Raw genomic sequence first — 230,686 nt, 5'->3', positions numbered from 1 at the left:
AACTGCTCTCCGCCGTGCCACCGAATACGCCATGTGACGCGATATGCACGATCTGGTAATCACCGGTTTTCATTTTTCCGGCGAAGGCAGAAACAGTAAAACTGGCGTTCAACAAGGTCTGACCGGGCGTGAATTTTTCCAGCAGGCGTATTTCTTCATCGACTCCATTGAGTGAGAGCATTTGCTGCAATTGCTGGTGCCGCTGCTGTTTCTCAGTAGCAGACATGGTGCCGCTGCTGTCAGCACCGGGTTTGGCTGCTGGCAGGTTACGCATGTTGCGGGTGAAACTGCCACGACTGATTTGTCTGCCTGCCGCCGATGATTGCGGGCTGGCAGCCAGCAGCTGTTCTACCATGACAGCCGGTAATTTATCAACGACGGCCCCCGGTTCACTCATTCCTGCCAGCAGGGTTTTCATGCTGGCTCCTTGCTGTTCTCGTGCAATTGTATTTGTCAATGTCAGTGCAGGGACGATGGCTATCGCATATTTTTCTATGGCAAAATGCTGTCCATCATGCAAGGCTGCAAATGGCAGCAGGCGCAAGACGCCGTCGGGAATAATTACCAGGGTTTCTATTTTTTCTTGTTGCAGCAGGCTATCTACCGGTGCCAGCAACATGTCATACAAGCGCTTGGCCTGAGGTTTGAAAGACAGGTTATCACGTATGCTGCTGTCAAAATCAATCACATCGGCACGCAAACTGTCTGCGGAAACCGCGATACTCCGGTGCTGCATACCATTTGCAGTTTCTACCAGTAATTCCATACGGTTCGGCAAAATCACCGGATAAATGATGGCCGTGCCGTGCGCAAGTGTGGATGAGCGGCGATTGGCGCGTGCACTGTCAACCGCACAACGATCCCCCAGATAATCCTGCAGCTCGGTCTGCTTGATGAGTTCAAGCACATTGCGGGCGCGTCGTAATTGCTGGTCTTTTTTCCCTGCATTCAGTTGATCTGCATCCTGCAACAGCAGATCTGCCAGGCCCAGGTAAACCGGCTCCAGTGTTTCACGGAATGAAGATTTACCATCCTGGTATTCCACCGGGATATCAGTACGAATCGCTTCAATATGATCCAGCGCACGCTGGTAGGCAGCGATTGCCATATCAGTCTGTCCACGCTGACGCAAAATGCGGCCACGACGCCGTTCGACGGCGATCAGTAAATCATGCGCGTCCATGGTCTGCGCCGTCAACACGGCCTGATCGCTGAGTGCCAGTGCTTCGTCATAGCGCAGTGCATCTTCATACATCTGCGCCAGTTGGTCCAGCGCTTCCAGCAAGAGCCGGGTTTCCCGCTCTACCTGCGCCAACTGACGAGCATAGTCGAAAGCTTGATATGCCAGAGCCAGGCCAGACCGCCCTGCAGCTTTTGCCTGTGCACCCAGATTGATGGCAAAGCGTATTCTTGCCTGCGGCTTGCTGACTTCTGGCAATCTCTGCCAGTACGTATTCAGATTGTTGATGCGGACAGCAGGCGTGAGCTTGCCCCCATCCAGTTTCAAGCGATTCAGGCCACTGCTGACAGCAATACCGGCATCTGCCCCCGCTAAGGTCATGGCAACATCATACGATGCGCGCGCAGCATCTGCACTGCCACGGCTTTGCTGCCAGTTGCCAAGCGCAATGGCATGAGCAGCTTTATCGACTGCGACATCCGCATGCTCATAAGCAAAGCGCAGATAGGATTCAGCCAGCGCGGGCTGTTGCATCTGTATGTAACTGGCAGCAATAACTGCTGCCAGCCTGACTTTTTCTGTCTGTACGTTGGTGGCTGCGTACTGGGTCAGCAAAGGATTCAATACCTGACTGTAATTACCACGCTCACATAATTGCAAGTTGTTATTTAGCGCTTCCGTTTGGGCATACGCCACGGGGAAGAAAAAATTGAACGATGTCAGGCATACGATCAATACCTTGCGGACACATTGTTTATGGTTGAAGGTGTGCATTATCTATCCGCTTAAAACACGTGGTAAGCTATTTGAAAATGCACGCCGTGATCCTGTAAATTGCCACTGCCAGCATTTGGCAAGCTCTTGAGCTTATGGGCGAAAAACAGGTCGGCACTCCATTTATTCCATTGCCAATTCACGCCCACCCCCAGCGATGCAAGCTTTTGTGTCACCTCATCCTGGTTGTTTGCAATAGCCATATCGGCAAAGGTGATCAGGTTCAATTTTTGCCCCTCAAGCGCCGTGAAGCTGAGCGGATAATGAAATTCTGCATTCAACAAAGCAGCACGGTCGCGTACCAAAGCATTTTCACGATAGCCACGCACGGTGGCGGCTCCACCGACAGAGAAACGTTCCAGCGGCAACAAGCGGTCCGGGGTTTGCTGCACTGATGCACGCACGACGATCTGTCTGCCATCATTCGCCAGATTATGTACATATTGCAGTTGCCCGGTCCAGATACGATAACTCGCAGCTGGTACGCCAGCGTCGCTTACGCTGCGATCGACATTATTGTGACCAAAGGCAAATACGCTGCGCAATGCCAGTGCCTGGGTTTCACCACGTTCGGTCCATTCCTGAGAAAAGTGCCAGACCTTGATACGTGAATGTCCATCCGGCTCACCTGGCGTAAATGAAAAAGCTTCACCGAGCAAGGTAGTGTGACTTTCACGTTGCGCATAGCTGAGACCCAGCTCCACTTTCCTTTGCGGGGAAGATTGCAGGGTCTGTGTCAATCCGGCCTCACCACCTGAGCTGCGGCTTTTGATATCGACGGCAGCCAATGATTCACCTATGACAGAAGAACTGCCCTGATCGGCACTTAGCTTCAAGCTGGTGCCACGGCTATTCAACGGCATAATCCAGCCAAGATGCACAGGGTCAGCCCCTTCGCTGTGGCTGATGCTGGCGTCCAGCACGTCACCACGTCCAGTCAAATTACGAACCCAGCCCGCACTGCCCAGCACTTCAGAACCGATAGACGGCGCACGGTAATTATTAAAAAAAACTGTCATGCCATAGGCTGATGCACGCTGCACATCGATATCCAATATGGCTGTGCCTGTTACATCACCGGGAATCAGGCGACTATTGATTTTTTCAAACAAGGGGTCAGTAAGCAATAACTGGAATCTTTGCTGCAAGACTGGCATATTGAATACTTCCGATGGGTGTACCAATCTTTGCTTCAGGTATTGTGGCTGCAACCGGCCCTGTCCCCTGATGTTGACCTGACTGATACGCCCTTCTATCAGGCGTATGCGGACCAGACCGTTGGGAAACGCTTCTTGTCCATCAGCCACCACCAGTACAGCACCAGAGTTCAGATAACCCGTGGCAATATATCTGCGGGTAATGCTGATGCGCAGTTCTTCCAGTTCGGCGGGTGTAACGCGACGCCCGATATACAGTTGCACCATTTGCTGCAATTCTTCTGTCGTGAACACGGTATTGCCGCTGAACTGGAATGCTTTCACCAGCACGTCTGCAGTGCTGGCCTGTACAGGTGGTAATACAAAAACCTGATCCGGCGCTGCTACTGCTGCCCCTTGCATACTGTATGCAAGACCGATCCAGCCTGCCAGTGCGGTAAAACAACGGGAGACACGCCTGTGACTCAGTACAAAATTCAGCATGAATGGTGACCGCCATTATTCCTGTAAATTAGTGATGCGGTCTGACGCTGGATAATGAATGACATAGAAATAAACCAATGAATGAACAACACAGGAACAAAGTGGCCAATGCAAAATGCCAATCGGGCATGATAAAAGGCTTGCAAAATGATTACAATAAATTAAGGGGGCCGATTACATTTGGACACATATTAAACTGTCCAGTAACGCCAGGTATGGTCAGGAAGCCACAGAAAAATGCATATTAGAAATTGTCATGGCAGAACGACCATGGCAGTCTACTACTTTAAAGAAAATTGTACCGGTACGACGCAGGCCCGTACCGGTACTATGACACTGCCAGTCTCAGATAACCTAGGAAGCACAGGATGCAAGATCAATCACCGGGCCACCGCCCCATGCAAAGCTGTCAGGGTAGTTGCCACTGTGGTGCAGTGCGTTTTGAAATAGAGACAGATTTTCCTGAACTGACCATGTGCGATTGTTCAATTTGCCGCCGTAAAAATACCTTGATGGTCAAGGTACATGAAAGCCGTTTCAAATTACTGGCAGGTGCAGAATCACTGAGTGAATACCAGTTTCATAGCAACACGGCGCATCATTATTTTTGCAAGATTTGCGGCATTTATCCTTTTCATCGCAAACGCGTCACGCCAGACAATTTTGGCATCAATGTATATTGTCTGGAGAATTTTGACCCTGCCGGTATTCCGATACGGCAGGCCACGGGTGCCAAGATGGCATAAGCCGATAAAAAAATTTTTCCAAACCAATTCAGGATTTAACAATGCAAACCCAGACCATGCTTGCCTTTACTGCCATAGCCAGCCTTGCCATATTAAGCCCCGGCCCCTCCACCTTGCTGTCGTTAAAAAACGGTGCAAGTTATGGCGCGCGCGCCGTCATGTGGTCAGCCTTTGGCAATATATGTGGCATCTTTTGCCTGTCTACTACAGCCTTTCTGGGTCTGGGGGCATTGCTGAATTCATCAGTCATGCTGTTTGCAGCAGTCAAGATCGCCGGGGCGCTCTACCTGTTTTATATCGGTGCCAAACAGTTATTTGGAAAAAGTAGCGCACTGACGCATGATGTACAAAACGGGCTGGCAGATAACAAACCACACCCACGCAAATTATTTTCTGAAGCTTTTTTGACAGCTGCCACCAATCCCAAGGGCCTGATGTTTTTTACAGCCTTGTTCCCGCATTTCATCACACCAGGGGAAGCTTTGGCACCGCAGTTTTTTTCATTGATGACTATCTTCATGAGTCTGTCCTACCTGACTCATCTGATGTATGCCCAGTTGGCTGCGCGGGCCATGCATATCCTGGTCAAACCGCATTTCGTCAAATGGATTAACCGTGTTGTTGGCGCCGCCTTTATTTCATTTGGGGCGATGTTGCTGAGTTTGCGCAGGCAGGCGGCCTGATGGCCGGCTGCAGGCAACGTGCTTGCTATTCATGCCTTCAGACCAGCAGATTCTTTTCCATGAAAACGCTCAAAGGATCTTCCTCGTAATCACCAAAAGCTGCACGTTCTGTATAACCAAGGCGAAAATACAAACCCAGGGCCTCTGGCTGCGTGATGCCGGTTTCCAGTCTGGCGACACGTATATCATGCGTCAGCAAATGATCTTCCAGCGCACGCATGATAAGTTTCGATAAGCCCTTGCCGCGAAACTCGTCCAGCACAAACACGCGTTTGATTTCACCATATCTTAGCTGAGCCTGGTCATCAAACAGGATTTTGACTGCACCACAGGCTGCCAGTTGCCCATCAACGTGGCAGCCTAAAACATCACATTGTCTTGCGCCAGTGCTGCCACGCTTTCGAGATGATTGCTCTCAGCCGGATAGAGCGCATAGGCATCAGACAAATCAATCAGCCTGCCTGCTGCGCCTGAAGCCGGGTCCAGTCTTTCAATGCCCATTTTCTGTTTATGTTTGTCAAACGCCCTATGCAGCTTTTTGCTGTACGCTGATGCTGATTATTTTCTTCAGCTCAGGTACACAAGATCCACAGTTGGTACCACATTTCAATTTACCCTGCAATGCGGTCAATACATCGGCTGGCAAGCCATCCATACCAGTCAGGGCTGCATTGATTTCTGTGTCAGTCACATTCAGGCAACTGCAGATCACTTTGCCACGTGCCGCAAAGCCCTGCGGTGGCGTGGTGCTTGGCATCAGTAACAAACGCCCCAACCTCGCCACAGGTTCCTGTGCCTGCAGGAAATCCTTGAGCCAGCCTTCGGCTGCCACGTCACCAGCCAGTGCGACAGCAGCCAGACTGCCTTCTTTGACCAGAATATGGCGCGAAACACAGCGACGCTTGTCGTCATAACGCAATACATCGGTGCCGTGTATGCCAAACAGTTGTTCAATTTTTTCGAGCACATCACCAGCAACAGCTTCTTCATTTGCAGCCCGGAAAATGACACCGACTTTGTCACGTCCAAATGGCGTACATGAGGCATAGGCAAATTCGCGCATATAAGGACGTAATGCAGCCTGTACCTGATACGCGGCATCACTGTCAAGCCAGGCAAAAACAACAAAACGCCATGGTAATTCAGCCTTCAGAATCTTGACAGCTGCAGCTTTCAGTTCTGGCTGCTTGGAACTGGGGTCTATCGCTGGCGAAGTCAGGGCATTTACGCCGTAGCTGGCATTCTGTGCATGACCACGTCCAGACACGTATTCTTCCCCCCAATGCATGGCAATGAAGACCTGGCCAGCACGCTGCTCATCGCTTTCAACAACAGGCAAAATGACGGTACCACGGCGACTGCTGACATGTACCAGATCACCTGGTTTGAGAAAACGCCTTTGCATGTCCGTGGTTTCCATGCTGATGCCAGGCTCGGCCACATGGGCAAACAATTGCGCCACGGTACCCGTGCGGCTCATACCATGCCATTGATCACGCAGGCGACCGGTATTCAATGAGAATGGGTAACGTGCATCAACAGCATCCTTGACCGGCTGATACGCGGTATTGACGAAACGTGCACGACCACTGGGTGTAGGGAAGATGCCGTCTTCATACAAACGTTGTTTGCCTGCGCTAGCACCTGCTGGATAAGGCCATTGTTGCGGCCCCTGCTGTTCAAGTATGGCGTACGACAAACCAGTGATATCGAGATCACGGCCACGGGTGCTGTCGCGGTGTTCATTCCAGACCTGTTCATCACTACTGTAAGCAAAACCCGCTGGTGATTTCCCCAGTAAAGGGGCTAGCATCTGGGCAAACTGGCTGGCAATTTGCCAGTCATGTCTGGCTTCACCGGGCGCTGGTATGACAGGACGTACACGTGAAATACGGCGTTCTGAATTGGTGACAGTGCCGGTCTTCTCGGCCCATGTGCTGGCTGGCAAAAGAACGTCTGCATACGGCACTGTCGCAGTGCTGGCATAAGCCTCTTGCACAATGACCAGCTCAGCTTTTTGCAAGGCTTCGCGTATCAGGTTTTGCTCAGGCATGGATTGCGCTGGATTGGTGCAAACTATCCATATGATCTTGATATCACCCTGTCTGACAGCTTCAAACATTTCCACTGCCGTTTTACCTGGTGTGGCGGGTACGTCATCAACACCCCAGTAAGCCGCCATTTCTGCGCGATGCTCAGCATTGCCAAGATCGCGGTGGCCGGACATCAGGTTGGCCATACCACCGACCTCACGCCCGCCCATGGCGTTTGGCTGCCCGGTCAGAGAAAACGGTCCGGCACCCGGCTTGCCGATTTGATGGGTAGCCAGATGCAGATTGATCAGTGCCGCATTTTTTGCAGTACCCGACGAAGACTGATTCAGTCCCTGGCAATACAGGGACAGGCTGGCTTTGGACTGTCCAAACCAGCGTGCTGCCTGCACCAGATCAGCTTCCTTGATGCCACAGGTCTTGGCCACAGCTGCAGGCGTGTAATCACGCACGGTTTGCTTGAGTTCGGCAAAGCCTTCTGTATGCGCCTGGATATAATCGACATCAATCAGGTCTTCCCACAGACAAAGATGCAGCATACCGTTGAACAAGGCAACGTCGGTGCCTGGCAAGATAGGCAGGAACAAATCTGCTTCCCGGGCAGTATCGGTTCGACGTGGGTCCGCGACGATTACTTTCAGTGCCGGATTTTTTTCCCTGGCCTGTTCCAGTCGACGATACAAGATAGGATGGGCATAAGCGGCGTTGGAACCAACGATGAAAATCACTTCGGCCAAATCAATATCTTCATAGCAGGCGGGTGGTGCGTCAGCACCTAGTGTCTGCTTGTAACCAGCCACGGCGCTGGACATGCACAGGCGTGAGTTACTATCGATATTATTGGTACCTATCAAACCCTTGGCGAGTTTATTGAAGACGTAATAGTCTTCGGTCAGCAATTGACCGGAAATATAAAATGCCACGCTGTCGGGGCCGTGTGCCTTGATGGTGTCGGCAAACTTGCCGGCCATACTGGCGATGACGGTATCCCAGTCACTACGTTGGCGTGTCTGGTCCCGCCCCGCAGACGGCGCACGCATTTCGGGATAAAGTGCCCTGACCTGTTGCTGTATCCTGGAGTCCGCAGACAGATGCAGGGTGCTGCCCTTGCTGCACAGGCGGCCAAAATTGGCTGGGTGATCCGGGTCGCCACGTACACCCACAACCTGCCCGCCATCGCTTTCAATTACTACACCGCAACCAACGCCGCAATAACAACAGGTAGATTTGGTTTCAGTCATACATGCCTTTAAATACACGCCGCGTAAAATTTTCCACGGCGTGGTGTTTTAGGACTTACACAAAATTGCCCCAGCAAGGTGCAGCGACAACGGCAGTACCTTTTCGTACAACCAGGAGCTACAACACCGCTGGGGCAGTTTTGCGCATGTCCAGCGCCCTAAGCCTCTATTGCAAGTGTACGCAACTCATTTGCATCCAGATACACCTGATCTGCATCCACTTTCAGACTGAATTTTTGCGTGCAGCCTTCATCGGGTGCAATTGCACAACCTGTAGGCAATTCAATATTCCAGTTATGCAACGGACAAGCCACTTTTTCACCAAAGACGATACCTTGCGACAAGGGACCACCCTTGTGCGGACATTTATCCAACAAAGCAAAAACCTTGTTTTCACTATTCCGGAAGATAGCCACATCCGGCTTGGCTGCACGCGCCACTACGCGTGCCCCCAGCACGGGGATATCTTCAACACGACAAATTACTTGCCAATCCTGACTCATGTTCTTTCCTCTCAACTAAATTGGCCTTATTGGCCTTATGCTGGCAAGCGTTCAAATTGACGCGTATCGACCTGGGCTTTTTCTGGTTCATGCCATGGATCAGACTCACCTTCCAGGGCAAACAGCAGGCGCTGGTAAAGGTCTTTGCGGCGCTCGTCATCTTCAAGGATGATTTTCTTCACATAGTCAAGACCGACACGGGCAAGGTAGTGTACCGTACGTTCCAGATACCAGCCTTCTTCGCGATACAACTGCAGGAAGGCCCCTGTATATTCCATGACTTCTTCATGGGTTTTCAACTTAACCAGGAATTGCGCAACTTCAGTTTTGATACCGCCGTTACCGCCTACGTAAATTTCCCAACCGGAATCAACACCAATCACACCAACGTCCTTGATACCTGCTTCAGCACAATTACGTGGGCAGCCGGATACTGCCAGTTTGACCTTGTGCGGCGAATACATGCGTGCCAGTTCACGTTCCAACTGTTGGCCCATCAGAGTCGAATTTTGCGTACCAAAACGGCACCATTCGCTACCCACACAGGTTTTTACGGTACGCAAACCCTTGGCATAAGCCAGACCAGACGGCATCCCCAGGTCTTGCCATACTGCGCGCAAGTCTTCTTTCTTCACACCCAGCAAATCGATACGCTGACCACCGGTGACCTTGACAGTCGGTATATTAAATTTATCAACCACGTCAGCTATCCTGCGCAATTCGCTGGCATTAGTTTCACCACCCCACATACGCGGGATGACAGAGTAAGTACCATCTTTCTGGATATTCGCATGTGAGCGTTCATTGATGAAGCGCGATTGCGGGTCATCCTTGGCTTCACGCGGCCATGTGGAAATCAGGTAGTAATTGATGGCAGGGCGGCAACTGGAACAACCATTAGGTGTACGCCATTCCATGAACTCCTGCACGCCTGCAACCGTCAGTAACTTGTTGGCCTTGATGGCATCACGCACTTGTTGATGGCTATGATCAGTACAAGAGCACATAGGTTTGACTTTCGACGCAGTCGAATAATCACCACCCGCCGTAAACATGATGATCTGTTCTACCAGGCCAGTACAGGAACCGCAGGATGCCGACGCCTTCGTGTGCTTGCGTACGTCATCGAGCGTGAACAGACCTTTTTCCTTGATAGCCTTGACGATGGTGCCTTTGCAGACACCATTACATCCGCAGACCTCGGCATCATCCGGCATGGCAGCGGCCTTGGTATGACCTTCATGGCCAACGTCACCGGTATTCGATTCGCCAAACATCAGGGAATCGCGGATTTCTGAAATGTTCTTACCTTCACGCAGCAGTTTGAAATACCAGCTGCCATCCACAGTGTCGCCATACAGGCAGGCACCAATGAGCTTGTCGTCTTTCACCACCAGCTTTTTGTAGACGCCGCCTATGGGGTCAGACAAAACGATTTCTTCCGTGTCCTTACCACCCATGAATTCACCGGCAGAGAACAGATCAATGCCTGTCACTTTCAACTTGGTGGATGTGACTGACCCTTGGTAACGACCAATACCGAAATTCGCCAAATGATTGGCGCAGACTTTGGCCATTTCAAACAAAGGCGCAACCAGACCATAGACCGTGCCACGATGGTTTACGCATTCACCGACGGAATAAATACGTGGATCATAAGTCTGCATCGTGTCGTTGACGATGATGCCACGATTACAGTACAGACCGGCAGATTCTGCCAGCGCCGTATTTGGACGTATGCCGACAGCCATAACAATCAGTTGCGCAGGAATTTCCAGGCCATCCGTAAAGCGGATCGATTTTACATGGCCATTGTCGTCACCGATGATGGCTTCCGTATTTTTTTCAAGCAGGAAGTTCAGGCCGCGGTCCTCCAGGGATTTTTGCAACATCTTGCCGGCAACCGGGTCCAGTTGACGCTCCATCAACCAACCTGGCAAGTGCACCACAGACACGCTCATGCCACGCATTTTGAGACCGTTTGCAGCTTCCAGCCCCAACAGACCACCGCCGATGACGACAGCATGTGTATGTTCTTGCGCAGCGGCGATCATGGCGTTGGTATCATGAATATCGCGGTAGGCGATCACGCCCTTGAGGTCTTTGCCAGGCACTGGCAACATGAAAGGAGTGGAACCAGTCGCCAACAGCAAACGGTCGTATTCGGTCTGGGTACCATCTTCGGCAATCACGATACGTTTATGGCGATCGATTTTGGTGATTTTTTTACCGAGGTGCAGAGTGATATTATTTTCTTCATACCAATCCACATCATTGAGCATGATGTCCTTGATAGTTTGCTCACCTGCCAGCACCGGTGATAACAAGATGCGGTTGTAATTGGCATAGGGTTCTGCACCAAAAACGGTAATGTCGTACAAATCCGGGGCAATCTTGATCAACTCTTCAAGGGTACGCACACCTGCCATACCATTCCCGACCATCACTAGCTTTAATTTCTTCATGGCTGCTCCTTTGCATGTCTCCGCGATCTATAAGCAAGAGCAATGCCAGTTCGAAATTTCTGGGAAATCAACTTTCCCGCTTTATTCTGCGCGCACCAATATAACCGTATATAAAATAGCTTTGCACAGGGAAAACCAACAATTAATCAATCAGCATAATAAGTAGTGCCACTTACTGAAGCGCAGCATAAAAAATTCAAGTTTTACAAAAAAATCCCATGCCAAACTAGTGCGCTGCACCATTTAATTTACGCAATGCACATTTTTCGCGCATTTTCCATCATATTTAACAATTGAGCCCTACATATCCCGCACAATTTGATGGCACGGCACTTGCAAGTGGCATCATCGTTCACCATTGGAGCGATCATGCAAAAAACATCATTCTGGAAAGCAGGCCATCCGCCAACACTGTTAGCGGCATTCTTTTACTTTGACCTGAGTTTCATGGTCTGGGTCCTATTGGGTCCATTGGCGATACAGATATCCAAAGACCTGGGGCTGACCGCTGCGCAAAAAGGTTTAATTGTTGCCACGCCTTTGCTGGCTGGTGCCCTGCTGCGTATCGTGATGGGCATACTGGTCGATCACCTGAAACCCAAAAAAGCTGGCCTGATAGGTCAGGTTGTGGTGCTGGCAGGTCTGTGCTGGGCCTGGCTGGGAAACATACATAGTTATGAACAATTATTATTCCTGGGTGTAATCCTGGGGGTGGCTGGTTCTGCCTTTGCAGTCGCGTTGCCGCTGGCTTCCCGCTGGTATCCGCCAGAACATCAGGGTACGGCACTGGGTATTGCCGGTGCAGGCAATTCAGGTACTGCGTTTGCTGCCTTGTTTGCACCAGCGCTGGCCATTGCCTATGGCTGGTCGAATGTATTCGGACTAGCGCTGATCCCGTTATTGGTAGCACTGGTTGTGTATCTGGTCTTTGCCAAGGATGCCCCTGGCGAAACACCGAGCAAATCACTGAGCGAATACCTGGCCGTGCTGAAAGACAAGGATGCCTGGTGGTTCATGTTCTTCTATAGCGTAACCTTTGGTGGTTTTTCTGGCCTGGCATCTTCATTGACTATTTATTTCAATACTCAATATGGCTTGTCGCCGATACATGCCGGTTATTTTACGGCTGCCTGCGTATTTGCCGGTTCACTGGTGCGCCCATTTGGTGGACGTATTGCTGACCGCATAGGTGGGATCAAAACCTTGTCAGTGATGTATAGCATTGCTGCTGCTTTCTTGTTTATCGCAGCCACAGGCTTGCAGTCGTCAGTAGCTGCGGTGGTTGTTTTTGTAGTCGCCATGCTGGCTCTGGGTACCGGCAATGGAGCAGTATTCCAGTTGGTACCTCAGCGCTTCCGTAAAGAGATGGGTGTGATGACTGGTCTGGTCGGTATGGCTGGTGGTATCGGCGGCTTTTATCTGGCGGCCAGTATGGGTTATTCACGTCAGATCACCGGTAGCTATCAACTGGGTTTGTCGATTTTTGCTGGCTTGGCCATTGTCGCCCTGATCGGTTTATCATTGGTGAAGAAACGTTGGCGCACCACTTGGGGGTCTGCTGCCATGACCACCGCAAAAATCTGATTACCTGAGAATTAACCCACACCATGCCTCTTATTGTCACCACCGGCTATCAGTCTGTTGCAGGGGTACGTAGCCGGAATGAAGATTTTGTCGGTATGGTGACGCCGGGCGACCCGGAATTATCAAGCAAGGGGATGATACTGGCCATTGCTGACGGCGTCTCTGGCAGCGAAGGTGGGAGGGAAGCGGCTGAATATGTGGTGCGCGGTTTGCTGACCGATTACTACGCCACCCCGGACACCTGGGAAGTCACCACTGCACTGGAAAAAGTGGTGGTTGCCATGAATAGCTGGGTGCAGCAGCAAGGCTCAGTCCGGCGCGAACTGGCTGGCATGGCGACTACTCTGACCACGCTGGTATTACGTGGCCGTATGTATTACAGCGCGCACGTCGGCGATACCCGCTGCTACCTGTTACGTAATGGTTCACTACAGAAATTGACCCAGGATCATGTCTGGGACAGGCCAGAAATGCAGCATGTGCTGACGCGTGCAATAGGTCTGGATTCACACCTTGTGATTGATCATGGCATGGGTGAATTGCGTGTCGGCGATGTCTTTTTGCTTGCTTGCGATGGCATCTGGGCCACCATCAGCGAATATGACCTGTGTGATTACCTGCAGCAGGTCGGCGCTCAAACCTTAAGCCCGGAACAAGCCAGTGCCGCATTATGTGAAGCAGCAATAAAAGCTGGCTCTCAAGATAATTGCAGCGCAGTGGTAGTCCGCGTACAAGAATTGCCAGAAGGTGATTTGCGTGATGCCATCACTGAATTGCATGTATTGCCCGTGCCACCACGCATGAAACCCGGCCAGACGCTGGATGGTTATGTGATTGATGAGATCATGCATACCTCACAGACCACCCTGCTATACCGCGTAACTGATCCGTTACATCATCGCAAGCTGGTGTTGAAAACCCTGCACCCCGATCGCGCCACAGATGCTCAGGAACGTTCGGCCTTTGCCCACGAAGCCTGGCTGGCGAAACGGGTAGTCGCCCGTTTTTTCCCGCAGGTGATCACGCCTGAGCAAAGAAATTACTTATATTATCTGTCCACCTGGCATGCTGGTGATTCCCTGCAAAGGCGTTTGGATGCCGGGCAACACTTTACTATCCCAGAAGCTGTGGGATATGGTGGCAAACTGGTGCGTGCTGTCGGTGCCCTGCACAGGCGCAGCATACTGCACCGCGACCTCAAGCCTGCCAATGTGCATTTGGGTGACGACGATGAAATCCGCATTCTGGATCTGGGTGTAGCACAATCTGGCTTTGACAGCAAGGATAGCTCGCAGGTCAGCAATTTCAATCTGGCAGGAACGCCCTCTTTTCTGGCACCGGAACAATTCCAGGGAGAACCACCATCCAGGGCAACGGATATCTATGCCACCGGTGTAACCCTGTATTACCTGCTGACCCGGCACTATCCTTATGGTGAAGTTGAGCCATTCCAGCGCCCAAAATTCGGTGAACCGGTGCCGCCGGGTCGCTATCGACCGGACCTGCCGCACTGGCTGGAAAATGTCCTATTGAAAGCAGTTGCCCGTGACCCGCAAGACCGCTTTGAAACAACGGAAGAATTTCTGCTGGCACTCGAACGTGGTGCCGCCCATCCCCTACCCGCACCGGCTATCAAACCACTGGCCCAGCGCGACCCACTGTCGCTCTGGCGCACCCTGGCCATCGTCTCCATCGTTGCCAATCTGTTGCTGGTCTATCTATTGATAGCACGATAAGCAAGAATTCATTTCACGGTTACACTAGGGCGTGCTGCATGTCAAATCCAGATTGATGTTGTTCTGGCTCGGTTGATGCAGACATTGATGTTGCCCTTGGAATTAATAGTGTATTAACATTGGGCAGACATTCACTTGTGGACTGATATTGCCATGCGTTACAGCTTTGACCGCCTTGTACATTTCCTGCGTCTGCGCCGTATTGGCGTGCGGCTGGCACTCAGTTATGGTTTGCTATTGGTACTCTTCACCATCGTCCTGTTGTTACCAATTTCACAAATTCGTAAAATGACGACACTGAGCGAGCAATTTGCCCGCAAGGATATGCAAAGCCTGCTATATGTGCAGGAATTGAGCGTATCCACAGAAAATGTTGGTCGCGCCATGCTTAAACTGTTAACGGTGTCACGTGAACTGCGCGTACCTGAATACACCGCTGTTGACGAAAAAAATCGCCGCATGGATCAATTGATTGCCGCGCTGGAAACCACACTCAGTGACGAAGAACAATTACGAAATCTAAAGATACTGAAAGAAAAACGCAAAATTTATCAAAAATATTATTTTGAAACTGTTAATCAGTTAGAAGAAGAAAGTCAGGAAGCAGCCAAAGAAACGTTCTTACAGCAAGTACAGCCTGCACTGGATGCCATGCTGAAAGACTCAAAGAATTTTCTGAAGCGCGAGCAGGAATTGATCCAGACACATCAGGCAGAAGCACAAAAGGATTTTGAACGAATAGGCTTGATGGTAGCCATACTATCCTTACTGGCAGTGTTTGTCGCCGCCCTGCTTGCCTGGCTCACTACCAGAAGTGTCGTGAAACCGCTGGAAAGGCTGGAAGCCAGCGCCCTGCAAATCGCCAAGGGCGACTATCAAACCCGCTTCATACCCAGTAAGACTGAAGAAGTGGCACGTGTAGGCGAAGCCTTGAATGCCATGGCCGCCGCCATCGGCATACGCGAACAAACCGTCGAGCACCTGGCTTACTATGATTCTCTGACCGACCTGCCCAACCGCACCTTCATGCTGAAAACGCATGATGGCAAAGGGGAGCCGCATCAGGGACTGATATTGATGGATCTGGCCCGCCTGAAAATCATCAATGAAACCCTGGGCTTTGATACCGGCGATTCTGTCATTTATGACGTAGCCACACGTCTCAAATCAGTCATCAGTCAGGAGGATGGCGGGTTAAAACCCTGGCTGGCAAGAATGGCCGGTGGTGCCTTTGCCATCCTGTGCTTTAACGCCAGCAAAACCGCTATGGAATCCTTGCATCAGCGCATTGATGCCATCATGGCTGAGCCGGTCAAGTGCGCGCAATATTCTGTCGATGTAAGCCTGGTGTTTGGTCTTGCCATCACGATGGACAATGCGCTACCGTTAATGACATTAATACGCAATGCCGAAGTCGCTCTGTATGCAGCCAAGCGCAGCGCCAGCGCGGCGGCCTGGTACACCGATGCGCAAGAGGCTTCGCGCCTCAGTCATTTAAGCCTGCTATCCGATCTTCGCTCTGCCGTCAGAGATTCAGAATTGCAAATGTGGCTGCAACCCAAACTGCACCTGAACGATGGCAAGGCCTATGGCTTTGAGGCACTGGTTCGTTGGCAACATCCAACACGCGGCTTCATTTCCCCGGCAGAATTTGTCCCCTTTGCTGAACGCACCGGCTATATCAGCATGCTGACCATGTGGATGCTGGAAAAAGCCATTACCACCCTGCTTAGCTGGCAACAAGATTATCCGCAACAAACCATTGCCGTCAATGTCAGCACCCATGATTTGCGGGACGCCAGTTTCCCGGATCAGATCGCTGCCCTGCTACAGCGTTATGCCGTCAACCCAGCCTTGCTGAAGCTGGAAATCACTGAGAGCGGTATCATGGAAGACCCCGACAGCACCATCAGTCTGCTCAAGCGTTTGCGTAATATCGGGCTTGACCTGTCCATTGATGATTTTGGTACAGGCTATTCCTCCCTATCCTATTTACAACGTCTGCCTGTCAGTGAATTAAAGATAGACCGCAGCTTTGTTACCCACATTGATACCCAGCCAAGCACTCAGGGGCTGGTCAAGGCCATCATCGCCATGGGGCATGGTCTGGGGCTGAGTGTCATTGCAGAAGGTATAGAAACTGCAGCAGAACGCGAAACCTTACGCACGCTGGGCTGCGATTCCATGCAAGGCTATTTTGCCAGCAAGCCCCTGCATGGCGAAGCTCTGCAAAAGTGGCTGACAAATTTACCTCTGAACTAAGCTATGCAAGCACCTGCTTTACCAAAAGATGAAGCAATACGCCTGCAAACACTGCAGGCCTGTTCCATTCTTGATACCCCGGCAGAAGAACGCTTTGACAGATTGACGCGGCTGGCCATGCATATGTTTCAAACCCCCATCGCGCTGGTGTCACTGATAGACACCGAGCGTCAATGGTTCAAATCACGGCAGGGACTGGATGTAACGCAGACGCCAAGAGATATTTCGTTTTGCGGTCACGCTATCTTATCGCACGATGTACTTTACGTACCAGATACAAAACTGGACATACGTTTTACTGATAATCCACTGGTAACTGCTGCGCCATATATACGTTTCTACGCTGGCGCACCACTGCGCGCCAGGAATGGTCAACGCCTGGGTACCTTATGCATCATAGATAGCATCCCCAGGACATTAAGTCAGGACGACATCAGCGCCCTGCGCGACCTTGCCGATTGCGTGGAACATGAATTTTCGAGAGAGGAACAGCAACGGCAACACCATGCCTTGCTGGCGTTGACCGAGATCACCTCGCTGTCTTACCAGGACCCAGAACACCTGTTGCGCCAATCCCTGGAAATGGCCTGTGACTATCTTGGTATCAGTACCGGACACATTGTCAAGATAGAAGATGAAATGTGTGAAATCGTTCTGCGGCAATCCGGTGATGAACGTTTTCATGAAGGTGAAAAAATCCCGCTGTCCCAGTCGTTTGCCGCACTCACCGTGGCCAGCAATACCGTCTTTCATATCGCCGATGTATTTGACAGCCTTTACCTGCGTCACCCAGGTTATACGCAACTGGGTGTAGTCAGCTACATTTCTGTCACGCTGTACATGAATGAGCGTCAATACGGGACCCTGAATTTCTCTGATACACATCCACGCCTTTTCCCATTTTCCGAGGTGGAAGTTGAATTTGTACGTTTGCTGGGTGACTGGGTTAGCGGCGTCCTGAAGCGTCAGGAGCTTGACAGACAATTGCAGCAACAGCGCATGTTAAGTGATGCCATCGCCAAAACCCAGGCGCTGTTCATCAGCGAAAGCGATCAGGAAAAAGGTTTTGAATCCTTGCTGGCAGCCACTCTGAACCTGACTGGAAGTCAATGCGGTTTTATCAGCGAAGTCTTTCACGGCAAACAAAATGAAATCGTCTTGAAATCAACGGTACTCGCCTGGAGTACCAATGATGAACTGATAGTGGGTACGCCCTTGGTGCTGGAAGTACAGGACCAGCTATCACAACATCTGACACAGCTATTTGGCCAGATAAATGCCACGCAGCCCTCATTGCTGCTCAAACCGGACCTGGCAGAACTGGATATCATTTTCCCGGAGCATTTCAGGCCACTAAAAAACTTCCTGGGGATCCCCGTTCATTACGATGGGGAGCTGATTGCTATCGTCGGCATAGCCAATCGCCTGCACAATTCGGATGCAGACTCCGATGGTGAAGTTCATGCAGATGACGCTTTGATTGCATTTCTAAAACCTCTGTTCAGCACACTGGGACAATTGATCAGCGCTGCCCGCGTACAAAAGCACAGGCATGAAACAGAGCGTCAACTGGCAAACGTCATCAAAGGTACCAATATCGGCACCTGGGAATGCAATGTCGTTACCGGCGAAACCATCTACAACGAACGCTGGGCGGAAATGCTGGGTTATACACTGGCAGAACTCAGCCCAACCACGGTAGATACCTGGCTCAAGCTATGTCATCCAGAAGACCTGAAGCTTACCAGTGCCCTGATCGATCAGCATTTCCGTGGCGAAATTGAATATTTTGATCTAAAAAGCCGCATGCGGCACAAGGATGGGCACTGGATCTGGATACATGATCGAGGTTGCGTGGTCAGTTGGAGCCCGGATGGGCAGCCGCTGATCATGTCAGGCAGTCATGCTGATATCACCATACAGAAAGAAGCAGAAGCAGAACTGGAACATGCCTATGAATTGTTGGAAAAATCGAATACCGCAGCCCGTATAGGTACTTGGGAACTGGACGCGCAAACCAGGCAATTGAACTGGAGCAAAGTCACCCGGGAAATTCATGAAGTGGATGACGATTTTAGCTGCACGGTAGAACATGCCATCAGTTTTTATAAGAACGAGAGCTACCAGCAAAAAATAATACAGCTTGTCGGTGCAGCCCTGCGTGAAGGCAAGGGTTTTGATGCAGAGATGTGCATCATCACAGCACGCGGAAATGAACGCTGTGTGCATGTTATCGGTTTCCCGCAAGTTGAAAACAATGTCTGTTTGCGCGTATATGGTACTTTCCAGGACATCAGCGAAAGAAAAGCTTCTGAAGAATCACTGCGTGATCATGCCGCCCATACCAGCACCATTGTTGACAATGTTCTGGATGGCATCATCACCCTGAATGAAGATGAATATATACTCAGCGTCAATAATGCTGCTGCCCATATTTTTGGTTATGGCATTGACGACCTGCCCGGTCAGCACATACGCCAGTTGATGCCGCAGGCGTATGCTGATCAGTCAGATGCTGGCAACGGGACAGATCAGACCAAACCCATGCAGGATGAAAATGCACATCCTGGCAAAGTCAGCGTGGTAAAAGATATTATAGGCATAGGACGTGAAGTCACCGGGCGCAGGAAAGATGGTAGTCTGTTCCCTCTTGACGTATCCATGTCTGCTGTCAAGCGTCAGGGTAAACCCCTGTATATCGGTCTGATGCGCGATATCACAGAACGAAAACGTATCGAACAAATCAAGAATGAATTTATCTCCACTGTTAGCCACGAATTGCGCACACCCCTGACATCCATCACGGGTGCATTGGGTTTGATTTCTGGCGGTGCGCTGGGTAGTTTTCCTGACCGTATCCAACAGATGCTGGATATTGCCACCAAAAATTGTCTGCGCCTGACCTTTTTGATCAATGATTTGCTGGATATGGAAAAATTGTCTGCTGGCAAAATGGTTTTCCAGTTTCAGACAGTGCCCTTGTCTGATGTATTGATACAGGCAATAGAATCCAATCAGACTTTCGGTGCTCAACGCAATGTATCATTGCGACTTGCGCAACCTGTTCCCGCAGTCAGCGTTTCGGTCGACACGCAAAGATTCATGCAGGTCCTGTCCAACTTGCTGTCGAATGCCATCAAATACTCTCCCGAAAAAGGCACGGTAGACATCACAACCAACGCCAACGAACGGCGGGTACGCATCAATGTGATCGACCACGGTGCCGGTGTGCCACACGAATTCAGGGACAGGATATTTCAAAAATTTGCTCAGGCAGATTCATCAGACACGCGCCAGAATGGCGGCACAGGTTTAGGTCTGGCGATTACCCGTGAACTGGTCGAAAGAATGGATGGCAATATCGGTTTTGAATCCCGCCCTGGGCGCGGTGCCAAATTCTACATCGACCTGCCCATCGTAACGTCAGCTAAGGTCAAATCTTAACTCACCATCATTTCATCAGTAGTCACGCGCACTACTGATCTGCAACGTGCGTCCGCCCAGCGACGCCAGGCAGCAATGCAAAATTCTGGATACTGCGTCATCGCGTATAGCTACGAAACCCCTTTTTACGCTTTAGTTTAAAAATGCGTCCAGCGCCTCAGTCGGCTTTCCTGTGTCATCAAAAGCACCGAAGGAATAGCCTTTCCATTTTCTGTAGGACTGGGCTTCCCAATACATCACGCCCAGGCCCTGTTTCTGATTGACTGAGCGGACCTTGGCAATGACATCACTTAAAATGGTTTTCGCATGTGGATGGTCCCAAGGTACACCAACCTCTGTCACCATGACCGGTACTTGATAACGATCGACCATATCATTCAAATTCGCAACGCATGCCTTGTTTGCTGATTGCCATGTGTGGCCAACAGCCTCCAGCGGGTATGATGATACGCCAATGACATCAAACTTCCCACCATTGTTTTTCAAGCCATCAAAGATCCAGCGAAACCCTTCGTTGTTATGACAATTGGCGAGATGCACAATGACAAGAGCGGCAGGGAAAATCTGCTTGACTGCATCGTATGCAGCAGTCGTCAATTCCGCATAATTTTTCATATTACTGGCAGACTTGGAAGGCCGTGCACTGTCCCAAAGCATACCGTCATTGGTTTCGTTACCAACCTGTACCCATTCAGGGGAAATGCCAGCTTCCCTCAGCGCAAGCAAGCTTGCAGAGGTATGTTGCACAATGTCTGCATGCAATTCAGCAATACTGTGTTGACGCCAGGCAGCAGGCTTGGTCTGATGTGCGGGGTCAGCCCAGGTGTCGCTGTAATGAAAATCAATCATGATGCGCATGCCCGCCTGTTTAGCACGCTTTGCTTTGCTTAAGACATCGGACAAACCATTCCAGCCGTCTGCAGGACTCACCCATACGCGCAAACGCACCGCGTTCATGCCTTGCTCTTTTAGAGTAAGGAAAATATCTTGCCTGATGCCTGTCTTGCTAAAAAATTGATACCCGGATGCTTCCATCTCTGACAGCCAGCTAATATCCGATCCTTTGGCAAAGCTTCTTTGTGTTTTGACTTGTGCCGAATCCGCAAATGGGACATCTGTCACCTCCGCACCTGGCAAAGTTCGTGCATTGGTACTGGCGTAACTCATCAACGCAAAAAACAGAGTACAAACGAAGTGAGATGCTTTCATGACTTGATGATTTTTACGTACATGCAAATTTACCAGACAAAAAAAGGGGGACGATTTACATCGCCCCCCTTTTTTCTTAAAATATTACATCTTGTAAGTAAGTCCCAAATTAAAACGACGACCAAATTCTGTCACTTCTTGTTGATACGGATTATTTGCACTCGTATAAACAACTTTTTGGTTAGTCATGTTGTCAATACCAAATCGCACTTGCAACTGAGGTGTAAGTTGTTTGGACAAATTCAAGGTCAGATAAGTTTCTGCACCATTCACTATCAACTGACCTGCAGCCCAGGTCGGGTTACGTACGAAGGCACTATGGTAGTTGGCAGAAAGTCGTGCTTCATAACCAGCTTTCTCGTACCAGACAGTGATGCCACCATTGTGTTTCATCAAACCTTCAATAGGGAAAGGATTAACAGAAGGCATATTTTCTTTGATGTCACTTTCTGTATAGGCATAATTACTGTACACACCCAAACCATCAAATGGTGCAGGCAAGCCTGTGAATGCCTGCTGATACACAAGTTCCAGACCTTTGACATTGCCACCACCACCATTGACAGAGCGCGTGATCAGCGCAGTACGGCCATTGATGCTGGTCGTATCCTGTGTGATACCTATATAGCGTGAGACTTGTTTATAGAACACACCAGCCGATGCCAGGGCACCTTTGGCGAAATACCATTGATAAGCCAGATCCATCTGATTTGACATCATTGGCTTCAATTCTGGATTACCGGCACTACCTGTCAAAGGTTGCACAGGATTGGGATCAACATACAAATTGCGTGAAGCACGCATTTCATCCAGCGGTGCGCGTGACATGGCGCGTGCCAAACTGAAACGCACTTGCTTTTCTTGCTTGTCGTCCATGGCAAATATCAAATTCAGGCTAGGCAATACCTCTGTATAAGAAGTTCCACCCTGCACTGGTGTTGGCGTCGCGCCGCTCAATGACTGCATGCCTTCGCCAGTCTGGCTGGTATGCACAACGCGCACACCGGCATTGCCGCGATATGCTGTTCCCGCCACTGTGCCATCCAGATCAGCCTGAGCGTAAAGCGACGAACTACGCTCTTTCACTTTCCAGCCTGAGAGTAAATCATTCTGTGTCTGCGGGCGGCCGGTAGAATCAAATACATTCGCACCAAAGGCTGCGAAAGAAGACGCATCAAAATTTTTCAGTGCAATAAACGGAGCAAAGCCGTCGACGCGTATGGTTTCATATGCTGAATCAGGTATCGTTCCTGTTGGGGAGACATTCCATGTCGTTTGGCTATACGATTTTTCGCGGTCAGTAAAACGTGCACCAAACTTGACACGACTGACGGCACCCCAATCAACACCACGTGATGCATTCACATGGAAGCCATTCAATTCATCCTTCAAGTGACCATCAGTATCAACATACATGGTTGGCGCGCCGAACGCTGCCGGATTTCCAGAATCCTGTCCCAAAGTGTAAACCTGGCGATCATCACCGGTAAACGACCAGGTGAGCGTACCATTGTTTTTTGCGAACAGACGCAAGTCACGCCATTGGCTGTCGCGTTTCGCACGCGAAGTGGATAAGTCTGTCTCCACTTTCCAATCACCAATATTAAATTTTCCGTTGATACCACCTGCCACATTGGTATTATCCTGCACCCACTTGTAATCATTGGTTGTCAGACCTACATCTTTTACTGTAGCACCAACCACATAGCCATTGCGAATATCGAGGTTGCTGTAGTTGGCTTTTTGCCAGCCATCCCAATTGCCGACATCACCAGTCCAGTGCTGCAAACCTGGTTCGTTGATGGCTGCTTTTGCATAATAAACGTCGCCGGTAATCAAGGCATCAGGGCTGGCTTTCCATTCAACTTTTCCAAGCAAACTGGTACGTTTATCAGTACCACGTTTAACATCGTCACCGAAGCCCCATGGCGTTTTATCAACCTTGCCATCGCCATTCAAATCTGCTGAATGATCCTCGTTAAAACCCCAATGTTTGATATTCTTTTGGAGTGAAGGCTGGTCCTGATAACTGAAGGCTAATGCTACGCCCAAAGTGTTATTGTTGAATTGGTCGATATACACACCGCCAACACGTGGTGTTTTACTTTTTGCACCAGGAATTTGATCGCCCATCGGATAATACAAGGCGTCAGCCCGCAGAGAAATTTGGCGGTCCTTGTATTTCAGAGGCTGCACTGTCTGCAAATCAATCGTCGTCGCAATTCCACCTTCTACAAGCTCAGCAGATTGAGTTTTGTAGACAGTTGCACCGCTTAAAGATTCCGAGGGAAATTGTTCAAAGCGCACTGCACGGGCTGGTTCAGTCGATGCCAATTCACGGCCATTGAGTGTGGCGCCAATAAAGCGTGGGCCCATACCACGCGCCACGATTTGACTTGCATTGCCGCGATCCAATCCTGATGACAGGCCAGGCAGACGCGCCAGGGATTCTGCGATTGTTGTATCAGGCAACTTGCCGATATCTTCTGAAGCAATCGCTTCGATCATGCTGTTCGACGCTTCTTTGCTTGCCAGGGCATTGCGTACCGAAGCACGAATACCACTCACTGTAACCTGTTGTACTTCATCAGTAGCTGGCGCTGTCGCCTTTTCTTGTGCAAATGCACTCGCACTAATTGCTGGCATCACGAACAAGGCATGAACAAGCCAGCTGATTTTCTTTTGCTTCATTATGTCTCCAGTATTTTCTTTTAAAGCACCGCCGGGATAGCGACAGGATGTAGCTCTTTCTAAACTCCAGAGCTTGTAATCATCTTATTGATTGAAGCAAATGTATTCCAATGACTTATTTCGCAAAAACTATGCGAATTTCATATAGCTAATTAGGCAGCACTATATTTTTCAGAAACAGTCTTCCCATCACAGTTAAAAAAATGGTTAAAATAAAATCTCATTTTGTTTTCCCGACATCAGAAAAACTGTCGGAGTAGGTGAGAAAAAAAGTAAGAAATAAAACGATTCAAACATCGAATGATTTACTTCTTCTTGAATACGTAGCTATGGGAGAGGGGCTGCTTCAGACAGTCATTCTTGTACAGTGATGAAATGCTGTCTCTGTATTTTCACAACGATTATACTGTCCGAACCGGATGGACCTGAACGCAAAGAATAAAGCTACCAGCAATTATTCTGCGCTACGTTTCAACGCAACTTCGCGTAAGGTATCAAGCATGGCCTGAGTACCTGGCGATAGTCTATGTTGTTTTCTGGTGACAATTCCATACGCATCCATGCGCAAACCCAGATCGTATGGCAGCACAGTCAGCAAACCGGAATCCAGATACGGCTGTACCAGGTCTTCAGGTAAAGCGACCACCATATCGCTACCGAGCAATAAGCTGGTGATAACAGGAAGCGCCAATGTCTCAACAGTTTCACTTGGCTGATCCAGTCCGTGGGACAAGAATAGCGCTGTTAAACGATCTCTTAAAATACTACCGCCAGGCGGGAGTATCCACGCTTCGCGGGCTATATCTTGCAGTTGCAAATCCTGCCTATGGCCAAATCAAGTTCGCCAGCACGCAAGTGTTGTACCAGTATTTTACTGACAAGATGCGCAACAAAATACTGCACTTTTTGCTAATGATGATGTGATTTTGTTATTGACTGACCAGTTTGTCAGCGACATACATGCGGTATTGCTTGATACGCCCGGTAACGGTGTCGGGCCCCTGTCGCGGCATGTAGCGCACGCCCGCCACCTCCACCTGCTGACCCAGATCGATGATCAACTGGTGTGGGTGGCCTGCTCCACCGGAAAACGCGGTGTGCCAGTAATCCGACGCTTGTCCGTTGATCGCATTGAGGGCTGAGCCATCCTCTTTCTTCAACTCCTCGCTGCTGACGTAGGCGATGGTCCACGATTGCTGGTTGATAGTCTTGCCATCCTTGCCCAATAGCGAAATCTCGGCGACTGCCGCGTACTGTTTGCCATCGAAGGCACTCAACGACTCCAGGCAGAACTGGCGGCCTTTGACGGGTGCGACGAACAGCACATCCTGGGTCGCTCCCCCAGCGGTAAATTCGCCCGCCTGCGCCAACATGACGCCTTCCAGCGCAGGCTTGACCGTGCTGGGTGGACGCGCCAGGTCCAGCTCCGGGTTGAGCTGATCGAGTATAGGTTCGGTGAGTCCCGCAATGCGGGCACTGCGCGGGCCGGTAAGGTCGAGCACCACGATTTCGTTGCGCCCCTTCCTGATCCATGGACCAGGCAGGTACATGGTCTGCGTCGGTCCAATGCTCCAATAGCGGCCGAGGCAACGACCATTGATCCACACGATGCCCTGTCCCCAACTGGTCATATCAAGGAAGGTATCCGCCTGCCTGCTGACCTCGAAGCCGCCACGCCAGAAGGCGGGGCCTTTGGTGCGTCCACGCTTGAATGACAGAGGCGGCAGCACGCCGTCGGCATCAAAATCGATGGCGCGGATTTCCCAGTTCTCTAACGCCTGCACCGTACTGCCCTTGACCGCGAACGTGACCGGACCATGCAGGCCTTTGCGGTCGTGAACTTCCAGCCCGAAGTTAACCCGCGCAATGGTATACAGCAGAATATCCACCGTCACGGCCTTGCTGCGCGCCGGCACCACAACCGAAAAACGGCGATGGCGTGTATCCAGCGTTCCCACTTGCTTGCCATCGACATACACCCAGGCCAGGTCGCGCACTTTGGCAGCGGCCAGGAGCCCCGCCGGCCCGGCCGGCAACTGCACACGATAGGAAACCAGACCGCGACTGATGTCGTACTGTTCGATCGGCGCTGGCGATATAGCCTTGATCGTTCTCGCCGGCAGATTGGCCAGTACAGGTGCCGACTCGGTCAGCATAAACGCGTCGATGCTCATGACCGGAAGGCGCGCTGGTGGTTCGGGCAGCACTTCGTTCGATGCCAGGAAAGGACGCATGCCTTCACGGTAGGCGTTGAACTTGGCACCAGTCCATCCGGCTTCGCTGATCGGCGCGTCGTAGTCGTAGCTGGTGGTGTCCGGCCGGAAGGGACGGTCGCAGCCGCCCCACAGGCCAAAGGTGGTACCACCGTGCGCCATGTAAAGACTGAACGAGCCATTCGCCTTGAGCATGGCCTGGATGTCGACAACGGCGGACATATTGTCCCCCCGGCGGTGAGGATTGCCCCACGTGTCAAACCAGCCCGAGTAATATTCGCCGCACATCAGCGGCGCTTCCTGAACTGCGGCGAGTGCCTTGAATCCACCCGCCGGGTCACTACCGAAATTGGCCACCGAGAGCATACCGGTCAGATGGGTCTTGGCAACCGCGTTGGTGGGATTGCACTGGAATAGTGGCACGTCAAAACCGGCATCGAGCAGCGTTTGGCGCAGCACACGCATATAGTCCAGATCTTCACCGAAGAAGCCGTACTCGTTCTCCACCTGAACCATCAGGATAGGTCCCCCCTTAGTCACCTGCATCGACCCAAGCACACGACCGACTTCACGCAGGTAGCGCCGCGCCGGATCAACAAACGCTGGATCGCGCGTACGCAGGAAATTGTCGCCAGGATGCTTCTTGAGTAACCACCACGGCAGGCCGCCCATCTCCCATTCAGCACAGGCGTAAGGACCGGGACGCAGGATCACCCACAACCCTTCCTGTTGCGCCAAACGGCAGAACTCCACTGCGTCGCGCTGCTCGCTCCAGTCAAATTTTCCTTCCCTCCATTCGTGATAATTCCAGAACAGGTAGGCGCACACCGTGTTCAGGCCCATCGCCTTGATGGCTTTCAGGCGATGGCGCCAATACTCGCGCGGCACGCGCGCGAAGTGCATTTCGCCGCAACGGATTTGAAACGGTTTGCCGTCGATGAGAAAATCGCGGGCACCGATAGCAAAGCGTGGCACGGCCTGAGCACCGGCATGGATCGGCAGCAAGATGTCGCTGGCAACGGCAGCGGCACCTTGCAGCAAGCGACGGCGAGGCAGATTCGCGCGCATCATTTAGAACGCCATCCGCAGGCCAATGTTGACACGGCGTCCGACATCTTCCAAGGTAAGGAACTGCGACTCGTTGTTAGCATATTCCTGCATCTTAGAGTTAGTCAGGTTAATGAAGTCTGCGTAGATGGCCATCTTCGGCGTCAGGTTGTAACGTAAGCTGGCGTCAGTCTGACCATAAGCCGCACGGTTACGCGGCAAGGTGCTACCGCCACCACAATCAACAGAGAAACGGTTGCGCCAGTTATAACTCATCCGCGCCTGGAGTTTGTCATTTTCGTAGAAAACCGAGCCGTTATAGGATTGCCGCGACAAACCAGGATAGCCGCAAGTCGGCACACTGCTATCACTACTGGTATCGCGGGTCGCGCTCGCATCCACATAGGTATAGTTGGCGGTCACGCCGAATCCCTTCAGCCAGGAGATGCCATTGTCGAAGGCATACTGGCCAGCCAGTTCCGCACCCTTGATCTTGCCCTTTTGCCCGTTACGAACGCGCGTGTCGTGAACCACTTCATCATACTGAGGAATTTTTATATCCACCATCCTGGTCTCCAGGAAGTTGGAAACATCCTTGAGGAACACGGCTACACTGACGTAATTGGTCTTCGACATATACCATTCGTACGACAGATCGAAGTTCTTCGACTGCATAGGTTTCAGATAGGGATTGCCGCCACCGGTTTGCACATCACCAAAACGCCCTCCGTAAGAATTGTTCACACCCATCTGGTTCAAGGTCGGACGGGTCTCAGTCTTGGACACACCCAAGCGCAGCAGCATGTCGGCAGTCAGGTCAAATTTCAGATTGGCAGATGGCAAGAAGCTGTTGTAGCTGTTGCTGACGGTGTTCGTGCTGGCTGGCCCCCAGTTCAGTATATAGGTCGTGTCGTTGGGGCTTTTCACCGCCGACAATAAGATGCGGCTAATGCCAGTCGAAGCCGAGTTCACGTGCACCACACGCATGCCAGCATCCGCCGACCACCCCGCTCCCTCCCATTTGGAGTCCAGGAAGAAGCTAGATACTTTCTCCTTGACACCCCACATATCCGGTTTGGTATAGTCGATTGCCATCGGACCATTCGGATATTTGGTTTTATCCAGATACAGCGCCGGATCATTAGATTGTGCCAGCAGCGAAGGCTGGTTCAAGTAATTCATGTAGGCATACGGATCGAAGCGGAGATAGGCGCCCGGAATCTGTGCTCCATTGCCCATGAAGTTGTCCATCGGCGTTACAGTAAACAAGGACGATGGCAAAGCAACGTGATATCCACTGAAGGCGTTCCAGGCATCGTTGTTCCACTGCGTCCGTTCCACATCGCGCTGCGAGTAGCCCATACCAGAATCGATTCCCTTGAAGTAGCCAATCTCATGATTCCAGGATAAATTGAACCGTCCTTCCTGCAAGTCGTCGAGATTGCGGATATCGCCATACGATACGGCATGAGCACGCACCATGGTTGGATCAGCGATGCCATCGCCGAACACCAGACCAGGGGTGCTACCGAAAGTCAGTACATCGCCATTCCTGGGTACCATCCCGGCCACAATCCACATATTCGGAGATTTGGAGGTAGTGCGGGAGCTGGAAATGTCGCCTTCCAGTTTCAACTCGGGCGCCAGCGCCCATTTCGAGTTCAGGCCAAACGCCTGCGTGGTGGACAGGCGATCCCCACCTTTGACGATCATGTCGTTGGAATTGGCCTCGCCCAGTAGCTGGCCGCTACCGGCCAGCGCCGGGTTATTTGCGTAGAAGATCGAGCCAGGCCTGAGGAAGCTGGTGACTTGGTTGTTGGTGTCGTACTTGACGCCGAGCTGCACGGGATTATTCCAATCGCTGAACGCGATCACGTCATTCTTTTGGTCGAGACGCGAATACAGGGCGTCGGCAGTCAGCTTCCAGGTTGGGGATGGATTGTATTGCACCGTCAGATTGGCAACCAGTCGCTTGCGGCTTTCATTCTCCTGCTGAAAGCCATAACTTTGCGGCATGTAGAGCTTTTTGGTGGTCACATCAGCCATCGTCAACCCTTTGGAGTTGAGATCGCCGTTGATCATGGAAACATCACGGTAGTTCCAGGCGTCCGTGATGGCCTTGTTTTGCTTGGACGCGCGGTCGGTGTAGGAAAGCGAGCCGGTCACGCCAAAGGTCCGGTCGTCATTGGCAAACGAATACATGCCGCTGATATTGGGTGTATTCTTTTTAGAGTTCGAATCGTAGGAGTCCGAGACATTGACCACCGAGCTGTAACCCAGTTTGCCCGACAACGGCCGCGCTGTCTGGATATCCACTGTCGAACCGATACCCCCCTCTGGCAGAAAGGGCTGCGACGTCTTGTAGACCAGCGCTTTCGAAATCAAGTCGGAGGACAGCAGGTCGAAGGAGAATTCACGGCCACCGGTGTCACTGGTCATGGTACGGCCATTGACCAGCACATTGTTGAACTCAGGCCCCAGGCCGCGCACAGAGATGTAACGGCCTTCGCCGTTGTTGCGTTGAATTTGCACACCGGTGACGCGCTGCAGGGACTCAGCAATATTCGTATCCGGGAATTTGCCGGCATCCTCAGCTGATACTGCGTCAACCACCCCATCTTGCAAACGTTTGGTCGTCAAGGAAGAGCTGAGGGACGCGCGAATACCACTCACCGTAACTTGCTGTACTTCGTTTGTAGCCGGCGCTGTCGCCTTTTCTTGGGCAAATGCGTTCGCGCTTATTGCTGGCATCACAAACAAAGCATGAATAAGCCAGCTGATTTTCTTTTGTTTCATTTTGTCTCCAGTATTTTCTTGTAAAACACTGCCAGAACAGCGACAGGACGTAGCTCTATCTACCTTTAGAGCTGCTTATCATCTTAGTAATTGAAATAAATGCATTCCAATAACTTATTTCGCGAACACTATGCGAATTTCATATAGCTAATTTGACGGCAGCATATTCTTCAGAAACAGTATTCCTGCCACTGTTGAAAAAATGATTGAAATTAAATGTCACTTTGGTGTTCCGAGATCGGAAAAACTGTCGGAGTAGATGAAGAAAAAAGTAAGAAATAAAACGATTCAAACATCGAATGATTTACTTCTTCTTGAATACGTAGCTATGGGAGGGGGGGTGCTTCAGACAGTCATTCTTGTACAGTGACGAAATGCTGTCTCTGTATTTTCACAACGATTATAAGTGCCCGAACCGGATGGATCTGAACGCAAAGAATAAAGCTACCAGCAATTATTCTGCGCTACGTTTCAACGCAACTTCGCGTAAAGTATCAAGCATGGCCTGAGCACCTGGCGATAGTCTATGTTGTTTTCTGGTGACAATTCCGTACGCATCCATGCGCAAACCCAGATCGTATGGCAGCACAGTCAGCAAACCGGAATCCAGATACGGCTGTACCAGGTCTTCAGGTAAAGCGACCACCATATCACTACCGAGCAATAAGCTGGTGATAACAGGAAGCGCCAATGTCTCAACAGTTTCACTTGGCTGATCCAGTCCGTGGGACAAGAATAGCGCCGTTAAACGATCTCTTAAAATACTGCCGCCAGGCGGGAGTATCCACGCTTCGCGGGCTATATCTTCCAGTTGTAAATCCTGTCGCTTCGCCAGCGGATGACCACTGCGCGCTATCAGGCTGTGCGGTTCATCAGTCAGGGGTTCAAAATTCAGTTCCGCTGCAGATTCTGTATCAAGAATTCTGCCTATGACCAAATCAAGTTCGCCAGCACGCAAGCGCTGTACCAATATTTTGCTGGTATCCACCTGGATTGCCACGTGCAGACGCGCATGACGTGATTTGAGTAAAGTAACGGTCTCAGGAATCAAATTGGTTGATGGTGTCATCACCGCACCGATCGAGACGCGACCACTCAATCCCGATAACAATTCCATGACCTCTTGGTGCGCCGCATCCATTTCTGCCAATGCCGCACCTGCACGCCTGATCATGATCTCGCCATACCATGTTGGCGCAATGCCACGCGGAAGGCGTTCAAATAATTGCACCCCAAGTGCGTATTCCAACTCCGTCAGTAATTTGGACGCTGCGGGTTGTGTCAGGTGGGCAGATTCAGCCGCGTGAAAAATAGAGCCATGACGCCCCAACTCAACCAACAAAACCAGATGACGTGTTTTTAGGTGAGTTCGAACAAAACGATCAGGGCTGGAAGCGCTCATGGCATCAACAGGAAACTGGTAGAGTTACTCATGATAAAGCTGCGAGCGACCACCATCTATCAAGATGTCAGTCGCATTAATGAAACGCGCCTCATCACTGGCGAGAAATACGGCAGTATACGCGACTTCTTCCGGCTGACCTATCCTCTTGCAAGGCAAAAGATTGGCCTGATGTCGTTGTTCCGCCTCAGGATCAGGGCAACTGGCAAACCAGTTCTGTATAGCTTCTGTCATGATCAGCCCGGGTGAAATCGAATTCACCCTTATTCCACGTGCTGCATACTCTATCCCCAGCGAACGGGTCAGTCCTATCAGGGCATGCTTGGCAACCGGATAAGGAAAACATCCTGGAATAATCTTGTGTCCGTGTACAGATGCAATATTAACAATGCTGCCTGCGCCCTGCTCCAGCATGGATGGCAAAACAGCACGTGTTGCATTCCACGCACCTTCCAGGTCTACGGCGAAGCAGCGTTGCCATTGCTCCGCTGTCATTTGCAAAGGATCTGCAAACACATTCATGCCAGCATTATTGACCAGCACGTCCACTTTTCCGAAACGCGTAATTGCTTGCGCCACCAGCCCACTCATGGCAACAGCATCAGAAACATCAGCCTGAATGAAAAGGACATGTTCTTTTCCCAGTTCGGCCTTAATGCGCGTCGCAGCTTCGTCGTGATGGTGGCTGTTGAGCACCACTTTTGCACCCTGTAGAACAAAAAGACGGGCAATTGCAGCGCCAATGCCGAGTGTAGAACCGGTCACAATCGCAACTTTACCTTGCAGCCTGTTTGTCATAACGTTCTTTCATATAAACCAACACATAGCTTTTATCCGTATTGAATTTCAACTCCGGAAAAAGTATTTGATGCGGACGTCTTGTCCTGAATAAAACTTTGCCATTTCTGACAAATAATTGAATGCGTGCGCCAAAAATTTTTCAGCTTTCTGCGCACGCCTTATCGTTTGATCGAGGAACGACTTATTTAACTGCGCGTACCACGGTTTTTTAATTGATCGAGCAAAACAGCGGCCAGCAAAATGAACCCGCGCATCAGATACTGGTAAAAGGCATCGACATCCATCAGGTTCATGACGTTTTCAACCGTACCCATGATCAGCACACCAATCAGGACACCAAAAATACGTGCTTTGCCACCTTGCAAAGAAACCCCACCCAAAACGCAGGCTGAAATAACGTCAAGTTCAAAACCTTGAGCAGAATTAGGCTGGCCACTGGTGATACGCGACGCCAGGATCAAACCTGCGATGGCAGTTACCAGTCCCTGCAACAAGAAAATCCAGACACGCAAACGTTCTACCTTGATACCTGCCAGTCGCGCTGCATCCGGGTTTCCACCAATTGCCAATGTATTGCGGCCAAAGACAGTATGATTTAGTAAAATCCCAAACACGATAAAACAGATAGCAACCACTAAAACTGGATATGGCAAACCAAACAGGCGGCCATCACCAAAGCTGATGAAGTTTTCATTTGCAATACCAACTGCCTGTCCTTTTGAAACAATAAACGCCAGACCACGTACCATCAGCATGGTTGCCAGTGTTGCGATCAAAGCATTCACCCGCATGTAAGCGATCAAAATACCGTTGCCAGCACCAATCAATGCACCAGCCAACAGACCGCCGCCAATGGCCAGCGTGACGCTTTGGGTATGCTCTAAAATAATCGCCCCCAGCACGCCGGAAAACGCAATGGTCGACCCAACCGAAAGATCAAAATCACGTGATGCCAGGCACATCATCATGGTGCATGCCACCATACCGATTTGTGCAACGGACAGCATCAGGCCAACAATGTTGGCTGTCGAGAAAAAATTCTCTACAGTGAAGGCCAACAACACAAACAATATGGCATACCCGATAGACATGCTTTGATCTACCAGCCAACGTTTTCTGCGCGCGCTGGCACTATCGCTGGCATGATTGTTTTGCACTGCTGCTGTTGCGCTGTCTTCAGCAGGTGTAGAACTGAGGGAAGTCATGGAATATTCCTGTAAAATTTAATTTGATTACCTGATTTGATCACTTGTCTGGCAGTGCCAGATTGAGTACCGCTGCCTCGTTTGCCTGCGCGCGTTCAAGCTGCCCGCTGATACGCCCTTCGCGCATGACGATGACACGGTCAGACACACCTAACACTTCGGGTAACTCACTCGATACAACGATGACGCAACATCCGCGTTCTGCAACTTCATGGATGATGCGATAGATTTCATTTTTTGCCCCAACGTCGATTCCCCGTGTCGGTTCATCCAGTATGAGTACCTTCAAATGCGGCTCGGCCAGCCAGCGTGCCAGAATCACTTTTTGCTGATTACCACCAGACAGCAAGCGAATTTCCTGATCGCGGTTCGGCGTCTTTATTTTCAGGCGTTTTATAAACTGATCTGCCAGTTCTGCTTCACGCTTGTGGCGCAAAAATAATCCGCCAAGCAAATCATGACGGCGGCAACTGATATTGATATTCTCCGATACCGATGCCTGTGCCAGAATGCCCTGTTCTTTACGGTCTTCCGGGCACAACACAATGCCAGCATCAATCGCTGCTGATGGTCCCTTGTCAGAAACAGCAACACCATCCAGGGTTACTGACGCACCATCGGTACGCTTGTCAACGCCATACAGCAAGCGCATTAATTCACTACGCCCTGCACCAACCAGACCAAAGAAACCAAGTACTTCGCCACCACGAACACTGAAATCCTGTGGTTCCGTCAGCGATGCGCCTTTCAATCCTTTTACCACCAGGCGATCATCACTCAGGGGACGGGTACGATAATCATAAATATCACTTAACTCACGCCCCACCATATCCTTGATCAATACATCACGCGGCACTTCGCTCATCACCGAATGTGTCACAATTTTGCGACCATCGCGGAAAATTGTGCAGGCGTCACACAAGGCATACAACTCTTCAAGCCGGTGTGAAATATAAATAATCGTGCGGCCCGCTACCCTGAGATCATGAATCAGGCGGAAAAGAATTTCACTTTCGCGGTGAGACAGGCTGCTGGTTGGTTCGTCGAATGCAATCACCTGTGCATCCTGCAGCAATGCCTTGCAAATCTCTACCATCTGGCGCTGGGCTATCGACAGATCGCACAATTTGGCTTCCGGGTCCAGGTCGACTCCCATCTGGCCCAGGCGCTGTTTTACCAGACGGCTGGCTTCGGCTTTATTCACAAAACCGAGGCGCTGCGGTAAACGACCAAGCAGCAGATTTTCTGCAACAGTCAGTTCTGGCACGTACTGCAATTCCTGATGAATCACGGCAATACCGGCAGCGATGGCGTCGCCTGCCGAAGTGAAATGGCGTTCCCGTCCATCAACAACCAGATGACCACCATCAGGACGATATTGCCCGCCCAGTATTTTTAACAACGTGGATTTGCCAGCACCGTTCTCGCCCAATAAACCATGCACAGTACCAGCATGCGCGTCAAAACTGACGCCATTGAGCGCTTTTACACCCGGGAAAAACTTGGATACATTGTCAAATTGCAGATACGCTGACTTTGGGGATGACATAGCAGATACCATCTCACAGTCCGAAATCAGCACGCACGGCAGCCTGATTCTGGCGCGTCATCAACACGCCGCTCGTGTATGTCACTGCTGCTGGCACTTTGTTTTCTGTAATCCACTTATACAAATTCATGGTTGTTTCATAACCGTGGCGCTTAGGGCTGATCAGGACACTGCCATAAAAAGCGGTTGGGTTAGGCTTGGCAAATTCATTGAGTGCTGCCTTGCTGCCGCCAATGCCGATACCAATCACAGCGTCACTGCGCAATCCACGGCCTTCGGCTGCACGTACTGTTCCCAGCACTGCTTCATCATTCAAGCCAAAGACCACCCAATGCTTGAACTTGGTTTGTTTTGTGAAGGCAATATTAGCGGCGTTAAAGGCACTTTCAGTATCCGTTTTTGCCTGTGCCGCATCGATGACATTGGCAGCCGGCAGACCCGCCGCCTTGAGTGCATCTGCTGCACCCTGTGTACGTTGTTGCGCAGTCGGTAATTGATCAAATGCCAGACGCATTGCGCCGACCTCTGACAGCACCCAGCCACGCGCCTTGATTTCATTCAACAGGCCTTGCCCAACCTGCTTGCCAATGTCATATCCAGAGATACCCATGTGTGGAATTGAACTGATCGCTTTGCCACTACCATCAATAAGCTGATCATCAACTGAGATCACTTTCAGGTTATTCCGTTTGGCGGCACGTTCTACAGCAGCGCCAAGTTTGACATCTGGTGCGCAAATCACAAAGCCCTGTGCTTTTTGTGCAGCAAGATTATCAATCGCTGCCATCATTTTTTCGCCATTGGGTACACCAATCTTGACCAGGGTAAAACCCTTGTCGTGAGCAGCCTGTTCTGCATAGTGCCATTCGTCCTGAAACCACGGTTCTTCTGCCTGCTTGACCAGAAATCCAATTTTTATCGGATCAGCAGCAAATACCGCTGAACTCGCAGCAAGGGTGCAAAAAGCGGCGGTCAATGTGCCGCCAATCAAGCGGGACCAGATAGTTCTTACCATGTTTGTTTTCATCATTGTCTCTTATTTGTTTTTGGGGAAAATTTTTCAATCGCTTCGACATCACTATCGTCAAAAAGCGTGTCAGGCACACCAATTGATTCATCCATTTGCAGGGAAAATAAACTACCCGCTTCCGGCATGCGTGTCAGTTCTTCCATACTCATTTCCTGACGGGAGCTGCTTACCATCAGTTGATCACCATTGGCACCGCCAAATGCGGGGCAAGTAGGGTTTTTGACAGGAATGGCAATACGCTTGAGCACTTTCCCATCCGGGGAATATTGCACCACGCTGGCGGCACCCCATTGTGCATTCCATAAACATCCGTTCTTGTCGATCACAGAACCATCAGGATAGGCGCTGGCATCATCCAGTTCTGCAAACAGACGCACATTGCCGACCTTTGCCGTCTCTGCATCGTAATCACATTGCTGTATTTTACGGGTCAGTGTATCTGTAAAATACATGGTTTTGCCATCAATGCTAAAGCAAATACTGTTGGCAATTGCCACCGCTGGCAGTGCCAGCCTGCGCAATCCATATTGTGTAGAAAATTGATAAAAGCTACCGATAGGACGTTTTTCTGGCGCTTCGTTCAAGGTCCCAAATACGAAAAATCCACGCCGGTCAGTACGCCCATCATTGATGCGGGTACGTGCTTCAACTGGATCAACCGCAACCAGGGGTTGCACAGCCAATTGCTGTGCGGGCATGCCATTTCCAACCGGCATTTCAGGCACATTCGCAAAACAGAGGCGTTTTGCCAGCCCCAATAACAAGCGCCCGGAACGACAATGTGCAAAAGAACCCACGCGATCAGGCAGGCGATAGGTGATTATTTTTTTATTCGAAGCGCTCCAGGCATGCAAAGTCGCTGCTTCAATATCAGTCCACCACCAGGCAGCATGTACCGCATTCCAGCCAAGACATTCACCCAGCGTGGCGTTTTGCGCTACGGCCTGCTGCATCATTATTGCAGTTGGCTCTGGTTTAACAAGTGTGTTGACGAGCATAGATGATCCAATAACAATTCAACAACATTTCAATAGCAATCCTGAAAACTCGTGTCTGGCTTAATCAAGCTACACCGATACAGAAGTAAACGCTAAGTTATCAATCATGGCTATTCCGGACAAATACAATTTTTATGCCGATCTATATCAATTTTATATAGATCGGCATTCCATCCGTTTACTTCGTGCTCAAGCGCAACTGATAGACGGGAATAACACGCAAATTCCGCAAGCTGGCGACTTGCACTTGTCCATCAAACTGAGGGCGATGCTCTTTCGGCAAATAAATGGGTGCGTCAGAACGTAATGGAAGCACGTTCAGCGTCAAGCCCTGATCGAGAGATGCACCAACTGACTTCAAGTTGATTTGCCATTTTTGACCGTTGTAATACCAGTCATCCAGCATGCGGGTACCAGCAAACAATCGCCCAATGTCGCCCACAAAGTCGATTTCCAGCAAGGCATCATCCATGCCTTTCAACTGTGCTTTGGGGGCTGAAATCTGCCATGTCGCAGCATGACTGAAGTTTTCAGGAATTGGCTGCATGGCTGCTTTGGCCAAGCCACCTATCATTACAGCAGGTATTTTTCGTGCTGCCCTGATCTGCTTGGCGCTGATATCGACATTCAATTTTGGAAAATGCGCCTCAAATACCTGAAACACTCCGTCATTCGCTGCAGCTGTCAGCGTCTGATTGGCGGCAGGTTTGCTGGCAAGTGCCGGGTAAATCGCCACCCTGAAATTTTCTTGCCCAGCTGATCGCAATTGCAAATTGCCTGAATCGAAATAGGCGTCTTGTTCACTCATGACCAGGCGGCGCTGACCACCCATATCGCCAATACTCAATTGCTGTATCTGCTCTGGTGTCAGTACCAAAATCGTCACTGGCTTGGCCCCTGGACGATTGATCGTCAGTGTTGACGATGTTCCTGGAGCGATCTTATCGAAAACAGCGCGACTACCTTGCTTGCTCAACGTGGCAGATGGGGCGTTGACATACTGTGCCACATCAGCATTAAACGCCAGTTCTACAGGTATCCCTTTGGCTGCAGAAAACACATAGAGCACGCCATCTTTGCCGTTATCCAGACGGGCTACTGGCTGCGCTGTTGCATAGTGCAGCAACGTGCCGTCAAGATCAAAATTAATTGGCCAGATGAAATAACTGCCATCAGCAACATCAACCGCCTGCTGCGGAAAGACCAGTGTTTCATGCGGCAATTTGACAGAAAACTGCAAGCCGGACTGCAAGGGCATTGCATATTGGCGCACATGGTTGTTCACGAACAAGAACGCGCTGTCACCCTTGCTTCTTACCGAGAGACGCGGGGTAGTTAATTCCTGCGCTGATGCAGGTACCAGTTCTGGCTTACGCACGGTCATCGGTGCCAGACGGCTACCAAAATCATGCAAGAAATAATGGAATGGCCGCAAGCGTGTCAATACAGGACGTTGCTGGCCATCAGGCCCCAGCGGCGCATTAAAGTCATAAGTAATCTTTGGTGTATCGTTGTAGCCGCCACTCAGCGTACTTTCTTCCATTGATGGCTGGCTGACAGGGTTACGGCCACCGTGATACATGTAATATCCCATCAGGTTCACGCCAGAACCTAACTGCACCGGCAGCATGGATGCAATATCGTCTGGTGACACCAGGGTACGGCGACGATACATGGCTGGCAAGCCTGCACCATATTCGGCACCCAAGAAGGGGGTTAAGGCGATATCAGTTTCTGCGGTGCCCGGTGCTGTGGCCGCTGTCTGGGCCCCCAGATCACCACTGACACGGCTATCAAAACGGAACGCGTAAGTTTCCTTGGGCGGCAATTCTTTGGTGCTGACACCCCAGGGTTCATCCGGGTAACCGCCAAATACCGGCGTTACTTCACCTGACGGATAAACAGTGCCATCCCAGCCAGTGACGGTATATAAAGGAACATCCATTCCTGCTTTCAGCGCCAGGCGTTTAAGCGCCAGGATATGCCCTTCCCCCTCACCCGGCCCACGCAAATTGTATTCATTTTCTAACTGGATGCCGATGACAGGGCCACCGTTTTTCCACAACTGCCCTTGCAATTGCTGCCCGACCTGGGCATACAGACGTTCAACAAAATGCATGTATTGCGGATCATCGCCACGCGTTGGCATGGCATCGACTACCCAGTCTGGTATGCCGCCAAAGCGTGCCTCTGCATGCGCCCAGGGGCCAACACGGACCACAACATTCAAACCAACTTTGCCGCACAACTGAATGAAGTGCCGCAAGTCGCGGTTACCCTTCCAGTTGAACTGGCCTTCATGCTCTTCATGGTGATTCCAGATCACATAGCTGGAGACGATATCAATCCCGGACGACTTCATCTTGCGCAGCTCTGCTTCCCAACTGGCCGCGGGGCTGCGTGAATAATGAAACTCGCCCATCACCGGCAACCATGGCTGTCCGTTACGTGTCAGGTACTGGCTATTTGCGCCCAATTTTTCGCCTTTCGGCGACAGTGCCGTACCCATTTTCAAATGACCGGATACTGGGTCAGGTGTTAAGGCGCTCGCATCTATTGCTAATAAATTAGCCGCCTGCCCCTGTGAACATGCCACCCACAGCGACAATAAGGCAATCGCTATTTTTGTACGCTTGCCAGTTTCAGAAGATGCCTTGTTGATACCGTTTTGTCTCGTATTATTGTGCATTGCCACTTCCTTGTTATTGCCGTCGGTACTTAAGATATTGCTGCGAGTGCACTGACAAATTTGCCAGCCCGCAGACCTACGGCTGCAGCATCCAGGCCCGGCGTGTACAAGGCTGAGCCCAAACCAAAACCGGCAACACCCGCCTTTAAATAATCATGCATATTGTCTGGAGTAATGCCGCCTACAGGTAACAATCGCAACGAAGGTGGTAACACGGCACGCATGGCACGAACAATCTGCGGCGTGATCAATTCGGCAGGGAATAGTTTTACCGCATCAGCACCGGCATGTACTGCTGCAAACGCCTCTGTCAGCGTGCATACGCCTGGTACACAAACAAGACCTTCTTGTTTGGCGGCACTGATGACAGCAGTATCTGCATGCGGCATCACAATCAGTTGACCACCCGCATCACGCACCCGGCGTACTGCATCAGTGCTGAGTACCGTGCCGGCACCTATCAGCGCATCAGTTGGCAAACAGCGACTGAGAATCGCTATTGATTCCAGTGCTGACGGTGAATTCAGCGGCACTTCGATGATGCGAAATCCCTCTGCATACAGTGCCGTCGCGATGCCTTCGATTTCGGTTGGACGAATGCCGCGTAAAATAGCGATCAAGGGTAATTTTGCAAATGCCTGATCAAAAACTGCGGACGTATTTATCATTGATTACTTCCAATTATTAAGAATGAAGAATGGGTCTGACACACTTTCTGGCACACTGTCCAGCAATTATGCCGACACCAGGCCCGAAGCAAGTGCCAGGCTCCACAAGCCTGCCGGTGCTGTATTTGGCAACACGGCAGTAACGTCGATATCAAAGCGTTGCAAGGCAAGGGCATAACGCTGACAAAGTAATTGTTCACCCACCAGTATCAACGGTGCTTTTGCGAGGCCAGCATTTGTGCGCCACGCCAAACCGGCAACCAGCTCATGTCCAATCAATAGACCTGACAAATAATCAGCCAGACCGGTATCAGGAATATCGCCCATCAATCCTAATGTGCGCACACTGAAAAGTTGATGTCCCAATCCGGCATGAGGCGAATTGCGTGCTGCATCTACGCCCGCAAAAAAACTGGCCTGGTCCGGTGTCGGGTGTTGTGTATCAGCTTTTGCACCATCGGCTTTCGTGCCATCGGCTTTCGTGCCATCGGCTTGCGGCATCAGGCGTCCCAGCACGGAATGCTGTCGCAAAACGGCAAACAACTCACCTGTCATATGCGTAGCAAAGGCGCATACCTGATCATCCAGGATATGTGCCCACTTCGAATGTGTTCCTGGCATGACGATGCAGCATTGGCGTGACCATTCTGGCTGCGACAACAAGGCACCGATAATCTGTGTTTCTTCCCCACGCATAACGTCTGGCGCGACATTTTCTGTGCGATACAGCAAACCCGGCACGATCGCCAGACGTGTCACCGAAGAATCTGCTTGCTTGACAGCATCATTCACAGCAATGGACTTGCCAGCTATTTGACTCGCATTGGCCGGGCATGGCACGTACGGGACTTCTTGCCAGCCATGCTTGCTGCCCACCATGCCACAGGCAAGCACCGGAACGGCTGGCCAGCTTGAAAACCAGTCCGCCGCCAGGTCGTTCAAAATTCCGGCATAAGTCTTTTGCGAATTTTGCATGACCGTGATGCCGTGTGGGGCATCACGACTGGTCAATACAACGCCGTTGGCACCGATCAGAAATATCCGCAGTCCACTGCTGCCCCAGTCAATACCTATCAGGCGCACATCAGTTGACGAAGCAACAGATCCCTTGTCACTGGAAGCCGGATTGCTGCCTGGACTGTTGGCCGGGATGTTGACGCTTACCATTCCGCAACGCTTCCATCAGGATGACGCCACAAAGGATTACGCCAATCCGGCGCATTACGACTTGCTTCAATCACACGTTCCTCATCAATTTCCACGCCCAGGCCAGGTTTCGGCAAGGCGTTGATATAACCGTCAGTAATACGCAAGTCTTCGCGGTTGATCACGTAATCCAGCAGTTCTGCATCCTTGTTGTAATGAATCCCCATGCTTTGCTCTTGCAAAACGGCGTTATGAGAAACAAAGTCGATATGCAGGCAAGCTGCCAGGGCAATCGGCCCCAATGGGCAATGTGGTGCCAAGGCGATGTCGTAGGCTTCTGCCATTGCCGCAATTTTGTAGCATTCAGAAATACCGCCAGCATGCGACAGGTCTGGCTGCACAATCGCAATCCCACCTTGTTCAAACACGCGCTTGAATTCAAAGCGTGAATACATACGCTCACCCGCAGCCAGTGGAATAGAAGTGCTTTCTGCCAGGCGTGGATAGTATTCTGCCTGCTCGGCCAATACCGGCTCCTCCACAAACAATGGACGATATGGCTCAAGCGCACGCAATAAAACCTTGGCCATTGGTGCCGCCACCCGACCATGAAAATCAATACCAAATTCGATCTGGCTACCGAATGCTTCACGTATTTCTGCAATCCGGCCCACGGCGGCATCAACTGCCGCTGCGCTGTCAATCATGCCAAACTCTTCCGTACCATTCATTTTAAAGGTATCAAATCCGGCTTCACGCAGACGGCGTATGTCAGCAATCACATCGGCCGGACGGTCACCGCCCACCCAGCTATAGGTTTTCATGCGGTCACGCACCAGACCGCCAAGCAGTTGATAAACTGGCACGCCCAGCACTTTACCTTTGATGTCCCACAAGGCCTGGTCGATACCGGCCATGGCACTCATCAAAATCGCACCACCACGATAAAAACTGCCACGGTACATGACTTGCCACAAATCATTGATGCGGGCCGGGTCCTGGCCGATCAGGAATGGGGCAAATTCCTGGACTGCCGTTTCAACAGTACGGGCACGCCCTTCAATAACAGGCTCGCCCCAGCCAACTACCCCTTCATCGGTCTCAATCTTCAGCAACATCCACCGTGGAGGCAGTCGATACGTAGTCAATTTTGTGATTTTCATGACGAAATGGCTTAGTAAGTAAAGTCATGAGTGTATGGCGGCAGTTCTGATAAGAAATATGAATTAACTACGACGAAGTATATGAATTTGGAATATCAATGCCGCGTATACGCATTTTTTAAGTTTTGACATCATTAGGACTTACGCAAATTATTACTTGTCATAAAAAGATGATGCGTTTTACACAAGTAATTTTAATGAATGAAAACATTCAATAGAAACTTCTCCGGGAAAAATGCCAAGGCACTCCATGCAAATACAATATATGCATGGCATTATCAGGCAGCTAATTATTAAACATACGTAACACTTTACTTAAAAAAAACCACCAAATGCGTACCAATCAGTCCTAGAATCAAACCATATACAAATGCAGATAGTCGCAGCGATCGAGGTCTTGTCACAATCAATTTTTACAATACTTGTTCCTCAACAATCAGATCTGAAGGAATTGGTGTGAAAGCAATGTTTATCATGTGGACAGGTTTGTTCACACTTGCATTGTGCCTGACTGCAAACGCCCAAACCCCGCTGCGAATAGCCCGTATTGAAAAAATTCCGGATCAGTTCGTCGGCGGCGAAATTCTCAAAGCCGTTTACAAACACTTGAATATTCCCATTGAGCTAGTGGATCGCCCTGCAAAAAGAGCACTCATGGAATCAAGCACCGGCTTACTGGATGGCGAAGTGCAAAGAAACATCCACGTCGAAAGCCAATACCCCACACTGAAGGTGGTGCGCCCTGCCATCAATTATATTGAGCCCTCGGTATTCTCAGTAAAATACAGGTTTGAAGTCAAAGCCTGGGACAACATCAAAGACTATAGTATTGGTATCGTACGGGGTGTCGGCACATCAGAAGACGGCACCAAAGACATGAAAACCGTGTACATGGCGAACAACCTGGAACAGCTCATGATCATGCTGGCAGAAAACCGCATGGACGTTGCCGTGTCAGATTCATTTAGCGGTCTGGTCGCCATCAAGAAATTGGGTCTGGAAAACAAAATCCGCTTGCTGACACCGCCTTTGCAAAGAACCGAGATTTACCATTTTCTGAATGAAAAACATAAAGACCTGATCCCCAAAGTCGAGCAAGTCATCAGAACCATGCAAGCCAGCGGTGAACTGGAACAAGTACGCAAACAAATCATAGACAAATACCTCAGCCAGCCAGATGCGCAACAATAATCACTAGAACTCATTTCATCATCTTCAGAACAACAATGAAAAAAAGCATAAAAATCAGCCTCGCCGTGGTAGTCATCCTGGCCATCACCATCTACACACAAATCACCATCTTTGTCGTTCCCCCGATTGGCTTGCTGCCCACAGGGAAAACCGTCATCATCACCCGCTTCGACAAGACAGCTTTCATTGACAGCCCCGACGCCATGTGCGAAAGACTGCAAGATGGCGTCAGCCTGTTTTGTCGCGGCATGATGATGGGGACAGTCATCAAAAACTCCAAAATCCTCTTGCGCCTGCCCTACAGCCCCTGGCTGTACAGCATATCTACCGGCGGCAAAACCTATAACCGCTAACAGCAACGACATGCCACAAGTAAGTGGAACCGAAGGCTATGCAGAAGCCGCTGATTTCCTGATCGACAAATGGCAGGCAATTTCTTTTACCGACCAGCATTCACCAGTCATGCATCTGATACCTGCGACGCCATGCAAGGTTCTTGATGTCGGCGCAGGCATAGGAATGGATGCAGCAGCATTTGCAGCCATGGGTCACAAGGTGACAGCTGTGGAACCAATAAAAGAGTTCCGCACCGCTGGCATCGCCTTGCATGACTCACATCGCATCGAATGGCTGGATGACAGCCTGCCCGATTTATCCTTGGTAAGCAGCAGAAATGAACGCTTCGATCTGATCATGCTCAGCGCAGTTTGGATGCATCTTGATGAGCTGCAACGGCAACAAGCCATGCCCAGACTGGCATCGCTGTTGAGTGAATCTGGCTCGTTGATCATGTCGCTGAGACATGGGCCCGTTCCGCAGGGTCGGCGTATGTTTGAGGTGTCTGCGGCAGAGACTATATGCCTAGCAGCCGCCGCAGGACTGCAGACGATACTGAATGTGCATACGGAATCTGTTCAGAAAGGGAATCAGAATAGTGGGGTGATGTGGACACGGTTGGGGTTTCGTAAAATTTTTGGGTGAAGCTGTTTATTGATATGCACAAAGGGCCTTGCAATTGCAAGACCCTTTTTATTTATTGAAGCAGATAATGCTGGCGAATACTGATTACCCCACCACCCCAGCCCTCCCCAACATCGCATGCAACAACACATTACACCCCGCCTCCAGATGTTCTGACTTCGCATCTTCAATTTCATTGTGGCTGATGCCATCCTTGCAGGGCACGAAGATCATGCCTGATGGGGCCAGTCTGGCGGTGTAGATGGCATCGTGGCCTGCGCCAGATACTACGTCCATGGTGCTGTAGCCCAGGGTGGCTGTGGCTTCGCGTACGGCGTTGACACAGTCTGGGTGGAAAGGACATGGAGGGTAGTAGGAGACGCGTTCTACGCTGATGCTCAGGCCGCTGTCTTTGCTGGTTTTATCGACGAAAGCGAGGATTTCATTGTGCATGGTGTCGAGCAATTCTGAGGACACGTTGCGCAGGTCTATGCTGAATTTGACTTCGCCGGGGATGACGTTACGGCTGTTGGGGAAAACTTGGACCATGCCGACCGTGCCGCGACCATAGGGTGGGTAGCGGTTGCCGATATTGACGACTTCTTGCATGATTTTGGTGGAGATTTGCAGGGCGTCTTTACGCAGGGCCATGGGGGTGGGGCCAGCGTGGGCTTCCATACCCGTGACAACGCAGTCGTACCATGACAGGCCGAGCACGCCGGGGACGACGCCGATGACTTTGTCGGCGTCTTCGAGTACCGGGCCTTGTTCTATATGGGTTTCGAAATAGGCACCGATGGGGTGCTGGCCTGGTATTTCTGTGCCTTTGTAGCCTATACGTTCCAGTTCATCGCCCACGGTTTTGCCTTCGGTATCTTTGGCCGCGTAGGCTGTTTCAAGCGAGAATGCGCCACAGAATACGCCTGAACCCATCATGACGGGGACGAAGCGTGAGCCTTCTTCATTGGTCCAGAAGGCGACTTCTATCGGGGCTTCGGTTTCTATATTGTGGTCGTTGAGGGTACGCACGACTTCCAGTGCGGCCAGCACGCCGTAGTTGCCATCGAACTTGCCGCCGGTGGGCTGGGTGTCGATATGGCTGCCGGACATAATGGGTGGCAGTGCCGGATTCTTGCCTGCCCGGCGCATGAAGACATTGCCTATCTGGTCTATGGTGACGGTCAGGCCTGCCTGTTTGGCCCAGGACACGACGAGGTCGCGGCCTTGTTTGTCGAGATCAGTCAGGGCCAAGCGTTTAACGCCGCCTTTTGGGGTGGCACCGATTTGTGCCAGTTCCATCAATGAGGCCCAGAGGCGTTCGCCATTAATGCGTAAATCCTTGCGTAAATTTTCGGTAGTCATTTGTATTACTCCTATGCGCGCATTTTATTCAGCGCTTGAAACATGGGCGAGAAGGATGGACGTTTGATGTAACGCCCTGCCCCCATCTCTGCCATTAATTCACCTTGTTTGAAAACCAGTTTGCCACCGCTGATGGTGTGCGTTGGTATGCCCTTGACCTGGCGACCTTCAAAGACATTGAAGTCGCCTTTTGAAAATTGTGTTTTGGCTGACAGTGTTTTTGTACCCGCGGCATCCCACAGGACGATGTCGGCATCTGCACCTTCAGCAATCACACCTTTGCGTGGATAGATATTGAAAATCTGTGCGCAGTTGGCGGAGGTGACCTTGACGAATTCTGAAGGCGTTAAACGTCCTGTATTTACACCGGCATCCCACAGGACCATCATGCGTTCTTCTATGCCGCCGCAGCCGTTAGGTATTTTGGTAAAGTCGTCTTTGCCAGCGGCTTTTTGGGTGGCGCAGAAGGTGCAGTGGTCGGTGGCTGTCGTATGCAGGTTGCCGCCTTGTAGACCTTGCCACAAAGCCTGCTGGTGCTGGCTACTGCGGAAAGGTGGACTCATCACATGGCCTGCAGCCTGGACGAAATCTTTGTTTTTGTAGACGCTGTCATCTATAACGAGGTGGCCTGCCAATACTTCGCCAAACACGCGCTGGCCGTTGGCACGGGCGCGGGTAATGGCATCCAGTGATTCCTGGCAAGATACATGGACAATGTAGAGCGGCGTGTTAAGCACGTTGGCAATGGCAATGGCGCGCTGTGCGGCTTCGCCTTCTACCATGGGTGGGCGTGACAGCGGATGGGACTGTGGCCCGGTCATGCCTTTTTTCATGAGCTCTTGCTGCAGGACATAAACGAGTTCACCATTTTCTGCATGTACGGTTGGTATGGCACCGAGTTCCAGCGCGCGGGAAAAGCTTTTTACCAGAATCTCGTCATCGGCCATGATGGCATTTTTATAGGCCATAAAATGCTTGAAGCTGTTGACGCCATGTTCGTTGACGAGCTTGCCCATGTCGGCATGGACGGTGTCATCCCACCAGGTGACGGCGACGTGGAAGGAATAATCACCGGCAGATTTTTCTGCCCAGCCGCGCCAGGTGTTGAAGGCTTCCATCAGGCTTTGTTGCGGATTGGGGATGACGAAATCGATGATGCTCGTCGTACCGCCAGCCAGACCAGCGGCAGTGCCGGTAAAGAAATCATCTTGCGTGACTGTGCCCATGAAGGGCAATTGCATGTGGGTGTGCGGGTCTATGCCGCCGGGCATGACGTACAGGCCACCAGCGGCTATGATTTCAGCGCCCGCCGGGGCTTGCAAGTTGTCGCCTACGGCGATGATCTTGCTATTGTCGCAGAGGACATCGGCTTTAAATTCACGGTCTGCGTTGACGACAGTGCCGCCGCGTATCAGGATAGTCATAGCAGTTCCTTCGTTAATTCATTGGGTGTGCGAGATCATAGAGGTCGCTTCTCGTAGGTTGGGCGAAGTATCGTAGGTTGGGCTACGCTTCACCAGCCCAACACTCGGCTTTCAAAAACGTATACGTTAGTTTAAGCCCAGTGTTGGGCAGATAAAGCGATGCCCAACCTACGTTAATATCCCGTGATTTTGCACATTCAAAATTCAATTTTTCTTACCACTCATCAAACCCATATACACCACACCGGACAAGGCAAGGCCGACGAACCAGGCGTAGGTGTAGATGATTTTTAATACTTCGGGAATAGCCGGGAAACTGGCCGGGAAAGCCGCGTTCAAAAAACCCGGGATATTCGGCAAGACGCCGATCACGAAGGCAATCACGGCAGCCATGTTCCAGCCATTTTTATAGCTGTACTTGCCTTCATCCTGGTACAGGGCATTGACATCAATGTCTGTCTTGCGGATGAAGTAATAATCGATGATCAAAATACCGGCGATGGGGCCAAGCAAGGCAGAATAGCCGATCAGCCAGGTGAAGATATAACCCTGAGTGGATTCCAGAATCTTCCACGGCATCATGATCAGGGCGATGGAGGCCGTGATGTAACCACCGGTTTTATAAGAGATCAGCTTGGGGTTCAAGGCCGAGAAATCATAAGCCGGGCCGACGAGGTTGGCGGCCAGGTTGACGGATACCGTGTCTATCAGCAAGATCAGCAAGGCGATCAGCACGGCGACACCAGTCATACGGCTGGCCAGGTCTACCGGATCCCATAATGCTTTGCCGTACAAGACTACGGTAGCAGAGGTGACGATCACAGCCAGCAAGGCCAGCAACCCCATGGGTGCAGGCAAGCCTATGGTCTGGCCAAAGACTTGGTCTTTTTGCGATTTGGCGAAGCGGGTAAAGTCAGGGATATTCAGCGCCAGTGTGGCCCAAAAGCCGACCATGGCTGTCAGTGAAGGCCAGAACGTGGTCCAGAATTGTCCGGCTTTTTTACCGCCTTCAACAAATTGCGAAGGTTGATCAAGGATAGGGCCAAAGCCGCCCGCCTTGTTATAGACCCAGCCCAGCAAGACGAAACAGATAAGGATTTTAAGCGGTGCAGTATAAGTTTCCAGCTTGCGGATGGAGTCCATACCGTGGAAGATATACCAGAACTGTATACCCCAGAAAATCAGGAAGCAGATCAGTTGTGCTGCGTTAATGCCAAGTCCAGCAATGTTGTCGCCGCCCATCGGATGGCCGAGCAAAACGCCACCCAGGGTATAAATCATTTGCCCGCCAAACCAGGTTTGTATGCCATACCAGCCGCAGGCAACGATGGCACGCATCAGGGCAGGCAAACGGGCACCACGTACACCGAAGGAGGTACGCGCCAGCACCGCATAAGGGATGCCGTATTTGGCACCAGCATGGCCTATCAGCAACATGGGCACGAGCACGATGGCATTGGCCAAAAACACCGTCCAGACCGCCTGATAACCGGACATGCCACCTTCAATCAGGCTGGCCGCCAGCGTATAAGCCGGAATACACATGACCATACCCACCCACAAAGCGGCAAAGTGATACCAGCGCCAGGTACGCTGCGCTTCTGAAGTAGGTGCTAAATCCTCATTCCAAAGTTGCCCGCTTTGTGTCTGCATATACTCTTCTCCAGGTGGAATATTCGAAAAAATTTCAGGTGCAAAAGCCTTAGCAAACTTTATTCCAGATACAGATGATGTGCAAAATATCCCTTCCCCTTGAAGGGGAAGGAGTCTAAACACCCCGATTACTCAATCTGACAGAATTTATACCCCCACTATCCAGCAAGTACAAGCAATTATTTCAACACCGCACGCGGGTTACGCGGGTCTTGCGTCCAGTTCATATACGGCTTGCCGGTTGCCTGGGGCACCATGGTGATGCACTGTTCTACCGGGCAGGTGATCTGGCACAGGTTGCAGCCTACACACTCTTCCTTGATGACTTCGTATTTGCGGGTGCCATTGTCGGCGATCAGTTGCGAAATGGACTGGTGGGACGTGTCTTCGCAGGCGATGTAGCAGCGGCCACATTGTATGCATTTGTCCTGGTCAATCTCGGCAATGACGGCATAGTTCATGTCCAGGTATTTCCAGTCAGTCGTATTCGCTACGGCTTTACCGGCAAAGTCACTGATGCGTTCATAGCCTTTTTCATCCATCCAGCGGGACAAACCATCTGTCATTTCCTTGACGATGCGGAAACCATGCAGCATAGCTGCCGTACACACTTGTACCGAACCAGCGCCCAGTGCCAAAAATTCAGCCGCGTCACGCCAGTTGCCGATGCCGCCTATACCTGAGATAGGCAGGCCCTTGGTGGCTGGATCACGCGCAATTTCTGCCACCATGTTAAGGGCAATCGGCTTGACGGCGCTACCGCAATAACCACCATGCGTGCTTTGCGTGCCGACGATGGGGCGGGCGATCATCTGGTCAAGATCAATTGATGTGATGGAATTGATGGTATTGATCAAAGATACCGCATCGGCACCGCCATTGAAGGCGGCACGGGCTGGCACGCGTACATCGGTGATGTTGGGTGTCAGCTTGACAATGACGGGCAATGAGCAATATTTTTTGCACCAGCGGGTGATCATTTCCACGTATTCAGGCACCTGCCCTACGGCTGCACCCATGCCGCGTTCTGGCATGCCATGCGGGCAGCCGAAGTTGAGTTCTATGCCATCTGCCCCTGTGGCTTCTACCAATGGCAAGACTTTTTTCCAGGCTTCTTCTTCGCAGGGATACATCAGTGACACGATCATGGCGCGATCTGGCCAGTCTTTTTTGACCTGGGTAATCTCTTGCAGGTTCAGTTCCAGACTGCGGTCAGTAATCAGTTCGATGTTATTAAAGCCGATGACTTCACGGTTCTTGCCAAAGTGGGCAGAGTAACGTGAAGACACGTTGACCGGTGGTGGATCTTCACCCAGAGTCTTCCAGACGACGCCACCCCAACCTGCTTCGAAAGCACGTACGACGTTATAGGCCTTGTCAGTTGGTGGAGCAGAGGCCAGCCAGAAAGGATTGGGTGCCTTGATGCCGGCAAAATTAATCGAGAGGTCAGCCATATTACACCTTCGCTTTCAAATCATTATCAATCGCCAGCGCTGCCAGCTTGCCATGTTGGACTGCCTGTACCGTCAGGTCCTGCCCGTCAGCGATGCAATCACCACCAGCATAAATGCCAGGCACGCTGGTACGGTATTGCGCATCAACATGGATTTTGTCATTCTGCTTTTGCAGGTCTTTTGCCAGATCATCAGACAGACTGCTGCTGTCCATACTTTGTCCAATAGCCTTGAAAACCGCTTGTGCCGGGATGTCTATCGTTGCGCCGCTGGTTTGCAATTTTCCATCGACTTCTTTGGTACGGGCAAAACGCATACCACTGACCTTGCCCTCTTCATCACGCAAAATTTCTTGCGGCTGCGCCCAGGTGACGATGCGTACCTGATTGGCTTTGGCGATGTCTTGTTCGTGATGGGTAGCCGACATATGTTCTGCACCACGGCGATACACCAACGTGACTTGTTCCGCACCAAGGCGGGCGATTTGCACTGCCATATCAATCGCAGTATTACCGGCACCGATGACCACGCATTGTTTTGGCACTGGCAATTTAGTCAGGTCTGCTGCCTGGCGCAGTTCGGCAATGTAATCGACCGCTGCCATCAGGCCGGGTGCATCTTCACCTGTCAGACCGAGTTTACGGCTGGCACCCAGGCCCAGACCGAGGAAGACTGCATCATAATCACGACGCAAATCTGCCAGGTGCAAATTCTTGCCCAGTACCTGTTCATGCTTGACGGTGATGCCGCCGATTTGCAGCAAAAATTCAACTTCGCGCTGAGCGCTGTCTTCTGTCAGTTTGTATTTGGCGATACCATATTCATTCAGACCACCGGATTTTTGTTTTGCTTCAAAAATCACGACATCATGACCCAGGGTAGCAAGCCTGTGCGCGCAGGATAGTCCGGCAGGCCCACCACCAACGATGGCGATTTTTTTACCAGTGCTGGCAGCGCGCTGGAAAGGATGCTGTTCAAATTTTGCATTATCAAGTGCATAGCGTTGCAGCAGACCGATCTTGACTGGTGCACCTTCTGCATCATGATTGCGCACGCAGGCATGTTCACACAAAATCTCGGTCGGACAAACGCGTGAGCAACTTGCACCGAGTATATTTTGATCGAGAATGACTTTGGCTGCACCATTGATATTGCCAACAGCTATATTCTGGATAAAGCTGGGTACATCAATTTCTGATGGGCAGATGCGCGTGCATGGAGCATCGTAACAATAGAGGCAGCGTTCACTTTCTATCGCTGCCTGGCGCTTGTTCAGTGCCGGATTTAAATCAGTGAAATGCGAACGCAGCGTTTCCTGACTTTCTTCTGCCTGAGGTAAATGCTTAAGGGCTTCCAACATGGTGGCTCCAATCGATCTCTAATTACTAAATTCGTTTTTACTGCATTTATCTAAGCAAGTTTCGTGACAGCTAAACTTTTGAAAAAACTTACGCAATTGGTGCATATTTGCGTAAGTTAATCAACACATCAGTTCTTTACTTATTCTGCGGGAAGGAAAATTCTGCTCCCTTAGAAATACTGTCAGGCCAACGCTGCATGACTGCCTTGACACGTGTATAAAAGCGCACGCCTTCTGGCCCATAGATATGATGATCACCAAACAGGCTGCGCTTCCAGCCACCAAAGCTATGGAAGGCCATGGGTACTGGCAAAGGTACATTCACACCGACCATACCGACTTGTATCATGCGTACAAATTCACGTGCAGTACCACCATCGCGAGTAAAGACCGCCACGCCGTTGCCGTATTCATGTTTGTTAATGAGGTCTGCTGCCGCTGCCATGTCTGGCACACGCACTACGCACAAAACCGGGCCAAAAATCTCTTGTTTATATACCGTCATTTCTGGTGTTACATGATCGAACAAACTACCACCGCAAAAGAAACCGTCTTCATGGCCAGGCACCGTGAAGTTGCGGCCATCGACGACCAGTTTTGCACCTTCTGCCACACCTTCACCGATCAGGCTTTCTATACGTTGTTTGGCAGCGTGAGTAATGACCGGGCCCATTTCTGCATCCGGTGCCAGACCGTTATTGATCTTCAGTGATTTGACGCGGGCGGCCATGGCATCAACCAGTGCATCAGCCGCAGAACCAACCGCGACTGCAACTGAGATGGCCATGCAGCGTTCACCAGCAGAACCATAGGCTGCGCCCATCAGTGCATCGACTGCCATTTCCAGATCAGCATCTGGCATAACGACCATGTGATTTTTTGCACCGCCCAATGCCTGTACGCGCTTGCCATTGGCACAGCCACGTGCATAAATTGCCTGTGCAATCGGGGTAGAACCAACAAAACTGATGGCCTGCACTTCTGGATGATCAAGCAGCGCATCAACGACGGTTTTATCACCTTGCACGACGTTGAAAACGCCGTCAGGTAAACCGGCCTGTTTGAGCAATTTTGCATGCAACAAGGATGCTGACGGATCACGCTCAGACGGTTTCAAGACAAAGGTATTGCCACAGGCAATAGCGATAGGGAACATCCACATCGGCACCATGACAGGGAAGTTGAATGGCGTGATACCGGCGACTACACCCAGCGGTTGACGCATGCTGCAGGCGTCGATGCCACGGGCGATCTGCTCGGAATATTCGCCCTTCAAGAGCTGTGGAATGCCTATCGCAAATTCAACCACTTCTATACCACGTGCAACCTCACCCTTAGCGTCAGCCAGGGTCTTGCCGTGTTCTTGCGTCAGCAAATGGGCGAATTCATCTGTGTGCTGTTGCAACAGGTTCAAATAAGCCATGAGCACGCGGGCGCGTGACAAGGCGGGTGTATTTGACCAGGATGGAAATGCCTTGCTGGCGGCAGCCACGGCCATGTCCACGTCTTGCGTGGTACCCAGTGCTACTTGTCCCTGTACGGAACCCAGTGCCGGATTATAAATATCTGCATAGCGTGGCTGCACACTTTGATGCAGCTCGCCGTTGATGAAATGATTGACTTGATAGTGGGTCATGATGGTCGCCAGATTAATCGAGGTGTTTCAGAATGTCGTGCAGCTTGCCGAACAGTTGATCGATGTGTTTTTTCTCCAGTATCAATGGAGGTGACATGGCGATGATGTCACCTGTCGTGCGCACCAATACACCTTCAGCAAAAGCTTTCTTGTAAGCAGCCATGGCACGAGCACCGACTTTTCCTGGCATGGATTCCAGCTCTATCGCACCGATCAGACCGACATTGCGCAGGTCTATCACATGCGGCAAACCTTTCAGCGAATGCACGCCATCTTCCCAATAAGCAGTCATGCTTTGCGCATGTTCCAGCACTTTTTCTTCCTTGAATACTTTCAGGGATGCCAGGCTGGCAGCGACCGCCAGTGGGTGACCGGAATAGGTGTAGCCGTGGAACAGTTCTATGCCAGCCGGGCCAGCCATCAAGGCGTCGTAAATTTTTTGGTGGCTGAACACCGCACCCATGGGCACAACACCATTGGTCAGGCCCTTGGCTGTGGTCATCAAGTCGGGTGTAACATCAAAGTAGTCAGACGCAAACGGTGTACCCATGCGACCGAAACCGGTGATAACTTCATCAAATATCAGCAGGATGCCATGCTTGTCACACAGTTCGCGCAGACGTTTCAGGTAACCTTTTGATGGCAGGATGACGCCCGCAGAACCAGCCAGCGGTTCAACAATGACGGCAGCGATGGTGGAAATGTCATGCAGAGCGATCAGGCGTTCGAGTTCATCCGCCAGGTGCGTGCCATATTCTGGCAAGCCACGGGTAAAGGCATTTTTTTCCAGATTGTGGGTATGCGGCAGGTAATCAACACCGGCCAGCAAAGTACCAAATTGCTTGCGATTGGCAGGCAGGCCACCGAGTGACATGCCACCAAAACCGACGCCGTGATAAGCACGTTCACGGCTGATAAAGCGGGTACGCTGGGCTTCGCCACGGCTACGGTGGTAAGCCAGCACCATTTTCATTGCAGTATCGACTGCTTCTGAACCGGAATTGGTATAAAACACCTGGCCGAATTTGTTACCGCTATACTCAATCAATTCTGCTGCCAGCTCAAATGCCTGTGGGTGACCGATCTGGAAAGCTGGTGCGTAATCGAGTGTGGCCACGGCATCTTGTACCGCTTTCACCACAGTCGGGTGGGAATGTCCCAGCGGAACGCACCACAAACCTGCCGTACCGTCGAGTATCTCGCGGCCGTTCTGGTCGCGGTAATACATGCCAGAGGCAGAAGCCACCAAGCGCGGGGCCTCTTTAAAGTCACGATTGGCCGTGAAAGGCATCCAATAGGAATTCAGTTGTTGTTTGTTGAGCATGGGCTTCTCCTGAAAACAATTTACCAAGTGGTAAAAATATGCTGAAATGCTAAATAAGCATATGCAGTAATGACATATACAGCCAGTTTAATTTCATCCAACCGTATTGGTATTCAAAGCAACACAGTTGTGTGCAGCCGCACAATTTTTGCTTAGCGAGGAGCTAGCATGGACACCTTAAAAGAAGCACAAGCTGTAGAGCACAGCCCGGTCTGGCCGCAGCTGGTGCTGGAGCGTAGCCGCCAGGCCAGTCTGGTAGACCAGATTGTGCAGGAAGTAACACGACTGGTGCGCCAGAATGACTTGCCGCTGGGCAGCAAAATGCCTTCGGTACGTCAATTTGCCAAATGTAATGCTGTCAGCACCTTTACAGTTGTGGAATCTTACGAGCGCCTGATCACTCTGGGCTTGCTCAGTTCACGCCGTGGTTCTGGTTATTTTGTCACCAAACCGGCCAGCGCGCCACAGCCGCTGGCGCATGTGGCGGCACCAAGTGCTTTGGATGCGCTTAGCCCTGATCTGTATTCTGGCGTATCCAGCGCCCTGCCTGTGGGGTCAGGCTGGTTGCCGCCAGAATGGTATGGCGATGATATTTTGCTGGATGCCTTGAAACAATCCATGCGCATCCCCATCCAACGTCTGCGTGGTTATGGCAACCCTCTGGGCTTCCCCAGCCTGCGCCAGCACCTGGCCAGCAGCCTGTCGCAAGAACTGTTCAGTGTGGATTCAGAACAGATTTTGCTGACCCATGGTGCCACCCACGGTTTTGACCTGATCTTGCGCACCCTGTGCAAACCCGGTGACGCTGTACTGGTAGAAGACCCCGGTTATAGCAATCTCTTGTCGCTGATACGCCATCACGGTTGCATACCTATAGGCATCGCCCGCGATGAACAGGGATTGAACCTCGATAGCTTGATGGAAAAAGCCTTGCTGCACCAGCCCAAGCTGATGTTTGTCAACACCGTGCTGCAAAACCCGTTGGGCACCAGCCTCAGCCAGACGCAGGCACATCGCCTGCTGGCACTGGCAGAGCAATTTGATTTCTGGCTGGTGGAAGATGATATCTATCGTGAACTATGCCCACGCCCCGAACCTTCGCTGGCGGCGATGGATGGTTTGCGCCGCGTGATACGCGTTGGCAGTTTTTCCAAAACGCTGTCGCCTACCCTGCGGGTAGGTTCGATCTGTGCGTCGCATTCACTGATAGGAGAATTGCTACGGGTGAAAATGCTGGCTGGCCTGACTACCTCCGAAATCAATGAGCGCGCCGTATTGCATGCCATCAGTTCCCGCCTGTACCGGCGCATGCTGGAGAAACTCAAGCGTCAGTTGGAAACATCACGCAATGCCAGCATGGATATGTTATTGGCGGCAGGTTTGACGCCTTTGGCCGTGCCGCGCGGTGGCATGTTCATCAGCGCTGGCTGGAAAGATAGTACGGCAAATGCCAGCGATATCGCGCGCCAGGCTTTGCAGGAAGGTATTTTGCTGGCACCGGATGATTTCTTTAGCCTGCAAGCAAACGAACACCCATGGTTCCGCTTCAATATCGCGTATAGCGATGCCGATGTGTTGAAAAACTTTTTGATGAAGCAGCGTCATGGATAGAGCACCAGACAAACTGACGCGCTCGCGCGACGCGCTGGAAGCACGCATTGTGCAGGCGGCGGTGGAGGTGTTTGCCGAAGCCGGTTATGCGGGCAGTTCGTTGGCATCCATCGCGGAACGGGCTGGCATCTCAAAACAGAATTTGCTGTATTACTTTTCTACCAAGCAGATCCTGTATGAAAAGGTATTGGACCAGGTGCTGGACCAGTGGCTGGAGCGTATGAATATACTGGCCGACCCGGACCAGGACCCAACACAACTATTGCGGAATTATATCGGTGCCAAGCTGCGTTTTTCGCGTGAGCAACCACAGGCATCACGTGTGTATGCAATGGAAATCATCAGTGGTGCACCGGTGTACGCTGAAACCATGCGTAATAAAATTTTGCCGCTACTGCAAAAAGATATCGCCGTGTTTGAAGCCTGGATGGCTGCTGGCAAAATCGCTGCCGTCAATACCACCCACCTGTTGTTTGCCATCTGGGCCATGACACAATCCTACGCCGATTTTGCAGCACAGATGAGCCTGGTACTGGGCCACAGCCCATTGAATGAAAATGATTTTCTGGATGCAGAGAAAATGATCGTGGATATGGTACTCAATCACGTACGCTGAATCTGGTGCAAATTACAATTTTCACATCCGGATGTCTGCCTGCAAGGGCAGACATTTTTATTTTTGAAAGCGATATTGATAACACGGTCAATAATTGTGAACAAGACTTGCAAGCAATCAACAAGAGTGGCAGGATGGTAGTGCCGGGGAGGAATAAAAATGAAAATATCTACCTCTGCGGGCAAAGTCAACATACCGGGTAGACCCGGCCATCATTCCTGGGACTCATTCAACACGGATTCACATTACCAAACTCAGCAGAGAAGCAACAAACCATGATCGGGGGAGTGCATGAATCACGAACAGGGATCAGAAGAAGACTGGATCATCGAAGATGAGAACAACGACAAGTCTCAGGAACAGCTTGACGCTTCTTACGAAACCCATCCCTGGCGTCTGCTGATTGTTGATGATGAAGAAGACATCCATGCCGTCACCCGACTGGCGCTCAACAATATTGTCTTCAAGGGACGTCATCTTGACATCCTGTCTGCCCACAGCGCAGCACAAGCCTTTGATATCCTGAGCAAGGAAAACGACATCAACCTGATTCTACTGGATGTGGTGATGGAAACCGAAGACGCTGGCCTGCGTCTGGTAAAACGCATACGTGAAGAACTCAAAAATCAACTGGTCCGCATCGTACTGCGTACAGGTCAGCCTGGCCAGGCACCGGAGAAAAGCGTCATTGTCGATTACGACATCAACGACTATAAAACCAAGACTGAACTGACAACGCAGCGCTTGTTCACCACCGTGATTGCTTCATTACGTGCGTATGAGGGCCTGCTGTCTATAGAACGCAGCCGTGTTGGCCTGACCCGTATATTGCAGGCGTCATCCAATTTGTATGAACTGAAATCGTTGAAGGAATTTGCGTCTGGCGTACTGAATCAGATCAGTGCCATTCTTGACGTGGGAGCGGACGGGGTTTTATGCCTGTCACGCAATTCTGCCGGGCCCGTCCCCGGCAGCCTTCCGGTCAGTGGCAATGGCACGTCACTGAACGCCAGCATCATTGCCGCCACCGGTAGTTATAGTGACTGGGCCGGACTGGATCAGTTGCCATCCGATTGTGAATGGACAGTCATCGTTGAAAAAGCTTTTGCCGAAAAGAAAAGTCAGTTCCAGCATCCGGCAGATGTGTTATTTATCCACACCCGTCAGGGACATGAGTTCGCCATCCTGGTAACACCCCCATGGCCACTGGGGCAAATCCAGCGCGACTTACTGGAATTATTCTGCGACCGCATTGCTGCAGCCTTTGACAATCGATATCTGAACGAACAACTGCAAAAAGCACAGGAAGCCTCGGTCGTGGCCCTGACTGACCTGGCCGAATCGCGTGATACCGATACAGGCGGCCATGTGCAACGCGTCTGCAAGCTGACCAATGCCATTGCAGTTGAACTGAAACGACGTGACAGTTTTCCTTCTGACCTGACACCACAGTTCATGGAAATGGTAGGCATCGCCAGTATCTTGCATGATGTAGGCAAAGTGGCGACACCGGATGCCGTGTTGCTGAAGACTGGCAGCCATGACAGCAGTGAGCGAAAGATCATGGAATATCATGCACTGGCTGGTGAAACCGTACTGGCACGTGCTGCCACCATGGTGGATGGTGTCAGCTACCTGACCTATGGTTCAGAGATTGCAGGCAGTCATCATGAACACTTTGATGGTCACGGTTATCCACGCCACTTGAAAGGTTCAGACATCCCGCTATCAGCCCGGATTGTTGCCGTGGTTGATGTATTTGACGCCTTGCTGCACCGTCGCCCCTATAAGGAACCCTGGCCCCTGAAAGACACCATCGACTACATCAAAGCCCGTAGCGGCACGCAATTTGATCCGGCAGTGGTGGAAGCCTTGATACACTATATCAGCACGGAAGAGCCTGACTGGGTCGCTGACGGACAGTAAAACCTCCAGCGTTAGTTGTGGCAAGCTTTCACATCAACTGGACTGCTCGCCAGCGCCTGTATGATGGGGCACTGAGCCTGCTGTGTTGATGATGCACACTGTTGTATCAATTGAGTCAGCATGTCTTCCATCCTGTGCAGATCAAGCAGTTTGGCCTGTACCTGCAACAACCGCTCCTGCGCGACATCGCGTATGGCTTGCTTGTCATTACTATCTTCCAGCAGCAACAAATTAGCGATTTCGTCCAGGCTGAAACCCAGTTCCTGCGCTCTTTTGATAAATCGTATGCGCTCAACCAGCTTGGCCGGATAAGTCCGGAAGCCAGTAGCCACCTCGGGTACAGGCAGTAAATCACGGCGCTGGTAATAACGGATGGTTTCGACGCCAACACTGGCTGCTTTGGCCAGTTGCCCTATCGTATATTGATCTGGATCATGATCTGTATCTGACATTGTTAAAAAGTCCTTGACTCTGTTCTTGGGTACGGGGTCTATGATAAGGCAATCAAACGATTTACGTAGCGGAGGAATGAAAATGACTCAAGAACATCAAGACCACCAGCACGGCGGTAGTTGCTGTGGACACAAGCATGAAGCGCAGCCAGCACCAGCACAAGACAAAAAATACACTGACCCGGTCTGTGGCATGCAGGTTAATAAGAACCCGGAAAAAATGGCCCATTTCCAGGGCGTTGCCTACTATTTTTGTAGCAATTCTTGCGTCAGCAAGTTCAATGCCACGCCAGAAAATTATGTCAAGGCAAAAAAGGTCATAGGACTGGGTAGCGTAGGTACAGCCACTGCGGTTGCGTCGGTAAGCGCCAAAGAAGCCACATCCTGCTGCGGCAACAGCAGTAGCAGCAGCGATACCATGCAAAGCGATGTCAATGGCGAGCACAAGGACCCGGTGTGCGGTATGCGCGTCAACGCCGACAGCAAGCACCAGTTGATGCACGAAGGCCAAAGCTATTATTTTTGCTGCAATACCTGTCTGGAAAAGTTCCGTAAAGACCCTGCTGCCTGGCTGGACCCGGCCAAACGCCCAACACCCAAGGTGGCAGCCAAGGATGCGATATTCACCTGCCCAATGCATCCGGAGGTTGAACAAGTCGGTCCTGGCACTTGCCCCTTGTGTGGCATGGCGCTGGAACCCAAAGAAGCCAGCATGGAAGAAGATACCAGTGAGCTTGACGATATGCGGCGGCGCTTCAAAATTAGTCTGGTGCTAAGTTTGCCGTTGTTGGTCATGACCATGGGCGACATGTTGCCTGGCGTATCTTTTCATGGCCTGTTGGGTATGACGATCTACAACTGGCTGCAGTTCATACTGGCAACACCGGTCGTACTATGGGGCGGATTACCATTTTTTGAACGTGCGCTGGCATCCTTCAAGACCATGCACCTGAACATGTTCAGTCTGATTGGTATTGGTACTGCTGCAGCTTATCTGTTCAGTCTGGTGGCCCTGTTATTGCCGGATGTGTTACCCACTGCCTTCAAGATGGGGGGCATGGCACCACTGTATTTTGAGGCTGCTGCCGTCATCATTACCCTGGTCTTGCTGGGTCAGGTACTTGAGTTGCGTGCACGTTCGCAAACCAATATGGCAATCAAGGCCCTGCTGGGTTTGACACCAGCGACGGCGATACGTATTGCTGCCGATGGCAGCGAGATTGAAATTACTCTCGATCAGGTACTGGTTGGTGACCGTTTGCGTGTCAAACCGGGTGCACATATCCCGGTCGATGGGGTATTGCTGGACGGCCATAGTAATGTCGATGAAGCCATGCTGACAGGTGAACCGCTACCAGTCAGCAAACAGACAGGTGACAAGGTCAGTGCCGGCACAATTAATCAGCAAGGCAGTTTCAGCATGCAGGCGCAACGCATAGGCAAGGATACTTTGCTGGCCAGCATTATCGATCTGGTCAACCAGGCCGGACGTTCACGCGCACCAATACAAAAACTGGCCGACCAAGTATCGGGCTGGTTTGTACCTGGCGTGATTGCCGTTGCTGTGCTGGCTTTCATAGGCTGGGCAGTCTGGGGGCCGACACCAGCGCTGGCCAACGGCTTGATGGCCGCAGTATCGGTATTGATCATTGCCTGCCCTTGCGCACTGGGACTGGCGACACCCATATCAGTCACCGTAGGCATCGGTCGCGGTGCGCATGATGGTGTACTGATCAAGGATGCTGAAGCACTGGAAAGACTGGAAAAAATCGACACCCTGGTCATAGACAAAACCGGCACGCTGACGGAGGGCAAGCCTACCATGCAAAATTTCAGCGTTGCCGCTGGCGAGTCTGAGACCAGTTTGCTGGCGCTGGCAATGACACTGGAACAACGCAGTGAACATCCGGTTGCGCATGCGATAGTCAGCTATGCAGAAGCACACGGAAGCAAGCCTGTCGGTATCAGTGATTTCACTTCCATCACCGGCAAGGGTGTCAGTGCCAATATCGATGGAAAAGCAGTATTGCTGGGTAACCCGGCGCTGCTGAAAGAGCATGCAATAGCCATGCAAGAATTTGATCGGCAAGTCGCTGAATTACAGGCACTGGGCCATACCGTCATGCTGATGGCGGTCAATCAAAAAGCCGTTGCATTGTTAAGCGTAGCCGACAAGATCAAGGCCAACAGCAAGGAAGCGATAGCACAATTGCAGCAGCAAGGCATGCATGTCATCGTCCTGACAGGTGACAATGCTATCACCGCCAAGGCAGTCGCAAACCAACTGGGGCTGGATGACGTACGGGCTGATCTGCTGCCAGCAGACAAGTTCCGCATCGTGCAAGAATTGCAGGCGCAAGGGCGCGTGGTTGCCATGGCGGGTGATGGCATCAATGACGCCCCTGCACTGGCACAAGCCGATGTCGGCATTGCCATGGGCAGCGGTACTGATGTTGCCATGCATAGCGCCCATGTGGTGCTGGTGAAAGGTGATTTGCGCGGTATCGCCAAGGCTCGCTCGCTAAGCCAACAAGCCATGAAGAACATACGGCAAAACCTGTTCTTTGCCTTTGCTTACAATTTTGTAGGTGTGCCGGTTGCTGCCGGGCTCTTGTACCCATGGTTCGGGATTTTACTTAGCCCTATGATTGCCAGCGCGGCGATGAGCTTGAGTTCCGTATCGGTGATTTCAAATGCGCTGCGCTTGCGACACGCAAAGTTGTGATTGGGAGCCATCTTCTTCAAATCGCCAAACGGCTAGTAAGCAAAACGGTGGCAGACGATTTTCTCAACTGAAACCCATCTCCCACCATCCCCCGACAGCATCCCCTTGCAGAGAAGGGAGTAATATCGTTATTTCTTGCTGCCGAATTATCCCTGCCAGCCAGAACATGTAAAATACGCGCCTGTCCTTGATATTGTCTACCTAACAAAAAAATTCATGCGTCTTTTCATCCTGGTTTTTTGTATTTCCACCCTGTTTGCCTATTCTGCCCAAGCCACCGATAAAGCTAGACAAGCTGGCAAAAAGTCGCTGGCAAAACCTGTCAGCGTGACCGTCTATGTGGCGGGTGATATCGCCGATTGCAGAAAAAAGCCCGCCGTTGAAAGCATGGCAGCAAGAACAGCAGAATTGATTACTGCCGGGCTGGACAAAGACAGCACTGCCAGGGCCATTACGCTGGGCGACAATACCTATCCTGTCGGCAAGCCAGATGAATTTACAAAGTGTTATGAACCTACCTGGGGTCGTTTCAAGGACAAGACCCTGCCCTCGCCCGGCAATCATGATTACAGCATGCCCATGGCGTTGGGCTATTACAATTATTTCGGGGAGCTGGCCGGCCCCGACCGGCGCGGCTACTACGCAACGCAACTGGGCAAATGGCACATCCTGTCACTCAACAGCAATCTTGAACAACCACAAAAGCAGGCGCAATTGAACTGGTTGAAGGAAGAACTGGCCAGCAACAAGCAAAACTGCACACTGGCTTTTTGGCATCATCCGGTATTTAGCTCCGGGGGGCACGGTAATAATGAAAACATGCAGGATGCCTGGAAGATGCTGGCTGAAGCCAAAGTCGATATTGTACTGACTGCACATGACCATGATTACGAACGCTTTGCACCGCTGGATGCGAATGGCGACAGGGACGACAAGCAAGGCATACGCAGTTTTGTGGTTGGTACTGGTGGTGCCAAACTAACGCCCATGTTTTTGCCCAAGAGCACCACCGATATCCGCGATAATTCCACCCATGGGGTACTGAAGCTAAGCCTGCATGACAAGTCATACGAATGGGAGTTTTTACCAGTGCCAGGACAGAGTTTCACCGACAAGGGCAAGGGTGTTTGCCACTGATGTAGCATGAGCATTATTTGCAAATTTCAGTATACATCCTCAGTGATAAGCCTCATTTACGAATCGGATCAGGCTAAAGAAAATTTTTGAACTATACTCAAGTACGGCTCAACGACTTGGCAGCAAGTCGTCGTTTCCCGCGCCCGCCAGGCGCATACAGGAGTCGTCATGCATATAGAAGAAACACTCAGGCTGGATTTCAAGGATGTGTTGATACGTCCCAAACGTTCCACCCTCACCTCCCGCTCCCAGGTTAATCTGGAGCGTGAATTCATTTTCCATCATTCCGGCAAGACCTATCACGGCATCCCCATTATTGCAGCAAATATGGATTCCACCGGTACCATGGAAATGGCTGCTGCACTGGAACAGCATCAGTTATCGGTGGCCTTGCACAAGCACTATGATGAAGACGCACTGGTGGATTATTTTTCTGCGTTGCAAAAGAAATCGACGGCCTTTTATTCCATGGGTATCACCCAATCCGACTTTGAAAAATTTTCGGCAGTCATGGCGCGAGCCCGCAATGCCATCGAATATGTGTGCATTGACGTAGCAAATGGTTATACCGAAGGCTTTATCAATTTCGTCAAGAAAGTCCGCACCACTTATCCACATCTGACCATCATGGCGGGCAATGTAGTAACGGGCGACATTACTGAAGAACTGATTTTAGCTGGTGCCGATATCGTCAAGGTGGGCATAGGCCCGGGTTCAGTCTGCACCACGCGCAAGATGACGGGCGTGGGCTATCCACAATTATCTGCCGTCATCGAATGCGCTGATGCGGCACATGGACTGGGCGGACAAATTTGCGCCGATGGCGGTTGTGTCGTGCCAGGTGATCTGGCCAAGGCTTTTGGTGCCGGTGCCGACTTTATCATGCTGGGTGGCATGTTGGCGGGACATGATGAATGCTCTGGTGATCTGGTAGAACGCGATGGTCAGCAATTCAAGCGTTTTTATGGCATGAGCAGCCGCGCTGCCATGGATAAATATGCGGGAGGTGTCGCCAAATACCGTGCGTCGGAAGGCAAGGAAGTACTGATCCCTTATCGTGGAGCAGTCGAAGCTACCTTGCAAGATATTCTGGGTGGCGTGCGTTCGGCCTGTACCTATGTGGGCGCACACAAGTTAAAAGAATTGACCAAGCGTACTACCTTCATACGCGTGACTCAGCAATTGAATGAGGTATTCGGGAAATCCTGATGCCTTGGTTGTGATACTGCTGCCCCAAATATTTCACGTCATACCATGTTACAAAGCCAGCTATAAAAAAGTTGGCTTTTTTTACATTCGCCCAACTCTGCACAATCTTGATTCCATGCAGTTAACACCATTTATTCCGTTTTTGGCACAGTTCATGCATAGAAACGAACAAATTTGTGATTTTCTAGCCTGAATTTTCACAATTTCCAATCACTTCAGTGATTTGATTATTGCCTTGCGGTTACATCCATGGCAGCATAGTCGTTCACAGTAGTGAAAATTTTCCTAGCACCTCGCCATTTTAGCTTGCACTGAAACGTTGCAAAAATGCCTGTCATGCACTGTTTCATTACAAATAAATTAGATCAACAGGTGTCACAGTGGGCTCTTTTAACTTTAGCTTTAAATCGCGTTGTCAGGAGTGATATGAAAACCGTTGTCCATAATAAAAGAGGGAAGTTATCAATTCTTGCTTTGAGCCTGCTGTCTTGCGTGCTGCTAAATACGGCATGCCAAAAAAGCCCTCCTGAGCCAGTTGCGAGTACACCAGAAACACCTGCATCCACGGCCCCCATGCCTACGGGTCTGGTAAAAAATCCGGTTAACCATTCTGACACGGCAGATGTCACCAAGTGGATGGATATGGCATCCAACAAGACAGCAGCACAGATAGCTAAAGAAGAAAAAGCAGCGAAAGACGCCAAAGAAGCGAAAGCAGCGGCAGATGCGAAAGCTGCAGCAGACGCAAAAGCGGCGGCAGATGCAAAATTATTGGCAGCCAAGGCACGTGAACCTGTCAAGGTGGCACCTGCCGTAGTGGCCGCCCCTGTCGCTACCAAGCCTGTCGATATTCCGCCACCAGTTGTAGCCGCGGTTACCGCTCCCAAGCCTGCTCCGGCACCTGCTTCAACACCTGCTCAAGTGCCAGCCCCAGCGGAAAACACTGTATTGAAGGTCGTTTCCAATGTTCAGCCCAAATATCCTAACGGTGCCGTACGTGCGGGGGTAACTTCGGGTGTGGTGAGTGCGCGTGTCCATGTTGAAACAGACGGCAAAGTGTCACAAGTGGATATCGTCAAGGCAAACCCACCCAAGTATTTTGATAAAGAAGTGATTTCTGCTGCATCACAGTGGAAATATGCGCCTATCTCCAAACCGCAAACCACCATGCTGGAATTTAATTTCAAACTGGATAATTAAGACCGGGGATTTAAATCAGGGCTTACGCAAAATTGTCCTACGTGTTTGTCCTCATTTAATCGCTCCTGACAGGGGCGATTTTTCTTTCTGCCGTCAGGAATCGGCTGTTGCCAGCTTGCGCAAGACCTGGGCGGCAGCCATCAGGCCGAAAGAGGCTGTCACGACAATAGAAGAACCGAAACCGGCGCAGTTGAGGCCAGTAACGCCAACACTTGGATCAGCCCCGACTTCACAGGCTTCAGCCATTTCCGGCATGCTGAGCACTTCCATGGAAAACACCGCATCAATCCCGAATTTGCTTTTTGCACCTCGCGGAAACCCGTGATTCTGACGCAGGCGTTTGCGTACCAGAGCCAGCAAGGGTTCTTGCTCTGTACGCGATAAATCACGAATTTCTATTTTCCCCGGATCTGTCTGGCCACCGGCTGCACCGATGGTGATAAGCGGAATGGCATGCTGACGGCAATAGGCGATCAGGGCAGTTTTGGCTTTGACGTTATCAATGGCATCAATCACGTAATCGAAACCAGGCTTGCCCAGCATATCGTCCAGATTATCGGGTGTGACAAAATCTTCCACCTGATTGACCTGACAATAAGGATTGATCAGGGCGATGCGTTCTGCCAGAGCAGTGACTTTGGCCTTGCCTATGGTGTCGGTGTTGGCTTGTATCTGGCGGTTGATATTCGATTCTGCGACATTATCGAGATCTATCATCGTAATCTGACCGATGGCGCTACGCGCCAGTGCCTCCACCACCCAGGAGCCAACCCCGCCGACACCGATGACGCAAACATGGGCCTGCTTGAAGCGTTCCAGCGCGACAGCACCATACAGGCGTGCAATGCCACCAAAGCGGCGTTCAAAATCGATATCTGTTTCTTGTTGCATGGTGAAGAGCTGGCCGGTAAGGCTGACAGTAAGAGCAGGCGCTATTTTACTTGAAGCTGCATGAAAGAGGCTTGCCAACATGCAGTACTATCAATTGTCTGTATCTGACCCTGGGCGTGCTGAGCTGACAGGCGAAGTATTTGATATGTCGCAAGCATGCGCACCATCTCTATTGCATAATAGAGAGGCAAGTATCGCCATTAACTGGCAAACCAACCCGGACATCATAGTGAACACCTTATTCGATAGCGCACCAGGATTTGATCAGCCCCTTGCCGTTCTCAAACATTGCCATGATCGCATACGCAAACAGTTGGCTACGCTGAACAAACTGGTTGCCCATCTGCCAGACCATGGTGCTGATCAGGATGCCAAGCAGGCGGCACAGGCAGTGCTGAACTATTTCACCAAAGCCGCCCCATTGCACCATGAAGATGAAGAGGTGAATCTCTTGCCTGAATTAAAGCAGACTGCCACGGATGAGAATGCTGTCTTGCTAGCTACGCTGTTACCTAAAATCCTTGCTCAGCATGAAGTCATGGCTGAACAATGGCAGCAACTTGAAAAGCAGTTGCTTGCCATCATCGCAACAACCATCAATAACCCGGCCAGCCTTTCTGCCTCCGATGTACAGGCATTCAATGCCCTGTACGACGAACACATGCAGATCGAAGAAACTCATATTGCCCCCATGGCAAAACGCCTGTTTTCTGAAACACAGATGGCCGCCATGGGTGCTGCCATGCAGGCCCGCCGTGGCATCAGGGTTTGAATCTGAATTTGTCTAATTTATCAAGGAAAAACATGTCTATCGCCGATATACGCACTGACTATCGCCAGGCCAGCCTGTCAGAGTCAGATGTGAGCGCCGACCCCTTTACCCAGTTTGCCAACTGGTTCGACCAGGCTTTGAAAGCCGATGTCGTCGAACCGAATGCCATGACTTTGTCCACCGTGAATGCAGAGGGTCGCCCCAGCTCACGCATTGTGTTGATCAAGGAATTTGATCAGCGTGGTTTTTCCTGGTTCACTAATTACGAAAGTGCCAAGGGTCAGGACATGGCACAGAATCCCTATGCTGCCTTGCTGTTTTTCTGGACAGCATTGGAAAGACAGGTGCGTATCGAGGGCCGTATAGAAAAATTGACGGATGCTGAAAACGATACCTATTTCTTTAGTCGCCCACTGGGCAGCCGTCAGGGCGCGCATGCTTCACAGCAAAGCCAGCCCATTGCCAGCCGGGATGTTCTGGAACAGCAACTGGCTGTTGTCATAAACCAGTTCGGGGATGCACCGCCAAGACCACAGCATTGGGGTGGTTACCGTCTGGTGCCAGAAAAAATCGAATTCTGGCAAGGCCGCAGTTCACGTCTGCATGACCGCATCGTGTATACCCGCAATACCAGTGATATCGGCGGAAACTGGAGCATTACACGCCTGCAGCCCTGACAGGATACGCCTGCGAGACCCCGAATTTGTCGGGTGTCTTGCATAGCATGTTATTCTCGGTGTTTTTTTATCATTACGCCGATATTCATGCAGAAGAAAAAGATCTTGTTATTAAGCGTTTCCGCTGGTGCTGGTCACAAACGGGCCGCTGAAGCAATACGGGCAACTGCATTACAGCAGTCGGATGAACTGGAAGTCAGTCACCTTGACGTAATGGATTTTGTGACTGCCGGTTTTCGTAAAATCTACACTGATTTTTATATCAAACTGGTCAACAAGGCACCGACCTTGTGGGGCTATCTTTACCATGCGTCAAACGAGGCGCAAGCCGACGGCACCATGGAAAAACTCAGGCGTGGCATAGAACGCCTGAACGCACGCCCTTTGTTGCAGGCAATTGCCGACTTCCAGCCAGATGTCATCATCTGCACCCATTTTTTGCCGGCAGAGATGCTATCGCGCCTGCTGCGCAAGGACAGGCTGCATTGTCCGGTATGGATACAAGTTACCGATTTTGACCTGCACCGGATGTGGGTACATGAACATATGGCAGGCTATTTTGCCGCCAGTGAAGAAGTTGCTGATCGTATGCGGGCGAACGGTATTGCTGCCGAACAAATTCATGTGACCGGCATCCCCATCATGCCTGCCTTTACCAAGCATCTGGACAGAGCCATTTGTGCTGCTGAATATGGCCTGAACCCGGCATGTCAGACTTTTATGCTGATGGGAGGTGGTGCCGGGCTGGGTGGACTGGACAAGGTGGCGGAACGCCTGCTGTCGTTAGACGGTAATTTTCAGTTGATCGTGCTTGCCGGAAATAATGCCCCTGCCTTGCAGTCGCTACAGCAACTGGCGCAGCGCTACCCCGGTCGCCTGCTACCTCAGGGTTTTACGGACAAGGTAGAACGCCTGATGGCCTGTTCTGACCTGGTGATTACCAAGCCAGGCGGCCTGACGACTTCAGAATGCCTGGCCATGGGCTTGCCCATGATAGTTAACTCACCGATACCAGGTCAGGAAGAACGCAATGCCGACTTCTTGCTGGAACAAGGCGTGGCAATGAAAGCCTATGACGACGTGAGCCTGACCTATCGCGTCAATTATTTGTTACAGCATCCCGATAAACTCAAGGATATGCATGACAAGGCAAAGGCATTGGGCAAATCCCATGCTGCCAGCCAGGTCTTGCAACAGATTCTGGGCCGGCCTTTGTAAGCACGGACTTGATCATGAAATCTTCACTCAAATCATTTGCGCTGACATTTGCTTTCGCCTCTTTGCTGGCTGTATTTTTCGCCCAGGTGGAAATACAGATAGAGGGCAGCGCAGGCTGGGCCGCCAATCTGCCCACCTGGCGCATAGAAAAACACTGGCTGCTGGATATTTTCTGGGGGGGGCGCGCCATGACAGGCTACCATGCCTGGGTGTTTCCCTTTATTGCCCTGTTCTTCCATTTTCCGTTTGTGCTGATGCAGCAGTGGACGGCGAAACTGGAATGCCGTGTCATCGCCAGTATCATTACATTCTGGATAGTCGAAGATTTCATGTGGTTTATCCTGAATCCAGCCTATGGATTTTCACGCTTTACGCCGCAGGACGTAAAGTGGCATATTCACTGGCTGCTGGGCTTTCCAGTGGATTACTGGGTAGGCCTGATAGTTGGATTTATTCTTTACCGATTTTCTTACAAGACACATGCACAAGTACACTCCTAAGCCACTGGCAAAACACCCGTGGCAGTTGCTAACACCATATGTAGCAGCACTAAGCATCATACTGCCGCTGCTATCATCCGCAGCCATCGCCGAAGAAACCCGCCCTGCCGAATGGGCCAGCCCGGTAGCCACCACGCAGAATCTGTTTCGCGTAACGCCAGTTTTTTATCGCAGCGCCCAATTGCAAAGCAAAGACTTACCGTTATTGCAGTCACTGGGTATCAAGACGGTGGTCAGTCTGCGCTCTTTTCATTCTGATGATGAGATACTGAAAAATTCCGGCATCAAACTGCAACGCATAGGTATCAACACCTGGGATATCAACGACAAGAATGTGATTGCCGCCCTGCGTGCCTTGCAGGCAGCAGAGAAGGATGGCCCGGTTCTTTTGCACTGCATGCATGGAGCAGACCGCACCGGACTGGTAACCGCCATGTACCGCATCCTGAACCAGGGCTGGAGCAAGGATCAGGCATTGGAAGAACTGACCAAGGGTGGCTATGGCTATCATAGCCTGTGGAAAAATATCCCCGAATATCTGCGTAAGGTAGATATAGACAAAATTCGACAAGCTGTAGTTCAGCCATGAGTTCAACCATGACATCAACCATGAAGCTCACAAGATATGCATTTGTATTTAGCCTGCTTGCCTGTACACAGGCAGGTGCCGCACAACTGGACGTCAGCAAACTCAACGAAACTGAAGTACAGATGCTGGACCAGAGCAAACCAGACAGCAATGGCAAAACCTTTGTAGCAGGTACCATATTGAATGCCCCAGTCAGCAAGGTATGCGCTACACTGCAGGCGTATGAAGACTACCCCAGCTTTATGCCGAATACCACCAAAACCAAAGTCGTGCGCCAGCCGGACGATACTGCGCTGGTGGATTTCACCCTGAACCTGCCACTGGGTAAAGTAAAGAAATATCGTCTGAAAATGATACCCAAGGTCAGCTCTGCCACTTGCTACCTGAGTTGGAAATTGCAAGCATGGGAAGGCTTAAAGCAAGAAGAAACCATTGCAGATACTGCTGGTTATTGGGATTTGAGCACACTGGCTGGCAATCCCAACAAAACTGTTGTCAAGTACCAGGTATTTACAGACCCGGGGCCAGTCCCCATGGGACTAGGCTGGATCGTTGACAGTATGAGCAAGGACAGCATACCCAAGATGATGGATGCATTGAGAAACAAATTGCGCTGATGGTATTGACTAGAACTCATTTCATCAATAGGGGTGAGATGCGTTTGCCTCATAACGTGGGCTGGCAAGGGTAAAGCAGGGGGTTCGTGCAGCATGCTGCACGCCTGCGTACGATGTGCGCTTACCAGCGCACATGCGCCCTGCAAGGGGACGAGGCAGTCAATAGCGGGTCTATTGACAACGAGTCGAATTGTTCACACCTTGCAGTCCAGCACGCGTTATGAGGCAAACCCTCCGGGAGCTGGCCGCATTGACACTTCGCGGGCGCATTGCTGCGCGAGGTTGTTACGTCGCGCTTGCTAAGGCACCAGCCTTAGCTGCGCAGGGTACACACCTTACGCCTTGCACTGCATCCCGAATCGCCTTGCTCGCACTCATCCCTATTGATGAAATGAGTTCTAGATAGTTCGTGATTGGTGATTATCAGTCAGCAAAAAAAACGGGGAGTCTGAGACTCCCCGTTTTGACATCTGACGTGTATTTTTCTTGAGCTTAAGTCTCCGGGCTATAGCCGGCCTTGGGATCATCCGGCGCAGCCGCCTTGTCCTGTTGCTCAGGGATTTTAAAGCCTGCATATGTACCAGCACTCATACCCAGCAATGTCAGAATATTGCCATCAAATACAGGCATGCTGAAATGCTGTATCACATACACCAGGAACAACACACCGATCAGCACATTGAATACCAACATTTGAAAACGATGCAAGGTCAAGCCTTGAGTATCACTAAGGATGTCTTTAAAGAAGCCCTTGCTTTCACCAAACTGGTTTTGTTTGCTGGCATCCACGCCAGCAGCTGTCAGGTAAGTAGCACTGCCTATGCCAAGCAAGCCCAATGCCTGGGGCGAGATAGTGGGAATACCTTCAGCAACTATCCACAGCCAGACGTACGATACCAGCACAATGAAGAACCACCAGGCCATTTGTACCCGCGCCAGGCTAAAAGAGCGCTCATTGACTACCGCAGTAGTACTGTCACGCAGCAAACCAGAATCTCGTCCCAAGCGGAATAATGCATACCCAACGACAGCAATAAACCCGAAACCGAACACGACATAACCCGGTTTCAAAATCTGGAAACGCAAGATGCCGCTTGCCAGTATGTTCGTGCCACCGCCATTTTTGAAGCTAACATTGAACGGCAAGTCACGGTGGTAGTTGTGCCGCAGCTCTTGCCAAGGGGAGCCCATTAATGATTCCCGTTCTAACGCCGAATTGTCAGTATCAGATTGTGGCAAGTGAAAGACCAGTTTGTTCATGGCAGGATCAGGATCACAGTCTTTCAGTTTCCTTTGGCTGAGTATGCCATTGATACGCAACTCAACCAGATCAAACTGGTCAGTTGCCAATGACGCACACACACCAGGGACGGGTATCTCGAAATCATTGCTCAAGCTGATCTCTATCGGTCCACCAGATTTGACTTCATTCGCCTGTACCAGACCTGCACACAAGACCAGCACACAAAGCAGCATTCTTTTAAACATAGACGGCATCTTGTTCTCCCTTAATTTGTGACTGGCAATACAAACAAGGCACGTTCTGCTGCACGGCGCTTGACCAGTCCCGGCAGTGGCTTGCCACCGGCCAGCGTCCAGAGCCCGAACTGGTCAGCAGCCCCCGCCCTGTCATTGGCATTGAGCTTTTTCAGGAGTGTAGAACTGCGTAAATTGCCTATGCCCAGATTAAAAGTAAAACTGGTCAATGCCCCGTATTCATTGTCGTTCAAAGGAACCGTCACCACAGACAATACGTCACGACCGGCATTCATCAAATCAGTCTGCAACAGACTGGTTGCTTGCACCAGGGTAATCCCGTTCGGATACAGAGCTTTTACTTGCAGGCTATCGGCCTGCCCCTTCATGAAACGCCCCTGATAAGTAATGGCATGGCCCCAACCTATGGTCCAGATATTGACGGGGTCAAGATAGGGGTCGATATTGCTGGTGGCTGGATTGCCGTCCGGTATGCCTTCAAACTGCTTGACCAGATCAACTGTTGCCTGATTCACTTCACGAAGCGCCATTTTTTTCTCCCTGTTATTGGCATGGGTGAGCCATGCAGGGATGGGCTGACAGCAGGAACATTAGTCTTCAGGCCAATATTCACCAACGGGTATTCAGCACATATGCACAGGCTGAGAGAATCATATCAAATAAACAAACCAGTATGACAATTTTTTCGAGTACCTGCTGCAATACGCATATAGCGAAGCGAACCCTTGGTGCGGGTGTCGTAATGGTTTCAGCGATCTGCACTGGCCATCAATGGCTGCAGAAAATCGTTGTTTTTGATTTTTTCAGCATGACTGAATAAAACCTCCAGCCCCGGTTCCTTACGTGGCCAAGTCAGGTCTATGCCATCACCCAGATATCTGGGCAACACATGCAGGTGCAGATGCGGCACGGTTTGCCAGCCAGCTTCATGGTTGGCCTGCAAGACGGTAATACCCTCAGGTTGATACACATCCTGTACCGCCCGCGCTATATGCCGGGCGGCACGCATCATCACCATGGCGGATGCCTCATCGGCATCCATCAGCGTCTGGTACGGTTGGCGTGTGGCAACCAGTACATGACCAGGATTGACCTGCCCCGCATCCATGAAAGCAAACACCAGTTCATCTTCATACACAATGGCACAGGGCAAATCGCCAGACATCAATTTTTCAAAGATAGTCGGCATGGCAATTGTCAGCTGATCAGCTTACTGGCAAACATTTTTCTTGCTTTTGCCACTTTCGGAGCCACCACGAATGAGCAATAGCCTTGCTGCGGGTTTTGACGGAAATAATTCTGGTGGTAGGCTTCCGCCAGGTAAAACATCGGGGCCGGGCTGATTTCAGTCACGATGGGGCCATCCCACACATTTGCCATCTCTGCGACCACCTGCTTTGCTATTGCATGCTGCTGCTCATCATGAAAGAAAATGACTGAACGATACTGGGTACCGGTATCATTCCCCTGACGATTCAGTGTCGTGGGATCATGAATGGTGAAGAATATCTCCAGCAAATCATGGTAACTGACGATAGCAGGATCAAAAGTCAGGCGGACAACTTCAGCATGACCAGTCCTGCCTGTACAGATTTGTTCGTAGCTGGGTTGATGCACAGTACCGCCAGCGTAGCCGGATTCTACTTTCAATACGCCATGGATTTGCTGGAATACTGCCTCGGTACACCAGAAACAGCCGCCGCCCAATGTGGCAAATTCGGTTGATGTCGCGTTCATTACATTCTCCCTGTCAAGACTCATTAGTCGTCATGGGAAGTATTTTCTTACAAATACTGGAAATCTGCCCGTCATCACTGTAGCGTTGACTTTCGCATCAATCCGGTCAGGCAAGCACCTGTTCTATCTGCGTAATAAACAGGTTGTTGTCCTGGTAGGCAGCACTGTGATCCAGTCGACGGAATTGCCCTTTGGCTTCCAGAATAAATGTGGGGAAGCCCTGCGCGCCCACCTGACCTAACAATTGGTGTGCTAGCCTGGTTTGACCGGGTAAATCCGCTTGCGCCTTGGAATAGCATTCTTTGAACGTGTCCGCTGATACACCTATTCCGCCAGCCAATTGAGTAAGCAGCCAAAGATCGCTGACATCCGCAGCATCCACATAGTTGGCATGTTGAATTTTTTCCAACATAACCAGCCCGGCATCTGTGGCGATTTCTCCGACAGCGGCCAAAGCAGCAACGCCACTTATCGCAGTTGCTGCTGGCACGGAATAATAACTGAGTGAGGGTGTATTTTTTACTTTGTTCAGATATGCTGAGCCAAACAGTACCCCAGACAGCTTGGCAATATGCTGATCAGCAGAAATAATATGTTCACGATAAGCAGCAGGGATCACATTGGGCTCTGGAAACAGCAAGCCCGGATGAAACACCATCGACAGTCGCTCGCCAAAATATACCTGAGACTGACGCAGGAGCGGACTGGCGGCATAACACCAGCCACAAAGCGGGTCAAACACAATATGTAATCTGGCTTCCATGCCTACTTCCTCTCAGCTTGAATGATGTTGCTATTGTATACATTACCAGAAAATAGTTGCGAAAGACAAACAATTGAAACATATACAAAGGTAGCACAGACACGACACATGCCAGAAATGTAACTTCAAATTTATTTACTTACAGAAAATTACATAACTATTAATACCGTTAAATTTAATATACGGATAAAATATTTAACCCTATTTTCTTGCTGTTTCGCAAAAAAACCCTCGTATTTACATTCAAAAACGGGCATATTAATGAAGCTGGGGTCTACTTCAAGAAATGCTACTTACACCGTACTGACTTTTTTTGTTACCAAATTAAAACGCCATGCTAATCGAAGTCATAAAAAACAGTCTCAGGAATATTTTCAGGGTACGCAGCCCACGTGAATTACCTCCCCCTGGCCCTAAACCCGCATTTGGCAGCACCATCGTGTTAAATCGTCTGAAAATGCAATTGATCGTTCCCATCGACTATGAGCAATGGGACTGGCTGACCGAAAAAGGCTGGCGCACCCTGGACATGCGGCAGAATCGTCGCCGTTACTACCGGGTTCAAAGAAAGGCAGTCACCCGGCTTTTACATGCCAATCTGGATGACCGGGAAGCCTTGCATCAGCAAATCGTAGAACATCGCTATGACAGCAAGCGTTTGCACTGACATATCATTTATGTAAATACTTGCGCAAATCTGATATGTTTTATAGCAAGGATACTTATCTTTCTCATATCAGCGATAAAGTTATCACTGGAACCCGGCATGCTGCATCGTGTCAGCAAGTTTATTTTCTTATAATGCCGGACTGTCACACACGTCAAAAATTAAAATCCTGACAATACTCAAGCAGGCTGCAAGCGGTTAAAATGCCGCATGCAAAATTTTAGTGACGACACTCACGTCCAGACCGGGGAAGACCTCGCTCTGCAGACGTATTTCAAAACTGGCATCACACCTGACGACGTTTCCGCTGTATTCCCCCTGAGACGTGCCCAGCCTGTATTGCAGGCTTTCACGGCGCTGTTTCATGGCGGCTTCAACGGTGTATTGCTGCGTCTGCTGGTCTTGCGTGAACTGACCGCAGACGTGGAAACACCGTCATTGAGCCGTGCCGATATCAATACCAAGCTGGCCTATCTGGAACCGGATGCGCTGGAGACCGTGCTGTCGCGCCTGCGCACCACCGGACTGCTGATTTGGGATGCCAGCCAGTCTGTCTATCGCATCACCCCGACTGCCAGGAATGTGCTGGCGGCACTGGAATCGCTACTGCATATAGAAGAGCACAATGACCAGGCTGAGATGAGCTATATGCTAACCCAGGTCGCCGGCGCACAAGCGGTGGGCGGCGTGTCGGTAGAGCAGTTACATCATTTGCTGGGAAGGCTGATAGAACTGACGGAAGAATTTTCAGATGCGATTGCCTCCGGCTCCGAATTCCAGTTGCGCACGGCGCAGCAAAAATGGCACACAGCCTGTGACTGGGTAGAAAAAGGCTCACAGATCATTCACGCCATCACCAATGATAGCCGGGCAGATTCTGCCACCCACAGAGCGGCACAAGCCATAGGACGCGCCCAGAGTGCGCTGCTGAACATGCAGGGCATGTTTTCGCGGGCACTGAACCAAATCGAACGCCAGCGCGTGCATCTGGGGCAATCTGGCTTGTCGACGACAGATATCAAAACCTGGCTCCTGCAAAAAGAAGATTTGGCGGCGCTGGCAGACGATGCACTGGCAAAACCGGTGACACCGATGTTTATCACGCCATCAGAAATGATAGATGTGGCAGAAAGCGAGTTGCTGAGTCACCGCGTATCGGCAGTGGCGGGTGCCTTGCCTGCCGGTGAAAATGCACCATCGGTCGCTAATGAAGACAGCGATGCCCTGCATGAACTGGATCACTGGCTGGCCTTGCTGACTGAGGCCGATGCCAGCGACAAACCGATAGCCTTGCAGGATATCTTGCTGCCATCGAGCTTTGCGATAGCTTCTTATCGCGCCTCCATGCTGCCGCTGCTGGGGGATGCCAATGAATCTGCCTTGCAGGGTGCCACGGCTATTCTGGCCCGTCTGCCACTGGTATTCAATTCCAAAGACAAAATGCAAAAGGTACATGATGATCATGTGGCTGCGATTTCCATCGCCAGCCTGAGCGCCGTGACGGAAATAAGCAACCCGCCACCCACCAAAGTGAAAGCGAAAGCGGTCAACACCGAACAGCTACCGTCGCAGCCACCATCACCTTCTGCCACCTCAGCACCAACGAGAGAAACACCATGACCGAAGATGCACAAATCCTGATCGCCCGTTTGCTGGCGCACCAGACCCTGCGCCGTGAAGACAAGCTGGTCAAACGCGCATTATCTGATGAATTGTTCCGCACCGAAATTGATGCCCGCTTAAAAGCCTGCGGCATGAAATTTGTCGATAACGTGTATGCCGACTATGTCACTCTGGCTTTGACACGCGATAGTGAATCCAAAGTATTTGGCACCAAGGAAACCTGGCAAAACAATAATTTTGGCCTGGCGCGCGATGGCGTTGCCTTGCTGGTGGTGTTGTGGTCACTGATTATTTTGCCCAAGCGTGAGCGCCAGGAAGCCCATCAACTGGCCGAAGAAGACCAGAACGATATGTTCGGCAAAGACAAACCCATGCCACGTGCGGAGGATACCTCGATAGGTATTTCTTACCGCGCCCTGCTGGCAGACTTTGGTGAAAAACTCGGCAAGAAAACCCGTATGGATATGAACCTGGGTCAGTTGGCACGCGTCGGCTTTATTGAACGCAAAGCTGACCTGATTCTGGAAGGCCCGTTACTGGATTTGCTGATGGATACCGATACCCTGAAAGACCGCATCATCAATGGTGCGCTGTCGGATATTTTCCAGATTCCGGCGCCACGCGCACCAGCCATTATTGAGCCTGCAGAAGCCATTGAGGTTATCGCTGCAAGCGCAGTCGATGCAGTACAAACAGCCGCAGATACTCATGCTGATATCCAAGCTGACACCACTGCAGACAGCAATGCCGATCTCAACATCCATACCGGAAAAGAATAAGAACCATGTTTCATATCAAATCGCTGGAACTTGTCCATTGGGATTACTGGCAACGCATCAAGAACATCCCGCTGGATGCCAAGATCATTACCATCGCCGGACAAAACGGTTCGGGTAAAACCACGCTGCTGGATGCCTTGCGCACCCTGTTTGGTCTGGAATGTTCCATGGGACGTTCATACAAGCACTATGCTCGCCACTCTGGCCAGCAAACCGCATGGATACGTGCAGTCGTCGATAACAGTGCAGTCGGGCCGCAGATTTCCAATCGCCCCTTCCGCATGTCCGGTCTGTATGAAGATGAAGTCACGCTGTTTTGCAAGATAGAAAAAAACGGCGGTGACTGGAAGCGTCAATACCTGATGCGCAGTGGCAAAACCGAGATCGAAGACATTCAGGAAGCGAATGACTGGCTGGGTGTGGAAAGCTATCGCAAGCGCCTGGCCCACGCTGGTTTGTCGAATGCCATGGGCAAGGTGCTGGCGCTGGAACAGGGCGAAACCGACAAGTTGTGTGAATATGCGCCCCGCCAGTTGCTGGATCTGGTGTTCCAGGTGTTTGGCGACAAAGAAGTATTGGATGCCTATGATGATGCGAAGCGCCATCAGCGTGATACTGAAACTGAATTACAGCGTTTTGAAACCGAACTTGAAGGTGCAAAAACCAATCTGGAAGGCTTGCGCCTGCGCGTTGCCAATTATCACCAATATGAAAGCCTGAACAAGGAAAAACGCGATCTGCAGGAAGAAATACTGCCTACCCTGCAATACCATGAAGCACTGGAACAAGCAGGTAGCACCAGCCAGGCCCTGCGTGCCAGCAAGCGTTTTTTAAAGACGCAAGACCAGGGTTTGTCTGAACGTCGCCAACATCTGGCACAGCAGGCACAACAAGTCACAGATGCCAAGCAGGCTGAAGCCGCACTGGAAACTGAAGAATCGTCACTGCGCGAAAAACTGCAGCAAATCAACAGCAAACTGAAACCGCAAGAAAGCCTGCTGGAACAAAAAGCCCGTTTGCAAAAACTGGCCGCCGAAGCTGACGCCGACGTTGCCAATATCGCTGATGATCTGGAGAAAAAAGAAGCTGAACTGTCACGCCAGAAACTGGAACGTGATGCCCTGACCCAGCGCATCGCCGGCGAGATGGAAACCATCGCTGCCCTGCAAGGTAAGTCTGCCCTGCCTGATCCAGAAAACGTGCGCCAGATGCGCCGCGCGCTGACGGATGCGAACATCCCGCACTGCATGTTGCCAGAGATCGTCGAAGTCACCGATCCTAAATGGCAGGCGGCAGTGGAAGGTGTCTTACGCGGCTATACCTCGGTCATCTTGCTGGACAAGACGACTGATGCTGCTGCCGCTTACCGCATCGGTGAAAAGCAGCGCTATAGCCACTTCATCGTACCGGACCGCATCAGTGCGCCTGTGGTCAAGGATCAGAGCCTGCTGTCTGTCGTCAACTTCACTGGACAGGCACCCGCCTGGCTGATAGAACAGCTTCAACGCATCGACACCGTAGGCTCGATAGAGCTGGGCATGAAGCTGCCAAAGAATCAGGAATGGATCACGCCGGATGCCTACCATTTCGAGCGTCGTGGTGGCCGTTCACTGTTCGTGGAAGTATCGCGCTACCGCTTTGGTAATGCAGGCCGTACACAACGTCTGGAAGCCTTGCTGAAGTCTTTGCCACGCTTGCAATCGCAGGAAGATGTCCTGACCATGCAGATCAGCAAGCTGGCAGGTGAAATCAGTGCCTACAAAGCGCGCCTGGCAGGTGTGGATGCAGCAAAAGAACTCAGTGCCCGTCATGCCGAATTTGAAGAAGCCAGTCGCAATACCCAACCGCTGAAACAGCAGCGCATGGAAGTTGGTGGTCGTCTGGGTGAAATCGCACCTTTGCTGAAAGCCGCCACTGAACAACGTTCGGTCGCTCATCTGAAATGGGAACAGGCCAAAGCCGCTATCGCCGATGCGGAAGCACAATTGCGCAGTTCAGAAAAACGCCATGCCGATGAACGCAAGGCGCAATTTGAAACCCTGCGTGCCATGCGCGACACCTGGCACACCCTGCCGCATAACTGGAAGCGCACTTCACACCGCAAGGAACTGGTAGCCGAGCATGAAAACGTCCACCAGATCGAGCTGCGCATACGCAGTCTGACCAATAACCTGGCGCGTGATGACTGGGAAACCGATTCCACCGTCGTCGATCAATACACGCGTCTGAATGCCCTGCTGCAAGGTCGCCAGGCAGAAACCGATGAACGCCGCTACCAGAATAACCGGGCAATTGAAGCCACGGTGAATGCCCGTGCTGCCTATATGGACAGGCTGCGCTTCACGATCAAGTCATATAGCAAAAACATCAAGCAACTAGGTGAACTGGCAGGCATAGAAGTGCATACCGACCCAGTCAAGCTGGAAAATGACGACATACAACTGGCCCAGGCTGGCTTGCATGTGCGCTTCAAGTTTGACGGCAAAGGCCCGATAGGCATGAATGACGGTGAAGCATCCGGTGGCCAGCAAGTTATGAAGTCGCTGATCCTGCTGATAGGCTTGCTGAAATCTGACGATGGTTCCGGCGGCTTTGTCTTCATCGATGAACCCTTCGCCCATCTGGATATACGCAATATCCAACTGGTCGGTGAGTTCCTGAAAAATACCGATGCCCAGTATTTAATGACGACACCGCTGACACATAATACCGATGTCTACGACCCGTCAGAGCTGACATTAATCACCAGCAAAAAGAAAAAGGATACCGAATGGGCACAACCTATTTTTGTATTGCAGAGGAAAGTGGAAAAACACAAGGATGGACGGGCTTAAGCAGCAGGTATAAGCTGAAGGTTTAAGCTATATAGTCAGCAAGACCGAACAAATAGACAGACGCAAATAAGCAGACACAAATAAACAGGCAACAGACGCACTGCATACTGGTGCGCAGTTTTTTATCCACCTACTGCACAGTCAAAAATCATGTTAGTCAACTGCGTCGCTTACCAGGAAGGTCGCAAGCTGTCAGATATCCCCGTGGCGGCAATCAGCGACTATGTGCAGCATAAGGACCAATTTGTTTGGGTGGCCTTGCGTGATGCGTCAGATGAAGAATTGCAGGAAATGCAGGTCGAGTTTGATTTGCATGAACTGGCCGTTGAAGATGCGCGGCACGGCTATCAAAGACCGAAGATAGAAGAATACGGGGATTCCCTATTCGCTGTCATCCATACCGTGGAAATGATCAACGGTGAGTTGAATATCGGTGAACTGAACCTGTTCGTTGGTGACAATTATGTACTGTCCGTGCGTAACCGCTGTCAGCAGAATTTCCTGGGGGTACGTCAGCGTTGCGAGCGTGAGCCACATTTGCTGAAGCATGGTTCATCCTTTGTCTTTTATGCCTTGATTGATGCCATCGTTGACCGTTACTTTCCAGTGGTGGATGCCCTGGAAAATGAACTGGAACTGATAGAAGAACAAATTTTCACCAAAGGCAGCGAACGCGCCAATATTCAACGTCTGTACCAGTTGAAACGCAAGATCATGATAGTCAAACATGCTGTGACGCCTTTGATGGAAGCCAGCAGCAAACTGTTTGGGGGCCGTGTGCCAGGTCTTTGCGTGAATACCCAGGAATATTTCCGTGATGTCTATGATCATCTGTACCGCCTGAACACATCCATAGAAACCATACGCGACACCATCAGCACGGCCATACAGGTCAACCTGTCCATGGTTGCCATTGATGAAAGCGAAGTCAATAAACGCCTTGCCGCTGGCGCAGCGATTTTTGCCGTACCGACTGCTTTTGCAGGCATCTGGGGCATGAACTTCAAGGCCATGCCCGAACTGGAATGGCACTATGGCTATCCGATGGCACTGGGTATCATGTTTGGTGTATGCGGATATTTGTACTATCGCTTCCGCAAGACTGGCTGGCTGTAGACATTGCACGATTACGCTATTTTCCCGGCAAATAATCCAAATTGGAGCTTATGAATTTTCGCTGTATTCATTTTGTTTTATGAGTTTGCTGCTCATAAGTTAGGACTTACGCAAAATTGTCCCATCAAGGCTATCGCTTTTAGGAAACCTCCCTTGCAGGGGAGGTTCGTTCCGTCGGCAGACAACATGTTGTCTGAAACCCCGACTACACCTATCGCTTTTAGGAAACCTCCCTTGCAGGGGAGGTTCGTTCCGTCGACAGACAACATGTTGTCTGAAACCCCGACTACACCTATCGCTTTTAGGAAACCTCCCTTGCAAGGGAGGTTCGTTACGTCGGCAGACAATATATTGTCTGAAACCCCGACTACACCGTAGCGACGAAGACAGTACTTTAGACGGCAAGGAGCTACAACGCAGTTGGGGCGGTTTTGCGTAAGTCCTATAAGTGTCAGGCTTCCCATTTGATCTGGTTACGGCCATTGCTTTTTGCCTGATACAAGGCCTTGTCAGACCGTTCAAGCAAGCGGCCAAGACGGTCATCTTCTGTTCTATAGGTGGCGATACCTATGCTGACTGTCAGGAAAATGAAATCACCAGATGCCGATGTCAACACCAGTGATTGCACATTACTGCGTATACGCTCCGCCACCAGCATGGCTTCGCTGCGGCTGGCCTGTTGCAGGATGATGCAAAATTCTTCGCCTCCCAACCTGCCGAACAGGTCAGATTCACGCAATTCAACCTTGACTGTTTCGGCAAAGCGTAGCAATACCTGGTCACCGCACTGATGTCCATACTGGTCGTTAATGTTCTTGAAAAAATCCAGATCCAGCATCAGCAAAGTCATTTGTGTCTGGTAACGCTGGCAGCTTTTGAAAACATGCTCAGCGTACTCGAGAAAAGCGCGCCTGTTGGCAATATCTGTCAGTGGATCAGTGGTAGCCAGGCGTTGCAGTTCACGTTCCAGCATTTTTCGCTGGGTAACGTCACGGCAAATTCCTTCAATGCCGGCAAAGTTTCCATCGTCATCGTATAGCGCCTGGCTGCTGATAGAGATGTCTATCAATGTGCCATCTTTGCGCAGCATGCGCCCTGGAAAATCGGTCACCATGCCAAATTCAAGTATCGCCTTCATAAAGGTATCGCGGTCGGTTGTGGATGGATAAAAGGCTTCTACCTCATGTCCCTCTATTTCTTCCGGCTCATAGCCCAGTACCTTGCGTATGGCAGGACTGACTTTCTGGACTATGCCGCCAACATCCGTGCGGTAATAGACATCTTGCATATTTTCAAACAATCGCCTGAAATTGAATTCGCTTTGGCGCAGTTGCTCTTCCATCTCGCTATGCTCAGTCACGTCCATGCCACTTATCATGACTGCTACCTGGCCACCATAATGTATGGCCCGGCTATTGACTAACAACATACGGAAATTGTCTTTAGTGGTGCGTATGCGAAACTTGCCAGTTGCGTTTATCCACGCCTCTCCCTGTCTCTTCAGACGTCCCTGAGAGCGTGGCTGATCCAGCGGATGAACAAAGTCGTTGATGGAACGGCCTAACAAACTTTGTTCATCGTTGGTTTCAAGTAAGGAGACAGCAGCCTGATTCAGTTTCACCAGCTTGTCATCAATGATGACTACAATGGCAGTCGGCGTGAAATCGAACAGGAAAATATCAGTAGTATCGTCGTTCAAGAATAACCCGATTTCTGGCAACGTTAAAGCTTCACAAAATCAAGCTTGCCAATTCATTTTACCGCCAGGTAAGTAGGTGTAAAGTAATAAAATACAATTCTTGATTGAATGTTTTTGCTTCACAACACAAATGGCTGTCGCAATAGCAATTTCATGGCCGATTTTCATCGTATTTTTTTACAGCAGATTAGTCAGCCTGCTAAGCAGTGTTACTGCGTAGCAATTGCATAGTGTATGCTGTTGCCGCCTGCCCCCACCGTTCCGACCGAAGTGACAGTCGTTTTTTTGCCAGTTTGTTTGATCAGGTTTGCCTCATTAAATATTTTTGCAGCTCTTTTTTGTAACCCTGCCAGGATCTTATCCCATCAATTATGAAAACCTTACTGCCAGCCGCCTTACGCACCACAAATCCCATTCGCAGATTATTTTTACTGTCTTGCCTCGCTGCCTCAACTGTTCTAAACACCGCTCCGGTTTATGCAGTTGAAAAATCAGCCCAGCCCAAACTGGTGGTGGTACTGGTAGTAGATGGCTTACCACAAGAACAGGTTGTACGTTACCGTGATCAATTCGGTCAAGGTGGTTTTCGTCGCTTGCTTGATCAGGGTGCCTGGTTTAGCGACGCTCATCAGGCCCATGGTGTGACGGTCACGGCAGTCGGTCATTCTGCCGTGCTGACAGGTGCCTACCCTTACCAGCATGGCATCATAGCCAATAACTGGGTAGACCCGGTGACACTGGCATCCGTTTACTGTACTGAAGACACGGCATACACGTATATTGGTGAAGAAACCAAGGCCAGTGACGGTACGTCTCCCGCCAATCTGCGCGTCAGCACCCTGGGTGATGAATTGCGTTATGCCAGCGGTGAGCGCAGCAAGGTCATCACCGTATCAGGCAAGGACAGGGGTGCAATCCTGCTGGCAGGCAAAACCGGTACAGCGTATATGTATATGGGAAAGACCGGCAATTTTGCCAGCTCCACTTATTACATGAAAAACCATCCTGAGTGGGTGCAACAATACCAGGCAGCCAAGCCACAAGATCGTTTCTACGGTAAGGAATGGCGTCCTTTGCTGGCCGATGCAGCCTATGCCAATGATGCCAACGACAATCTCTTGAGCGATACAGATGCCAAAGACAAACGTTTCCCTTTCACTTATACCAGTAAGTCAGGCAAACCCGACGCCGAATATTACGGCAAACTTTACACTGGCCCCTATCTGGATGAAATGACCCTGGATTTTGCGCGTGCTGCAGTGGAAGGTGAAAAACTGGGCCAAAACAGCGCTGGTGTGCCTGATGTACTGGGTATCAGCCTGTCCAGCCATGACTATGTAAACCACAGCTTTGGTCCCGAAAGCCGCATGTCACATGACCACCTGCAAAGACTGGATCGCCTGTTGGCAGGTTTTTTCAGCTATCTGGACAAACGCGTGGGCCTCGATAACACCATGGTGGTGCTGACGGCTGACCACGGCTTCCCCAATGTGCCTGAGTTCTCGCAAGCGATCAAACGTGATGCGCAAAGGCTGGATGGAAAAAAACTGCTGGAAGCCATGAACAAACATTTGTCCGAGAAATTTGGCCAGGACAAACTGGCGACGACCTGGACCAATCCCAGCATCCTGCTCGACTACAAACTGATTGATCAAAAAGGCTTGAAGCGCGAAGAGGTAGAAATAGCAGCAGCCAGGTTTGCATTGACCGTTCCAGGTATCGCCAACAGCTTTACCCGCACCCAGCTTGAAAACGGCAATGTGCCAAGAAACAGGTTGGGCACGTTAATGCAACGTGCCTGGAACAGACAGCGTTCCGGCGATGTCATGCTGGTCACCAAGCCTTACTGGTATTTTGGGAGTGGTTCCCACGGTACATCACATGGTTCACCGTATAGCTACGACACAAATGTGCCGCTGGTTTTCATGGGCAAACCATGGTTCAAACCTGGTGCCTATGGCCAATATGCAGAAGTCATGGATATTGCCCCTACCCTTGCCCATTTGCTGAGGGTGCGCCCACCGTCAGGTTCAGAAGGCCGGGTACTGACAGAAACCTTGCGCTAGAACTGTCAACGTCCATTTGGATATAAATGGAAAAAAGCCGCATGATTATTTGATCATGCGGCTTTTTCTTAACCCGATTAGCTGGTGGATAACATCAACCAGCTTGTCGATAATTGTTTTGCATCTTGTAGCCTCTTGCGTACAAGGCAAACAAGAAAGCGGCCAGCAAGGCAAAGCCAGCAAAGAAAAACATCTGGAAGGCAGTAACACTCATGCCCGTGCTCTTGATCTGTTCGGTCACGGCATCACTCTTGACGCTGGAATTGGCCAACAAGACCCACAGGTTACCTATCGTGACTGACAGACTCCAGAAACTCATAATGGCCCCCTTCATCGCCAGCGGTGCCTGGCTATACGCGAATTCCAGACCGGTGGTTGATACCAGTACCTCGCCAAAAGTCAGCAAGGCGTAAGGCAGGATTTGCCAGGTGATTACGATGGCATTGCCGCCATCAATAGCCAGTTGCATGAAGCCGACGACGATCCAGGCCAAGCCAGAAAACGCAATCCCCAGCCCCATGCGACGCAAGGCAGTTAGTTCCATTCCCCTGAGTTTCAACAGCGGGTACAACACCAGGTTATTGAATGGAATCAGCAACATCACCAGCATGGGATTCAGGGCCTGCATTTGTGCCGGTTCAAACCATTCTGGCTTGGTCATTTTGTCTGCCTGTAATACCCAGGTCGATGCCTTTTGATCAAACAGGGACCAGAACGGTGTCACCAGAGCAAATACCACCAGTATGCGCAATACGGAACGTACACCATCGACCGCATGATCTGGATGCACACCACGCGCACGATCCAGCTGCATCCATGCTCCCATGCCACCAAAACCGAGTACCAGGACCAGCGCCAGGCACAAAGCAGCAACGATGCCGATCTTGGAAATCAGGAACAGGGAGCCAACTGCGAGCAAGGCACCGAAGACCGCCATGTAGTAACCGCTCTTTACCTGACCCGGTGTATCAGTTGTCAATGCTGTACGTACGACATTCAAGAAAGAATGCGGGTCACGTGCTACCGGTTTTACATGCACATATCTCTTGCGGCCAGACCAGAAAATAATGGTCGCAATAAACATCAGCAGGCCGGGGATACCGAAAGCAATGCTGGCACCCAGTTTCTTCAGGAATATGGGCATCAGCAGGGACGCAAAGAAAGAACCGAAATTGATGATCCAATAAAAACCGTCAAACACCTTTTGCGCCAATGACTTGTTGGACTGGTCAAACTGATCACCAACAAAAGAAGCCACCAACGGTTTAATACCTCCTGACCCCAGCGCAATCAGGAAGAGCCCGGTATAAAAACCATTTCGATTATCTTCAAAAATCGCCAGACATGCGTGACCACAACAATACACCAGGCTCAGCCAGAACACGGTATTGTATTTGCCAAAGAAACGGTCAGCCAGCCAACCACCCAGCAAGGGGAAAAAATAAACGCCGATGACAAAGGTATGAAAAACTTCTTTAGCCATACCGGCGCGCATGTTTTCCGGCATGGACAACAGCAGGCCGGTAATCAAAAATGGCGTCAGAATATTCCGCATGCCATAAAAGCTGAAACGTTCACAGCCTTCGTTGGCGATAATATACGGTATCTGTTTTGGCATTCGCGCCTGGTCGGCACTGTCCATAGTCGCGGATTGAGTCATTCGTCTCTCCTGTTCAATTGTTTTTATCACACCATGGCAAACCGCCTTTTTTAAAGGCTGGAATTATTTGCGATGGAAAGCAGACAGGTCTTGCTGGCTGTTCATGTGACGATCAACCAGAAAAACAGTGGGCGAAGTATCCGTATTTGCGGGGACGCCGTCAAGCATGAAACTGCAATGAAATTGTGAAGGATTTTGGGTCCGTTAAGGTGTCTATTTCAGTGTTTGGGAAACGATATCATATAAGCATTAAAGTCAATCCATTGATGACCGTCCAGGCCGGTGAAAACCCGCATGGATATTGATGTTGCGACACATAAATACAAAAATCTCATGAATGAAGATAGATATGGTTATGGATGATTTTTCATCAAATAATTTATAACTTTATGCAAAATATTTTGTTGCACAATTCAGCAATCGGCAAAAAATACCCTCCAGCGAGGTGGGTATGTTGTTTCAGGCAATGCATCTGACTACTATGCTGCTGCCGGACGCCCATTCATCAAGCGCCATGCCTTGAAAGGCAGACGGTAAATAAACCGTATCATCAACAAGGTCAGCAAGGCCTCGATGAAGGTCAGTACGAAGGCGAACAGGCTATTCCAGCGCGTTTCACGGCGACGGAATTTTGCCATCATACGGTCAAAGCTGATTTCTATACTATCGTAGAAAGTCGGTACGACCAGCAAGGTCAGCAAGGTGGAAGTGATAGTGCCACCGATAATCGCAATCGCCAGTGGGCGATAGAATTCACCGCCCTCACCCAAGCCGATGGCCACTGGCAGCATACCGGCGATCAGGGCAAAGGTGGTCATCAGGATGGGGCGCAGGCGTTTGCGACCGGCGTACATCAATGATTCTTCACGGTCAAAACCTTCTTCTTCCCGTTTGCGTGCACAGTCCAGCAAGAGAATCGCATTTTTTGCCACCAATCCCATCAACATGATGATGCCGATGAAGCTCATCAGGTTCAGCGTGCCCTTCGTCAACAGCAAGGCCACCACCACACCGATCAGGCTCAGGGGTAGCGACAACATGACGGCGATAGGCGCTGTGAAAGAACCGAACTGCATGACCAGGATCAGATACATCAGGCCAATACCGGACACCAGCGCAATCGTCATTTCAGTAAACAGTTCTTTTTGCGAGCGCGCAGCACCACCCAGTTCGATACCAAAACCAGTAGGGAAATTGATCGCCTTGGCAATTTTCAACGCATCTGCCGTCACTTCACCAGGTGACCTGCCCTGGGCATTGGCGGATACGGCAATCATGCGCTTGCCATCAGTATGCTGAATCTTGGCTGGTCCCTTGCCCATGGTGATGGTGGCAATCTGTTCCAGCGGAACCATCTTGTCACTGCCAGCCACGGCAATCGGCAAACGTTCTATGTTTTCAGCACTGATGCGGTCATCCGGATGCAAACGTACTGCGACATCACGTGCTTCACCGGTAGGGTCAACCCAGTCACCTATCTCAACACCGGCAAACGCCACGCGCAAAGCCTGCGCCGCATCATTGACTGAAATGCCGAGGGAGTTCGCCAAACCGCGATCCATTTCTATCTGCAATTCATCTTTCGGGTCTTGTTCGGACAGACCAACATCGACTGCACCGTTGACCTTGCTCAGTTTTTCCATGAAGTCGTTGGCGATCTGCATCAGCTTGCGCGAATCAGGACCAGAAAACTGTATCTGAACCGGCTTGCGCCCGCCGTTTTGCAAATCATCTTGCACCACATATTCGGCACCAATGATGCTGCCGACTTTCTTGCGCAATTCGACAGCGATCTCTACCGCCGACCGTTCTCTCTCGGTACTCTTGCCTATATCCACATATACACGACCACCGGTACTATTGATGATGCTGTTGGTGACCTGGGTTTCCTTTATAGTGCGCGCCAGCTCGGCAGCTTTTTCCACTTTTAACCTGCCATATTCCAGACTGGAACTTGACGGCGTGCGGACATCAATCATGATCGTGCCATTGTCAGCCGTAGGCAAAAAGCTGGTGCCCCCCTTGACCGCATGCAAGGTCAGTGCACCTGCAAAACTGACAGCGGCGATCAGTGCCATCCAGACACGATGATGCAAGGCCCAGGCGATCACGTTGCCGTAACGGTCCGCCTGATGATCAAACCAGGTATTGAATTTGGCCAATACCAGGCTGATACCATGTTTGGGTTCGAGATGATGCCCAACCGGGTCTCCCCAATAAGCAGACAACATGGGGTCCAGCGTAAATGAGATAAACAGGCTGACCAGCACCGAGCTGGCCACCGTCAGTGCAAAGGGACGGAACCATTCGCCCGACACCCCCGGCATGAAAGCTACGGGGATAAACACGGCAATGATGGAGAAGGTGGTGGCTGCCACAGCCAGACCAATTTCCTTGGTGCCGTTACTGGCAGCTGTGCGCCGGTCAGAACCCATTTCCATATGCCGTACAATATTTTCCCGCACCACAATCGCGTCATCAATCAGTACACCAATCGCCAGCGACAAGCCCAGCAGTGTCATGAAGTTCAGCGTAAAGCCGCACAACCAGACCGCTATAAAGGCTGCGATTACCGAAGTTGGCAAACTCATTGCTGTAATCAGGGTAGAACGCCAGGAATTCAGAAATACATACACCACAAAAATCGTCAGCACTGCGCCAAACATCAGCGATTCGATCACGTTGTTGAGACTGCTTTGCGCATCCTTGCCGCCATCCTGTGTTACTTCCATCTTGGTGCCAGCCGGCAAAGTCTTGTTGATATCAGCAACCAGGTCGCGCACTTTACCCGCGACGGTAACAGTACTGGCATCACGTGAACGGGTAATGGAAATGCCCACATTCGGCTTGCCATTGCGTACACTGAAACCATTGATTTCAGCAAAGCTGTCGGCAATGTCGGCCACCTGTGCCAACCTAACCAGTTCGTTACCGCGTCGCTTGATGACGATGTTCTGGAATTCAGCCGGCGACTCTATGCGTCCTATCAGGCGTATGCTTTGTTCATCCAGCCTGCCCCTGACCTTGCCTACCGGTGCGGTGGTGTTCTGGTCGCGCAGAGCCGTCACGACTTCTGCCACGGATACATTGTATTCACGCAGTTTCTGTGCGTGCAACAAGACGGTCAGTTCCCGTTTCAGAGACCCATCAACAGAAACTGTTGCCACCCCATCTATGGCACGGAATTTATCGGACAATTCATCTTCGGCCATGCGTGAAATTTCCGCGTGGGTCAAACCGTCCGATGTCAGTGCCAGTTGCATGATGGGTTGTGCCGAGGGGTCACGCCTTTCAATGACGGGCTCGCGCATTTCCACCGGCATTTTATAGCGTATAGACGCAATCGCATTCCTGACCTCTTCTGAAGCTTCAATCATGTTCTTGTTGAAGTTGAAGACGATGGTGATGCTGGCACTCCCCTCATTGGCGGTGGAACGTACCTGATACACGCCGGTAATACTTTGCAGGGATTTCTCCAGGCGATTGATGATCTCACGTTCCACTGTTTCCGGTGAAGCACCCGGGTACGGTATGGATATGGATAGCACTGGCTCTTCCACATCGGGTATCTGGTTAACTTTGAGTTTCTTGAGCGCCAGTAAACCCACGCACATCAGGGTGATGATGATGACAATCATCGCCACCGGGCGCTTGATACTGAAATCGGAGAGGAACATGGCTTATTTCCCGGCTGGTGGTGTGGATGCCGCCGCCGGAGTATCCACCGCTGCGGCAGTTGACGCGTTTACAGTGGGTACGTTGGAAGCGACGGAGGCAATCATCTGTACTTTTTGACCGTCAATTAAAGTGGATACCGGATTACGTATCACCTTGTCACCATTGACCAAGCCACTACGGACTTCAAAATCACCACGGCGCGGGTCGCGTTCACCAACGACCAGGCTGACTTTCTTTAGCAAACCATCCTTGACGCGCCAGGCGTAAGCTTTGTCGCCATCCCTCAACAAGGCTGTGTTCTTGATCATCAGGGTTTGAGTGGAGCCAGTTTCGACCCGTCCTTCTGCATACAGACCAGACACGCGTGGTGGATTGTTGTCTGCAAATGCCACCAGCACCTCAACCTGTCTGGTGGTGGCATTTGCAGCCATATCGACGCGCTTGACCTTGCCAGTAAAGCCTTGATTGCCATACCCATTGACGTGGAAGCTGACCATTTGCCCGATCTTGACATTGTTGACCTTGTCGGCAGACAGCAGACCTTCAAAACGCATACTGGTCGGGTCAATCACTTTCACCAACTCCTTGCCTATCTGCGCGGTATCCCCGGCAGATACCTTGCGTTCGCTGACGACGCCATCAAATGGCGCCCTGACCTCGGTGCGTTGCAATTGCTGTCTGGCCTGAACCGTACGCGCCTTGGCCGCAACCAGATCACTTTGTGCATTATTACGACGCATTTCTGCATCTTCCAGCAATTGTGTCGATGTCATGCCAGAAGCACGCAGGGTTTTCAGGCGCTGGAACTGGCGTTCTGCCTGCTCCAGTGTCTGTGCCGATGCCCGGGCTGCTTCTTCAGCTGAATTCAGGCTGTCACGGATAGAGGTATCATCCAGACGCACCAGCAAATCACCGCGTTTGACTGTTTCGCCATTTTCTTTCAGCACCTGCAAGACCACGGTAGATAATTCAGACCGCAGATCCGCCTTGCGTTCAGGCTGTATTGAACCGGTAATGACAGGGCCGGAAGACAGGGCACTGTTTTGTATAAGCTGTAAATCCTCTTCCGTCACCAGTAAAGGTTTGTCCAATGCCTTGGCAGCTTTTGCCTGATCTGATTCTTTACTGTCTTTTCCCCCTCTGTTGCAGGCACCCAAAACCAGGGCCAGGGACAAGACAATCAGACTGGGTCGCATCAGACTGGGTCGCAACATAGTGGGGCTCCGTAGAATCATGGGGATAAGGTTTTAAGAACCTGATTTGTAACAAAAAGTTCCAATATATTACGCAGTATCCATGAGCAGGTGCAGTGGTGTCAATCAAGCATTATTTCCCTGATTCCCTTTCAGGAAATACCTGAATCTGATTTCACCAAGAGAAGTACACTCTATATCAGTACTGCTTGCAATCTGGCAGTAAGTCCGGTAGGCTGCGCCCTCTTTCGCTTTCAATTCAGTTGCTTATTGTGTCTGTATCTGTGTCACCACCTGTCTTGCTCATCGTTACGGATGTTTTTGGTAATACACCGGCGATTGCCAGCTTTGCCCGGCAATTCCCTTTACCTTGTCTGATTGCCTCGCCATTTTCCGGCGAACAAATACAATACCCGGCTGAAACGCTGGCTTATCATGCATTTATCGCCCAGGGCGGGGTTGCCGCCTATGCAGATAAATTGTCACAGCTTATTGAAGACAATCAATCCAGTCTGCGTTATGCCATAGGCTTTAGTGCCGGTGCCAGCGCCTTATGGCTCAATAGTGGGAATCCTGCCATGGCAAATCTGCAGCAGGCGGTACTGTTTTATGGTTCACGCATACGTGACCACCGTGATATTCAGCCAGTCTGTCCCCTGCGCCTGATTTTTGCCGAGCAGGAAGCCGCATTTGAACCCGCAGAACTGGTCAGCGACCTGCGTCAGCGGCGCGGTCATGCTGCGGAATTGGTCAAAGGCAGCAAGCATGGCTTCATGAATCCTTATTCCAGCGGTTTTTGCCTGAAAACCCAGGAGCGCTATTTGCAAGAATTGCTTGATCTTACGCAAATCGACACTGCCGCCTGAGCCTTAGCCGCCTGGCAAGATTGAGTTTCCCCTTCTCTTCCCCTATACTGCGCAGCGCGTGACACAATCACCGCACTATGCTTTTGATTACACCAACCAGTGATCAAAGGCTGTTTTTATTTGTATGTCAGCACCAAAAATTTATTCAATTTATTAATTTTTTTGCGGCATGACCGCATCTGCCTGATCAGGTGGATTGACCGGTTAATCCGCGCGGAGCCATAAGCATGACCGCCTTTGTATTTAATGAAATCAATTTTGACGACCACGAACAAGTCGTGTTCGCATCCGAAGCCAAATCCGGCTTGAAAGCCATCATCGCTGTCCACAATACCAATCTTGGCCCTGCCATGGGTGGTTGCCGCATGTGGAATTATGCAGATGAAGCTGAAGCCGTGCGTGATGTCTTGCGCCTGTCGCGCGGCATGACATACAAGAATGCAGTTGCCGGCCTGCCTATTGGTGGCGGCAAAAGCGTCATTATTGCCAATCCCAAAACGGAAAAGAGTCCGGCTCTGTTTGAAGCCCTGGGTGAAGCCCTGGAACGCCTGGGTGGTCGTTATGTGACAGCAGAAGATGTCGGCACCAGCCCGGCCGATATGGCTCACGTTGCCAGCAAAACCAAGTACGTTGCTGGTCTGGGTGACCGCGGTGACCCATCGCCGTTCACTGCATTGGGTTGCTTTGTTGGAGCCCAGGCTGCAGTAAAACACCATTTCAAGCGCGACAGCTTTGATGGCCTGACCGTAGCACTGCAAGGCCTGGGTCACGTCGGTTATGACTATGCACGCCAATTGAAAGAAGCCGGTGCCAGGCTCATCGTTACCGACATTGATCAGACAGCACTGAAACGCGCACAAGAAGAACTGGGAGCAAAAGCGGTTGCCATCGACGCCATTTATGATGCCGAAGCCGATATCTATGCACCATGCGCCCTGGGTGCAACATTGAATCCGGACACGCTGTCACGCCTGAAAGCCAAGATCGTGGCCGGTGGTGCCAACAATCAGTTGGCGACACCAGAGATGGGTGAAATCTGTCGTCAAAAAGGCATTTTGTATGCACCTGATTTTGTCATCAACGCCGGTGGCATTATCAAGGTCTGCTACGAATACCTGAACACGCCGGAAGACGGCATGGTCGCCCACGTGCACCGTATTGGTGACACCCTGGCAGAAATATTTGCCCGCGCCGATGCAGAAGGCTTGCCAACCAGCGTTGTTGCTGATCGTATTGCTGAAGCGAAGTTCAAAAAATAAGTCATCATAAGTTTCAACTTGTTATTACTGAAGTAAAAAGCCATCAGAATCAGACGATCCGGTGGCTTTTTCAACTATGTCAGGCAAATCAAACAGAATTGGCCCGCTAGCGTAAGAACTCATTTCATCTATAAAAATCTGCCATTTTAGCGACCTGCCAAGAACCTGTGTACGATCTTAATGCGCATGCGCAATCGGAGTCCAATCGGGGCTCGTGTGCAGCTCAACATGCCCATGTACCAGAGCGCTGCGCTTAGTTACCCTTACTGTTGCCCTGACCCCGCTGACGTTCGCTACAGAAACAGGTTCTACGGCAGTAGCAGCCTCACTTAATGAGTGTTTAACACTTGATTAGCAGTTTTTTTGCCTAAAGCTAAAGTTGGCACAATTTCAAATAGCGCCAATTTAACAACATCGTTTCCTGTCTTAACAATCCTTAACCGTCGAAACGGCAGGTGCAAGCATTTGTTCCTTGAAATAAATACTGAATACGCTAAATATGAAATCACAGGTAAGTCAGATTGGATAGATTGCCAGAGTCAAGATAACGTTGATAACGGCTCATACCGCCATTCAACCAATAAAATGTGTCTTCGCTCTTGCAACTGAACAAATTTTTTGCAACTCCATTTTTAGTAACTTCTACAATACCAAACCCGCATTCATATATAAGCCAACGCTGCTGAACCTCGTATTGAAAGCTGCTTAAGAACTAACAATGCCTTTAGCAAATATATTCACGGTATGACTTTTTTTTCAGCTAAAAAAGGGAATGAAAATGAGAAACCTGAAAATCGCTACCCTGCTCTGGTCGGGATTTGGTTTTGTAATCATGCTATTGGTGATGCTTGTGCTGTTATCCATTTCGCGTATGCAACAGGCTGAACAGCGAATGGACAATATGCTGGAAGACCGCTATAAGAAAATTACTCTGGCTACAGAAATAAAATATAACGTTTCACTCATACACCAACAAATGCGCAATGCCATCCTGGCGAGTGACAGTCAAGGTCTGAAAATTGCAAGCGACACCATGAATGCAATCAGGGCAAAAAACAAGGGATTGTTAGATACCTTCGACAAGATCATCAACATACCTAAGGCACGGGAAATATTCACCGCCATTATGGATGCCCGTAGCAAGGATCTTGCCACTCAAAAACAATTGTTAGCAATGCTGGAAGCGGGAAAGCAAGATGAAGCGAAAGTCTTTCTCACTCAAGCTGTACAGCAGACGGAATTGGCATATGTCAAACTTTTAACAGAAATGACAGATTTCCAGGCAGACAAAATGTCGGAAGACGCAAGATTTGGTAAAGCCGAATTCAAAAATGCGCAGCAACTTATGTTTGGGATTACCTTGACGGCACTGGTACTTTCCATTGTCATCGCGCATTCCATTACGCGTAGCATCACAAAACCAATGAACGAAGCAGTCACCTTGGCAAGACAAGTAGCGGACGGTGATCTGACGGCTAACATTCAGGCAAATTCAACAAATGAAACTGGTCAGTTGATGCTGGCGCTGAAAGATATGAATAGTAGTTTGAATAAAATTGTCCTGGAAGTACGCAACGGTACGGATGTGCTGGTCACTGCATCTGGTCAGATTGCTACAGGAAATCAGGATCTGTCTTCACGTACCGAAGAACAAGCCAGTTCGCTGGAGGAAACAGCATCATCCATGGAAGAGCTGACTTCCACAGTCAAGCAAAACTCTGATAACGCACGTCAGGCGAATCAGTTAGCCAAATCAGCATCGGAAGTTGCCGTTAAAGGAGGATTGGTGGTTTCACAGGTAGTTGACACCATGGGTTCCATCAATGAATCATCCAAAAAGATCGTCGATATTATTGGCGTAATTGATAGCATCGCATTTCAAACAAACATATTGGCGCTCAACGCGGCTGTTGAAGCTGCACGTGCTGGTGAGCAAGGGCGCGGCTTTGCGGTAGTTGCTGCCGAGGTGCGTAATTTGGCTCAACGCTCAGCAGCCGCTGCCAAGGAAATTAAATCTCTTATTAACAACTCCGTGGAGCAAGTCGAAGCGGGTGCCAAACTTGTTAGTCAAGCAGGGATAACCATGAATGAAGTTGTCACCAGTGTCCAACACGTGACAGACATCATTAGCGAAATAACTTCGGCCAGCGATGAACAAACATCAGGAATTGAACAAATTAATAAAGCAATCATTCAAATGGACGATGTAACTCAGCAAAATGCTGCCCTGGTGGAAGAAGCAGCGGCAGCATCAGAAAGCATGCAAGAGCAGGCAATGAATTTGGCACGTGTAGTAAGTATATTCAAAATCATTGCAGCTCACGATAATATGCCCGCTCAATTACGCCAGAAAAGTCGTGACTTGCGCCCAAGGACTTTGATTACCATTTCATAAATCCCATCAAATTTATTGCTGCCAAAATTCCCGCGTGTGGGCTTCAAGTCCAGTTTGCGATCCGTCGCGGGATATTTGTTCAAACTCACACTTCAGATTGTGCGGGTCAAAGTTTGTATCTGTCCCGATTGCATTCATCTGTATCTACTTTCAATACTTTAAAAGCCTTATGCTCATTCCGGTGGCATCAGGGATGGAGTCTATGTATCCATGAGTTACATTGCATGTGACAAAGGATAGAAATCCAACATCATTAACTTTAAGCACTGGAGCAAAAACCATGACTGCACTGTCGAACATACGTATGCTGACCCACTACAAGGCCTGGGCAGATGACAAAATGTTTTCCATGCTCAGTACCATGCCAGAGGAAGAAATATTGCGTCCCAGAGCGACGCGCTTTGGCAACATGCTGCACACAATGAATCACATCTACGTGATCGACGATGTGTTTCGTGCGCATTTACTGGGGCAGCAGCATGGTTACCTGGATCGCAATACTGACAACACGCCCCCATTACATGACTTGTGGAATGCTGTTAAGAATATGGATCAGTGGTATCGTGACTTCACTCTTGATCTCAGTGAAGCTGATCTGGAACGCGTCATCCACTTCAATTTCATCGGCGGTGGTCAGGGAGTGATGAGCTGCCAGGAAATGCTGCTGCATGTCGTCAATCATTCCACTTACCATCGCGGCTTCGTTGGCGACATGATGTATCAGGCGGGCGTCATGCCGCAATCAAGCGACCTTACCGTGTTTGTCCGGGACGTATTGCGAGCCTGAGCAATTGTGTTAAACCTGCAAAAATTCGTGGGACCTCCACACGCACTTGAAACGGCCAACTTTCAAGCTTACACTTGATCGCCTGTCCACCTCAATTTATCAAACCATGACCATACTCACGACTGCACGCCTGCGCCTGGAACCATTTACTGACAGCCATTTTGAAGGGCTTTCACGCATGAACAGTGAGCCAGAAGTCATGCGTTACATCACAGGCAAGCCAGAAACGCCGGAAGAAACCCTGGCAGTCATAGAACGAGTCAAAGGGCGCTGGGCAGAATTTGGTTTTTCCTGGTGGAGCTTTATTGAACTCAGCACTAATGAAATCATCGGTGCCGGTTGCATACAATATCTGGGACGAGACCCCGCCAATCCACTGGAAATAGGCTGGCGTCTGCGTAAGGACAAATGGAATTTGGGTTACGCGTCGGAAGCTGCGCGTATCATGACTGAATTTGCCTTCGAAACTGTTAAGGGTGATTCCTTATTTGCAATCTGCCATCAGGAAAATCTGGCTTCGGCCCACGTCATGAAAAAACTGGGTATGCGGTATCGTGGCATAGAGCGTTGGAACGACATGGATACGGCGGTATATGTGATAAACCGCGAGGAATGGCTGGCACACGCCTGATTCACGTTTCGATAGCTACGATGATACGGTTGCGCCCGCTTTCCTTGGCCTGATATAAGGCCATGTCGCTACGTGACAGCGATACATCCGCGTCGATATCGCTGGCCTGCATGACGGCTATGCCTACGCTGACTGTGACAGGAATAATTTGCCCATTCGCATTGACAGGTGTGTCGCGCATTTGTTTTTGTACCCTTTGCGCGAACACTGTCGCTTCTGCCACATTCGCACCGGCCAGAACAACGGCAAATTCTTCTCCGCCTACCCGACCGGCGTAATCTGTCTTGCGTAATTCATCATGCAGGATATTGGCAAAATGCCGGAGTACCAAATCACCTGCAGCATGCCCATACGTGTCGTTAATGGCTTTAAAATTATCCAGGTCACACATCAACACCGCAGATGCATTACTGGCACCACGCTGTATTCTGGCCAGTTCTTCTTCCATGCGACCCATGAAGCTGCGCCGGTTAGGAATTTGTGTGAGAAAGTCTGTGGTAGCCAGTTCCTGCAATTCCTGCTCTATACGCTTGTGTTCGGTAACATCGGTGATAAAGCCATGCCATATGGTTACACCATCTGGCAAGCGACGTGGACGCGCATCCATCTGACGCCAGCGCATGCCTTGTTGCGGCAAGTTGACGCGATATTCGTGATGCAAATGTTCCAGCCGGCCTGATGATGCCAGAATAGCTGCGCGATAAGCAGGGAAATCATCGGGATGAATACGCTCGTGGATCACCTCAAGGCATTCATTCATTTGCGCCGGTGTCAGCTCATAAATATCGTGGATGCCTTCGCTGACATAGGTAAAACACTCATCGCCATTTGGCAGCATGCGGTATTGATAGGCCAGGCCAGGTACTTCATTGGTGAGACAGGTCACCAGATCAACACTTTGTTGCAGACGTTCGGACAGGGTACGCATGGCCGTGATGTCAGTCGTGGTACCCAGCATACGCAGGGGCTTGCCATCTTCTGCCCGGCTGACCACTTTGCCGCGGCTGGATATCCATTTATAACTGCCATCCTTGCAACGTACCCGGTGTTCGACTGCGTAATTTTCTGTCTTACCTTCAAAGTGGGCCTGTATGGTAGCCTGCACGTAATCCCTATCGTCTGGATGCAGACGCGTATAACTTTCTTCTATGCGGGTGGATATTTCATGTTCGGCATAACCGAGTATGGCTTTCCAGCCAGGTGAATAATGAATTTCGCCTGATACAATATCCCTGTCCCAGATGCCGGTTGCGCTACCTTCTATCGCTAATGCCATGCGCATCATGCTGGCGTGGCTTTTGCTCGCCGCCTCATGCGCTGCCTGAATCTTTTGCCGATCAGTCCCATATTCAATCATGGTGGTGATCATGCCGGGAAGTTCAGACAAGGTGTGTTCTGACAATTCAGTAAATGGATGGTTTTCTTGCCTGAAAAGAATTAACCCACCCAGCAAGACTTGCCTGGCATTCCTGACAGGCAGGCAACTGACGGGTAATAACTGTGTGGTAGTTGATATATGCGTCAGATGTGGTCGAAAAATACTGGCTTCCAGCAAAGCAACTGACACCTCTGCACCTTCTGCCAGTGTACTCAATAACTTAAGCATTTCTTTAGCAGTTGACTGGGGAATAAGGCTGGCCAGTTGATCCTTGGACAACCCGGCTGCAAACAATTCGGCTGGCCGGTCTTCACCGGATCCCGCCAGCAGCAGAATTGCCAGGTAACCTGAATATTGTCGCACCAGACAGCCAAGCCACTGCTGCAATAATTCATCATGGGAAATTTTATTGGCAATACCTGACAATATGAGGCGGTAGAGTGCCAACACATGCTGGCTGTCATGTGGCTTGTTATTCTGACTGTCAAACGAAGTATCCAAGCGGATCAACCTCAGGCATCTTTTGTGAGAAATACACTGTACAAGCAGATATCTTGCTGACCAACAATATCCTCACACTATACTGACTGAACAGGTCATTTCATGATGACAACAGCTTGTTGCACCGTGCCAATCAATCATATACCAAAGTCAGTTTATATAATGCCTGAGTTCTATCGGTCTCACTATAAGCCCTGTTGCTTCAATGCCTCAATTTCAAAATCAGCATCATCAACCAGCCTTTCCCATCCAGTAAACTTGCCCAGTCCCAATGTTTTTGCCATGGATAGCAACAGGCTCTGACCTGCTGCTGCACGTTCTGGTATCAATTGGTACACAGTATCTTTAAAAGCTGCTGCTGGTGTAGTGAAGGTCCAACCCATGTCACGGAACTGACTGATCACATCATCCAACCACATGGCATTGATAAGATTATGGTGCATCAACATGATTTGTGGAATGTCGCGCCCTTGTAACTGCCATGACAAGGCACGATAAGCTTCGGCGCGCTGCCGCACATGGGCAAGGTAAGCCAGCTTGATGGAGGTGACATCAGCTTGTGGATTTTTCTTCAGCACTTCTGTTAATTTCTCGTTTAAACGCCAGTCGCTGGTATCCAGGCTGACATAGGCATTCCTATAATTGTGCTGTTTTAAAAAATTGCGCATGCCATCACGTTTTTCTGGCGTATTACCTTCACGCAAATAAGTATAGCGATACCATTTTTGGTAACCAGGCAAGGCACTGATAATCTTGTCGCAGTCGAGTATCTCTTGCTGGTATTGGGCCAGACTGACTTTCTCGCTATGCAGATCAGGGTGCGTCATGCTGTGATTGCCTATCGCATGTCCGGCATCGGACCAGGCTTTGGCAAGTGCGTAACCGGCTGGCTGATTCGCTCCATTTGCGGCTGTCACAAACAAAGCTGCGGATACACCATGTTTTGCCAGTGCATCCAGCATGGCTTGATTGCGTTGCTGCGGGCTGAACTTTGGAGTTTGCTCAAGCTGAGGGCCGTCATCAAAAGTGAAGGCGACTGTTTGCGCATGGCAGTTGCCTGCCAAAAACAGGAATGCCGATATACAGGTACAACTGAATATGGAAAGATAATGGCGAAATAATTTCATCTGGAATTGGAATGTCATCGGTGCGGATCAAGGCTATAGCATAACATCAGGTTCTTACACGCCGCATAACAGCATGGCGAGTCAAACTTCCACTTCATATGATCATCAAGTTAATGGGCTGGGATTAGCAGATAAATATTCCAATCTGGCATTGGAAGCATATAATTCTGCAAGCTCTGCCCGCGCTCTGCGCCACTGAAATTGTGTCCACATCCTGTTTCCAACCTGAGGGAGATATCAACATGAGTACCGTCACTTCACACGAACCCGGTGCATTTTGCTGGGTAGAACTTGCCACCAATGATCAAAAAGCCGCCAAGGCATTTTATGGCGAACTTTTCGGCTGGACGGCCAATGACAAGGACATGGGACCGGAAGGCGTGTACACCATTTTCCAGCTCAATGGAAATGACGCCGCTGCCACCTATACCCTGCATGCGGAACGTCAGGCTGGCGTACCGCCACACTGGATGATTTATATATCCAGCGAAGATGCGGAAGCAACGACAAAACAATGTGCAGAACTAGGCGGGGAAATAGTCATGCCTGCATTCGATGTGTATGATCTGGGTCGCATGGCGGTGTTGAAAGACCCTACCGGGGCATTTCATAACATCTGGCAACCTGGCAAGAACACCGGCATGGGTATCCACAATGAACCTGGTGCCTTTTGCTGGGGACAACTCAATAGCAGTGACACGGTAACGGCAGAGGCATATTACACCGCCTTGTTTGGCTGGGGTGCCAACACCGGCACAGGTGGCGGCATGACCTATACCGAGTGGCAGCAAAATGACACTCCCATAGGCGGCATGATGGCCTTACCGGATGGCATCATGGAACCATCACACTGGCTGGCTTATTTCAGTGTAGAAGACTGTAATGCCACTGTAGCAAAAGCTCAGGCTCTGGGTGCTGCCACGTATGTACCGCCTAGTGATATTCCCAATACTGGTCGCTTTGCAGTTCTGGCTGACCCGCAAGGCGCAGTGTTTGCGATTTATCAGCAAAGTTAGGCACGCGAAGAAATGTATGGCAGCTCCGGATAGTGAGAAGGCGTTTAAAGTTTTTTAGGACTTACGCAAAACTGTCCCAGCAAGGCGCCAGCGACGAAGACAGTACTTTAGTACGGCTAGGAGCTGCAACGCAGCTGGGGCGATTTTGCGTATGTCCTATTTTTGTAAAAAACAGATTGCGCGTGCAACACCCAATCTGGGGCTGGATAAAACTTGCTTGCCTATATCAGACAAGGTCAGCGCAGCAGCTGCCATTGATGCCTGTGCCAATACAATGACACCGATATCTGCCGCCTTGTCTTGCGTCTTTGTCCTGACTGCAGTGCTGATTGCTTGCAGATACGCATCGCTATCGCCTTGCAGAAAATGTGACCATGCATCGTTGACCAGCAAATTGCTGACGGCAATTTGCTTGCCCAAGACATGCGCTGACTCCATCAGTAATTCTGTAGTCGGCATCAAGGTACTTTCCAATGCGGCCACCAACAAGATACGTGGCCCAAGCGTAGCTGCAAGGTCAGCCATGGCACGATCAATTCTGGCTGTCTGAAAGCCTGCTTGTCCGGACATGCGTTCTGCCACCCCGCCTATGGTTGAACAAGTACACGCCACCATGCGTGCGCCACTTGCGGCAGCCTCACGCATCGCGTCTTCTACATCCTTGATGAGTACCGCATTTGCAGTACCAAACTGTTGAGCAGTTGTCAGCAAGGACGGGGCTACATGATGATGTACCTTGAGTCCTGGCACCATTTCCTGCACCAGGGTTTCAAAGCTGGCTATATGTACCGGCGAGGTATGTAAAAAAGCGAGTTCATGCCGCATGTGCTCTGTTTTCCATCAATTAAGTTTTTTCATATGGCTGACCAGTTGATCGAGTGCTGTCCCCCATCCCTTATGAAACCCCATATCCATATGTTTTTGTTTGTCTTCTGCGTTTTTATGCAAAACGACCGCCTTATATTTTGTGCCAGTATCATGGGCTTCAAATGTGATGATGGCGGTCATAAAGGGATGACCAGTAGGGCGAAAACCAGGACCTAAAGCGTCGGTGAACACCAGCTTCTGGCCAGGGACGACTTCAAGATAGCAACCAACGTTGTCGTGATCAACGCCTTCAGGTGAACGCATGACCGTACGAAAGATGCCACCAGCTTTCAAATCAATTTCACAATCTACGGTTTTCCAGGGAGCAGGCGTAAACCATTCAAGCAGGTGGGCAGGTGTCGTCCAGGCCGCCCATACCAGCGAAGGAGGGACATCGACAATTCTTTCCAGCACCAGATCGAATTTGTGCTCTTCTGCAATAAGTTCAGACATCGCGATTCCCCTTCATTTTATTCAGATAATGATCAAGTTGATTGCAGCGTTTTTCCCAATCGCTACGCTGGTGGGATAGCCAAAGCTCGGCCTCTTTTAACGCCTGTGGTGTTAGTTGATACGTTCTGACCCGGCCCCTTTTTTCCGACATCACCAGGCCAGAATCTTCAAGTACCCGCAAATGCTGGGTAAATGAAGGCAGCGCCATATCGAAATCCTGCGCCAGTTCGCTCACCGCTGCCGGCCCCTGACACAGGCGTGCCAGTACCGCACGGCGTGTTGTATCGCCGAGAGCAGAAAACAGTCGGTCAAGCTGCTTGTCGAGTTGTATGTGATGAGCAATCATGCTCATCAATATAGTCCAGGTTAATACTTAGGTAAACACCTTTATATTAAAATGGGTTTATTGTGCGATTTTTTCTTCTGATCGCAAATGCTTCAGGCATTGGTCAAAGGGATATTGCAAATACTTATAGCATGGCCTGCTACAGATTCAATGTATTACAGGTTCTGCTTCAAGTGCCTCTGCCGTACGTTGCGCATTGTAAAGTTCCATATTTAACAAACCCAGACGTTTGGCCACGATGGTTGGCACCAGGGCCTGACCAGCGACATTGATTGCTGTACGCCCCATGTCAATAATAGGTTCCACCGCCAGCAACAAACCCACACCTTCGAGTGGCAAGCCAACGGTAGACAAGGTTAGCGTCAACATGACCGTAGCACCGGTGGTACCCGCAGTAGCAGTAGATCCAAGCACAGATACCAGGGCAACCAGGCCTAATTGCGTGACGTCAAGATGCAGGCCATAAAACTGCGCGATAAAAATAGCCGAGATCGCCGGATAAATTGAAGCGCAACCATCCATCTTGGTAGTCGCACCAAGGGGTACGGCAAAGGCCGCATATTCACGCGGCACACCCAAATAACGTTCGGTGACACGCTCAGTCAGCGGCATAGTGCCCATGGAGGACCGCGAAACAAATCCAAGCTGCACTGCTGGCCAGACACCACTAAAATACTGGCGCACTGACAGCCCATGTATACGTATCAGTATGGGATACACGACAAACAGCACCAGCAGCAAGCCTGCATACACTGACGCGCTGAAACTGGCGAGTGAACCCAGTGCATCCCAACCGTAACTGGCGACTGCATTCCCCAGCAAAGCCAGGGTGCCTAACGGTGCCAGGCGAATGATCCACCACAATATTTTTTGCACCACACCGCCAACTGCGTCGACCAGACGCAGCAAAGGTTCTGCACGGTCACCAACCTTGATTGCAGCAATACCCACGGCAATAGAAATCATCAGCAACTGCAAAACATTAAAACCAAGCTGTGTGCTCGCAACTGCCTTTTCCCCCACCAATTTGACTGAACTGCTGGCTGTCATCCCCAGGATATTCCCCGGCAGCAGTTGATTTAAAAATGCCCACCAGGAACCCGCGCTGGCTGGCGCGCCTGCCTTGGTCGCATCGACTACGGCACCGGCACCAGGGTTCGCCAGCAGGCCAATCGCCAAACCGATGGCAACGGCAATAAAAGCAGTAATGGCAAACCAGATCAAGGTTTGTGTCGCCAGTTGCGCCGCATTTTGCAAGCGGCGCAGATTAGCGATGCTGCTGACCACTGCAGTCAGAATCAGGGGTGGAATCATCAGTTTCAACAAGCCAACATAGGCGTTGCCCACTGCACCCAGACTGACTTGCAACCAGTTCGCTTCTGTCCCTTGCATGCCCATGTTGCGAGCCACCAGGCCAACCAGTATTCCGGCGACCAGACCGACCACGATTTGCGGACCAAAAGACTTCCACCAGCGCGCACCGTGCCCGCTGGGCATTCCAGGCATACTGACCTTGTTAGTTGAAGTTTGCATATCCATACTCCCTATCCTGCTAACGTTATATATTGATGCTTACATAATGCACTAAAGCAAGTGCCGTTAGCAAATATCAGAAAGCATTGGATCAATAAGTACGAAATATAGTTCCGATTCAGGAAGACATTTCCTGAACTGGTGTGTCCGGACTGACAGTCGTTTTTTGTGCACCACCATTTAAAAAGCGCTCCATAAAACGGTGACGCACAAGAAAATGATAGCTAAGCAGGCAAAAAAATGTCGTGAGCAGGATATTACAAATCATTCTTGCTGCAGCACCTAAGGGGCTGTGATATAACAAAATACCAAAACCCATGGTTCCCAGCATGTGTACCAGATAGACCCAGTAAGAACTGTCTGCCATGTACGTGAGCACACGATTCTGGTCTGGCAGATAGCGCAGGAATAATCCAATCAGTGCAAAGCTCCAGAGCCAACTGACGCAATTATATAAATACGCCATTGCCAACTGTATGCCAAAGCCGGTTGATTCGGCACTACCCAAATTTTTGCTCATTCCCAAAAACAGAATGAGCACAGGTAAACCGGCAATCAGGTAAAGCCAGCTCTTGCGCACAAAATTTTTCAGCAACTCTTCCTGGTAACGATAAAGAAAAACTCCAAATGTGAAAAACATCCCGCTATGTATAAACTCTGCAGGATGAGGTAAGAACGAACCCAGCGGTGTCACCATACCGTTGCGATAAGAACCACCAGCCAAGGCAAGTGGCAAGGCCAGCAAGAATATGCCCCACCAGTTCACGCCCAATATTCTCCAGCTTCTGGCAAAGCCTTCCTGCCACCCTGATGGCAAAGTGGCAGACAGGCGCAGCAGCAATGCATACACCAGGCAATACAAAAACAGGTAATAGATAAACCACAAATGCAGCAGCGATATCTGGGGACGGCCTGGAATTGGCGGAATCAGGCTAAAGTCCACACCTATCGTTCCATACGCATTCAAATGTGCATACACCGCCACCAGCAAACCCATGGCAATAAATAGCACAGGCCAGAACAATATAAAAGGCCACACCAGCTTGCGCACCCTTTGCCTTAACATAGCTTCTGTTCCGCGCCTGGCAACCAGCATGGCAACAAAAAAACCCGCCAATATGAAAAATACCGGCATGCGAAACGCATGGATAAAAATAATCAATAAATCTGCCAGTAAACTGGTCTGGCTGTCGCGCCATGGCGTAGGTGCGGGATTCACCATATAATTGACCGACACATGCACTACAATGCCCAACCACATCATGATGGCCCTGAGATTATCAAGGGAGTGCAGGCGCTGATTTGTATTCATACATTCTTGTTCTCTAGGTTTACAAACGATACATCCAGTCACTTTCCCTGTTCCTAGCATCGTTCAACAATTGTTGTGGGCTGCGCCCTGAAATATCCTTGCAATCCCGGATCAGGTGAGATTGATCTGCATAACCCTGGGCGTTTGCATGTTCAGCCCAATTCGGCGCATGTCCCTGTGCCAGACCAAGCAAGACCTGACTATGGCTACGCTTGGCACGCCATAATCTGGACATACCCAATAAAGACAAACCTGCTTCCTTTCTGGCCCGTCTTTGCACTTGGCGCTCACCAACACCAAGCAAACTACAGCTCAGGCGCAAGCTCAAGTTCTGCCCCATTTTGCGTAAGCGTGACCAGGGGTTGCTACACAGAGGGCTGGCATATTGCATCACATGACATTCTATAAGTTGACGTCGCTCTGCATCATCCCCAGCCAAGGCAACCGCTTCCAGTAAAGCGCGCCCCTGCGAATTCAAACTTGCCATGGCATCGACAAAGCGGTCTTGTACTGTCGATAAATCCAGTTCAAACAAGGCATGGAAAGCATCTGCATAAAACACTGCCATAAAACTATGCCGCTCACCGATGTTCATGGAAACCCCATACTGGCTCTGACAACCCGCCAGAAATATCTGCGGCAAACGCTGGTCACGCCCGGTTTTACCTTGCTGTACCAGACAAACCTCCCCTTCCAGCATCCAGGTAATACAGCAAAAAGGCGAGGCAGGAAAATGATTCAATTGATCCTGCCCATTCAGCCCACAGCCACGGGTATCCCGCCCCACATACATCAACACATGCTCCGCCACCTGCCCACTGGCTGGCCAGATATGCGTTTGCGCTTGGCTGTTCATCTTGGTCTTATGCATGATGTAGATGCTACCCGCTTGTTTGCAGCATGTATTGTACGTTTACGACATTTTTTAACTTTTTGGAGAACCAGTATTTTATTTGCAAGATTTCCGCTAAAAATCCATTCTGCCCGAACTGGATTATTGCAGCGGTATGTGATCAAGAAGGATGACGCTTGAGCTTACGAACAATGTCGTGGCAGGTTTGCTGTTGCTGTTGCTGTTGCTGTTGCTGTTGCTGTTGCTGTTGCTGTTGCTGTTGCTGTTGCTGTTGCTGTTGCTGTTGCCTGTGCAGTTGATTTTCAACCGCTTGGGACGTAGCAATTTGTGCTTCACAGAAAATGGACCAGAAAGCTTCGTGTTTGAGCGCAGCGAGTTTCGAAGCTTTCCCATTTTTTGTGATGCACAAATTGTGCTGAAGCGTAGCGTAAGCACCCGAAGGGCAAGTCTGCGGTCGCCTTTTCTTTGGATACTTTATTTTGGCGAAGCAAAAGAAAGTATCTCGGCCGCCGGGCCGAGACCCGGCTTGCGTCCACGAAGGCTAATCGGTTTAATTAATGAAACGGTATGCGGCGAACGCCTCTGGGCTCCAGCCTTCGCTGGAGCGACGATATTTAGTTTGCCGTTTATCGACTGAGACCGATCCCACTCTGCCCACTTCGCAGCGCTGACTATTCAGCCTTCACACCCGCAGGCTTAAATAGCCCCATCACATCCCTCTTCCCCCGCTCCAGATAAGGCACTGGCTTGTCCATCCATTCCGGACGCGGACTACCCAACAAATAATGGTCAAAGAATTCCGCCATGTGCACGGTGTAATACTTCATATTGTCACGCTCTTTCAAGCCATGTTTTTCACCGTTGAAATTAAACCAGTAAGCTTCCTTTCCCAGCTGACGCAAGGCGGTAAAGAATTCTATAGCCTGGTACCAGGGTACTGCATCGTCATCATCATTATGGATAGTCAGATAAGGAGTCTGTACTTTGTCGATATGGAATATCGGTGAATTCTCTATATATTCCGCAGTCTTGTTCCAGGGTGCGCCACCTATGCGACTTTGCTGTTTTTCATACTGGAAAGCGCGGCTCATGCCTGTGCCCCAGCGTATGCCGCCATAACCACTGATCATGTCCGCCATGGATGCGCCAGCTTCCACCGCACGGAACATATTGGTTTGCGTGATCAGATAATTGACCTGATAGGCGCCCCAGCTATGACCCTGTATGCCGACACGCTTGGGATCAACATAGCCTTGCGCCAGCACTTTTTGCACTGCCGGTATCACAGCGTTATAAGCACTCCTGCCAGGATGGCCGGTCTTGTAAACGATGTCCGGACGCAACACGATATAGCCATTGCTCAGATAACGGGTGACATTGATGTTTTGAGCTGGTGCAGGCGGTACATAGCGATGCAGATTATCCGACATGTTTTCATAGATGTAGACCATCATCGGATATTTCTTTGCCGGATCAAAATTCTCAGGCTTGGCCAGCAAGGCTTTCAGCTTTTTTCCATCCAGGCTGGTGTATTCAATCATCTCTTGCTTACCCCAGTTGTATAGTGCTTGCTGCGGATTGGCATTGCTGATTTTTTGTGGTGACTGCAAGTGCAGATTACTCGTCCACAAATCCGGGAATTCGACAAAACTCTGCTGCGTGAACAAGACCATATCGGCATTTTTTGCCTTGATCAGACCAGAGATCATTTTGTCAGCATGAATCAGTTTGACGGGCTCACCTAATTTGGGGTTTTGCTGATAATAGCCGGTAGAACGGTCACCTTCATTGGTGGCGGCAAGTATCCATGATTCTGTAGGTAGTGCCTTGGCTTCTGCAACTGGTGATGGTTCTTCTGATGGCGGTTTTTTCTCTGCATCAAGGGGAACATAACGCAATTCAAGCTGGTGCTTGCGGCCATAACCAGCAGTCAGGTTGCGACTGGCCTGTGTTTGTGGATTGACTTCCCACAGGTCGAACTGGTCATACAAGATCACACTGGCATCGTCTTCGGTCCAGCCAGCAAAGCCGTAGGCATCCTTGGCTTCTGGCGTATCGCGTTTTGCGTCCTCAAAGCGTGCCTTGATTTTGCCGCTCAAATTGGCCATGCTGCCGTCCGCAGTTGACCAACTGAACCAGGTGCTGATATTCGCATCGAAAGCCAGCACATATTTTCCACCAGGCGACAAGCTGGGAACGTAGCGCAATTTTTGCACCAGCAAGCGTGCCTGGCCGGTTTGCAAATCTACTGCGTAAGCATCGTGATACAGAGCGTCCCAGGATTGCTGCATCTGGTAAGGCACATCACTTGCACCCATCGCAAAACGTGGATTGTCGTTGACCAGCACATTGGGAATGGCTTTATTGGCGAGCTGGACAAAACGCTGCTCGCCTATATGAAACACAGCCTTGTAACTACGCTGTTTTTCTTTTTCAGCTTTGACCTTTTGCATGGATTGCAGCTCTGGGTCTTTCCAGTGCCAGAGATCAACCTTGAATGGCTCCGGCGCATCTTTAGGTTCTGCTTTTGCCAGTTCTGCTGTACCAAAGAACAGGCGCTGACCATCTTTGCTGAAACTCAGACTGCCGTGCTCGCTGGGCAGCCAGCCTGCTGGCAACCCGACTGTATCGGCGGTGACGATGGCTTTGGCTTCACTATCACCGACGTGCCAGTAATAAAGCTTGAAAGCAGTGATTTCTTTATCTGCTTTATCAAGCTTGTCAGCCTTATCAGCCTCATCTGCATCTGCAGTTTTCTTGTCCATCTTATCGGCTTCAGCGTGTTTCTTCGCCAGGTCATCACGATTGCTGACAAAAGCCAACTGGTGCCCTGCCTCATCAAAACATAAATGCTTGTAGCTGCCAGCCCCTGTCATAACGTAGCGTGCCGTGGTTTCCTGCGGACTAATCAGGTAAACACCTTCGCGGGCACCTTCTTTTTTAGCACCCTTGACATCCTTGGTCAACACATTAAAGGCCAGTAATTCGCCATTCTTGGACCAGATGAAGTCTGCCACATCCTTGTAGGAAGTGCGTTTGGTATTGGCGATGTCGATCAATAAAAATTCTGTGCCTGATACTTTTTTCTTGGCGGCTGCGGAAGTTGCATCCGGGGTTGCTTGCTGGTCGTCGTCCTTGCTCGCGCCTTCAACTTCTTTCTTAGCGTCTTTTTTGACTTCTTTCGGTGCATCCAACAAAACGGCGAGGAAGTTACCGCCTTCTTCCGGCCAGGCAAAGCGTTTTACTCTATCTATATTTTCCACTTTGCCAGTGGACAAATCCATGATGCCCAAACCGGATTTGGGAAGATCGTCACCCTTCTTTTTTTCTTTCTTTGCCTTGTCCAGTTCGACGCGCGTGGCAGTGACTGCAAAAGCCAGATAGCGACCATCAGCACTGAATGCTGGCGCAGTACCACGCGGTGCACGCCATTCACGACCATCCTTGAGATTTCTAACTACCACCTCACCATCCGACTCTTGTCCAACCAGTGCATAAGCGGCCCAGTTACCATCACGACTCAGTACATTGCCTTGTATGCTTCGCCAGTTGGCATAGACATCATGAGTAATCACTTTTTTTGCAGATACCGGCGTGTCGCCAACTACAGCTTCTGCCTGCAGAGCAGTTGCATGGACAGTCGGCGTATGTATACCAAAACTGAGCACTGTCAGCAAAGCCATTGCACAAAGCCGCCGTGCTGAAGATGGGATGGATGACATATCAGAAAATTGCAAAAGGTATGGATGTACAATATTCATTGAAAAAACCTTTCTTATTTTTTTGTTGATATTGCTTGATATCGCCGGATCTTAATTGATCAGGACTTATGCAAATTGCCCCAGTAAGGCGTCAACGACGAAGACAGTACGCGGAGCTGCAACGCAGCTGGGGCTGTTTTGCGTAAGTCCTATTGATGTTTTTTTGACGGAGAACGGCATAGGCAAACATCGCCAAAATCACCTCAATTTTTCAAATTATTTAGAAGTCATTCCTATTTACGAAATGAGCTCTAGCTTGATTTACAGTCAGGACTGCAGCTGCAAAGTCTTTGTCACGCGCATTTCGCCTTTTTCGCCAGCACCTGAACCGCTGGTGTGGGTTTCTTTTTTCATAACGATGAGGCGGTCGCCACTCAGGCCATAAACCAGGTCTTCTTCATTTTTTGTTTCGAAACTGATGACGACAAAAGCACGCCCGGAAATAGCCTGATGCATGCGGCTGGCCATGGGTGTGCCATCGGCAGCAATCCAGATATCCAGGCTACTTTCAAATTTTTTCACATACTTGCGTTCTTTTTCCGTCAGCTTGTCGACCGGGATTTCAAAGCTCAGCAGGCGTGCCGGCTTACCATTGTAGGTATCTGCTTTTTCTGTTTTGAATATGGCTTTTTCCATTGCCCGCGTCAGATTGCCCACCGCTGAGATCATGGGACGCAATTCCGAAGCATTGACTTCGCGTATCGCAGCCAGACTGGGGGTTTTGGCCTTGGGGTCTTTTTCTCGGGCACGCTCTTCCACTTCCAGCCGCGCCAGCAAATCCTTGCCAAACAAGAGCTGCAAGCCACGCTGGCTATCTTCAAGCATGATGCTGACCTGTCCGTTTTGCTCTTCCTGCTCTTTACCCTCCCCCTGGCGGCTCCAGGTTTTTGCTTCCACAAGCGCCTTAATTGGCGATTGCCCAGGCAAACGTACCAAAGCAGCCTTCAGGTCACTCAATCCATCAGCCCAGGCCGCAGTAGCGGCAACACTTAGCAGGCAAGTCGCACTCAATACCAGCAACTTCTTTTTTAGCGACATGCAATCCTCATTGATTATTCATGAATCAACCGGGTCTGACCATCGCAACACGAAATAGTTCAGCCTTGATGATCGGATAGCCATTTGCGGTAGACCAGCAATGCCACTTGCGCATCATTGGCGGCATACATGATTTGCCTGTCGCTCAGTTGTGCAGCCCAGTTGGAAGTCGAAGTTTTTTTGGATTTTTGCAAATTCATACCAAAAAATTTGGCAACCGCCGCCTTTGCCCCCATGTCGCGCTGCTTGCTTTCACGCATGACGCGGGCCAGGTCGAGTACATTGAGTGGAGTTATGGCCAGTTTGATTTTTAGCCTTTTCATATCGTCGCCCAGACCAAAACCCACTTTTAGTATCGTTTTGGATTCCAGCAAAGCGCGTACGGCATCGGTATTAATCGCTTTCACTACCGGGAACAAATAAGCCCTGGTGTCAGTGGCCAGTTGTATCAGATGGGGCCCCTCTGATTGCTGGCCCTTAAAAAAAACCGGCTTGGATTCGGTATCAAAACCCAGGATGTCGGCATCAGACATATGTGCATATGCCCGTTCAGCGTCATCTGCCGTCTGTACCAGAAACACGTCACTGGCCTGTATGCCCGGATAGGGGGGGAGGAGAATTTCCTGAGCTTCTGTCATGCAAGCATGATAAGGGAAATGCCGGTATCTGGCTGTCGCAGCGAACGACACAGGTGGAAAAATTCTGGAAATTCTTTTCTTGAAGCCCCCATGTCCGCATGGATCAATATATTTTAAACAATTTTTTGAGGGATATGTTAACTTATGACAACATAAGTATGGCCAGTAGAAACATATTGACCAGCTCCTCTTGCACAGTTCCAGATGTTAGCGGGATGGTAAAACAACAGTTTCATGCACTGGATCTGACTGATCTGCTTTCAAGGGATCAACACGTCGCCTGCGTGGCTTGCCACTGGGCAAAGGCTCGATGATCAGTGCCTGGCCATCGGGCAGAGAGATCGCCAGCTTTTCCTGCCCTTCATGCTTAAAGTGGTATACGGTAGCGACGCCAACAGCAGCCGATTTTTCCAAAGTTGCCAGCATGAGTAATTCGGGCAATTCCGTCACCTTGCCAGTGCGCCATAGTAATTTATTCATTGACATGCTCACGGAATCGGGTAGTAAAACCGGCGGCATCCATGGGGCGGCCAAAATAATAGCCCTGTACCTGGCTGCAACCCATTTTGCGCAAAAGTTCAGCCTGCTCTTTCTGTTCCACCCCTTCGGCGACCACGCTCAGCCCCAGACTTAGAGCCATGGCAATGATGGCACTGGCGATTGCAGCATCGTCCGGATTTTCGTGGATATCATTGATGAAGGATTTATCGATTTTCAACTCGTCAATTGGAAAGCGCCTAAGATAAGAGAGACTGGAGTAACCTGTACCAAAATCATCAAGCGAAATCGACAGCCCCAGGCTTTTAAGAGCGCGCAACGCCACCAGGGTGCTGCTGACATCCTGCATCACCATACTTTCGGTAAGTTCCAGCGTCACCTGTGCGGGGTCGGCACCGGTTTCAGTAAAGATGCTAGCAACCCGCTCGGACAGGTCCTCTTGCCGGAACTGCCGGGGCGACATATTGACGGCAATTTTCAAATCTGCCAGACCGGCGTTTTTCCAGCTCACCTGTTGCCGGCAGGCTTCTGCCAGGACCCATTCCCCCAATGGCAAAATCAATCCAGTTTCCTCTGCCAGCGGGATAAATTCTATGGGATGTATCAAGCCTATCTGTGGATGATGCCAGCGCACCAGTGCCTCGGCACCAACGATGCGGCCGCTTGCCAACTCTATCTTGGGCTGGTAATGCAGGGTAAGCTCATGTCGTTCCAGTGCACGGCGCAGTGCCCCCTCCATATTCAGGCGGCTGATGGCGGTCACACCCATTTCCGGTATGAATTGACGCACACTATTACGTCCGTGTTCCTTGACGCGATACATGGCGATATCGGCATAGCGCAATAGTATCTCACCATGATCACCATCTCTGGGATACAGTGAAATACCAATACTGGCCGTCACAAACACGTCGTGTCCATTGATTTCAAACGGACGTGACAAGGCTCCCAGGATTTTTTCGGCGACGATATCCACATCCCCGGTCTCAGGCAAATCGGTCAGTATGATGACAAACTCATCCCCACCCAAGCGGGCAACGGTATCGGTTTCGCGTACGCATTGAATAAGCCTTTGCGCAACCTGCTTCAGCATTTCATCACCAGCACCGTGGCCGGACGCATCGTTGATGAGTTTAAAATGATCCAGATCGAGCAGCATCAACCCCACCGACAATTCCTGACGCTTGGCCCAGGCGATGGCCTGGGTAATGCGGTCATTCAATAAATTGCGATTGGCCAGACCCGTGAGACTGTCGTGCGTAGCCTGGTATTCGAGCTCTTTCTGGTAATTGACACGCTCACTGACATCATTGATGACACTGACAAAATGCGTGGTAGCTGCGCCGCTTGCATCTTTGACTGGTGAAATGTGTAATTCATTCCAGAACTGAGTGCCATCCTTGCGGTAATTGCGTAATAAGGCGCAGCCTGCTCTTTTTTCACGCAGGGCTGAACGTATCTCTTGCAGATCAGGCTGTGCCAGATCTTCCCTGACCAGAAAACGTCCTTCGCGCCCGATGACTTCCTGTGCCGTGTAGCCGGTGATTTTCTCAAAGGCCGGGTTCACATAAACGATGGAATGATCGCTGTCATCACTGCGGGTAATCATGATGCCGTTGCTGCTCGACACCAGTGCCTGTTCACGCAAGAGCAAAGCCTGTTCGACTTCCTTCAATTGGAATTTACTGTCTGTGATGTCCTGCTTGACTGCAACCAGATGCGTAATCAGTCCATCTGCATTGCAAAGCGGGCTGACAATCTGTCTTTCCCAATAAGCTGTACCATTCTTGCGATGACTGAGTACTTCGCCCTGCCAGTGCTCCCCTACTTTCAGTGACTGGATAACCCGCATAATTTTCTCGTCTGCCGGATCACCAGAATTCCAGAAAACATGCTTGCCAAGGATTTCGTCAAGCTGATAACCGGAAATACGACAAAAACTGTCGTTGCAGTACTCCAGTTCGCCCTGGGAATTGGTAATTACAACGGCAAATATGCTCTGCTGCACAGACAATGCCAGCATTTCCACATTGTCCTGAAGATCATGATGTTCATGTGTGCTGCTAAGAGCATGGACAGCCTGTGCCAATTCCCTCACAAAGCGGCTGAGTATAGTGTGTGCTTCCCCCCCCTGCCGTAGATCAAATTCGGCACCGACACGCAATTGTGCCAACGCATAACCATAGCGCTGCAAAGGTAAAGTCAGATATTGAACCTCATTGCCAGCAGCCCTGTCATCCCGGGACCGGTAAATTTCTGACTTGTCCCCTAGGTCCAGTTCCACTTCCGCAAAGAGATAGCCAGCACGTTGCACCAGGACGCGACAAAATCCACGCAACATGTCTGGCAATTCAGATGTGTACCAAAGGCAATGGGAAAGTTCCCCCAATAACAGATACCACTCTTCGAGCCGACGCGATTCAGCATCCAAAGTACTCGTTTGGTCGACAATAGCCATCGTTTTGCGGTCTCCTCGTCAGCACGCTATTTTTATTGGCAAGTAGATTTTTATACTCTGTAGCCAAACGAATTGCAACAAAAACCGCCAATGCAAAGCTTTCTATTTATGCTGCATTTGCGTTTAAACAAATAGAAAAACCACATAGATTTTTAAAACAATATTTACAAAAAGAATACTCCTCCTGCCTTTTATCTTTTTCGTTTTCCTCTTGAATTTCTCTGTATCTTTGTGCCTCTGTGGTGAGAGGTCTTTAGTATTTCCACAATTTACAGGTTAAAATTAACAAAACAACATCAAGCAAATTAGCCTATCCAGCGCAAAAGCCGTTAAAATCTAAGGTTTGGCAAACTTTATTCATCGCTTCTTAAAGAAGTGACAAAGGCAGATAGCACGATGCTCACATTTCAACAAATTATCCTGACATTACAAGATTACTGGGACAAGCAAGGCTGCGCCCTGTTGCAACCTTACGATATGGAAGTGGGTGCGGGTACGTCGCATACTGGTACTTTCTTGCGCGCCATCGGGCCAGAACCATGGCGTGCGGCGTATGTACAACCTTCACGCCGTCCTAAAGATGGCCGCTATGGCGAAAACCCTAACCGTCTGCAACACTATTACCAGTATCAGGTAGTGTTGAAGCCAGCACCAGAAAATATTCTTGACCTTTACCTGGGTTCCCTGAAAGCCCTGGGCCTGGACTTGCAGCAAAACGACATCCGTTTTGTCGAAGATGACTGGGAAAACCCTACCCTGGGTGCCTGGGGTCTGGGTTGGGAAGTATGGCTGAATGGCATGGAAGTCACGCAATTCACTTATTTCCAGCAAGTCGGCGGCATAGATTGCAAGCCTATCCTGGGTGAAATCACTTACGGTATCGAACGTCTGGCCATGTATTTGCAAGGCGTGGAAAACGTGTATGACCTGGTATGGACAGAACGTGAAGAAAACGGCCAAACCGTACGCCTGTCATATGGCGATGTCTTCCATCAAAATGAAGTCGAACAATCGACCTTTAATTTTGAATATTCCAATACCGACTTCCTGTTCTCTTTGTTCACCAATTACGAAGCAGAAGCCAAGCGCCTGCTGGAAGTGACAGAAAAGTCGCTGGCCCTGCCTGCGTATGAAATGATTTTGAAGGCTGCGCATACCTTTAACTTGCTGGATGCACGTGGTGCCATCTCTGTGACGGAGCGTGCTGCTTACATAGGCCGTATCCGCAACCTGTCACGCGCAGTGGCTGCGGCTTACTATGCATCGCGTGAAGCACTGGGCTTCCCCATGTGTGCTGCGGACGACAAGCATAAGCCTGCTCCCGCCGCTATTGCTGCATAAGCGTCGCATAAGCTTTACGCTTAGTCCACAAGACCATCATTAAACAGATTCTGGCAAAGTGCCGGAACGTAGGAAAAGAAACATGAGCCAAACACTGTTAGTAGAATTATTTACCGAAGAGCTGCCACCCAAGGCTCTGGCCAAATTGGGAGAGGCATTTAGTGCCGGTATCGTCGCTGGTTTGAAGTCACGCGATTTTCTGGAAGCTGAATCCGTAGCAACCAGCTATGCCTCGCCACGCCGTCTGGCTGTCAGCATCACTGGCGTACGCGCCACGTCGCCAGATAAACTGATGCGTGAGAAAGTGTTGCCAGTATCTGTCGCCCTGGACGCAGCAGGCAATGCCACCCCACCACTGGCAAAAAAACTGGCGGCACTGGGTTTTCCCAATTTGCAGATCAGTAACCTGGAACGTGCCGTAGATGGCAAGGCCGAGAGCTTCTTTTACAGCTATACAGCCGCTGGTACCGCCCTGGCGCCCGCCGTACAGACCGCACTGGAAGACACCATAGGCAAACTGCCTATCCCTAAAGTCATGAGCTACCAGCGTCCGGATGGCGAGACGGTACATTTTGTGCGCCCTGTACACAAAATCATCGCCCTGCATGGTACAGACATCGTGCCGCTGTCCTTGCTGGGCTTGCACAGTGACCGCATTACCAAAGGCCATCGTTTCCTGTCCGCTGGTGAAGTCAGCATTGCCAGGGCAGAAGACTATGCAATCAAATTGAAAACAGAAGGCAAGGTGATTGCCAGCTTCAATGAACGTAAAGAGCAAATACGTGCTGCCCTGTTGGGCAAAGCCGGTGCCGATCAGGTGTTGATGCCTGAATCCTTGCTGGACGAAGTCACCGCCCTGGTCGAATGGCCAGTAGTGTATGAATGCAATTTCGAGCAAGAGTTTTTGGCCGTGCCGCAAGAATGCCTGATCCTGACCATGCAGACCAATCAGAAATATTTTGCGTTGACCGATGCTGCAGGCAAATTGCGTTCACGCTTTTTGATCGTCTCGAACCTGGAAACCAGCGATCCGCAGCACATCATCCAGGGTAATGAGCGCGTCGTGCGCCCGCGTCTGTCGGATGCAAAATTCTTCTTTGAACAAGACAAGAAAAAGACACTGGAATCACGCCTGCCTTTACTGGCGAACGTGGTCTACCACAATAAACTGGGTAGTCAGGCTGAACGTACGCAACGCGTCAAAACCCTGGCAGGCCAGATTGCCACCAGCCTGAAAGGCGATGTCGCCCTGACCGAACGCGCCGCCTTGCTGGCCAAAACAGACTTGCTGACCGACATGGTGGGTGAATTCCCAGAGCTGCAAGGGATCATGGGTACCTATTATGCCCAGCACGATGGCGAGCATGCCGATGTCGCCGCTGCCGCATCTGAACACTATCAACCACGTTTTGCTGGCGACGCACTGCCAGCAACACTGACTGGTACAGCCGTAGCGCTGGCAGACAAACTGGAAACCCTGGTTGGTATCTGGGGCATAGGCTTGCAGCCTACTGGTGACCGTGATCCATTTGCGCTGCGCCGCCACGCTCTTGGCATCTTGCGCATGCTTGTGGAAAAACGCCTGAACCTGTCGCTGAATACTTTGCTGGCGCAGGCGGTAGCCCTGTTCACAGGCAATGCGAATTTCACTGACCCGACAGCCGACGTATTGAACTTCCTGTTCGATCGTCTGCGCGGTCAATTGCGCGACAAGGGCTTTTCACAAAACGAAGTGGAAGCTGTCGTGGCCCAACAGCCAGACACGCTTGACAACATCGTTGAGCGCCTGCAAGCCGTGCAAGCCTTTGCCGCCCTGCCAGAATCGGAAGCGCTGGCAGCCGCCAACAAACGTATTACCAACATCCTCAAGAAAGCTGAAGGCACACCAGGTGCAATTCAACCCGCTTTGTTGCAAGAAGCCGCTGAACAGGCGCTGGCCAAGGCCATGGCGGATGTGAAGCCAGAAGTTGATACAGCCTTTGCCAAGGGTGACTTCACTAGCGCCCTGAAAACTCTGGCCGCCCTGCGTGCAGCCGTGGACAGTTTCTTCAATGATGTAATGGTAAATGCCGAAGACCCGGCCTTGCGTAATAACCGCCTGGCCTTGCTGGCCAGCCTGCACGGCATGATGAATCAGGTCGCAGACATTTCCAAGTTGGCAGCATAATTGATATAGTGTGAGCTACCGCAGTACAAGCAACGACAGCGCCATGAACTCGGTGCTGTCGTTGCAAATTGACGCATACTGATGACAAATGAGAAGGACAGGCCATGAAACTCATCATCCTTGACCGTGATGGCGTCATCAATCAGGATTCGGATGCCTTTATCAAGTCGCCCGACGAATGGAAACCCATCCCCGGTTCCCTGCAAGCGATAGCTCGCCTGAACCAGGCAGGCTATCGCGTGGTCGTGGCCACCAACCAGTCTGGTGTTGGTCGCAAACTGTTTGACATGGTTACCCTGAATGCCATACACCAGAAAATGCATACTGCTGCGCAGCAGTTAGGCGCTACTATCGATGCGATTTTTTTCTGCCCACATATGGCAGATGACAACTGTGACTGCCGCAAACCCAAGCCCGGCATGCTGCAAGAAATTGCGCGCCGCTATGATGTGAACCTGAAAGGTGTACATTGCGTTGGCGATTCGCTGCGCGATCTACAGTCGGCTTTCGTCATGGGTTGCATCCCACATCTGGTGCTAACCGGCAAAGGTAGCAAAACCCAGGAAAAAGGGGGCTTGCCACCCGGCACACAGGTCTATCCCGACCTGGCTGCGATGGTGGACAAACTGGTGGAAAATTCACCATCCGAATTTAATATCGCGATCTGAATTCGTTCAGCATCGTCGCAACTGGAGACTACATGCTTCGCTTCACCCTTTTTGTACGCTCACTGATTTTTATGCTGGTGATGGGAATTTTCACCATTATCTGGGCTCCTATCAGCATGCTGTTTGCATTTTTGCCTTACAACCAGCGCTATTACATCACAGCACGCTGGAATGTATTTATCATCTGGTCCGCAAAAGTCATTTGTGGCATACGTTACCAGACCAAAGGATTTGAAAATTTTCCAGATGGTCCGGCTATCCTGTTATCGAAGCACCAGTCTGCGTGGGAAACTATTTTCCTGTTGATGGCAACACCACGTCCACTGGTATTCGTCTTTAAAAAAGAAATCACCTATATCCCCTTCTTTGGCTGGGCGATCTCCATGCTGCGCATGATCCCTATCGACCGCAGCAAGGGCAAAGATGCCTTCGCCCATGTCGTTACCCAGGGCCGCAAGCGTCTGGCCGATGGTCAGTGGATCATCATGTTCCCCGAAGGTACACGTATTGCCGTTGGTAAAAAAGGCCAATACAAAGGCGGCGGCGCCCGCCTGGCAGTAGAAACCAATACCCCAGTCGTACCTATCGCCCTGAATTCCGGCGAATGCTGGCCCAAAAATTCCTTCACCAAATTGCCGGGTACCGTTACCGTTTCGGTCGGCAAGCCGATACCGCCCAACGGTATGAATGCCGTGGAACTGATGGCTGAAGTAGAAAAATGGATAGAAGCAGAAATGCGCGTGATCTCACCGCAGGTGTATCAATCTGAATCCAGGTAAATTGCCCTAGCATGCTGTCAAGGTGAACCTTATATTTTCAGTATTTGTTCACACTTGCCTGGATGAATAAGGTAGTCACTAAGCCAGTCGAAAACCCGACTGGCTTTGTTTTTTATGTCTTCTCCAAACCCATACGAAGACAATAAACGTATGCCGTTGGGGTCAGCCAATATCCCCTCAGTCAAATACAGCCGGGATTGATCACTACGGTCTGCAACGACACATAGTGGTGTCAAATATGTCTCCAATAATGGTGCCAGCACCAGGTTATGCGAAGAAACGATCACCATGCTGGAACTGGAAAGACTTTGCAAAACCGCAGCGGCTGCCGAGATGGATTCCTGGTGATTGGTACCCCGGAAGATTTCATCAATCACAAATACCGTCTGCGGATTTCTTGCTGCGACATCCAGCAATTCTTTGGCACGTCTGAGTTCTGCCTGATACAGACTTTCACTCCCCATCAATGAATCCTCGCTCTGCATGCTTGAATACACGGCTCCCACAGGCACACTGGCGAAACTCGCGTAACAAAAACCAAAAGCACGGGCAACGATAAGATTCAAACCTATGGTGCGCAACAAGGTACTCTTGCCTATACCATTCTGCCCTGAAACAAAAGCACCTTTTCCTTCCAGCGCAATGTTTAAAGCTGAAGCCCGCAGCAGCAATGGATGTACGACTTGCTGCAAATGTAATTTTTTTCCATTTACAGGCAACGACCAACAATATTGCGGAACCGACTGCAAGTGTCTTACCACTGACAGATCAGCTTCCAGATTTGCCACGCGCATATATACCTTGCGCAGAAAATCCTGATTATTCCGTACAATCAAACAGGTTTTAAAATAATGCCGGATATTGTCCAGCAAGAACCATTCAGCATATTCCTTCACTACGGGCAAGAATATGAATCCTGGTCGACTAAGGCTACGAATAATTTTATTCGCTTCATTGCGATCTTCATCCGGCGTCTGACTAGCTGATAGATGCTGGCTCTCCAGCAAATTAAAACTCGTCAATAGGGCACGCAAGGTCTGTAACTTTCTCGACCATTCCATGAGCCTGTCAGAGTAGCGCGACTGGACTGCCAGCAGAACGCCCCATGTCAGCACAACTGCTGCCCACACATAAGCCGCCGATGTCAGTGCAAGCAAAAACAACAGAACGGTACCGACAGGTAGCAGCCACATGACTTTGTACCATGTTGCCGGGTCTGGAATAGCATTCGTAAAAATCTCTTCACTGATCTCTGTTTCCACTTCACGTAATGGCAAACAGTGTTGCTGCAATATGTCATGCAATACAGGATCAGAGATCAGTTTCTGCAAACGCTGCCGGCCTTCGTCATCCTGAGCATCTACCCGCAACCGCTTATGTATTATCTGCTGAGAAAAAATACTGCTTCCCACGGTCAGTGTATCGGCGTAAACATCCAGCAACATATCCTTGGCCGTATGTTCATCAATAAGCTTCATGTCATCACTTTTGGTACTGTGATACAACATTGCAATATCGCTGCGGGCAAATGGAAAATCCACTGGCTTCTTGTCAGGAAGTCCCAGAAAAAAAGAAATCTTTTTAAAAAGACGCCCCCCATAATTCGATAGTAATGCCTGGGTATTCATGTGGCCCTGTTGGGTAGGTAGCGCATTGAACTTTCTCGTAGTCAGGCAGATTGAGTTGCTTGCGCAAAATTCAAGCACCTGAAATAAATAAAAGAAAAGCAATCAAAAAATGCTCTTTTTGACGCAAAAACACGAAAGCCTGAAAATAGGTCACACTACTGAATATGCCAGCAAAAAACTGGCTGCAAGTTCCATGTAACATTGAATCAGGATTACCCAAGCTGAAATGAAACCCCGCATTCCATCTATTGGCAAGGCCATACAAATGGCTTTGCAACTGGATTTATTCAGTGATTTTCTGGTGCCGGACAAACTGCGTCCCGCACCTGCTGTACCACCCACCCCAGCCAAAGACAGAATTCAGCGGGATGAAGTACAGCCACTAACGCCTCCACCGTCAACCTTTGTCAATACCAGCAACAAGCGACGTATCCTGATACAGGATTATCTGCTTGAATATGATTTGCAGCGTTCGAAACGGCGCAGCATAGGTTTTTTGATCAATGAAGATGGATTGCGTATCACTGCACCACGCTGGGTCACCATTGCCGATATTGAAACAGCAATACACGAGAAACAGAGCTGGATATTACGCAAGCTGACCGAACGCAGGGAACGTACCCAGCGTCAGCTGGAACCGAAAATGCACTGGAAGGATGGTGCCAGGCTACCCTATCTTGGTGGCGAGATTACTTTGCAAATTGCTCCGGCCTCTGTCAGCGGTACCCATTTCCTTGAAGAACAGGGCACGCTGGTCATCAACCTGCCGACCGATGCCGGTGAGCAGCAGTTGAAAGACCGGGTGCAAGCCTGGTTGCAACAGGAAGCTAAACGGGTCTTCAATGCGCGTCTGCCAGTCTTTGCTGAAAAACTCAATGTGCGCTATCAAAGTATGGCGCTGTCAGCAGCGACCACACGCTGGGGGTCTTGTACATCGCAAGGGAAAATACGCCTGAACTGGCGACTGATCCATTTTTCACCAATGATCATTGATTATGTGATCGCCCATGAACTGGCGCACCTGCGGGAAATGAATCACAGCCCACGTTTCTGGGCGACAGTGCAATCCGTATTCCCTGACTTTGAATTGGCGCGTAACAAGCTGCGCCAGCATGCCAGCGCTGATCTGCCGGCATTTTAAGTGCAATTACTGATGTGCTGAACCTGCTACCGTTAAGAGGTTTAACCAAGACTCAAGTCAACTATCTCACTTCACAAATCAAGCTGCCCGATTTGTTTTCATTACTGGCATTCTCCTGGCCATTCCCGGCCGGAAAACTGCCAGGTGGGCTGAATTGTATACCGGGATTATTCGGCACCAGTATGGGTGGTTTTGAGAAACTGATGGCAAAGGCAAACTGTCCTGCAGATACATCAAGCAAGCCTGCATCATTTTTCAAGAAAATCGTCCCGTCCAGCACTTGAATATACAGACCTGGCTGCCGTCCGCCGCCCTGTGGATCGTTGGCACCAGCCAGATCAGGTGACACATATTCGGCGATAAAGATGGTACCGCGTATACCTATCGATGCCGTTGGCGTATTCAGGCCAAACCTTTCCTTGTTACGCTTACCCAATATACCGGTAACAGAGCGCATTCCCCCTTTGATCAGGGTCATGATAAAACCATCATTGCTTGGTTTGTCTTCTTCAAAAGAAAACTGGTCAACACGCAACTGAGTATTAGGGCGCAAGGTCACTTCGCTGTTGTCAGCGAACTTGATACGGGCATAGGTGTCTTTTTCCGCAATCAGGGTATCGCCTTGTTCGACAGTCGATTTCTGCGTCAATACCTTGACCGTACCATCGGCTTTCTTGACGAGCAAAGGACCGCTCAGATGTGTTACCGTTCCCGCTACCTGTGCTGCAAAGCTGAACGCGCAGTTCAGGCACAGCAGCAACAAGAAAAGAAACTTAATTGCAGTACAGTTTTTTATCAGTAGCATTTTTTAATACTCCGTTATCCCTTGTGCTGGCAATACTGCTTCTTTGTTCAAACTTGGTTTCACGACCTGAATCACCATTGCCGCTCTCGAAGAAATTCGAGGAATTGGTAATCGAATTGGTCATAGCCAGAGTCGAGCTGATATAACTGTTCAGGGCAGAATTAATCGAATTGGTTAATACATTGCCCGTCCTGATATCACCAATCGGCAAGACTATCGTACAACCCAGCAAGCCCGGATTTGCCGCACATTGCGCCAATGTTGGCAAGACTACCGAACAACCAGCGATGGCAGGATTGGCTGCACAACTGGCCAAAGTAGGCAATACAACGTTGCAACCTGCTGTAGCTGGACTGGCAATACATGCGTTAAGGGTAGGCAGAACAGCAGCACAGCCAGCCACAGCGGGTGTCGCAATACAGGTTGCCAGACCAGGCAGCACCACACTACATCCAGGCAAAGCAGGGTTGGCCACGCAGGCATTCAGGGTGGGCAATACTGCAGCACATCCTGATGTGGCTGGATTAGCGGTACATATAGCCAGTGTAGGCAAGACTGCAGAGCAACCTGCCAGCGCGGGATTTGTCGTACAGGCTGCCAAACTTGGCAACACCACACTGCAGCCTGGCGTTGCCGGGGCAGCAGTACATGCCGCCAGTGTTGGCAATACCAGCGCACAACCAGGCAAGCTCTGGTTGGCGACGCAACTGGCGATGCTTGGCAATACCACGCTGCAACCTGGCAATGCAGGTGTGGCAAGACAGCTACTCAGTGTTGGTAACACGTTACTGCAACCTGCCAGTGTAGGTGTGGCAATGCAAGCACTGATACTTGGCAAGACCGCGCTGCAACCAGGTAAGCTTGGGCTGGCAGTACAGGCTGCCAGACTAGGCAATATCACTGAGCAACCAGACAAACCCGGATTAGCAATACAAGCGCTCAGTGTCGGTAAGACCACACTACAGCCAGGCAGGGTCGGTGTAGCAACGCAGGCTGTCAGGGTCGGCAAAATACTACTGCAGCCAGCCAGTGTTGGTGTCGCTATACAAGCCGTCAGGCTAGGCAAGACTACACTGCATCCAGGCAAACTTGGGTTGGCGGTACAGGCAGTCAGGCCAGGCAAAACGGCACTGCAACCCGCTAAAGCAGGGTTTTGTGTACACGCGGCAAGTGTAGGTAAGACTGCGCTGCAACCTGCCAGGGAAGGATTGGCAGTACATGCGGCAACCGACGGCAATACTGCGGAACATCCTGCAATATTTGGCGCAGAGATACAAGCCGCCAATGCAGGTAAAATCACACTGCACCCCTGTAGGGCAGGAGTCGCCGTACATTGTGACAGACTAGGCAAAACTGCAGTGCAACCGCTGATGCTGGGGTTGGCGATACAAGTTGTCAACGCGGGTAACACGGCACCACAACCCGCAATCGATGGATTGGCTATACACGAAGCCAGAGTCGGCAAGACCACACTGCACCCGGCAACACTGGGGTTGGCGATACAGGTACTCAGACCAGGCAGGACATTGGCGCAACCAGGCAGAGCAGGATTAGCAATACAAGCACCGATAGTTGGAAGCACCGCAGTGCACCCGGCCACTGTAGGTGATGCGCGACAAGTCTCCACGCTGGGCAATACCACACTGCAACCAGTCAGATTAGGATTGGCGATACAGGCTGCCAGACTTGGCAACACTGAACTGCATCCTTGCAAAGTCGGTGTAGCAATACAGGCTGTCAGACTGGGCAGTGGCGCATTCAGGAAAGCTTGCTGGGTGACGCTGCCACCGCTGACGGTACCGGAAATAAGGATGGCATCACCTGCCTTCAGCACGATGTTGCCGGAGGTAGAAACCACACCAGTTGTTCCCACCGTCAGCTTGTCGGCCGTGCTGCCGCTGGCACCTGCTTCCAGTGTAATGTTACCGCCGTTGGTACTAGCCACGGTACCGTTAACAGTCAGGGGGCTATGGGCCACCAGTGAGATATTACCTGCCTTGGTGCGCACAGCGTCACCATTGTCCAACGTGATGGCACCCACATTGTCGATGACGATATTACCAGTGCTACCCGCCGTGCTCTGGACCACGTTACGCAAGTTAAGTGCGCCAGTATTGTTGACTTTGATATCCGTGTTGGCACCTGTATTGTTCGCGAGCAGCAAAGGTACCTGGGTCTGCAAGGCCGTGCCATTGCCTATGCCGCCGCCAGCCGTGGCATCCAGCGCAGCGCCACTGATCACACCACTGGACTGCACAATACCGCCACCAGTTGCCGACAGAGTCACAGCGCCACTGCCAGCACTGATAGGGGCACCAATAGTAATATTGCCTGAATTGGCAGTCAGGTATAGGTTGCCGGTGGTGGCAATACCATTCAGACTATAATTGCTTGAACCATTACCGCCAGTCAGATTGCTGACATTGATCCCTTGGGTATTCACAAAACTCAGGCTGGATGCGCCTTTTGCTGCCAGGTTACTGATCACGTTCGGGCTGTTCAGGACGATAGAGCCATTGGCAACCAAGCCGAGATCTTGCACAGTAATGGGATTGACTTGAGTAATATTTGAACCGCTCAACAAACCTATGCGTGTGGTGGTCAGGTGTTTGATATCGGTGATGGCACTGGTATTGGTATCAGTAATGGAAGCGACATAAATTGGACCGGATGCATCTAAAAGATTATCAGTACCGATCGCAATATTGGCAGCGCTGACCCTATACAGATTGGTCACCGCCAGACAAGGCGATGCACTACAGGTAGCAGACCCGACAGTAATGGCACGCCCTGGAGTAAAGGGGCGAATACCAAAATCACCCGCAGTTACCCCACCGGGGCCGCCAAGCACTAGTTGATCAGCAATGAAGCCGACTTTCGCAGCGCCCGCAGTAACATTATCTGAAATCGTCAAAGTGCCTGTACCCGAGCTTACCAAGATGGGTTGGTTATTGGTGGTAATACCGGTAATCGAGGCGATGTTGGTGACAATCAAATTACCAGCATTAAAAATATTCAGGCCGCCGCTTCCCTGACCGCCAGGATTAAGATCCGCCGCCAGAGAACCAAAACTATTACTGGTATTGGTCAGATTGACTGGCCCTTTGGTTTGCAAGGCCAGTCCACCACCAATAATGGCATTGCCAGTTGCCTGGCTGATCCCTGAAGCAGAATCAGAAATCAACTTGACGGTAGAAGGTGTATTGATACCGCTATAGCCATCTACGGTCGACAGATTGACACCATTGACGGAGTGGTACAGGAAACTACCGGTGCTGGCCGAACCAGAAATGACGCCTGTGGTATTTGCTTCAGTGAGATTAACGCTATAACCACGTGCCTGCACAGAGCTGGCACCATCAATGATGGCCCCCGTCTGCTGCGAAATAGTATTCCCGGAATTTAAGGTAAGCGAGGTATTTATATTTTGCAAGGCACCACCCGAACCAGAGCTCATGGGGCCTTTGATATCAATACTGCCGCCAGTCATGTTACCGATTTTCAGGCGTGTAGCGGTGATATTGTTCAACTCGGCAGCTGACAGTTCCAGCGTGCCGCTCAGGGCATTTGTCGCGCCTGTGGCCAGATGAATAGTACCAGCGGTATTAGAATCGAGCGTAACAGCACCGCTACCGGCATTCACTGTTCCAAGCAAATTCATCTTGTCGGATTTGATGGAGATGGCAGCGCCGGAACTATTGGTCTGTGCACCAGCAGCTGTGCTGGTCAACGCATCGGCATCGGTAACCTGCAGAGTGATAATTCCACCAGTGCTATTGATATTTCCCCCGGCAAACTGGTTGATACCGCCTTGACCATTGATAGTCACCAAACCATTATTGGTGATGACTGGCGCGCTGATATCTGTTGTAAAACCAGTGGGCGAACTGAGGTAAATTCCAGCGCCAGAAGTCTGCTGTTTAACGCCGTAACCAGTCGCTCCTACATCATTGACCACCAGATTGGCACCCACACTGGCAATACGGATATCGCCAGAACCAGTATTCAAAGCATTGAGCTTGGCCGCCTGTACACCCATGTTATCAGTGGTAGCTGTGCCATGCATGCCACTGGCCGCAGTTATCTTCAGGTCTTTGGCATAAATAATCGTACCGTTTTGCTGAGTGATATCAGCGCCTGAGGAAATAGTGACATTGCCATTTGTCGAAGAATTACCACGTGCATCAATACCACCAGAACCAACATTGATAAACCCGGTGCTATTCACCAAAATATCCCCACCGACACCTACCGTGGCCGGTGTCGTCAGCAGGGTTTTGAATGTGGTCTTGCCACTGGCACTGGTACTGATCTGTCCGCTATTGGTAGTCAGTTTTGCCACCACGATGTCAGCAGATTGTGGGGATGCACCAGTGCCGGTCTGCATAGTGATGGTGCCGGTACCAGATGCCCTGATCTCCAGATTGGGGTCGGCCCCCGTCAAATTGATACCGCGGGTAGCACTGATGTCCGTTGCTGCATTACGCGTTCTGAGCGTCAGATTGGAATTGCTGGGCAGAGATATCTGACTGCCGAAAAAAGTTCCGCTGGTATCAATATAATTGGCAGCTTCCAATATGATATTCGTGCCAGGAGAAAGACCCTGGAGTTCTGACTGATACACAGTGGTTGGGCTAGCATCGGCAAAATTGATCGTACCTATGGCAGAACCCTGGAAGGTCCCGCTGCCATCTGATGCACCGTCACCGGTCCCTCCGGCGATCGTGATGGAAGATGGATCAAGCAATAAAGTGCCGTTCTTGCCGCGCGCTGCACTGACATCGACCTTGGCATGAAAATCCAAATTTTGCTTACCCGAGGTTTCGACAAAACCACCATTCCCACTTTCACTGCCGGCACGTGCAGAAATGCCGCCGTTGACACGTGTCATTTCATCCGACCAGACGATAACCTTGCCGCCATCGCCGCTTTTGCCAGCATTGGCGGTGATAGTCGCGTCACTGCCGACAAAGGTACGCTTCGCATTCATCACTCCGGCATTATCGCCGTGATAATCACCACCGACCAAAACCTGGCCACCACCGGTGTCGCCACTGGCATCAACCTGGGCGTTGCCTGCCAGTGCCACGCGCTGCCCAAGGATCTGGATATCCCCACCCTTGCCCGCGCCTGTTGCCGTGGTGCGGCTACCAGTATCCAGTATCGTATCCTGGCTAGCCTTGAAATATATTTTCCCGTTCTCGCCGACTACGGCACTGTCGGCACTGACCAACCCACGCTGATTGATAAGCGCCCCGTAAATACCAATCTTGCCGCCTGCAGCGATTACCTGCCCCAGATTGACCGCCTGGTCCTTGCTGGCGCTGACTACCACATGTACATCCGGGTTGGCTGAATCAACCAGCTTGACTGACTGACCTGCAGCCAGCAAAATTTCTCCATTCGGTGAAGTGATAATGCCGCTGTTTTCCATGTCAGGAGCGATCAGATAGACATGCCCGCCTGCGGGGGTGGTAATAGCCCCCTGGTTGCTGATCTTGCCCGCTTGCTCACCCGCAGAAAAATTCAGTTTGCCAGCTTTAAAATCACTATCGCTCATACCCAGGCTGGACACCACCAGGCCATTCACATCCACCTGCGCGCCCTTGCCAAACAGGACGCCGTTTGGATTGATCAAAAACACCCGCCCATTCGACTGCAACGCACCCAGTATCTGTGAAGGATTCTGGCCAGTGACACGGTTCAACACTGCACTGTTGGAATTTTCCTGAATGAAGCGTGTAATATCGCCAGCATTGATGGAAAAATCCTGCCAGTTGATAATGGCACCCGGCGTGTTGGTAATCGTAAACAGATTACCGTCTTTATTGAAAATCACTTTGCCATTGACAACTTGCGGCCCGACCGGATTAGCCATGCTGGATGCATGGCAAAAACAGGTCAGCAGCAAAGCTGGCAGTAATTTTGGTATTAGTCGGGATAACGACCGGTTCGCCACCAATGTGGATTCAGATTGAGCGAACATACTGATTTCTTTCCTCATGCTCTTCCTCACCAATCATTAATAGTTCACGCCAAGTCTGACATGCAGTCGCCGCGCATCTTTACTCAGTTCATCAGGTGTTTTTACGGATTTGCCATAATCCATTTGCAAGGACATGGCCCGAGACATCGCCAGCCTGATACCGATACCTATACTGGCAAGTGATGCCGAACTCTGTTCGCCTGGTAAAGCCTTGTTACGAGACAGATGCGCTGCGTCATAAAAACCCAGTAACTGACATTGTGTGAAACTGGCAGTAAAGCTGGTACAAAGATTAGGTGTATAAATCTCGGCACTGATCAGGGTTCCGTAATCGTTGGCCAGAGCACGCTCACTAAAACCGCGCACGCTGCTGGCACCACCAGCACCAAATTGTTCACCCGGCACCAGGCTATCCGGCGTATATTGGCCGCTCAGCATCAGTTTCAATTGCCATGCTGCTGGCAACACCCTGCTGAAACCCACACCATAGCGGACTATGGTGTAACCAGCAGTAGCGCCGCTGCGCACACGCTGAAAATCTTCAGTCTTGCCTTTTTCACCGCCAGGCAGATTATGCAACGCGGTCAGATAGGCGCTGGTTTCACCACCGGTCGAATTGAGCGTACCAGAATAAGTAAGACTGACCGGATGCACCGTCACATCACTACCCAGTTGAACACCAAGCAGGGAAACATTATTCTTGTAGGCCTTGTAATCAAAACCCAGGCTCAGGCGTGAATCAAAATCTTCATGGCGGCCCAGGCTATAGTTGTAACGCCCGCCAACCACCGAACCACGACCACTGACCGCCAGATCAAATATGCCAGCGGCTACCGAACCGGAATCGACATTTGAGTAACTGGCATACAGATCTACCGTATCCCCCAATTCATAAATCGGTAGATGGTACCCAACACCAAACACGCTGTACTGACTGGGCTTTTCAGTGGTAGTCGTGTATTGCAGGCTGAGCACATCATCACGCCCACTGATATTGGCATGCTGGAACAATAAACCCAGATGGTTTTTTCCAGTGTTACTGTCACCGGCATTGTCCAAATTTGCACCTATCGTCCAAGGTTTGCTGTCCACCACATTTAAGACAGCATTCACTTCGCCCTCATCGTTGGCAGTCTGGAATTGCAGATTGGTTTTCTTGGCCGGGTTTTCATTGGCCGCTTTCAGGCTTTCAGAAAGTTTTTTGACATTCGGTGTATCACCTTGACGCAATTGCGGCAAACTGCGACGCACATTGGCTTCATCAAAAAACTTGTTACCCTTGACGCTGACATTACCTATGCGTGCCTGCACCACGATAAACTTGACCACTCCCTGCTTCAGTTCCTGTTCTGGCAAAACTACCTGCACCAGACTATACCCTTTGTCACGGTAAGCTTTTTCCAGTGCCTCCAGTGCTCTTTGCACATCAGCGAAACTGCGGTTCTTGCCAGTAAAAGGAGCCAATAGTGTATTAATCGCCGCAGGCGTCAGTAAATTATTGCCCTTGACATCAAAACCGCTGATCTCAAAGCGACCAATGACGCTGTCCGTGTCTTGCGCAGCAAGCGGATAGCTTGCCCCCATGCCTATGGCAAATGCCAGGCAAACAGAAAGATGGTGTGTGAAATGCTTGTTCTTCAACGGTCTCATACTAAGATTTCCCAGTTACTGAGTCGTGCCATGTCAACAAGTTCTTGCAGTATGAAGAGCGATATTTCTCCTCATCTCATATAGATAATAACAATCGAAAAATACTGCGGTGTTACATCAAAAAGAAGCGCAAAAAAGAAGCAAAGTGTGTTCTGTGATCAGAACATGCGCAAAGAAATTTGCGACTTGAATACTTAGACGAAGTATCCTGCAATCCAATTCGGACTACAAGAGAAATGTTGCTATTTCTGACATCTCCTGTCGTGTCTGCAAATTGAACTTGATGTTTATGCGCCAGTTGTGCTAAAGCTCATAGGTACAGGCAAGTTTTATTGACTTGGTCTGCGTCCCTTGCCTTGTTGCCGATTTTCAACAATCTGTTCAAATTCATTTACATGCAAACGTAGGGTCAGTGGTAAAGATGGACAACAAACTGCATCTTTCGGCCCCATTTCCATACCACTGATGACCAACGCCTGCTGCTGGATTTGTGCTGTCTCAAAATCAAAGCTGCGCCACCCCCGCTCCCCCAGTTTGCGAACAGCGACCAGGCGATATGGGCGCGATTTTTTCCCGGCGATGTCCTGTGGCGGAATCTCTTCAAAAAAAGCGACATATTCGGCATGGTGATTACCACCGCCAAAACCTTCAAGATTAAACAATACCACCGCATCATTCTGGTGTTGATCGAACAGATGGCCAAAACGCAGCAACGCTGGTCGCCGTTCATAAGTTTCCGCCAGCCCATCACCAAACTGCAAAATCAGTCTGTCGATTTCTTGTTGCATGGCTGCCTTTTGTACCAATGTCGGGCCAATGCCAGGAGCAACCTGGGTTTCAGTTTTGTGCACCTGCGACCAAGCCGGCATGGCAAACATCGTTCCACAAACAAGCAGGAGACTGGCAGTCAATACGGGCAATTTCATTATCGGCTTACATCAGAAAAGGAGGTTTTAAGGCTGAAAATTTGCCCAAGAAGGCAGCTTGTATTTGCGTTTGCCATACGCGTAATAGCAAGCCAGTGCAAACCCAAATAAAATGCCAGCAATACCAGCCGACATCAGCATGGAAGTCAACGGTTTATCTATTTTGGACCAGACAAAAAAATACATCAGCAAGCCCCAGGCAATCGCATAAAAACCGCCTGTTACGGCAGCGTTTTGCCAGAATTGGGCAAAATGGGGTGGTGGTACATCCAGCCCCGCACGCCACATCAATCGCAAAATGGGAGGTTCGTAGTTACTACGCCACATACCAGTCTTGGCCAACAGGGCCAGTGCAGCCTCACGTTTATGCTGTTGTTCAGACTTGTTCATCGCCGTCTTTCGTGTCGATTTTACTTGTGTGCGGGCCTGTTCTGCTGGCCTGATTTTCGCTGCATTATAGCCACTGCCGTCAGGCGCGGGAAACAGAAATAATTTCTGGCATTAGCTACCACTCTGTTTTTCGCATAAAAATTGCCCATGAGAAAAAACAAAGCAGTACAATTTCTGTCACCCAAGGGTAAGGATAACCTTTGTCTATACGTGCCTAACAAAAAGTCAATCGCAGTAAACTGGTGTTAGTGAATATGATGATGACAATCCTTCAGAATTTGTTGGGTTGCTCTCAGGACTCCCCCAAGACGATTGAGATTTTTCAAGGGCGCGCAAGCGCCCTTTTTTTGCATTCAGCCATCTGGACCAGCATGTCAACGAATACATCAAGATTGTTGTCACTAGACGCATTTCGTGGTTTCACCATCGCCTGCATGTTCCTGGTGAATAATCCGGGTGACTGGGGCCATCTGTATCCGCCACTGGCCCATGCAGAATGGTCTGGCTGGACTTTTACTGACTGTATCTTCCCTTTCTTCCTGTTCATCGTCGGGGTTTCCCTGCACCTGTCAACCAGCAAGAAAATCCTGGCGGGCTATGCACAGGGCCTATTGTTGCGGCAATTGCTGAAACGCGCGTGCTGGATTTTCCTGATTGGCCTGATGCTCAATCTGTTCCCCAGTTTTGATTTTCACTCTGTGCGTATTCCTGGCGTATTGCAACGCATTGCCCTGTGTACCATGCTGGCAGCGCCACTGGTCATCTACTGTAACTGGCAACAGCAAAGCCTGTGGATATTTGCCCTGATGGGTCTGTATTCCACCATCATGCTGGGTATCAGCGTGCCTGACGTTGATGGCAACTGGGCCAGGGCTGCGCTGGAGCAGGGCAAAGATGTCGGTGCTTACCTGGATCGCTTACTGCTGAATGGGCATTTATGGCAACGTTCAAAAACCTGGGACCCTGAAGGTTTGCTAAGCAGTTTGCCAGCAGTCGGCAGCGTCATGCTGGGGGTGCTGACCGGGCGCTATCTGACATCCAATCTGGACCGCGCCGTCAAGACCGCCTGGTTATTCACTGCGGGGCTGGTCTGCCTGGGGCTTGGGCAGATACTGAACAGTTTGCTGATGCCCATCAATAAAAGCCTGTGGACACCCTCTTACAGCATCTTCATGACGGGTTGGGCCCTGATCGGCCTGGCCTGTTTTTACTGGCTGCTGGACGCAAATCCTTCAGCCAATCTCAAAGCCAGAGTGGCCAGGCTTTGTCACCCGCTGATCATGTATGGCATGAACGCCCTGTTTTTGTTCACTCTGTCAGGCTTGATCGCCAAGATGCTGGGATTTATCCACATCAATTCAGCCGATGGCAGCAATCCCAGTCTGCATGCAGTGCTATATGCACCTATCAAGGCTTTGCCGTTGTCAGCGGAGAATGCTTCGTTAATGTATGCTTTGCTGTTCAATCTGTTGATGTTGCAGTTTGCCTGGACAATGTGGAAGAAACGCTGGTTTGTGAAAGTGTAATGCAGTAGCATCTCAGGTCTTTCGCAGTTTTTGCATTTTTTTGGCGCATCGTCGCCTCCTTACGGCATCAGCATACGTATGTTTTCGTTTCAGAATTTTACCTTGACTACCTCTTTCCTTAAAAAGATCAGGCTTCCACTGTTAGCAGCAAGTATGGCGACCGTTATGGCTGCCACGCTAGTAGCCTGTAGCACCACAACAGTAAAACCAACTGCCACTGTCAAGGGTAATAAAACTGACCTGACTATCGTTCCTCAAAATGCTCCGGTTAATTTTCCGGTGATGCCACGTGAGGCACCGCCATTACCTCGTGAGTTCCGGGCGGTCTGGGTATCAACCGTGGCGAATATAGACTGGCCTTCCCGACGCGACCTGAATAGCGACAAACAAAAAGCAGAAGCCATCGCCATCCTCGACAATGCGGTGCAATTGAAACTCAATGCCATCGTCTTGCAGGTGCGCCCGGCTGCCGATGCTATTTATCCATCCAACATCGAACCCTGGTCAGAATTCCTGACCGGCGAACAGGGCAAGCCCCCGCAACCATATTACGACCCGCTGCAATTCTGGGTGGAACAGGCCCACGCCCGTGGATTGGAACTACATGCCTGGTTCAACCCCTATCGTGCCCGGACTGCACAATCCAGAAGCGTGATGGCCAGCAACCATATCAGCCGCATTGCTCCACAAGCCATCAAGACCTACGGCGACCTGCAATGGATGGACCCGGGTGAACCAGTCGCCATGCAGCAAACCCTGAACGTGATACTGGACGTCGTTCACCGCTATGACGTCGATGGCATCCACATTGATGATTATTTCTACCCTTACCCCATCAAGACAGCAAATGGCAATGAAGTGGATTTTCCGGATGACCCTTCATGGCTTGCCTATCTGCAATCCGGCGGGCGCATGGCACGGGCCGACTGGCGGCGTAGCAATGTGAATCACCTGGTAGAAACCGTCAACCTGCGCGTTCATCAGGAAAAACCCTGGGTCAAATTTGGTGTCAGCCCCTTTGGCATAGGTCGTCCGGACAGACTGCCTGCAGGCATCAGTGGCTTTAGCCAATACGATAAACTGTATGCAGATGTAGAACTGTGGCTGGCAAATGGCTGGCTGGATTACCTGGCCCCACAACTGTACTGGCCCATAGGCCAGGGGCCACAGGCCTTCAAGGTCTTGCATGATTACTGGCTGGAACAGAATGTCATGGGCCGCCATGTCTGGCCTGGCCTGTATACCAGCCGCATCGACAATAGCGACAAGTCCTGGATGGCAGATGAAATTCTGAACCAGGTGGACGCCACGCGCGAAAGAGGTGGAAATGGTCACGTGCATTTCAGCATGGCGGCATTGAACCAGAATCGCAAGGACATACGTAAGCGTCTGGCCACCGAGAAATACACATCCCAGGCATTGATACCGGCCAGCCCCTGGCTCGACAAGAAATTGCCAGGTAGCCCTGTGCTGGAATTAAGCGAGGACAGGAAGTCGCTGCAAGTATCCGTCCCTGACCCGGCAAATACCCGCCTGCTGGCAATCTGGAAACGTACTGGCCAGCAGTGGCTGTTCAGTGTCGTGCCAGCCCAGAGCACGCGGCTGGATTTATCAGATGATCCGCAATCCGGTGCCATCAAACAGATTACTGTATCGGCTGTCAGCCGTACTGGTCAGGAAAGCATGCGTTCCAGTTATAACCTGCCTTAAAGTCCACAGCAACCAAGCTTCTACCGGGCCTGGCCAACTCTGGCTGGGTCGGGGTGCAATCCCCTATCCGACTCTCTTGATTTTCCAGCACCTGACAAAAAACAGATATCAAAGTGTGGTTTTTAGATACGCCCTGTAAGTCGTGTCATGCACTTTTTTATAAGCATCGTCGCTCATGAACTGAGCAAAATCAGCGCTGTGCTTGGGGAGTCTGACGGACTACCCAAACCCCATATCTTTTGGTTATCGCCCGTCATGAAATTTTCATTTGTCACCAGCAACCACGAAACCCTAGTCTGGAATACATCAATAAATATTTATATCAATTCTGATCGTATTTCATCGGAATTGCCTTCAATTCAGCTTAAAAATCAATGTAGTTTGACCTCAAGGAGAGACCAGTGAAGTTAAAGACCATAGCCCGGTGCATAGCCCTGACAGGCATCTCAGCCGGCAGCAGCGGATGGGTGCTGGCGCAGGAAAAACCTGCAGAAGTGCCGCAAAGAATTGAAATTACCGGCAGTAGCATCAAGCGTATCGCGGTTGAAGGCGCAGTGCCAATCGAGATTATTACCCGCAAGCAACTTGAAGCAGCAGGTATCGTGACAGCCGAGCAGTTTATTGCCAACCTGAACATCAATGGTAACGGGTCTGACAATCTGGCCAGTAATGCCGATGTCACTTCTGGCGCGCAACGTGGCAATAATGGCGCCACGTCTGCCAACCTGCGTGGCCAAGGTGCTGATAGCACCCTGGTACTGCTGAACGGCAGACGCATCGCCACCCATGGCATGAAGGGTTCGGCAGTTGATTTGAACTCCATCCCTATGGCAGCGGTTGAAAGAATTGAAGTCCTGAAAGATGGCGCATCGGCAATTTACGGTACTGACGCCATCGGTGGTGTCATCAACTTCATCTTGCGCAAGAACTATAGTGGACTGGAAGCACAGGCGTTCACCGATGTGACACAACAAGGTGGCGGCAATATCAAGCGTGTTTCTGTCGTTGGTGGTTTTGGTGATCTCGAAAAAGATAATTACAACGTCCTGCTTACCGCAACCCATAGCGAAAACGATGCCCTGCGTGGCGACCAGCGCGATTTCGTCAATACTTTCCAGCCAAATCGCGGTTTGTCGGTAGACACCCGTGGCACGCCGAACGCCACCGTATTTGCCACCTCATTGGCCAACACCATACTCAGTAACAAGAGTAATAACGGCCCGGTCCTGCCTGGTACGACACAGGTGATGAGTGCCATCAATGTACTGAACCTGCCAGGTGGAGCAGGTTGTGGTGCTGTTGACGGCATGGCTGCCTATGACTACAAGTTATGGGACGTTGCCTCTTCCAAGTATGCCTGCGCCTGGGACACTGGCCGGGCCGCTGTGCTGCAACAGCCGGTAAAAAACGATAACTTTGTCGGACGTGCTACCTTCAAATTTGGCGATCATCAGCTATTTGCCGAAGCAGTCGGCTCGCAGGTAGAAGTCGCCAAGCGCTTCTCCCCCAATCAGGTTTCACCTGGAAGCAATTTCCCCGCATCATCGTTTTACCCCAGCACGGGTTCCGCCTATAACGATGTATTCAATGCCATTGTTGCTGTATTTCCCAGCATAGAAGCAAATCGTGGTGCCCCCATCGCTTACCGCTGGCGTTGTATGGAATGCGGCAACCGTGAAATCACTACAAAAACTGAAGCAGCCCGCCTGCAATTAGGTGCTGATGGTCAGATCGGTAAATGGGACTATCGCGTTGGTGTATCCCGCGCCTATAGCGAATCCGAATCCAAACTGGGCACAGGCTATAACTACACCGTTGCCCTGGCGAATGCATTGGGAACCGGAATCATCAATCCTTTCCTCAAACCAGGCGAAAAACAGTCACAAGCAGCAATTGACCTGATCAACAGCACTTCTGCTGCCGGTGTCACCCTATATGGCGGTAAAACCACGCTGACACAGGCAGATGCAGCTTTGTCAGGTGAAGTATGGCAATTACCAGCTGGTGCTGTCATGGCCGCTGTAGGTATGGATTTGCGTAAAGAAGAATATGCATTCAATGGCGACGCCCGTGTTTCCAACGCGCGCCCTGCCATTCTGAATGCACCATTTGATGATGCCAACGCGCTACCCAATGTCAGTCGTGATATCCGTGCAGTATACTTTGAGGTATTGGTGCCCGTACTGAAAACACTGGAAGTGACTGTCGCAGGCCGCCAGGATCACTATTCGGGTTTCGGTAGTACCTTCAACCCCAAAATCGCCATCCGTTATACGCCAACAGATAGCTTGTTATTCCGTGGGTCGTATAACACGGGCTTCCGCGCACCATCGTTTAACCAGTTGTTTAACGGCGTGACCGATTCACCTTATTCAGGCAAGGATCTGGTTGATCCAGCCACTTGCCCGTCACTGAAAGTCGACAGCACAAAACCTGGTTGCTCATCCATCACGCCAGATACCCTGACCGGTGGCAAGAGCAATCTGGGGCCAGAAACCGCCAAGCAAGGCACGATGGGGGTAGTCTGGGCACCAAGTACCAATTTCAGCGCGAATGCCGACATATGGGAAATCCGCAAGGAAAATACCATTACCTCCATCGACCTGACTACCATGTTGCAAAACTATGAACTGTTCAAAGCGCAGTTCATCCGTGACGGTAATGGCAATCTGACCTTCATCGATCAGCGTTGGGTGAATGCCGGTTCCAGCATCACCCGTGGTGTGGAAGTGGGTGCCAAGGCAAATGGTGCAATATTGAATGGCATCTGGACCGCAGGCCTTGATGGTTCTTATTTGCTGGAGAAAAAATCCCGCCCCATGGCTAACGCACCTTATGGTGCCAGCGAAGTCGGCAGATTCACGTTCACTGGCGATCTTGGCCTGAGATGGAAGCACACTGCCTTTGTCACCTATACCCAAGGTAACTGGACAGGAATGCTGACACAGATTTATCGTGCCGGTTATAAGGATCAGGTATTGCCGGGCGTGCAAAGTGGTCTGGTCACACCTTCGAACTACAATCCGGATGTCAAAGCCTATACCACCTACAACATGAGTCTGACGTATAGCGGCATCAAAAACCTGACACTGACAGCAGGCTTGAAGAACATCTTCAACACCGATCCACCATTTGCCATCACCTATGACAGCAATACCGGTGCAGGCAGTTCATGGGAACCACGCGTAGCAGATCCGCGCGGCCGTTCTTTCACCTTGCTGGCAAATTACAAGTTCAAGTAATTGCCTGGCAAATAAAAAATCCCCTTATGTCAAAAAACATCAGGGGATTTTTTACGCCTGCTTTTCTAATTGCCAGCTGGATTCATGAGCTTGCCAAAGAAGATGATCAAGCCCGTCTGGCGGTCACGTATCATGAATAAAAAAGGATGATCAAGTGTCACCTTGATGGGTATATCAACAGGAACACTGGTGATCCCGACCACCACACCGGTAGCCGCTGCAGCTTCAGTTCCCTTTTCATCGACGTTGATAAAGGCCTTGTGCACAATGGCCGATACAGATAAATCGCGATTACCCGTCATCCCGGAAAAATCGGCTTTGCTGGGATCAAAAGCGACGCTCATTCCAAGTTTGCCCAGCACATCTGTCAACGTTGCCGCAGAACTGAAATTGAATTTTGGCAGGCTCAGTGCCACATACTGTTCCTTCAGCGCAGTACTGATCTCGTTAACCGTGGTGCTATTCAGGCTTTGGACAAAACCGTCAAACTTGCCGGTATCCGGCATGATCAGCAGCATGCTCAACTTGTTATCCACATACGGCAACTCGACCGCCTGATAGGTCTTGCCATGTACATAAGGCAAGTGAATGTTTTGTGACATGAAAGGCAAGCTGAGTGTATTGCCCTTGCGGTCGATGAAATTCTGGTTACTGGTCTTTTCTGCGGTGAACGGCGTAGCCCAATCGGATTTAAACCAGATGGCATTCGTCAGCACTACCCGGGTATTTGATGAAACATCATTTGGTCCCAGCAAGTTCTTGATTTTCTGTTGGGTCTGTTGTTCCACCCAGCTATTGATGCTGAGACGGGATGCCTCAGGTGCTTTTATGAAATCCAGCAAATTTACTGCTGCCCCAAAATTAACGCTAAGCGCATCCAGGTAAGCTGACTGCAAGCTGTAACCCTGTTGCGCCCACAATGCATTGGCAATATTCAGGTTCGGTAATTGTGCACTTGTATTGCCGACGGCACTAGTCTTTGCAGCCAATTGTAAATCCAGCCGGTTCAATGCCGGAAATAAGCGATTTTGCGGCAGCTGGAAAGCCAGGGCTTGCGCCATCCCGGTCAAGGTTTCTCCCTTCGCACCGGCAGAAGTCATCGCCAGCGCCTGGGTAATGCTATAAGGAGAAAACACCAGATTACTATCGCCACTAGCGTCCAGCAGAGGCAAGGCTTTCAACGCAAATTCAGTATTCCCTGCAACGACAGCAGCGATATCGGCATCGCTGGCAACGGGAGCCGGATTTCTTGCCAGACTGGATTTGGCAGTATTGACAGCCTGTGGATTACTGGTGGCCTGTGTGGTGGACACTGTCGTGCCACTACCACCACAAGCAGCCAGACAGAAGAAAGCGGCAAGACTGAAACAAGAGATCAGGCCAGGATGGCTTTTTTTTGCATGCATTGTTTTTCTCCGTGATCAATACACGGCGATCATACACAGATCAAAAAAACAAGTCAGCCAGAAAATGTATGCAATTTGTCATCAAATTGTAAGGTCAAACGATGCGCCTGCTTATGGCACGATTACGGCATGCTTGCAACAAAGTCTGTCTCTATGACTTCGACCTGTGCACCAGCACCAACACGCTTATATAACTCGGCGATGTCGACTGAGCGCATGCGTATGCAGCCAAAACTGGCGGGCGTTCCCAACAGGCTTTCTTGCGGTGTGCCATGAATATAGATAAAGCGGGGATAGGCATTGCGATTTCGCTCTTCCAGCCCGCGCAGCCAGAAGATGCGTGTGACGACGGGGTCGCGGCCAGGCGCATCGGCGGCCACAATCTCACCGGTTGGCTTGCGGTCTTTGAAAACGCTACCCAAAGGTACGCCATCCCCAATTTTCTCAGCCACCTCCATGCGACCACCCGGGGTCATGTAACTGTCAGGCAAGTCACCTACGCCACGTTTGGCCGTAGATATTAAATAGCTGGCGATTTCCTTGCCATCTTCCAACACATGCATTCTTTGTTCAGGCACAGAAATGATCAACTGATGTCGCGTATCGGCTGGGTGAAACCAGATTGACTGGCAGCCAGCCAAAAGCAGCGCTGACATCAACGTCAGAATCATGACCAGGGTGACGAAATCTTGACGACGAAGTGTAAGCATTTCTCATCTCTCCATGAATAGAAACTGAGCATAAACTGAACAAAAGCTGCCAGCAAATAATTCTTCTACTTCAATGCATTACTTGAAGTTATAGACCAACCATGAGCTTTCATTTGTGCACTTTGTTCCTAACCTATAAGTTATGGGAATGAGTGCATACTTGCATGTTGCATGCTAGTGTCAAAGCACAAGAAAGAACATCATGCTGAATACTGAAACTCCCAGCAGTAACCATACCGATCTGGACCTGTATCCCACCGAAGAATTGTTGCATGTCCTGATCGACGACCAGTTCAATGCCATACGGGCCGTCCGCCAGGCAGCTGCCCGTATTGCCACCGCAGTGGATGCGGCTGCCCCGCGCATACTGGCCGGTGGCCGGCTGGTGTATGTGGGTGCAGGCACTTCCGGTCGCCTGGGTGTGCTGGACGGTGTGGAATTGTTGCCCACCTTCTCCTGGCCAAACGAGCGTGCGCTGTCTCTGCTGGCTGGTGGCAAACAAGCCATGTTTATGGCAGTTGAAGGGGCAGAAGATGATGCAGAACAGGGGGCCAGCGAAATTCGCGAACTGGCACTGACCGTAAATGACGTGGTATTACTGATTGCAGCGTCTGGTGGCACTCCGTATGTACTGGGCGCATTGCAGGCTGCACGTGCCACCGGTGCACTGACCATCAGTTTTGCAAACAATCCGGATGCACCAATCACCAGTGCAGCCGACATCGGCATCACTCTCGATACCGGCAATGAGGTTATCTCAGGCAGTACCAGGCTAAAGGCAGGTACCTCGCAAAAGGTGGCACTCAACAGTTTTTCTACTGCGTTGATGGTGAGATTGCACAAGGTATATGGCAATCTGATGGTGGATGTCAAACCGACCAATGTCAAACTATTGCGACGCACAGTCAGCCTGACCATGCATGCGACTGGCCGTGACGAAGCCTTTTGTCGTCGCGTGCTGGAAGAATGTGACTTTCATGTGAAGATAGCCATTCTTGCCATTTTGAGCAATATCAGCGTCGCGACCGCCAGCATCAGATTGGCAGAATGCGGAGACGATTTGCGGCGCGCCTTGCTGGTACTGCAAAAGTAAGCACAGCAACGCTGGCAACGCGTTACAATTTAGTTCGTCTTTTGTCACACAGGTTGAATCATGCGACTGCGCCACATAGAAGTTTTCCACGCCATCATGCAAGCAGGCACGATCAGTGGCGCTGCACAACTGCTGAATATTTCACAACCGGCAGCGACCAAGGTCTTGCAGCATTGCGAAATTCAACTGGGCTTAAAGCTGTTTGAACGCATCAAGGGTAAATTGCATCCAACACCGGAAGCACACAAACTGTTCACCGAAGTGGACCGTCTGAACCGTGATCTGCAATCAGTACGACGGCTGGCCAGTAATCTGAAAAACCACCCTGACGAAGCGGTGCGCCTGGCATCAACGCCAACCTTATCGATTACCGTTGTGCCTGCGGCACTGGCGGCATGGCGCAAGAAATTTGCCAATGTTCACTGCACATTGGCGACCCACCATACCAGCGAAATCGTCAACGCCCTTTTGCTGGGTGACGTAGACTTTGCCCTGTCCCTGTATGACCCCTGCCACCCGAATATTGCATCTGAACCGCTGATACGTGGCTGCATGACCGCCATTGCCCCCATAGGCACCTGGTCCAGGCAACTCGACAACACTGCCTTGCCAGTCAGTGACTTGCCAAAGAACCTGATCGCGCTGGATTTGGATGATCACCTGGTCAGCCGTGTCATGGATGCCTGCGAAGAACAGGGTCTGAGTTTCACATCCTACACGGTAGTGCAGACCTATCTGCTGGCAAGGACTTTGGTGGAACTGGGCGCCGGTGCTGCAGTCATTGACCCATTCACTGCAGCGACATCGGATCACAGCAAAGTACAGTGTCGCCCATTGTCGCCAAATGTGCCGGTGGATTTATATTTGCTGACAGTGAAATCCACCCCGCTGTCACGTTCTGCACGTGCTTTTGTGGAATCCATTAAAGAGGCGGGCGCGGAATTTATTGCCCGCACCTCTTAGTTTTTTGATTCACATCAATCAGAAAAGACGATACAAAGCCGTCATTATCTGTTCTTCCCACAAGCTGAGACTGGAATACCTGCCCGGATTTTTTTCGGGATCAGCAGCCACTCCATTGATGACATAAATCATGCCATTCCGCGTTGCAGGATCGAACATGAAGCCGGATTGCAAACCGTAGGCAAAACCCAGATGCCCTACTGCTCTGAATACCGGTTTCCCTTGCACATGCGGTACCAACCTGTCACCGTAGTTAGGGGCGCTGACATCGCTAAACCGCTGAAAGCCCAAACCCCATGACTGGAACAGGCCATGGTAATCATCCCCATTGCGGGCATTTTTATCGTAATGCCACTGTTCACTGAGCAGCGCACGAACACTGGCTGGTTGCAGGAAACGCTTACCATCCACCTCACCTTCATTCATCAACATCAGCATGATGTGGGCCAGGCCCGGCACATCAATTCGTAAGCCGCCTTGCGGGCTGGACAAAGTAGCATTGGTGCCGGGTACATAATTGTCCATCGATCTCTTGATCAACGGCCTGGTGCGGAAATCGTCGGTCTGCGCTACCCACGGGCCTTGCAGGTTCCAGACTTCATTTTCCTGCTTGCGATATAGCACGGCAAGTCTCGACAACTCATCCACTGACAACAGCTCAGGATGATAAGCACCTGTCACACCCAATGGGCGCAAGACCGCGTCACGCATGAACACATCAAAGCGCTGACCACTAACGGCTTCCATGATGCAACCCAGAACACCCCAGTTGAGATTCACATAGTGGAAGTATTTTCCAGGTGCGAAATTCTCACCAGCCTGTGCCTGGGTTGGGCTGGCCCACTGCAAGCCACGATCAAAATGCGCGCCAGCAGGCAACAGAAAACTTTGCATGCTCACATCGGCAGGAAAATTATAGCCGCCGTCATCACGCAGGGAAGAGGCGTGGCTAAGCAGCATGCGGGTGGTGATCACTGCATCAGGAAAATGCGGATTCCTGACCGTATACCCCAGGTAGCCACTGATATCGGCGTCCAGATCCAGCTTGCCTTGCTCGACCAGGCGCATCGCACCAATAGCTGCGACCATCTTGGATACTGACGCCACCCGGAAAAGGGTTTGCGCATCCACCGTCAGATTACTGGCGGGACTATCGTGGTCGAAATAGCGATAACCAAACTGTTGCTGGTAAACGATCTTGCGGTTCCTGATAGCCAGCACCGACAGTCCGGCCAGTGGCAGTTCGGGATCAGACACAACTGCGGCCAGGCGCTCTGTCACCTGCCTGTCCAGTTTGTCCTGCATAGAAGTTGGAGTCTGTGCCATGGCAACACCCATCCAACATTGCAAAAACAGTGCGGCGACAGAAATACCGGTTGCCATTCGCTGCAACAGCCTGTTGCCTGTACAGCCCATTGGCGTCACAACTAGCATATCAATCTATGCGCAGATAAGTCTGGCGCACGACCACCGGGTCGCCACAATTGAAATGCCACCATTCACTGTTAATGCCGCGATAGCCGCCGTGGTACATCGCCTGCCGCAAGATATTGCGTTGATCGAGTTGATGTTGGCTCAATTGCCCATCTGCCAGCATTTTTTGTTCCAACGCAGGATGGGATTTTTCTTCAAGGGCATCAAAACCGCTACCCATATCCAGTTCCTTGCCATTCTCATCGATCAAAGTGGCATCGACAGCCATGCCAAAAGAATGGATGGAACCACGCGCCGGATCAGCCACATACATGCGCAGGGCTGTGCCATCCAGATGTTGCCACAGCATTTCCTGAACACGGTGTGGCCGCAAGGCATCCAGTACCAGAATACGATAGGCAGGGTAATGTTCGCGCAGCCAGTCAACAGCTGACTGCAGAGCCTGTGCAGCTTCCCTGTGCAGCCAACTACAATCGAGATCGCCATACAAATCGCGACCGACAAAATTGTCGGCGCCAACATAACGCAAATCAATGACGATACCTTCTACGGAATCGAGCCGGCAAAAATCCGGGTGATCAGCAATGAGTTCACAACGCACAAAGGCTCCATACAACAGAGTTTTTCATACTGGCAGCATAAGGATAGTCCCCCGCCCCTGCCAATGAAAACTTACCGATAACATATAACCAGAAGGAATAATCATTTTCATGCATTTCCTGCTGTCGTCCCATTTCTATTTACATCTGTTATTTAAGCACCTTGTTACGTGCTGCCACATCAATATCCAGATAACGCCAATTGGTAAAGTCTACCGGATGCCGATAGTAGTTTTGTAACCAGGCTTGTGATAAATCGGCAGTTACCGGGTGTATGCGTGTCACCCAGGGCGTGTAAGCATGCATAAGTTGTGCCATCTGCCGGTACATGGCAGTGCGTTCTGGCGAATCGCTGATACGTATTGCCTGCTCATACAGCTTGTTGAAAGCCGGTAAATTAAAACGTGCATAGTTGGCACGTCCGGCATTGGGGCCATACAAGAGTTGGTAGAAATTCTCGGCATCAGGGAAATCAGCTATCCAGTTAGCTTCAGTCATCTGCACCTTGCCCAGGCGCGCAGCCCGGATGATTTCAGAATGTTTATCCGTCTTGAAGCTGACATGGATGCCAAGTGCATCCAGATTCTTGCGCCAGACTTCATCACGCAAGCGCCCTGTCGTGCTGGCCAGTGTATGCATCTGCAATTGCAGAGGTTGGCCATCTGGCAGACTGCGGTAATGGTCGGCACCACGCTTGTAGCCAAATCTATCCAGCAAGGCATTCGCCAGTTTCAAATCATATTGCACCGGGCTTTTATAGGCAGGATCGTAACCCAGCACATTTGGCGGCAGGGGTGATTGCGCCTGTATGGCCAGGCCCTTTTCCATGAGGGCGATATCTTCACGGCTGTCATAACCAAGTGCAATCGCACGACGCAGAGCGATTTTTTCCGGGGTATAACCACCTATGACCGGATCTTCCATGTTCATCCACATGTAATAGGTTTGCAAGGGGGTGAACAGAGACAGGCGCACGCCCTGTTGTTGCAGCGCAGGTTTCAGTTTGCCATCGTCCAGCACCATGTTCGACAAGGGAGGCGGCACCTGTTCCAAATAATCAAATTCATGGTTCAGAAATCCCAGCACACGGGACTGTTGTTCTTCCATGACTTTGATTTCAACCTTGCTGACGCGGGGCAGGGTCTGCCCGGCCAGATCAGCCGCAATCTTGCGGGAGGCATCATCGTTACCCTGGTCATTGAAAACCACTTTGCGGTACTTCGGGTTTGCCAGTAATTCTATCCGGAAACTGCGCTGCCATTGTCCCAGCATAAATGGCCCGGTACCTATGGGATGGTTGCCAACCTGGCTGGGGTAAGCCTCAACCACTTCCCTGGCTACTGCACCAGTGGCAGTGGTCGCCAGAATAAACAGGAAATTGCTGTCTGGCGCATTCAGGCGTATGCGCAAGGTGTAACGATCCAGCGCCTGTAAGCCGGTGATGCTGGTCTGCAAATTGAATTCCTGCCCCTTGCCATCTTTGGTTGGACGCAGTTTTTCATCTCCCAATAACTTTCCTTCAAACATGAAGAGCCATGGTGATTTGACGGTGGGATCGTACAGGCGTTTGATGCTGTAGCTATAATCATCCGCCGTCAATTCACGCTGTTTTCCTTTGAATGCCGGGTCGGGTGTGAAGAAAATACCCGGCTGCAAATGCAATGTGTAAGTCTTGCCCTCATCTGTCACTTCGGGCATGGCTTTCAAGGTATTCGGTTTAAGTTTGAGTGGCCGCGCCAGATAATCATAGCGCAGCATGGGCTCGAAAATATTCTCGTTGATGCTGACAGAAGGCACATCTGACGCCACAGCCGGGTCCAGGGCACTTTCGGGCGTTGTCACCAGTACCCTCAATACTTTTTCGACGACAGGTGTGGCCGGAGCAGCGTACACTGATGAAACAACGCTGACCACAGACAGCGACAGCAGCAAAACCGGGATTGAAAACAAGCGGGAACTCATGCACCAACCTCTGACAAACTGGCCAGACGCGGGTTCGCCATGGTCAGGTAAAACCATTCTTCGCCTGGACTGGCTCCGGCATCGGGGAAGATGATGCGGCCATCCTGATCAGCCCTGAGTTCGCTGCCATCTGCCCTGGTGGCAATCAGATCACCCTGTTTCAATTTGTCAAAACTGCGCCACTCACGCACAAAGCGGTCATCCACATGGAATTTATCGATGACATCATAGATTCTCAATGCTTCCATCTGTGTCACAGATTCGGGCGCCGGGCCTGCAATCACACCCAGATGACGCAAGCTATTGACGATAGCCTGATAGGCGACTTCGGGTGCCTTTGGGTCAAGATGCTGGCCACATTCCAGTGTCATCGCATATCCACCGACAGAGCGCATATATTCTGTAGTGCCAACCCCAAACTGGGTATTCGCGTTCGCCAATGCTTTGGCGTCAGCATCATGGGAAAGCCTTTGCTGGCGGCGCTGCACGCCGCGTGCATAGGTGCTCAGCCAGCCATCTACCAACCGGTGCACGCCCAGACGCATGGCCATGGCCAGTTCATGTTTGGCGTAACTGAAAGATTCAAGGGGGCCACGGTTATTTTCAGGCCCAATCAACACAAAAGCTTCCCCTTGACTGCGAAATGAGTGCAGATCGAGTAAGACTTCGTGCTGGGCAAGCAAGGGACATAACCAGTTTGCTACATGATCTTCAAATTCCCTGATGTCATCCGTTGGTATCAGGCGACGATTCAGGTTACGTTCCCCTTCGCGTTGTCCCAGTTGGTAAGCCAGTGGGTTACATACCGGCACCAGGGTCACACGACCAGAAATCAATTGCAGGTGACCCGTCTCCAGTTCGGCAATCACACGCCAGATAGCTTCAGTGCCACAGGTTTCATTGCCATGTACAGCACCGGTAATGATGACTGTGGTCCCGGTCTGGGGTGACTGGAAGCTGTTGCTCTGGAAAGAATAAGGATAATTTGTTGTATTCATATTTCATTCGGCTTTCTTGCCAAAAGCCGGGTCTACTTTGATAAGAGCGGTCACAATAAATGTCGGTAAAGCGGCGATACAAATCCAGACAAAAAAGTGGGAATAACCCAGTTGCTCCTGCAACCAGCCGCTGAACATACCTGGCAACATCATGCTCATGGCCATGAAACCAGTACAGATTGCATAGTGCGCCGTCTTGTGTTCGCCATCAGCAATCATGATCATATACAAGACATAGGCAGTAAAACCAAAGCCATAGCCCATTTGTTCAAAAGCGACCGCGATACCGATCAGGATTTCGCTCTGAGGCTGCACAAATGCCAGGTAGACATACACAAGATGGGGCACATTGATCGCCATTGCCATGGGCCACAGGCAACGCTTCAGGCCAAAGCGGGCGATCAGCGCACCGCCAGCCAGCCCACCCACAGTAAGTGCCGCCATCCCTACCGAACCATAGATAAGCCCTACCTCTTGCGTGGTCAGGCCCAGCCCGCCCTTGCCGGTTGGATCGAGTAAAAACAGCGGTGCAATTTTCACCAATTGCGCCTCTCCGAAACGATACAGCAAGAGAAAGGCAATCGTAATCAGCACATTTTTCTTTTTGATGAATTTGCCAAAAATCGTCAGAAAGGTAGCAACAACCTGATTCGGATCTCCGTGCGCACAGTCACTGTCAGGACGTGGCAAGGCATATTTATGATAGATAGACAAACCGATAAACATTACTGACAGTACACAAAAGACGACGATCCAGCCTAGCCTTGCATTCCCAGTCAGATCACGCAAAGTGCCCGCCAGATAAACCAGAGCACCCTGCCCTGTCAGCATGGATATCCTGAAAAACATGCTGCGCACACCTACAAACGCCGCCTGCTGATGCTGTTCCAGCGCCAGCATGTAAAAACCGTCAGAGCTGATGTCATGCGTGGCAGCACTGAATGCCAGCAACCAGAATACCAGCAATGTAGCCTGGAAAAAGCCCGGCATGGGTATGGTCAGTGCCACTACCCCAAACAAAGCCCCGATCAGGAGTTCCAGAGTAACGATCCAAAAGCGCTTGGTTTTGTACATATCCACAAAGGGGGACCATAAGGGCTTGATCACGAAAGGCAGATACAGCCAACTTGTATATAAAGCAATATCCGAATTGGAAATGTCCAGCTTTTTGTACATAATGACTGAAAGTGTCATGACCACTACGTACGGAATTCCCTGACTGAAATACAATGACGGTATCCAGCGCCACAATTCGGGTGCCGCTACAGATTGCTTGCTGTTTGCTATCTCGCTAGTCATTGTGATCTTTTTTTTGAGAATTGATTATGAGCTAAGTTACAAGGTGGGTCGTACGTACATCTTTACAGTAAAGTGTGAGAAATACGATTGAAATTTTGCGACCGGTTCATAGCAAAAAGTTATAAGCCGGGTGCATCTTTTCATTCGCAACCACCGCCCGAAGCGCCCTATGATAAACGAACAAAGTACCTGATTGCGATTCAGTTCAACGATGGCCCACCAATTTCCCAGGAATTTTCCATTTATGCTAGCTGACATGGCATCTGACCAACAGGAACAAGCGCCAGGCCAGACCAGGCAAATTGCCCTGGGCATTGATGCTGGCGGCACGCAAACACGCTGGGCATTGGCAACACAAGATGAACAAATACTGGCCAGTGGCACCGCAGCTGGTCTTACCGCCCTGCAAACCGATACTGCCGAAGGCATAGAAGCGCTGCGCCAGATATTTGCAGGGTTGGCAGCTACCTCCGGTAGCCATGGTCAGGTCAGCAGCATAAGGGCTGGCATTACTGGCTTTGGTGGTGACGCCCATACCTTGCCCGAAATGTTGGCGGATAGTTTTGACCTGGAAAAAAGTTTTATCTCAGTCAGTAACGACATAGAAATAGCTTACCTGGACATTTTCAAACCTGGCACCGGCTACCTGATCTATGCTGGCACGGGTTCCATTGCAGCCTATATTGACGCGCAAGGTGAATTTCATCGCGCCGGTGGACGTGGCTATCTGCTGGATGACGCAGGCGGAGGATTCTGGATTGCCCGTGAAGCCATGCGCAAATTATGGCGTGCCGAAGACGAACATCCCGATCACTGGAAAGAGTCTGAAATGGCGAAACGCCTGTTCAAGCTGATAGGTGGCAATGACTGGAATGTCTCGCGGGATTTCATTTATCACCGCAGCCGTGGCGATATCGGCAAACTGGCACTGGCCGTTGCTGCCGCTGCCAATAGCGACCCGGTAGCCATGGGCATATTACAAAATGCTGGCAAAGAACTAGCCAGACTGGGCGCGGCAATGTGCACCCGCTTTGGCAATAAACCGATTGCACTCAGTGGCAGAGTGCAGGAACTGCACCCTGCCATCGTTGAATCCCTGCGCACTCATCTGCCGCCAGAAATCAGTCTGCGGCAAAGTACCTGCCAGGCCCATTTTTCCGCAGCCAGACTGGCTGCCCGACAACTCAAAAACAAACCATGAAAAAATCCAGGATATATGGCTTGATGGCCGCAATCAGCATCTTCATCAGTGGCTGTGCCAGCACAACTGTAAACACCACAAGCACAACAACGGCTAAACCCGTCATCAAAACAGCCGAACCCTATATTGAAAATGGTATAGACAAGAGCATTCTTGCCAAAAGCCAGGAAGAGCGCGTGCAGTTCATCATTCTGCATTACACCGCCATTGACCAGCCCACTTCCCTGCGGGTGTTGAGCGAACAAGGGGTCAGTGCCCATTATCTGGTTGGTGATGAAGACCCCATCAAGGTCTGGCAACTGGTGCCGGAAAACCGCATGTCCTACCACGCCGGGCTCAGCGAATGGAAAGGCTATAGCCGCCTGAATGCCAGTTCCATAGGTATAGAAATCGTCAATCAGGGTTTCAAGGATACCCCAGAAGGCCGCGTCTACTTCCCTTTCCCGCAAGCGCAGATAGACCGTGTCATCACCCTGGTGAAAGATATTTCTGCCCGTTATCAGATACGTCCTGAATACATACTCGGCCATTCTGACATTGCCCCCCAACGAAAACCTGACCCTGGCCCTATGTTCCCCTGGAAGCAGTTGGCCGATGCAGGTTTGATCCCCTGGCCGCAGCCAGAAGAAGTCGCCCAACGCATGACAGCCTTCGAATTGCAACTGCCAGACATAAAATGGTTCCAGCAAAAGCTTGCGCAATATGGATATGGCGTACCACAGACTGGTGTACTGGATGCAGCAACACGCGGCGTGCTGGTGGCCTTCCAGACCAAGTATCGTCCAGCAAAATTTGATGGAACACCAGATGCAGAAACCGCTGCCATGATTGACACCCTGATCGCCAACCTGAAAACAAAATGAAGATGACGGCCACGTTCGCCATCCCGCTGCAACTGATACAGCAACGTGGCCTGACAGAACACAAAGAAGCAAAGGAATTGGTACTGGCAGAAACCGGCGAAGATGGCAGGGAATATTTCTTAACCCCTGCCACCAACCAGGCATGGCAAGCCATGAAAATCGCCGCCTTACAGGATGGTATAGTCCTGTTGATGATATCGGCTTTTCGCAGTGTCGCCAGACAAACCGACATCATCAACGACAAGCTTGCTACCGGCATGACATTGCAAGACATCCTGCTGGTATGCGCACCGCCTGGTTACAGCGAACACCATACTGGCCGCGCCATCGACATCGCCACACCGGAAGACCCTGAACTGGAAATTTCTTTCGACACCACCCTGGCCTTCGCCTGGCTACAATCAAACGCCAACCGCTTTGGCTTTCATCTGTCTTACCCTCCGGGTAATAGCAGCGGGTTTCAGTATGAGCCTTGGCATTGGTGTTTTAGGTAGTTTGACCTATTTATGAGCAACCTTCGTCAATAACCATGAACATTAGCCTCATTGAAGACAAGCTTTTCATATTGAGCGAACACGTTGGTGTTTCTGTATATGACTTCGACTTTGATTTGCATTTTTCGTGCAGGCATCCATATTTGATCGAAGGAAATTATCCTTGCATCATGCGCACAGGTGCCATCACAGATTATGATCAGGAATATAACGACAAACTGCGTATGGGATTACGTCTGGTCAATTCACCAGACGAGCATAGAATCGCCAGTGACCTAGAGACATGGTATCCCTTGATACATGATTTTACCCCACGAACATTAGTATTCGATACTTTACCCACATCGAAAGAAATTGAAGCCAATTTCGACTGGCCGATTTTCCTCAAAGGTTCTCGTCAGACCAGCAAACATAATCCAGACCTCGCAATCGTACAAAACCGTGCTCACTATGAGAGAGTCATTCCACTCTATCAAAGCGACGCCATATTACATTGGCAAAAACCTGTCATACGCGAATTTATTCCGCTGGCGAAAACAAGTGGCACCATCCCCGGCAAAGTCCCGGCTTCGATTGAATACCGTTCATTCTGGTGGCACGGTGTTTGTGTCGGCTGGGGGCGCTACTGGTATCAGGTTCCCAATTACACCTGCCCTGACGTCGAAATTGGCTTGGCCGTTGCTGAAATCGCCGTCTCAAAACTGTCCGTTCCCTTTCTGGTCATTGACTTTGCCAAAACTCAAGACGGGAAATGGATCGTTATCGAATGCAACGACGGGCAAGAATCTGGATACGCAGATATTCAAGCGCTAAAGTTGTGGCAAAAAATACTGTCACATATACATCGTTAAACCGTTCCATGACTGAGAATGTGATTTAAACTGGCATCTGCTATTAGTATTGTGTCTGTTAATCCTTGCTTTACGTGGGATGAGCATTTGCATCACCAGTCCACATTAATCACCTATGCTTATAAATTTGATTCGCCTTAGCCTGCTCGTCGTTTTTATTTCATTCCTCTCTTCCGCAGCAGCGCGACAAGACAATATCAGTATCAACTCTTACACCATCAAAAAAAGTGATGCCCAGTCCGTCACTGTAGAAGTTGACATCAATTATGATGGATCAAAAGGTTTTGTTCTTTTAGATGCGTTCGCCAAATCGCGTGATGGAACAATTCGAGCATTTGAGCTTGAACGAGGTTTCGTCAATCAAGGAAAAAATATAAAAGCCACTGCATCATTCCGAAGGCCACCAGACAATGAAGTACAAAAAACCGATATGTTGCGACTCAAGCTGGTTTCACAAAGAAATGGCGTAGTAGTTGCAAGTCGTGATTTTGACATGCCTTATGTTTGGGAAGCAACGAGTCTGCCGATAGATGAAACCGAATCGACATATAAATATGTGAATTTATTCGAATCAAACTTTGTTGAAGGTGATTTCGCGGCAATTGACCAATTGTTGGATAAATTGATTAGCTCAGAATTAACTGACGCTTCTGGTAATTGGGAGTTATCGAGGTTTTCCTACGTGATGCACATGCAATTCAACGGAAAAAATGACCATGATGCCCTTAAGCGCGTTCAACAATGGAAAAAATTGAATCCCAAATCAACTGGCCCTTCAATTGCAGAGGCTATCTACTGGCGGGCAGCAGCATGGCACATACGCGGTAGCGAAGCAAATCTTAATGTTGATCCACTTGCCATAAAGCTTTTCAAGCAAAGAATGGATACAGCAGAGCTTGCCCTGTCCAGCGCAAAAACCTATGCGTCCCGCGATCCTTCCTGGTATGAAGTGTATTTATCGATAGCCCAGGAAAATGGTAAAAGTCTGGCGTTCACCGAAAAATTATTTCAGGAAGCGATTAAACGTCATCCACACTTCCCAAACCTGTACGAGAAAATGGCGTTAAGTTATACCCCCAGATATGGAGTCGCTGACTGGACGAAAGTAGACAAGGTAGTAGAAACTGCCGTCAAGACCATACATGGGGAAAGTGACGACGCTGTATACGCGTCCATCTATCAAAGGATCGCTTTATACCAAGAAATTGATTTTGAAATTTTTCGTGATAGTCTGGCAAGCTGGCCCAGGATTAAGCAGGGTTATGAAGATATGTTGAAAAAAACTCAGAGTACGATATTAATGAACGAAATGGCAGTATATGCCTGTCGTGCAAATGATAAAGACACCTTCAACAAATTATGGGTACAAATTCAAGACAAGCTTGAGCGAGAAAGTTGGCCCACAAATTACACGCCAGACATTTGCAAATATCGATTTAATGGAAAAATGTGATTTCCGTCAATTTTCTTGCAAAAACACTTTCGAAAAAATAATGAAATCATTACACATTCAATTTGCCGGCATTTTTCTAACTGCCACGCTTGCGACACCTGCTTTCATTCATGCGGAGCAGAATAGCATCCTGAATCCATTTTCTCCTGCCCAAAAGGGAAAATGCAGGTTTGGTAATGATCAAGATGGTGTCGAAAACTTTGAGTATTGGGCAACTTCCCTGGCATCGCTATTCGATTCCCCAGATATGGGGCCAGGATCGGTCATGATTCATGTTCTGGATTGGGACTCCCCCACTTGCACATTTGATGATGGTCGTCCCAGGCTGTCTGTTTTGTTAAAAGCTCTATCCAAATCGTTTGACGATGAGAAAAACTGGGACAAAAGCCTGCAAAGAGTAGAGGGATTAAAACTCAAATATCCCAACTCCGCGCTTGGAGTAGTTGTTGAAGCGAGCTACTGGGCTACCTATGCATGGCATGCCCGCGGACATGGATACAGCTCCACGGTTACACCAGAGGGCTGGCATCTTTTCCATGAACGCATGGAAAAAGCCGAAAAAATATTGACGGACAATAAAACTATCGGCGACACGTTACCTAACTGGTATGAATTGATGCTGGAAGTTAAAGGTGCTTTGGGACGATCAGAAGAGGACAGAGGCAAGATTTTCTACGAAGGTGCAATAAAGTATAAAAGCTATCTGCCTTTGTATTTTCAAATGAGTCATTATCTCCAACCTTTATGGGGAGGGAAATGGGAAACGGTTGACGAAATGGTTACCTGGTCGGTCAACAATACCAAAGACTCAGAAGGGCGATCCTTATACGCCAGGATTTACTGGTCGGTAGGGAAAAGCGTAGTTTACAAAAATAATCTGTTTGCAGTATCGCCGGCAAAATGGCCTAAAATGCGGGCTGGGTTTGAAGACTTGATGATCCGTTACCCCAAGAGCAAATGGAATTTAAATAATTTTGCAATGTTTGCCTGCCATGCAGGTGACAAAAAAACTTTCCTGAGCTTACGCAAAAAAATAGCCGATGATATTGTGGGCAATGCATGGCCATCCACCGTCTCGCTGGAACTATGCGAAAGCAAGTTCAACTATAAAAGATAGACAGTAAGCCCGGACAAGCGACATGTCAGAGCGCATCTCATTGAAATGATGTGTTCTGACGCATCAAGCTAATCTCCAACCAATTTCAATCCAAAGTCTGCCTGTATCTTTTCAGGGCCAGCACCCCGGCCAATAACAAAAATGTCAGCATGGGCCAGAGCTCGGACAAGAGCTGCCCTGCATCATTTCCCTTTAACAAAATCCCACGGACAATACGCAGGAAATGGGTCAATGGTAATACCTCACCCAACACCTGCGCCCATTCTGGCATGGCGCGGAAAGGGAACATGAAGCCAGACAAGAGTATTGATGGCAGGAAGAAAAAGAAAGTCATCTGCATCGCCTGCAACTGGTTCTTGGCAATGGTGGAAAAGGTGAAACCAACCGCTAGGTTGGCGAGAATGAACACACCTATCATCGCCATCAACAGACTGAAACTACCTACCATGGGAACTTCAAACAACAGAAATGCTGCGGTGATGATGACACCAAGCTGAATATAGCCCATCAGTACATAGGGCAGAATTTTCCCTACCATAACTTCCGCCGGACGCACCGGCGTTGCAAGCAAATTTTCCATAGTGCCGCGTTCGCGTTCACGTGTCATGGCAAGTGAAGTCAGCATCACCATGGTCATGGTCAGTATGGTACCGATCAAACCTGGCACGATGTTGTAACGCGACAGCCCTTCGGGATTATAGCGACGGTGCACTCTTACTTCATAAGCCGGCAAACCTGTCTGCAAATAACGCAGGGGGCCAGTCAGATCATGTTGCAGGGCTTGGGTGGCAATCACGTTCAGGGCAGCAATGGCATTGCCGGATGCCGAAGGATCGGTCGCATCCACCGATATCAGCAAGGCGGGCTTTTCGCCACGCACCAGTTGCAGGGTAAATTGTGGCGGAATAACCAGCAGAAATTGCACCTTACCTGCTTCCAGCAGGGCTTCCGCCTCTTTTTCATTTTGCCCGACTGAATCGACGCGGAAATAACCTGTATTTTGCATGGCGACAACGAAGCTGCGTGCCATGGGGCTGTTGTCTGTACTGACGACTGCTGTTGGCAAACCCTTGGGATCGGTGTTGATGGCATAACCAAACAGAATAAGCTGCAAGATGGGAATGCCAACCGCCATGCCAAAGGTCAGGCGGTCGCGCATCATTTGCTGAAATTCCTTGATGAAAATGGCAAACATGCGCGCCCAGGAAAAACGCTTCATGCGCCCACCTTCTGCCGTAGTTCGTCTTTCGAGAAATTATCGGGTGCGCTGGCAATCAGGCTGATGAAAACATCTTCGAGATTTGCTTCGGATGCTGATATCTGGATGACAGCCTTGCTGCTGATACCGTCCAGCGCCTTTAATACCAGCGCTTCATCCAGCCCGGCCACATGCACGGCATTACCAAACGCGGCGACACTCAATACCCCTGGGGCTGATTTCAACGGTGCCAGCAGGCTACCCAATTGCTCACCCTGCACAGTCCAGACTTTGAGTTTGGAGCCACGGATGATGTCCTGCTCCGTACCACGCGCCAGGATTTTTCCGTAGGCGATGTACACCAGTTCATGACAGCGTTCTGCTTCATCCATGTAGTGTGTGGAGACCAGTACGGTAATACCCTGATCGGCCAACAGATGAATCTGATCCCAGAAATCGCGGCGTGCCTTGGGGTCCACTCCAGCAGTTGGTTCATCCAGCAGCAACAGGCGCGGTTCGTGAATGAGACAGGCAGCCAATGCCAGCCTTTGTTTCCAGCCGCCGGATAATGAGCCAGCCAGTTGATGCTGGCGTGCCGTCAGGCCCAGCCTTTCCAGCGACTGATCAACCGCATTTTTTCTGCCTGGCAATTCAAATAAACGGGCGACAAAATCCAGATTCTGGCGTATCGACAAATCATCATACAATCCAAATTTTTGCGTCATGTAGCCAACCTGCCGCTTGATCTGTTCGGCTTGTTTGATGATGTCCAAACCCAGGCAAGTACCGGTGCCGGCATCGGGTATCAGCAGGCCGCACAGCATGCGTATAGTGGTGGTCTTGCCGCTGCCATTCGGCCCCAGGAAACCGCAGATGCGGCCTTTGGCAACCTGCAATTCCACCTTGTCGACAACGGCACGTCCACCATAGGATTTGCTCAGGCCATGAACGTCGATTGCCAACTGGCTCTGATCACTGGCGGAATTCACTGTAATTTCCCGGTGTTGCCACTATTGACTAAGCTGACATCCAGCGGTTGGCCAGGGTGCAGCAATAACCGTGCTGGCTGATCAGGTTTGGCTTCCACCATGAAAACCAGTTTGGCTCTCTGCACATTGGAATAAATCACCGGCGGTGTGTATTCGGCGCTGCTGGCTATGCGCGAGATATGGGCAGGAATAGCCGCACCACAACCATCACAATTCAACATGACTGCCCGACCGACACTGACACTGCCAAGCTCACCCTCTGGCACAAAAAACCTTGCCTTGCGATTTTCTGGCGGTAATAAGGACAGTACGGGCTGACCAGCCTGTATATATTCGCCCTGGCGATAAAACACTTCAGCCACCAGCGCATTCGCAGGCGATACCTGGTTTTTTTGGTCAGAGCGCCACGCGGTCTGGCGAACGACATCCTTTGCTGCATCAGCACTGGCCTGCGCTGCGGCACGTTCATCTACACGTGCAGGCAAATGCGCCACATTCAGGGCCGCGCTCAGTTCTGCCACCCTTGCCTCGCTCAATTTGACATTGGTCTGCGCATCGTCAATACGCGATTTGGATACAAATCCTTGCGCCAATAATTGCTGCTGGCGTGCCAGTTCCTGCCTTGCCAGTGCGGCCTGTGCCTGTGCGCTGACAAGCTGTGCCTGACTGACGGCGATCTCTTCCCTGCGCTTGCCTTTTTCAGTATTGCTGGCCTGTGCCTTTGCGCTCAACAAGCGCGCCTGTGCTTCATCACGCGCGGCATTTTCGGCTTCCGCATCCAATGAAAACAAGAGGGCATCCTTGCTCACTTGCTGACCGGCCTGCACCTTGATCTGCTCCAGGCGTCCACCCAGTGGGGCAGAGATATAGACATAATCCCCTTCTGCGTAACCGGACCAGCCAGGCGCATTTTTTTCCTTACAAGCGATCAGCAATAGCGGCAGGCTAGTCAGCAAGAGAATATTTCTTGCGCGACAGAATTGATCAGTCATGGTTCAAATCCTCTTTGCTTGCGGCCAGGGCATACAGGGCGCGGTTGACACGATCGGCTATGCCTTCATCACTTAACACTTGCTGTAACGGTAGCTGCAACATGGCCGGTACAAAACCCAGTTCCAGTGCGCGCGGCGCTACCAGCATGGGGGCGGCAACACTACCCATGAGAAAAGTCAGGGCTTGCATGGGAGGCAGCATGGCAACCTCGCCTGCCTGCATGGCTTCCATAAGCAGGCCGACGATCAGTTGCACGTGGCGCGATCCGTTTTTTTCCAAAAACTGCCTGGCAACGCCTTCCCCCATGCTGGCATCGGTCCAGACCCGCCCTATCCAGCGACCATGCTCCCTCAACAAACGGCCCAGCAGGCACAAGGCCTGACGCAGGCGTTGCTTTGGTGAACCGGCATGATCAACTTCAGCCTGCAATTGCACAAACATTTCTTCATACATGGTCTGCAGCAACTGGGTCAGGTAATTGTCTTTGCTGCGAAAGTGGTAATGAAACATGCCAACATTGACACCTGCATGTTCTGCCAGCAAGCGCAGGGACAAACCACTGCAGCCATGTTGGGCGAACAATGCCCGTCCGCTTTGCAGCAAGACTTCATCAAGTTGTTGAGAGGGACGTGCCATGCCGTTTCAGCTTCATTATTATTCAGTTGACTAATAATTTGGAGTTTGCAGTTATCGGGCAGGCATGTCAAGCACATTTTTTAAGCACAACTGGATATGCAGTGCCGATTTGTAAAAAGCGGCATAAGGAAATTGAAGGCGAAAAACCAATTGCGCAAGGGGCACAAAGCCCGCCTCATTTCGTCCGCTACACATGCAATCTGATCCAGTAAAACTGCGTTTCGTCGCGTTGCCATGGCAGCCCATTCAGCAAACAACTACAGTGCAATCACTCCCACCCGAATTGAAAGGAAATATCATGAACATCACCGCAAACATGGACGCTGTAGTCATCGCGACGATTGCCCTGGTCATGCTGAGTAATCTCTTGCATGTGTTGATCGCTTAAGGAAAGCAAACCATGCTGACATTCTTGATCTGGCTGGCTTTATTTGTATTGTGCTGGCCACTGGCACTGCTGGCGCTGGTGATTTATCCGGTAGTATGGTTACTGCTGTTGCCGTTCCGGATACTGGGTATTGCCGTTGATGGTGTGTTTGAATTATTGCGCGCAATCTTCCTTTTGCCGTCCCGCATGCTGGGGAACCGGCCTTGATGGATGCAACAAAAAATCAGGGATTTGTGGTTGCCGGGTGATGCCAAGTATTAAGCCAGGCATCAAGTAATATCAAGGCATCAAGCAATGTTGGTTAGTGACTATGATTGAATAATTCGTGCAATTCCTCGAAGCAGTCTTCAACATCATCTGCCGATAAACCCAGGAACTCGCAGGCTGCTTCTCCGCCTTTTTCCCATTCGCAAGAAAATTCCTGTCCCTGGTATTTCTGTATGCCATATTCGGCCAGCAAAGCCAGCGCAATCAGACTCTTCACTGACTCTTCCGTCCCAGGATCATTCAGTACATCATAATCATGATGCAACAAGATGGCCATCGATACATTTTCGGGCAAACCCCAGGTACGTGCCATGAGGGAACCGATGGCGGCATGGGAAGTGGCATGACGCTGCTCTTCGACTGCAGTAAAACTGTCGTTCATTTCTTCGTAGGCAAGTTCCAGGGTATTGGCATAATCCGGAAAACGTTCCAACAATAATGGAATACCGATGTCGCAAAACAAGCCGAAAGTATGTGCCAGGTCACCAGGACAGACACGCATGCGACGCGCCAGTTGCGTCATTGCCTGTGCACGCTTGGTAGAAAAATCCCAAAACTTGACCAGTGAAACTTTTTCTATCTGAATACTTTGTCTGGCAATAATGCCCGTCATCAAATTACCGCACTGGGTAATACCCAACAAACTCACTGCATGCTCAACCGACTTGGCTTTCAGGCGCAAGCCGAAGAATGATGAATTGGCAAGCTTCAGCAAAGATGCCGACATCGCAACATCATTGGCGATGATAGCCGTCAACTTGCGTGGATCGGGGTCTTCCGCAGCCAGTTCCAGTTGCACGTCTGCCAGCAGGCTGGGGCGAGGCGGGATGCGTATCGTCTTGATCAGCGCATCGACAGATTGTTCAGTGGTCAGCTTGGGAGCTGCCTGGGCGGCGGAGCTTATCATATAGATACGTCAAAAAGGATTGCGCATACAATCTTCATTGTAAACGCAATTCATTGCCGGGTAGCAAATTCTTGCCAACTTCCGTTTCTCACAAATTTTTATTTCACTGGAATAGGGGTACTACGGTCTACAGCCACAGCAGTCACACTATTTTTGGGTGAACCATCTATCAACTTGTCTGAATAAGTCAGGTATACCAGCGCGTTGCGTTTTTGATCCACCATACGCACGATGCGCAATTTTTTAAACAAAATTGACAGGCTTTGATTAAACACTTCTTCCTGTTGCTTCATAGGACCAGGAAAACTGATAGGCCCGACCTGGCGACAGGCAATCGAAGCTTCTGCTTTGTCTTCTGCCAGCCCCAGGCCACCGCTGATGCCACCTGTCTTGGCGCGTGACACATAACAGGTCACGCCATTTACCCTGGGGTCATCATAAGCTTCAACCACGACCTTGTGGTCGGGGCCAATCAGCTTGAAGGCAGTGTCGACACTGCCAACCGATTCAGCATGGGCCGTCATTGTCAAAAGGGTTAACGTGCTTGCAACCAGGGCATGATTGAGGTGTGAAAGTTTCATATTCTTTTCTTTCCGTAAAGTGGTGAAAATGACATACACCTCATCGATATCTGGCTTATTGGTTTTTATTCAAGTGCGAATGATTTTTTCCATAAAAGAAATAAATCGCAATTGCCACTGACATCCAGATGAAAAACACATGATAGGTTGTCGGCGGCAAATCTTTCAAGATATACAGGCAAGCCGCAATGCTCAAACCAGGTATCAGGTAAGGTCCAAAAGGTACGCGGAAACCACTGACAGCTTCACCCAAACCTTGACGACGAATGACAGGTACAGCCACCGACACCACCATGAAAGCCACCAGCGTACCCATGCTGACCATATCCCATAAGAATGTGGAATCCACCAGGCCAGCAACAATACCCACCAGCAGGCAAACGATGATTGTATTGCTGACAGGGGTACGGGTACGCGCATGCACGCGCTGGAAAGATGGCGGAATCAGGCCATCCTTGCTAATCGCAAACAAAATGCGGCTTTGACCATAGATGGTAACGAGTGTCACGCTGAACACGGAAATCACAGCACCAGCTGACAATACCAGTGCAGGCCAGGCTTTGCCTGTCACATTTTGCAAGATAACGGCCAGGCCAGCCTCTTGCCCGTCAAACATTTTCGCTGGCTGCGCCCCCACTGCTGCCACCGCCACCAATAAATAAAACACTGTGACCACGATCAACGCCGCCATGATGCCCAACGGCACATTACGTTTAGGGTCTTTGACCTCGGCACCCGCAGTTGCCACTGTATCAAGACCAATGAAAGAGAAAAATACCGTGCCAGCGGCGGCTGTTACCCCGGCCATTCCGGCCAAGCCCTTGCTATTATCAGTATTAAAAAAAGGTGTGAAATGCTCCGCATTGAAACCAGAAAAAGCAATGATGACGAAGAAGGTCAGGATCACCAGCTTGATCAATACCATGATGGCATTTACCGTGGCAGATTCTTTGGCGCCACGCAACAGCAGAAAGCAGCATATCGCTACCAGTACCATGGGAGGCAGATTAAACTGGCTGAAATGAAATTCAACCCCGTTAGCACCAGACACGATCATGGGTGACCGCAGCATCTCGGGTATTTGCCACCCCAGGGCATTCGTCAGGAAATTATTCAGATAGGCTGACCAGCCTATTGCTGTTGCACTGGCAGCCAGTCCATATTCAAGCAAAAGACAGGCAGCCACCACAAATGCACCAAATTCACCCACGGTGGCGTAGGCATAGGAATAAGACGAACCAGAAGCTGGGATTCTGGATGAAAGTTCGGAATAACATAATGCCGTCAAACCGGCAGTAATCGCGGCAATCACAAACGACAAAATAACGGATGGTCCAGCCTTGGGTACGGCTTCCACCATGGTAAAAAAGATCCCTGTTCCTATGGTGGAACCTACACCTATCATGGTGAGTGCGAATAAACCCAATGAACGATGCAGGCTGTGCCCCTGATCATCAGTCACCTGTTCACTGTGATCAATCGGCTTGGTACGGGTCAGTTGCTGCCCCAATGTTTGTTGTCTCAAGATAATCCCTTCTTCTTGTACGCAATTTGAACTGCGGTGATGTCATTTGATGGCAATGGCATATTGCTTAGCCGTTGGTTTCTGTTGCCAACGTCGCCCCCTGCCAAGGCAAACCGCCCCGCAATCCTGTCTTTATCATGTCAGCAACCCGCAGGTTAGCTGTTCAGGTAAAAGGTATAGCATTGACCATGCCAGTCCAGCCCCCGAAAATCGCAATCATAGCGGTAAATCTGCTGTACTTGATCTCGGATAAGTTATTTTTAACGTGTTGTATAAGTCGATTTGTAGCACGCTGGAACGGTGATACAATCCGGCTCCATGTCTGCCTACAGAATTTCCCGCTCCTGCTTTCGCCAGATCGTGCGCACGGTACTATTGTTATATGTACTGACGCTGGGTGTCGCCATGGCATCGTCACTGGTGAAATCTGACAGCATGAACCTGATTTGTACCAGCACCGGCTATAAATTCATCAGCCAGACTGGGGCAACTGGTGATGACGGCAAGAATGCCGGCAAGAGCATGACGCATTTGCTGGATTGCTCTTTATGCCTGGCAACTGCCCTGCCCCCGGTGTTACCGCAGACTGATGCCTTTGTACCGCAACATGCGTTGTCTTATGCCACCCGCTCTATACCTGCAGCCCGTCTGGCTGCTATTGTTGCTGCCCCCCTGCCCGCACGCGGGCCACCAATAGCCTGAAAATCGATTCAGCTCAGCTGTAGCAACGCCTTTTGCGCTGCTACAGGCTGCTTTGCGCTTGCCTGCGCAGTTCAATTTTTAGCCTATTCCCATGTCCAAATCTATAACCAAACTGCGTCTGCACACTCTTAGTGCAGCGTTGATGACTGTTTTTCCCCTGCTGCCAGCCTTTGCCGCTGACAGCGATGGTTATGATGTCAATGACAGTCCACAGCAAATGGAACGTGTCATCATCAATGGTGATCGCCCCTCTTCCCTGCCAAAAGAAATACCTACTACCATCGAAGGCATCAATGCCAAGACCATGGAACGCACCGTCAATGCCATCGATGCTGAAGACGCGTTGAAATACCTGCCAAGCCTGCTGGTGCGCAAGCGTTATATTGGTGATTACAATCATGCGGTGCTGGCAACTCGCGCATCAGGCACGGGCAATAGCGCGCGTTCCCTGGTCTATGCCGATGGCATCCTGCTGTCCAACCTGCTGGGTAACGGTGCCACTTTTACTCCGCGCTGGGGTTTGGTGGCGCCGGAAGAAATCGAACGTGTTGATGTTTTGTACGGTCCTTTCTCTGCCGCCTATGCGGGCAACTCTGTCGGTGCCGTGGTGGATTACGTGACCCGTATGCCCAAGGAGTTTGAAGCCCATGCCAAACTGGTTGGCTTTAGCGAGAACTTCCAGTTATATGGCACGGACAAAAGCTATAGCGGCAAGCAATTAAGTGCCAGCCTGGGCAATAAGCAAGGCGCGTTTTCCTGGTGGCTGAACCTGAATCAACTCGATAGTGATGGTCACCCTATCGCCTTCGCCAACAAACTGCTATCCACTGGCGTCAGCAGCGGTGCAGGGACTGTCGTCACCGGCGCCATCGCAGGCAAAAATCCGCAAGGCATGGACTGGTGGATACTGGGTGCCACAGGTCAATACCATACTACCCAAGATCATGCCAAGATCAAGCTTGCCTATGATTTCAGCCCCACGCTGCGGGCCAGCTACACGCTGGGTTACTGGCGCAACAATATGGACAGCGGCGTCGAAACTTACCTGCGTGATACCGCAGGTAATGCGGTATACAACGGTGACATTAATATAGGTGGGAAAAAATATACGCTGGCACCGACAGATATGTCGAACAGCAAAAACCAGCTCGAACATATCACCCATGGCCTGAATCTGAGAAGCAATACCAAAGGTGAATTTGACTGGGAAATCGCCGCCAGCCTGTACGACTACAACAAGGACATAGTCCGCGCTCCGACAGTTGCCATTCCCCTGGCGGATAGCGGTGGCGCTGGCCGCATTACAGATGGCAACGGCACTGGCTGGAATACCCTGGCATTAAAGGGCATTTGGCGTCCGAATACAGAACACACAGCAGAATTTGGCTACCAACGCGAAGCCTATCAAATGCGCACTCTGGTATCAGATACCGATAACTGGATCAGTGGCAATGCAATGAAACGCTTTTCTGCGTTCCAGGGCAACACTCAATTACAAAGCCTGTATGCGCAAGATGCCTGGCGTATCAGCCAGCAATGGAAAACTATTCTTGGCGGCCGTTTCGAGCAATGGCAGGCAGACAAGGGGGCCATTTCCAATGCCAGCTCCACCCTGAACTTTGCCGACCGGAGTGAAACCTATTTTTCACCCAAGGCAGCACTCGCCTTTAATGCCAGTGAAGACTGGACGCTGAAAGCATCACTTGGTCGTGCTGTACGCATGCCCACCGTGTCGGAACTATATCAGGGCACGATTTCTACCACCGCCATCGTAAACAATGACCCCACGCTGAAACCAGAAAAATCCTGGACCACTGAATGGACTGCAGAGCGTGTGCTGGATGAAGGCAAGGGCTTTTTGCGCGCAACTGTATTTCATGAAAGAACACGGGATGCACTGTATTCACAAGTCAACACCCTGGTCACACCAAATGTCACAAACATCCAGAACGTGGATGAAATACATACCACAGGGCTGGAACTGGCTTATCAGGCCAGCGATGTATTTACCCGTGGCCTGGATCTGGCCGCCAGTCTGACCTATGCCGATTCAACCATCACCAGGAATGACAAATTCCCGGCCAGTGTGGGCAAACAGCAGCCACGTGTACCCGCGTGGCGGGCCAATCTGGTGGTAAGCTACAGACCCGATGAAAAACTCAGTACCAGCCTGGGCTTACGCTATAGCGGCAAACAGTATGGTTCGCTCGATAATAGCGATACCAATGCCTACACCTACCTTGGCTTTTCCAGCTTTGTAGTGGCGGATATACGAGTACGCTATCAGCTCGCCAGACAATGGACGGCATCAATAGGCATAGACAATCTGAACAACAAAAAATACTGGGCCTTCCATCCATATACACAACGCAGTGTTGTGGGTGAATTGAAATTTGATTTTTAAATCGATTTAAAATTCACGTCGGCCCATGCCTCCCCTTGCTTGATCCGGCATGGGCAGGCAACTTGTTAGCCAGCCCATGCTTCAATTGCTAAAATGTTCCTTGGCATAAGTTTCGCGTTCCAATTCCTGCACCTCGACGCACAATTGCACATCCAGCTCTGCAGGCCATGGTCCGGCCTGTTTGACAACGGCAAGGACACGCTCTGACAAGTCACGTTTCACTTCGGTTGTGCGGCCATTCAATATCACCAGTTTGGCATGCAGAAAAGCCCTTTCTGCGTCGGCAGTACCGATAAGGTAAGTATCAAAACGGATGGCGCGACTTTTGATATCGATTTCCTTGAAATGATTCGTCGCCACCAAGGCGGTATTAATGTCCAGCAATAACTCCCTCGCCTGTATTGGCAAATTGGCAGAGTATTCTATGGTGAGATGTGGCATGGCAGTCCTGTATCTGTTTCGTTTGATTTTGGTTTGGTGATTCTTGATCTTTTGCTGACCCCTTTCTGATCTTTACAACTGTACCAGCATTAAGTAATACGTGTTTCTGGTCGTGGCTTTGATGAATCTGCGTAATTCATACATGCAGATAAACTAGTTTGTCAGGTAGGAGAGGGTCATTGTGTCAACACCCAGAAACGTCGTACTCAGAACGGGAGTAACGACTATTTTCATCAGGGATTACATGTTTTCTATCACTTTCTTCAACGGAAAATCAATTTTTATCACCCAAATTCATTTTAAAACATATTCTCAATGAAACAATGTTGCAACTTATATCACTTTGTACGCCACGCTCACACATCTGCCTCTTTTCCCTCTGTTCAGGCTGTCGCCAACCTGGCATTTCTGTTGCATAATCGGAGCCCTATCTTTCAGGAGTACACATGAGCATCACGATGATCATTTTTTTCAAGGCATTGATCGTAGTACCAGTCACCTTGTTACCTATTTTGAACCCCATCGCGATTGCACCGATTTTTCTATCCATGACTGGGCCAATAGAACCGCCACTGGCCAACCGTCTGGCAAAACGGATTGCCCTGAACTGTTTTTTCCTGCTGATGGGTGCAGTCTTTATCGGCTCTTACGTACTGGATTTTTTTGGTATCTCGCTGCCTATCGTGCGTGTTGCGGGCGGTATCGTGGTCGCCATGGCGGGCTGGAAGTTGTTGAACGATCAGGGTCAGGACAAATTGCGTAATTCCGTCGCTGCCTCACATGGTGGCAGCACCTGGACCCGGGAAGAGCTGCGCAGTCGCGGATTTTACCCCTTTAGCTTTCCACTGACCGTAGGGCCGGGCACCATCGCAGCCTCGGTGACCCTGGGTACCCAGATGCCACACAAACCGGTGGACTGGATCATCACCAGCATTGCTTCTGCCCTGGGCGTGTTGTTGACGACACTGGTAATTTACCTGTGCTATCGCTTCGCTCGTAATATGGAGAAATTGCTGGGGGATGTAGGTGCGATAGTGCTGCTGCGCCTGTCCGCTTTTATCTTGTTATGTATAGGAATAGAAATTGGCTGGGCAGGTATTTCTGATTTGCTCGGCGACCTGAAACTGCATTAAAGCAGACTTGCCGGGCATGCCCGCATTCACAAATGCGGTCAGAAGCACACTTGCCTCAACCTTACTTTGCTAAATGCATGACGAAGGCGGATACCTGATCCGCCTCATCTTTCAACATTTAAACCGTCTCCTGCAACATCAGCGCATGCTCAACTAATTCGGTTTCATCACCGATGCGACTATTCCAGGCTCGGGCAAAATAACTTTTTTCTATCTGGGTGGGAGCGACATACCAGATTACCATCAGGGTACCCTTGTGGTCATGAATCTTGGCTAATTTGGTGATGCATTCAGTGTTACCGTCAATATCTGCCAGGCCTATCGCATAACCGTAAACACGACTCAAGCGTTCTATGCGATCAGGCTCAGTTTCACTATTGGTGGCGGAAATTTTCGGGTGGTCCAAATACATGGTGCATGTCTCCGTCTTATGATGGTCGTTTTTTATTCTATCGTATTGGCCTGCCCACGGCTATGGGCATTTCACAAGCTGATGACAACAGCGAAGAAAACTCAGGCTCTGTTGCGTTTTTCCCATTTGCACTCTTGCCTGGCCAATACTTTATTGGTCGGATCCACGGTCTCAAGATAAACATCGAACCCCCATAGCCTGGCGACATGCTTTAGCATCTCACCAGTCTGTGCATTCAGCGGGCGGCGCAAATATTGAGTATGACGCAAAGTCAACGCGCGATCCCCCTGCATATCGACTGACCAAACCTGGATATTTGGTTCGCGGTTACCCAGGTTATATTGGCCCGCCAGCTGCTCACGCAGGTAACGATAGCCTTGTTCGTCATGAATCGCAGAAATCAACAGCTTGTCTTTGCTGTCATCATCCAGGATGGCAAAAAAGTGGAAGTCACGCATCAACTTGGGTGACAGATACTGGGCAATAAAACTTTCATCCTTGAAATTACGCATGGCAAACTGCAGGGTCTTTTGCCAGTCACTGCCAGCAAAGTCGGGAAACCATTCGCGGTCTTCCGCCGTCGGTGTTTCGCATATACGGCGTATATCACGCATCATGGCAAAGCCGAGGGCATAGGGGTTAATGCCATTGAAATAGCGGCTGCTGACCGGTGGCTGGTAGACCACATTGGTATGGCTTTGTAAAAACTCCATCATGAAGCCATCGCCGACCACACCTTCTTCATACAGTTGCTGGAGGATGGTGTAATGCCAGAACGTAGCCCAGCCCTCATTCATGACCTGGGTCTGGCGCTGTGGATAAAAATACTGCGACACCTTGCGGATAATGCGCACAATTTCGCGCTGCCAGGGTTCAAGCAAAGGAGAATACTTTTCTATGAAATACAGCAGGTTTTCTTGTGGTTCTGATGGTACGCGTTGCTCGACCAGATTTTCCTGTACCTCATTGCGTCGCGGGACAGTGCGCCACAAGTCATTGACTTGTGACTGCATGTATTTTTCTCTTTCTGCCTGACGTACCCGTTCTTCAACAAGCGATATTTTGGCTGGTCGTTTGTAGCGGTCAACACCATAATTTTGCAAAGCGTGGCAAGAATCAATAATCAACTCTACCGCTTCCATGCCGTAGCGCTGCTCACAGTCAGCAACATAATTCTTGGCAAACAGCATGTAGTCAATAATCGCGTCGGCATCTGTCCAGGTACGGAACAGGTAATTGCCTTTAAAAAAGGAATTATGCCCATACGCCGCATGGGCAATCACCAATGCCTGCATGGTCAGGCTGTTTTCTTCCATCAGATAAGAAATACAGGGATTGGAGTTGATGACGATTTCGTAGGCCAGCCCCATCTGTCCACGTTTGTAGCTTTTTTCGGTAGACAGAAAATGCTTGCCAAACGACCAGTGATTGTAGGACACCGGCATCCCCACGGATGCATACGCATCCATCATCTGTTCGGCAGTGATGATTTCCAATTGATTGGGGTAGGTGTCCAGCCCAAACTGCTCTGCTACCCGGCGTATTTCTTCATGCGCCTGTTCTATCAGTTCAAAAGTCCATTCCGATTGCTCGGGTAAAGCGCGTGGATGTTTTTTTCTGGGACTGGCATGGCTGGCTTCCATGTTGGACCTCATTTCGGCTGCTTCTTGAACAATTCCCTAAAGACCGGATAAATGTCAGCCGGTGTTTCTATTTTTTGTATGGCAAAGTGTGCATGATGCTGGGCTACTTTCTCATATTCCAGCCACAGGTTCTGCGGCTGACCATCGGTAATTTCCACATAGGCATAATACTGTACCAACGGCATAATGGTATTGGTCAGCAGTTGCCCGCAGGTTGCCGAATCATTGTCCCAGTTATCACCATCCGAAGCCTGTGCAACATACACATTCCAGTCACTGGCCGTGTATCGTTCGCGCACGATCTGCGCTAACAGGTTCAGCGCGGATGATACGATGGTGCCGCCAGATTCGCGTGAATGAAAGAAAGCATCTTCATCCACTTCCATCGCTGTCGTGTGATGGCGAATAAACACCACCTCGATTTTTTCATACGCACGGGTCAGGAACAAATATAACAAAATGAAGAAGCGTTTTGCTGTATCTTTTTTCTGTTCATCCATGGAGCCGGATACGTCCAGCAAACAAAACATGACGCATTGGCTGGCCGGTTTGGGCACCTTGACCCGGTTGCTGTAGCGCAGGTCAAAAGGATCGAGAAAAGGTATTGCCAGCAAGCGCGTGCGCAGGTGATGTATTTCCTGCTTTAATTCGATCACCCTGCTATCTTTGTTGTCTGCACCAGATTCCAACAACCTGGTCATTTCCTCTTCGGCCACTTTCAGCCTGCGTGCCGATTTTCCACCAACCGCAATGCGTCGTCCCATGGCACCGCGCAGTGAACGCAAAACATGCAAGCTCGACGCCGTACCTGATGTCTTATAACCGGCACGCTGACTTTTGAAATCGGTTGTGGAAGTCAATTGCGTCTTGACCATATTCGGCAATTCCAGGTCTTCGAAGAAATAGTTCATAAATTCTTCGCGTGACAACTGAAATACGAAATCGTCTTCAGCCGGGTCTTCGCTATTGCCCCCCTGCCCTTTGCCTGAACCGCCCCCCCCACCTTTAGGCCGGGCAACCTGGTCGCCACGCTGGTATTGTTCATTACCTGGCTGCACACCTTCCCAGATACCACCATGGGTATGGCCAAAGCTTGGCTCACTGACATCCTTGACCGGTATCGATATACGTTCACCGCTCTCAATATCAGTGATGGACCGCCCTTTGACTGCACGTGCAACAGCTTCCTTGATCTGCCCCTTATAGCGTCGCAAAAAGCGCTCGCGATTCGGTGCGGATTTGTTTTTACCCTGGACACGCCGGTCAATCAGATGAACCAAAATGCTCTCCCGTTTGCCCTAAAATTCCCTGCTGTACTTCTTCATTTAGGAAGATTTCCTTACACGCAAATACCATTCACACAGCAACCGTACCTGTTTAGCGGTATAGCCTTTGGCGACCATGCGTTCGACAAATTCCTGATGCTTGTTGGAGTCATCGGCGCTGGCCTTGGCATTGAAGGAAATAACAGGTAATAATTCCTCGGTATTCGAAAACATTTTTTTCTCAATAACCGTCCGCAGTTTTTCATAACTGGTCCAGGCCGGGTTTTTACCGGCGTTCTGCGCCCTGGCCCTCAGCACGAAATTGACAATCTCGTTGCGGAAGTCTTTAGGGTTAGAAATACCTGCCGGTTTCTCGATTTTTTCCAGTTCATTATTGAGTGCATCACGATCAAAACTTTCACCGGTATCGGGATCACGGAATTCCTGATCCTGTATCCAGAAATCGGCAAAGGTTACATAACGATCAAAAATGTTTTGGCCATATTCTGAATAACTTTCCAGATAGGCGGTCTGAATTTCCTTGCCTATGAACTCTGCATAACGCTGTGCCAGGTATTCCTTGATATAAGACACATACTTTTGCTCGATTTCGGGTGCAAACTGCTCACGCTCTATCTGCTGCTCCAGCACATATAACAAATGCACTGGATTGGCGGCAACTTCAGTATTATCAAAGTTGAATACCTTGGACAAAATTTTGAATGCAAACCGGGTAGACAGTCCATTCATCCCCTCATCGACACCAGCATAATCTGCATATTCCTGCCGCGACTTGGCTTTGGGATCAGTATCTTTCAGGTTTTCGCCGTCGTACACCTGCATCTTGCTGAAGATACTGGAATTTTCTGGCTCCTTCAGGCGCGACAGCACTGCAAACTGAGCCATCATTTTCAGCGTACCGGGGGCGCATGGTGCACTTGCCAGCGAAGACGTGCGCACCAGTTTTTCGTAGATTTTTATTTCATCGTTCACCCGCAGGCAATACGGCACCTTGACGATATAAATACGGTCAAGAAAAGCCTCATTATTTTTATTGTTTTTAAATGCCTTCCATTCCGACTCATTCGAGTGAGCCAGTACTATACCTTCGAAAGGTATGGCACCAAATCCCTCGGTCCCCTTGAAATTGCCTTCCTGAGTAGCCGTCAATAATGGGTGTAAAACCTTGATAGGTGCCTTGAACATCTCGACAAATTCCATCAAGCCCTGGTTAGCCAGGCAAAGGCCGCCAGAATAGCTATAGGCATCCGGATCATCCTGCGCATATTCTTCCAGCTTGCGGATATCGACCTTACCTACCAGTGAAGAAATATCTTGATTATTTTCATCACCAGGTTCGGTTTTTGATACGGCAATCTGTTTCAAAACCGAGGGATAACGGCGTACCACGCGGAACTGGTTGATGTCGCCATTGAATTCATGCAGGCGCTTGACAGCCCACGGACTGGGGATGCTTCTCAGATAGCGACGTGGAATACCGAAATCTTCTTCCAGCAAGATACCGTCTTCCTCTTCATTGAACAGGCCCAGAGGCGATTCATTGACGGGGGAACCCTTGATGCAATAAAAGGGGATTTTCTCCATCAGAGACTTCAGGCGTTCGGCAATCGAAGATTTACCGCCACCGACTGGTCCCAGCAAATACAGGATTTGCTTGCGTTCTTCCAGGCCCTGAGCAGCATGGCGGAAATACGCCACGACCTGCTCTATGACTTCTTCCATGCCATAAAACTCGCGGAAGGCTGGATAGATTTTGATGACCTTGTTGGAAAAAATGCGCGACAGGCGCGAGTCATGGCGCGTGTCCACCAACTCAGGTTCACCGATGGCAGCCAGCATGCGTTCAGACGCACTGGCATAAACCAGCCTGTCCTTTTTACACAGATCAAGATATTCCTGCATGGAATACTCTTCTTCACGTGTTCGTTCATACCGAGCTGTGTAGTTGTCAAAGATATTCATCCCGACCTCCATGGATAAGCAAAAAGCGAATTCCGAACCGGCCTGGCAGCAGCACTAATTTCATTGCCACCAGCACACTACGACTTTAGTGTAGTTGAAATTACTAAAACGTGCAGCGCAAATTGTTACTCTATGCAAAATGTTGGGCCATAGTACTGTTGTAAAAGCGGGACGAAAAGGCATAGATGTCACAAACCGCGCTCACATCCTTTCATCCAGCATCGCAATACAACTACATTAGCTGATTTTTGCGACAACAGCGGTATAAACATAGTCACTAAATTGCGCATCATAACTATTTTCACATGCAACGCACTATCAATAGCCGACGTTGACCACTTTGTTAAATATGGTGGCAAATGAATTTGGCAGGCACATGTGCAAACGCACATAACTCTTGAAGAGAGTCCGGGATAAGGCAGAACTCATTTCATTGGTGACAAATGAAAGGGGTTCTACGCCAATTTGAACTGGTAGGGAGGGAGGTTTTCTTTTACCGGCAATTCGGCCAACAATAATTCCAGTGCCGACACTTCCAGTGGCCGATAATAATAATATCCTTGGAAAAAATCGCAGCCTATCTCTTTCAGGAAAATTTCCTGTTCCTTATTTTCCACACCCTCGGCAACGGTATGACAAGATAAGATGTTCGCCAGTGAAATAATGGCCTTGATGATCATTTCACTTTTCTTGTTATGACCAATCTGCGCCACAAATGAGCGATCAATCTTGACGCTTTGTGCCGGAAAATGACTGAGCTTGGAGAGCGATGAATAGCCAGTACCAAAATCATCAATCGCAATACTGAAACCACGTGCCTTGAGTTCATCCAGGTGGTGGATGGTCAGGATTTCATTAGCGATCAAGCCGGTTTCGGTAATCTCAAATTCCAGATAAGACGAAGCTATACTATGGCGCTGGCAGCATTCATCTACCAGTTGTAACAAATCGCTGCGGGCAATATCTGTCACAGACAAATTCAGGGCAACCACGGGGCAATCGCCAAAGCGGTTTAACCAGTCACGTATCTGACTGCATACCTGGTCCATGACAAAATTGCTGATCAGGCGTATCAGCGAAGCCCGCTCGGCTATCGGTATAAATTCAGCGGGTGGTACATTGCCTAATGTGGGAGATTCCCAACGCAACAAGGCTTCCAGACCGGCGATATTGCCATCTTGCGCTACCTTAGGCTGATAGACGAGGCGGAATTCATTTTGTTTCAGGCCATTGACGATGCCGACTTCAATTTCGACACTACGCCGTATTTGCTGCGCATCCTCTTCATCAAACAGGGTTACGCTCTGATCACTGGAACGGCGTGCTGTATCCAGCGCAACTTCACTGCGGCGTATCAAATCATCCGGAAGTTTGTCATCTGGTCGCACCAGAGCAATGCCTGCTGAAAACTGCACCAGCAGATTTTCACCGTTAATTTCCAGTTCTTTGGGCAAGTTGTTGCGAACTTTTTCTACCAGCTTGATGATCTCGCCCGGTGTGCGTGAGTGTTCCACCACAAACGAAAAAACAATGCTGCGCAGACGTGCGCAAAAACAGTTTTTGGGCAATGCGCGTGACAATTCTTCGGCAAAACGTCGTAACAGGATATCACCGGTGTGGGCACCAAACTGCTGGTTGGCATGCCGTATACTGTTCAAACGAAAGGAAACCAGAGCCGTCACCTTGCTGTCGTCATTGTCCGCCAGAATGTCATGCAGATGGCTGCGCAACATGTCACGATTGGGCAAATTGGTCAGGGCATCGTGCCGGCTAAGGTAATCTTCGCGTTCCAGACTCAATTGCAAAGCATGATGCATCGAATGCAAGCCAGAAACATCTCTGAGAGCAACAATATAATGATCAGTCGATGTCTGCGAGATATTTTCCAGCGCGACCAATTTGCCGTCACGCGTACGATAGGCAGACATTCGCATATTTTCAGATTCATCACTGTTCGGACTTTTCAGGCGCACACTGTTATCCAGTGACAACCAGGCAAACAGCGCCAACTCTTCATCTTTATCAGCATGACGCCCCAGCAAATTGTTGGCGAGTTGGTTTGCTTGCAATATTTGACCACTGGCATCCGTCAACAGCAAAGCTGTACCAGCATTTTGAAACACTTCTTCATATTGTGCATGACTGACCGTCAGCGCATCGCTTGCCTGGCGATAGCGTTTCGCAGAAACATCCAGTTCATGCAAAACGCGAAACACTGCCAGTGGGACACAGGTATTAAAAAATAAAAATAATAAAGACTGAATATAGGTATTACTGGCCGGGAGCGTAACGTCAAAACCGGAAATGCTGAAAACAGGCCGATTCATCAACAGTAACAGGAAAGGAAGTATATTGAATACCATCAACCCCATAGCCAGCCTGGTACCAAAGAACAGGCGCGCGATAATAGGCGTGGTGTAAATGAAAATATAGCCAAATTTGGCTATTTCATACTGATTGACAAAGCTGACAATGGAAAAGGCAGACGCATAAACCGTGCCTATTAATATAGCAGCACCAGCACGCAAGTGATGGGATGAATAATACAAACCCAGTGCCAGCACGACGTAGAAAAAACCAACGACCCACAACACTTGATAGGCACCAACTGCGATTGCGTCCAAAGAACTGTGAATCGCCACGGCAGCTTCCAGCACGAAGCCGGACATCAAAATGATACGTAGTGCGCTTAATTTCCATGCGGCGTGCTCAGCAGGCGTTAATGCATTTTCATTAAGAAAAAGCCAGCGAAACATGTTATGTATTGGAATAAGAAGCTAAAGTCTATTGTCGAAAACCGAATACCCACCAGCATAAATGCCAGCGCAACGGTCAGAAAATGTGCAGCCTGATTGCCGTGTCGCCGCCTTGTTTTGCTGAACGAATTGAGCACCCATTCGTTGTCAACGTTCTCTGGAAAAACGATGAAGAAATGTTTCCAAAATCAAGCAGCATTCTCTCATAGATTTATATCATTTCCGCGTTAACCGTGATGATTTACAAATCTTTAATGAAAATTAGTTTTCATTAATTGATTTTTATTTGACGATTAATTTTCAAAATATTTATTTTTTTGATCAATTCAATCAATATGAATCAAATTACAACCACACTCAATCAAAGACGACCAGTCTAATATTTTCCGCGAGCAAAACAAAAGAAATGAAACCATGAGCCTTGATTGGGTAAATGTACGGGACTGCACAGAGTATGGTAATCCCTGCAAATACCAGCACCACTGAAGCTAGTTGCTTGGTTAGACAGTTTTTCCAAAGATTTTAGGTCAGCAAATATCAATCACAATCAAAGTTTCGATTATTTACTGCATCCGCCTTTTGAAAGCTATTCGACTTTGCCTGCCATGGACACAACCATTGTCAATTCGTTACAGGTATTTGAAATGATATGGGTTGCACAGGCATTCCAGTGACCAGCACGCATAATGCAATCACCGTATACCAAATCAAGTCTGGCATACGGTATTGTCGCCCCAATTAAATTGGGGCCAATTTCAGTGCATCACATACGTAGAAATTATGCTGCATCATGTACAGGATGCGACTGACGGTGATATAAAAATTCCAGCACTTCTGTCCTGTATTCTGCATATTTGGTATTTTGCGCCAGAGCAACACGGTCACGCGGCCTTTCCAGGTCCACTTTCAAGATTTCGCCGATAGTCGCAGCCGGGCCGTTCGTCAGCATCACGATGCGGTCTGACAGCAATACAGCTTCGTCCACATCATGCGTCACCATCACCACGGTCGACTGGGTCTTGGCAACAATCTTCAATAGTTCATCTTGCAAGTGGGCACGTGTCAATGCATCCAGTGCACCGAAGGGTTCATCCATGAGCAAAACTTTCGGTTCTATCGCCAGTGCGCGGGCAATGCCGACACGCTGTTTCATACCGCCAGAAATTTCATTCGGACGTTTTTTTTCTGCATGCGTCAGCCCGACCAGCGACAATGCCTGCATGGTGCGTTTCTGCAATTTGGTGTTGTTTTCGGTTGCACCAAATACGCGCTCTACTGCCAGGAAAACATTTTCATAGCATGTCAGCCAGGGAAGCAAGGAATGATTTTGAAACACCACACCACGTTCCGGGGACGGGCCGGAAATTTCACGGTTGGCGCAAATCAATGTGCCTGAAGTAGCATTGCTTAGCCCCGCGATCAGGTTCAGTAAGGTTGACTTGCCGCAGCCAGAGTGGCCAATGAGGGTAATAAATTCACCCTTGGCGACGTTCAGATTAATATCGCGCAAAGCGTGAAAACTACCTTTACGGGTATTGAAGACCATTTCTACCTGATTGATGGCAATATACTTGCTGTCGATTTCGTTCATGATCATGCTCCCACATCTTCATAAGTAAAGGCGCGTGCAATCGCCACCAGGATTTGTTCAAGTATCAGCCCCACCATACCGATCACCACGATGGCGATAATGATATGTGGCACATTCAGGTTATTCCATTCATCCCATACCCAGAAACCGATACCGACACCGCCTGTCAGCATTTCTGCCGCCACAATCACCAGCCAGGCCGTACCTATCGCAAGGCGTACACCCGTCAACATATAAGGCAATACCGAAGGCAGCAAAATTTTGGTGATGATTTTCCATTCAGACAAATTGAGTACCCTGGCCACGTTCATATAGTCTTGCGGCACACGCTGAACACCAATAGCGGTATTGATGATCATGGGCCAGATTGAGCAGATAAAAATCGACCAGATCGCCGCCGGGTGTGCCGACTTGAATACCAATAGACCTATCGGCAACCAGGCCAGGGGTGACACCGGCTTCAACAGGCTGATGATGGGATTAAACATGCCCGACAGGAATTTAAAGCGCCCAATCAAGAAGCCCAGAGGAATGCCCACTGCCGCCGCCAGCCCAAAACCCACCGCCACCCGTTTCAGGGACGCATAGATATTCCAGCCTATACCCTGGTCGTTTGGTCCCTTTTGATAAAAGGGATCAGAGAATACCTTGATGGCTTCCTGCAAAGTCACCCAGGGTGAAGGAAAAGTACTGTTTTTGACTGCGATAATTTCCCAGATCAGGATCAGCATCCCTATACCGAATAGCGGTGGAAGCACGCTCAGAAAAAAGGGGCGGAATGAACGCTGCTTCTTTACAGTAGAATTTTTCACTGGTTTCACCTTTGGCGGTTTGAGTTCGACGACTGCCGATTCGGTTTTTTCCACAGCGGGCTCTTGCATTGCACCATGTACCAAGGTATTCATTGCGACTCCTTAAGCCTTGATTTTGAAGGAAGCTGCATAGGCAGCCGGATTTTTCCCATCCCAGACCGTACCATCCATGAACTTGCTGCTGCGCATGACATCTTTGGGAACAGACACCTTGGCCATGGCCGCCGCATCTTTATAAACATCGATACGATTGACGGCTTTAGCCACTGCCAGATAATCAGGGTCCGTCTTCAGCAAACCCCAGCGCTTATGCTGAGTCAGGAACCACATGCCGTCAGACAGATAAGGGAAGTTCACTGCTCCGTCATTAAAGAATTTCATATAGTTAGGGTCGTCCCAGGTCTTGCCCAAACCATTTTGATAGCGTCCCAAAATACGCTGATTGATGACATCGACTGACGTGTTCACATAGGATTTGTCAGCAATGGTTTCTGCCATCTTGGTCTTGTTGGACAACGAGGCATCGATCCAGCGTCCGGCTTCCAGGATCGCAGCAACCATGGCGCGTGCAGTATTCGGATATTTCTGCACAAATTCGGATGTAGTGCCCAATACTTTTTCCGGATGATCTTTCCAGATATCCTGGGTCGTAGTTGCCGTGATGCCGATGCCGTCGGCAATCGCCCTGTGATTCCATGGTTCACCCACACAGTAACCATCCATATTGCCAACGCGCATATTCGCTACCATCTGCGGTGGTGGCACGGTAATGACCTTGGCATCTTTCATGGGATTGATGCCGTGTGCCGCCAACCAGTAGTACAACCACATGGCGTGGGTACCAGTAGGAAAGGTCTGGGCGAAAGTATATTCGCGCTTGTCGGTCTGCATGAGCTTGGCCAGCCCAGCCCCGTCTACCGCACCTTTTTCAGCCAGCTTTTTGGACAGCGTGATGGCCTGACCATTATTATTCAGCGTCATCAGTACAGACATATCTTTCTTGTTGCCGCCAACACCCAGTTGGACGCCGTACAGCAAGCCATACAAGACATGGGCAGCATCCAGCTCGCCATTGACCAGCTTGTCACGTACGCTGGCCCATGATGATTCTTTGGTTGGGATAATCTTGATACCATATTTCTTGTCAAAGCCAAGAACAGAGGCCATCACCACGGATGCGCAATCTGTCAGGGGAATAAAGCCGATATGCACCTCTTCTTTTTCCGGCTTGTCTGAACCGGCTGCCCATACGCCACCTGTACTCAAACCCATGATGCCAGCTCCCGTTGCCAATGCAGCGCTTTGCAATAAATTGCGACGTTTGAAATTCGGTTCATGATCTTCCCGCTTGTTGACATCAATGATGAGAGATTTTTTATTCGATTCCTGATTCGACATGTCTGCACTCCAGCCTGAGAAAGTTTTTCTGCAACGAAAAAAGGTGTCATTCCACTTGGTAAAAACCAGTAGAAAGACACCTTTGTCTAATGAGGTGACCGCCGTTAGTCAGTCTCATTTAATTGTTAGCACCAGCGTTGGCACTTTCTCTTTCATTAGCAATTGCCGTGCCAGACCAGATTTAAGCGTTGTGCATCCTTAATTTATCCAAGTGAAACAAAGCTGACAACTTGCAGGCATCATTTCGCACCGGAATGACGCAGCGCACCAATTACACGCACAAACTTGGACTCCAATTCGCAGTGCATCTCATTGACCACGAGGAAAACGGGTCTACCCACCGAGCAAATCGGCGACATCCAACATGCGTTGCGCCAGATCGACCAGTTTCAAGTTTTTTTCCATGGCTTGCTTACGCATTTTTTGGTAAGCCTCGTTTTCTGACAAATTATGCCGTTCCATCAACAAGCCCTTGGCACGTTCTATGGTTTTGCGTTCTACCAGCTTGGCCTTGGTATCGGACAATTCGCTGCGCAGCTTCTGGTCGGCGTTGAAGCGGGCCATGGCGACATCCAGCACAGGCTTGATACGGTCTGATTGTAGCCCGGCGACGACATAGGCCGACACACCGGCTTCCATGGCGGCTGCCATATTCGATTGGTTACCATCTTCGGTAAACAATACGATGGGGCGGGGGGCGTCACGAGTCACCATCACCATATGTTCAAGCACGTCACGCGAATCTGATTCGGCATCAATGATGATCATATCTGGTTGTAGTTGTGCTATCCGCTCGCTCATATACATATCACCGGGGATTACGGCGATGATGTTATAGCCTGCCTGCAGCAGCCCTATGCGCAGGGCGCGTGAACGCGCCAGTTGCGCCTGCGCGTCTTCATGCAACTCATCCTCGGTCTGTATGACCGTATTCACCACAACGATACGCAAACTGGGTGAAACAGGCATTGTCGCATTAACACTATTCTGTTTGGTGCGCATAGATAGGCCATGGCAGATATAATCTAGGTATGCGTTCTTTAGCAAGATTCGCACCAATCCGCCACATTATTTAAGTAAAAGCATCATTTCCTGCCATTCAATGGCCCGCTCCTGGGGTTCGGACAAGGCTGTGCTCTGCGCAATTTAGAAATTAACATGATAGTTCTTGGAGTTGAATCTTCCTGCGATGAAACTGGCCTGGCCATTTACGATACTGAACAGGGGCTGCTTGCCCATGCCCTGCATTCACAAATCGCCATGCATCAGGAATACGGCGGTGTCGTGCCGGAACTGGCGTCGCGCGACCATATCCGGCGTGCTCTGCCCCTGCTGACGGAAGTGTTGAACAAATCAGGACTGGAGAAACAGCAGATTGATGCGATTGCCTACACCCAGGGGCCTGGCTTGGCTGGTGCCCTGCTGGTAGGTGCATCTGTCGCCTGCGGACTGGGCCTGGCGTTGGACAAGCCGGTATTGGGTGTACATCACCTGGAAGGCCATTTGCTGTCACCCTTACTAGCCAGCAAACCACCGGAATTTCCCTTCATTGCCTTGCTGGTGTCGGGTGGCCATACTCAATTGATGCGCGTTGATGGTGTAGGCCGCTATCAATTGCTGGGAGAAACACTGGACGATGCCGCTGGCGAAGCTTTTGACAAGTCTGCCAAATTGCTGGGCTTGTCTTACCCTGGCGGTCCGGCCATTTCACGTATGGCAGAATTTGGTGATCCTGCGGCTTATAAATTCCCGCGTCCCATGCTGCATTCCAAAGATTTGAATTTCAGCTTTTCAGGTTTGAAAACAGCCGTCCTGACCGTAGTCAAAAATCATCCTGCCAATATTTGCGAGCAGGATAAAGCCAATATCGCCCGTGGTTTTGTCGATGCCATTGTGGATGTGCTGACAGCCAAGTGTGTGACAGCCATCCGCGAGAGCGGGTTAAAGCGGCTGGTGATAGCCGGAGGTGTCGGTGCCAATCAGCAATTGCGTGCATCCTTGAATGCAGCCGCACAAAAACGCCGCTTTCAGGTCTATTACCCGGAGTTGGAATTTTGTACCGACAACGGTGCGATGATCGCCTTTGCCGGTGCCATGCGACTCAAAAAAAATCCCGCGCTGGCAACACGGGAATATGGTTTTAATGTGCGGCCACGCTGGCCTTTGCAGGAACTGCCAGAAGCCTGACGAGCAAAGCCCGTCATCAGTCCGGGCTGGTCTTACTTGTAAATGCCACAACCCACAATCACGTTCTCATATTTTTCTATATACATGGACTTGGGTTCTATTTGCTTGTTGGTCGGATTAACAAATTTATAGTCTTGCCAACCTTTGCCCTTGGTCTTAGCCATTTCCAAGCGTTCACGAATGAAAAATTTACCATCCACGTCGGTCAGGTCTATCATGTCTTTACCAACCATCTTGGGATTCAAGTGTGCGATATTTTTGCCCTTCAAGTCGTATACGACTATATATAGATCCCGGTCTTGATACTGTCCGTCACGTTTATTGACTTCAGCGATGGTTGCATCAACCCCATGCTTTTTCATGGCATCAATCGCTTTTTGTACCATGGCTTTTGCCTCGTTGGCAGTGCCATGTTCGGCAGCACCTGCTGGCATGTTCATTAGCGTCAGCATAAAACTGAGCAGGCACATCTTCAGGAAACGTAGACGGTAAGTGCTCGCAATCATTTCCAACTCCATGTTATTAAGTAAACAAAAATTCTTAGCTTCTCAGTTCCAGCATAATTAACAAACTGAAAATAATCTAGCGCTATTTACAATATCACTTCTTTTTGTCACTGTCTTTCTTGCTGCCCAAGCGACTCTCCTTACCATTCATCAAATTCACGATATTTTGGCGGTGACGATATATCAGCAAACCACTCATCACAAATACCGCCAGCAATTTGATATCCGGTCCAAACAGGAATCCATAATACAAAGGCGCAAAAATAGCCGCAATCAATGCCGCCAGCGAAGAGTAACGGAAGGCGAATGCCACCATCATCCAGGTAACCAGTGTCGCCACACCCAGCCAGATATCAATACCAATCAATACCCCGGCAGCCGTCGCCACGCCTTTGCCACCAACAAATTTGAAAAACACCGGCCACAAATGTCCCAGAAAAACTGCAATCGCCACCAAAGCAATGCTGCCATCATCCAGGCCAAACCGGGTTGCATAGGTGCTGGCCAGCCAGACTGCCAGCCAGCCCTTGACGCCATCACCCAGCAGTGTCAATACTGCCGCAGCCTTGTTACCACTGCGCAGAACATTGGTTGCACCAGGATTTTTTGACCCATAGGTACGCGGGTCAGCCAGACCAAACAATTTGCTCACGACCACAGCAAACGACAGTGAACCGATCAGGTAAGCAGCAATGGCTGCCAGTATTGTATTCATCTTGATCCTTATTCTTCATGGGGGCAAAATCCCCGCAAGTATATGCCAGCAGCCAGCGCATCTGGCAAAAACCGGTTCAGTCTGACAAATTACTCTTCCAGGGCGCAGTCAACAGGGCGGGCCTGCAACAGGCTTTCCAGCAAACCCGGAGCAATACCGACCAGATAACCGCGCTGGCCACCATTGATGTAAATCCTGGCTAAAGCCAGTATGCTGCGTTCTACATACACGGGCATGGCTTTTTTTGTGCCAAAGGGTGAAGTACCACCAACCAGATAGCCAGAATGCTTTTGCGCGTTTTCTGGCTTGCAAGGCTCTACCGATTTGCAGCCTATCTGTCTTGCCAGGTTTTTGGTCGACACCTTTCTGTCACCGTGCATCAGTACGATCAAAGGTTTGGCAGCTTCATCCTGCATCACCAAAGTTTTCACAACGGCATGCTCATCTACCCCCAATTCGCGTGCAGACACGGCTGTACCACCATGTTCTTCATAGGCATATGGATGTTCAGAAAACTCTGCCTTGTGCCTGCGCAGGAATTGGGTAGCCGGGGTTACCGAAACATGTTCTTTCTTGGCCAAAATAACGCTCTCAAAAACAGGATTTGCAAAATATACCGGTGCAAATTATAGCGTTCGATGAGCAACTTGCATAATTTGCTCATCAATTCTTGAAGAAGAATAAAAAAACCGACAGGTAAAGCTGCCGGTTTTAAATTTTCATGCCATGACTATTATTTTTTGGCGGCAGGGGAATCGTCGCCTATATATTTATCTATGAAGCGCAGCATTGCTTCACCCCATTTGATATTGTTGCTCTCTTTCGCCCAGCCATGGCCTTCACCGGTAAAAACCATCCATTCCACGGTATTGCCTTGTGCCAGCAACTTGTCGCGCATTTTTTCACCATGAATCAGCGGAACCCTGACATCATTGCTACCATACGCCATCAAGACCGGTGCTTTGATCTTGCTGGCGTTTTCTATCGCTGACACTTTATGGAAATAAGCATCATCAGTTTTAGGGTCACCATGCATTTTTGCGCCCATATTATCCATGTAAGGGCCGGACATATCTGACCAGTTGACTGTGAAGAGCATTTTGACATCAGTCACACCTACCCAATTAACGCCGCATTTATATAGATCAGGGTCTTTCACAAGGCCGTACATGGTGGCATAACCACCATAACTGGCACCGATGATACAGACACGATTCTTGTCAACGATACCCTGCTTCACCAGATTCTCCACCCCGTCAGTAACATCGTCCTGCATAGCCAGGCCCCATTGCTTCCAGCCGGCGGTGTGATGCTTCCAGCCGAAGCCGGTAGACATGCGGAATTGTGGCTGTAAAACGGCATAGCCGCGCGATGCCAGCATTTGTGTAATGGCGTCATAGCCATGGTGGTCACGGGCATGCGGACCGCCATGAATATACGCGACCAGAGGCAGGTTTTTCGCTGGTACACCCTCAGGCAAAGTCAGGTACGCTGGAATATCCAATCCATCGCGTGCCTTGTAATTGATCACCTTTTTAGCCGATAATTTCTTGCCTTCAAACTCAGGCCTGGCCACATACACAGGTTCCAGCACTTTTTTCTCAGTGTCGTAAAAGTACACAGCGCCGGCGTTATTGTCGCCACGCACCACCACAACGGCATTTTTACCGCTCCACTGGAAGGAAACCTCTTGCCCAGGAAAACTTGCCCGTAACGTTGCGTCCAGTTTGGCATAGTCATCGTCAAAGAAAATAACTTCAGGCAACATGCCGTCTACGCTGACACCGACCAGCTTTTTACGCTGACTGTCCAGTTCCAGATCTGAGACGTCAACGTCGGGGTGATCTGCCACCATCTCGCCCACCGTCTGCTTGGCGAAGTCCCATATATACACGGCCATTTTGTCACGTCCCTTAAAGCGGCCTGCCACCAGTAAGGTTTTATTGTCAAAGTCAAAGCCAAGCGGATGCATTTCCTTGCCTTCATCCAGGTAAGCCAGATGGATTGCTTTCCACGGAGTGTTCTCGGCATCACGGTAATACACCACCTGTTTGATGCGCTTATTGTCCGGATCAACACTTGTGGACACAGCGACACGTATGACATTGTTATGGTCAAGTATCCAGTCACCAACCTTGCCCGGGTTGTCAAAGGTCAGCAGTTTGGTCCTGCCCGTGACGGTATCCAGGCGCAACACATCAGAAGCCCCTAATTCGGCATCCCTGCCGCGCTGGTTATTGATAACGATCAGGTCATTACTGCCATCAAAAACACGTGCCAGTACGGAAAATGGCTTGTAAGCGGTATTGCCACTACGCGCCTCTTTCCTTGTAGGTACTAGTTTGCGGAAAGCAGATCCGTCACTGTTGACGGCGAACAGGCCGCCGGCGTCATTGTCTTCCATCACGACATCACTGCCACGGCTCATGCTGAATACCAGACGTTTGTCATTGATCCAGCGTGGCGCAATGATGTCGAATTCTGAATCTCCTGCAATCACTGTAGGCTGACGCGAATCAAGACGGATAATGGCCAGCACAAAACGTCCATTACGTGGTATCAGCACAGCCATGCTTTGCCCATCAGGGGACAAGACCGGACTACCACTGAACTGCGCTTTCTTAAAGAAATCTGCCACCGGGATGGATTTATCTGCGTATGCTGGCAAATTCACCGCGCCTGCCACACACAATATGCTGGCAAAAACGGTCTTGATAATTTGTTTTTTCACGAATTATTCCTCTCAGAAGAATCTGTTTTTGTCATTGTATTTTTTATCGTTACGCGTCAAAAAAACGTTTTAGAAAAAATAAGTGCCGGAATCGGTGATTCCGGCACTTATCAACTTATAAAATTACTTGAATTTGTAAGAAGCAGAGATTTGGAAGTAACGACCCACAACATCATGCAAACTGGTAATTGCAGCAACTGCTTGTGTTGAAGTTGCACTTGGCGCAAACGGAGGCATGCGATCTAATACGTTCCGGATTGCAAAGCTCAGTGTCAAGTCTTTCATAAAACCTGAATAACTGCCCCCCAAATTAAACGTTGTGAAAGATGGAATATCTTTACACAAATTGGCATATCCCTGAGTCTCAAATACACATGGTTGCGTAAAGTCACCATTGGAAGACATGTGACCAATATGCACTGCATCCAGAGACAGTTTCCAGGCTGCTTTTTCCCACGCTATACCTGCAGTGGCCTGAACACGTGGTTGATTACGGGAGCCGGCATATTCAATCGCTTCTGCCTCAGGTGAAGGCGCAGATTTGTAAGAATGGTTATAAGTCACTTTGAAGTCCGGTTTCAAATGACCATATTCACCCAGGTTAAAGTTACCATTGACATCCAGATCGACACCGCGAACTTGCGTGGTTGCCACATTAGTCAGCAACAATCTGAGGTTGGTAATTTCACCGGCAGTTGCACCAGCAGCTTTGTCAGCTGCACTCAAAGGATCACGAGTGATAACTGCAGCGGGATTGCCTGCATAACGACCAGGATTTGCCAATACCGTCGTCAGATCAAATGTCGAGATTTCATCCTTGCGTTTGATTTGCCAAAAATCCAGGCTGGCATTCAACCAGGTGGTTGGCTCCCATACCAGACCCAAAGTAAAGCTGTCTGCTGTTTCTGGTTTCAAGGCTGGGTTAGAGCCACTTTCATAAGAGCTACTCCACTGGCAGCCATTCTTGAATTGAGCGTTGCAACGCTCAGGATCACGATAAGACAAGAATGCCTTCAGAATCTGGGTAGAGTTTTCTACCAGCGTCGGTGCACGGAAACCAGTTGCGTAGGTACCACGCACCATCAATGTCGGATTAATATTCCATTTCAAACCCACTTTCGGTGTCGTCGAATTGCCGTAATCGGAGTAACGGTCATAACGTGCCGCAAGCTGACCTTCCAGGGTTTTGAAAATAGGTACCGACAATTCAGCATAGGTGGATGCAATATTGCGGCCACGCGTATAGCCTGGTTGTGATTGCGCCCTATGGTACAAGGCACCATCGATGGATAATTGTGAAGGATTGACTTCCAGGGTTTCACGACGCGCTTCCGCACCAACTGCGATGGACAATGGGCCAGCTGGCAATTGCATCAATTCACCAGAGACTTTGGCGTCCCACATATACATGCCAGATTTGAAGTTGTCTGCAGAGTCAGTCACAATTTTCTTGTACAGGTCAGCGTTTTGCGCTGAACTGCCAAACAGGAAAGTACCATTGTTGTAGGCGGCGATAAATGGTGCCGCCAACAAACCTGCAGTCGCCTTGGATTCAACTTTGCTGGTGTTATACATCAGCGCAGATTCCCAATCCCAGTTTGAATAAGTGCCTTTCAAGCCTCCCAGATAACGACCGAAATCAGTCGTATTTTCCAAGCCCTGCCCCGGAAAATCCTTCAGGGATGCACGCACGCGTACGGTACCGTTACCACCGGCCAAGGTCTTGCCCGTGACCGGATCGATCAACTCAGCAGGGTATTGTGGATGGGTAATTGGCAAAGGCCCGGTATCCAGTCCGTTTTGGCCAGCAAACCAGTGCGGTAAACCGGTAACGGTGGCTTTATTCTGGTTGTACATGATCTCGGCAAATGCAGTCATATCGGCATTCACTTGCCATGTACCGCGGCTGGTCAAACCAACACGGTCTGTTTTGCCACCAGAATTCACTGATGCGTCTTTCAAGTCATCAAATACGCAGGCCGTACCCAATGTCCCTGCACCGAAGAAAGTATCGGCTGGAACGAGGTTATTGGCCGGGCAATTCTTATCCAGAGATCGGGAAACAAATTTGCCAGTCGCTTTGTCAGTCCAATAAATATTACCAGGGAAAGTGTATAGAGACCGGTTATCTTTATAGCCGTATGGACGCAGATCTTCCGTGCTCAAGTAACCGTCACGCTTGCTAATGAACATAGGCTTACGTTGACGAATGTCCAGGGTTGCGTAGACATTGTAGTGGTCTTCAACCAGACTACCGAAACCATAACTCAGGGAAGTACGTGCTTCTTCGCCATCATGTCTTTGCGATTGCGAAAGTGAACCTGTGATTTCCGCCCCCTGATAACTGTCGCGCAAAATAATGTTAACTACACCAGCCATCGCTTCAGAACCATAGATCGCCGATGCACCGTCTTTCAATACCTCAATACGGTCTACCGCACCAATAGGTACAGAATTCAAATCCACAAACGTGGTTTGATACTCAGGTTGCGCATAAGCAGCCAGGCGGCGGCCATTGATCAGCACCAGTGTTGCCTGGCTACCAATACCACGCAGATTCAGGCCTGATGCACCAGCCGTAAAACCATTGGTACGATTTTCATCAATCCCCCCCGTATTGGCAGAGATGGTTTTAAGTACATCAGTCAATGAGGTTGCACCACCACGTACGATTTCATCGCGGCTGATCACTTGCACCGGTGATGCGGTTTCGTAATTGATGCGCTTGATTTTTGAACCAGTCACTTCCACTTTCTGGACTTTTTCTGCCTTCTTTTCGTCCTCTTGCGTGGTGGTTACCTGCGCCAAAACGCCTGTAGTGATGGAGAACAGTCCTATACCGGACAATGCAAATGTAAGACGACTCAGCTTCATGAATTACCTTTCTGTTTTAATTTTTTCGATGCAAGCGCGTTCCTCCTCTCAATATCGTCGTGACCGCAAAGAACAAGGACTTCAACATCATTCCCTCCCTCGATCCAGCAACACACCATTCGACAGCGAACTGCGTCCTTCAAAAACAAGTTGCGCCATCTGTTTTTGGTGTATTTTTTTTCAAAGCCACCACGTACATTGAAAGAAATTTGATTATGAGCCGTTACAGAATGTTACTTACAGAGTTTTTACCGACACATTTTTGAGAGAGCATCTGGAGTTTGTTAAATTTTGAAATATTGTTTTTGTTTTTTTCACAAAAAGAACGTTTTTTTATGAAATTTATCGCCCTGTCAAAATTATGTTTTTTTAAATTGGCCTTTAATCAACTTAATAAATATATTTAGAATGTTGTTTTTTTGAGTCACTTTGTTTTCACCGCATAAAACCAATCATTTCCTTTCGGAAATATTCCTTAACCTCTTTAGTTGGTGTTGAGCTACCGACATGGCGACAGCCATCAACATCCCGCCACAACCAGATACGATGCTTCAATAAAAAACCCGTGCCAAAGGCACGGGCTTCAGAAATTGCCTGAAAAATCAGATTCAGTATGACAGTCGCTCAGACACCTGTTTTTACCAACGACGCTTTCAACACTTCGTTCAAAGTAGCCAGGCTTTCCGACAAATGTGCGCGTGACTCAGGGCTCATGGATTTGCCAACAGCACCACGAATGGCTGACAGCAATTGCGTAGCCTGTTCTCTTTGCAGGCTGCGGGCATCCGCCGGTGCCGTTGCAGTTGGTTTGATCAATGCATTTGACAAACGCTTTAAATGCTCACGCTGCAGATTGCGGCGGGCAGACGTGATTTCTGCACCACTGGACAATTCACTCCATATACTCGCTTGCAAATTCCCATACAGTTCATGCAGAGACAGCGCTTTCTTGGGATCACGCAGCTTTTCTGCCGTATTGAGCATACGCTGTGCAACCACATCCGACATTAACTGATCCAGTGCCGCAGTTTGCAAACCCAGCAAACGGGCCGAGATGGAAATATCGCTGCGGCCTGCGCGCTGAAAATGATCCACGCCCAAACGGCTCAGCAATTCTGGGGTGAACACAAAACTCTTGGCGGTGAACAAACTGTCTGACACCAGCTTCAAAGCCTGGCGCTGGCGTTCTACCGGCACTGGCGTGAAGGTAGCGCGACCAGTTCCGGCATGATCCCTGAGGAAGGTGGTGCCACCGACATATTTAGTCGCCAAGGGTACGGTACGGGCAAATTGCCCAAAACCATATTCGAAGCTGCGACGCAGGCTTTCATAGCTGTCGCCAGCTTTCAATTGGCGTGTCTGCAATTTATCCCATAGCTCACGGGAAATCGTCAGGCGCTTCTGGATATATGTCAAAGGGTCAGAACCCAGATCGAAGATGTTAACATCTGGGTCAGACATCACGGCACTGATGGAGTCTTCATCCGTACCATAAGCCAGCAAGGGTTCTGTAGAACGCGACGCGATACGCGCCAGTTCGTCTTTTTCCTTCTCGGCTTCTATCGGTTTGTATGCGTATTCAATAGCCCAATAATCATACGGGCCAAGTGAAGACATCACATACTCGCCCTGCGGCTCACCCTTGATTGCCAGATTGAAAGGAATGTAATCCATAACTGAGCCAGCCAAACCATTGACTTTGGTGAAGGCAGGATCCTGCAATTGCTTGAGCGTATAAATAGTGGAAGAGCGGAAGTTATGACGCAGGCCCAAGGTATGGCCTACTTCATGCATGATGACATCTTTGACATAGGCTTGTGCGAGTGCCTCAGCTTTTGGACTATCCATATCCACTTCACCGCGCGCTTCCAGCAATTCCATGGCAAAGCCCATTTCCATGGTGGCTTCATGGGCAAAATCGCAGTCGCCATTATGTGGACTGGCAACCTGGCCGGGCATGTCTTCCCCTATTACCCGGCGGGCACCACGGGCAAATACATCAGACATGCCAATGTCAGCATCCAGAATTTCACCACTACGATCATCCATACGCGAAGGGCCAATGGCAAAGCCTACGTCGGCGCCGACAAACCAGCGAACTGATGCATGACGTGCATCCATGGTGTCAAAAGTATCGCTTTCAGTCTGCTGCTTGGCCAATACGGCGTTTTTGAAACCAATTTTCTCGAAAGCCTTATTCCATTCCAGGATGCCTTCGGTAATCGATTGGCGGTATTTCTCAGGGATATTTTTATCCAGCCAGTAAACGATGGGCTGCACCGGTTCTGACAAAGCGGCAGATGGGTCTTTCTTTTCCAGGCGCCAGCGGTTCACAAAATGGCGTGATGTCTTCGGCTTTATATCGTCAGTAAAGTCGTAGCTGGTCGTCACAAAGTGGCCGATGCGGTCATCTGCCATACGTGGGTGCATGACTTCTGCAGGTAAAGCCGAGAAGTTATAGTAGAAGCCGACGAAGAAACTGCGTGGGTCTGGCGTCGTCTGTGGCGGTGTTGGCATAGGCACTGGCGTCGGTACCAGCGGTGCCGCTGCAATCCTTGGAACAAAGAAATGGGCGTTGACCAGAAAGCCTGCAAGGGATTCGTCTACGTTGATCTTACTGAAGCTGGTATTGGTGCGATCAATCGCATAGGCCATGCGATAAGCAGATTCCAGGCGGGTCGAATAACCGGGGATATCTGAGAACAACAGCGCACTAGCGTCGACCAGAATGCCTTTTGATTCAACATGCGGCGAACTTAACACGGGGGCGCTACCCAGCAAGCTATCAGAAAAAGCCTGAGCTACTGCCTGCGCCTGCGGCGTACCCGGAGTCGCATAATACTCAGTATTCTTAGCCAGCAATTGAACCTGGTTACCAATTTTATGGAAAACCGCCTGATGACCTCCTCCCATCTGGCTACCATACAAACCACGCTCACCTATGCTGTTCGGGATGTTATAGGTAAACAGGAAAGGCTTGTCGAATTGCTCAGGACGAATTTCCAGCCAGACCTTGTCGTCTTTCTGATACAGATTGAAAAAGCCCTTAAGCTCTTTGGCATCCTTGATGATATCTTTAAACGGACGCAATGCCACCGGAGCAGCAGCCGGAGTCGTACCTGGCACAGGAGTAGCAACACCGTTAGCCGGCGGCACGCCTGCAGCAGGTGTTGCTGGCGGTGTTTGCGCAAATGCGGCGCTTCCCAATGCACATAACAAAAGCAGCATGGTTTTTTTCTTAAATTGGCTTTCTTTTGACGATTTCATAATCAATCCCGATTAAATTAGAAACAGGCGGCAAACCCGACTTTAGCCGGCTCCCTGGCTGTGCTCGTAGACCACAGATTTCGTTACAAGTTCTTACAAGTTGCAGGAACTTTTTTACTGGACAATTTTTGCAGTCATTTGAAAATTTGAAAAAATTTTTCGCATTTTATAGCAAAAAAGAATTTTCATTTAAGCAATTAAATAATTATTTACAGTCTGTTTTTCAAGAAATTAAGTTAATTTACCTGTTTTTATAAGCTTATTACTTGAAATTATATGTATTTGAGTTAATTTCAAAAAAACTGGTAAATCGTAGTTTTTTAAAAATTTAGAAAGTAAATTTTCATTTCCTGTCTCCGTCATACAACAAGAAATCAAAAAACAGTAACAAATGCTTTCCCATTAAGGTGTTTTATTTACATAATAAAGTTCTGTTTGATTAATTGCCTTTCATTTTCCCGCGCATAAGCTTAAAGAGGAAAAAACATAGCAATATCTCATCAGACTGCAGTACAGGCAAACATCAAAGTTCAAAAAACTTTCCGACGTGCCAAAGTTAAACTGCCACAAACGGATCCGGCACCCGATTGCATCTGGTCTATCTATAAAGAGGGAATAATAATGATTTTCAAAGAAAAAATTGGCGTACAGTCCGTACGTCTGGCATTGAGCGTAATAGCTGGTTCCATGCTGATCGGGGGCTATGCCCAGGCTCAGACAGAATCTACTGCTGCTCCACAACGTATCGAAATTACTGGCTCAAACATCAAGCGCACGGATAAAGAAGGTACGTCTGCTATTCAAACAATTAGCACCCAGGAAATCAAAAATAGTGGTGCAGCAACAGTTCTTGAGCTGATGAAAACTCTTGTACCTGGAATGGGCACGGGCGGTTACAACAATACGGCAAATCAAAACGGCTTTTCCAGATCTGTTGCTGTTGCAGACTTGCGCAGCCTTGGTGCAACCTCAACTTTGATCCTGTTGAATGGTCGTCGCATGGCACCAGCCCCATATGCAAATCCGAACAACGGCAAGTCAACACTGTATGACCTGAACAATATTCCAATTTCTGCTTTGGAAAAAGTGGAAGTATTGAAAGATGGCGCCTCTGCGATTTACGGTTCCGACGCCATCGGCGGCGTAATCAACTTTATTACCCGTCGTGATTACCAGGGTGGCGAAATCTCTGCCACGGTAGGTGCAAACGACGACAATAAATTCGGCAAGAAAGATGTCAATGGTTTCTACGGTAAGGGTGATCTGTATAAAGATGGTTACAACTTCTTTGTCACAGCTGATTTCAGCAAACGTGACCCTGTATGGAAGCGCGATGGCGTCAAGGATATTGAGCAAGGCTTGTACGGTGCATTGAATAACCGCTTGACTTTATGGGATGGCTCGGCGCTTGCAAACGCGTCCTCCAATAGTGCTGTCACCAACCAGGCAACGCTTTACCGCGAATCTGCACCTGGCAGCAAAAATTTCCCTTTGGCCAATTCTTCTTTCCAGACAAATTGTGCTGACTCCAGAAAAGTAACAGGCACTGCTGCAAATCACGCCAATGCCGCCTTCTTGAACAAGACTTTCTGTATCTACGACGTTGATGGCGATACACAAGTACAAAATCGTGCAGAAGAAGCAAGCTTCCTTGGCCGTGGTGAAATCAAAATCAATGAAAATTTAAGTGTATTTGGTGAAGCCGCAGCGACAAGAAACACCAATTACTATACTGGTGCACCAATCGCCATCAATGGCCGCTCCCCTACAACCAATTTCACCTCCACCGGCTTGGCAGATCCATTCCAGGCGATCTTGCCTGTTGGGCATCCGGACAACCCATACAATGTCCGCACCGCACTTGCTTATCGCTTTGAAAACCTGAAGGGTGGTAGTGAAGAGCAAGCTGACAGCGCCCGTCTGTTGGGTGGTTTGAAGGGAACAACAGCAGGTATCGACTGGGAAACAGGCGTGCTGTGGAGCCGGTCCAAAGTCAAAACTACTGGATTTGGTAATCTGTACCTGCCAACCTTGCGCAAGTTGATGACGGATAATCGCTCTATCGCTTCCATCGCAGCAGACCCTAACATTTCCAGAAACACCGTTGATACCGGTACGTCCGAAATCACACAATGGGATGGTAAAGGTAGTACCGAGTTCGGTAGCCTGGGTGGCGGCCCGATTGGCGTAGCTGCAGGTTTTGAGCTCCGCCAGGAAAAAATCAAACTGGATCCAGATGCAGATAAAGCTGCCGGTAATATCTTCGGTTTTGCGAACACCATTATTGATGGTCAGCGTAAAGTCGGATCTGCTTTTGTAGAATTCCGCACGCCATTTACCAAAACCTTTGAAATGGATTTTGCAGGTCGCCTTGATAAATATGACGGAATCAAAGCCAATTTTGCTCCAAAAGCTGGGGCAAAATGGACACCTAATGACACCATTGCTTTCCGTGGCAGCTATTCTGAAGGTTTCCGCGCTCCAGCGTTGACCCAGGTTACTCCAGGTGGCGCGCAGTTCTTCCTGAGCAGCTTGCAAGATCGCGTTCGTTGCCCAGATGGTTCTAACCCAGCTGCCGGAGCGGACCCTACCGATTGCGCGAAGAGTGCGTCTGGTACAGGCGGCTCAAATCCTAATCTGAAACCAGAGACAGCCAAGGCTTATACCTTAGGCTTGGTATTGTCACCAACACGCAATTTTGACGTAGCGCTGGATTGGTACAAAGTGCGCAAAGAAGGAGAAGTTATCCTGACAAATGCACAGTTCCTGTTGGATCATGAATCGGCAAGTACGGTTGGAATCACGCGCGATCCAAATCAAGCAAACTGGTTGAAAGATGCCAAAGGCAATCCTATTCCAAACACCGGTCCTTTGTTGTCTATTGCTGAACCATGGATCAACCAAGGTGCAACAGAAACATCTGGTATTGATCTTGATGTACGCTATCGTACAGCATTAGCTGGTGGTAAATTGGAAGCCTCGCTGGGCGGCACTTACATTCTGTCCTATCGCAGGGCAGAGAATATTGGTGATAATGAAGCCAATGTTGTAGGTTCGAATGGCGGTCTGTCTGACTGGAATACTTCTGGCGGTGATATCCCACGTGTGAAAGCACGCATGGGCTTAAACTGGACGAAGAATGAGCACAATCTGTTTGGTGCAGTGAACTTTGTCAGTGGCATTTCCTTACTGCGTCGTTCTGACAACCAAACGATTTACCCAGCGGCGTATTGCTACTACGGTACAGGTCAACCATCCACTGCTTACTCTTTGGGCGGAATACCACAGTTCAATCAATACATTGCTGATTGCAGTGTAGCGTCCTGGACTACTGTAGATGTTGGTTACAAATACACAGGCATCAAAAATCTGACACTGGGCGTAACCATCGCCAACCTGTTTGATGCAAAAGCGCCATATGATCCACGTTTCACCGCCAATGGTTATAACGACCAGTTGCACAACAACACAGGCCGTTATTTCACATTCGCTGCAAGCTATAAGTTCCAATAAAATCGTTTAAGGAATCAGGCCATTCAAAGAATGGTCCCTACGATATTGAAAGCGCCCGGAAATTTTCGGGCGCTTTTTTATTACCCACGTGGATGATGCTGAGCATGCAGTTTCTTCAATCGCTCCCGGGCGACATGGGTATAGATTTGCGTCGTTGAAATATCAGCATGCCCCAACAATAACTGCACAACCCTAAGATCGGCACCGTTGTTTAACAAGTGGGTGGCAAAGGCATGGCGCAAGGTGTGGGGGGACAGCGGAACCGTGATATTTGCCTGCTCCGCATATTTCTTGATCAGTATCCAGAACATCTGCCGTGTCATGGCACCGCCGCGTGCGGTAACGAACAGGGCGTCGTCAATCTGCCCGTTCAATATGGCTGGTCGCCCTTCTTTCAAATAACGTTCCAGCCAGGTGCGAGCTATTTCGCCAAACGGCACCAGGCGGGTCTTTCCACCTTTGCCAGTAATACGCAAGACGCCTTCGTTCAAGCCTACTTCAATAGAACGCAAGCCTACCAGTTCACTGACCCGCAAGCCGCAGGCATACAACAGTTCCAGCATGGTCCTGTCACGCAAACCCAGGGGTGTTGAATCGTCTGGTGCTTTCAACAAAGACTCAACCTGGGCTTCGCTCATGGTCTTTGGCAGGCGCGGTGCCTGCCTGGCCGAGCGCAGCTTGCTACAAGGGTTGTGGCTGATCAGGTTTTGACGAAATGCCAATAGATAAAAACGTTTCAGCACACTCATGCGCCGGTTGGCGGAGCTGGCTTTGGAGCTTGCATGCTTTGCCGCAATATAGCTGCTGATATCGGCATGGCTGACCTGATACAGATGCTTGCCATGCCCATGGTGCAGCCACTCGGCAAACAGGCGCATGTCGCGGCGATAGGCTTCTATGGTATTTTTGGCCAGTCCGTCTTCCAACCATAAGGCATCACAAAACTGGTCGATTTGCGCGGTAACGCTGGCTGGCAGTTCAATTGCCGCTTCTGTGGGTAGTCGTGGCTTGTTTTTTACTTCCACAATGCTTCCTGGGTATACCCGGCGACACCTTCATGGGTAAGTAACCAGCGTTTCACACCAAGATGAAAGCCGGTTTCATCATCGTGGTGAGCAAAACCACCTATGCCACCAGCAGCAGTCACACGATGACAGGGAATGACCAGGGGATACCAGTTGGCACCACAAGCCTGACCGACTGCACGGGGCGCAGAGCGCAAATGCTTGGCAATTTGCCCATAAGTTAATACTTGCCCACGCGGTATGGATGAAATTGCCTGCCACACCCTGCCCTGAAAGGCCGTGCCAGCCTCTTTCAAAGGCAGTGTGAATTGAAAATCAGGATTTTTAAGGTAGGCATCAATCTGTATCGCTGCCTGCTCAGCCAGTTTGTCAGCTGGTGCTTTTTCTTTGAAGCGTGCTGGCAGATAAACCAGCTCAGAAATGTGCTGGCCTTCGCTACGAATGCCTACAGCGCCAAACGGCGCTTCCACGATAGCTGAAAAAATACCCGATTCTTTATCCAGCATGATTTTCCTTTCAGGCAAAAGAAAAAAAGGCGCATCATCTGATGCGCCTTTAAAACGTCTTTCGCGTTTTCGGCTGTTTAGCGTACATGATTTTTTTTAATTTATCACATCCGCTCAGCTTGTAGTAAAAACGCGCGTCTCCTCAGTGTGTACGGTATCGTTACCGTTATTTTGCACTACCGCCTTTTAAACCGGTACCTGCTTTTTCGTCTTGCAGAAATCTGAACTGACGAGAATATAGCATGGCCAGAATTGGCTTTCAAAATAAAAATGATACAAATTGGTGCACTGTTGCAGATTTGTGAAATATGATCATAACCCTTAAAAATGTGCTAGGCAATGCCATTTTTTATTTTGCAAAAATAAAAATCGCCGTATTTCCTAGCGGAAAACACGGCAATTTCTTTTTTACTTTGGTCAATCCTGTTTTTATTTATCTACTTGTATATTAGATTTGGCAAGCACATCGTCATTTGCGTTATATAAATAATCAACAAAAGGAAAGCTGCCATCGCCATTAAATATGGCAGAACTGCCACGCTCAGCAACGCAATCCCCATTTTGGTGATTCTTGAAGCAACATATACATACTTGGTCGCCGGAACCAGATTTCTATGCGCAAATGCGCCCGCTAAAAGGTGCCATTGCCGCAGATAAGGCTTGGCTTGGTCGTCTTTCCTGAAAGATTATTTGTAGCCGAGTTTGCTTGCTTCTTTATTGACGTTGGCAATCAAATCCTTACCGATACGCCCTTCCATTTCTTTCTGTACTGGCAGCAAAGCCTTGCGCCATTCAGCTTTTTCTTTATCTGACAGCACGTACACTGTCGTTTTGCCAGATTTTTTTACCGCTTCCAGTGCACTGTCATTTTCTTGCTGGGCGATGGCATTCGCATATTTGGTGGCAGACTTCATTGCTTCATCCAGCTGGTCACGGATATCTGCTGGCAAACCATCCCAGAATTTTTTGTTCACGATAACGGCATAGCCCAGGTAACCGTGATTGGTGACAGTGACATGCTTTTGCACTTCATACATTTTTTGCGTGTACAGGTTGGAAGGTGGATTTTCAGTGCCATCAACCACACCCATTTGCAAAGCCTGGTATACCTCAGAAAATGCCAATACTTGCGGAATGGCGCCCAAGGCACGCATTTGCGCATCCAACACCTTGGATGACTGGATGCGCAATTTTTGGCCTTTCATGTCTGCTGGCAAGTGCATCAGCTTATTGGATGACATGATCTTGAAACCATTGTCCCAGAAACCCAGGCCCGTAATGCCCTTGGATTCAAGTTTCTTCATCAGATCCTTGCCTATTTGACCTTCGGTCACGGCGTACAACACTTCTTTGGAGGGAAAAATATAAGGCAGATCGAAAACTTCAAATTCTTTGACGCCCAAAGGGCCAAACTTTGCCAGTGACGGCGCCAGCATCTGCACCGCACCCAATTGCAGGGCTTCGAGCTCTTCTTTGTCTTTGTACAGGATACTATTCGGGTACACCTCTACTCTGATACGCCCCTTGGTGGCTTTTTCGGCCAACACCTTGAAACGTTCTGCGGCTTTACCCTTGGGTGTGTCATTGGCGACAACATGACTGAACTTAATGACGATAGGTGTCTGCGCAAATGCTGCACTATTGACGATGAAGGCAGTCAACAGAAAAAGCCGTACTGATTTCAGTTGCATCTTTGTCTCCAGACATTTTTTTTGTATTGTGGCACGGATTATTTCAATGTCAGCACAATCTGACAACTGTGGATAACCGCAAGAGATCGTTCGCTGCTTTTCACTGATTATCACGAACAGAGAGTTTAATTTCGCACTGTCCGTAAATCTGGCAGTGCAGTAAACTAGTCCCATGAAAAGCCTCTACCGCACCCAATCCTGGCCAAATCAGAAATGGCGCTGGATTATTCCCATCCTGTTGCTGTTACTGTTTCTGTCCACGCTGATCTGGTTACCGTGGCAAGCGCAGCGCATGGAAGCCAATGAGCGACAAGAGCAACTGATCGCTGATTCCCTCTGGGTAGAGCAGGCCATACAGTTCCAGTTAAACCGTAATGATGAAGTCTTGCGCCAGATCGCCAGTGAAATTGCCTCTGCCAAACTGCAAAAAGAAACCGTACTGGATCGCTTCCGGGCGATTTTAAAAAATAACCACGAGGTCCAGCGTATCGCCTGGTATGACGCCAACAACAAGGTCATCGTCGATACCCGTGAGGGCATGCTGGCCAGTGCCGAGCGTTTGCCGGTACCAAAATTTGAATTTGGTTCACTGGATGTCAGTGAAGAAACGGTCTGCCAGAAACCGGTTTTAGAGATCAATGCCAAGAATGCCTATCTGCTGCATTGCCAGATCCCCATGATCAAGGATGAGCATCGCGTAGGCAGCATGATGATCAGCTACCGCATGAGCGGTATCCTGGATGAATTGGTACCCTGGTGGTTCGCCCAGGATAACCAGATCACCATCACCGACATTGATGACCGCATACTGGCGGAACGCGCTGCTGGTGGCAGCGGCAAAAACGTGTATACCCACAGCCGGGCACTCGAACTACCCAGCCTGACCCTGATACTGCGTACCAACAGCATCAAGAGTGAACCCAAGCTGCTTTCCAACTTGCTGGTACTGTCTGTCATTTTGCTGTCAGCAGGTTTGATCTGGAGCCTGATCGCACTGTGGCGAGATATCAATCGCCGGCTGGCAGCAGAGGGGGCCTTACGGCAGCAGGTCACCTTTCGCACGGCAATGGAAAATTCCCTGGTCACTGGTTTGCGTGCGCGGGACATGGAAGGTCGTCTGACCTATGTCAACCCGGCGTTTTGTCGCATGGTCGGCTTCCCCGCTGAAGAAATCATAGGAAAAGTACCGCCCATGCCTTATTGGGCGCCGGAAGCCATCGAAGAGTATCAGCAAAGGTTCACCCGCCTGCTGGCTGGCTCGGTACCATCAGAAGGCTTTGAAACCGTGTACCAGCATGCCAGTGGTGAACGTATACCCGTCCTGATTTATGAGTCAGCGCTGATCAATGAAAACGGCAGACAGACTGGCTGGATGAGTTCCATCCTCGATATTTCAGAGTTGCGACATGCACAGGAACTGACACGGCAGCAAGAAGAAAAACTGCATACCAGTGCCAAACTCGCCACCATGGGTGAAATCGCCTCCATGCTGGCACACGAATTAAACCAGCCGCTGGCAGCCATTTCCAGTTACACCACCGGTGCCATCAACCTTCTGCAATCAGGCATCATAGATCGCCCTCTGTTTCAAAGCGCACTGGAAAAAGCCAACGCCCAGGCCCAAAGAGCTGGTCACATCATCCGTAGCGTGCATGAATTCGTCAAGAAACGTGAAGCCACGCGTGAGCCAGTACAAATTGCCGACCTCATTCACAGCGTCATGCCACTGGTTGAATTGCAGGCGCAAGCCAGCCATGTTGCCCTGCAATGGCAAATCAAGTCATCTTTACCAACCGTGCTGGCTGATGGAGTCTTGCTGGAACAGGTGTTATTGAACCTGACCAGGAATGCCATTGAAGCCATGCAAAAAACACCCCCGGAGAAACGCATCCTGCGCATAGAAACCAGCTTCGATGACAGTCTGCAACAAGTCATCGTGGCGGTGACGGATCGCGGACACGGTATTCCCGCAGAGGTAGCAGAACAGTTGTTTTCACCGTTTTTCACCACCAAATCATCGGGCATGGGCATGGGTTTAAATATCTGCCGCACCGCGGTTGAATTCCACGGCGGCAAGCTTTCGCACAGAGATAACCCTGCGGGTGGTACTATTTTCCAGTTTGCATTACCGATCTATCAACAACAGCAGAGCGCAGACAAATGAAGCGCCGATTACCGTTTGGGAGACAGCATGTTACACATCATTGATGACGAAGAAGTCATACGCGACGCTTTGTCATGGTTGGCAAGGTCCAGGCAGATTGCTGCACACAGCTATGAAAGTGCAGAAAAATTCCTGACAGCACTCGACCGTCCATTAAACTTTGACAGTCAGGGCGATTGTATATTGCTGGATGTGCGTATGCCCGGCCTGAGCGGAACCAGCCTGTTTGAAATGCTGGCATCCAGACAACTGATCAAACGCCTGCCTGTTATTTTTTTGACCGGCCATGGCGACGTACCAATGGCCGTTGACACTCTCAAACGTGGCGCTTTTGATTTCTTTGAAAAACCTTTCAACGACAATAAGCTCATGGACCGTGTGCAAGAAGCCCTGACGCAATCGCGACAGGCAGGCAGTGCCGCCGTCATCCATGAACGTCTGGCGACGCTCTCCAGTCGTGAAAAGGAAGTGCTGGACCTGATACTGCAAGGAAAAATGAACAAGGTCATTGCGGATCAGCTAGGTATCAGTATGCGTACCGTTGAAGTACATCGCGCCCATATCTTTGACAAGATGCAGGTGAAGACTGCCGTCGAACTGGCTGGCATACTCAAATAACAGGTAGCTCCGAACAATATAAAAATAGCCTGGCATGTCCATCTTCACCCTGCTCTTCCCTGATTTCACACTGATACTGCTCGGTTTTTTACTGGCGCGGCATGCCCACTGGGGTGGGCATTTCTGGGCCGGTGTAGAAAAAATCGTCTATTTCATCATGTTTCCGGCGCTGCTGTTTTACACCACGGCACGCACGCAGTTTGATTTCCACACCACTGGTCACCTGCTACAAGTCGCCGTTTTTGCCACTGCCTGCGGCATGCTCCTGGGCTGGTGCGCAAAGTTTCTGTTCAAGACCGCACCACGCATTTTTGAATCGGGGGTACAAACTGCCTTCCGTTTCAATTCCTATATTGCGCTGGCACTGGCTTCGCGCCTGGCTGGTGAACAGGGAACGGCATTGATGGCCTTGCTGATTGGATTTCTGGTTCCCCTATGCAATATGGCCGCCGTGTATGCGCTGGCACACAATAGCGGCAGGCTGATGAAAGAAATTGCCAGCAATCCGCTGGTAGTCGGTACCGCCAGCGGTGTGTTGTTCAGCGTCTTGCAAGTCCAGTTACCAGAAGGCATCGCCGCCCCCCTGTCGCGTCTGGGCAATGCCTCCATCGCCCTTGGCTTGCTAGCCGTAGGTGCCGGCATGCGTGTGTCTGGGCTGCGCGAAGCCAAAGGTATAGCCAGTTATTTCCTGGTCGTCAAACTGCTGGCCCTGCCCCTGATTGCCTTGCTATTAGGCCGCTGGATGGAGCTGCCATTGTTGCAACTACAAATCGCTGTCATCTTCTGTGCCCTCCCCACTGCCTCCAGCGCCTACGTATTGGCTGCCCGTATGGGTGGCAACGGTCCATTTGTGGCTTTCCTGATTTCGGCAAGTACCGTGCTATCGGTGCTGACTTTGCCGGTGTGGTTGAGTTTGGTACGATGAGGGGCAAACCGCTATATCAATAATTTGGAAACGACCGCAATAAGCAGCAATCATAGTAACGCACCCTACATTTTCCGCCTTAAAACAAACCCCAACAAAAGACTCACCACCAAGCAGCCAATTACCCCCCAATTCCCTAGCAGAATATATGGCGTCATTCCCTGATATCCCTGCACCTTCGCCGTCAATACCCCCTTGGTATTGGCCGGCAATTGCGCTACCACCTTGCCACCAGGGACGATCACCGCAGTAGCCCCGGTATTGGTGGCCCGCAGCATGGGGCGCCCGGTTTCCAGTACGCGCATTGTGGATATCTGCAAATGCTGGGGTATGGCGAAAGAGTCGCCATACCAGGCGAGATTGGAAGAATTCAGCAAGATGCTTGCTGTCGGCTCACCGGCGGCGTATTGCGACAACAATTGGGCAGCGATTTCTTCACCGAACAAATCTTCATAGCAGATGTTGGGCATGACCAATTGCCCGCCTACCTTCATGGCTGGTTGTATTGGCCCCGCAGTCGAAAATTCGCCCATGGGTATTGCCATGGCTTTGACAAACCAGCGAAAACCAGGTGGAATGAATTCACCGAAAGGGACCAGATGATGTTTGTCATAGCGGTAAGCCTGATTGCCATACTGACGTGACATGCCCAGCACGCTATTTGAATATTTGTCGCCGCCGTCATGCACAGCAACGCCGACCAGCAGTACAGAACCAGTACTTTGAGCAAAGTTGTTCAACAAGGGCAAATAATCGGGTGGCAATTGTGATGTCAGCATGGGTAATGCTGTTTCTGGTGTGACGATCAAATCAGCTGGTGCTGCCAACAGCATGTCGTGGTACAAAGTCAGCGATTCATTCAGATGATCCTGATCAAATTTCATGTCTTGCTGCACATTACCCTGCAACAGCCGCACCTGTATGAGCTGCCCCAGCGGCCTGGTCCATTCGATTCTCTGCAAGGCCCATCCGCCAACAAAGATGGCCACACACAAGACGCCAGATATTTTCACATGCTGTGATGATCTGGTACTGCACAGCAGCGCAATGGCTGCAGCCAGCAAAGCGTTCAGCCAGCACAACCCCAGCACACCTATCACGGGTGCATAACCAGCCAGCGGGCTATTGGTATGGGCATAACCGGACAACACCCAGGGGAAACCAGTCAGCAACCAGATGCGCAACCATTCTGCCATGGTCCACAAAGCAGGCATGATCAGCAAGGCGGTTACCATGGCCGACAGTTGCCAGCGTTGACGCAGCCAGTGCAAGGTATAAGCGGCTGCGGCCATATAAATCGACAAGGCGGCCGTCAGCAACATCAGCGCCAGAACCGACAGCAAACCCGGCAAGCCGCCATAGACGGTCATGGCGATCACCAGCCAGCCGACGCTGGCTGTCAGCCAGGCAAAGCCATATGCCCAGGCCAGCCAGACCGTTTGCCTGCGTGTGAATGCTGCATTGCCATCCCTCAATATCAGGCCAAACAGTAATGCAAGGCTGATGATTTGCAGGGGCCAGCAATTGACGGGTGCAAATGAAAAGACGTTCAGCCCCCCTGCCACCAGCATCAGCAGGAAAGATGAACGCCAGGACAGGGACGACAGAACGCCAGCCAGCGTCTTAACCATCGGACCGCAAAGTAGGTCTTTGTTCAACCAGCAGCATCTGTACCTGACGGGCATCGGCCCGCAAAACTTCAAAGTACAGATTACCAATGGAAAATTCATCCCCCATATGAGGTACTGCGCCCATGTAATTGGCGACATAGGTGCCAATGGTTTCGGCACCTTCCGACGACAAGGTGGTGCCTAGCATGTTGTTGAACTGCTCGATCTCGGTCAGGCCCTTGATGCGCCAGCGCTTGCCGTTACCTTTGCTTTCCAGCGCCAGGATATTGTCTTCTTCTTCATCGAAATCGTATTCATCTTCGATATCGCCGACGATTTGTTCCAGCACGTCTTCAATGGTGATGAGACCGGATACACCACCGTATTCATCTACCACCATGGCAATGTGATTGCGGTTGGCACGAAAATCGCGCAACAGGATATTCAGGCGTTTGGATTCGGGGATGTAAATCACGGGACGCAGCATTTCACGGACTTCAAAAGCTTCTGCCGCGTAGTAACGCAGTAAATCTTTGGCCAGCAAAATACCAACGACCTTGTCACGGTCACCATCCACAGCAGGAAAGCGTGAGTGTGCAGTGGACAGCACTTCCGGCATCCATTCTTCTATGGGGTTGGAGATATCGATGACATCCATTTGCGCGCGCGGCACCATGATATCGCGTGCACACAGATCAGATACCTGGAACACACCTTCTATCATCGCCAGTGCATCGGCATCGATCAGATTGCGTTCTTGCGCGTCGTGCAAAACTTCCAGCAACTCGGCGCGATTTTCAGGTTCAGGAGAAATGAGGGCGGTCAAGCGTTCAAACAATGACCTATGGGGTTTAAGGTCAGTTGGTCTGACCTTACTAGAGTGCTCTTGCATAATAGGCGTAACGCCGTTGTTTCAATCCTACAGAATACAACAAATGCGGGTGGTTTCCTTAACTTTGACCTGACGAGTGGCAAAAAAAGCTGCCCCTATAAATAGCAAAAGCATAATTTTATTGGTGCAAACGTTTGCTTTTTAGATAATTTCCCTCTAAGGAATTGCACATTTCAAGACAGCATCGATGTTAAGCTTACTGGTATCTTCAATTTACTTTAGAGCAAGTCCTCGACACGAAAGAGCTTGCAAGCTGAGCTTGCTTGTGTCATTTTTAGCACTGTTCGAGTAAAAACCGACACACCCCATGACAAATAACAACATGAAGAAAACTGCTTTGTATGTAAAACATAGAAGGCTTCAGCAGTCCGCTTCAGTCCCTTAAAGGAGAAATCGTGTTCATCATCGCCAGCGTCATCACCGGCATCGTCGCCGCCCTGCATATCTATTTTTTGATACTTGAGATGTTCCTCTGGGATAAACCTCTGGGTCTGAAGACTTTCCGCAACACGCCGGAAAAGGCAGCAATCACCAAGGTGCTGGCTGCCAATCAGGGTTTATATAACGGTTTTCTGGCAGCTGGTCTGATCTGGGGATTGTGCCTGGGTCCGGCAGGTTTTCATGTGAAAATTTTCTTCCTGACCTGCGTCATCATTGCCGGCGCTTACGGCGCATATTCTGTCAGCCGCCGCATCCTGTACGTGCAGGCAGTTCCTGCTGCGATTGCGCTGATCTTGCTGCATCTGTAAGCCAGCCTGGTCTTATCAGCAATTTAATGCGCGGCTTCTTCCACGATTTCCACTGAATCGTGGAAGCGGGTGTAATGAATATGCGGAGTCAGACCCGTGCTATTTTCAAAGACATCCACATAGCGGTGGTTCCAGCGAATTTTGCTGCATTGATAATAATGGCGCGCCCTTTGCGGCAGGTTGGTCGTATCGTCCACACCCTCAATACTCAATATCAACGAAGCATTCATATCATGCAAGGCTTCTGCATCAAGCCCGAACAAGGGGCTGTTTTCATCAATGACATGGATGACGGTCCAGCCAAGGATGAAGATGGGATGTTGATCACGCTCCAGCTTCATATCAACAATTTTACGAAAATTGCCCATAGTCGCTGATTTTTCATCACGCATCATACGCAATTTGGCTGATGCTTCACTGATGATATTCATGCGCGAATTGGCCATGCGTATCAGCAATACACGCCGGCCATCTGCCACATGGCTAACAGGCTGTGCTGCAAAAATAATGCTGGAACGTGGGCGCGAGAAACGTGCAAACATGACGCCGGTAATCAGGGCCACACTGGCCATACCAACAAAGATCTCCAGTGTTGCCACACTATGTCCGTACACGGTCTGCGGATGCATGTCACCATAACCCACAGTCGCCAACGTTTCGACACTAAAGAAAAAAGCACCCAGGAAATTATTGGGTGCCAGGTTACCGATGGGGTTATTACCCAGCATGAATAAGCTGGCAAAACACAGATTGAGCACCAGAAAGACAACACCCACACCAGCAAAAAATACTGGCCAGCTGGATGTCATTGCATAGTAGTAAAGGTCTTGCCAGAACTGTGTACGTAAACCATAGGCAACTACAGCGCGGTCGCCCATGGTAATACGCCTGCCGCGAGGCTTGTGTTCGCCCATGTTATTCTTTCAATAGAAATTCCTGCGCCAACCAAGGATAAGGAGTGCAAACTCCAGCGCTACTGATACGGATTTTCCAAACCCAGCCCCGCCAGTATCTCTATCTCCAGGGCTTCCATTTCTTCGGCTTCTTCGTCGTCTTCATGATCATAGCCCTGTGCATGCAAGACACCATGGACGATCAGGTGTTGTGCATGTTCGAGTACCGTTTTCTTTTGCTCTGCCGCTTCTTTTTGCAGCACGTCGGTACACAGGATGATGTCAGCCTGGGTCACTTCAGCATCTTCATCTTCGGTGTAGGCAAAGGTCAGCACATTGGTGGCGTAGTCTTTACCGCGATAATCATGATTCAGCAACTTGCCCTCTTCTGCATTGACGAAGCGCAAGGTAATCTCGGCCGGAAAGAACAGCGCTGCCTGTACGGTCCTGCGTATCAGCGGGCGGGTCAGTTGGTCTTGCAGGCGCTTGTCGGCATATTGCACGGACAGGGTCAGTTTGGGTTTGACTTGAGGTTTGGTTTCGGATTTACTTTTTGCGACCATGGTGTGCAGAACTGAGAGGGGTTGCGGGTTTTAACAGGCCAATGGCGGCGCTGTTGGCGGTCGCATTGGCATTCGCAGATTCGTAGGCATCGACGATGCGTGCCACCAGCGGATGACGTACCACATCCACACTACTGAAATGGGTGAAAGCGATACCGCGCACCCCATCCAGCACCTGACAGGCATCGATCAATCCACTTTTTTGACCGCGTTGCAAATCCACCTGAGTGGCGTCACCCGTAATGACAGCCTTGCTGCCAAAACCTATGCGTGTCAGGAACATCTTCATCTGTTCCGCCGTGGTGTTTTGCGCTTCATCCAGGATAACAAAAGCGTGGTTCAACGTGCGTCCACGCATATACGCCAGCGGAGCAATTTCGATGACCTGCTTTTCAAACATTTTTTGCGTGCGGTCAAAACCAAGCAAATCATACAGGGCGTCATACAGTGGGCGCAAATATGGGTCTACCTTCTGTGCCAGATCACCAGGTAAAAAGCCCAGGCGTTCGCCAGCTTCAACCGCTGGCCGCGTCAGTACGATACGCTTAACGGCATCACGCTCCAGTGCGTCGACTGCACATGCCACTGCAAGATAGGTTTTACCTGTACCTGCGGGACCTATGCCGAAGCTGATATCGTGTTCGAGTATGGCCTTGATGTAATGGTTTTGATGTGGCGTGCGCCCGCGCAAATCACTGCGGCGGGTTTTCAGCATCGGACTTTCAATGTCGGCATCTTCGGGCAAAGGTGAATCGATGGCGACATCATCTTTAGTGACGGCATCGGCTTTGTCTGCTTTGCCGGTCTTCAGATTTTTGCTGGCGCGCTGTTCTACCAAAGCCAGTTGCACTTCATCAATGGTGATGATTTTTTTTGCCAGTCCATAGAAATGTTCGAGAATTTCTATGGCTTTTTCGGCATTGTGACCACTGACAATGAATTTTTCACCACGCCGGAAGATAGTCACATCCAGCGCCGACGAAATTTGCCGCAGGTTCTCATCCAATGGTCCACACAGATGCGCAAGGCGGGTGTTGTCCAAGGGTTGAGGGATGAAGTGTGCTACCGGCACAGGAGTTTTTGCCATTATGCTGTCACTGCCTCTTCGACTAATTCGCCACGTAAGGAATAATTATAGGATTCGGTAATGCGGGTATTGACCAGCGTACCAATGAGATCTTTGGGACCAGCGAAATTAACAACACGGTTATTCTCGGTGCGGCCCTGCAATTCATTCGCATCCTTGACGGACGGGCCTTCGACCAGAATACGTTGTACCGTGCCTATCATGGCATTGCTGTATTTCTTGGTATTGGCATCAATCACGGCCTGCAAATGTTGAAGGCGACGCAATTTCAATTCCGCAGGGGTATCGTCCGTCAGATTAGCCGCCGGGGTACCAGGTCGTGGGCTGAAGATGAAGCTGAAGCTGTTATCAAAACCGATGTCATTGATAAGCTTCATTAGTGCATCAAAATCTTCATCTGTTTCACCAGGGAAGCCGACGATAAAGTCAGACGACACTGCAATGTCAGGGCGCACCTGTTTCAGACGGCGCAAAACAGATTTGTATTCGATTGCAGTATAACCGCGCTTCATCGCCGACAAAATACGGTCAGATCCATGCTGGGCTGGCAGGTACAAATGATTAACCAGCTTGGGTACCTTGGCATAACAGTCAATCAGGCGCTGGGTGAATTCTTTGGGGTGGCTGGTGACAAAGCGTATGCGTTCAATTTGCGGGAATTCAGCGACGTATTCAATCAACAGGGCAAAGTCAGCAATCTCGCCATCTTCCATGACACCTCGGTAAGCATTCACGTTTTGTCCCAGCAGGGTGATTTCTTTGACCCCTTGTTCAGCCAGACCTGCCACTTCAGCCAGCACATCATCAAAGCGACGCGAGACTTCTTCGCCGCGTGTATAAGGCACGACGCAATAACTGCAATACTTGCTGCAACCTTCCATGATGGAAACAAAAGCTGTCGCACCTTCCACCTTGGCAGGTGGCATATGGTCAAATTTTTCAATTTCAGGAAAGCTGATATCGACTTGTGAACGACCAGAGTGGCGACGTGCGTCGATCAATTGTGGCAGGCGGTGCAGGGTCTGCGGGCCAAATACCACGTCTACATAGGGTGCACGCTTAATAATGGCTTCACCTTCTTGCGAGGCAACACAACCACCGACACCGATCAACAGATCAGGCTTTTTACGCTTCAATTCACGCAGGCGCCCCAGATCGGAAAACACCTTCTCAGATGCTTTTTCGCGCACGCTGCAGGTATTCAGCAAGATCACGTCGGCATCGTCGGGGTTGTCGGTCTTGATCATGCCATCATTGGCATTGAGCACATCCGCCATCTTGTCCGAGTCATACTCGTTCATCTGGCAACCGAAGGTTTTAATAAATACTTTTTTTTGCATAATTTTCTAATTTGCTGTTACTCAGCAATCAATTACCGAAGGCACTACATCACTGAGTTTGGCGTAAATCCCGTTGCTAATTGCTACTCTTGAACTGCATCGGCGTCCACACTTGCGGTGCGGGCAATACCCGCTTGCGTTCATCCGCAGTCAAAATCCATATTTTTTGCAACTCACCAAAATCGTTGTCTGTGTAATTGACAATGATGTAATTACCCGTCAGGTAAGTCGGCAATACCAGCATATTCTGTGCATCATAAAAACGTGTCGCTGGCACGGTGTACCTGATCTTGCCATCCATGATCACATCTGGATATTTCGACATATCCAGCACGCCACGCTTGGTATTGGGTGGGAAGCTACGCTCATCCGTTACTTGTCCAGCCGTTTGCGCCATGCTGCTCAGGCTAAAGCCAACCAGCATCAGGGCCATCAAACCACGACGTACAGTCAGAAAAACAGACATGCGCATGAACATAAGCAAGTGCCCCGGTCAGGAAAGTGTAAAAACGAAAAAATCAACGGAATCAACTACTTAAAGCTAAAATTTGGAATCTTACAAGGGCGCAAGTTTAACACAGTCAGCGCCGCCCTACAGCAGTAGCCAGTAGTAAGAACTATTTTGATCAATCAGAGCGGAATGCGTTTCAGCATTCTTACCCACCACAGCAAGACTGCTTAGGACGCAAGAAATCTGGGATAATGTTATGAAAACTTTGCTTAAGATACTGCGCCAGAACAACAAAACCTGTTGTTGGGGTAATGAATACACGATTTTTGTCTGAAATCGCCACAGATTAGCCGTATTCGCCAGACTTGATCATGGTTTAAATAAAAACCACGGAAATCCATGCATACCCGCTCCCCTCGCGCCCAAGTGCGCGAATTTGATACTCGCCATTTTCGTGATGCCCTGTCGCAATTTGCAACTGGCGTTACGGTTATTACCACTCGCCTGGCAAATGGCGTTTTTCTTGGCTTGACTGCCAGTTCCTTCAATTCCGTATCGCTAGACCCACCGCTGATACTCTGGAGTCTGGGTAATGCAGCCAACAGCATGCCAGTGTTCACTGGCAATTCGCATTATGTCGTCAATGTCTTATCAAGTGAGCAAGCATGGCTGGCCGAACAATTTGCGAGCCGTAAAACCGACCGGTTTGAAGGGGTAAAATACACGCTGTCACGCACTGGCCACCCGATACTAAGCGGGGCGTCAGCCTGGTTTGAATGCCATAACCGTAGTCGTTACCCCGAAGGCGATCATGTCATCTTCGTCGGCGAAGTGGAACATTGCGAATTCACGCGCCAGGCACCACTGGTCTTTCACTCTGGTCAGTTTTTGCTGCCACCGAAATAAGAGCATAATGATTTTCCCATTTTCCACCGATTGCATCGGTTATCTTGCTGCCTTCCTCACTACCACCGCCTTTATTCCACAAGCCTGGATGACCTGGCGCCGCAAACGTGCCGAAGGGGTATCTCTGGGCATGTACCTCATCCTCGTCACTGGCATCATGCTGTGGCTGATTTATGGCCTGATGCTGCATGCACTGCCAGTCATCATCGCCAATATGATCACTCTGGTACTGGCAAGTTTTATTCTGGTCATGAAGCTGGTGTATAAATAAATACATAGATAAATACGTGGCTCCAGCACGTACCTGAGTGCAGAACTATCTCTTACTTGAATTTTAATTCTGTTCATGAGAAGCTTGAAGTCACGGCGACCAGCTATTGAGCTTGCGGCGCTACCAAAATTATAAAACCTGAGGGAAGCTCTTTATGAAAACCATACATCTTTTTTCTGCCGCGATGCTGCTGGCACTGAGCAATGTGGCATCTGCCCAGATACAAAAATGTGTGGACAGCGACGGACGCGTGACCTTCACAGACAATGTTTGCGCCAAGTCCAGCGTCAAGCAAAAATCTGTGCAAGCCGGCCAGAAAATGGTTGGTTCAGGTGGTGAAGCAGGCGGAGACAGCAATTTGGCCGCCAAGAATGAAGCTTTCAACCAACGCCAGGCAGTACGCGACCATAACAATCTGGTCGATAACATGAATTACAGGAACCAAAAAATGGCTAAAGAGATTATGAATAGCCCTTTGCCAGAAGGCGTCAGATCAAGAACCTTAAGCTACTCCAATGACAAACCACCTAAAGTCGAATACAAGTAAGAAATACAATTAATAAATCTTTATCAGACAGGTTTGTTACAGTGTTTTCATAGGCTTTTCGCTAACAAGGCAAGACTGCAGTCAACGTCTGCTTAATTAGCGCTCCAACACCAAAGTAGCTGATCAGGCCGAGATTAATCCTCCGGCCACTATCCAAACTCATGATCAGGCATAGACCATGTCCGCCCCCACAGCACGTTTAGAATTCCGACTTATTGGCGCCGTGATTGCCGGCGTTGTTTATGGCCTGTTATTGCGTATTGGGTTTGAATACAAGGCCATGCATGAATGGCTGCAGATCGTATCCACTGCCTTCCTGATCGTTACTCCCTTCAGCATCGGCGGCATAGCCGTTGTGATTGCTGCCGGAAAATCACGCATCTCCATCCCGGACCAGTTGCGAGCGGCAACCTCAGCAATGTTATGCTTCCTGATAGCCATGTTCGTATGCCTGCTGGAAGGATTAATCTGCATCGTTCTTGTTTTGCCGGTATTTCTGATCGCCGCCATGCTAGGCGGCCTTATCGCTGGCTGGATACATAATCGCTTCAGGGCATCCAGGGTGAGCCTGTCTTCCTTCGCACTGCTGCCACTCTTGCTTGGCCCGATTGAAGCCAGTCTGCCACCTGCGCAAAGCGAACAAGTGGTCAGTTCTGTCATACAGATACAAGCCAGCCCTGAAGAAGTATTTGACCAACTGGCAACGGTCAAAAACATTGCGCCTGACGAGCTCGGTTTTTCATTCGTGCACCTGATAGGCTTACCCAAACCGATAGAAGCCAATATGAATGGTGCAGGCGTAGGGGCAGTACGTACTTCGCGCTGGGAAAAAAATGTACGTTTTGAAGAAATCATCACCACCTGGCAAAAGCCATATGCCATGCATTACAAGTTTCATATCGCACCAGGTGGCATTCCCAGAGATGCGCTCGACAGACACGTGGAAATGGGAGGTGAATATTTCAATGTGCTGGATGGTGGCTATGACCTGGTAGCCAGAGATGGTGGTACAGAACTGCGTCTGAGCACCCGCTTCGTGAATAAATCCCAACTGAAGACTTATGGCGATTTATGGGGGAAAATGGTCCTCAACGATTTTCATCAATCCATACTTGGGCTCATGAAAAAGCGGGCAGAATTGGCGCATCAGAGGGGGTAAACACCAACAGCAGCCTGTAGCCAATGATACACAGCATCCACTCAGGGTTTGCGTCCCATTCGGGCCGATGGCTCAATAGCCGCCTCGACACCACGTTCCCCGTGCAGGTCAGTATCAACCTGACCTTGCTGCAAATCACGCAAGGCTTGCTTCATGACTTTGCGTAGCTTTACCCTGTCGTCAGTCGTTTCATCCCGTTCATGCGGCAACATGGCTTTGCCACCCTGCCTGGTCATGTCAGGGTCGCGTGTACTGTGATGCTTTTCGGCTTTACCTTTATAGTTCACGACCAGTCACTCCCTGCTCTAGAGCCTGCTGTTCCACTGTAGCTTGCTCGACAGGTAAAATAAATTTTGGCGGCTGCAAGGGGTCAAAATCATGCCAGTTGCCAGCTGTAATCGTGCCTTCGCCCGTTTCAATCTGGTCAGCACCAAGACCCCGTAATACCGTGACCACATCATCTGCCCGCTCTGGGCCATTAACGCTGACGGCGACCATCATGCCGGAATGACGCACAGTTGCGGCATTTTCTGCATCATCTTTGGCATCTCCTTTTTCTTTCATCTGCGACAAGCCACCGATCAGTGAGCCGACATGCGCCCCGATCAGGGTGCCCAAAGCAGCACTCACTGGCCCTGCAACAGGAATACCAATAATCCCCACCGCAGCGCCAACTGCGCCACCCGCTGTTGCCCCACCAACTGCGCCAGCACCAGCGTCCTTGGAACCGGGTGATTCATCACGATCACCACCCAACTTATACATATCATGCTGCCCGGGCGGATTGAGATAAAAGGAGCTGATCTGGTTCTCTGAAAAACCAATCGCCACCAATTGATGTATGGCCTGCTGCACCTGATCCTGCAGTTGCAATCGTCCGGCAATGATATGTGCCATGCTGTTTCCCTGTTCTGATTGGTGTCTCCCCTGTATTGCCACAAACGAAGTGGGCTATGAAGAAACGCATGTTGTCAGAATAATGGGCAAATGAAGAGAGTATCTGTACGTTAGCGTACGCTGCCCACTGCTTACAGAATTGGGGGCCAACTTCACGTTACACAGAACCGCGTTCCTGTTGGACAAAGATTTTATTAGCAAATGTGCGCTAGCACGCAGAAATAGCGCGCGCTAGCGACTACTCTCATACTAGAACTCATTTCATCAATAGGGATGAGTGCGAGCAAGGCGATTCGGGGTGCAGTGCAAGGCGTAAGGTGTGTACCCTGCGCAGCTAAGGCTGGTGCCTTAGCAAGCGCGATGTTACAACCTTACGCTGCAATGCGCCCGCGAAGTGTCAATGCGGCCAGCTCCCGGAGGGTTTGCCTCATAACGCGTGCTGGACTGCGTTATGAGGCAAACGCATCTCACCCCTATTGATGAAATGAGTTCTAGTGACAAGATTACAGAATTTTTACCATTTCAATGAGGTCATGCCATGAAGCACTATCAAGCAAACGCCACTTCCGTCAATTCTCAGCGTCAATGCTCACGCACGCGTGCTACCCCAAAAGCAGCTATCTTGATTGCCGGAATCATTTCCTCCTTCCTTCTCGTTAATATGGGCGTCGCGGCGGATCGCGAAGATAGCAGCCCTCGCTCACGTTACGAATATGAACGGAGTATCTGTAACAAAGGCCAATCCAATCAATCCAAGGAAACCTGCCTGCGGGAGGCAGGTGCCGCCAGACAGGAACTTCGGTCGGGCAGGCTCACCTCAGAAAACGATGAGCAACTCCAGCGTAACCGCGAACGTCGCTGCGATGCACATTCGTCGTCAGACCGGGAATACTGCCTGCAACGTATGCGAGGAGAAGGAACGCAATCCGGCAGTGCAGAACGCGGCGGCATCTTGCGCGAACTGACTGTGACGGTCAAGCCAGAGCATTGAGTATTAAAAAAACAGATAAACTCGCACCTGTTTGTCTAAGGCATGCGGATGCGAGTTTATTAATGTATCTGGAGCAAATTAACGTGTGTATGATTACACTACAATAATCGTATCTATGCAGCAGTCTAAGAGCTACGGTGATTTGGGTGCGTTGCAACACACCGATCAATGAATAAAATTTTCGATACAGCAAATACTAAACTGAACTCATCGTATTAACATTTCTTATTTGCCTGAAGTGTTCAGTACACGAAGATGTATATCGACAATTTGATCAATAAATTCGAGTGCGTCTTCACTAAAAAATTCTCTTCCATTGCTCAGTCTATAAGGTGCAAGAAGCTTATGAAGTGATTGCTCTAGTTCAAAATAATTTCTGACTTTATAGGATTTGATCTCCTCAAATTTGAAAGGAGATCCGGTTGTATACAATTGATTAATTCGTGTTTCCAATTCCTGCGTAGTAAATCCGATTTTGATAATTTTCTTGCCGTCCGCCGTAAATACGCCACTGGACAAAACATATACGACTCCTAGATCCTGGAGCAAATCGTCAGGTAAACTCTCATCTTGAAGTGAGTCAGCCGATTCTGAATTATCGATGAGGGAAATGGTATACGGTTTTACTGAGTTATTAATTGAATACTTATCACTTTTTTTAACATAGCCGTATATTGGCGCAAGAAGTGCATGATCTAAATTACTGTAATTGCCTCTAGCAACATTTTCTTTTGCTTTATCAGTTCCATAGAGTTCAGGAAATCGTTGCTTAATAATATCCTTGATTTCCTGCGGGGTTAGTGATTTATTGGATCTCTTTACTACTTCATCAATCGCTTGAGTAAGTTTCATTTTATCTATCCCATGTAAACTGTATTTTGTCGAAGCATGAGTTACGTAGGTGCCAGATCAGGCATGATCAAGCAAACCCTTCAACACATCCCGCGAATCAAACGCCGCCCTGCGCAAACGATCATTCACGCCTTGCCAGTCTTTGTCCTGCGGCAGTGCTTCTACCAAAATCAGGTCAGCATTCGCATGATCAAGTTCACGCAAACCTGCATACAGGTCATGCGCGTATCCTATTGGGTCGGCAGGCAGGTGGCGCCAGGCTTCGGCGTGGATGGCGGGGTGGGCCTGGTAGCTCATGAGGGCGAGCTTTTTGTTTTTGGCGTGCAGGCGGTTGACAATGTCGTCCAGCTCTGCGGCTTCGACCAATATCACTGGAGTATGCGGTGCGTAGTGGGCGTCAAGTGTTCCGGACGCACGGGGGGCTTCGGCGTCAGGCGCTGCAGGGGTTGTGCCCAGTACCGCCGCCATTTGCGCTACGGTGATGTGGCCGGGGCGCAGCAGCACGGGGCCGTGGGTGGCCAGGCGGCTGAGGTCCACGATGGTGGATTCTATTCCGACTTCGCTCTGGCCGCCGTCAAGTATGCTGGCAATGAGGCCGCCGGGTTGCGTCTCTTGCTCGAACTCTTCCTCAACGTGCGCTGCCGTTGTAGGGCTGACGTGGCCAAATTTATTGGCTGATGGTGCTGCAACCCCACCCTTGCCTGCCTTGAAGGCCCGAAAGAGTTCTTGCGCGACGGGATGGGATGGGCAGCGTATGCCAACAGTGTCTTGCCCACCAGAGACAGCATCTGGAATATGGTCAGCACGTTTTAAAATCAGCGTCAGTGGGCCGGGCCAGAAGGCGGCGATGAGCTTGTGTGCTTCTGCCGGGATGTCCTTGGCCCAGTAGCTGATATCAGCCCCGGGTGCGACATGGACGATAACCGGGTGGTTCGACGGGCGACCCTTGGCGGCGTAGATATTGGCGACGGCTGCCGGGTTTTCTGCATCGGCACCCAGGCCGTAGACGGTTTCGGTCGGGAAGGCGACCAGTTGACCGCGTTCCAGTGCTTGCGCTGCTTCTACAATGGCGTCAGGTGTGCACGCTAATGACTTCATGCCCACTCCGGTGCTGCTATACCGAGGATGGCGCAAGCTTTGGTCAGGTTGGTCTGTGCCTCTGCCATGCTTGGTGCGACAAAGGTGATGTGCCCCATCTTGCGGGCGCGCCGGGCTTCTGCCTTGCCGTACAGGTGCAGGTGGGCACCGGGCAATGCCAGCACTTGATCCCAGGCTGGTTCACGCATATTGTCGGTGTCGCCTTCATACCAGACATCACCAAGGATATTGAGCATGGCTGCTGGCGAATGCTGGCGCGTATCACCCAACGGCAATTGCGCCAGCGCCCTGACTTGCTGCTGGAACTGGCTGGTGACGCAAGCGTCTATGGTGTAATGGCCGCTATTGTGCGGGCGAGGTGCCATTTCATTGACCACCAGGCTACCATCTTTGAGTACAAAAAATTCTATGCACAACACGCCTACATAACCCATCTCTGCAATGATATGCAGGGCGGCAGCTTGTGCCTTGTTGGCGACATCTGCTGAAACATGAGCACTGGGGGCGATGGTGGTGAACAAGATACCGTCACGGTGGACGTTTTCTGCAATCGGGTACACAACAGCCTCGCCATCGACACCGCGAGCGACGAGTACCGACACTTCATACGCCAGCGGCAGCATTTTTTCCAATACGCAGACCTGACCATTCATGCCAGCAAAGGCTGCGGCAAGTTCAGCACGATCGCGCACACGTACCTGGCCTTTGCCATCGTAACCCATTCGTACCGTCTTCAGGATACCCGGCAAAAGTTCATCTTTGACGCTGGCAATATCATTTTGATTGGCAATGCCCCAGTGCGGTGCCGGGTACACATGCGTAGTCGCACCACAACGAGTGAAAAAATGTTTTTCTGCAAGACGATCCTGGGCTATGGAAACGCAGGCTGCTGCCGGTGCCACAAAGCTGGTTTGCGCGAGCAGACTAAGGCTGTCTGCCGGGACGTTTTCAAATTCGGTAGTAACGGCTTTGCTGAGCTTGGCCAGCGCCGTCAAGCCAGATTGGTTTTCATAGCCTGCGTGCACATGCTGGTCTGCCACTTGCGCGGCTGGGCAACCTGCCTCCGGTTCCAGAACGGCCACCTGGTAACCCATGGCTTGCGCCGCCTGGGCAAACATGCGGCCCAGTTGGCCGCCACCCATGATGCCAAGGCAACTGTTGGGGGTATTGGGTAACAATGGTTGGCGTGGTTGTGCTGGCTGTGGATGAGTGGTCATGGTAGTGATTTCAAACTAGGAATCGTTTGTACACAATAGTACAAACCAAATGAGATACGGATATTTATGCAGATCGAAATCCAGGTTGCGATATCAAGTTTTGTAAATCAGATCGTGCAATTTGATTGGGCCGTGAACGTAGGTCTGGCCGGGCCTCGTGCCCAACAGCGGGCCTCAATGAGCGTACAGGTCATTTAAATGCCGAGTGTTGGGCTGGTAAAACGCAGCCCAACCTACAAAGCTAACTCAGCCTACAAAATTAACCCAATACACGATCATTCACACTCAAACCGGCAACACCATATCGCGTGCAACTTGCGTTTGCTTTTCGCGGAACTCGATCAACCTCGCTGCCAGTGCATCATCAGTCGTCGCCAGCATCGCAATCGCGGCCAACGCGGCGTTTGCTGCACCTGCCTCGCCTATTGCAAACGTCGCCACCGGTATGCCTTTTGGCATTTGCACGATGGACAACAGCGAGTCTTCACCACGCAGGTATTTGGATGGCACAGGCACACCCAATACTGGCACGATGGTTTTGGCGGCAATCATGCCTGGCAAGTGCGCAGCACCACCGGCACCGGCGATGATGGCGCGCAGGCCGCGTTCGCGGGCGGTTTCTGCATACGCAAACATTTCATCCGGCATGCGGTGGGCAGAGACGACCTTGGCTTCAAAGCCTATGCCAAATTCCTTGAGGATGGCGACGGCGTTTTGCATCACGTCCCAGTCAGATGATGAACCCATGACGACGCCGACAACAACTTTATTTGTGGTGGTCATCATCAGTCCTTCAAGCTTTCGCCAGTCAGGCGTTCCAGCGCTTCACGGTATTTGGCAGCAGTTTTTTGCACAACTTCATCTGGCAGGGCTGGTGCTGGGGCGGTCTTTTTCCAACTGGTGATGGTTTCCAGATAATCACGCACGAACTGTTTGTCAAAAGACGGTGGTGAAATGCCAGTGGCATAAGAATCAGCAGGCCAGAAGCGGGAAGAATCGGCGGTCAGCACTTCATCCATCAAATGCAGGACGCCATTGTCGTCAAGACCAAATTCAAACTTGGTGTCGGCAATGATGATGCCACGGGTAGCAGCATATTCAGCTGCTTCGGTGTACAACTGTATGCTGATGTCGCGGATCTTGGCGGCCAGTTCTGCCCCTATACGTTGTTCGGTTTCTGCATAGCTGATGTTTTCATCATGCTCGCCCATTTCTGCCTTGGCAGCCGGGGTAAAGATAGGTGCTGGCAACTTGGCTGCCTGTGGCAGGCCTGCTGGCAATTGTATGCCGCAGATCGCGCCTGTATCCTGGTAATCTTTCCAGCCAGAGCCGATGATATAGCCACGGACTACGGCTTCTACCATGATGGGTTTCAGGCGTTTGGCGACAACTGCACGACCTTTGACCTGTGCCACTTCATCGGCAGCAACCACGGATTCTGGGGTGATGCCGGTCAGATGGTTAGGGACGATGTGGCCGAGCTTTTCAAACCAGAAATTCGCCATCTGGTTCAGCACACGCCCCTTGTCAGGAATGGGTTCATTCATGATGACATCGAATGCCGACAGGCGGTCACTGGTGACGATGAGCAGCTTGTCGTCGCCAACAGCATAATTGTCACGGACTTTGCCACGGCCCAGCAAAGGCAGGGAATGAAGAGTGGAATTGATTTGCGTAGTCATGAGGGATTTCTTTATTTCGATCTGGATAGGGTTTACACAAAATTGTTGGTGGATTGATAGGCATATCTCGTAGGTTGGGCCCAGCCCAACACTGGATCTCAACAAACGTATACGTTATTTAAACGCCGAGTGTTGGGCTGGTAAGGCGTAGCCCAACCTACATTTATAGCCCAACCTACGAAATTGCTACCACCACCAATTTTGTCTAAACCCTGAACTTCCTCACCCCGGCTCGCACCGGGTTGAGGAAACAAACTTAATCTTAATTGACGATCTGCGCCAAAGCGCCTTTCTTGTATTGCTCTGCTACTTTTTCCAGAGCCATAGGCTTGATCTTGCCTGCCTGGCCTTCGCAACCGAAAGACAAATAACGTGCCTTACAGACCAGCTTGGCAGCTTCACGTGCTGGTTTCAGGTAATCGCGTGGATCAAACTTGGATGGATTTTCAAACATGTAGCGACGGATCGCGCCTGTCATCGCCAGACGGATGTCGGTGTCGATGTTGATCTTGCGTACACCGTTCTGGATGCCGATGACAATTTCTTCTACCGGCACGCCATAGGTTTCTTTCATGTCACCACCGAACTGGCGGATTTCATCCAGCAGTTCTTGCGGTACAGAAGAAGAACCGTGCATTACCAGATGGGTGTTAGGAATACGCTGGTGGATTTCTTTGATGCGGTCTATCGCCAGGATATCGCCAGTAGGCTTGCGCGAGAATTTGTAGGCACCGTGGGACGTACCGATCGCAATCGCCAATGCATCACACTGGGTTTGCTTGACGAAGTCAGCGGCTTGCTGCACGTCGGTCAGCAATTGTTCACGTGTCATTTTGCCGTCAGCACCGTGACCGTCTTCCTTATCCCCCATCATGGTTTCCAGAGAACCGAGCACACCCAGTTCCGCCTCTACCGTGACGCCGATGGAGTGGGAAAACTTGACCACTTCACGCGATACTTCGACGTTGTATTCATAGCTGGCGACGCTCTTGCCGTCTTCCATCAGAGAACCATCCATCATCACCGACGTAAAGCCGGATTTGATAGCGGCCATGCAGACTGCAGGCGACTGGCCATGGTCCTGGTGCATGACGACGGGGATGTGCGGGTAAGCTTCTACCGCTGCTTCAATCAGATGACGCAGGAATGCTTCGCCAGCATATTTGCGCGCACCGGCAGACGCTTGCATGATAACAGGCGCACCAACTTCATCGGCTGCCTGCATGATGGCGGTGACCTGCTCCAGATTGTTGACGTTGAAAGCTGGCAGGCCATAACCGTTTTCGGCGGCATGGTCCAGCAATTGACGCATGGATACGAGAGGCATAATTAACTCCAGATTGCTATAAAAAAATCTTTGCCCTTAAGTCATACTTAACGGGCTTAATTCTCGCCGACCCTGACAATTTTCATTGCGTTGGTGCCACCGACTTGTCCCATGGGCTCACCCCAGGTCACCACGATCATGTCACCTTTGGCGACAACATCGTGTTTCAGCAAGACAGTTTCGGCAGACTTCAACACCACTTCTCTATCGGCAGAGTATGGCAGGTTGAAAGTCTGGACATTGCGGTACAGGGCTGCCTTACGCTGGGTCGCTATGCTAGGGGTAAGTGCAAACAGCGGCACGTCCACACTATGGCGACTCATCCACAAGGCAGTGGAACCCGATTCGGTCAGGGCCACGATGGCTTTCACACCCAGGTGATGGGCAGTGAACAACGCGCCATAAGCGATGGACTGGTCGATACGGGTAAAGGTCATGTTGAGGAAATCAGCATCAAGCTTGTTTTCCTGGAATTTTTCAGCTTCCAGGCAAATCAGCGACATCGCTTCCACGGTTTCTATCGGGTATTTGCCAGATGCGGTTTCTGCAGATGTCATAACGGCATCCGTGCCATCCAGCACGGCATTGGCCACGTCTGATACTTCAGCACGGGTAGGCACGGCATTGACGATCATGGATTCCATCATCTGAGTAGCAGTAATCGCCACCTTGTTGGAAGCACGGGCCATTTTGATCATGCGTTTTTGCAAGGCTGGCACAGCGGCATTGCCGACTTCCACAGCCAGGTCACCACGCGCGACCATGATGCCATCTGATGCATCCAGAATTTCTTGCAACAACGGGATCGCTTCAGCACGCTCGATCTTGGCGATCATCATTGGTTTGTGGTTGTAAGGCTCTCCAGCGATGTTCGAAAGCTGTCTTGCCATTTCCATGTCTGTTGCATTTTTTGGGAAAGACACGGCAATGTAATCTGCCTGGAAAGACATCGCGGTCTTGATGTCTTCCATATCCTTGCCGGTCAGTGCTGGCGCTGTCAGGCCACCACCCTGACGGTTGATGCCCTTGTTGTTGGACAACTCGCCACCAATCTTGGTGACGGTATGGATTTCATTGCCAACAACTTTTTCGACGACCAGCACAATCAGGCCATCGTTCAGCAACAGCAAATCACCATTTCTGACATCACGCGGCAGGGCTTTGTAATCAAGGCCAACACGCTCTTGTGTACCCATGGTGCAGTCGGCATCGAGGATGAACTTGTCACCGTTTTCCAGATGGATGCGGGAATTTTCAAACTTGCCAATACGGATTTTTGGGCCCTGCAAATCCGCCATGATGGCGATTTCACGACCACACTCTGCTGCTGCCTGGCGCACCATGGTAGCCCGGTCTATATGATCCTGCGCCTTGCCATGCGAAAAATTCAGCCTCACCACATTTACCCCGGCTTGTATCATACGCTTGAGCGTTGGCAAGTCATTTGAAGCTGGGCCTATGGTGGCAACAATCTTGGTGGCACGTGACATCTGATCTCCTGAAAATTTTTTATATGTTAATTACATAAAACCTGAAAGCTGATTAAGACCGAAAAGCTCACCACAGAGACACAGAGGCGGCACAGAGGGCCACAGAGAAAATCTAATACTTTCAAAAGTATTACTTAAGCACTAAAGCTTTTCTCTTGCCTTTCTCTGTGTCTCCGTGTCTCTGTGATTAAGGGCCTTGGTCTTGATCTTGAATCAAATTATTTCACAGCACGTTGCAACAAAATTTCTACTGCTGGCAAGGTTTTGCCTTCCAGGAATTCGAGGAAAGCGCCGCCGCCTGTCGAGATATAGCCTACCTTGTCCGCGATGTTGTACTTGGCAATCGCCGCCAGGGTATCGCCACCACCAGCGATGGAAAAACCACTGGAATCCGCAATCGCCTGCGCCAGCACCTTGGTGCCATTGCCGAACTGGTCGAATTCAAATACGCCTACCGGGCCGTTCCAGACGATGGTACCAGCTTTCTTGATCTGTTCTGCCAGCAAGGCTGCAGTGGTTGGGCCGATGTCAAGAATCATGTCATCGTCTTGTACATCCGCCACCGCCTTGACTGTTGCCACTGCAGTTGGCGAGAATTCTTTAGCGCAGACGACATCAGTAGGAATTGGCACAGAGGCACCGCGCTTGGCCATCATGTCGATGATGGCCTTTGCTTCTTCGACCAGATCTGCTTCAGCCAGCGATTTGCCGATTTTGAGGCCAGACGCCAGCATGAAAGTATTGGCAATACCACCGCCAACGATGAGGTTATCAACCTTGTCAGCCAGGGATTTCAAAATCGTCAGCTTGCTGGATACTTTGGAACCAGCAACGATAGCCACCAGTGGGCGCGCCGGATGGCCCAGCGCCTTACCCAATGCATCCAGTTCGGCTGACAGCAATGGGCCAGCGCAAGCTACAGGAGCAAACTTGGCGATGCCGTGGGTAGTTGCTTCTGCACGATGAGCTGTACCAAAGGCGTCATTGACATACACATCACACAGCGCAGCCATCTTTTGTGCCAGTGCATCATCGTTTTTCTTTTCACCCTTGTTGACGCGGCAGTTTTCCAGCAAGACCACCTGCCCTGGCGCTACGTCAACACCATCAACCCAGTTTTGCTTGAGTTCTACGACCACGCCCAATAATTCTGATAAACGTTTCGCCACAGGTGCCAGCGTATCTTCCGCCTTGAATTCACCTTCTGTCGGACGGCCCAGATGCGAAGTTACCATCACTGCTGCCCCCGCCTGCAAAGCCTGCTGTATCGCTGGCACCGAAGCGCGGATACGGGTATCTTCGGTAATATTGCCGTTATCGTCCTGTGGAACGTTCAAATCGGCGCGGATGAAAACACGTTTACCCTGAAGCTGGTTGGCTGCGATCAGGTCACTGAGTCGGTTGAATTGCATCGTGATATGGAATTGGCAAGGTTGAAGGGTGGCGATCCTGTCTGTGCCAGTCGGGACAATGACATGACGCCAAGATAAGTATTGCAAAAGTCCTCAGCCCGCTATTTTACCAAAGGCAAGTGGCAGACCATACCGTTTTGAGTGTGTTTTGCGAGTTTAATGCAGAGTTTAATGTCAAATTAACATTTATTATGCAAAATTATTATTCTGCTGCACCTGATGGGCAGCATTCCACCCCTCGAAGAGTAACTTGCGCGACAGGAGCACATACGTGCTTTTGTTGATTTACCAAATTAGTATGCGGGGTTTAATCGCAATGTTTACTGGTGATTTCTGCAAGGGATAACAATCAAAGAAGCGTAAGTTACGCCTCACATGCCATCGTTCCGGAGACCGCTGAGGTCTGGCTACATGTTGCCCGGTTCAATCCCAATACTGTATGTACATTTTACAATGCATCTATTCGTCAAAATATGATTGCAGGCCGGGAATAACCCGGCAGCGACTCCCTTTTCTTGCCTTCTACAATACAGGTTAAATTTTTATTGAGGTGCTTCGACCACCAACAAGGTCAGGCGTCTTACCAGAGGCAATACCAGCAATAGCACAGGAAACGCAAACACCCATGACAGCAACCAGGATCCCACCCATATTTCGAGGAAATGGTCTGCCAGGCCCACACCACGCAAGGTACTGATCAGCGAAACGATACAGGTCATCAATACCGATAGAAAAAAAGGCATGACGAAAGCTGCGTAGCGTGCAGGCAATTTGCGCATAGGTGTTGCAGAAGAAGAGTTTTTTTGAGATTTCATAAAAGTTCCATAAGCCGGCCCAGCAGACGCCTGCTCATCCATGAAAGATGAACATCTGGCTCCGGACCAGTCCGGCGGCAGTTGGCGCGTTGCTTGACGTAAACGCTTACGGCAACTTGGGGAAGTTGTGCACTGCCAGTGTAGTTGTCGCTGATCCAAAAGTAAACAGTTATGCGCCCACACCTTGCGTGGACAAGCACATCCAGAAACGTAATCTGCGGTAAGATTTTGTCATGAAGACTCCCTCAATGAAAAACAAGTCATGAAGAAACACCTTGTTGTTGCCCTAGCTTATGATCAATTGTGCACCTTTGAATTTGGCTGCACGGTGGAATTGTTTGCGCTGCATCGTCCTGAGCTAAATGTGGATTGGTATGACTTCGCTGTCTGTGCCATGGAAGCAGGCAAATTACGGGCTGCAGGTGGCATCAGCGTAGAAGTGCCATATGACCTGAACATGCTGGACCAGGCCAACACCATCATCATCCCCGGCTGGCGCGATGCTGATGAAATGCCACCACCAGCTATACTGGAAAAAATCCGCGCAGCCTATGCGCGTGGCGCAAGAATTTGCAGTATCTGTTCCGGCGTTTTCATCCTCGCAGCAGCCGGCATACTGGATGGTAAGACAGTGACAACTCACTGGCGCTATGCTGAAAAATTACTGAAGCGCTACCCGTCCATTCACGTGGAAGCGAATGCATTGTATGTGGATCAGGGGCAGATATTAAGTTCGGCAGGCTCAGCCGCCGGTTTGGATATGCTGCTGCATCTTGTACGCAAAGATTATGGTGCCAGGGTCGCCAACCTGGTGGCGCAAAGACTGGTGGTACCGCCGCACCGTGAAGGCGGGCAGGCACAGTTTGTACCACGCCCCATGCCCAGCGACGAACATGCGCGCCTGGCGAAACTGATGGACTGGATCAGATTGCACCCTGCCCTGCCGCACAACCTGACATCAATGGCAGAAAAGGCTGCGATGAGTACACGCACGCTACAACGCCAGTTCAAGGAATCAACTGGCATGGCGCCGGGTGAATGGTTGATACGCGAACGTGTCGCTATCGCCAAGGAATTGCTGGAATCACCACACACCAGCCTGACACAGGTGGCCGACCTGGCCGGTTTTGGTTCCGAAGAATCGCTGCGCCGCCACTTCCGCCGCATAGTAGCGAACAGTCCAGGCAATTATCGCAAGCAATTTGCTGACGTATTGGTAGCTATACCGGATTAAAATCGCCTCGCCACACCTGTAATGATTGATTTTCTTAGGCCGTATCGTCTATCCTGAAATAAATTCCACCTCGTACTGGCTAATATGAAAATCAAATATGTCGCCGCAGCCATCTTGATGGCAATTACTCTGGGTTCAGTATTGTATGGCATGGTTGATCTGCACACAGCGTCATCTGGCGAAAAGACATCCTCTGCCAAGTGACAAGTGCAGGGAAAATGAGTAACCAAGCACACAACGCAGTTCAGCATGCAGTCCGTTGTGGCTGACGAAGAATGGACAAAAAAAGGGCTGCACGCCACGCGTACAGCCCTGTCAAGCGCACTGCAAAACATCCTGCTCACTAAAACTCAGACCAGAAAATAATTAAGCGTACCCACGGTGCATCAGACATAAGCCGTGTGATCAGCCGCTGACAACCGCTCACTCAAAATGGCAGACACACCTAAAAAAGCCGGGTACTCTGCAGTAATCAAGAAAGTCGGTATCTGTGCAAGATAGTTGGCAAAACGCCCTTTCGCTTCAAAACGCTGGCGAAACGCAGACGTGTTGAAAAATTCACCCAGACGCGGCACAATGCCGCCACCTATATACACACCACCAGTAGCACCCAGAGTCATCGCCAGATTGCCAGCGATGGTCCCCAACATCGCACAAAAATATTCAACTGTGCGGACACACACGGGACAACTGCCAGCCAGCGCACGCCGCGTGATATCAGCTGCATTCAAGTCTTCCGGGTTGCCTGCCTGATCAATAAGCGACAGGGCGCGATACATGATTTCCAGCCCCATGCCAGAAATCAGGCGCTCGGCAGATACATGCGCATATTCTTTGCGAACATAACGCAGGATATCTATTTCGGTATCATCTGCTGGCGAGAATGAGACATGACCGCCTTCACTACACAAAGGTATCCAGCGCTGCCCCGCAGGAATAATGCCAGATACACCCAAACCAGTACCGGGTCCAATCAGACCGATAGCGCGCTGTGCTTGCGCCTTACCCCCACCAATCTGCAATTTCTCATGCACTGCCAAATGAGGTAAAGCCATCGCCAATGCGGTGAAATCATTCACCACCACCAGACTCTGAAAGCCGCACGCCTGGCGCAAAGCCCCTATGGAAAATGTCCAGTGATGGTTGGTCATACTCACCACATCCCCCTCTACCGGATTGGCGATGGCGATGGCAGCATGCTGCACGGCTTGCGGGCAAAGCGCCTTCACTTCCTCCCTGGCAAGATAGGCAGTAATCGCCGCTTGCAAATCAGGATAGGCATTGCAAGACAATACGGTAATCGCTTCAAAATGATGGTTTGCCGTTTCCAAGGCAAAGCGCGCATTGGTACCGCCGATGTCTGCCAGCAAACGTAGCTCTGCGCTACCAGGTTTTTTGGGATTTTCGATCAATATCTCAGCAGTCATATTTCCAGATCTGTTCTTTGCCCGTATCTTCAGGCAGCAATTATATGTAACAATACTACATAAAATGAAGGCGAATGTCTAACGGATTTGTACACCCGAAGATAAAATTTGAAAAATATTGTCGAAATTAGTATAAAATTAACGAAAATAAAACATGACTTACCTAATAATTATGTAGTAACACTACTTACTCAAAGATCATCATGCATTGCTTACAGCCTTTTCTCGTCAAAACCAATGGTGCTAGCAAGCATGTGCAGCCACCTCTTGATCAGATAAAAAAACACATCAACAATCTGGCCCCATAACAATTGAATACCCCATTTAATTGCCCATAAGCTCAAGTTCGATCTTGGCGGCAAAATCTCCATTCTTTATTTTCAGGATCAAAACCGCTACGCTGCTCAACTGACACGGCAACAAGTCATGCAAAACTTTTGGTCACTTCATTCATTTAAATCGACTAACGCTGCTTTTCAACAACAGACCACTTCAACTTACTTATCAGACATTCGCGAGGAACAAAAAAGTGAATAAGATGACTTCAAAATTGATCAGTGTCCTATGCCTTTTTTTGGGGCAAATATAAACAGAAAATCTTGTTTTGTTGGTGCATATTTGAAATTGCCAGTTGGCTAGCCCGGCACATCAAGCATGGTTCAAATATTGCTAAGTATCGACAACTTATTTTCGTCACAAATGCAAATAATCAAGGTTTTGATATTTAGGAGTCAAATTTGTTTATGAGTGCGGCAAATAAAGGCTGACAATCAAGTCCATGATCATTGACTGGAGGAATGAATTCCATACCCGGTACAAAAATATGGCAAGTTTTCAGCAAAGAAGCGTAAATTTTTCTTCAACAGCGGTTATTATTACCGCCTTCATATTCTAAGTTCGAGGAGACAACCGGAATGGATTTTTCAAATCGCCAGCAAGAGCCGGGAAAGAAATTTGTCGGATTAGGGCTGGTCATATTATTTCACGTGCTGGTGGTATATGCACTGGTGACAGGTCTGGCACGCAAGGCCATGGAAGTGGTAATCAAGCCGCTGGAAACCAAGATCGTGGAAGAGGTGAAGCCACCGCCACCACCACCAGACACACCACCACCGCCACCACCAAAACTGCTGGCACCGCCACCACCGTTCATTCCGCCACCGGAAGTTCAGGTACAGCAACCCGTACAGCAACAGCCGACCATCTCTGCCGTGTCCAACGTCAAGCCAGAGAACCCGGTCATGCCAAAGGGCCCGGCGCCTGCACCAGCAGTGGAAACCAAGGCAGCGGGGCCGTCCATCATCCCTGGTGTGATTGACTTCAACGTCGCTGGTTGCAAACCGGAATATCCACGTGCTTCACTGCGCAATGAAGAAACCGGTACCGTGCAATTGTCCGTGTTGATCGGTGCTGATGGTACAGTGGCCGACGTCAAGATCGACAAGTCCAGTGGCTTCCGTGGTCTCGACAATGCCGTACGTTCCCAATTGATGTCGGGTGCCTGCAAAAACAAACCAGGTACCGTCGATGGCAAACCGCAACAGACCTGGACCAAAGTCCAGTACGTCTGGAAGCTCGAGTAAGAAATCAGGCAAGAGCAGACCCGCTTGTTCAGGAAGTCTGCTCTACCCAGGCAAGACACAGTAAAAAAAAATAGCACTAGTAGTCGTAACAAATAAACCAAGTCGTACATAAAAACAGCAGTAAGCAATACCAACCTTATTTTGTTAAAAGGAAGCACCTCAATGAAAACCCGTTTCTCCGCATTCCTGGCTGCCACCCTCCTGGCCCTGACAGCCGCTGTTGCCGTCGCACCTGTATCCGCACAGGAATCCGCCTCCGCTGCTGCTTCTGCACCAGCTGCCGCCCCTGCCGCTGACGCTGCTGCGCCAGCACCTGCCCCAGCGGATGCTGGCGCTCCGGCCCCTGCACCTGCAGCCAAAGAAATGGTTGACAATCCATACGGCCTCGACGCCCTCTGGAAAACAGGTGACTTCGTTGCCAAAGGCACACTGATCATCATGGTCATCATGTCCATGGGTAGCTGGTACATCCTCATCACCAAAATCATCGACCAGGTCAAACTGTCTGGCCAGGCATCGGATGCCCGCGCCAAGTTCTGGAAAGCTGCCTCCGTACAAGCTGGTGCTTCTTCCCTGAAAGAAGGCAGCCCATTCCG

179 protein-coding genes and 1 pseudogene (1 of these 180 cut by a window edge) are annotated in these 230,686 nt (G+C 50.2%); 69 read left to right on the top strand and 111 right to left on the bottom strand.

Annotated features, from left to right (window positions below; genetic code table 11):
• Positions 1-1,954, bottom strand: the 5' portion of a protein-coding gene (locus AC1RVX_RS22795) for a CHAT domain-containing protein (RefSeq protein WP_493218869.1). 374 nt of this gene lie to the left of the window's left edge; only the first 1,954 of its 2,328 coding nucleotides appear in the window; its start codon is at positions 1,952-1,954; its stop codon lies beyond the left edge, outside the window.
• 11 nt (positions 1,955-1,965) lie between these two features.
• Entirely contained in the window at positions 1,966-3,594 is a 1,629-nt protein-coding gene (locus AC1RVX_RS22790) for a ShlB/FhaC/HecB family hemolysin secretion/activation protein (RefSeq protein WP_493218868.1), read from the bottom strand.
• Positions 3,595-3,962: 368 nt separating this feature from the next.
• On the opposite strand from AC1RVX_RS22790, the gene AC1RVX_RS22785 reads away from it, so the two are divergent.
• Positions 3,963-4,340 carry a GFA family protein gene (locus AC1RVX_RS22785; protein WP_493218867.1) on the top strand — a complete coding sequence of 126 codons (378 nt, stop codon included), beginning with the start codon at positions 3,963-3,965 and terminating at the stop codon, positions 4,338-4,340.
• A 41-nt stretch (positions 4,341-4,381) separates the two neighbouring features.
• On the top strand, positions 4,382-5,023 hold the full coding sequence (locus tag AC1RVX_RS22780) for a LysE family translocator (RefSeq protein WP_493218866.1): 642 nt from the start codon (positions 4,382-4,384) through the stop codon (positions 5,021-5,023).
• A gap of 37 nt (positions 5,024-5,060) precedes the next feature.
• Here AC1RVX_RS22780 and AC1RVX_RS22775 read toward each other — a convergent pair whose 3' ends face one another.
• The 5 genes from AC1RVX_RS22775 to nirB form a co-directional block, all read right to left on the bottom strand.
• A complete protein-coding gene (locus AC1RVX_RS22775; protein ID WP_493218890.1) occupies positions 5,061-5,336 on the bottom strand; it encodes a GNAT family N-acetyltransferase in 276 nt (91 codons plus the stop codon).
• Between the two features lie 47 nt (positions 5,337-5,383).
• Positions 5,384-5,524 carry a hypothetical protein gene (locus tag AC1RVX_RS22770; protein ID WP_493218865.1) on the bottom strand — a complete coding sequence of 47 codons (141 nt, stop codon included), beginning with the start codon at positions 5,522-5,524 and terminating at the stop codon, positions 5,384-5,386.
• A 25-nt stretch (positions 5,525-5,549) separates the two neighbouring features.
• Positions 5,550-8,315 (bottom strand): nitrate reductase, encoded by a 2,766-nt coding sequence (locus AC1RVX_RS22765; protein WP_493218864.1) that lies wholly within the window; start codon positions 8,313-8,315, stop codon positions 5,550-5,552.
• Positions 8,316-8,473: 158 nt separating this feature from the next.
• Positions 8,474-8,818, bottom strand: coding sequence for a nitrite reductase small subunit NirD (nirD, locus tag AC1RVX_RS22760; protein WP_186948047.1), 345 nt, complete (start codon positions 8,816-8,818; stop codon positions 8,474-8,476).
• 35 nt (positions 8,819-8,853) lie between these two features.
• Entirely contained in the window at positions 8,854-11,283 is a 2,430-nt protein-coding gene (nirB, locus tag AC1RVX_RS22755) for a nitrite reductase large subunit NirB (RefSeq protein WP_493218863.1), read from the bottom strand.
• A 369-nt stretch (positions 11,284-11,652) separates the two neighbouring features.
• Here nirB and AC1RVX_RS22750 point away from each other — a divergent pair, with 369 nt between their 5' ends.
• The 4 genes from AC1RVX_RS22750 (at position 11,653) to AC1RVX_RS22735 (ending at position 20,309) form a co-directional block, all read left to right on the top strand.
• A complete protein-coding gene (locus tag AC1RVX_RS22750) occupies positions 11,653-12,867 on the top strand; it encodes a nitrate/nitrite transporter (RefSeq protein ID WP_493218862.1) in 1,215 nt (404 codons plus the stop codon).
• Between the two features lie 23 nt (positions 12,868-12,890).
• Complete coding sequence (locus tag AC1RVX_RS22745; RefSeq protein ID WP_493218861.1) at positions 12,891-14,603, top strand: bifunctional protein-serine/threonine kinase/phosphatase; 1,713 nt, start codon at positions 12,891-12,893, stop codon at positions 14,601-14,603.
• 153 nt (positions 14,604-14,756) lie between these two features.
• Positions 14,757-16,865 (top strand): putative bifunctional diguanylate cyclase/phosphodiesterase, encoded by a 2,109-nt coding sequence (locus AC1RVX_RS22740; RefSeq protein ID WP_493218860.1) that lies wholly within the window; start codon positions 14,757-14,759, stop codon positions 16,863-16,865.
• 3 nt (positions 16,866-16,868) lie between these two features.
• On the top strand, positions 16,869-20,309 hold the full coding sequence (locus AC1RVX_RS22735) for a PAS domain S-box protein (RefSeq protein ID WP_493218859.1): 3,441 nt from the start codon (positions 16,869-16,871) through the stop codon (positions 20,307-20,309).
• Positions 20,310-20,441: 132 nt separating this feature from the next.
• Here AC1RVX_RS22735 and AC1RVX_RS22730 read toward each other — a convergent pair whose 3' ends face one another.
• The 15 genes from AC1RVX_RS22730 to dgoD form a co-directional block, all read right to left on the bottom strand.
• Positions 20,442-21,518: a glycoside hydrolase family 53 protein gene (locus AC1RVX_RS22730; RefSeq protein ID WP_493218858.1), complete on the bottom strand. Its 1,077-nt coding sequence runs from the start codon at positions 21,516-21,518 to the stop codon at positions 20,442-20,444.
• Between the two features lie 84 nt (positions 21,519-21,602).
• Positions 21,603-24,209 (bottom strand): TonB-dependent receptor, encoded by a 2,607-nt coding sequence (locus tag AC1RVX_RS22725; RefSeq protein WP_493218857.1) that lies wholly within the window; start codon positions 24,207-24,209, stop codon positions 21,603-21,605.
• A 454-nt stretch (positions 24,210-24,663) separates the two neighbouring features.
• The gene (locus AC1RVX_RS22720) at positions 24,664-25,026 is read right to left on the bottom strand and encodes a LysR substrate-binding domain-containing protein (protein ID WP_493218856.1); all 363 of its coding nucleotides are present in this window, start codon (positions 25,024-25,026) and stop codon (positions 24,664-24,666) included.
• A gap of 112 nt (positions 25,027-25,138) precedes the next feature.
• On the bottom strand, positions 25,139-27,493 hold the full coding sequence (locus AC1RVX_RS22715; RefSeq protein ID WP_493218855.1) for a beta-galactosidase: 2,355 nt from the start codon (positions 27,491-27,493) through the stop codon (positions 25,139-25,141).
• Positions 27,494-30,265, bottom strand: coding sequence for a TonB-dependent receptor (locus tag AC1RVX_RS22710; RefSeq protein WP_493218854.1), 2,772 nt, complete (start codon positions 30,263-30,265; stop codon positions 27,494-27,496).
• A gap of 454 nt (positions 30,266-30,719) precedes the next feature.
• Positions 30,720-31,667 carry a LysR substrate-binding domain-containing protein gene (locus AC1RVX_RS22705; protein WP_493218853.1) on the bottom strand — a complete coding sequence of 316 codons (948 nt, stop codon included), beginning with the start codon at positions 31,665-31,667 and terminating at the stop codon, positions 30,720-30,722.
• Positions 31,668-31,691: 24 nt separating this feature from the next.
• The gene (locus AC1RVX_RS22700) at positions 31,692-32,465 is read right to left on the bottom strand and encodes an SDR family oxidoreductase (RefSeq protein WP_493218852.1); all 774 of its coding nucleotides are present in this window, start codon (positions 32,463-32,465) and stop codon (positions 31,692-31,694) included.
• Between the two features lie 188 nt (positions 32,466-32,653).
• On the bottom strand, positions 32,654-33,673 hold the full coding sequence (gene araH / locus AC1RVX_RS22695; RefSeq protein ID WP_493218851.1) for an L-arabinose ABC transporter permease AraH: 1,020 nt from the start codon (positions 33,671-33,673) through the stop codon (positions 32,654-32,656).
• A gap of 40 nt (positions 33,674-33,713) precedes the next feature.
• A complete protein-coding gene (gene araG / locus AC1RVX_RS22690; RefSeq protein ID WP_493218850.1) occupies positions 33,714-35,222 on the bottom strand; it encodes an L-arabinose ABC transporter ATP-binding protein AraG in 1,509 nt (502 codons plus the stop codon).
• 13 nt (positions 35,223-35,235) lie between these two features.
• On the bottom strand, positions 35,236-36,237 hold the full coding sequence (locus AC1RVX_RS22685; protein ID WP_493218889.1) for an arabinose ABC transporter substrate-binding protein: 1,002 nt from the start codon (positions 36,235-36,237) through the stop codon (positions 35,236-35,238).
• A gap of 11 nt (positions 36,238-36,248) precedes the next feature.
• Positions 36,249-37,250 (bottom strand): SMP-30/gluconolactonase/LRE family protein, encoded by a 1,002-nt coding sequence (locus tag AC1RVX_RS22680; RefSeq protein WP_493218849.1) that lies wholly within the window; start codon positions 37,248-37,250, stop codon positions 36,249-36,251.
• A 178-nt stretch (positions 37,251-37,428) separates the two neighbouring features.
• Positions 37,429-39,939, bottom strand: coding sequence for a beta-galactosidase (locus AC1RVX_RS22675; protein ID WP_493218848.1), 2,511 nt, complete (start codon positions 39,937-39,939; stop codon positions 37,429-37,431).
• Between the two features lie 29 nt (positions 39,940-39,968).
• Complete coding sequence (locus AC1RVX_RS22670; RefSeq protein ID WP_493218847.1) at positions 39,969-40,607, bottom strand: 2-dehydro-3-deoxy-6-phosphogalactonate aldolase; 639 nt, start codon at positions 40,605-40,607, stop codon at positions 39,969-39,971.
• A 66-nt stretch (positions 40,608-40,673) separates the two neighbouring features.
• A complete protein-coding gene (locus tag AC1RVX_RS22665) occupies positions 40,674-41,774 on the bottom strand; it encodes a 2-dehydro-3-deoxygalactonokinase (protein WP_493218846.1) in 1,101 nt (366 codons plus the stop codon).
• Positions 41,768-42,916, bottom strand: a complete 1,149-nt coding sequence (gene dgoD / locus AC1RVX_RS22660) for a galactonate dehydratase (protein ID WP_493218845.1) — start codon at positions 42,914-42,916, stop codon at positions 41,768-41,770. Before dgoD ends, AC1RVX_RS22665 begins: the two co-directional genes overlap by 7 nt.
• A gap of 456 nt (positions 42,917-43,372) precedes the next feature.
• Between dgoD and AC1RVX_RS22655 the strand changes: the two genes are divergently transcribed.
• Genes AC1RVX_RS22655 through AC1RVX_RS22645 form a run of 3 tightly spaced genes read left to right on the top strand, consistent with a single transcriptional unit; the run spans position 43,373 to position 45,088 of the window.
• Positions 43,373-44,107 (top strand): substrate-binding periplasmic protein, encoded by a 735-nt coding sequence (locus tag AC1RVX_RS22655; protein WP_493218844.1) that lies wholly within the window; start codon positions 43,373-43,375, stop codon positions 44,105-44,107.
• Positions 44,108-44,142: 35 nt separating this feature from the next.
• Positions 44,143-44,460: a hypothetical protein gene (locus AC1RVX_RS22650; protein WP_493218843.1), complete on the top strand. Its 318-nt coding sequence runs from the start codon at positions 44,143-44,145 to the stop codon at positions 44,458-44,460.
• Positions 44,461-44,470: 10 nt separating this feature from the next.
• Complete coding sequence (locus AC1RVX_RS22645) at positions 44,471-45,088, top strand: class I SAM-dependent methyltransferase (protein WP_493218842.1); 618 nt, start codon at positions 44,471-44,473, stop codon at positions 45,086-45,088.
• An 84-nt stretch (positions 45,089-45,172) separates the two neighbouring features.
• Here AC1RVX_RS22645 and AC1RVX_RS22640 read toward each other — a convergent pair whose 3' ends face one another.
• From AC1RVX_RS22640 to aptA, 7 genes are all read right to left on the bottom strand, one after another.
• Positions 45,173-46,429 carry a Zn-dependent hydrolase gene (locus AC1RVX_RS22640; protein WP_493218841.1) on the bottom strand — a complete coding sequence of 419 codons (1,257 nt, stop codon included), beginning with the start codon at positions 46,427-46,429 and terminating at the stop codon, positions 45,173-45,175.
• A gap of 11 nt (positions 46,430-46,440) precedes the next feature.
• Positions 46,441-47,853 (bottom strand): dihydropyrimidinase, encoded by a 1,413-nt coding sequence (gene hydA / locus AC1RVX_RS22635; protein WP_493218840.1) that lies wholly within the window; start codon positions 47,851-47,853, stop codon positions 46,441-46,443.
• 204 nt (positions 47,854-48,057) lie between these two features.
• On the bottom strand, positions 48,058-49,506 hold the full coding sequence (locus AC1RVX_RS22630) for an NCS1 family nucleobase:cation symporter-1 (protein ID WP_493218839.1): 1,449 nt from the start codon (positions 49,504-49,506) through the stop codon (positions 48,058-48,060).
• 179 nt (positions 49,507-49,685) lie between these two features.
• Positions 49,686-50,960: an NAD-dependent dihydropyrimidine dehydrogenase subunit PreA gene (preA, locus tag AC1RVX_RS22625; RefSeq protein ID WP_493218838.1), complete on the bottom strand. Its 1,275-nt coding sequence runs from the start codon at positions 50,958-50,960 to the stop codon at positions 49,686-49,688.
• Position 50,961: 1 nt separating this feature from the next.
• Positions 50,962-52,320, bottom strand: a complete 1,359-nt coding sequence (locus tag AC1RVX_RS22620) for an NAD(P)-dependent oxidoreductase (protein WP_493218837.1) — start codon at positions 52,318-52,320, stop codon at positions 50,962-50,964.
• A 136-nt stretch (positions 52,321-52,456) separates the two neighbouring features.
• Positions 52,457-53,956, bottom strand: coding sequence for a CoA-acylating methylmalonate-semialdehyde dehydrogenase (locus AC1RVX_RS22615; RefSeq protein ID WP_493218836.1), 1,500 nt, complete (start codon positions 53,954-53,956; stop codon positions 52,457-52,459).
• 13 nt (positions 53,957-53,969) lie between these two features.
• Positions 53,970-55,280 (bottom strand): omega-aminotransferase AptA, encoded by a 1,311-nt coding sequence (gene aptA, locus AC1RVX_RS22610; RefSeq protein WP_493218835.1) that lies wholly within the window; start codon positions 55,278-55,280, stop codon positions 53,970-53,972.
• 168 nt (positions 55,281-55,448) lie between these two features.
• Here aptA and AC1RVX_RS22605 point away from each other — a divergent pair, with 168 nt between their 5' ends.
• The 3 genes from AC1RVX_RS22605 to AC1RVX_RS22595 all read left to right on the top strand — a co-directional run bounded on the left by AC1RVX_RS22605 (position 55,449) and on the right by AC1RVX_RS22595 (position 59,433).
• Positions 55,449-56,891, top strand: a complete 1,443-nt coding sequence (locus AC1RVX_RS22605; RefSeq protein ID WP_493218834.1) for an aminotransferase-like domain-containing protein — start codon at positions 55,449-55,451, stop codon at positions 56,889-56,891.
• Complete coding sequence (locus AC1RVX_RS22600) at positions 56,884-57,507, top strand: TetR family transcriptional regulator C-terminal domain-containing protein (protein ID WP_493218833.1); 624 nt, start codon at positions 56,884-56,886, stop codon at positions 57,505-57,507. The genes AC1RVX_RS22605 and AC1RVX_RS22600 overlap by 8 nt, the downstream gene beginning before the upstream one ends.
• A 291-nt stretch (positions 57,508-57,798) precedes the next feature.
• The gene (locus AC1RVX_RS22595; protein WP_493218832.1) at positions 57,799-59,433 is read left to right on the top strand and encodes a DUF3369 domain-containing protein; all 1,635 of its coding nucleotides are present in this window, start codon (positions 57,799-57,801) and stop codon (positions 59,431-59,433) included.
• An 11-nt stretch (positions 59,434-59,444) separates the two neighbouring features.
• Here the strand turns inward: AC1RVX_RS22595 and AC1RVX_RS22590 are convergent, their stop codons facing one another.
• Positions 59,445-59,885: a MerR family transcriptional regulator gene (locus tag AC1RVX_RS22590; RefSeq protein ID WP_493218831.1), complete on the bottom strand. Its 441-nt coding sequence runs from the start codon at positions 59,883-59,885 to the stop codon at positions 59,445-59,447.
• Positions 59,886-59,967: 82 nt separating this feature from the next.
• Here AC1RVX_RS22590 and AC1RVX_RS22585 point away from each other — a divergent pair, with 82 nt between their 5' ends.
• The 4 genes from AC1RVX_RS22585 (at position 59,968) to AC1RVX_RS22570 (ending at position 66,156) form a co-directional block, all read left to right on the top strand.
• On the top strand, positions 59,968-62,610 hold the full coding sequence (locus AC1RVX_RS22585; RefSeq protein ID WP_493218830.1) for a heavy metal translocating P-type ATPase: 2,643 nt from the start codon (positions 59,968-59,970) through the stop codon (positions 62,608-62,610).
• Between the two features lie 216 nt (positions 62,611-62,826).
• Positions 62,827-63,747, top strand: a complete 921-nt coding sequence (locus tag AC1RVX_RS22580) for a metallophosphoesterase family protein (RefSeq protein WP_493218829.1) — start codon at positions 62,827-62,829, stop codon at positions 63,745-63,747.
• 168 nt (positions 63,748-63,915) lie between these two features.
• Positions 63,916-64,956 carry a GMP reductase gene (locus AC1RVX_RS22575; protein ID WP_493218828.1) on the top strand — a complete coding sequence of 347 codons (1,041 nt, stop codon included), beginning with the start codon at positions 63,916-63,918 and terminating at the stop codon, positions 64,954-64,956.
• A 426-nt stretch (positions 64,957-65,382) separates the two neighbouring features.
• Positions 65,383-66,156 carry an energy transducer TonB gene (locus AC1RVX_RS22570; protein ID WP_493218827.1) on the top strand — a complete coding sequence of 258 codons (774 nt, stop codon included), beginning with the start codon at positions 65,383-65,385 and terminating at the stop codon, positions 66,154-66,156.
• 93 nt (positions 66,157-66,249) lie between these two features.
• Here AC1RVX_RS22570 and tcdA read toward each other — a convergent pair whose 3' ends face one another.
• Complete coding sequence (gene tcdA / locus AC1RVX_RS22565) at positions 66,250-67,047, bottom strand: tRNA cyclic N6-threonylcarbamoyladenosine(37) synthase TcdA (protein WP_493218826.1); 798 nt, start codon at positions 67,045-67,047, stop codon at positions 66,250-66,252.
• Positions 67,048-67,126: 79 nt separating this feature from the next.
• Here tcdA and AC1RVX_RS22560 point away from each other — a divergent pair, with 79 nt between their 5' ends.
• The 6 genes from AC1RVX_RS22560 to AC1RVX_RS22535 all read left to right on the top strand — a co-directional run bounded on the left by AC1RVX_RS22560 (position 67,127) and on the right by AC1RVX_RS22535 (position 71,420).
• The gene (locus AC1RVX_RS22560) at positions 67,127-67,819 is read left to right on the top strand and encodes a hemerythrin domain-containing protein (protein ID WP_493218825.1); all 693 of its coding nucleotides are present in this window, start codon (positions 67,127-67,129) and stop codon (positions 67,817-67,819) included.
• A 32-nt stretch (positions 67,820-67,851) separates the two neighbouring features.
• Complete coding sequence (pdxH, locus tag AC1RVX_RS22555; protein WP_493218824.1) at positions 67,852-68,496, top strand: pyridoxamine 5'-phosphate oxidase; 645 nt, start codon at positions 67,852-67,854, stop codon at positions 68,494-68,496.
• A gap of 87 nt (positions 68,497-68,583) precedes the next feature.
• Positions 68,584-69,714 carry an MGDG synthase family glycosyltransferase gene (locus AC1RVX_RS22550; protein WP_493218823.1) on the top strand — a complete coding sequence of 377 codons (1,131 nt, stop codon included), beginning with the start codon at positions 68,584-68,586 and terminating at the stop codon, positions 69,712-69,714.
• A 14-nt stretch (positions 69,715-69,728) separates the two neighbouring features.
• A complete protein-coding gene (locus tag AC1RVX_RS22545; protein WP_493218822.1) occupies positions 69,729-70,214 on the top strand; it encodes a hypothetical protein in 486 nt (161 codons plus the stop codon).
• Entirely contained in the window at positions 70,195-70,803 is a 609-nt protein-coding gene (locus AC1RVX_RS22540; RefSeq protein ID WP_493218821.1) for a dual specificity protein phosphatase family protein, read from the top strand. Before AC1RVX_RS22545 ends, AC1RVX_RS22540 begins: the two co-directional genes overlap by 20 nt.
• A gap of 20 nt (positions 70,804-70,823) precedes the next feature.
• Positions 70,824-71,420, top strand: coding sequence for an SRPBCC family protein (locus AC1RVX_RS22535; RefSeq protein WP_493218820.1), 597 nt, complete (start codon positions 70,824-70,826; stop codon positions 71,418-71,420).
• 492 nt (positions 71,421-71,912) lie between these two features.
• Here the strand turns inward: AC1RVX_RS22535 and AC1RVX_RS22530 are convergent, their stop codons facing one another.
• The 5 genes from AC1RVX_RS22530 to AC1RVX_RS22510 all read right to left on the bottom strand — a co-directional run bounded on the left by AC1RVX_RS22530 (position 71,913) and on the right by AC1RVX_RS22510 (position 75,417).
• The gene (locus AC1RVX_RS22530; RefSeq protein ID WP_493218819.1) at positions 71,913-72,917 is read right to left on the bottom strand and encodes a hypothetical protein; all 1,005 of its coding nucleotides are present in this window, start codon (positions 72,915-72,917) and stop codon (positions 71,913-71,915) included.
• 11 nt (positions 72,918-72,928) lie between these two features.
• A complete protein-coding gene (locus AC1RVX_RS22525) occupies positions 72,929-73,447 on the bottom strand; it encodes a lysozyme (RefSeq protein WP_493218818.1) in 519 nt (172 codons plus the stop codon).
• Between the two features lie 218 nt (positions 73,448-73,665).
• Positions 73,666-74,106, bottom strand: a complete 441-nt coding sequence (locus AC1RVX_RS22520; RefSeq protein ID WP_493218817.1) for an HIT family protein — start codon at positions 74,104-74,106, stop codon at positions 73,666-73,668.
• A gap of 8 nt (positions 74,107-74,114) precedes the next feature.
• Positions 74,115-74,654, bottom strand: coding sequence for a peptide-methionine (S)-S-oxide reductase MsrA (msrA, locus tag AC1RVX_RS22515; RefSeq protein WP_493218816.1), 540 nt, complete (start codon positions 74,652-74,654; stop codon positions 74,115-74,117).
• Between the two features lie 106 nt (positions 74,655-74,760).
• On the bottom strand, positions 74,761-75,417 hold the full coding sequence (locus tag AC1RVX_RS22510) for a DsbA family protein (protein ID WP_493218815.1): 657 nt from the start codon (positions 75,415-75,417) through the stop codon (positions 74,761-74,763).
• A 334-nt stretch (positions 75,418-75,751) separates the two neighbouring features.
• Here AC1RVX_RS22510 and AC1RVX_RS22505 point away from each other — a divergent pair, with 334 nt between their 5' ends.
• The 5 genes from AC1RVX_RS22505 (at position 75,752) to corA (ending at position 82,436) form a co-directional block, all read left to right on the top strand.
• A complete protein-coding gene (locus tag AC1RVX_RS22505) occupies positions 75,752-76,084 on the top strand; it encodes a hypothetical protein (RefSeq protein WP_493218814.1) in 333 nt (110 codons plus the stop codon).
• A gap of 210 nt (positions 76,085-76,294) precedes the next feature.
• Positions 76,295-77,704 (top strand): hypothetical protein, encoded by a 1,410-nt coding sequence (locus tag AC1RVX_RS22500; RefSeq protein ID WP_493218813.1) that lies wholly within the window; start codon positions 76,295-76,297, stop codon positions 77,702-77,704.
• Complete coding sequence (locus AC1RVX_RS22495; RefSeq protein WP_493218812.1) at positions 77,701-78,486, top strand: hypothetical protein; 786 nt, start codon at positions 77,701-77,703, stop codon at positions 78,484-78,486. The genes AC1RVX_RS22500 and AC1RVX_RS22495 overlap by 4 nt, the downstream gene beginning before the upstream one ends.
• A 5-nt stretch (positions 78,487-78,491) precedes the next feature.
• On the top strand, positions 78,492-81,320 hold the full coding sequence (locus AC1RVX_RS22490; protein WP_493218811.1) for an ATP-binding protein: 2,829 nt from the start codon (positions 78,492-78,494) through the stop codon (positions 81,318-81,320).
• Between the two features lie 150 nt (positions 81,321-81,470).
• A complete protein-coding gene (gene corA / locus AC1RVX_RS22485) occupies positions 81,471-82,436 on the top strand; it encodes a magnesium/cobalt transporter CorA (protein ID WP_493218810.1) in 966 nt (321 codons plus the stop codon).
• Positions 82,437-82,887: 451 nt separating this feature from the next.
• Here the strand turns inward: corA and AC1RVX_RS22480 are convergent, their stop codons facing one another.
• Positions 82,888-84,135: a sensor domain-containing diguanylate cyclase gene (locus tag AC1RVX_RS22480; protein ID WP_493218809.1), complete on the bottom strand. Its 1,248-nt coding sequence runs from the start codon at positions 84,133-84,135 to the stop codon at positions 82,888-82,890.
• A 371-nt stretch (positions 84,136-84,506) separates the two neighbouring features.
• Between AC1RVX_RS22480 and AC1RVX_RS22475 the strand changes: the two genes are divergently transcribed.
• Positions 84,507-86,201 carry an alkaline phosphatase family protein gene (locus tag AC1RVX_RS22475; RefSeq protein WP_493218808.1) on the top strand — a complete coding sequence of 565 codons (1,695 nt, stop codon included), beginning with the start codon at positions 84,507-84,509 and terminating at the stop codon, positions 86,199-86,201.
• Between the two features lie 94 nt (positions 86,202-86,295).
• Here the strand turns inward: AC1RVX_RS22475 and AC1RVX_RS22470 are convergent, their stop codons facing one another.
• From AC1RVX_RS22470 to AC1RVX_RS22460, 3 genes are all read right to left on the bottom strand, one after another.
• The gene (locus tag AC1RVX_RS22470; RefSeq protein WP_493218807.1) at positions 86,296-87,861 is read right to left on the bottom strand and encodes a POT-type proton-dependent oligopeptide transporter; all 1,566 of its coding nucleotides are present in this window, start codon (positions 87,859-87,861) and stop codon (positions 86,296-86,298) included.
• A gap of 479 nt (positions 87,862-88,340) precedes the next feature.
• The gene (locus tag AC1RVX_RS22465) at positions 88,341-91,538 is read right to left on the bottom strand and encodes an efflux RND transporter permease subunit (RefSeq protein ID WP_493218806.1); all 3,198 of its coding nucleotides are present in this window, start codon (positions 91,536-91,538) and stop codon (positions 88,341-88,343) included.
• A 3-nt stretch (positions 91,539-91,541) separates the two neighbouring features.
• Complete coding sequence (locus AC1RVX_RS22460; RefSeq protein ID WP_493218805.1) at positions 91,542-92,753, bottom strand: efflux RND transporter periplasmic adaptor subunit; 1,212 nt, start codon at positions 92,751-92,753, stop codon at positions 91,542-91,544.
• Between the two features lie 251 nt (positions 92,754-93,004).
• On the opposite strand from AC1RVX_RS22460, the gene AC1RVX_RS22455 reads away from it, so the two are divergent.
• From AC1RVX_RS22455 to AC1RVX_RS22435, 5 genes are all read left to right on the top strand, one after another.
• On the top strand, positions 93,005-93,598 hold the full coding sequence (locus tag AC1RVX_RS22455) for a dienelactone hydrolase family protein (protein ID WP_493218804.1): 594 nt from the start codon (positions 93,005-93,007) through the stop codon (positions 93,596-93,598).
• A 227-nt stretch (positions 93,599-93,825) separates the two neighbouring features.
• On the top strand, positions 93,826-94,857 hold the full coding sequence (locus tag AC1RVX_RS22450; RefSeq protein ID WP_493218803.1) for a Glu/Leu/Phe/Val family dehydrogenase: 1,032 nt from the start codon (positions 93,826-93,828) through the stop codon (positions 94,855-94,857).
• A gap of 778 nt (positions 94,858-95,635) precedes the next feature.
• The gene (locus AC1RVX_RS22445; RefSeq protein WP_493218802.1) at positions 95,636-97,252 is read left to right on the top strand and encodes a methyl-accepting chemotaxis protein; all 1,617 of its coding nucleotides are present in this window, start codon (positions 95,636-95,638) and stop codon (positions 97,250-97,252) included.
• A gap of 280 nt (positions 97,253-97,532) precedes the next feature.
• On the top strand, positions 97,533-98,039 hold the full coding sequence (locus tag AC1RVX_RS22440) for a DinB family protein (RefSeq protein ID WP_493218801.1): 507 nt from the start codon (positions 97,533-97,535) through the stop codon (positions 98,037-98,039).
• A gap of 106 nt (positions 98,040-98,145) precedes the next feature.
• Positions 98,146-98,670, top strand: coding sequence for a GNAT family N-acetyltransferase (locus tag AC1RVX_RS22435; protein ID WP_493218800.1), 525 nt, complete (start codon positions 98,146-98,148; stop codon positions 98,668-98,670).
• A 1-nt stretch (position 98,671) separates the two neighbouring features.
• On the opposite strand, the gene AC1RVX_RS22430 is transcribed toward AC1RVX_RS22435, so the two are convergent.
• On the bottom strand, positions 98,672-100,549 hold the full coding sequence (locus tag AC1RVX_RS22430; protein WP_493218799.1) for a sensor domain-containing diguanylate cyclase: 1,878 nt from the start codon (positions 100,547-100,549) through the stop codon (positions 98,672-98,674).
• Positions 100,550-100,734: 185 nt separating this feature from the next.
• Entirely contained in the window at positions 100,735-101,676 is a 942-nt protein-coding gene (locus AC1RVX_RS22425) for a polysaccharide deacetylase family protein (RefSeq protein ID WP_493218798.1), read from the bottom strand.
• 242 nt (positions 101,677-101,918) lie between these two features.
• On the opposite strand from AC1RVX_RS22425, the gene AC1RVX_RS22420 reads away from it, so the two are divergent.
• Positions 101,919-102,692 (top strand): VOC family protein, encoded by a 774-nt coding sequence (locus AC1RVX_RS22420; RefSeq protein ID WP_493218797.1) that lies wholly within the window; start codon positions 101,919-101,921, stop codon positions 102,690-102,692.
• Between the two features lie 156 nt (positions 102,693-102,848).
• Here the strand turns inward: AC1RVX_RS22420 and AC1RVX_RS22415 are convergent, their stop codons facing one another.
• From AC1RVX_RS22415 to AC1RVX_RS22390, 6 genes are all read right to left on the bottom strand, one after another.
• Positions 102,849-103,517, bottom strand: coding sequence for an Asp/Glu/hydantoin racemase (locus AC1RVX_RS22415; RefSeq protein ID WP_493218796.1), 669 nt, complete (start codon positions 103,515-103,517; stop codon positions 102,849-102,851).
• A 15-nt stretch (positions 103,518-103,532) separates the two neighbouring features.
• Positions 103,533-104,012: an SRPBCC family protein gene (locus AC1RVX_RS22410; RefSeq protein WP_493218795.1), complete on the bottom strand. Its 480-nt coding sequence runs from the start codon at positions 104,010-104,012 to the stop codon at positions 103,533-103,535.
• Positions 104,005-104,364, bottom strand: a complete 360-nt coding sequence (locus AC1RVX_RS22405) for an ArsR/SmtB family transcription factor (protein ID WP_493218794.1) — start codon at positions 104,362-104,364, stop codon at positions 104,005-104,007. The genes AC1RVX_RS22410 and AC1RVX_RS22405 overlap by 8 nt, the downstream gene beginning before the upstream one ends.
• 141 nt (positions 104,365-104,505) lie before the next feature.
• Complete coding sequence (locus tag AC1RVX_RS22400) at positions 104,506-105,891, bottom strand: dicarboxylate/amino acid:cation symporter (protein WP_493218793.1); 1,386 nt, start codon at positions 105,889-105,891, stop codon at positions 104,506-104,508.
• A 118-nt stretch (positions 105,892-106,009) separates the two neighbouring features.
• Complete coding sequence (locus AC1RVX_RS22395) at positions 106,010-107,203, bottom strand: acyltransferase family protein (RefSeq protein ID WP_493218792.1); 1,194 nt, start codon at positions 107,201-107,203, stop codon at positions 106,010-106,012.
• Between the two features lie 19 nt (positions 107,204-107,222).
• On the bottom strand, positions 107,223-108,074 hold the full coding sequence (locus AC1RVX_RS22390; RefSeq protein ID WP_493218791.1) for a helix-turn-helix domain-containing protein: 852 nt from the start codon (positions 108,072-108,074) through the stop codon (positions 107,223-107,225).
• Positions 108,075-108,252: 178 nt separating this feature from the next.
• On the opposite strand from AC1RVX_RS22390, the gene AC1RVX_RS22385 reads away from it, so the two are divergent.
• Complete coding sequence (locus tag AC1RVX_RS22385) at positions 108,253-108,693, top strand: hypothetical protein (RefSeq protein WP_493218790.1); 441 nt, start codon at positions 108,253-108,255, stop codon at positions 108,691-108,693.
• A gap of 34 nt (positions 108,694-108,727) precedes the next feature.
• Here AC1RVX_RS22385 and AC1RVX_RS22380 read toward each other — a convergent pair whose 3' ends face one another.
• From AC1RVX_RS22380 to AC1RVX_RS22360, 5 genes are all read right to left on the bottom strand, one after another.
• Positions 108,728-111,778 (bottom strand): S9 family peptidase, encoded by a 3,051-nt coding sequence (locus tag AC1RVX_RS22380; protein WP_493218789.1) that lies wholly within the window; start codon positions 111,776-111,778, stop codon positions 108,728-108,730.
• Between the two features lie 306 nt (positions 111,779-112,084).
• Positions 112,085-112,855, bottom strand: coding sequence for a hypothetical protein (locus AC1RVX_RS22375; RefSeq protein WP_493218788.1), 771 nt, complete (start codon positions 112,853-112,855; stop codon positions 112,085-112,087).
• 59 nt (positions 112,856-112,914) lie between these two features.
• Complete coding sequence (locus AC1RVX_RS22370; RefSeq protein WP_493218787.1) at positions 112,915-113,493, bottom strand: 3'-5' exonuclease; 579 nt, start codon at positions 113,491-113,493, stop codon at positions 112,915-112,917.
• Positions 113,494-113,700: 207 nt separating this feature from the next.
• Positions 113,701-113,973 (bottom strand): hypothetical protein, encoded by a 273-nt coding sequence (locus AC1RVX_RS22365; protein ID WP_493218786.1) that lies wholly within the window; start codon positions 113,971-113,973, stop codon positions 113,701-113,703.
• Positions 113,966-116,449, bottom strand: coding sequence for an EAL domain-containing protein (locus AC1RVX_RS22360; RefSeq protein WP_493218785.1), 2,484 nt, complete (start codon positions 116,447-116,449; stop codon positions 113,966-113,968). Before AC1RVX_RS22360 ends, AC1RVX_RS22365 begins: the two co-directional genes overlap by 8 nt.
• A 396-nt stretch (positions 116,450-116,845) precedes the next feature.
• Between AC1RVX_RS22360 and glyQ the strand changes: the two genes are divergently transcribed.
• From glyQ to AC1RVX_RS22340, 4 genes are all read left to right on the top strand, one after another.
• Positions 116,846-117,790, top strand: coding sequence for a glycine--tRNA ligase subunit alpha (glyQ, locus tag AC1RVX_RS22355; protein WP_493218784.1), 945 nt, complete (start codon positions 116,846-116,848; stop codon positions 117,788-117,790).
• Between the two features lie 82 nt (positions 117,791-117,872).
• Positions 117,873-119,957 (top strand): glycine--tRNA ligase subunit beta, encoded by a 2,085-nt coding sequence (gene glyS, locus AC1RVX_RS22350; protein WP_493218783.1) that lies wholly within the window; start codon positions 117,873-117,875, stop codon positions 119,955-119,957.
• Positions 119,958-120,061: 104 nt separating this feature from the next.
• Positions 120,062-120,625: a D-glycero-beta-D-manno-heptose 1,7-bisphosphate 7-phosphatase gene (gmhB, locus tag AC1RVX_RS22345; RefSeq protein ID WP_493218782.1), complete on the top strand. Its 564-nt coding sequence runs from the start codon at positions 120,062-120,064 to the stop codon at positions 120,623-120,625.
• Positions 120,626-120,657: 32 nt separating this feature from the next.
• Complete coding sequence (locus AC1RVX_RS22340; protein WP_493218781.1) at positions 120,658-121,404, top strand: lysophospholipid acyltransferase family protein; 747 nt, start codon at positions 120,658-120,660, stop codon at positions 121,402-121,404.
• A 29-nt stretch (positions 121,405-121,433) separates the two neighbouring features.
• Here the strand turns inward: AC1RVX_RS22340 and AC1RVX_RS22335 are convergent, their stop codons facing one another.
• Positions 121,434-122,882 carry a MutS-related protein gene (locus AC1RVX_RS22335; protein WP_493218780.1) on the bottom strand — a complete coding sequence of 483 codons (1,449 nt, stop codon included), beginning with the start codon at positions 122,880-122,882 and terminating at the stop codon, positions 121,434-121,436.
• Positions 122,883-123,258: 376 nt separating this feature from the next.
• On the opposite strand from AC1RVX_RS22335, the gene AC1RVX_RS22330 reads away from it, so the two are divergent.
• Complete coding sequence (locus tag AC1RVX_RS22330) at positions 123,259-124,173, top strand: M48 family metallopeptidase (RefSeq protein ID WP_493218779.1); 915 nt, start codon at positions 123,259-123,261, stop codon at positions 124,171-124,173.
• Between the two features lie 61 nt (positions 124,174-124,234).
• On the opposite strand, the gene AC1RVX_RS22325 is transcribed toward AC1RVX_RS22330, so the two are convergent.
• The 5 genes from AC1RVX_RS22325 to AC1RVX_RS22305 form a co-directional block, all read right to left on the bottom strand.
• Entirely contained in the window at positions 124,235-124,978 is a 744-nt protein-coding gene (locus AC1RVX_RS22325) for a FecR family protein (protein ID WP_493218778.1), read from the bottom strand.
• Complete coding sequence (locus tag AC1RVX_RS22320) at positions 124,947-130,964, bottom strand: beta strand repeat-containing protein (protein WP_493218777.1); 6,018 nt, start codon at positions 130,962-130,964, stop codon at positions 124,947-124,949. Before AC1RVX_RS22320 ends, AC1RVX_RS22325 begins: the two co-directional genes overlap by 32 nt.
• Before the next feature lie 36 nt (positions 130,965-131,000).
• Positions 131,001-132,614 carry a ShlB/FhaC/HecB family hemolysin secretion/activation protein gene (locus tag AC1RVX_RS22315; RefSeq protein ID WP_493218776.1) on the bottom strand — a complete coding sequence of 538 codons (1,614 nt, stop codon included), beginning with the start codon at positions 132,612-132,614 and terminating at the stop codon, positions 131,001-131,003.
• Between the two features lie 329 nt (positions 132,615-132,943).
• Positions 132,944-133,540 (bottom strand): hypothetical protein, encoded by a 597-nt coding sequence (locus AC1RVX_RS22310; RefSeq protein WP_493218775.1) that lies wholly within the window; start codon positions 133,538-133,540, stop codon positions 132,944-132,946.
• 27 nt (positions 133,541-133,567) lie between these two features.
• On the bottom strand, positions 133,568-133,930 hold the full coding sequence (locus tag AC1RVX_RS22305; RefSeq protein WP_493218774.1) for a DUF6404 family protein: 363 nt from the start codon (positions 133,928-133,930) through the stop codon (positions 133,568-133,570).
• A 371-nt stretch (positions 133,931-134,301) separates the two neighbouring features.
• On the opposite strand from AC1RVX_RS22305, the gene AC1RVX_RS22300 reads away from it, so the two are divergent.
• The 3 genes from AC1RVX_RS22300 to AC1RVX_RS22290 all read left to right on the top strand — a co-directional run bounded on the left by AC1RVX_RS22300 (position 134,302) and on the right by AC1RVX_RS22290 (position 140,408).
• A complete protein-coding gene (locus AC1RVX_RS22300; protein WP_493218773.1) occupies positions 134,302-135,456 on the top strand; it encodes an acyltransferase family protein in 1,155 nt (384 codons plus the stop codon).
• A gap of 153 nt (positions 135,457-135,609) precedes the next feature.
• Positions 135,610-137,166, top strand: coding sequence for a glycoside hydrolase family 10-like protein (locus AC1RVX_RS22295; protein ID WP_493218772.1), 1,557 nt, complete (start codon positions 135,610-135,612; stop codon positions 137,164-137,166).
• Positions 137,167-137,567: 401 nt separating this feature from the next.
• The gene (locus AC1RVX_RS22290; RefSeq protein ID WP_493218771.1) at positions 137,568-140,408 is read left to right on the top strand and encodes a TonB-dependent receptor domain-containing protein; all 2,841 of its coding nucleotides are present in this window, start codon (positions 137,568-137,570) and stop codon (positions 140,406-140,408) included.
• Positions 140,409-140,473: 65 nt separating this feature from the next.
• Here the strand turns inward: AC1RVX_RS22290 and AC1RVX_RS22285 are convergent, their stop codons facing one another.
• The gene (locus AC1RVX_RS22285; RefSeq protein WP_493218770.1) at positions 140,474-141,814 is read right to left on the bottom strand and encodes a serpin family protein; all 1,341 of its coding nucleotides are present in this window, start codon (positions 141,812-141,814) and stop codon (positions 140,474-140,476) included.
• Positions 141,815-141,936: 122 nt separating this feature from the next.
• Positions 141,937-142,524, bottom strand: coding sequence for a L,D-transpeptidase family protein (locus AC1RVX_RS22280; protein WP_493218769.1), 588 nt, complete (start codon positions 142,522-142,524; stop codon positions 141,937-141,939).
• Between the two features lie 202 nt (positions 142,525-142,726).
• Between AC1RVX_RS22280 and AC1RVX_RS22275 the strand changes: the two genes are divergently transcribed.
• Together AC1RVX_RS22275 and AC1RVX_RS22270 are read left to right on the top strand one after the other, a co-directional pair.
• Positions 142,727-143,617: an N-acetylmuramic acid 6-phosphate etherase gene (locus tag AC1RVX_RS22275; RefSeq protein WP_493218768.1), complete on the top strand. Its 891-nt coding sequence runs from the start codon at positions 142,727-142,729 to the stop codon at positions 143,615-143,617.
• Positions 143,618-143,677: 60 nt separating this feature from the next.
• Positions 143,678-144,580 (top strand): LysR family transcriptional regulator, encoded by a 903-nt coding sequence (locus AC1RVX_RS22270; protein WP_493218767.1) that lies wholly within the window; start codon positions 143,678-143,680, stop codon positions 144,578-144,580.
• Between the two features lie 18 nt (positions 144,581-144,598).
• On the opposite strand, the gene AC1RVX_RS22265 is transcribed toward AC1RVX_RS22270, so the two are convergent.
• The 5 genes from AC1RVX_RS22265 to AC1RVX_RS22245 all read right to left on the bottom strand — a co-directional run bounded on the left by AC1RVX_RS22265 (position 144,599) and on the right by AC1RVX_RS22245 (position 150,872).
• On the bottom strand, positions 144,599-145,906 hold the full coding sequence (locus AC1RVX_RS22265; RefSeq protein WP_493218766.1) for a serine hydrolase domain-containing protein: 1,308 nt from the start codon (positions 145,904-145,906) through the stop codon (positions 144,599-144,601).
• A gap of 109 nt (positions 145,907-146,015) precedes the next feature.
• Positions 146,016-146,615 (bottom strand): M15 family metallopeptidase, encoded by a 600-nt coding sequence (locus AC1RVX_RS22260; RefSeq protein ID WP_493218765.1) that lies wholly within the window; start codon positions 146,613-146,615, stop codon positions 146,016-146,018.
• Between the two features lie 148 nt (positions 146,616-146,763).
• A complete protein-coding gene (locus AC1RVX_RS22255; protein ID WP_493218764.1) occupies positions 146,764-148,575 on the bottom strand; it encodes an ABC transporter substrate-binding protein in 1,812 nt (603 codons plus the stop codon).
• Entirely contained in the window at positions 148,572-149,573 is a 1,002-nt protein-coding gene (locus tag AC1RVX_RS22250; protein WP_493218763.1) for a succinylglutamate desuccinylase/aspartoacylase family protein, read from the bottom strand. Before AC1RVX_RS22250 ends, AC1RVX_RS22255 begins: the two co-directional genes overlap by 4 nt.
• A 3-nt stretch (positions 149,574-149,576) precedes the next feature.
• Positions 149,577-150,872, bottom strand: coding sequence for an MFS transporter (locus AC1RVX_RS22245; protein WP_493218762.1), 1,296 nt, complete (start codon positions 150,870-150,872; stop codon positions 149,577-149,579).
• A 244-nt stretch (positions 150,873-151,116) separates the two neighbouring features.
• On the opposite strand from AC1RVX_RS22245, the gene AC1RVX_RS22240 reads away from it, so the two are divergent.
• From AC1RVX_RS22240 to AC1RVX_RS22215, 6 genes are all read left to right on the top strand, one after another.
• The gene (locus tag AC1RVX_RS22240) at positions 151,117-152,073 is read left to right on the top strand and encodes an N-acetylglucosamine kinase (RefSeq protein WP_493218761.1); all 957 of its coding nucleotides are present in this window, start codon (positions 151,117-151,119) and stop codon (positions 152,071-152,073) included.
• A 23-nt stretch (positions 152,074-152,096) separates the two neighbouring features.
• Complete coding sequence (locus AC1RVX_RS22235; RefSeq protein WP_493218760.1) at positions 152,097-152,936, top strand: N-acetylmuramoyl-L-alanine amidase; 840 nt, start codon at positions 152,097-152,099, stop codon at positions 152,934-152,936.
• Positions 152,933-153,430: a M15 family metallopeptidase gene (locus AC1RVX_RS22230; RefSeq protein WP_493218759.1), complete on the top strand. Its 498-nt coding sequence runs from the start codon at positions 152,933-152,935 to the stop codon at positions 153,428-153,430. Before AC1RVX_RS22235 ends, AC1RVX_RS22230 begins: the two co-directional genes overlap by 4 nt.
• A 35-nt stretch (positions 153,431-153,465) precedes the next feature.
• Positions 153,466-154,281: an ATP-grasp domain-containing protein gene (locus tag AC1RVX_RS22225; RefSeq protein WP_493218758.1), complete on the top strand. Its 816-nt coding sequence runs from the start codon at positions 153,466-153,468 to the stop codon at positions 154,279-154,281.
• 115 nt (positions 154,282-154,396) lie between these two features.
• Complete coding sequence (locus tag AC1RVX_RS22220) at positions 154,397-155,734, top strand: DUF4034 domain-containing protein (RefSeq protein WP_493218757.1); 1,338 nt, start codon at positions 154,397-154,399, stop codon at positions 155,732-155,734.
• Positions 155,664-156,851: a hypothetical protein gene (locus AC1RVX_RS22215; RefSeq protein WP_493218891.1), complete on the top strand. Its 1,188-nt coding sequence runs from the start codon at positions 155,664-155,666 to the stop codon at positions 156,849-156,851. Before AC1RVX_RS22220 ends, AC1RVX_RS22215 begins: the two co-directional genes overlap by 71 nt.
• A gap of 85 nt (positions 156,852-156,936) precedes the next feature.
• On the opposite strand, the gene AC1RVX_RS22210 is transcribed toward AC1RVX_RS22215, so the two are convergent.
• The 4 genes from AC1RVX_RS22210 to AC1RVX_RS22195 are packed head-to-tail and all read right to left on the bottom strand — an operon-like array spanning position 156,937 to position 160,667.
• Positions 156,937-158,070 (bottom strand): ABC transporter permease, encoded by a 1,134-nt coding sequence (locus tag AC1RVX_RS22210; RefSeq protein ID WP_493218756.1) that lies wholly within the window; start codon positions 158,068-158,070, stop codon positions 156,937-156,939.
• On the bottom strand, positions 158,067-159,038 hold the full coding sequence (locus tag AC1RVX_RS22205; protein WP_493218755.1) for an ABC transporter ATP-binding protein: 972 nt from the start codon (positions 159,036-159,038) through the stop codon (positions 158,067-158,069). The genes AC1RVX_RS22210 and AC1RVX_RS22205 overlap by 4 nt, the downstream gene beginning before the upstream one ends.
• Positions 159,035-160,030, bottom strand: a complete 996-nt coding sequence (locus AC1RVX_RS22200; RefSeq protein ID WP_493218754.1) for an HlyD family secretion protein — start codon at positions 160,028-160,030, stop codon at positions 159,035-159,037. The genes AC1RVX_RS22205 and AC1RVX_RS22200 overlap by 4 nt, the downstream gene beginning before the upstream one ends.
• A complete protein-coding gene (locus tag AC1RVX_RS22195; protein WP_493218753.1) occupies positions 160,023-160,667 on the bottom strand; it encodes a TetR/AcrR family transcriptional regulator in 645 nt (214 codons plus the stop codon). The genes AC1RVX_RS22200 and AC1RVX_RS22195 overlap by 8 nt, the downstream gene beginning before the upstream one ends.
• Before the next feature lie 400 nt (positions 160,668-161,067).
• Between AC1RVX_RS22195 and AC1RVX_RS22190 the strand changes: the two genes are divergently transcribed.
• On the top strand, positions 161,068-161,262 hold the full coding sequence (locus tag AC1RVX_RS22190) for a hypothetical protein (RefSeq protein WP_493218752.1): 195 nt from the start codon (positions 161,068-161,070) through the stop codon (positions 161,260-161,262).
• 94 nt (positions 161,263-161,356) lie between these two features.
• Here AC1RVX_RS22190 and AC1RVX_RS22185 read toward each other — a convergent pair whose 3' ends face one another.
• The 3 genes from AC1RVX_RS22185 to AC1RVX_RS22175 form a co-directional block, all read right to left on the bottom strand.
• Entirely contained in the window at positions 161,357-162,229 is an 873-nt protein-coding gene (locus tag AC1RVX_RS22185) for an HDOD domain-containing protein (protein ID WP_493218751.1), read from the bottom strand.
• Positions 162,230-162,327: 98 nt separating this feature from the next.
• Positions 162,328-162,753, bottom strand: coding sequence for a CreA family protein (locus AC1RVX_RS22180; protein ID WP_493218888.1), 426 nt, complete (start codon positions 162,751-162,753; stop codon positions 162,328-162,330).
• Between the two features lie 112 nt (positions 162,754-162,865).
• Positions 162,866-164,335 (bottom strand): APC family permease, encoded by a 1,470-nt coding sequence (locus tag AC1RVX_RS22175; RefSeq protein WP_493218750.1) that lies wholly within the window; start codon positions 164,333-164,335, stop codon positions 162,866-162,868.
• 318 nt (positions 164,336-164,653) lie between these two features.
• Between AC1RVX_RS22175 and AC1RVX_RS22170 the strand changes: the two genes are divergently transcribed.
• Both AC1RVX_RS22170 and AC1RVX_RS22165 read left to right on the top strand, forming a co-directional pair.
• Complete coding sequence (locus tag AC1RVX_RS22170) at positions 164,654-165,037, top strand: DUF2946 family protein (protein WP_493218749.1); 384 nt, start codon at positions 164,654-164,656, stop codon at positions 165,035-165,037.
• Between the two features lie 91 nt (positions 165,038-165,128).
• Positions 165,129-167,441: a TonB-dependent receptor gene (locus AC1RVX_RS22165; RefSeq protein ID WP_493218748.1), complete on the top strand. Its 2,313-nt coding sequence runs from the start codon at positions 165,129-165,131 to the stop codon at positions 167,439-167,441.
• An 81-nt stretch (positions 167,442-167,522) separates the two neighbouring features.
• Here AC1RVX_RS22165 and AC1RVX_RS22160 read toward each other — a convergent pair whose 3' ends face one another.
• On the bottom strand, positions 167,523-167,882 hold the full coding sequence (locus AC1RVX_RS22160) for a 5-carboxymethyl-2-hydroxymuconate Delta-isomerase (RefSeq protein ID WP_493218747.1): 360 nt from the start codon (positions 167,880-167,882) through the stop codon (positions 167,523-167,525).
• A gap of 446 nt (positions 167,883-168,328) precedes the next feature.
• Between AC1RVX_RS22160 and AC1RVX_RS22155 the strand changes: the two genes are divergently transcribed.
• Entirely contained in the window at positions 168,329-169,015 is a 687-nt protein-coding gene (locus AC1RVX_RS22155; RefSeq protein ID WP_493218746.1) for a MarC family protein, read from the top strand.
• Positions 169,016-169,133: 118 nt separating this feature from the next.
• Here the strand turns inward: AC1RVX_RS22155 and AC1RVX_RS22150 are convergent, their stop codons facing one another.
• From AC1RVX_RS22150 to AC1RVX_RS22110, 9 genes are all read right to left on the bottom strand, one after another.
• Positions 169,134-169,427: a hypothetical protein gene (locus tag AC1RVX_RS22150; RefSeq protein ID WP_493218745.1), complete on the bottom strand. Its 294-nt coding sequence runs from the start codon at positions 169,425-169,427 to the stop codon at positions 169,134-169,136.
• A 101-nt stretch (positions 169,428-169,528) separates the two neighbouring features.
• Positions 169,529-171,082 (bottom strand): SpoVR family protein, encoded by a 1,554-nt coding sequence (locus AC1RVX_RS22145; RefSeq protein ID WP_493218744.1) that lies wholly within the window; start codon positions 171,080-171,082, stop codon positions 169,529-169,531.
• On the bottom strand, positions 171,079-172,353 hold the full coding sequence (locus AC1RVX_RS22140; protein ID WP_493218887.1) for a YeaH/YhbH family protein: 1,275 nt from the start codon (positions 172,351-172,353) through the stop codon (positions 171,079-171,081). Before AC1RVX_RS22140 ends, AC1RVX_RS22145 begins: the two co-directional genes overlap by 4 nt.
• 42 nt (positions 172,354-172,395) lie before the next feature.
• Positions 172,396-174,318 (bottom strand): PrkA family serine protein kinase, encoded by a 1,923-nt coding sequence (locus AC1RVX_RS22135; RefSeq protein ID WP_493218743.1) that lies wholly within the window; start codon positions 174,316-174,318, stop codon positions 172,396-172,398.
• Positions 174,319-174,773: 455 nt separating this feature from the next.
• The gene (locus AC1RVX_RS22130) at positions 174,774-177,074 is read right to left on the bottom strand and encodes a putative bifunctional diguanylate cyclase/phosphodiesterase (RefSeq protein ID WP_493218742.1); all 2,301 of its coding nucleotides are present in this window, start codon (positions 177,072-177,074) and stop codon (positions 174,774-174,776) included.
• Between the two features lie 778 nt (positions 177,075-177,852).
• Positions 177,853-178,665 carry an ABC transporter ATP-binding protein gene (locus tag AC1RVX_RS22125; protein WP_493218741.1) on the bottom strand — a complete coding sequence of 271 codons (813 nt, stop codon included), beginning with the start codon at positions 178,663-178,665 and terminating at the stop codon, positions 177,853-177,855.
• Between the two features lie 2 nt (positions 178,666-178,667).
• A complete protein-coding gene (ntrB, locus tag AC1RVX_RS22120; RefSeq protein ID WP_493218740.1) occupies positions 178,668-179,570 on the bottom strand; it encodes a nitrate ABC transporter permease in 903 nt (300 codons plus the stop codon).
• 9 nt (positions 179,571-179,579) lie between these two features.
• On the bottom strand, positions 179,580-180,749 hold the full coding sequence (locus AC1RVX_RS22115; protein WP_493218886.1) for a CmpA/NrtA family ABC transporter substrate-binding protein: 1,170 nt from the start codon (positions 180,747-180,749) through the stop codon (positions 179,580-179,582).
• A 459-nt stretch (positions 180,750-181,208) separates the two neighbouring features.
• Positions 181,209-181,877 carry an ANTAR domain-containing response regulator gene (locus AC1RVX_RS22110; protein WP_493218739.1) on the bottom strand — a complete coding sequence of 223 codons (669 nt, stop codon included), beginning with the start codon at positions 181,875-181,877 and terminating at the stop codon, positions 181,209-181,211.
• A gap of 156 nt (positions 181,878-182,033) precedes the next feature.
• On the opposite strand from AC1RVX_RS22110, the gene tsaD reads away from it, so the two are divergent.
• On the top strand, positions 182,034-183,062 hold the full coding sequence (gene tsaD, locus AC1RVX_RS22105; RefSeq protein WP_493218738.1) for a tRNA (adenosine(37)-N6)-threonylcarbamoyltransferase complex transferase subunit TsaD: 1,029 nt from the start codon (positions 182,034-182,036) through the stop codon (positions 183,060-183,062).
• Between the two features lie 32 nt (positions 183,063-183,094).
• Here tsaD and AC1RVX_RS22100 read toward each other — a convergent pair whose 3' ends face one another.
• The 6 genes from AC1RVX_RS22100 to AC1RVX_RS22075 form a co-directional block, all read right to left on the bottom strand.
• A complete protein-coding gene (locus AC1RVX_RS22100) occupies positions 183,095-183,568 on the bottom strand; it encodes a cache domain-containing protein (RefSeq protein WP_493218737.1) in 474 nt (157 codons plus the stop codon).
• Between the two features lie 94 nt (positions 183,569-183,662).
• Positions 183,663-184,283, bottom strand: a complete 621-nt coding sequence (gene plsY, locus AC1RVX_RS22095) for a glycerol-3-phosphate 1-O-acyltransferase PlsY (RefSeq protein ID WP_493218736.1) — start codon at positions 184,281-184,283, stop codon at positions 183,663-183,665.
• 89 nt (positions 184,284-184,372) lie between these two features.
• Positions 184,373-184,864 (bottom strand): Cys-tRNA(Pro) deacylase, encoded by a 492-nt coding sequence (gene ybaK, locus AC1RVX_RS22090; protein WP_493218735.1) that lies wholly within the window; start codon positions 184,862-184,864, stop codon positions 184,373-184,375.
• A 152-nt stretch (positions 184,865-185,016) separates the two neighbouring features.
• On the bottom strand, positions 185,017-187,014 hold the full coding sequence (locus AC1RVX_RS22085; RefSeq protein ID WP_493218734.1) for a S9 family peptidase: 1,998 nt from the start codon (positions 187,012-187,014) through the stop codon (positions 185,017-185,019).
• 123 nt (positions 187,015-187,137) lie between these two features.
• On the bottom strand, positions 187,138-189,888 hold the full coding sequence (locus AC1RVX_RS22080) for a TonB-dependent receptor plug domain-containing protein (protein WP_493218733.1): 2,751 nt from the start codon (positions 189,886-189,888) through the stop codon (positions 187,138-187,140).
• 624 nt (positions 189,889-190,512) lie between these two features.
• Positions 190,513-193,116 carry a zinc-dependent metalloprotease gene (locus AC1RVX_RS22075; RefSeq protein WP_493218732.1) on the bottom strand — a complete coding sequence of 868 codons (2,604 nt, stop codon included), beginning with the start codon at positions 193,114-193,116 and terminating at the stop codon, positions 190,513-190,515.
• Between the two features lie 660 nt (positions 193,117-193,776).
• On the opposite strand from AC1RVX_RS22075, the gene AC1RVX_RS22070 reads away from it, so the two are divergent.
• Entirely contained in the window at positions 193,777-196,668 is a 2,892-nt protein-coding gene (locus AC1RVX_RS22070) for a TonB-dependent receptor plug domain-containing protein (RefSeq protein ID WP_493218731.1), read from the top strand.
• An 80-nt stretch (positions 196,669-196,748) separates the two neighbouring features.
• Here AC1RVX_RS22070 and xerD read toward each other — a convergent pair whose 3' ends face one another.
• The 3 genes from xerD to AC1RVX_RS22055 all read right to left on the bottom strand — a co-directional run bounded on the left by xerD (position 196,749) and on the right by AC1RVX_RS22055 (position 199,890).
• Positions 196,749-197,651, bottom strand: coding sequence for a site-specific tyrosine recombinase XerD (xerD, locus tag AC1RVX_RS22065; protein WP_493218885.1), 903 nt, complete (start codon positions 197,649-197,651; stop codon positions 196,749-196,751).
• 32 nt (positions 197,652-197,683) lie between these two features.
• Positions 197,684-198,199, bottom strand: a complete 516-nt coding sequence (locus tag AC1RVX_RS22060; protein WP_493218730.1) for a methylated-DNA--[protein]-cysteine S-methyltransferase — start codon at positions 198,197-198,199, stop codon at positions 197,684-197,686.
• A gap of 686 nt (positions 198,200-198,885) precedes the next feature.
• Positions 198,886-199,890, bottom strand: a complete 1,005-nt coding sequence (locus AC1RVX_RS22055) for a TRAP transporter substrate-binding protein (protein ID WP_493218729.1) — start codon at positions 199,888-199,890, stop codon at positions 198,886-198,888.
• Positions 199,891-200,062: 172 nt separating this feature from the next.
• On the opposite strand from AC1RVX_RS22055, the gene AC1RVX_RS22050 reads away from it, so the two are divergent.
• Genes AC1RVX_RS22050 through AC1RVX_RS22040 form a run of 3 tightly spaced genes read left to right on the top strand, consistent with a single transcriptional unit; the run spans position 200,063 to position 203,597 of the window.
• Positions 200,063-202,054, top strand: coding sequence for a sensor histidine kinase (locus AC1RVX_RS22050; RefSeq protein ID WP_493218728.1), 1,992 nt, complete (start codon positions 200,063-200,065; stop codon positions 202,052-202,054).
• Between the two features lie 27 nt (positions 202,055-202,081).
• Positions 202,082-202,672, top strand: a complete 591-nt coding sequence (locus tag AC1RVX_RS22045; protein WP_493218727.1) for a response regulator transcription factor — start codon at positions 202,082-202,084, stop codon at positions 202,670-202,672.
• Positions 202,673-202,706: 34 nt separating this feature from the next.
• Entirely contained in the window at positions 202,707-203,597 is an 891-nt protein-coding gene (locus AC1RVX_RS22040; RefSeq protein ID WP_493218726.1) for an AEC family transporter, read from the top strand.
• Positions 203,598-203,662: 65 nt separating this feature from the next.
• On the opposite strand, the gene lnt is transcribed toward AC1RVX_RS22040, so the two are convergent.
• Together lnt and AC1RVX_RS22030 are read right to left on the bottom strand one after the other, a co-directional pair.
• Positions 203,663-205,228: an apolipoprotein N-acyltransferase gene (gene lnt / locus AC1RVX_RS22035; RefSeq protein ID WP_493218725.1), complete on the bottom strand. Its 1,566-nt coding sequence runs from the start codon at positions 205,226-205,228 to the stop codon at positions 203,663-203,665.
• Positions 205,221-206,099, bottom strand: a complete 879-nt coding sequence (locus AC1RVX_RS22030) for a CorC family transporter (RefSeq protein WP_493218724.1) — start codon at positions 206,097-206,099, stop codon at positions 205,221-205,223. Before AC1RVX_RS22030 ends, lnt begins: the two co-directional genes overlap by 8 nt.
• 404 nt (positions 206,100-206,503) lie before the next feature.
• On the opposite strand from AC1RVX_RS22030, the gene AC1RVX_RS22025 reads away from it, so the two are divergent.
• Positions 206,504-206,848, top strand: a complete 345-nt coding sequence (locus AC1RVX_RS22025; RefSeq protein ID WP_493218884.1) for a DUF1304 domain-containing protein — start codon at positions 206,504-206,506, stop codon at positions 206,846-206,848.
• Positions 206,849-206,871: 23 nt separating this feature from the next.
• Here AC1RVX_RS22025 and AC1RVX_RS22020 read toward each other — a convergent pair whose 3' ends face one another.
• The 5 genes from AC1RVX_RS22020 to AC1RVX_RS22000 all read right to left on the bottom strand — a co-directional run bounded on the left by AC1RVX_RS22020 (position 206,872) and on the right by AC1RVX_RS22000 (position 211,203).
• Positions 206,872-207,762 (bottom strand): ion channel, encoded by an 891-nt coding sequence (locus AC1RVX_RS22020; protein WP_493218723.1) that lies wholly within the window; start codon positions 207,760-207,762, stop codon positions 206,872-206,874.
• 59 nt (positions 207,763-207,821) lie between these two features.
• On the bottom strand, positions 207,822-208,304 hold the full coding sequence (ybeY, locus tag AC1RVX_RS22015; RefSeq protein ID WP_493218722.1) for an rRNA maturation RNase YbeY: 483 nt from the start codon (positions 208,302-208,304) through the stop codon (positions 207,822-207,824).
• Positions 208,288-209,394, bottom strand: a complete 1,107-nt coding sequence (locus tag AC1RVX_RS22010; RefSeq protein ID WP_493218883.1) for a PhoH family protein — start codon at positions 209,392-209,394, stop codon at positions 208,288-208,290. The genes ybeY and AC1RVX_RS22010 overlap by 17 nt, the downstream gene beginning before the upstream one ends.
• Positions 209,391-210,731 (bottom strand): tRNA (N6-isopentenyl adenosine(37)-C2)-methylthiotransferase MiaB, encoded by a 1,341-nt coding sequence (miaB, locus tag AC1RVX_RS22005; protein ID WP_493218721.1) that lies wholly within the window; start codon positions 210,729-210,731, stop codon positions 209,391-209,393. Before miaB ends, AC1RVX_RS22010 begins: the two co-directional genes overlap by 4 nt.
• Before the next feature lie 76 nt (positions 210,732-210,807).
• On the bottom strand, positions 210,808-211,203 hold the full coding sequence (locus AC1RVX_RS22000; RefSeq protein WP_493218720.1) for a hypothetical protein: 396 nt from the start codon (positions 211,201-211,203) through the stop codon (positions 210,808-210,810).
• Positions 211,204-211,581: 378 nt separating this feature from the next.
• Between AC1RVX_RS22000 and AC1RVX_RS21995 the strand changes: the two genes are divergently transcribed.
• From AC1RVX_RS21995 to AC1RVX_RS21980, 4 genes are all read left to right on the top strand, one after another.
• Entirely contained in the window at positions 211,582-212,088 is a 507-nt protein-coding gene (locus AC1RVX_RS21995) for a flavin reductase family protein (protein ID WP_493218719.1), read from the top strand.
• 7 nt (positions 212,089-212,095) lie between these two features.
• Complete coding sequence (locus tag AC1RVX_RS21990) at positions 212,096-212,359, top strand: SemiSWEET transporter (RefSeq protein WP_493218718.1); 264 nt, start codon at positions 212,096-212,098, stop codon at positions 212,357-212,359.
• 154 nt (positions 212,360-212,513) lie between these two features.
• The gene (locus tag AC1RVX_RS21985; RefSeq protein ID WP_493218717.1) at positions 212,514-212,906 is read left to right on the top strand and encodes a DUF4124 domain-containing protein; all 393 of its coding nucleotides are present in this window, start codon (positions 212,514-212,516) and stop codon (positions 212,904-212,906) included.
• A gap of 178 nt (positions 212,907-213,084) precedes the next feature.
• Entirely contained in the window at positions 213,085-214,065 is a 981-nt protein-coding gene (locus AC1RVX_RS21980) for an SRPBCC family protein (RefSeq protein WP_493218716.1), read from the top strand.
• Positions 214,066-214,106: 41 nt separating this feature from the next.
• Here AC1RVX_RS21980 and AC1RVX_RS21975 read toward each other — a convergent pair whose 3' ends face one another.
• Both AC1RVX_RS21975 and AC1RVX_RS21970 read right to left on the bottom strand, forming a co-directional pair.
• Positions 214,107-214,352: a hypothetical protein gene (locus AC1RVX_RS21975; RefSeq protein ID WP_493218715.1), complete on the bottom strand. Its 246-nt coding sequence runs from the start codon at positions 214,350-214,352 to the stop codon at positions 214,107-214,109.
• A complete protein-coding gene (locus tag AC1RVX_RS21970; RefSeq protein ID WP_493218714.1) occupies positions 214,342-214,962 on the bottom strand; it encodes a hypothetical protein in 621 nt (206 codons plus the stop codon). The genes AC1RVX_RS21975 and AC1RVX_RS21970 overlap by 11 nt, the downstream gene beginning before the upstream one ends.
• A 538-nt stretch (positions 214,963-215,500) precedes the next feature.
• On the opposite strand from AC1RVX_RS21970, the gene AC1RVX_RS21965 reads away from it, so the two are divergent.
• Positions 215,501-215,953, top strand: a complete 453-nt coding sequence (locus AC1RVX_RS21965; RefSeq protein ID WP_493218713.1) for a hypothetical protein — start codon at positions 215,501-215,503, stop codon at positions 215,951-215,953.
• Between the two features lie 225 nt (positions 215,954-216,178).
• Here AC1RVX_RS21965 and AC1RVX_RS21960 read toward each other — a convergent pair whose 3' ends face one another.
• The 9 genes from AC1RVX_RS21960 to AC1RVX_RS21920 all read right to left on the bottom strand — a co-directional run bounded on the left by AC1RVX_RS21960 (position 216,179) and on the right by AC1RVX_RS21920 (position 225,846).
• Positions 216,179-216,805, bottom strand: coding sequence for a GIY-YIG nuclease family protein (locus AC1RVX_RS21960; protein WP_493218712.1), 627 nt, complete (start codon positions 216,803-216,805; stop codon positions 216,179-216,181).
• A gap of 57 nt (positions 216,806-216,862) precedes the next feature.
• The gene (locus AC1RVX_RS21955; protein ID WP_493218711.1) at positions 216,863-217,903 is read right to left on the bottom strand and encodes an L-threonylcarbamoyladenylate synthase; all 1,041 of its coding nucleotides are present in this window, start codon (positions 217,901-217,903) and stop codon (positions 216,863-216,865) included.
• Positions 217,900-219,120 (bottom strand): 5-(carboxyamino)imidazole ribonucleotide synthase, encoded by a 1,221-nt coding sequence (locus AC1RVX_RS21950; RefSeq protein WP_493218710.1) that lies wholly within the window; start codon positions 219,118-219,120, stop codon positions 217,900-217,902. Before AC1RVX_RS21950 ends, AC1RVX_RS21955 begins: the two co-directional genes overlap by 4 nt.
• Positions 219,121-219,405: 285 nt before the next feature.
• Positions 219,406-219,903, bottom strand: coding sequence for a 5-(carboxyamino)imidazole ribonucleotide mutase (gene purE, locus AC1RVX_RS21945; RefSeq protein ID WP_493218882.1), 498 nt, complete (start codon positions 219,901-219,903; stop codon positions 219,406-219,408).
• Positions 219,904-219,905: 2 nt separating this feature from the next.
• Entirely contained in the window at positions 219,906-220,802 is an 897-nt protein-coding gene (locus tag AC1RVX_RS21940) for a phosphoribosylaminoimidazolesuccinocarboxamide synthase (RefSeq protein WP_493218709.1), read from the bottom strand.
• A gap of 262 nt (positions 220,803-221,064) precedes the next feature.
• A complete protein-coding gene (gene fba, locus AC1RVX_RS21935; protein WP_422973293.1) occupies positions 221,065-222,129 on the bottom strand; it encodes a class II fructose-bisphosphate aldolase in 1,065 nt (354 codons plus the stop codon).
• A gap of 56 nt (positions 222,130-222,185) precedes the next feature.
• On the bottom strand, positions 222,186-223,619 hold the full coding sequence (gene pyk / locus AC1RVX_RS21930; RefSeq protein WP_493218708.1) for a pyruvate kinase: 1,434 nt from the start codon (positions 223,617-223,619) through the stop codon (positions 222,186-222,188).
• 218 nt (positions 223,620-223,837) lie between these two features.
• Positions 223,838-225,031 carry a phosphoglycerate kinase gene (locus AC1RVX_RS21925; protein WP_493218707.1) on the bottom strand — a complete coding sequence of 398 codons (1,194 nt, stop codon included), beginning with the start codon at positions 225,029-225,031 and terminating at the stop codon, positions 223,838-223,840.
• 542 nt (positions 225,032-225,573) lie between these two features.
• Entirely contained in the window at positions 225,574-225,846 is a 273-nt protein-coding gene (locus AC1RVX_RS21920) for a DUF2798 domain-containing protein (RefSeq protein ID WP_493218706.1), read from the bottom strand.
• Between the two features lie 262 nt (positions 225,847-226,108).
• Here AC1RVX_RS21920 and ftrA point away from each other — a divergent pair, with 262 nt between their 5' ends.
• Entirely contained in the window at positions 226,109-227,080 is a 972-nt protein-coding gene (ftrA, locus tag AC1RVX_RS21915; RefSeq protein ID WP_493218705.1) for a transcriptional regulator FtrA, read from the top strand.
• Positions 227,081-227,466: 386 nt separating this feature from the next.
• On the opposite strand, the gene AC1RVX_RS21910 is transcribed toward ftrA, so the two are convergent.
• Positions 227,467-228,507: a glucokinase gene (locus AC1RVX_RS21910; protein WP_493218704.1), complete on the bottom strand. Its 1,041-nt coding sequence runs from the start codon at positions 228,505-228,507 to the stop codon at positions 227,467-227,469.
• Positions 228,508-229,421: 914 nt separating this feature from the next.
• Here AC1RVX_RS21910 and AC1RVX_RS21905 point away from each other — a divergent pair.
• Both AC1RVX_RS21905 and AC1RVX_RS21900 read left to right on the top strand, forming a co-directional pair.
• Positions 229,422-230,090 (top strand): energy transducer TonB, encoded by a 669-nt coding sequence (locus AC1RVX_RS21905; protein ID WP_493218703.1) that lies wholly within the window; start codon positions 229,422-229,424, stop codon positions 230,088-230,090.
• A gap of 162 nt (positions 230,091-230,252) precedes the next feature.
• Positions 230,253-230,686: pseudogene (locus AC1RVX_RS21900) on the top strand (MotA/TolQ/ExbB proton channel family protein); the annotation flags it as partial.

This window comes from Undibacterium sp. GW821-FHT11B02, assembly GCF_058808955.1.
This window is presented reverse-complemented; position numbering and strand designations above follow the sequence as displayed.

Bases quoted from the DNA above. Each gene is read 5' to 3' on its own strand.
- AC1RVX_RS22790 (WP_493218868.1), bottom strand. From the start codon at position 3,594: ATGCTGAATTTTGTACTGAGTCACAGGCGTGTCTCCCGTTGTTTTACC.
- AC1RVX_RS22785 (WP_493218867.1), top strand. From the start codon at position 3,963: ATGCAAGATCAATCACCGGGCCACCGCCCCATGCAAAGCTGTCAGGGT.
- AC1RVX_RS22780 (WP_493218866.1), top strand. From the start codon at position 4,382: ATGCAAACCCAGACCATGCTTGCCTTTACTGCCATAGCCAGCCTTGCC.
- AC1RVX_RS22770 (WP_493218865.1), bottom strand. From the start codon at position 5,524: ATGGGCATTGAAAGACTGGACCCGGCTTCAGGCGCAGCAGGCAGGCTG.
- AC1RVX_RS22765 (WP_493218864.1), bottom strand. From the start codon at position 8,315: ATGACTGAAACCAAATCTACCTGTTGTTATTGCGGCGTTGGTTGCGGT.
- nirD (WP_186948047.1), bottom strand. From the start codon at position 8,818: ATGAGTCAGGATTGGCAAGTAATTTGTCGTGTTGAAGATATCCCCGTG.
- nirB (WP_493218863.1), bottom strand. From the start codon at position 11,283: ATGAAGAAATTAAAGCTAGTGATGGTCGGGAATGGTATGGCAGGTGTG.
- AC1RVX_RS22750 (WP_493218862.1), top strand. From the start codon at position 11,653: ATGCAAAAAACATCATTCTGGAAAGCAGGCCATCCGCCAACACTGTTA.
- AC1RVX_RS22745 (WP_493218861.1), top strand. From the start codon at position 12,891: ATGCCTCTTATTGTCACCACCGGCTATCAGTCTGTTGCAGGGGTACGT.
- AC1RVX_RS22740 (WP_493218860.1), top strand. From the start codon at position 14,757: ATGCGTTACAGCTTTGACCGCCTTGTACATTTCCTGCGTCTGCGCCGT.
- AC1RVX_RS22735 (WP_493218859.1), top strand. From the start codon at position 16,869: ATGCAAGCACCTGCTTTACCAAAAGATGAAGCAATACGCCTGCAAACA.
- AC1RVX_RS22730 (WP_493218858.1), bottom strand. From the start codon at position 21,518: ATGAAAGCATCTCACTTCGTTTGTACTCTGTTTTTTGCGTTGATGAGT.
- AC1RVX_RS22725 (WP_493218857.1), bottom strand. From the start codon at position 24,209: ATGAAGCAAAAGAAAATCAGCTGGCTTGTTCATGCCTTGTTCGTGATG.
- AC1RVX_RS22715 (WP_493218855.1), bottom strand. From the start codon at position 27,493: ATGATGCGCGCGAATCTGCCTCGCCGTCGCTTGCTGCAAGGTGCCGCT.
- AC1RVX_RS22710 (WP_493218854.1), bottom strand. From the start codon at position 30,265: ATGAAACAAAAGAAAATCAGCTGGCTTATTCATGCTTTGTTTGTGATG.
- AC1RVX_RS22705 (WP_493218853.1), bottom strand. From the start codon at position 31,667: ATGAGCGCTTCCAGCCCTGATCGTTTTGTTCGAACTCACCTAAAAACA.
- AC1RVX_RS22700 (WP_493218852.1), bottom strand. From the start codon at position 32,465: ATGACAAACAGGCTGCAAGGTAAAGTTGCGATTGTGACCGGTTCTACA.
- araH (WP_493218851.1), bottom strand. From the start codon at position 33,673: ATGACTTCCCTCAGTTCTACACCTGCTGAAGACAGCGCAACAGCAGCA.
- araG (WP_493218850.1), bottom strand. From the start codon at position 35,222: ATGTCATCCCCAAAGTCAGCGTATCTGCAATTTGACAATGTATCCAAG.
- AC1RVX_RS22685 (WP_493218889.1), bottom strand. From the start codon at position 36,237: ATGGTAAGAACTATCTGGTCCCGCTTGATTGGCGGCACATTGACCGCC.
- AC1RVX_RS22680 (WP_493218849.1), bottom strand. From the start codon at position 37,250: ATGCTCGTCAACACACTTGTTAAACCAGAGCCAACTGCAATAATGATG.
- AC1RVX_RS22675 (WP_493218848.1), bottom strand. From the start codon at position 39,939: ATGCACAATAATACGAGACAAAACGGTATCAACAAGGCATCTTCTGAA.
- AC1RVX_RS22670 (WP_493218847.1), bottom strand. From the start codon at position 40,607: ATGATAAATACGTCCGCAGTTTTTGATCAGGCATTTGCAAAATTACCC.
- AC1RVX_RS22665 (WP_493218846.1), bottom strand. From the start codon at position 41,774: ATGGTAAGCGTCAACATCCCGGCCAACAGTCCAGGCAGCAATCCGGCT.
- dgoD (WP_493218845.1), bottom strand. From the start codon at position 42,916: ATGAAAATCACAAAATTGACTACGTATCGACTGCCTCCACGGTGGATG.
- AC1RVX_RS22650 (WP_493218843.1), top strand. From the start codon at position 44,143: ATGAAAAAAAGCATAAAAATCAGCCTCGCCGTGGTAGTCATCCTGGCC.
- AC1RVX_RS22645 (WP_493218842.1), top strand. From the start codon at position 44,471: ATGCCACAAGTAAGTGGAACCGAAGGCTATGCAGAAGCCGCTGATTTC.
- AC1RVX_RS22640 (WP_493218841.1), bottom strand. From the start codon at position 46,429: ATGACTACCGAAAATTTACGCAAGGATTTACGCATTAATGGCGAACGC.
- hydA (WP_493218840.1), bottom strand. From the start codon at position 47,853: ATGACTATCCTGATACGCGGCGGCACTGTCGTCAACGCAGACCGTGAA.
- AC1RVX_RS22630 (WP_493218839.1), bottom strand. From the start codon at position 49,506: ATGCAGACACAAAGCGGGCAACTTTGGAATGAGGATTTAGCACCTACT.
- preA (WP_493218838.1), bottom strand. From the start codon at position 50,960: ATGGCTGACCTCTCGATTAATTTTGCCGGCATCAAGGCACCCAATCCT.
- AC1RVX_RS22620 (WP_493218837.1), bottom strand. From the start codon at position 52,320: ATGTTGGAAGCCCTTAAGCATTTACCTCAGGCAGAAGAAAGTCAGGAA.
- AC1RVX_RS22615 (WP_493218836.1), bottom strand. From the start codon at position 53,956: ATGACCCACTATCAAGTCAATCATTTCATCAACGGCGAGCTGCATCAA.
- aptA (WP_493218835.1), bottom strand. From the start codon at position 55,280: ATGCTCAACAAACAACAACTGAATTCCTATTGGATGCCTTTCACGGCC.
- AC1RVX_RS22605 (WP_493218834.1), top strand. From the start codon at position 55,449: ATGGACACCTTAAAAGAAGCACAAGCTGTAGAGCACAGCCCGGTCTGG.
- AC1RVX_RS22600 (WP_493218833.1), top strand. From the start codon at position 56,884: ATGGATAGAGCACCAGACAAACTGACGCGCTCGCGCGACGCGCTGGAA.
- AC1RVX_RS22595 (WP_493218832.1), top strand. From the start codon at position 57,799: ATGAATCACGAACAGGGATCAGAAGAAGACTGGATCATCGAAGATGAG.
- AC1RVX_RS22590 (WP_493218831.1), bottom strand. From the start codon at position 59,885: ATGTCAGATACAGATCATGATCCAGATCAATATACGATAGGGCAACTG.
- AC1RVX_RS22585 (WP_493218830.1), top strand. From the start codon at position 59,968: ATGACTCAAGAACATCAAGACCACCAGCACGGCGGTAGTTGCTGTGGA.
- AC1RVX_RS22580 (WP_493218829.1), top strand. From the start codon at position 62,827: ATGCGTCTTTTCATCCTGGTTTTTTGTATTTCCACCCTGTTTGCCTAT.
- AC1RVX_RS22575 (WP_493218828.1), top strand. From the start codon at position 63,916: ATGCATATAGAAGAAACACTCAGGCTGGATTTCAAGGATGTGTTGATA.
- AC1RVX_RS22570 (WP_493218827.1), top strand. From the start codon at position 65,383: ATGAAAACCGTTGTCCATAATAAAAGAGGGAAGTTATCAATTCTTGCT.
- tcdA (WP_493218826.1), bottom strand. From the start codon at position 67,047: ATGCAACAAGAAACAGATATCGATTTTGAACGCCGCTTTGGTGGCATT.
- AC1RVX_RS22560 (WP_493218825.1), top strand. From the start codon at position 67,127: ATGCAGTACTATCAATTGTCTGTATCTGACCCTGGGCGTGCTGAGCTG.
- pdxH (WP_493218824.1), top strand. From the start codon at position 67,852: ATGTCTATCGCCGATATACGCACTGACTATCGCCAGGCCAGCCTGTCA.
- AC1RVX_RS22550 (WP_493218823.1), top strand. From the start codon at position 68,584: ATGCAGAAGAAAAAGATCTTGTTATTAAGCGTTTCCGCTGGTGCTGGT.
- AC1RVX_RS22545 (WP_493218822.1), top strand. From the start codon at position 69,729: ATGAAATCTTCACTCAAATCATTTGCGCTGACATTTGCTTTCGCCTCT.
- AC1RVX_RS22540 (WP_493218821.1), top strand. From the start codon at position 70,195: ATGCACAAGTACACTCCTAAGCCACTGGCAAAACACCCGTGGCAGTTG.
- AC1RVX_RS22535 (WP_493218820.1), top strand. From the start codon at position 70,824: ATGAAGCTCACAAGATATGCATTTGTATTTAGCCTGCTTGCCTGTACA.
- AC1RVX_RS22530 (WP_493218819.1), bottom strand. From the start codon at position 72,917: ATGCCGTCTATGTTTAAAAGAATGCTGCTTTGTGTGCTGGTCTTGTGT.
- AC1RVX_RS22525 (WP_493218818.1), bottom strand. From the start codon at position 73,447: ATGGCGCTTCGTGAAGTGAATCAGGCAACAGTTGATCTGGTCAAGCAG.
- AC1RVX_RS22520 (WP_493218817.1), bottom strand. From the start codon at position 74,106: ATGCCGACTATCTTTGAAAAATTGATGTCTGGCGATTTGCCCTGTGCC.
- msrA (WP_493218816.1), bottom strand. From the start codon at position 74,654: ATGAACGCGACATCAACCGAATTTGCCACATTGGGCGGCGGCTGTTTC.
- AC1RVX_RS22510 (WP_493218815.1), bottom strand. From the start codon at position 75,417: ATGGAAGCCAGATTACATATTGTGTTTGACCCGCTTTGTGGCTGGTGT.
- AC1RVX_RS22505 (WP_493218814.1), top strand. From the start codon at position 75,752: ATGCTAATCGAAGTCATAAAAAACAGTCTCAGGAATATTTTCAGGGTA.
- AC1RVX_RS22500 (WP_493218813.1), top strand. From the start codon at position 76,295: ATGCAAAATTTTAGTGACGACACTCACGTCCAGACCGGGGAAGACCTC.
- AC1RVX_RS22495 (WP_493218812.1), top strand. From the start codon at position 77,701: ATGACCGAAGATGCACAAATCCTGATCGCCCGTTTGCTGGCGCACCAG.
- AC1RVX_RS22490 (WP_493218811.1), top strand. From the start codon at position 78,492: ATGTTTCATATCAAATCGCTGGAACTTGTCCATTGGGATTACTGGCAA.
- corA (WP_493218810.1), top strand. From the start codon at position 81,471: ATGTTAGTCAACTGCGTCGCTTACCAGGAAGGTCGCAAGCTGTCAGAT.
- AC1RVX_RS22475 (WP_493218808.1), top strand. From the start codon at position 84,507: ATGAAAACCTTACTGCCAGCCGCCTTACGCACCACAAATCCCATTCGC.
- AC1RVX_RS22470 (WP_493218807.1), bottom strand. From the start codon at position 87,861: ATGACTCAATCCGCGACTATGGACAGTGCCGACCAGGCGCGAATGCCA.
- AC1RVX_RS22465 (WP_493218806.1), bottom strand. From the start codon at position 91,538: ATGTTCCTCTCCGATTTCAGTATCAAGCGCCCGGTGGCGATGATTGTC.
- AC1RVX_RS22460 (WP_493218805.1), bottom strand. From the start codon at position 92,753: ATGTTGCGACCCAGTCTGATGCGACCCAGTCTGATTGTCTTGTCCCTG.
- AC1RVX_RS22450 (WP_493218803.1), top strand. From the start codon at position 93,826: ATGACCGCCTTTGTATTTAATGAAATCAATTTTGACGACCACGAACAA.
- AC1RVX_RS22445 (WP_493218802.1), top strand. From the start codon at position 95,636: ATGAGAAACCTGAAAATCGCTACCCTGCTCTGGTCGGGATTTGGTTTT.
- AC1RVX_RS22440 (WP_493218801.1), top strand. From the start codon at position 97,533: ATGACTGCACTGTCGAACATACGTATGCTGACCCACTACAAGGCCTGG.
- AC1RVX_RS22435 (WP_493218800.1), top strand. From the start codon at position 98,146: ATGACCATACTCACGACTGCACGCCTGCGCCTGGAACCATTTACTGAC.
- AC1RVX_RS22425 (WP_493218798.1), bottom strand. From the start codon at position 101,676: ATGAAATTATTTCGCCATTATCTTTCCATATTCAGTTGTACCTGTATA.
- AC1RVX_RS22420 (WP_493218797.1), top strand. From the start codon at position 101,919: ATGAGTACCGTCACTTCACACGAACCCGGTGCATTTTGCTGGGTAGAA.
- AC1RVX_RS22415 (WP_493218796.1), bottom strand. From the start codon at position 103,517: ATGCGGCATGAACTCGCTTTTTTACATACCTCGCCGGTACATATAGCC.
- AC1RVX_RS22410 (WP_493218795.1), bottom strand. From the start codon at position 104,012: ATGTCTGAACTTATTGCAGAAGAGCACAAATTCGATCTGGTGCTGGAA.
- AC1RVX_RS22405 (WP_493218794.1), bottom strand. From the start codon at position 104,364: ATGAGCATGATTGCTCATCACATACAACTCGACAAGCAGCTTGACCGA.
- AC1RVX_RS22400 (WP_493218793.1), bottom strand. From the start codon at position 105,891: ATGCAAACTTCAACTAACAAGGTCAGTATGCCTGGAATGCCCAGCGGG.
- AC1RVX_RS22395 (WP_493218792.1), bottom strand. From the start codon at position 107,203: ATGAATACAAATCAGCGCCTGCACTCCCTTGATAATCTCAGGGCCATC.
- AC1RVX_RS22390 (WP_493218791.1), bottom strand. From the start codon at position 108,074: ATGCATAAGACCAAGATGAACAGCCAAGCGCAAACGCATATCTGGCCA.
- AC1RVX_RS22380 (WP_493218789.1), bottom strand. From the start codon at position 111,778: ATGTCATCCATCCCATCTTCAGCACGGCGGCTTTGTGCAATGGCTTTG.
- AC1RVX_RS22375 (WP_493218788.1), bottom strand. From the start codon at position 112,855: ATGTCGCTAAAAAAGAAGTTGCTGGTATTGAGTGCGACTTGCCTGCTA.
- AC1RVX_RS22370 (WP_493218787.1), bottom strand. From the start codon at position 113,493: ATGACAGAAGCTCAGGAAATTCTCCTCCCCCCCTATCCGGGCATACAG.
- AC1RVX_RS22365 (WP_493218786.1), bottom strand. From the start codon at position 113,973: ATGAATAAATTACTATGGCGCACTGGCAAGGTGACGGAATTGCCCGAA.
- AC1RVX_RS22360 (WP_493218785.1), bottom strand. From the start codon at position 116,449: ATGGCTATTGTCGACCAAACGAGTACTTTGGATGCTGAATCGCGTCGG.
- glyQ (WP_493218784.1), top strand. From the start codon at position 116,846: ATGCTCACATTTCAACAAATTATCCTGACATTACAAGATTACTGGGAC.
- glyS (WP_493218783.1), top strand. From the start codon at position 117,873: ATGAGCCAAACACTGTTAGTAGAATTATTTACCGAAGAGCTGCCACCC.
- gmhB (WP_493218782.1), top strand. From the start codon at position 120,062: ATGAAACTCATCATCCTTGACCGTGATGGCGTCATCAATCAGGATTCG.
- AC1RVX_RS22340 (WP_493218781.1), top strand. From the start codon at position 120,658: ATGCTTCGCTTCACCCTTTTTGTACGCTCACTGATTTTTATGCTGGTG.
- AC1RVX_RS22335 (WP_493218780.1), bottom strand. From the start codon at position 122,882: ATGAAGCTTATTGATGAACATACGGCCAAGGATATGTTGCTGGATGTT.
- AC1RVX_RS22330 (WP_493218779.1), top strand. From the start codon at position 123,259: ATGAAACCCCGCATTCCATCTATTGGCAAGGCCATACAAATGGCTTTG.
- AC1RVX_RS22325 (WP_493218778.1), bottom strand. From the start codon at position 124,978: ATGCTACTGATAAAAAACTGTACTGCAATTAAGTTTCTTTTCTTGTTG.
- AC1RVX_RS22320 (WP_493218777.1), bottom strand. From the start codon at position 130,964: ATGTTCGCTCAATCTGAATCCACATTGGTGGCGAACCGGTCGTTATCC.
- AC1RVX_RS22315 (WP_493218776.1), bottom strand. From the start codon at position 132,614: ATGAGACCGTTGAAGAACAAGCATTTCACACACCATCTTTCTGTTTGC.
- AC1RVX_RS22310 (WP_493218775.1), bottom strand. From the start codon at position 133,540: ATGAAATTGCCCGTATTGACTGCCAGTCTCCTGCTTGTTTGTGGAACG.
- AC1RVX_RS22305 (WP_493218774.1), bottom strand. From the start codon at position 133,930: ATGAACAAGTCTGAACAACAGCATAAACGTGAGGCTGCACTGGCCCTG.
- AC1RVX_RS22300 (WP_493218773.1), top strand. From the start codon at position 134,302: ATGTCAACGAATACATCAAGATTGTTGTCACTAGACGCATTTCGTGGT.
- AC1RVX_RS22295 (WP_493218772.1), top strand. From the start codon at position 135,610: ATGGCGACCGTTATGGCTGCCACGCTAGTAGCCTGTAGCACCACAACA.
- AC1RVX_RS22285 (WP_493218770.1), bottom strand. From the start codon at position 141,814: ATGCATGCAAAAAAAAGCCATCCTGGCCTGATCTCTTGTTTCAGTCTT.
- AC1RVX_RS22280 (WP_493218769.1), bottom strand. From the start codon at position 142,524: ATGCTTACACTTCGTCGTCAAGATTTCGTCACCCTGGTCATGATTCTG.
- AC1RVX_RS22275 (WP_493218768.1), top strand. From the start codon at position 142,727: ATGCTGAATACTGAAACTCCCAGCAGTAACCATACCGATCTGGACCTG.
- AC1RVX_RS22270 (WP_493218767.1), top strand. From the start codon at position 143,678: ATGCGACTGCGCCACATAGAAGTTTTCCACGCCATCATGCAAGCAGGC.
- AC1RVX_RS22265 (WP_493218766.1), bottom strand. From the start codon at position 145,906: ATGGCACAGACTCCAACTTCTATGCAGGACAAACTGGACAGGCAGGTG.
- AC1RVX_RS22255 (WP_493218764.1), bottom strand. From the start codon at position 148,575: ATGAGTTCCCGCTTGTTTTCAATCCCGGTTTTGCTGCTGTCGCTGTCT.
- AC1RVX_RS22250 (WP_493218763.1), bottom strand. From the start codon at position 149,573: ATGAATACAACAAATTATCCTTATTCTTTCCAGAGCAACAGCTTCCAG.
- AC1RVX_RS22245 (WP_493218762.1), bottom strand. From the start codon at position 150,872: ATGACTAGCGAGATAGCAAACAGCAAGCAATCTGTAGCGGCACCCGAA.
- AC1RVX_RS22240 (WP_493218761.1), top strand. From the start codon at position 151,117: ATGCTAGCTGACATGGCATCTGACCAACAGGAACAAGCGCCAGGCCAG.
- AC1RVX_RS22235 (WP_493218760.1), top strand. From the start codon at position 152,097: ATGGCCGCAATCAGCATCTTCATCAGTGGCTGTGCCAGCACAACTGTA.
- AC1RVX_RS22230 (WP_493218759.1), top strand. From the start codon at position 152,933: ATGAAGATGACGGCCACGTTCGCCATCCCGCTGCAACTGATACAGCAA.
- AC1RVX_RS22225 (WP_493218758.1), top strand. From the start codon at position 153,466: ATGAACATTAGCCTCATTGAAGACAAGCTTTTCATATTGAGCGAACAC.
- AC1RVX_RS22220 (WP_493218757.1), top strand. From the start codon at position 154,397: ATGCTTATAAATTTGATTCGCCTTAGCCTGCTCGTCGTTTTTATTTCA.
- AC1RVX_RS22210 (WP_493218756.1), bottom strand. From the start codon at position 158,070: ATGAAGCGTTTTTCCTGGGCGCGCATGTTTGCCATTTTCATCAAGGAA.
- AC1RVX_RS22200 (WP_493218754.1), bottom strand. From the start codon at position 160,030: ATGACTGATCAATTCTGTCGCGCAAGAAATATTCTCTTGCTGACTAGC.
- AC1RVX_RS22195 (WP_493218753.1), bottom strand. From the start codon at position 160,667: ATGGCACGTCCCTCTCAACAACTTGATGAAGTCTTGCTGCAAAGCGGA.
- AC1RVX_RS22190 (WP_493218752.1), top strand. From the start codon at position 161,068: ATGCTGACATTCTTGATCTGGCTGGCTTTATTTGTATTGTGCTGGCCA.
- AC1RVX_RS22185 (WP_493218751.1), bottom strand. From the start codon at position 162,229: ATGATAAGCTCCGCCGCCCAGGCAGCTCCCAAGCTGACCACTGAACAA.
- AC1RVX_RS22180 (WP_493218888.1), bottom strand. From the start codon at position 162,753: ATGACGGCCCATGCTGAATCGGTTGGCAGTGTCGACACTGCCTTCAAG.
- AC1RVX_RS22170 (WP_493218749.1), top strand. From the start codon at position 164,654: ATGTCTGCCTACAGAATTTCCCGCTCCTGCTTTCGCCAGATCGTGCGC.
- AC1RVX_RS22165 (WP_493218748.1), top strand. From the start codon at position 165,129: ATGTCCAAATCTATAACCAAACTGCGTCTGCACACTCTTAGTGCAGCG.
- AC1RVX_RS22160 (WP_493218747.1), bottom strand. From the start codon at position 167,882: ATGCCACATCTCACCATAGAATACTCTGCCAATTTGCCAATACAGGCG.
- AC1RVX_RS22155 (WP_493218746.1), top strand. From the start codon at position 168,329: ATGAGCATCACGATGATCATTTTTTTCAAGGCATTGATCGTAGTACCA.
- AC1RVX_RS22150 (WP_493218745.1), bottom strand. From the start codon at position 169,427: ATGTATTTGGACCACCCGAAAATTTCCGCCACCAATAGTGAAACTGAG.
- AC1RVX_RS22145 (WP_493218744.1), bottom strand. From the start codon at position 171,082: ATGAGGTCCAACATGGAAGCCAGCCATGCCAGTCCCAGAAAAAAACAT.
- AC1RVX_RS22135 (WP_493218743.1), bottom strand. From the start codon at position 174,318: ATGAATATCTTTGACAACTACACAGCTCGGTATGAACGAACACGTGAA.
- AC1RVX_RS22130 (WP_493218742.1), bottom strand. From the start codon at position 177,074: ATGTTTCGCTGGCTTTTTCTTAATGAAAATGCATTAACGCCTGCTGAG.
- AC1RVX_RS22125 (WP_493218741.1), bottom strand. From the start codon at position 178,665: ATGAACGAAATCGACAGCAAGTATATTGCCATCAATCAGGTAGAAATG.
- ntrB (WP_493218740.1), bottom strand. From the start codon at position 179,570: ATGAATACCTTGGTACATGGTGCAATGCAAGAGCCCGCTGTGGAAAAA.
- AC1RVX_RS22115 (WP_493218886.1), bottom strand. From the start codon at position 180,749: ATGGGTTTGAGTACAGGTGGCGTATGGGCAGCCGGTTCAGACAAGCCG.
- AC1RVX_RS22110 (WP_493218739.1), bottom strand. From the start codon at position 181,877: ATGCGCACCAAACAGAATAGTGTTAATGCGACAATGCCTGTTTCACCC.
- tsaD (WP_493218738.1), top strand. From the start codon at position 182,034: ATGATAGTTCTTGGAGTTGAATCTTCCTGCGATGAAACTGGCCTGGCC.
- AC1RVX_RS22100 (WP_493218737.1), bottom strand. From the start codon at position 183,568: ATGATTGCGAGCACTTACCGTCTACGTTTCCTGAAGATGTGCCTGCTC.
- plsY (WP_493218736.1), bottom strand. From the start codon at position 184,283: ATGAATACAATACTGGCAGCCATTGCTGCTTACCTGATCGGTTCACTG.
- AC1RVX_RS22080 (WP_493218733.1), bottom strand. From the start codon at position 189,888: ATGAAGCTGAGTCGTCTTACATTTGCATTGTCCGGTATAGGACTGTTC.
- AC1RVX_RS22075 (WP_493218732.1), bottom strand. From the start codon at position 193,116: ATGCTGCTTTTGTTATGTGCATTGGGAAGCGCCGCATTTGCGCAAACA.
- AC1RVX_RS22070 (WP_493218731.1), top strand. From the start codon at position 193,777: ATGATTTTCAAAGAAAAAATTGGCGTACAGTCCGTACGTCTGGCATTG.
- AC1RVX_RS22060 (WP_493218730.1), bottom strand. From the start codon at position 198,199: ATGCTGGATAAAGAATCGGGTATTTTTTCAGCTATCGTGGAAGCGCCG.
- AC1RVX_RS22055 (WP_493218729.1), bottom strand. From the start codon at position 199,890: ATGCAACTGAAATCAGTACGGCTTTTTCTGTTGACTGCCTTCATCGTC.
- AC1RVX_RS22050 (WP_493218728.1), top strand. From the start codon at position 200,063: ATGAAAAGCCTCTACCGCACCCAATCCTGGCCAAATCAGAAATGGCGC.
- AC1RVX_RS22045 (WP_493218727.1), top strand. From the start codon at position 202,082: ATGTTACACATCATTGATGACGAAGAAGTCATACGCGACGCTTTGTCA.
- AC1RVX_RS22040 (WP_493218726.1), top strand. From the start codon at position 202,707: ATGTCCATCTTCACCCTGCTCTTCCCTGATTTCACACTGATACTGCTC.
- lnt (WP_493218725.1), bottom strand. From the start codon at position 205,228: ATGGTTAAGACGCTGGCTGGCGTTCTGTCGTCCCTGTCCTGGCGTTCA.
- AC1RVX_RS22030 (WP_493218724.1), bottom strand. From the start codon at position 206,099: ATGCAAGAGCACTCTAGTAAGGTCAGACCAACTGACCTTAAACCCCAT.
- AC1RVX_RS22020 (WP_493218723.1), bottom strand. From the start codon at position 207,762: ATGGGCGAACACAAGCCTCGCGGCAGGCGTATTACCATGGGCGACCGC.
- ybeY (WP_493218722.1), bottom strand. From the start codon at position 208,304: ATGGTCGCAAAAAGTAAATCCGAAACCAAACCTCAAGTCAAACCCAAA.
- miaB (WP_493218721.1), bottom strand. From the start codon at position 210,731: ATGCAAAAAAAAGTATTTATTAAAACCTTCGGTTGCCAGATGAACGAG.
- AC1RVX_RS22000 (WP_493218720.1), bottom strand. From the start codon at position 211,203: ATGCGCATGTCTGTTTTTCTGACTGTACGTCGTGGTTTGATGGCCCTG.
- AC1RVX_RS21995 (WP_493218719.1), top strand. From the start codon at position 211,582: ATGCATACCCGCTCCCCTCGCGCCCAAGTGCGCGAATTTGATACTCGC.
- AC1RVX_RS21990 (WP_493218718.1), top strand. From the start codon at position 212,096: ATGATTTTCCCATTTTCCACCGATTGCATCGGTTATCTTGCTGCCTTC.
- AC1RVX_RS21985 (WP_493218717.1), top strand. From the start codon at position 212,514: ATGAAAACCATACATCTTTTTTCTGCCGCGATGCTGCTGGCACTGAGC.
- AC1RVX_RS21980 (WP_493218716.1), top strand. From the start codon at position 213,085: ATGTCCGCCCCCACAGCACGTTTAGAATTCCGACTTATTGGCGCCGTG.
- AC1RVX_RS21970 (WP_493218714.1), bottom strand. From the start codon at position 214,962: ATGGCACATATCATTGCCGGACGATTGCAACTGCAGGATCAGGTGCAG.
- AC1RVX_RS21965 (WP_493218713.1), top strand. From the start codon at position 215,501: ATGAAGCACTATCAAGCAAACGCCACTTCCGTCAATTCTCAGCGTCAA.
- AC1RVX_RS21960 (WP_493218712.1), bottom strand. From the start codon at position 216,805: ATGAAACTTACTCAAGCGATTGATGAAGTAGTAAAGAGATCCAATAAA.
- AC1RVX_RS21955 (WP_493218711.1), bottom strand. From the start codon at position 217,903: ATGAAGTCATTAGCGTGCACACCTGACGCCATTGTAGAAGCAGCGCAA.
- AC1RVX_RS21950 (WP_493218710.1), bottom strand. From the start codon at position 219,120: ATGACCACTCATCCACAGCCAGCACAACCACGCCAACCATTGTTACCC.
- purE (WP_493218882.1), bottom strand. From the start codon at position 219,903: ATGACCACCACAAATAAAGTTGTTGTCGGCGTCGTCATGGGTTCATCA.
- AC1RVX_RS21940 (WP_493218709.1), bottom strand. From the start codon at position 220,802: ATGACTACGCAAATCAATTCCACTCTTCATTCCCTGCCTTTGCTGGGC.
- fba (WP_422973293.1), bottom strand. From the start codon at position 222,129: ATGCCTCTCGTATCCATGCGTCAATTGCTGGACCATGCCGCCGAAAAC.
- pyk (WP_493218708.1), bottom strand. From the start codon at position 223,619: ATGTCACGTGCCACCAAGATTGTTGCCACCATAGGCCCAGCTTCAAAT.
- AC1RVX_RS21925 (WP_493218707.1), bottom strand. From the start codon at position 225,031: ATGCAATTCAACCGACTCAGTGACCTGATCGCAGCCAACCAGCTTCAG.
- AC1RVX_RS21920 (WP_493218706.1), bottom strand. From the start codon at position 225,846: ATGAAATCTCAAAAAAACTCTTCTTCTGCAACACCTATGCGCAAATTG.
- ftrA (WP_493218705.1), top strand. From the start codon at position 226,109: ATGAAGAAACACCTTGTTGTTGCCCTAGCTTATGATCAATTGTGCACC.
- AC1RVX_RS21910 (WP_493218704.1), bottom strand. From the start codon at position 228,507: ATGACTGCTGAGATATTGATCGAAAATCCCAAAAAACCTGGTAGCGCA.
- AC1RVX_RS21905 (WP_493218703.1), top strand. From the start codon at position 229,422: ATGGATTTTTCAAATCGCCAGCAAGAGCCGGGAAAGAAATTTGTCGGA.